Below are 230,686 nucleotides of genomic sequence, written 5' to 3'. Positions count from 1 at the left end.
AAGGCGACAATTCGGAATTGCTCACGTTCCTCTGGAAGTAGAATCTGATTTTGGTCAATTCGATTCAAAAGGAAATTGGAAAAAGGTTTTAGATAAAAAGTACAACTCGAATGTCACGAAGAAGAAAATTGAGTTCATAGATGGCCCTAATGCTTATGCAGAAAGATTGGCGGACTTATTTGGAATGCGTTCCACAAAAGCGTTGACTTTGTTCAATCAAGTTGTTGGTGTGAAAGTATTGGAAGACTTAGATGATTTCATAAGAACCAATATGCTGGAAGAACAAGATGCGGAAGCAGAGTTCATTCAACTAAAAGAAAGTTTCTTGACTTTAATGGATGCTAAAACCAACATTGAAAAAGCCAAAGAACAAATTAAACAACTAAAGCCGATTAATGAGATTGCCATAGAACTGACCAATATCAAAGCAGATTTATTTCAATTAGAAAAGTCTAAGGAAACGGCAGTTTATTGGTTTGCCCAAAAAGGTGTTGAGTTGGGCGAAAAAGAATTGGAGAAATGTAAAGAAGAGTTGCATCGCCTGAATAATGAACTAGCAGAATTAAAAGAAAAAGAAAGCGTATTGAAAAATCAGGAAACTGATTTGACAGTTCAAATAAAGTCTGATGAAGTTGGTAATCAAATTGAAAAATTGAAAACTGAAATCACAAGATTAGAAAAGAGTAAAAATTTAAGAAGCGTTAAACTTGATGAGTACAATAAAATCGCACAAAGCATTGAATTAGAAACCAATCCAAGCGAAGAAACATTTATTACTAACCGAGAAAAAGCAAAGGAATTAAAACATAAAACTCAACAGGATATTGATTCTGAAAATGAAAATCTCCGTTCCTTGAAAAACAAGGAAGATTATTTAACTAAATCAACCGAAGAATTAGTAGCAACAATTCAAACACTTCAAAAAAACAAGAACAATATTCCTATTAATGAAGCTCGTATTCGTGAAGAACTAATTGAGCATATTGGAGCAAGTAGAGAAGAAATTCCTTTCATCGGAGAATTGATTAAAGTGAAAGATGATGAAATGAAGTGGGAATCATCAATTGAGAAAGTACTTCACAATTTTGCTTTGAGATTGATTGTTCCACCAAAGTACTATTCATCAGTGAATCAATATGTGAACAGCAATAATTTGAAAGGTAGAATTCGTTACGACAAATTTGAAGAACAAGACTATCTCAAAAATTTTAAGAACAAAGGTTTTAATGAAAAGTCGTTAATCAACAAAATTGAAATTAAACCAAAAATGCAATATTTCGATTGGATTGAGAACTATTTGGAATCACAATTTGATTTTGTGTGCGTAGATAATCTTTCGGAATTTGAGCAATTCCACGAAATGGCAATTACTCAAAATGGATTGATAAAATTCAAAAGGGGCAAACACGAAAAAGACGACCGACCACATATTGCTCGGAAGGAAAATTTTGTGTTAGGATGGGATAACAAAGAAAAACTCACCTCCTTAAAGAAAGAATTGATAAATCTTCAAAATCAACAAACAGAAAATAAGAAAGCGATTGCAAACAAAAATATTGAAATAAAAAACTTAGGTATATTCAAGGATGAATGCCATAATTTATTTTCAAAATTTGAAAAGTATGATGATATAAATTGGCAATCGTATGCGAACGAGATTCAACAAAAAACAGAACAGAAAGATAAACTAGAAAAAACAAACAATCGAGTAAAGCAGCTTCAAGAAGATTTAAAAAAGGTTCAAGACGCTTTGAAACAGCTTTCAGATGTTCAAATTTTTAATAAAGGACAAGAAATATTTACCAAGAAAAATGAAGTTGCCACGATTGAACAATCAATCAGGAGTAACAAATCTATTTATGAGCCATTGGGAATTGTTGATGTTTCAATGTTTGAAAAACAACATTCCGATTTGTTGAATATTGAATACGCAACCTTTGAAACAAGTCGTGAGAGATTCCAAAAGGAAAATTCAAGACAAACAAGAGAACTTGAAGTACAAAAGCAAACGAAAGAAAGAGAAGTAATTATCAAGATAAACGATTTTAAACAGCCTTCAGAAGCTATATTAAGTAAATTCAAGGATTGGCGTTCTGATGTTAATTCCCTACCCGATTCAACACATTTAGAGTTAATCAGTGAATATCAAAATTTCTTAGCTAGATTGGAGAATGATAATCTTCCAAAGTTTGAAAAGAAATTCAACGACTATTTGCAAGAAACAATTACTAATAAAGTTGGGGATTTTAGAATGTTCTTTGAAAACTGGTCAGATTCAATCAAAGAAAACATCAAACATTTGAACGAATCTTTAAAAGAGATTGACTTCAAAAATAAACCCCAAACCTACATTCAACTTGTTGCACCTAACAAGATTAATGATGAAGTGAAAGAGTTTAGAAAACTTTTAGAAGAAGCCGTTCCCAATGTTTACCAAATGGAAAAAAATATTGAAGGCAGGAAACATCATTTCAATAATCACATTCAACCATTTATAGAACGATTAGATAAAGAAGAATGGCGGAAAAAAGTAATGGACGTTCGCTTTTGGTTTAGTTACAAAGCTGAAGAATTTTACAAGGAAACAAGTCAAAAGTTTAAGACTTATGAAGCAATGGGGCAACTTTCAGGTGGTGAAAAGGCTCAACTTACTTATACTATTTTGGGTTCTGCCATAGCTTATCAATTTGGATTAACAAGATATAATCAAGGGTTAGAATCTAAATCTTTTCGCTTCATTGCCATTGATGAAGCGTTCAAGGCTCAAGATGAAGACAAAGCACGGTACTTAATTACACTTTGTAAACAACTTCATTTGCAATTACTGGTCGTTACACCAAGTGACAATATTCATATTGTAGAAAACGATATTTCATTTGTTCACTTTGTTGAGCGTAAAGAAGAAAGACATTCGTGGTTGTATGATATGCCAATTGAACAATTCAAAGAAGAAAAAGTGAATTATCTAGCTAAATGATTACACCAAAGGAAATAAAGAACAAAACCGAAAGAAAGTATATTTCCTTTCTTCAATCTTTGGTTGAACAGCGACCGTTTGAGAAATTGGTTATTCGTGGCGACAAGTCGTACACCAAATCTTCACTGTCGGAATTTGAAAGAGAAATTCAACAAATTCATAGCCATTCAAAAGTGAAAAAGGGTTTTGGCTATACATTGGACTTTCAAAAAGTAAAGACAAAGTATTTAGGAGTTCAAGATTTGCCAATTTCAATTTACTTTGACAATGAAAAAGATTTTTTGAAATTTTTAGGTAAAGAGAATGAAGTTGATTCCTTCAAGTTAAATGTTGAGATAATCCTTCGGGAATTCCCTGAACTCAAAGAATGGATAATTAAAAATCCCAAAAGAGTCATTGACAATGCAAATGAATGGCAGAACATTTTGCAAGTGTGTCAATACTTCAAACAAAATCCAAAACCAAATTTCTACATTAGGGAATTACCCGTAAAAGTTCACACAAAATTTGTCGAGAGAAATAAAAGCATTATCAGGGAACTGCTAGATATTCTAATCTCGGAACACGTAAAAAGTGAAGAAAAAGAATTTGAAAATAGGTTTAATTTAAAATACGCTGAGCCTCAAATTCGGTTTAAAGTTCTTGACAAAACAATATCGGACAGATTTTTTTCAGGAATTGATGATATTGCAATTCCAGTTAGCCAATTTGAAAAATTGGATTTACCAATCTTTAAAGTATTGGTCGTAGAAAACAAGACAACACTCTACACCACTTTGACACTTCCGAAAATGAATGATACCATTGCAATTTTTGGTAGTGGATTTAGTGTTTTCAATCTTAAAAATGTACGGTGGTTTGACAATCTTAAATTACTTTATTGGGGCGACATAGACGTCCAAGGCTTTGAAATTCTTTCACAATTCAGGACTTACTTTCCGCAGACAAGAAGTGTTTTAATGGACAAGCAATCCTTTGACAAGTTTTTTGAAAACGATAATGGAACACCGACTAACATTTCAACGAAACTTAACTTGACAGACGAAGAACAAGAGCTTTACGAGATTTTGAAAACAAACAACTGGAGACTTGAACAAGAGAAAATCCCATTAGAATATGTAAACAAATACTTTGACAATGAATAACCCTACCCTTCACAGCCACACACATTGCCAAGTCGCTCAAGCCGACACGCAAGCCAAAACTTGGCAAAGAGTGTGTCTGTCCAACCGCACGACTGACCGACAAACGGACGAAGAAAAAGAAGCACTAGGCGGTAACAGGCGTTTGGCTCAATGGCGGGTGACGTGGTTAATTGAACATTCTACCTCGCATCAACTTTTGTGGTGTATTGACAGTTTAGTGCTCCGAAATCCGCCACTGCGCCAAGCGCCAAAACGTTCAGCAAGATTCGCTTCGCTCATCTTGCCGGCAGTAGTCAGGCGGCAGGCGAAAATAAAAAGCGAATCGAACCGTCGCCGAACATGTAGGTAAGCAGAAATCCGGTGGACTTCGCCTACCGCCTGACTATTAGCGGTCAGGCTAAAAACGACACAATGCAAATCAAATGACACCAAAAGATATTTTACAAAAATGGATTGACGCTTTCAACAAGGCGGACTTAGAAGCAATTTCAGATTTATATGCTGATAATGCAGTCAACCATCAAGTTGCTAACGAGCCTGTTGTAGGCAAAGCTGCAATCAAGGAAATGTTTAAAAGTGAATTTGAAACTGCAGAAATGACCTGTATCCCTGAAAATATATTTGAAGACGGAGAATGGGCCATTTTAGAATGGAAAGACCCAAACGGACTGCGTGGTTGTGGATTTTTCCAGATTAAAAGCAATAAGATTGAATTTCAACGAGGTTATTGGGATAAACTCTCATTTTTAAAACTACATAAATTGCCGATTGAATAAGGATATGAAAAGTAAAATTATTTATCTACTGATTGGACAAAAAGGAAGCGGAAAATCTTTCATTGGAACACTTTTGGAAAAGGAGTTAGGGATAAAATTCATTCGAGTGGAAGATTGGGCTAAGAAAATAAAGAAAAATAGAAATGTTGACAATGAAGCGTACTTAAAACAAGTATTTGAAGAAATCGAAAGTGGGATTCGAGACAGCTTAACTGATAAGGACAAAATTGTATTCGAGTCCACAGGATTGACTGAGTACTTTGATTTAATGCTTGAAAGTTTGAGAAGGGATTTTCAGGTAACAACAATTGGTGTTTATGCAGACAGAACAACTTGTTTAGAGAGAGTTAAATCCAGAGACCAAGAGATTCATATAAACATTTCAGATGACCAAGTTTTAATGATTAATGAAAAGGTAAGAGAAAGAAATTTTGAAACTGACTTTTCAATAATCAATGAAGATAAATCTGAGAAAGAGCTTATCAATGAAATTAGCAAAAATATTGAGCAGACGATTGACAAATAAGACTGAAATAAAAGCCCGAACCGCTAACAGCGTGTATGTGGCAATAGCGGGAGAAGTGGTAAATCGAAGGTCTGTAATCCTAAGAAACTTTGTGCTAAACGGACAGGCAAGTGCTTCTAATCCGCTACTGCACATACACGCAAAACGTTCAGCAAGATTCGCTTCGCTCATCTTGCTGAATAGTCAGGCTAAAAGACGACACAATAACAGAAAATGGACGAAATAAATATGAGTAGAAAGGTAATTTTATACATCGCAACAAGTTTGGACGGTTACATTGCTAAACCCAATGACGACCTTAGTTTCTTGAAACTTGTTGAAAAGGAAGGCGAAGACTACGGTTATGCAGAATTTACAGACACGATTGACACATTGATTATTGGTAGAAAAACCTATGATTATGTGCTTAAAGAAATCGGCCCATCTCATTACGACAACGGAAAACGAGATGTATATGTCATTACAAGAACTGAAAGACCTCAAATCGGCAGAACGGTTTTTTACACTGGAGACATAACTGAGTTAGTCAAACGACTAAAATCTAGAAAAGGGAAAAACATTTATTGTGACGGTGGTGCAGAAGTAATAAATGAACTTTTGAAACACGATTTAATAGACGAGCTAATAATTTCGGTAATACCGATTTTGGTTGGTAACGGAACAAGACTTTTTAAGGATGGCAGACCCGAGCAGGCTCTTGAGTTTGTGTCTGTTAAACCGTTTGAAACTGGATTGACACAACTACATTATAAGAGAAAATAAAATTAATGTAACTCCAAATAGCTTAAAATTAATAACAACCTAAAAACAAAAACACATTGAGAAAATTAAAATTACAAGTGCAAACAACCGTTGATGGTTTCATTGCAGGAGAAAATGGAGAAATGGACTGGATGACATTTCCTTGGACAGAAGACATCGAAAGGTATGTAAACGAACTTACAGAACCTGTGGACACCATCATTTTGGGCAGAAACCTTGCCGAAGGTTTTATTCCTCATTGGGCAGGTGTAGCGGCTGACCATAGCAATCCAGAACAAGCATCAGGTAAAAAATACACCGACACAGCCAAAATCGTCTTTACAAAAACATTGGATAATTCAAAATGGGAAAACACGACTTTAGCAAAAGGCGATATTGTTGAAGAAGTCACAAGACTAAAAGCTCTACCTGGTGGCGATATTATCGTTTATGGTGGAGCAACTTTCGTTTCATCATTAGTCAAAAACGGGCTGATTGACGAGTATCATTTATTTGTCAATCAATCTGCCATTGGAAACGGTATGCCAATTTTTAGAAATCTTTCAGAGAAACAAAATTTAAAACTGATAAAAGCAATTCCATTTGAATGTGGTATTGCACTGCTGAATTATCAAGTGAACAAAGACTGACACTGATATTTATGACTGGAAAAGAATAACAACGACCCGCTAACATCACCTATACGCAAGCAGGGGTTTCGTGCTTCGTAGGACAGGAAAGTGCTAAATTTAAAGTTCAGTTCTTCGTAGGAAGTTCAATGGTAAAATGCCCTGCCTGCGTATAGCTGAAAAACGTTATGGGTAATGGTAAAACGACACAACAATAAACATAGAAAGACAATGAAATACACTCTAACGCTATTAGTATTTTTTACTGTTGAGCTGACTTTTGCTCAATCAATTTTGCCTGACTTTTTGTTAGGAACTTGGAAAATGGAAAACAAAGAAGTTTATGAACATTGGGACAAACTGAATGAAAACACACTAAAAGGATTTTCTTATAAACTTAAGGACGGACAAATGCTAATTTCTGAATACTTGGACATAAGAAAAGTAGGTAAGGAAATACTTTATTCCGCAACTGTTCTTAAACAAAATTCAGGCAACCCCGTTGATTTTAAATTAACAAAAACAGATAGCACCTATATTTTTGAAAATCCTAATCACGATTTTCCAAAAAAAATTGTTTACCAAAGATTGACTGACACAGAAATATATGTGCAGGTTTCGGACGGAAAACAAAAAGGGTTTGCATACAAGATGCAAAAGGAGTTTCAAAAAGCTGAAAAAAATGACTCTACAATTACAAACCCAAATTACGACAAGACATTAGCAGAAAAGTTAGGCGGAGATGATTATGGTATGAAAAGCTACTTCTTGGTTATTTTGAAAACAGGAACGAATAATACGACTGACAAAGAGCTAATTGCCGAAAGTTTTAGAGGGCATATGGACAACATAAACCGTTTGGTTAAAGAAGGAAAACTTGTTGTTGCAGGACCATTAGGAAAGAATGAAAATAATTACAGAGGCATTTTTATTTTGAACAACATTAAGACAATAGAAGAAACCAAAGAATTATTGCAAACAGACCTTGCCATTAAAAACGGTCTCTTAGACTACGACATTTTTACTTGGTATGGTTCGGCTGCACTTCCTGAATACTTACCATTTTCAGATAAAATCTTTAAAATAAAACCTTAATAATATGGACAAAGCAACGCAGACAATGATTGAAAACCTGCATAAAAACACAGGTAAAACATTGCAACAATGGATTGAAATTGTAAATCAACAAAACTTTGCAAAACACGGAGAAATAATTAAGTTTCTTAAAGAGCAACACCAATTCACTCACGGATTTGCAAACCTTGTGGCTCACAAAGCAAAAGAAACGGATGCAGGTTCAGCAGAAAATCAGGACAATTTGATAATCAAACAGTATCAAGGAAAAGAACATTTTAAACCCATATACGACAAACTAATTGCTGAAATTCAGACTTTCGGAAACGACATTGAAATTGCACCGAAAAACACCTATGTGAGTTTAAGAAGAAAAAAACAATTTGCGACTTTAAATCCTGCAACAAAGACACGTTACGAGATTGGTATCAACTTAAAAGGACAAGAACCTAAAGGGAAATTAGAACCCGAAAAACCTAACTCAATGTGTTCTCATAAAATAAACCTTACTGACATAGAAGACATTGACAAAGAAGTAATTGAATGGATAAGAACAGCTTATGACAATGCAGGATAGAAGAACCACTACCCATAACAGCACCTACCCAAAAGTGGCGGTTCAGTGGTAAAATCAAGCTTTGTGCTTCTATCAAAGTTTGTGCTTGGTTGACAGTAAAGTGCTTCGAAATCCCCACCTTCGGGTAGCTGCAAACCGTTCAGCAAGATTCGCTTCGCTCATCTTGCCGGCAGTAGTCAGGCGGCAGGCGAAAATAAAAAGCGAATCGAACCGTCGCCGAACATGTCGGTAAGCAGAAATCCGATGGACTTCGTCTACCGCCTGACTATTATAGGGCATTTTAAGACAGACTAACATCAAAAAAAAATGAAAACAGAAACAACTGAACAATACATTGAACAACTCACTGCGGACCGACAAGTTGCAGTTCGAGAGTTACGGAAAACCATACTTCAAAATTTACCAGATGGATTTTCTGAAACAATTAGTTACGGGATGATTGGTTTTGTAGTTCCTCATTCAATTTACCCAAGTGGATACCATTGCGACCCAAAACAACCATTACCTTTTATCAGTATTGCCTCACAAAAAAACTTTATTGCACTGTACCATATGGGACTTTATGCTAATCCAGATTTACTAAAATGGTTTTCTGACGAGTACCCAAAACACTCAAAAACAAAATTGGATATGGGAAAAAGTTGTATTCGCTTCAAAAAACCAGACCAAATTCCATTTGAACTGATTGGCGACCTTTGTTCAAAAATGACAACTAAACAATGGATTGAAATTTACGAAACCAATTTAAAACGATAAATTATGAAGAACTTTAAAATCGAAGCAAAGTGGGCATTTATTTTTATAGGCTCACAGTTGTTATGGATGCTTTTAGAAAAATTAGTTGGGCTTCACGACAAGCATATAGACAAACATCAATATCTGACAATGCTTTATTCCATTGTTGCGATTGCTATATACGTCTTTGCACTTTTGGATAAAAGGAAGAATTATCACAGTGGAGCAATGACTTATAAACAAGGCTTTGTAGCTGGATTAATTATCACGGTGATAGTGACAATATTCAGTCCGTTAACTCAATGGATAATTTCAAGTGTAATTACGCCCGATTATTTTAAGAATGTTATACAATATTCAGTTGAGACAGGGTACCACAAAAGCATTGCTGACGCAGAAGCCCAGTTTAATCTGAAAAGTTATATGATACAGAGTACCATAGGTGCTTTAATAATGGGTATTGTTACAACCGCAATAGTTGCAATTTTTACAAGAAGGAAAAATAGAAACTAATAAAAAGACAAGAAAACGCCCTATAACATCACCTATACGCAAGCAGGGGTTTCGTGTTCCAAAGACAGTTTTGTGGATAATCAAAGATTAGTTTTTCAAATCAAGTTTTGTGGTAAAAGTCCCGCCCTTCGGGTAGCGGCGAAACGTTGGCGGTCATTGTAATGGACGACCCAACACACATTAAAAGGAGCAATATATGACTAAGAAAGAAATAGCAGAAGCATTTTCAAATGGAAATTTTGAATTGACATATCCCTATTTGTCAGAGAATGTACAATGGACTGTAGTTGGTGAAGATTATTTTAATGGAAAGAAAGCCGTAATTGACAACTGTAGACAAGTTGCCCGTTATTTCAATTCGGTGACTACAAACTTCATAACTGTAAATGTTATAGCAGACAACAACCGAGTTGCAGTTAGTGGAACAGCAGAATTTATCCGTGATGGAAAGACAGTGAATTTTATTTCTGCCTGTGATATTTATGAGTTCAACTGCAACAACGAATTGACTACAATAACTTCGTACTGCATTCAGAAGCAAATGGCGAACCAGTAACAGTTGAAATTAATTTTAGACGGTGATGGTCATTGCGAAAGACGACAGAGCAAATTAAAACACCTAACAAATGACAGAGTATAAACAAAAAAAGAAAGGTAAAATATGAGAAAAGTAATTTCATTTATGCACATAACTCTTGACGGTTTTGTTTCAGGACCTTATGGAGAACTCAATTGGGCAAAAGTTGACCAAGAACTATTTGGCTATGTTGGAAATCGAATTAAAAATGGTGACACAGCTCTTTATGGGCGAACAACTTACCAAATGATGGAAGGTTATTGGCCAACCGCAGGTGACAAACCAAATGCAACCAAACACGACATTGAACATTCAAAATGGTATAATAACGTTCACAAAGTAGTTCTGTCAAAAACCCTGCAAGGCACTGACAAGCCAAACACGACAATCATAAGTGAAAACATTGTTGAACATATAAATGAAATCAAAAAACAGAAAGGTGAAGACATTTTACTTTTTGGTAGTCCGACAGCAACTCATTCGCTTATTCAACAAAATTTAATAGACGGCTTTTGGTTGTTTGTAAACCCTATCATTCTTGGACAGGGTGTTTCATTATACAAAGCCATCAATGACCGAATCAACTTAAAGCTTTTGCCAACTACTCGACAATTTAGCAACGGAGTAACTGAATTGAATTATGAAGTTGAAAGACAATAAAAATGCTTTTGACTTAATCTAACAAAAGAGAAACTTATGAGACAAGAAATGGCAATTTGCCTATGGTATGACGAGCAAGCTGAAGAAGCAGCAAACTTTTATACTTCAATTTTTAAAGACTCCGAAATTATCAAGGTAAGTCGGTTTGGAAAAGAAGGATTTGAAATTCACGGAAAGGAAGAAGGAACAGCAATGACTGTTGACTTCAAATTGAACGGAATGAATTTTTTAGCCTTAAATGGCGGACCGAAATTCAAATTTAATGAAGCAGTTTCTGTCGTAATTTACTGCGACACTCAAGATGAAATTGACCATTATTGGACAAAGCTGACTGAAAACGGAGAAGAAGGCCCTTGTGGTTGGTTGAAAGATAAATATGGAGTTTCTTGGCAAATTACACCGAGTGTCCTGCCTAAGTATCTAACCGACCAGAATTTGGAAAAAAGAAATCGAGTTGAACGGTGTGCTTTTGGAATGAAAAAATTTGACATTGAAACGCTTAACAAGGCATACGAAGGAAAATAAACAACGAACCGCCAACATCAGCTATACGCAAGCAGGGATTTCGTGTTCCAAAGACAGTTTTGTGGTTAATCAAACATTAGTTTTTCAAATCAAGTTTTGTGGTAAAAACCCCGCCCTTCGGGTAGCTGCAAAACGTTCAGCAAGATTCGCTTCGCTCATCTTGCCGGCAGTAGTCAGGCGGCAGGCGAAAATAAAAAGCGAATCGAACCGTCGCCGAACATGTCGGTAAGCAGAAATCCGGTGGACTTCGCCTACCGCCTGGCTATTTTCAAATTAATTCTGTATATCTGAAGCAATCAGTTGTGTGGTCGTTTACCATTCCGGCAGCTTGCATGAAAGCATAACAAATTGTAGTACCGACAAATTTAAATCCATGATTCTTTAATTCTTTACTCATCGCATCAGATTTTTTGGTACTTACGGGTATTTGACTATGTGTTTGCCAGCTGTTAATCAGCGGCTTTCCATCTGTAAATTTCCAGATAAATTTATCGAATGTACCAAACTCGGATTGAATTTTTAAGAAGCATTCTGCGTTTGATATAGCTGCATTAATTTTCAATTTGTTTCTTACTATACCTGCATTATGAAGCAGCTCTGTAACTTTATCCTCTCCATAAGTGGCGATAATTTCTGCATTGAAATCATCAAAAGCCAGTCGGAAATTATCTCTTTTATTTAGAATTGTTTTCCAGCTAAGTCCTGCCTGAAAACTATCAAGTAAAATGAATTCAAAAAGCTTACTGTCATTATGAAGTGGCACACCCCATTCTGTATCGTGGTAAGCCGTTTCAATCTCACTGCCTAAGCACCATTTACATCGTTGCATATTGTATTCCCGGGATATTTTCAATTAGATTGCAAATTTTTGAAAATTACAAAAATAATTATTTTAATTTATTTAAGTATTAATATTTAGCAAAAATATGTCGCTGATTGTAAATAAGCTAATATTTATACATTTAAATTAAATAAGTGATAAAAAAAGACACTTTAAATCACAAATGTAACAATATATTTATGAAAAGTCATTAATTTTCCTTAATTTTGAATCTGTACAAGTTACATTTTTTTATGAGTTAGAGAAATGTCTGAAGAAAATAAAAGATTTTTTGAAGAATTTGATTTTCCAAACTATGATGATTGGAAAAATGCCGCTGTTTCGGCACTAAAAGGAGTACCTTTTGAGAAGGTAATGTTTACACCTACTTATGAGGGAATTACTCTGAAACCTATTTATAATAAAGAGGATATTGAAAATATTCCTCATATTTCTCAGGATTTTCCGGGATTTAATCCCTATTCACGAGGTGGCTCTGTTTCAGGATATAAGCTGAATGATTTTGAAATCAGTCAGAATATCCCTTATCCGATTACAAATGATTTTAATGAGGCATTAAAAAATGATTTAAGCCGCGGGCAAAATTCTATCAGAATCAACCTTGATAAAGCCGCTGCTATGCACGAGGATTTTACTGATGATGATTTATCGGGCATTAATCTTTGTATATCAAATCTTGATGATTTAAAATCTGCATTGAAAGATATTGAATTAAGTAAATTTCCAGTTAATATTGATGCAGGAATTGCTGCATTGCCTGCCTTTGTTTCGCTTATTTCAGCAGCAATAAATAGCAAAGAATTAAAAGGGACGCTTAATTTTGACTTCATTACTGAATTTACAAAAGAAGGAAATTTACCTGATAATTTTGATAAATTTATTAGTGAAATGTCCGCAGTTACTAAATATGCTAATGTTAATATGCCGGATTTCAGAACAATAGCAATCAGCGGTTATGAGTGGCACAATGCAGGTGCCAATGCCGTTCAGGAACTTGCTGTTTCAATATCTCTCGGGGTATTTTATATTCGTCAATTACTTGAAAAAGGGCTTACAATTGATGAAATCTCACCAAAAATAAGTTTCTCACTTGCAATCGGAATTAATTTCTTCATGGAAATATCAAAATTCCGTGCTTTCAGAATTATCTGGAGTAAAATCATTAAAGAATTTGGTGGAAATGAGGAATCGCAAAAAGTTCATATTCACGCTGTTACATCAGAACGCGAGCATACTAAACTTGACCCTTATGTAAATATGCTTCGTGCTACAAGTCAGGTATTCTCTGCGATTACGGGTAATTGCGATTCAATTACAGTTAATCATTTTGATAAAGAATTTGGCTTGCCAAACGGCTTTTCACGCAGAACTGCCCGCAACACTCAAAATGTCATAAAATATGAATCACATCTTGACGATACAATTGATCCCGCAGCCGGTTCATACTACATAGAATCACTTACAGAGCAATTGATTAAATCTGCTTGGAATGAATTTATTACTATTGAAAATAACGGCGGAATTATCTCTGAAATCAAATCAAGTTCAATCCAAAACAAAATAGAAGCAAATTTCAACAAGCGACTTGAGAATATTGCTTTCAGAAAAGATATTATTGTCGGAGTGAATAAATATGCAAATATTCACGAAAAACCAGTCGAAACTACTTTAGATTTTGATAGAAATAAATTGACCGAATATGTAAAATCATTTGATAGTTATATACAAAACAGAAATACTGAAAATATTGATAATTTACTTGATGAATTTGAAGAAAAATTTAATAATGATGAAATACAGTCAATTTCAATAGCTGCCGATGCTCTTAAAGCAGGTGCCACGCTTGCTGAACTTTATAATTCAATACCTTTTGATGCACCGGAATTCAATGAAGTTACTCCTATTTACCTACGCCGCAGCTCTGAAGTATTAGAAGAAATGCGTGAGGTGATTTCCGATTATATCGCATTAAACGGCAAAAATCCACAGCTTGATTTTGTATGCTTTGGGGCTTTACGTGATTGGAAAGCAAGAGCAGATTTCTCAAATGATTTCTTCTCAGTTGGTGGCTTTTCAAATAAAATTTATGATGGTTTGAGCAGTGCAGATGAAGCTATTTCCAAAATTGATTTTTCACTAAAGAGAATCATTGTGGTATGTTCAACTGATGACAAATATGCTGAATTTTTGACTGAATTCGCCCAAAAAGTTAAGTCTGCAAATTCAGAAAATTTTGTCATTCTTGCGGGTTATCCAAAAGATATGATTGATACATACAAAGCAGCAGGTGTGGATATGTTCATTCACGTAAAAGCAAATATTATTGAGTGTTTACGTGAAATTTATGAAGTTTCGGGATTGACAAAATAAAGGAAATATGAAAATGAAAAATCCGGATTTTAATAAAGTAAATTTTGATGAAATTATAAAATCAAATAAATCTGAATGGTCAGAAAAATTTCAACAGCAGACTAAAAAAATGCCAGACGAAATCCTTGTCCACTCTATGGAAAATATAAACATTGCACCTCTTTACACAAAAGAAGATACAGCAAATCTTGAGCATACAAATTTCACGGCTGGAATTGCTCCTTTTTTAAGAGGTCCTTATCCGACAATGTATGTATCACGTCCATGGACGATCCGACAGTATGCGGGCTTTTCTACAGCCGAAGAAAGTAACGCTTTCTATCGCAGAAATCTTGCTGCCGGACAGCAGGGTGTTTCTGTCGCTTTCGATTTGGCAACTCACCGCGGTTACGATTCAGACCATGAGCGGGTAGTTGGTGATGTCGGCAAAGCCGGTGTTGCGATTGACTCCATTTTGGATATGAAGGTATTATTTGATAATATCCCTCTTGATAAAATTTCAGTTTCGATGACGATGAATGGTGCTGTACTGCCCGTACTTGCATTCTATATTGTAACTGCATTAGAGCAGGGTGCAACTCTTGAGCAGCTTTCCGGTACAATTCAGAATGATATTTTGAAAGAATATATGGTTCGTAATACCTATATTTATCCACCTGAACCATCAATGAGAATCATTGCTGATATTTTTGAATTTACATCACGCAATATGCCGAAATTTAACAGTATTTCAATTTCAGGTTATCACATGCAGGAAGCAGGTGCTACTGCGGATATTGAAATGGGTTATACGCTTGCTGACGGCTTGGAATATGTTCGAACCGGTATCAAAGCAGGTATTGATATTGATAAATTTGCACCGCGACTATCGTTCTTCTGGGCGATTGGTATGAACTATTTTATGGAAGTTGCCAAAATGCGTGCCGCAAGACTACTTTGGGCAAAAATTATCAAACAGTTCAATCCTAAAGATACTAAATCAATGGCATTAAGGACTCACAGTCAGACTTCCGGCTGGTCGCTTACTGAGCAAGACCCTTTCAATAATGTTGTTCGTACTTGTATGGAAGCAATGGGTGCAGTTCTTGGGCATACACAATCATTACATACAAACGCTCTTGATGAAGCAATTGCACTGCCAACTGATTTTTCTGCTCGTATTGCACGTAATACTCAGATATACCTGCAGGATGAAACAATGATTACTAAAGTCATTGACCCATGGGGTGGTTCATATTATGTTGAAAAACTGACAAAAGAATTAGTGGAAAAAGGTTGGGCGCATATTCAGGAAATTGAAGGGCTTGGAGGTATGGCTAAAGCAATCGAGTCCGGCATTCCAAAAATGAGGATTGAAGAAGCAGCGGCACGTCGTCAGGCAAGAATTGACTCAGGCGCTGAATCTATTATCGGTGTTAATCGTTATCGTCTGGAGCACGAAGACCCGATTGAAATTCTCGAAGTTGATAATACTGCTGTTCGTATCCAGCAAATTAAGAGATTGGAAAAATTGCGTGCAGAGCGAAATGAAGAGGATGTTCAAGCTGCTCTTCAAGCAATTACCAAAGCTACCGAAACCGGCGAAGGCAATCTGCTTGATTTATCAATTAAAGCCGCACAGGTTCGTGCTTCTTTGGGTGAAATTTCTTATGCAATTGAAAAAGTTACAGGAAGGCACAACGCTATGACACGAACAATTTCAGGAGTTTACAGCTCAGAATATGCTGAAAAATCAGCAATCGAAGATGTCAGAAAGCTGACTGATGAATTTGAAAAAGTAGAAGGCCGCCGCCCAAGAATTCTTGTTGCAAAAATGGGGCAGGACGGACACGACCGTGGTGCAAAAGTAATTTCCACTGCCTTTGCTGATATGGGATTCGACGTGGATGTTGGTCCGCTTTTCCAAACTCCAAAGGAAACTGCTAAACAGGCAGTTGAAAACGATGTTCATATAATAGGAGTTAGTTCTCTTGCTGCCGGTCATAAGACACTTCTGCCACAGCTAATCAGCGAACTTGAGCAGTTAGACCGCCCTGACATTTTAGTTTGTATAGGAGGCGTAATTCCACAGCAGGATTATGATTTCCTTTACGAAGCCGGTGCCGCAGAAATTTTTGGTCCCGGAACTATAATACCCGAAGCCGCAAAAAAACTTATGAACGATTTGTTCGAGCGGATAAGTTGATTTTGAATTATAATATGAAAACGGCTATCATTTTGGTAGCCGTTTTTTAAATAAGAAATTTTATAAATTTTCATAATTATTTGAATACCCAATAATGAAAACAAACATTGTAATAGATACTAATGTAATTGTAAGTGCAATTAAGTCAAGAAATGGGGCTTCATTCAAACTTATGGAATTTCTCGGGAATACAGAAGAATTTCAAATTGCTGTTACAGTTCCGTTGTTTTTTGAATATGAATATGCTTTAGTTAAAGTAGGTATTAATAGGTCAAAAATTGATGATTATCTTGGATGGATTTGCTTGTCTTCAAAGAAGCAGAAAGTTAATTTTTTATGGAGACCATTTCTAAAAGATGTGAAAGATGATTGTGTATTGGAAGCTGCATTAAATTGTAGTAGTAAGTTTATTATCAGTTACAATAAGAATGATTTTAATAACGTTAATCAATTAGGAATTGTAGTAATTGATCCTAAAGAGTTTCTTAAACAAATCGGAGTTATAAAATGAAAGTTTTACAAATACAGTTATCAGACGACAAATTAAAACTTATCGAAGACTTAGCGAACATCAACAAGCTTAGTATCGAGAACTTTATATCAGATGCAATTTCAAATAATATTGATTACTTTAAACATTACAATTATTTCGAAAAAAGATTTAAAGATAAAACGAAAGAAGATTTCCTTAGAGTATTATCCCAAGTTCCTGATGTCGAGCCACCGGAGTATGATAGGTTGTAATTGGGGGTGACAACAAATAATATTTCCGTCTGAATAAGCGTCATATTTACAAGTTGAATTTTTTATACAGAATATTGTTAATATCTTTTATATGGGTTCAGTGTATTTTTTATAATTAAATTCAAACTTAAAAGTCTTTTAAACTAAATATTTAGCAAAAAATTTATAAAAATTATTATGAGCAGAAAAAGTAAAGTTGAACTTGAAATAAGTCAAAAAGCCGATATATTAAAAAAATACTGTGTCAAATCACTTGCTTTATTTGGTTCTGTTGCTCGTGGTGATGATGATGAAAATAGCGATATTGACATTCTTGTTAATTTTGAAAAAAGTACGTACCGTAATTTTATTGGTTTAAAAGATTATCTTGAAGAATTGTTTAGAACCAAGGTTGATTTAGTATGTGAAAACTCAATAAAACCAATGATGAAACCTTATATTTTGAAGGATGTTAAATGGCTCGTGAATTGAGAAATAATAATTTGTATTTGTTGGATATTTAGAAAAAAAAAATCTATTCATTCACCCAAAATATGAGTTTTGATAATTTCTCAGATGATGACAAAACCATTGATGCTGTTATAAGGAACTTTGAAATAATTGGTGAAGCATCAAATCATTTGCCAAAAGATTTTAAGTTAAAGTATGCGGATATTGACTGGCGTGCTTTAACCGATTTTAGAAATGTCATCATTCACGAATATTTTGGTATTAGCATTGAAATTATTTGGGATATTATCGAAAATGAGTTGCCGAATCTTGAGCCAAATATTAAGAAGTTACTTGATGATGGCAATATTTATGGAAATCCTTAATATTTCAACACAAATATTTTGAGTTAAGAAACACTACCCAAGTACCTGATGTCGAGCCACCTGTTTATGATAGATTGTAATTTCCGGACATAACTTACTGCTTCGGCAAATACAAACTCGTCTTAATCAAAATTTACTGATGCAGCCGGATTTTTCATTATGTTTAAGCTATTCAAATTCTCATCTTAAAGGTGTAATGATAATGTTTCATTGATATTTGCCATAGTTTCATCAAGTATTAATCCTTGTGTAACAATTCGCAAATTCAGGCATTCTGAAACATATATTTCTCGCCTTGAAATAATTAGAAAATATTTATCTTTTTTTAATTCTTTAGATTATAATATCAATTATTAAATAATAATTTTTTTTACAATATTCAGATTCTTTGATTTAATATGGATGAAATATATGCCTGAAATTGAATTAAATTCTAATCGTAAACCAGATAAATTATGATTAACTGATTTGCTCAGTAAAAGTTTACCACTAATATCAAAAATAGATATCTGTTCCGTAAAGTGATTTTCATCTGAATGAAAGCTCAGAATTCCATCAGCATGATTGATAATAATATTGTCAGATTTTGAATTTAATTCACTTACTGATGTTGTGAAACCTAAGCCCCTAATATGTGAAGTATTCTTTGGTTTGCTGACATCTGCTTCGAAAACTACTGCGACATTCATTTCAGCTTCAGACTGCGGAGCAAATTCAACTTCAAATTCAATTATTTGATTTTTCTTTAAAATTAATGGATTTTCATGAGTAATACCAGAAGGAATATCCACTTCAAACTCCTTACCCGAGCCTTTTACTCCAAGATTTGAACCAACTAATCGAATTTCATGAATTTTTATGTCAAATGATGTTGATTCATAACCGGAATTAGGATTACTGAGTGTAATTCTACCTTGTTTTTTTGTTCCGATTTCTGTTGTTCCAAATGCGAAATCTGTTGCCTGAATATAGCTGTTTCCGACAATACTGCGAAGCTCTGCAAAATAATGTTTATAAATCAATGTGCCGGTTTTTCTGTTTATTACCATAAATCCAATAGAATCTCTGAAAGATCCAACCAACTCATGATGAAATTTAACATCAGTCTCAATTATCACGTTATTCTTGAATAAATCGTAAAGATTTACATCTCTTAAATCACCCAAGGAAAAGCCCTGAAATTCATTTATGTCATTATTTTTATTTTCAACAGAATCTGAATCGAGTATCAGAAATAGCTCAAGCTCCATCAATTTAGAAACATCACCTCCAAAGAAAAGTTTCAGTTTGTTACTACTTTCAGCTATTTGATTTACAATATTGAATCTGCCAAAATCTTCATTTAGTTCAAGCATTTCAGGAACAATTGCCGGACATTTGATAATTGTATCAGTGATATTTCCTGCCATATCAATAAAAATTAATTGCGCCTGAGAATTAAGCATTAAATTTCTCCTATCTAAGCTCCAACTCACTTCATTAGTAATTCCTGGAGAAAAATCACTTCTAGAAAAAGTAAAATTATAGCTATTTTCGGTATTAATATATACCTGCGCAAAGTTACTTCTATTGTCAGGATTATCACGTGGCTCTTCAATTGCTACTCCGGAATATCCATTAACACAATTACCTGTAAATTCTACAGATGGAGCCGCCCAATCATTACTTAATTTGCCGTCAATATCCTTGCCATTTACAGCAAAACCATAAGAAGTACTTTCTCCGAAGCCGTATCTGTAAACAACAAAACCACTGTCGGATTTGATTGAATAAGTACCGGATTTACTGAACTTGATATTTTTTGAACTATATAGTTTATTTGTATCATGAGATTCTATATAAGCCTTGCCATTTCCCGGATAAACATCTTTCAATCTGACCCAATTATATTTACCGTCCTTGATTTCAGATATAAGCAAATCATTCGGAATATTTCCCTCTGGTGTTGATTTGTAAATAATATTGATAAAATCTTCATCCATATTTTCAATTCTGAAAGTTGCATAATTTGAAAATCTTGAAGTAGGAATAATTTGCATCTGAAATGGTGCAATTTTATTCCCTTCATATTCCGAATTTGAAGAAGTCATCATTACATTTATCTTTTTGGCAGAATTTACATCAATCAGGTTATCATTATCTAATTTTGAAATTGCAATTTCTTCCAAATATCCTGTACCGATTATACCACCCGGAGATGAAATATTTCTGATAAAGCTCTTGTTAAAAAATACATCCGTAAATGGCTCCTGACAGAAAATAGAAATATTCGGAAAATGCCTTCCTCCAATAAATTCAGGTATTAAATATGAGTGGTCAAAATTTTGTTCAGGAAGTAATTGAGTAATAGTGTAATTATAGTTTTCCGGAGAATCTGAGTATGCTTTCAGACTGCCCGAAAAAGCAGCTATTATTTTATTGGCTTTTATTGTGGAGCCTGTCAGTACCGAATTTATACCTGATGAAGGAAGATAATAGACATCGCCTTTATTTAATGTGCGTCTGATTGTCTGATTCATGCTTAGAAGAGTGCCGTCTTCTTTCATTATATAGCAGGTTTGACAGCCACCTAATCGAAAAGTAACACGGGTATTATCTTCAATACCGATAATAGCAATAAAATTTGGGGGTACATTGTCTGAATAAATTGACTTCACAGGACTGCTTACCTGATAATTATTTCCGAGCTTATCCTTTGAAAATATTGTCAATGCGTCAGATTTTGTGCCGTACTTAGTCATTGCAGTTGGTAGGGCTTTAACATTTCCGGGAATAATTACTTTAAGAGCTGAATTTGATATTATTCCTTCCCTTGGATGATTATCATCAAGAATCAAGGATTGCGCCTCGTCAGCTTTCAAAGGAATTGATAAATAATCGTTAACAGGCAAATTATTGAAGGTTTTTATAATTTTATCTCCTTTATAAAGAGATAATTCTCCCGGAATAACAGTAAATACATTCAGAAAAGCTACTGTATCAGACTCTGAAGCAAGACCAGGGTGCAGAATAAAATAGTATTCATTGGCTTGTGACTGATAAGTATTTAAAAATAAACAACTTAACAATACTGTAAAAATCATATTTTGTAATTTGTTTTTCATTACATACCTCAATTTGTTTTTTGAACTCGTACTTTTCTGAAACCGCGACAAATCAAATAAGTATTTCTGTTGAGCTTACTGACTAAAAGTCCAACTCTTCAACAAATCAGAATTCAATAAAATATTAAAAAATATTGTTTTGCAACTGTCTCATACTTACTAAGACACACAAACATCTTTTTTGCTACAAAATTATTGAAAAAATCACATTATTTTGACAAAATCTATTAAATATTTTAAAAAAATTAATCATAATCAAGTAGAATCGTCATACCGGAATGTTACATTTCAAATTTTCAGGTATATATAATAATGAAGTTTTTTTTGATAATTTCGTTTTTTTCATTTTCAGTTATGAATATTTTTTCAAGCGAATTTAAACCACCAAAAGCCAAAATGGAGCCGGTACAGGAGAAAATTCACGGTTATGAATTTACTGACTATTATCGCTGGCTCGAAGACAAAACAAATCCCGAGACCTTAGACTGGTCTAAAAAGCAACACGAATACACAGTAAATTTCTTAAAAAGTAATACAAATGAAATTCCTGGGCTGAGGGAAGAAATTTCCGCACATTTGGACAGAGATTTGAGAGGTGCACCTTTTTACAAGGGAAATCGCGAGTTTTTCTATTTCAAGAAGAAAGGCGACGCTCAGTCAAAACTTTTTACTGTAATTAAAAATAAAGAAATTCTAATTTTCGACCCAATTCAGGTTGACCCGTCAGGTAACTCGGCAATTACCGCCGTTGTGATGACAAGAGACGGCAATAAAGCTGCAATTGGTATGCAGTTCAAAGGCAATGAGATTTCCACTTACAGAATAATTGATACCAAGAACGGCAAAGTTCTTGGAGAGCCAATTACAGGGCTTAGTTCATTCGGCTGGACTTACGATGAGAAAGGTGCTTATATTACAGTCCGCACAAAAGAAATAATTGAAAAGCAGGAACCAATCCGTACATATTTGCATACAATCGGAACAGACCGTAAAAATGATAAGTTTATGATTGCTCCGGAGGATGCTAAAAATTTTGCAAGTATGTGGGATACTGATTGCGGAACATTTACATTTATTTCTGAAGGTGATTTCTGGACAAATAGTCTAAAAATACGTAAACCGGGAACTTCCGATGAGCCAAAATTGATATATCCACTTTCCAAATACAAGGTTACTCCACAAGTCAAAGATGGCAAACTTTATGTACTAACAAATCACGAAGCTCCGAATTACAGAATTATGACTGCGGATGCTGCTAATCCGGATTTCAGCAATTGGAAAGATATTATACCGGAGTCTGAAACAGTTATCAGAGCTTATGTAATTACAAGCGATTATTTGATTGTTCAGGACAGAAAAGATGTACTTTCGAGACTTACTGCTTATGACCTGAACGGAAAGTTACTCAAAGAAATCGAACTTCCGGAGCTTGGCAATGTTTCATCAATCAGTTACCACAAGGAATCAAATTCCGTTTATGTAAATCTGGCAACATTCACAAGTCCCGGCAAATTATATAAACTTGATGGTAAAACTTTGAAATGGGAATTTATTTATCAGGACAAATCCCCTATCAACACTGATAATATAACCTCAAAGCAGGTATTTTATACTTCAAAAGACGGACAAAGAGTTCCAATGTTCATTATTCACAGAAAAGATATTAAATTAGACGGCAATAATCCTGCACTTGTTTATGGATATGGCGGATTTAATGTCAGTCAGGATCCGAATTTCATAGGTACAACTGCATCATTTATCAATCGGGGTGGAGTGTATGCAATTACAAATCTTCGGGGTGGCTCGGAATATGGTGAGAAGTGGCACGAAGACGGAATGCTCTTCAAAAAGCAAAATACTTTCGATGATTTCATAGCAGCAGCTGAGTATCTAATCGCAGAAAAATATACAAATTCCGAAAAGTTAGCTGCACGTGGTGGCAGTAATGGCGGGCTTCTTATCGGTGCTGTTATTACTCAAAGACCTGATTTGTATAAGGCTGCTGTATGCGCTGTACCGCTTCTTGATATGGTGAGATACCATAAATTTTTAATTGCAAGATACTGGATTCCCGAATACGGCGACCCTGAAGTTTATGAGGATTTTATGAATATTCTGCAATATTCACCACAGCATAATATCAGAAAAGGTTACAATTATCCGGCAATGCTTATCAAAGCCGGTGAGAATGATGCACGTGTTGACCCGCTACATGCTAAGAAATTTGCAGCAGCTCTTCAAAATAATCCCGGACAGACAAACCCGATTATGCTGTATGTTGATTTTGAATCAGGTCACGGTTCAGGAAAATCAACTGCTCATCAGATTAATGATATTGAGCTTGAGTGGCGATTTGTAATGTCTTCTCTTGGAATGAATTAAGGAATTTTTGAAAGTGAATTACGAAACTATTAATCTTTATATTGACAAATCAGTTGCTACTATTACTTTAAGCAGACCTGAAGTGCGTAATGCTCTGAATAGCAAAGTAATTTCCGAACTTACAGACGCTTTTACTTTATTGAATGAGGATGCACAAGTTCGGTGCATAGTCATGACAGGTGAAGGACAATCATTCTGCTCCGGCGCCGATTTGACATGGCTTGGTGAGATAGCAGACTACAACTATGAACAAAATTTTGCCGAATCAAAAAAATTAGTCGAGCTTCTTTATTTAATTCACGACCATTCCAAACCGGTAATTGCAAAAGTTAACGGTTCTGCTGTTGGTGGTGGTGTTGGGTTAATGCTTGTTAGTGATATAATTTTTGTTGAAGAAAATGCCTTCTTTGGACTAAGTGAAGTTGCGATTGGTATTGTTCCGGCAGCGATTGTGCCATTAGTGCTGGCAAGAATTGGCGAAACAAAGGCACGCGAGCTGTTAATTACAGGTGAAAGAATTAATTCAAAGCAGGCTTTGGAGATGGGATTAATAAATTATGTTGTTAATCGTAATAATCTTAATTCAGAAGTCCAGAACAAAATTGATTTCATTCTGAAAAATGGTCCGCTTGCTGTTAAAACTGTAAAAGAGATGATGACACTACTAAGAAATTCATCCCGAGATGAATCAATTGTATATATTTCAGATGTTATTGCAAAACTCAGAACAGGTGAAGAAGGACGTGAAGGAATGAAAGCATTTTTAGAGAAAAGAGAGCCAAGTTGGAGAAAATTACCGGAGTAAAATTGATTAAGAAAATTTTAATTGCAAATCGAAGTGAAATCGCCTGCAGAGTAATAAGGGCATGCAAGGAAATGGGGATTATATCAGTTGCCGTTTTTTCGGATATTGATGCTGATGCACTTCATGTAAAACTTGCCGATGAATCCGTCGCAATAGGCGGTGCAGCTGCAAAAGAATCCTATCTTGATATGGATAAAATTATAAATGCTGCTCTGAAATCAGGAGCAGATGCCATTCATCCCGGATATGGATTTTTATCGGAAAATCCTGAATTTAACGAAAAAGTCCGAAATGCGGGTTTGATTTTCATAGGTCCAAATCCGGAGTCAATGCGGCTTTTAGGTTCTAAAACCAAAGCCCGTGAATTAATGATTTCAAATAATGTGCCTGTTGTTCCCGGCTTGAAAAGCAATACATCGGCTCTATCTGAATATGCAGAATTTGCTGAGAAAATTGGCTATCCTGTGCTGATTAAAGCCGCTGCCGGTGGTGGCGGTAAAGGTATGAGAGTTGTTAAATCTCCGAATGAACTTGCTGATGCTATTGACTCTGCAAAAAGGGAATCGCTTTCTGCATTCGGAAGTGATGAAATTTTCATGGAAAAATATATCCAAAAGCCACGTCATATAGAATTTCAGGTAGTTGGCGACAGTCATGGGAATTATATTCATTTATTCGAAAGGGAATGTTCGCTTCAAAGACGCCATCAGAAAATAATTGAAGAAGCGCCCTCAACCGCACTTAATGATGAGTTGCGCGAAAACATGGGGAATGCTGCAATTCAGGCAGTTAAATCAGCCGGCTATGATAACGTTGGTACTGTGGAATTTTTGCTTGATGAGGATGGTAGTTTTTACTTTTTGGAAGTAAATGCACGTATTCAGGTTGAGCATCCCGTAACGGAGGAAATTACAGGAATAGATTTAGTTCAACTTCAAATAAATATTGCCGCCGGAGAGCCAATTCCATTTAATCAGGAAGATTTATCAATAAACGGATGGGCATTAGAATGTAGAATCTATGCTGAAGATGCCTTCAATGATTTTCTGCCATCCTCCGGAAAAATATTATTGCATAAAGCTCCTATTGGCGAAGGAGTGAGATTTGATTCAGGTATCGAAACCGGAACAAATGTATCCATATTTTATGACCCTATTTTAGCAAAATTAATTGTACACGGGCAAACCAGAGTTGAAGCCACAGAAAGGATGATTAATGCTCTTAAAAGCACAGTTGTGCTTGGAGTCAAAACATCACTGCCATTTATGATTGTCCTTTTGGAAAGCGATATTTTCAAAAATGGCGATACTTACACAGGATATATTGACAAAAATTATGCTGAGCTGATTAAGTTCGATTTTGAGGGAAATCTCCCTCATGCTTTAGGAGTGGCAGCACATATAAATACATCATTTGAACCTGAAGAAAAAGACCCCTGGCTGAATATCGGGAAATGGGAAATATTATCGGAATTTGGAGTAAGAAAATGATTTTAAGATTTCAGGATAAAAAGTATAAAATTGAAACCAGCCAGAATTATTCCAGAATATTAAAAGCTGAAATAGATGGATGGGATGGTGTTTTGAGGATTGCAAAGTATGATGAAGATAACAACTATCTGCCTCTCGGAAACGAATCCGATTATTATGCTTATGCCGCTAAAGATGACAAACATATTTATGTAATGTATGAAGGTGTGCAATATATTTTTGATATTATGCCTGACGAAGCATTTTTCATAGATGAGTCTGAAGTTAATGATGACAGTCATGAGCATATAAAGGCACCAATGCCCGGCTCAATTGTTAAAATATTAGTAAATGAAGGCGACACAGTCGAAGAGGGAGCCCCGATTATTATTATAGAAGCAATGAAAATGGAAACAAAATTATATGCATCAATTAGTGGGATAATTAAGCAAATTAATTGCAAAGTCGGCGAGCAAGTTGATAGCGATTTAGTTATTGTGGAGATTGTGAAGGAGTAAGTTAATGGCAAAACATTTTGTTTCAAATTCCATTGAATCTGTGAGAATGTTTAAAAGTGATTTTATCGAAATGTTCTCAAAAGTACATTTTTCAATTCCATTGATAATTTATATACCTGTAATTGCTTACTTTTTTTACTACTCAATAGCAGAAAAAGAAGTTAGTGTTGTTTGGAGCATTGTGCTTTTTGTATCAGGTGCAATTGGTTGGAGTCTGACTGAATATTTGCTTCATAGATTTGTGTTCCATTATCATCCAAAATCAGAATTCGGCAAAAGATTGCACTGGACATTTCATGGTGTACATCATGATTACCCTCAGGATAGATACCGTTTAGTTATGCCACCGTCAATTAGTATTCCACTTGCATTTATTTTCTGGTATTTATTCAGCTTTATAATTGGGAACACATTTACGCCTGCTTTTTTCTCAGGATTCGTGGCGGGTTATCTTACTTATGATTCACTTCACTACGCTGTTCATCATTTTGCATTTCGGAATAGATTATTGCTAAGCATCAAAAAGCATCACATGAAGCACCACTACCTTGAGCCTGATTCCGGTTTTGGAGTCAGCACTCCTATATGGGACTATATATTTAGAACGAAATCAGCGAACTAATTTCGTTCTATAATAAATCATCATTAATTACACTATGTTGATTAGAATTTCACAAAATATCTAAGAAGATACTTAAAAACCGCCCATAGGACCACCGGGAATAGGAGGCTTAGGTGGATTATTTTTCATATATTCAGCAATTTCTTGTTCAGTCATAACTTTAATCAATTCAACATCAATAATAGTTAATTTGTTTGGTGGCACTTTTCCGTCAATACCAAATTCGCCAAACCCAAGTGCCGGATGTAAATAAAGTATCCATCTTGCACCTTCCTGCATATTTGTGATGCCTTCAATCCAGCCGGGAATCATCCTTTCGTTAGGAATTGCTCTTGGTTCGCCTGAGCGGGTATCATCAAATACTGTTCCATCGGCAAATGTTGATGTCATGTGAACTAAGACATAATCACTTTGAGTTGGGGATTTGCCATTTCCTTGCTTGAGAATTTTGTATTGCAATTTACTTGGTAGAGTAACAACACCCGATTCAGATGCATTCTTTTCAATAAATTCTTCAGCCTCGGATAAATTTTGGACAGCTATAACCGAGTATTCTATTTCCTTAATCTTCATAATGCTGTCCATTCTTTCTGACAGGAAGTTAGAAAAGCTTGCTACAATATTATCCATAGAATCTTTATGAATTTTTGGGTCTCCCGATTTTAACGCATCAACAAATCCCTGAACCAGATAATCAAGACTTAAGGTTAAAGAATCATTCATCATATTTAAGGCAGTTCTATAACCATTAACATACATGAATTGATCAACAATATCACCAGAAACTTCATTTACTGTGTTGTCATATTTTTTAATGATTTGTTGATATGCCTCTTTATTTGAAGCAGAAGATGATTCTTGAGGTGAATTACTCTCACCACAGGACGCCAGAACTAATATCAATATTAACAAATAATATTTTATCACAATTTTTCCTAATAATTTTTTAACAATTTATATCTAAACAATAACAATTTTCTTAAGATTAAGTTACAATTTTCTATTGAATTCTCTCTAAAGCCAGCTGTTTAAATGTCTTCTCAGGCTTAAGATTGATTTCAAGCGGTTCTGGTTTAAATTTTTTAGTACTTCCTACATAAATGAATCTCTCAATCAACTCTGAATATTCTGCGATTCTGAAAGAATGAAGTGCTTTCAGATTATAGTCCATTAGGTTTATATACTGAGCTTCAAGGAAGGCTTCTTTTAAAGTAAACTCTGCAAATTCATACGGAGTATCAAAGTCTAAATTAATTGATACAATCAAAATTTCTCCACCTAAGTTTTTGGGGTTGACAAGTAATGTATCAAGCAATCTGGCTTTGAAATCTGATTTTTGATACGTACCATATACCAGCTTCGAAATTGGTGAGCCAAAAGCACTTATTGAGCTGTACGAATAATCTTTGATATAATCCTTATTGCTATCAAATTCACTGGTTACGGATTTAATAATATAATCACCTATATTGAATTGCGGATAATGAACAGTATACATTTCCTCAAGATAAGCCAATCCGTCATAATCACCATTGCCGGCTGACATAAATGCTTCATGAACTGCTGCAGGTCCTTTAAGTGCGTCCATATAAACATAAGCAGTATATAAAATCCTGTCTTTATCAAAAATTTGACCATTGTGCTCATTTGGAAGAGCACTCAGCCCATCTATAATTGTTTTACTAAAGGATTTACCATTATTTATAATAGCTGATGGATGCTCGTAAAAATCAAGAACGCTTTCGATTTCTTCAGGGCTGATATCCATACAGCCATAAGTTTTGGGACGCTCAAACAAAATTCTGAATAAATAATTTGGAGCTAACTTTGCATAAATTTGTGCAATTCTTGCTCCAAAACCTGCTGCATACAAATTGATTTTGGGATATTGAAATGCAGCTCTTGCAGATTCAACGTCATAAGCCATATTTAATATATTATAATTATTGACATCAATTTCAAGGCTGTCCTGCAGTTTTTTGAATCCTCTTGAAAGTGCTTTTCCGGCAAGTTCGAGATTTGCTTCCGAAAGGAAATTGGGATTTTGGGTGATTTGGTTCAGCTCAGGAAGATTTAGATTAATCGAGCCATCAACACCACGGTAACCAACTATAACAACATCATGATTATTAGCCAGCCATGTCGGCATTACCTGATTAAAATTACTAAGTCCGGGACCATCGTTTAATAAAAAAACAGGTGCACCCGGATCGTTAGATTTTGTTCTTATTCTGATAACCGGTATATCAATCACTTTCGATTTAACATCAAGCGGGTTTTCGAGTACCTGCATTTTGCAATAATCTGCACTGTATTCAATACCAGATACACTGTAAACACTGTCTATTACAGCAAATTCAAGCTTGACAGGTCCTTTTGAACAGGAAAAGGATATCAATGTTACGATTGCAACTAAAATTATAAAAAAAATTGTCTTTACCATATTTAATTAAGTATCCGTAGCTTGTTTAACATTTTTTTTGTCAGGTTTACTCTTGTACCCTGAAAATTTATATTTAACGTATCTTGGTAACTAATATTTGTTGCAAATATATGTGTATCTTTATCTTTCTCAATCCAGCCTACAAACCAACCGACTTTTTGACGATCGCTCAGTCCTGTTTTTCCATAAATTTTATAGCCGTTACCTTCTTCAAAAAGCATCATTCTTTTTACAGTATCCATCACTTCTTTTGAAAATGGCAGCTCAGACTTATATAATTTTTCAAGAAAATTCACTTGCTGTTCAGCAGAAATCACAAGACTTCCATCAAGCCAGAAATTATCTATCATACCGGCTCTTACCATAGTGCCGTAGTCGGTAATGGTGTCGAGCCACTTTTTCATCAGTGTGTCACCAATTCTTATCGCAATATCCTGATAGTACCATACGACAGAATTTTTGAAAGCTGACTCGAGATCATGGTCTCTATTCCATGATTCAACAGGTTTCTCAATTCCGTTATATCTGATAGTATCATGAATAGAACTTACAGAGCGGGTCTGAAGTGCTATGAGTGAATTAGGGATTTTAAAAGTTGAAGCCGGCGAAAATTGAAATTTTACTCTTGCCTGGTTTACATAAATTGTTTTGCCGGTATTTGCAGACCTTACTATAAAACATCCATCATAGCCGGTTGAGTCAATTATTTCCATCAAATCCTGACGGTACTCGTTTTTGCTTTGGTTGCAGCCCAAAATTAAAACTAAAAATAAAATTACTGTTTTGAAATTCATTGTCATAATTAATTTCTTTTATAAATTCATCAAAAATTATTTACAAATGTATGTATGAATTTATTAATATCGAAATAATTTCGATATTAATATTGATTTCTAAAGATATTTAATAGAGAATTATTAATATTATTACTATAAATATATTGATTTTAACTACTTTTGTATTATTAATTATGTAAAATTTATTTTTTTGGTAAATTAAATGCTTGATCTAAAATTTATTAGAGAAAACATCGAACTTGTAAGAACAAATATTCAAAATAAGAATGAGTCCACTCAGGTAGATAATATTCTTCTGCTTGATGAAAGTCGTCGCAAAATCATTCAGGAAGTCGAATCTCTGAAAAATGTGCGTAATGTTGTGACTAAAGAAATTTCCGAACTCAAGAAGAATAAGGAGAATGCTGACGATAAGATCGCAGCGATGAAGGAAGTTTCAGACAAAATCAAATCTCTTGATGATGCGCTTCGCAATGTCGAAAATGAGATTGAGCTTGTTGTTCTCAAGATTCCAAATATGACAGGTGAAAAAGTACCTGTCGGAAAATCCGCAGAAGACAATAAAATTGTCCGCACTTGTGGTACTACAACTGAACAAAAGCTAAAAAGGAACCACATCGAAATAGCTAAATCACTTGATATTATTGATTTTGAGCGTGGTGGAAAAGTATCTGGTTCAGGCTTTGCTTTTTATAAAGGCAAGGGTGCCAAACTCGAAAGAGCGATGATAAATTTTATGATAGATTTTCATCTTGATAATCACGGCTATACTGAGCTTCTGCCGCCATTTATCGTAAATCGTAATTCTATGCACGGTACAGGTCAGCTTCCCAAGATGGCTGAAGATATGTATCATGCCACAGAGGATGATATGTTCCTCATTCCGACTGCAGAAGTACCGCTAACCAATTTTCATAATGGAGAAATGCTCCCGACTCAGAGTCTTCCGATTAAGTATTGCGGTTATTCCCCTTGCTTCAGACGCGAAGCAGGAAGCTATGGCAAGGATGTTCGGGGTTTTTTGAGAGTGCATCAGTTTAATAAAGTCGAAATGGTTAATTTTGTTAGACCTGAAGATTCCTGGGCTACTCTTGAGAAACTTACAGGCGAAGCTGAAGATATAGTCAAAGCGCTGGGTCTGCATTACAGAGTTCTTCTGCTCTGCTCGGGTGATACAAGTTTCTCTTCAGCGATGACTTATGATATCGAAGTATGGTCACCGGGAGAGGAAAGTTGGCTTGAAGTATCGAGCTGTTCTAACTTCACTGATTTTCAGGCTCGCAGAGCAAACATAAGATTTAAGCCTGACCCATCTTCCAAGCCGGAGTTTATTCATACATTGAATGGTAGCGGTCTTGCAACTTCAAGAATTATGGTTGCATTACTTGAAACTTATTTGAATGAAGACGGAAGTGTATCAATTCCTGAAGCTTTGGTGCCTTATACAGGTTTCAGCGTAATTGAAGCTAAATAATTTCCAAAAATTTATTGAACTTTTGGATTGCTTCCCGGGGTGATATGCTTTTTATGCCGCTATCACCCTTTTTTGCTCTTACCGTTATATATTTTTCGGATAATGGATGAAACTTAACATAAAAATTATCCATACCTGAATATAAAACAAATACGGGCTTATTGAATGCCGCTGCAATATGTACAATTGCAGTATCCGGCGAAAGTAAATATTTGCAGCGAGAAACGATAGATACAATATCATTAATATCTCTAGAGTTGAAAATTATCAGCTTCTCAAATTGCCTGCAAAGCTCTTCTGCTCTCATCTTTTCAGCTGGAGCGAAGCACAACACAATTGGAACAGATATACCTGACAGATTAAGAAATTCAACCCATGATGAATTATCCCACATTTTCCTTTCGTGTGAGCCTGAAATATTTAGTACTGCAAAGTTATCATAGACGTGATTTTCAGCCAAGAACTTCTCAACAAAACCATCTGAAGATTCATTTGTATGTAGCTCAGGTCTGGGAATTGTATCAGGTAATACATATCCGAAGCAGCTGATTGAATTCAGTGTAATCAATGTATGATGTAGATTTTCATTCGATTGTGGCAAATCAATATTGAAAACCCTAATTTTATCAGGATGATTAAATCCGATTTTTTGATTTGCTTTTGCAAACTTTGCGATTATTCTACTTTCCTTAGAAAAGTGATCTTTCGGGTCAATCCAATAATCAAATTTTGTCGAAAGCAGTTTTAATAATAATTGAGCGACTCCAACAGGTGATTTTCTCACAGTAAAAATTTTACTGATATTAGGGTTATTTTGAATAATTGAATTGTTGGAAGGACCTGCAAAAACCGTGATTTCAGACTCCGGAAATAGTTTTTTTATTTCTGAAAATAATGGTGTCATAAGCACCATATCTCCAATACGCCCTAATTGAATTATACCAATTTTCATGATATTGAATTCTCCTCAATCAGCTCTGAAATCACATGAATGGCATCATCCACTTTAATATCTGCTAATTTACCGCTTTCGGTTCTGAGATTTCTCTGTGGAGTATTGTATGCTGTCCATGGGATACCTGTTTGGGGCAGATTTTTCCAAAGATGAAGACTCAGGCAAGGAATATCAAAAGCCGAGGCAAGGTGTACAGCTGCCGTGTCCGGTGTCAGAATCAAGTCGCAAACTGATAAGTATGATGCATACTGAACAAAAGAATTACTTTTTGGGGCATTCTTAGCTTTGGTGTTTTTAAGAATTTCATCAAGTTCTGTTTTATATTCAGGCATCGAAAAAATTACAATATCAAAATCACCAAATAATTCTGAAAATTTCAATATAAAATTAATATAATTTTCCGTTCCCCAATATTTTGACCTGTCCGAACCCGACAGATTAATACCCAAAATTCTATCACCGATAGCCTTCATCATCTCTTTTGCCCGTAGAGTTTCAGCAGGGCTGAGCCTGAATGATAGCTTTAAATCATTATTTGAAGGATTTACTCCGAAAGGCATCAGAAGATTGGCGATTCTTTCGACGATATGAACAAGTCTTTTGTCCGGAAGTGGTACGATGTGAGTATATGTTTGAAAATTCTCTTTTTCAAATCCAAGAGAATAAAGCGGCTTAATCATTTTTATCAGATATGATGATGTAGTCGAAGGATTATCAAACATATCTATGATGATATCATAATTTCGTCTCTTGAGAGAAGCAATTAAAGAGAGTGTCTTGAAAATATTTTTATCATAAGTGTATATATTATTCACATAGCTGTCTATTGCTCTTTTTGCAGAAAAATTCTTATTGGAAAGAAGGATATCAATTTCGATTTTTGGAAAAGCACTTCTCAATGAGCGAACAAATGGAACTGTCACCAGCAAATCGCCGATTCTATCCTGCCTAAGGAGCAAGATTCTGCTTCCTTCGACAAGTTTGAACTTAGCATATGATTGAGAAATCAATTCAGGGTTTGAAGCCCTTTTAATTGATTTGTCAAAAAAATTCTTGATTTTATATTCTATTTTTTTTAGCAATTTTAAATAGTTTATATTATTCTAAAATACTTCGATTTGAATGATATAATATATTTCGGTCTTTCATATACTCAAACACAAAATCAACGGCTTTATCATTTTTGCCAACATATTCCGGTGGATTAATGCCGTGATTCTCGAAAAGTCCGGCTGCTAATAAATTTACGGCAGCAGTTCCGGCATATCCTGTAGTACGTGCCATTGATGAAATTTTGGTCTCAGGATTGTATCTGTCCAGAAGATTGTATTCATAGCGAACCGTATCGCCGTTTTCTATACCTTCAAAAATTATTCTCATCACAGTGAATTCATTTTCCTCAGGTTGTAATTTCCATTTGTCGAAAAGTATTGCTGAAGAGAAGTCACGTGGAGAAATTTTCATTCCATTAAACTCTATTGGTTCTTCGTTAAGGAAACCTGCTTTAATCAATGACCGCATCAAGTCAATATGCCCGGGATATCGAAGTGTTTTTTCAATTTTATTTGGAATATTATTTGTAAAAAGTAGCGAGCGAAGACCATCTGTATTAAATGCTTCAAGAGTCCCGATTTCGTCGAATTCAAGAAATTCTGGGTCTGAAAGTGCGTCTTTGACAATAATTTCGTTATTGATTACAAATCTTGCAGGGCGGGTATATTCCTCAATCACATCAACAGGTGAAAATGGAGCTTTATACTGAAATGGCATTGTCCTTTTGACCGGCAAACCGCCAACATAGCACTTGTAATCCCTGATATTCATTTTTGTATCATGATATCCAAGCAACAAATTTGGTATACCCGGAGCGACACCGAAATCAACTATTGCAGTTACTTTATTTGATTTTGCAATTTCATCAAGAAGGAAACAGTCTTCCGGGAAAAATGAAATATCAACGACATTCTTGCCGGACTCAATCACGGTTTTAACTGTTTCAAATCCCATAAATCCGGGAACAGCATTTAAAATAATGTCATAATCCCTGACGAGTGATTTTAAATTTTCTTTATTCCTAACATCAGAAACGATAGTATTAATATTAAAATTCGATAAACTTTCAAGATTATTTTCATTGATATCGCAGGAGCTAACTTCGTGATTTTCTGATAAGTCTTTTGCCATTGCTGAGCCTACCATTCCGGCACCTAACACTAATATTTTCGCCATTTCTTAACACTACCTTATAATAATCCAAAAAAATATATTCAAAAATAACAAATATATTAATTTAAATGGCAAATTTTGTTTAGAAAATAGTAAAATTATATTGATTGAGTAAAATGATATATATTCATTATAATTTCTCTGATTTCTTTTTTCTTTTGTATATTTGTGAAATTTTTAGTTACTTAATGGATTAATCATTTTGAAAAAGTTTGCATATTTTGTAATTGCACTATGTATTATGATTTGGTTGGGTGGCTCTTTAGTCAGAAATGTAATTGCTTATGATATTTTTGTACCTGCTACCGAGCTTACTATCAAAACAGAATATTCAGAAGAAATCATAAATTATAATATCTATCTTTTTGCAACAAGCTCAATTTATACAAATACCGCATTTACATTATCTTTTTTAATTGTTTTAATAATTGCGATATCTGAAAAATCAACTCTGAAAAAAGAGGGCTGGCTTTTTATGTCAATTATATTGTATTTGCTTGTTTCGCCGATAGTATTTTACAATATTCATGATGACTTAAATCTCAGTTTCGCTGTAATGTGGAATGACTTTTCATATATTAATAATCAGACCCTTAGAAATTATTTTTTTAACAGGTTCAGTAATACAACTATGTCAGTTTTATCTGGTATTTCTTATTTGGCTGTGTTGAATATAATCGCTTATGCTATTTACAGACCTCTCCAATTTAGAGAAAAATCAATAAATGAAATTTAAGCAAGATGATATATTAGATGGATTGAAGGACATTGCACACAGTTTGGGAATTAAAATCCGAAAAGAAAGGGGTGTGTTTACTGAAGGTTTATGTAAATTAAATAATGAGCAAATTATTTTGATTAATACCCTATCGCCGCCCGAGCGTGTGATTAATATAGTTGCCATCGCTCTTGATTCAATAGGATTAGATAATTTATATATTAAGCCTTTCTTAAGAGAAGTAATTGACAATGAAACAGGAAAAAATGATATTTTCAAACAAAATAATAAAGTCAAATAATGTTACTTGAGCACATATTGCTTTTATTTGGTTTGGGACTTTTTTCCGGATTCATTAATGTAGTTGCAGGTGGCGGTTCTGTTCTCACAATTCCCGGCTTGATTTATACCGGACTTGAAGCAACTATTGCAAATGGCACAAACAGAATCGCAATACTTGTTCAGAGTTCTACTGCTGTTGCGGCATTATGGAAAGAAGTTAGGGGAAATATTCGTTTTTATACAAAAATTTCACTTTTAACTCTTCCTGGTGCTATTGCCGGTGCTTTACTTGCGGTAAAGGTTTCAGATAAATTCCTTGAAATTTTGATTGGTATTGTAATGATACTTGTCATATTCACAATGGTTTATCCCGTGAAGAAAGAGAAGAATCCTGTTCCGGTCACTAAGCTGAATTGGAAAATTGTTACAAGTTTATTATTATCAGGAATTTATGGCGGTTTTTTACAGATTGGTATTGGTTTTGTATTAATGGCAATATTTCATCGTCTAATGAAATATGATTTGGTACGTGTTAATGTTATGAAGGTATTTGTCGTGTCTTTTTTTACAGTGCCTGCATTATTGATATTTATTTTAAATGGGAAAGTCGTTTTTCTGCCCGGAATAGTCCTTGCGCTTGGTAATGCAATCGGTGCATGGTCTTCTGCGAAAATTTCCTTAAGGAAAGGCGAAAAATTTATTCGGTTTTTTCTCTTTGTTGCAATTATAGTTATGTCGCTTGAATTATTTGGAATTATCTAATGAAAAGAATCGGTTTTGCGTTAAAGAATGTATCAAAAAAATCTTATCTTGGAGCTGTAATGTTTGCTATGGCTCTGTGGTTTTATACTAGTCTTGGCAGCAATTTCTCCACATTGGTTAATATCCCTGTAATAATTGTGCTTCCCGAAGACAGAGCATTTGAAGAGCCGCCTCCGCAGTCACTTGTTATTGAAGCAAAGGGCACGGGTTGGAATTTATTTAATTTGCTTTATTTCAATAAATCAAAAAAAATATTTCTTGACCTTGCCAATTCAAAAATTACTGACAGCATATACGACATTAACCGTACAACAATTTTGAAAGGTCTGCAATCTGTAGAAAGAGTCGAGCTTTCTGATATTTTGACTGAGAGTATTAAAATCAAAACAGGTAGAGTTACAACTTATTCAGTGCCGGTAGAACCTGATTTAACAATTATTCCTGCTGATGGTTTTTTCTTAGTTGGCAAGCCTAAAATTGAACCTGATATGATAGAAATCAGAGGTAATGAGAAAATAGTCAGCAAGATTAAATCATGGGGTACAAAATCAACGGTATATAACAACAGAAACCGACCATTTTTTGACAATATCGAACTTTCTGACTCACTTCATGGAATTGTGAAGCTCAACCGAAAGGATATTAGATTTACCGCAGATATTCAGCAGACTGCAGAAGTTACTTTTGATGAAATAAGAATTATAGTTCGCGGAGGAACAATGCCAAAGAATTACAAATTGCAACCTGATTTCGTCAGCGTTACTTTCCGTGGAGGGATTAATGAAATTATTGATCTTAACCCTGATAAAATAAGTGTTACTCTCAATTACGCAGATATAATCAATGACCGCAAAGGCATTCTTGTCCCCAAAATTGAATATCCCGGAAGCTCAATTGTTATTAACGTTTCTCCTGCATTTGTTTATAACTATAAGATTGTTCAATCAAATGATTTAAGCAAATATTAGAAATAAATGATTTCTTCAAATTAGTTTAGCGCATCTTGGGGAACGGATTAGAGCTTGGTGAAGATGGCGATTTCTGCTTACTGACTAAGTACCAAATTAGTCCATTCATCACTTATCTACATCCTCTCAATAAATGATTTACAAAAATAGTAAAATTAAAAATATCTCCAAGAATTTTAATATGAAATTATCATTCAGCTTCATATAAAGATTTACTTATTTTGAATGTGGCTCTACGGTTATCAATAAACCTGACTAAGTATATCTCTTTGTCATTTTCTTTAACTTGATAATATAATGATACTTGTTTTACAACAATGCATCGTCTCAAATTTTTCCTGTACTCTGTTATAGGGTAAATTGAAGGAAATTTTAATATTAATTCAATTGATTTAAATACTTTATTTTTAAATTTTTTTGCTGAATAATTACCCCAATTGATAAGCAAATAATCAACAATTTCGATAAAATCATTCTTAGATTTTTCTGACCATTTTATAATATAAGTCACAACTACAAATCTTTAAATCTGTTATTAATTTCGTTTACAACATCATTATGAGATAATACTCTTCCATTTTCAATATCATCCAAACCTTCATCAATCGCAAACTGCTCAGATTTACTTAATGTTGTCCACCAATCTGTTTTAGAATTCAACAACAAACTTTCAATTGCATCAAGTACATCTTTATTGTTTACCTGAGCAATCATAGAAATTAGCTGAGTTTTCCTGTTTTCAATAACCTTATTTGATGTCAATATCATAGATTTTACATTGTTTAAAATTCTTAGTTCGAAAATATTAACGCAACTATCCTGAAATTAGTTTAGCAATTTTTGGAAGACGACTTACATTGAACCTTTGTATGTGATAACGAAGAACTGTCCCAAAATAATAAACTCACTTATCTGCATCCTCTCAATAAATGATTTACAAAATTACGGTATTTCCCACATTCCACCAAACGAAAAAAGTAAATACTACTGATTGATTATACTTTGCAAATCAGACTTTAATTTGGGTAAATGTTTTTGAATTATCTGCCAAACTACTTCTTCATCAACACCGAAATAATCATGAGCGACAATATTCCTGAAAGCGTAAATTTTTCGCCAATCAATATTTCTTTGCTTTTCCTTTATATCATTTGACAATTTTCCTACAGTTTCACCCAAAGCGACAAAATTCATCAAAATTGCGTCAAACGTTTTATAATCAATAGCCAAATCATCAGGACTATTCAAATTTATTGAATATTCTAAAACTCTATCAATTGTTAGCAGAAGTTGCCTGATTAAAATTTGGTCTTGACTAAACATAAATAGTATCTTTTAAAATCAAATCTTTAAATAATGGCTTAATTGAACGCTCTCTGCAAATATCAATTTTTTTATGAAATTGTTCTTTAAGCATGTTTCTTAAAAGTTCCTTTTTTTCAAAAATTTCATCTGTACCCCTTGGCATTTCAATAATTATGTCAATATCACTTTTTTCGGTTTGCTCATTACGGGCATAAGAGCCAAAAATACCAATCTTTTCAATATTGAATTTGTCCCTAAAGAAATCTTTGTGTTTCTTAAGATAATCTAATATGTCATCTCTTTTTAGCATAACTGTTTAGGATTAATTAATTGCGAACAAAACATCGTCAATCATAATTATATAATAAAACGAAGTATTGTATTGTTTAGTTTAGCAAATGATTTGGCGGTTTTAAGTATAACTCACTTATCTGCATCCTCTAAATAAATGATTTACAAAAAAAGGGTAACAATAATTTAATCTGCTAATTATATTTGTAATTGAGATAATTATATCCTGCTCATTACGGAAACAAGACGTTGGTATTAATAAAGGTATTGCTATTACGTGTATATAAAAGTTTTTTACTCAAAAATATTTGATAAATTTTAAAATGAAATATACAGCTTTATTAATATTGATAATGGTATTGGTTTCCTGCACAAGGCAGAAAGATGCTTTCATTTTTATTGACCAAAAAGTTGAGGGCAGAACCGCAGAGGGCTTGTATTTTCTTGATGTTACTGTTAAAAATACAGGTGAGCAGCCTGCGTACTTTGTAATACTAATAGCTCACGCCTACAAGGATGGCAAAGATTTGCAGCGACTCGAAAAAGGTTATGGCGATATTTTCCCGGGCGGCTCGAAAGAGATGCGGATAATTTTTGACCGTGTTGGTATTCTCCAGCCTGATAGCGTTGCATTAAGTCTGACATATTCACCATATCATCTTTAACGAATGAAAAAACTTTTCAAATTTTTAATTAAATATATATTCTATACCGCTGTCATATTTATAGTGTTGTCAGTTGGAACCGTTGTGCTTTATAAATATGTCAATCCACCTGTTACACCTCACATGATAATCCGAGTAATTGAGGGATTAATTGAAGGCGACCCGGTATGGATTAAGAAGTCATGGATTGATTATGACGAAACTTCAACCAATATTTTCAGGGCATTTGTCGGTGCTGAAGATGCGAGGTTTATGACTCATGAAGGCATTGACTGGCGGGCAGTTGAGGATTCCAAAAAATACAACAAGCTTCATAAAGGCAAAAAGAAACGAGGAGCCAGTACAATTACAATGCAGACTGCCAAAAATACATTTTTGCCACATTCCAGGACATATATTCGAAAGGGCTTTGAAGTATATTTCACGTATTTAATTGAATTTTTCTGGGGAAAGAAACGCATTTTGGAGGTTTACGCCAATATTGTTGAAATGGGACCGGGTCTTTATGGCGTAGAAGCCGCTTCACAGAAATTCTTCGGTAAATCAGCGTCTAAACTTTCCGACCGGGAAGCGGCTCTGCTGGCTTCTGTACTGCCAAATCCAAGAAGATGGGCACCGGACAAACCAACAAATTATATCAATAAACGTGTCGGAATGATTACAACGAGAATGAATCAGGTACAAATTCCCAAAAAAGAGAAAAAGGAAAAGAAATAATGAAGAACAAAGAAACACCTTTGATGAGACAATATAATCAAATCAAACAAAAGTATCCCGAATCGCTTTTGCTTTTCAGGATGGGTGATTTCTTTGAAACTTTCGATGATGATGCAGTCATTACAGCAAAAGTCTGCGGTATAATTTTAACAAAACGAAATAACGGCGCCGGAAGTGAAACCCCACTTGCAGGTTTTCCACATCATCAGCTTGATTCTTACCTTCCGAAATTAGTAAAAGCAGGTTATAGAGTTGCTGTCTGTGAGCAACTTGAAGACCCGAAACTTGCTCGCGGAATTGTAAAGCGAGGTGTTGTGGAGGTTGTTACTCCCGGAGTTGCTTTTTATGATAAATTACTTGAGACTAAAAATAATAATTATGTTGCAGGAATATATTTAAAAAACGATAAAGCAGTTCGGAAACTGGCAGGGGTATCTGTAGCGGATATCTCAACTGGTGAATTTCAGGCATGCGAATTGCCACTTCCAGAGCTCAAAGACCTGCTGACAACTCTTGCTCCTGCGGAAATCATTATTTCAAAATCTCAAAAAGATGAATTAGCTGCAGAACTTGATAAAATTCAAAACAAACCACTAATAACCAAAAGAGAGGACTGGATTTTTGAATATGATTTCGGCAGAGATTTACTTCTAAAGCAATTCAAAACTCAAAGTTTGAAAGGATTCGGAATTGAAGATATGACTGTCGGCATCTCAGCTGCCGGTTGTATACTAAATTATATCGCAGAAACGCAGCAAAGCAATATCAATCATTTAAGCAGAATAAGTCGGCTCGAAACAAGTGACTTTATGTCGCTTGATCCATCAACACGGAGAAATCTTGAAATAACTTTCTCAAGTAATTCCGAAGGGTCACTTATTTCAGTGATTGACAGGACGATTACTCCCATGGGCGGAAGACTTCTTAAGAAATGGATTAGTATGCCACTTACAAAGCTCGAGCCGATTATTGACAGACAACAATGCGTTTCTGCATTTTTTGAAAATCCTGCTGAACGAAATGAACTCAGAAAAATACTTTCTGCAATTGGCGATACTGACAGACTAATTGCAAAAATATCTTCCGGCAGAGCTAACCCAAGAGATTGTGTCGCTCTTAAAACAAGTCTTGAATTAGTACCCAAAATACATAAATTAATTTCCGGACTTCCTAACGATACGATAAATAACATAAGTAAAAAGTTTTCCGATACTTCAAATGTCGTTGAGTTTATTAAGAATGCTCTAATTGATGAGCCTACTGTTCAGCTTGGGACCGGACAGGTTTTCAGAAACGGTTATGATGAAAAACTTGACACATATATTACAGCTAAAACAAGCGGCACAGACTGGATTAAAAACTTTCAGGAATCTGAAAGGTTGAAATCAGGAGTTCACTCACTAAAAGTCGGTTTCAATAATGTTTTCGGATATTACATTGAAGTAACAAAAATTCATGCCCACAAAGTTCCCGATTATTTCGTAAGAAAGCAGACTCTGACTAATGCAGAGCGATACACAACCCCAGAACTTAAGGAAATTGAAGATAAAATTCTGGGAGCGGAAGAAAAAATCAGCGAAGTCGAGCAAGTTCTTTTTGCTGAATTGAAAAGTAAAATTGCCGAATTTACTTCCGATATTCAGAATAATTCATACTTGGTGGCTGTAATTGACTGCTTACAGGGAATGGCTCAGATTGCTTCCGATAACAACTATGTAAAGCCGGAAATTGATAATTCAGAAATAATTGAGATTGAGGACGGGCGACATCCGGTAGTTGAAAAAATGCTGCCTGTCGGTGAAAATTTTACTCCTAATAACACATATCTTGACAGCGCTTCGGAGCAAATCCATATCATTACCGGTCCGAATATGTCGGGTAAATCCTGCTATCTTCGTCAGGTGGCTGTAATTACATTACTTACACAAATCGGCTCTTACGTTCCTGCTAAAAGGGCGCGAATTGGGCTTGTTGACAAAATATTTACTCGTGTGGGTGCTCAGGATAATATCACAGCAGGCGAGAGTACATTCCTTGTCGAGATGCAGGAAGCTGCTAATATACTCAATAATGCTACTGACAAAAGTCTTATATTACTCGATGAAGTAGGCAGAGGTACAGCTACTTTTGATGGTATTTCGATTGCATGGTCAATTGCAGAATATTTACATAATCAAATTGGTGCTAGGACACTTTTTGCTACGCATTATCACGAACTCAACGAGCTGACAGAAAGATATGAGCGAATAGTAAATTACAGAGTAGAAGTCATTGAAACCGGCAGTTCGATTATCTTCTCTCACAAGGTGAGCAAGGGTGGGAGCGACTATTCATTTGGTATTCACGTTGCCAAAATGGCGGGGCTGCCTTATGATGTAATTTATCGTGCCAACGAAATAATGGCTACTCTCGAATCTGACACCTCAGAAGAATCAGTTCAGAAAAATAAAAAAGCCGATATTAAATCTATAAAAACAAAAAAAGCTCCGAATGAAACAGATCAATTAGCAATATTTGAATTTCGTGATGATGCTGTCAGAGCAAAACTTCAGGCGATTAATATTGATTCAATTACTCCACTTCAGGCATTTAACCTGCTTGCCGAATTAAAAAAAGAAGCAGAAAAAAGTTAAAGTTCTTATAAGTTAATATTTTAAGAAATAAAACTATTTAATATTTCTTTTTGCAATTATCATTTTTTTATTATATTACAATGGTGAATCTGTCATTTTTGAATTTTGTTCTTTTTATTAAGTGGGTTGAGAGATTAATTGGTGCAATTAATGTGCCACTTTATTTAATATTTAGGGTTTATTTATGAAGATTCTACTTTTAATTTTTGTTTGTCTGGTGTCGGCAAATAGCTTGATGTCAGAGATGTCAAGAGAGCCGAAATGGATTTCTGAATTCGAGTTTATAAAAAATACTTTTAGTCCATTGCATACTTATGGAGTTGGTAACAAATTGCACCAAAATCAGCTTTATGATATTACAAATTCAAATTTGATATTTGAAGTTGATACTACCCAAAATATTATTACAGATTACACCGGAAAAACGTTTTTTGTTATTGACCCTTTTTATCAAACGCTCCATGTTTATAATACAACTAATCAATTACTTATAAAAGAGTTAACATATCGTAATTATATAAGAAACAGAGCAGTAAGCGATTCTTTGATGTTTGAATTTGATATGGATAATCAAATTTTGAGACTATGGAATATTTACGAAGATAAATTAATAAAAGAAAATGATTTAAAGGCATCAAACAATTATAAACTTATAGATTCATTGATTGTATTTGACCATTCTTTTGATGGCAGATTTGTCAGATTTGCAAGAGTTCTGCACCCATTTGCAAGCATAATTTACGACACACAGAATGAAGAGTTCTTACCAAATTTTGTCAATCATTTTGCAACTTTGAATTTTCTGAATAAATCAAATAAATTAATTCATATAAAACGCATACAATTAGATGGCGATTCTATACCGTTTGATTATTTTAGGTTTTATGATTTGGAAGAAAGGACTTATATAAAAAACATAAAAATTATTCCACATAAACATTACGAGAATGAATATCTGATGTTTTTAATAAGCAACTGTGATGATTACCTAATGTTTTATATACCGTATAATTTTTTTACAAGTTCGGAATATCGTGTGCTTGATTTGGTTAATGATAGATATTTGGATAGTTCCCTTTCATTTTTCAGAACACCGATATACTTCAGCACTTCATTAGTTGTTACACAAGTTCATAATCAGAGTGCAGGTTATCGTATAAAAACACCGACTTCGGTAATCGATAAACCTGTAAATCATGAATTATTAGTTTACCCAAATCCCGCAAGTGATTATATTTCAATCATAATTTCAGAAATCAACCATAGGGTTAACCCTATGGTTGATAAAGTGCAGATATTTGATATGCTTGGTTTGGAAGTCATATCCACCCCGTCAGCTGCGCTGACACCCACGGGCGAGGGGAATTTAAGAATTGATGTTTCTCATCTGACCGCAGGGGTGTATTTCATACGTATTGGTAATAAGGTGGAGAAATTTGTGAAGATGTAGAATATCTTTCAATTATAAATATAATATAATCGTTATATTAAATGTAAGAATTTATTAGATTTATATGAAAAAATTAAGATTATATTTAGATACATCTGTAATAGGAGGATTTTTTGATGAAGAATTCTACTATGAGACTCAAATTCTTTTTGAGTCAATATTTTCAGATGAATTTGAAGTTATTATTTCCGGTATAACAGAAAATGAATTATTATCTGCACCTGACAAGGTAAGAGAATTACTAAATAAAATACCGAAATCAAGTATTATAAAAGTATCTTTGAGCGAGGAGTGCCTTCATCTTGCTGATTCATACATTGCCGAAGGAGTTGTAGGAAAAACAAGCAGAAATGATTGTTTGCATATTGCATTGGCGACTATAAACAATGCTGATATTTTAGTAAGCTGGAATTTTAAACACATTGTAAACGTTATGCGTATAAGAGGTTACAATGCCGTAAATTTAATTAATGGTTATAAAGCTATTGATATTCGTTCACCTAAGGAGATAATTGGTTATGAAAAAGAAAAATAAGCAAATAATTGAGAACTTTAATTCTGTTAAATTTATGCGTGATGTTAGGGATAAAATAAGCCGTGAAATACAGGATATGAACTTCGAGGAAATTAAAAATTATTTTGAAAACCGCAAATCTAATTTAGTGGTTAAAGTTTAGAAATTATTTATGATAATATTTATTCCAGAACTTAATACAATTAACTATTTCATTCTTATCCGAAATAGAGTTGAGAAATTTGTGAAGATATAATCTCTGAATTAAAACTTCGGAAGGTTATAAAGTGCAAATATTTGATATGCTTGGTATTGAAATAATGTCTGTAGGGACAGGGCTTGACCTGTCCACCCAAAGAATTGATGTATCTCATTTACCCGCAGGAGTGTATTTCATTAGAATAAATTGTAGCAATGGAGCTTGCTCCATTGTGGAGAAATTTGTGAAGCAATTGTAGCAATGGAGCTTGCTCCATTGTTGAGTTGAAATTAAAATCAAAAGTTGCAACAAAGGGCTTCAGCCCTTTGCGTTCGAGGATGTAGTAGCGTTCAAACATCCGAAGTTTTGAAAACTTCGGATGTTTGGCAATAGAATTGTAGCCTCAGGGATTGACGGAGCAATTAACTCAAAGCAGTATCAATGATTTTATCCTGCTCTTTGAAATGTATTTTGCTAATACCTGTGGCAGTAGCAGCGCTTGCTTTCCTTCCGATATACCGCAACTTTGCAAAATCTTTGCCGAGAATATCGTGGAAAATTCCGAATAAGAATGACCATGCACCTTGATTTTTCGGCTCTTCCTGCACCCAACAAATCTCAGTTGTATTTGAGTAAGATTTCAAAATATCAAAAAATAATTCAGTATGGAATGGATAAATCTGCTCTATTCTGATAATAGCAATATCATCAATATTACGCTTAATTCTTTCCTGAAGAATCTCATAATATAGCTTGCCGGTAGTCAGCAGAACTCTTCTAACTTTTGATTTATCAGTAATATGCTCATCATCAATTAGATGCCTGAAATGCCCGTCTGTAAAATCGGCAACAGCTGATACAGCCATCGGATGTCTGAGCATCCCTTTTGGAGTCATAACAATCATAGGTATTTTTGCAGGCATTATAATTTGGCGTCTTAATGCATGGAAATAATTAGCCGGCGTTGTAAAATTGCAAACGAACATATTGTTTTCGGCACAAAGTTGCAGGTATCTTTCAAGTCTGGCACTTGAGTGCTCAGGACCTTGCCCGTCATATCCATGAGGAAGCAGGAGAACCAAATTGGATGTTTGTCCCCATTTTACTTCAGAGCAGGCGATATATTGGTCAACAACAGTTTGGGCATTGTTAGCAAAATCTCCAAATTGTGCCTCCCAAAGAGTAATTCCGTCTCTGGATACAACACTATAACCATATTCAAACCCAAGTACAGCCATTTCAGAAAGCGGACTATCGAAAATTCTTAAAACAGATTGATTCCTGCTAATATGATTTAACGGAATATAGTCATATTCTCTTACGAAATCTGTATAAACAGCGTGTCTCTGACTGAAAGTACCACGGCGTGTGTCCTGTCCCGAAATACGAACTTCAGTTTTATCAATAAGCATAGAACCAAAAGCCAGTAGTTCGCCCATAGCCCAGTCAATAAGTGGTTTCTCCGAATTTATCATCTCCTCACGTTTCTTGAGTAGATTTTTAATTTTTGGATTAAGAATGAAATCTTCAGGGTGTCTGGATAGCGCAATTCCAATTTCTTTGATTGTATCTTCAGGCACTTTAGTGTCAAAATTCTCAAAAACCATCTTTGATTTATCTTGAATCTTCAGACCAACACCAACAGTTTTTTCTTTACGTCTGGCAAATGCATCGTCTAATTTTTCTCTTAATTGAGTATAGTAATGATCAATTTCATCCTGAGTAACAACGTTTTCTTTCAACAATTGATCTTCATATATCTTTGCGACATTTGTCATTTGCTTGATTTTCTTGTATAGAAGGGGCTGAGTATAAGTCGGCTCATCAGCTTCGTTATGACCATATTTTCTGTAGCAGAGCATATCAATTATGACATCGCTTTTGAATTTTGAGCGAAATTGGAAAGCAAATGCCGCCGCAGAGCGAACTGCTTCAGGGTCGTTGCCGTTAACGTGAATTATCGGTGATTGAATCATCTTTGCAATATCTGTAGCGTAAATTGTGGAGCGTGAGGACTCTGCACTTGTAGTAAAGCCAATCTGATTGTTGATGATAATGTGGATTGTGCCGCCGGTTTTATAACCGTCAAGCTGGGAAAGATTGAGAGTTTCGGCGATTATGCCCTGACCCGCAAAAGCTGCATCACCATGAACAAGTACAGGAAGAGCTTTGTAATATGTTCGGTCACCTATTTCATTTTCAAGGGCGCGCGCCATGCCTTCAACAACAGGATCAACAAGCTCAAGATGAGAAGGATTTGGCGAAAGCAGCACATAGCAACGATTGTCCGATAAGCTTGTATATGTTCCTCTGTCACCCAAATGATATTTCACATCGCCTGAACCCTGATAGGAATCCTCGTCAATATGTCCTTCAAACTCATTGAACATCTTAGCATAAGACTTTCCGATATTATTTGCAAGAACGTTTAATCTTCCCCGGTGAGCCATTCCGATTATCACTGTATTTATTTCATTGTCTGCGGATTCCTGAAGAATTTTATCTAAAAGTATGATAAATGCTTCCCCACCTTCGAGAGAAAACCGCTTATGACCTACAAATTTTGTATGAAGATAATTTTCAAACACTTCAGCATCAACCAGTTTACGCATAATTTGGATTTTCTCTTCCTGAGTATATTCAATTGTATTTCTGGTTGATTCAAGCTTTTTCTTAATCCAGTCCTTGATTTCAGGACTTTGAATGTGCATAAACTCAATGCCGGTTGAACCACAATATGTTTCACGAAGTAATTCAATTATGTCCCGAAGGGGCATATTGTTATTTTCCCATGAATCATCAGCATGGAAAATTCTGTCAAGGTCCCAAATTGTAAAACCATAATAAGCCGGATCAAGTTCAGGGTAATAATAAGTTTCGAAACCAAGCGGGTTAACGTGTGCGAGTAAGTGTCCACGAACTCTGTATGCATTAATCATTTGCATAACATGAGCACCTTTTTCGATGTCATCATTTCCCGGAATGAAACTGAATTTTTCGGAAGAGAAATCTTTCTGCCATTTAATTGGTTCAAAAGGAATTTTTAAGCTGTAGAAAATTTGCTCGTAGAATTGGTCATCTCCAAGCAAAAGTCGGTTCATGAATGCAAGAAATTCAGCGGATTCAGCACCCTGAATTATTCTATGATCATAAGTATTTGTGATAGTAACAACTTTCGATACCGCAAGTTTGGTCAATACATCAGGTCTGACTGCCTGAAATTCAGTCGGATAATCAATTAAACCTGCTGATACAACAAGTCCCTGCCCTTTAAGCAATCTCGGATTAGACATTGTAGTGCCAATCATTCCGGGATTAATCAAAGTAATAGTTGTATCTGATAAATCTCTGTATTCGAGCTTACCGTTTCTTGCCTTAAAAAGCATTTCATCAAACTCAAGCATAAACTCGTAAAAAGATAAATTTTGAGCATTCTTTATGCTTGGTATTACTAATATTTTCTTGCCTGATGGAGTTACAAGGTCAATTGCAAGCCCTACATTAATTTCATTTTTAATAATACGTACAGGCTTCCCGTTTCTAATGTCAAAAGAATCATTCAGTCTCGGAAATTTTATCAAAGACTTAAGCACAGACCAAGCAACAAGATGAGTAAATGATACTCTCGGTTTTCGTAATTTCAGATGATAACGATTGATGATTCTTCTGTTCTCATCTAATGCTTTAACTGCCATAGTACGGGTTGATGACGCAGAAGGAACATCAAGACTTTGGTACATCTCTTTGATATGAGAAGTTTCGTCCGGTGTAAAATCAGACCAATCTGTGATAAAATCAAGCGGACTTCCTGCAGTTGAGATATTCTGCATTCTGACAGTAGCCTCAGACCTGCCATAATTTTCCGTTGCAGGAACAGGTCTATCGTCAACAACAAATACAGATTTTCCATGGACTCTTTGAAAATACTCTCTCCACTCAGGGCTGACTGAGTCAGGGTCTTTCAAATAATTAAAATACAACTCATCTTCAAAAGCAGAATTAAGATTTATCATCCGGATGCTATTTATAAGTTTAACGAAATATCGTATATAAAAAAGCTATAAACGTCTATAAATTATCTAAATTTTGACATATTTAACTTTTCTTAATTAAATCAAAACAAAGTAATATATGAATGCACAAAAAAATATAAAAATAATAATTAACATAGTAACGACTCAAAAGCTCCTGGTTTGAATTACATAAAACTTCAATAGTTATTTGTAGGATATCAGTATTAAAAAATCCTTGACTAAAGAGCATTAATGCTGTTTCTGAGCAGCCAAGCATAACATGAGTATCAGGAAAACAAAATAATTTCAACTTTTTTAATCAGATTGTTATTAATTTTGAATTTAATTCGTTTAGTAAGTATTAGTAATATTAATAATGGAAATATGATGAATAGCTTTAAAATAATTACGATATTTTTTTTAATGGCATCTTTGCAGCTTAAAAGCCAATTTTTGAGCGGTGACAATACCCAAATATTAGTTAAGGGAATTCTTGTAGATGAGAACTCCGGAGAGCCAATCTCAGCCGAAATAGAACTTAGAAGCAAAGATGGAAAGAAAGTCAAAACGCAATCGAATTCCATCACAGGTAAATTTGAACAATTATTGCCATCCGGTGAATCATATACAGTTATTGTTAATTCTAAAGAGATTATCAGAAAAGAATTTGAGTTTACTACTGAAACTGCTGATGCATTCAAAGAGCAGGAAACTAAATGGACTGCTGTAAAGCCAAGAACTGGTGTGAAGATATTCTCAGAGGATATATTTCAATCAGGTTCAAGTGAATTAAGTACAAAGGGAATTGACAAACTAAAGCAGCTTCAAATGCTACTGAGATTTAACAGATCTCTATTTGTTTCAATTGCTATTGGTGGTGATGATAACCTCAAATCTGATAGAATTGACCGTATAAGAAGAGAAATTGACAAATGGACAAGAGAAAAATCACGCATTGAAAACGTCGGTAAATCTGAAAACTCAGTAAAAGAGGTTAATGTAATTGTAAATAAAATTGAGGAATTCTTAGGTAAGTAATTTCAGATGAATTTGCAGTCAAGTTCGAGTGCTTTTCTTAATAAAAACATATACATATTCTTGCTGATTTCGATAGCTCCGAGCTGTCTTGTAAATGGATTGATATATTGTGAATCAAGCAATAAAAATCCTCGGTTTCTCAGATGTTCAGCCAGATAGAAAAATGCAGATTTAGATGCATTCGGTACTGTATTGAACATTGATTCACCGAAAAAAGCACCATTGACTGATACACCATATAGACCACCGACAAGCTTGCCTGAGCTGTAGGTTTCTACAGAATGGGCAAATCCATTGTAGTGAAGTTCAACATAAGTATTTATAATTTCATCGTTAATCCACGTATCTTCCCGTTCGGCGCAGTGGTAGATTACTTCTTCGAATTTTGTATCAATAGAAAATGAAAAATTATATTTTCGGAATGATTGTCTTTCCTTCCTTGATGGAATTAAATTAGCAAGCGGGAAAATTGCCCGTGGGTCCGGGCAATGCCAGAAAATTTCACCATGGCGGTCATCTGCCATAGGGAAAAATCCATCCATGTAGGCTCTGATTACTACTTCAGGAGAAAAAAACAATTCCAAAACCTGATGATTTTTAGTGTTAAAAAAAGAAAGACGTGCTTAAAAAACAGATGTTATTTTATGGCACGTCTTAGTGAAAATTAAATCAAAAATATTATTTCATGATTAAAAGCGATTTGGTTTCCTGATAATCAGGTGTTATCAAAGTAAAGAAGTAAACCCCGTTTGATAGTTTTTTTTCAATGGCATTTATTTCAAAATTATGAAATCCACTGCCGGCAATATTATCATAAATAACTACAATTTCTTTGCCACGTGCATCATTCAAAGTCAAACGAGCATGAGTGGTTTTTGAAAGATTGAATTTTATCCTGAATCTGTCAGAAGCAGGGTTTGGCTCACTCTGGAAGAGGAAATCTCCACCTGCAACGGCAGTTTCAACACCGGGTTGGAAGGGAACTTCAACTTGAACAACCATATCATTTGTACGTGTGATTCCACATACTCCATCCACAACAGCCCAGTAGGTGCCTTCGTGGCTAAGATTTGCATTCCTGAAAATAAGCTTATCACTTGTTTCGCCGGTTATTGCTACTCCGTCTTTAAACCATTGGACTGTAGCAATATCGTTTAGATTATTGCAAACCATTTTGAGTTCATCGCCAATTTGTACAGTTTTATATTTTGCCTCATTGTAGCTTCGGGCAATAGAAATTGTAGCAATTGTCGAAATCATTAAAAAAACAAGTAATATATTTTTCATAATATTTATTTCTAATTATCAATAGTAACTATTCTTTAGAATTCAACGATATAACTTGCAATGTATTTTAAAGAATTTTGACAATCAGACGCTCAGAAAAAAATCCGGGCGTCTGTTTATCTTGCAAACTACAGCTCCTCCATAGAGTTAAAGAGCTTAAGCACATCTTCGGATTGCTTGCAATCAAGAAGCTGTAATCGAAAAGAATCATTATTCATCAATCTCGAAACTTTACTAAGCAGCCTTAAATGAAGGCCTACATTATTTTCGGGTCCGAGCAGCATAAATGCAATATTCACAGACTCGCCGTCAAGAGAGTCAAAGTCAATCGGTTCTTTAAGGATTGCTAATGAGGCTACCGAATCCAGAACAGATTTTGACTTGGCATGAGGAAGAGCAATACCCTTTCCAACGCCTGTTGACATAACTTCTTCACGCTCCAGTACATCTTTCAATGCCTGTGTTTTATCAAGTACTTTCGTAGGGTCATAAGCAAGTTCAACCATACTTTCAAGCAAGTGTTCCTTAGTTTCGGCATCAATTGCAATTTTGATTGAGTTGCTTCTTAAAATATCACTTATTTTCATAATAAAAACCTAAATTCTATTTTATCTTCCAAGAATTAATTAAATCAGCATACTTTGAGGCAATTTCTTTTGATTCTTCCTCAGTATCTGCTTCACCATAAATAAGGAATGATGCTTTCTCCTTCGCTGGAAGAAGAATCGCAGAATTATTACCTTCAAATATTTTTACACCTTCCACAAGTTGTTTCTCCATATTCTGGCTATATTCCATAGCGCATCTCATAACTGTACCTTTGAATTCCCATGCTACCGGAACTTCAAGAATTGTCTGATATCTTATTGGCAGCAACTCATCAAGTTGTGAAGGAGTGTAACCGGTCTGAGCGAGCATTTCAAGCATCTTACCTACTGTAAACATACCATCTGAGGCAAAGAGAAATTCGGGAAATATGAATCCGCCATATACACCGCCCACAAATTTGACAGATTCGTCAAGAGTTGATTCCATCATTGCAGAGTGATTATTCTTTATTCTAACTACTTCGACGTTATAATCTTTAGCAATATCTTCAATTTCACGTGGAGCTACAATTGAAACTGCTATTTTATATGGTTCCTGATTTTTGTGCGTTTCAAGGAATAATTTGGCAAGAATCGAAAGCAGCCTTACAGAAGAATACCATCTTCCGCGTTCATCAATAATTGCAATTTTTTCGGCACCTGACTGCATCCTGAATCCAAGCTCATAACCTAATGATCGCATAATTTTTCCGGTATCGTCAATAGGAGAATTTGATTCACTTGGATCCGGGTGAAACTTTGAACCATCTACGTAATTATTCAGAGAAATTACCTCAGCATGAAGTTTTCCAAGAATACTCGGGAATATTGTTGAAGCAAGACCGAATGAATAATCCATTAAAAGTTTAAATTTCCTTTCAATAATTAAATCTTTATTTAAAGATTTCATATACCGGTTAATATAAAATTCCTGGGTTCTTTCCGGGAAAGTAATTTCGCCGACTTCACTCGGCTTCACTCTTTCAATATCTTCACCAAAGAAGAACCGCTCAATTTTTTTTGTTATTGTTATGGTGATATCCCGACCGTCTTTGCTGAAGATAATTATGTCCGTATGCTCAGGATTACGCGGCGACTTACGCACATGCAGACCACCCGAGTATTTGCCAATTCGCAATTCCTGACGAGTTTGCGGAATAGAAATAGTCTGCAGGTCATTAACTGTAACTCCGACAGAAAGAAGCCCTGCTGTGATTGAACGCTTGATAATTCTGGAAACTGTATCAGGGTCGCGACTCGCTAAAACTATAGAGTTTTTCCCAAAAGACATACCCAAAGCAGCTCCGAACTTTGCACCGAATTCAGGATTTATTTCAATATTGGAAAAACCAGAAATTCTTGCATCTGTGAAAAGTTCACGATTCCATTTTTCTTCCTGTACCAGCGACCTGAAAAGCGAAGCACCTTCTTCGACAGTTTTGCGGGGCCAAAGCTTAATATTTGAGAACAATCTAGCACTCTTACCGATTTTACAATGTTCTGCGATAAATACATTCTCGGATACATTTACAAAATCTTCAATTTCAACATTATTACAAATTACATCATCAGTGAGTTGTACCATATCCCCAATTTTAACATCACGCCAAATTGTTGTATTTTTAATACTGCATCCGTTGCCAATTACAACATTGTCGCTGATAACCGAGTTTTCTATATTGCAATTTTCACCGATAACTGTATTTTTACCGATAATATTCTTGCCAATAAGTTTTGTTGATTTTGCAATTTGAGCGCCAACTTCAATTTGGTTATCATCAGTTCGGTTAATATTGAAACCAAGATCAACTTCGCCTCTGAGAGCATCATACTGACCGATTTGATATTCTATCAAGTTGCCGACATCACGCCAGTAACCTTCTGCAATATAGCCATAAAGTGGCATTTTCTTTTCGAGCATTGTAGGAAATAAATCTTTGCTGAAATCAAAATCCTGCTGGTATGGAATTAAATCCAAAGCTTCCGGTTCAAGGATGTAAATTCCTGTATTAATAGTATCAGAAAAAACTTGTCCCCATGATGGTTTCTCAAGAAAGCGAACTATTTTTCCATCATCATCTGTAATTACTATTCCGTATTCAATTGGTGATGCTACCCGAGTAAGAAGCAGAGTCGCCATTGAGCCCTTTTCTTCATGGAACTTGATTGCTTTACTTAAATCAAAATCTGTCAGTACGTCGCCACTAATGATTATACACCTTTCACTTAAGTGTAAATAGGCATTCTTTACAGCACCTGCAGTTCCATAATCTGCCTGAGCAAGAACATAGCTCATATTGATACCGAATTCTTCACCATTTTCAAAATGGCTGGTTATTGAATCCGGCTGAAAATAAAGTAATGATAAAATATCAGTAATATTGTGCTTTTTTAGTAAATTGACAATATGACCCATCATCGGGACATTCAGTATTGGAACCATTGGCTTTGGTATCTGCATCGTAAGAGGTCTTAGGCGTGTTCCAAATCCACCTGCCATGATTACGGCTTTATTCATCTGAACTCCAAAAAAATTGAATTTATATTTGCAAAAATTATCTTAGCAATATATGGTTTTTAACTTGAGAAAAAAATAAAAAAAAGCAATTTGTCAATAATATCGCCTAATTTTATTATTTTAGTACTTATTAGATTTTCATTTTTTAATTTAAGTATAAACGAATTACATTGAAAGCACTTGTAACAGGAGCAACAGGTTTTATTGGAAGTCATATCGCAGATAAGCTGTCATCAGAGGGTTTTGAAGTCAGGTGTATGGTACGTAATCCCAATAATATCAAATGGTTGAAAAATAAAGGATATGAAATAGTTGAAGGAAATTTCGAAAACAAGGAAAATTTAAAAATTGCTGTTGAAGGTGTAGATTATATTTTTCATGTTGCCGGTTTGAATTTTGCAAAGAATAAGAAAGATTTTCAAATTGTTAATACTCTCGGTACGCAGATGTTACTAAATGCGGCATATGATTATAATCCCGGATTAAAACGATTTGTTTATATGGGAAGCCAGACTGCAACCGGTCCCTCTCCTGATTTTGAACATCCCGTGGATGAAGAATCACCTCGCAATCCAATTACATCTTACGGGCTAAGTAAAAAACTCGCTGAAGATGAAGTTATGGCTTTTAAAGGTAAAATTCCATATACAATCATTAAGCCACCTGCTGTTTTTGGTCCCAGAGATACCGCAATATACGGACTTTTCAAAATGATGTATTTTGGTTTTGCAGCCCATATGGGAATGAGTAAAAAATATATTAGTTTAATATTTGTTGATGATTTAGTAAAGGGAACAGTTCAGGCAGCTTTGTGTCCGGTAGCAGTTGACAACACGTATTTCCTTACAAATGACAAATTTTATGATTGGGATTATATTTCCGATGTATTCAAAGCCCAGATGAATAAATCCTTTTATTTTAAAGTAAAAGTACCGGAGCCGGTGGTAAGAGCAGTTGGCATTTCAAGTGAATTTTTATTCGGGCTTTTTGGTGTACATCCCAAATTTGATAAGGATAAATCAAAAGATTTTATTTGCCAGTACTGGACTTGCAAAGCCGATAAAGCTAAAAGAGATTTCGGTTTCAAACAAAATTATACATTTAATGAAGCTGTAAAATTAACATTTGACTGGTATAAAGAGAATAAATGGCTTTAGAGTTTTTCCATTATCGCCGCGTGACAGCATTGGTTGTATCAATCATTATAATTGCTATAGCTTTTATTGTATTTGTTTATAAACTCATCAATGTTTCTGTAGTAACAGGCACGAAAAGTTACAAAACTGAGCATATTAAATCAAAAGCAGAAATTTATACAAATTTTTACGGCATTCCATATTTTTATTCTGAAAATGAAGAAGATTTATTCTTTGCTGTTGGATATTATCAGGCAAGTATGAGAATATGGCAAATGGATTACTATCGCAGGCTTTCAGAAGGCAGACTTTCAGAAATTTTTGGAGAAACAACTGTTAAAGTTGATAAATTCATGCGTTGTTTTGATATTGCTGAAATTTCAAAACGGAATTACGACTCGATTTCGGGTAAATCAAGGAGTATTCTTGATGCATATTCCAGAGGCGTGAATTATTTCATCGAAAACAATCATTCTCGCCTGCCACTTGAATTCAATGCATTGTCATACAAACCCGAGCCCTGGCAGCCTTATCATTCTCTAATGATTGGCAGACTGCTGACTTTTGAATTGTCCTTAAGCATTTGGTCTGATATTACTTTCGGCGAACTATTCGAAAAACTTGGAAGTGATAAAGCAAAGCTACTTTTACCTGATGATGACAACAATTTTGCTGTATTCAATTTTCCTGAAATAATTGACGAAAAGAAGGGAAGAAATCGAAGCAGCTTTTCTAACGAAGTTTTTGAAATTAAAGAAATACTTGGATTCGGAGGCTCATCAGCCGGCAGTAATTGCTGGAGTTTTAAAAAGATTGACTCTATAACAGGCAACTCTGCAATTCTTGCAAATGATGCTCACCTTCTTCTTGGAATTCCTGCTCGATGGATGCAAATGAAAATTAAATCGGGTGATATTGATGCAATTGGGCTGACTGTTCCCGGACTTCCACTAATCCTCTCAGGAAGGAATAAACATATTGCCTGGGGCGTTACGAATATTATGGTTGACGGATTTGACTATTTTGTTGAAAAACTTGACGAAAAGCAAGAAAACTATTATATTAATGATTCAACATTAAAAAAGATTACTTATATTGTTGATACAGTTTTAATTGCAGGAAAAGAACCGGAGATATATTATAAAAGGAAAACCGGTAATTCATTTATAATAAGTGATTTTCATATTCTGTCCGATCCTTCATTATTCCTGAAATTTTCGACCGATGGCAGCTCTCAGGGTATGTATAACAATATAGTATTGTCATTCAAATGGATAGGTGAATCTATCGGAGATGAACTATTTTCCCTTTATAAATTAAATTCTGCCCGAACATTTGATGATTTTCGTGATGCCCTCAGGCATTGGTCGGCGCCGGGATTGAATTTTCATTATGCAGACAAGACAGGCAACATTGGTGTAATTTCTGCGGGTTATGTTCCTCTACGAGAAACCAAATGCAATCCAAATCTTCCGAATCCTGCATGGATAGACAATTATAGCTGGAAGAGCCTTGTCAGATTGCAAGAAAATAATTTTGAAGAATTAAATCCCAAAGAAAATTTTATTGCTTCTGCAAATAATAAACTGAGCGATAAAAAGGATTTGTTTGTTTCAAATTATTGGGAACCTGATGCACGCTATCGCAGAATTATTGAGCTGCTTGGCGAGTCGGATGTCTATAATTCCAGAACAGCACAGTTTATGCAGAATGACTATTACTCAGTCTATGCAAAAGAATTAATGAACATTTGCATTCCGGTGCTTGATAATTATAGAAACCTTCTCGAACCTGAAGAGATTGAATTTTTGGAAATTATGAAAAATTGGGACTATATCATATCAAGAGCTTCAGTACATGCTTCGATTTATACTTTTTATTTCGAGAAGCTGATTTTTAATACTTTTCACGATGAGATGGGTGATAGACTTTACAAACAGTACGCTTTTGTATCAAGCCTTCCAACCAGAAAGCTTATAAGTCTTATTTCAATGTATGATTCACCACTTTTTGATATTCAGGGAACTACTAATGTCGAAAATAAGGAATTTATTATTTTCAAAAGTTTCAGAGATGCACTCAATGAATTCAATTCATATTTTGGAAATCTTCCGATTGAACACCGTCAATACGGTAAAATGCACACTCTTACACTGGAACATCCATTCTCTTCATCAGATTTTTTGAAATCTGCTGTAACACTTGGTCCTTACGAAACGGGCGGCAATAATACTACAATCAATAATGCCGAGTGGAATATTACAAATCCCTATAAACACCGTGTGGGACCTTCGATGCGATTTATTGCCGATATGAATACAGATTTTATATTTTCTTCTGTACCGGGTGGAAGTTCAGGTGACCATATACATCCTAATTTCAGCGACCAGTTGCAGATATGGCTCAATGGCGGTTATGTGACTCTGCCGCTTGATATATCTCAGACACCTGAAGATTTTAATCTAATATACAAATTTTTCCATTAAAAATATATTCTAATTATCATACTTCATTACGATTCTGAATTTCCTGATTAAGACCTGAATAAAATTGCATAATATAAAACTGCTCACTAAAAAAAATAAAATTCAAAAAAAGCGACTTAATTTAATCAACAAAATCATAAGTTTTTTGATAATTAGGCGAAATTTCCGTAATTTTGTAATCTTAAAAGAGCACATTTTAAAAAAAGACTAATAAAATCATTTATAAATTATTTAGGTAAGAAAAGCAGTATGAATGAAGGCTCCATAATTCAGGTGATTGGACCGGTTGTTGACGTTCAGTTCCCTGAGGGCAAAATCCCTGCAGTTTTGAATGCAGTTCATATTCCCAGAAAATCAGTAGAAGACGGCACAGACAGTCTACTTGTTTGCGAAGTACAGCAACACTTAGGTGAGGACCGTGTGCGTACAGTGGCAATGGACTCGACCGATGGTCTTGTTCGCGGTATGACAGCGATAGATACCGGTTCACCAATTTTAGTATCTGTTGGTCCTGAATCTCTTGGCAGAATGGTTAATGTTATCGGCGGTGCAATAGACGGCAAACCTGAAATCGAAAGCAAGCTCAAGTATCCTATCCACCGACCTTCACCAAAGTTTGAAAATCTTACTACAACTAAAGAAATGTTCGAAACAGGCATCAAGGTAATTGACCTTATTCAGCCATTTACAAAAGGTGGTAAAACAGGTCTTTTTGGTGGTGCAGGTGTAGGTAAAACAGTTATTATTCAGGAGTTGATTCATAATATTGCCAAGCACCACGGCGGTTATTCATGCTTTGCTGGTGTAGGTGAGCGTACGCGTGAAGGTAACGACCTATATCTCGAAATGCAGGAATCAGGTGTAATTGATAAAACGGCACTAATTTTCGGTCAGATGAATGAGCCGCCTGGAGCACGTTCGAGAGTAGCTCTTACCGCACTTACAATTGCTGAATATTTCCGTGATGAAGAAGGTAAAGACGTTCTTTTATTTATTGATAATATATTTCGTTTTATTCAGGCAGGTTCAGAAGTATCAGCGCTTTTAGGTCGTATGCCTTCAGCTGTGGGCTATCAGCCGACTTTGGCAACTGAGCTTGGTGCACTTCAGGAGCGTATTGCTTCAACAAACAAAGGCTCTATCACATCAGTTCAGGCGGTTTATGTACCGGCTGACGACTTGACTGACCCGGCTCCGGCGAATACATTTACTCACCTTGATGCAAAAACCGTACTTTCTCGTCAGATTGCTGAACTTGGTCTTTATCCGGCGGTTGACCCGCTTGATTCTTCTTCAAGAATTATGGATCCGCTCGTACTTGGTGAAGAACATTACAAAACTGCTATCACTTGTATAAAAGTATTGCAAACTTACAAAGATCTGCAAGATATCATCAATATCCTTGGTATGGATGAGCTTTCGGACGAAGATAAACAGACAGTTTACCGAGCTCGAAAGATTCAAAGATTCTTCTCGCAGCCATTCTCTGTGGCAGAGCAATTTACAGGCTTTGAAGGAAAATATGTTAAAGTTCCAGATACAATTGCAGGTTTTAAAGCCATTTTGAGTGGTGAATGTGACGAAATACCTGAAACTATGTTCGAATACAAAGGCACAATTGATGAAGTATTTGATGCCTGGAAGAAACAAAAATAAAGAATCATTATGGCAGATAAATATTTAAAAGTTGATATTATTACACCGCAGAGCGTCGTTTATTCAGGCGACGCTGTGTCGGTAAATGTACCTGGCTCGTATTCGCCTTTTGAGGTTTTAATCAATCACGCACCGATTGTATCATCACTTGATACGGGAGTGATCAAAATCATGTCTAGCGAAAATAAGCTGGTTTATTTTGCTGCAGGAACTGGATTTGTTGAGGTCAATGATAATAAAGTATCAATTTTAGTTGAAAATGCAGTCAATGCTGATGAAATTGACAAAGATAAGGTTATTGAAGCTATCGGCAATTTAAAAAATGAAATATCAGTCAGTTCTGCTATTAGCGATAAACTGTTATTTTCATCTAATCTGGCATACAGGCAAGCTCAATTAAAAGCCGCTACAATGAGAAGGGTTAATTAATACTGTATTTGTATTTATAATTTATAAATATTAGAATTATAGAAATTGATTTTCGCTATTAATGAATATACAAGATTTCTTACTAACTATATAATTATATTTTAAAATTCGGCTTTTTATGAAGCCATAATTAAATCAAGTTATGGATAACGGTAAAATTTTATATGAAGGTATAACTTACGACGATGTTCTACTGATTCCTTCATATTCAGAAGTATTACCTCGTGAAACAAATATCAGCACAAGACTCACTAAAAGCATTTCTTTGAACATTCCGGTTATAAGTGCTGCTATGGACTCTGTTACGGAAGCAAATATGGCTATTGCTATTGCTCGTGAGGGTGGCTTGGGTGTAATTCACAAGAACCTTACTATCGAAAAGCAAGCTGAGCAAGTGGATAGAGTAAAACGCTCCGAAAGTGGTATGATACGCAATCCAATTACTCTGACGAGTGATAAAAAAGTTTCCGATGCTTTGCACCTGATGTCATTATATCATATTTCAGGTATTCCAATTATTGATGATAATAAAAAGCTAATTGGAATTGTGACTAATCGTGATTTGAGATTCAAACCAAATCCTAACCAGCCAATCCTTGAGATTATGACAACGAAAAATCTCATCACTGTACCGGTTGGAGCAACTCTTGAAGATGCCGAGCTTGTTTTAAAGCAACAGAGAATCGAGAAATTGCCTGTAGTTGATGATGATTATATACTTAGAGGATTGATTACTTTTAAAGACATCGAAAAAAAGAAAAAACATCCAAATGCATGCAAAGATGAGGGCGGCAGACTTAGAGTAGCCGCTGCACTTGGCGTAACGCCAGATACTATGGACAGAATAGCAGCTCTTGTCGAAAAAGGTGTTGACGTAGTTTTTGTAGATACAGCACACGGGCATTCCGCCGGTGTTCTCAATATGGTAAGCAGAATAAAAAGCACTTATCCGACACTCCAGGTTATTGGTGGAAATATCGCAACAGGCGATGCAGCTAAAGCATTGATTGATGCGGGTGCTGATGGACTCAAAATAGGTATTGGTCCGGGCTCGATATGCACGACAAGAATTGTAGCAGGCGTGGGTGTCCCTCAACTATCAGCAATAATGAATGTCGCCGAAGTAGCAGCCCAATATGATATACCCGTTATTGCTGACGGCGGTATCAAACAAACAGGGGATGTTGCTAAAGCGATTGCTTCTGGTGCAGATTCAGTAATGATTGGCAATATGCTTGCAGGTCACGAAGAAAGCCCGGGAGAGAAAGTCATTTATGAGCGTCGTGCTTATAAAATTTATCGTGGTATGGGCTCTCTTGGAGCAATGAGCCAAGGCTCTGCAGACAGATATTTTCAGGATGCTGAGGATGAAATCAATAAATTTGTTCCGGAAGGTATCGAAGGAAGAGTACCTTACAAAGGCTCAATGAGTGATACTATTTATCAGATAATTGGCGGATTACGCTCAGCTATGGGATACTGCGGTTGTCGAAATATCGAGGAAATGAAAAAGAATGCAAAATTTAACAGAATCACAAATGCCGGATTAAGAGAATCTCACCCGCATAATGTTTCTATTACTAAAGAATCACCAAATTACTTTGTTTAATTATTAATGGCTAAATCTGTATGGCGAAAAAGATTATAAATCAGCAGACTACAAATAAGTATCCTAAAATTGTGGATAGAAGACTTGACCAGCTAAGATTTTCTCTTGAAGAGCAAAAATCTGAAGCTATTGCTGTCAGCTTTATGCCAAATATAAGATATCTTACTAACTTTTCTGGCTCAAATGCTTTACTTTTCATAATGGAAAATGAAATCCATTTCGTTACTGATGATACTTATGAAGAACAAATCAAGGACGAGCTTTATCAATTACCAAATTTGAAAACGCATATTACTCGCGATCCATGGATATATCTGGTTAAAAATAAAGTTCTGAAAGGTGTTCAGGGTATAAGTTTTGAAGCCGATTCTATGCCATACTCTGAAGCAGTCGAAATTCGCAATAAAATAAGACCCATAAAATTCAAACCTGCTGATGACCTTGTTTCACGCTTTACTCAGCCCAAAGATCCCGAAGAGCTTGATTGTATAAAAAAATCACTTGTGCTTTCTGAGCAAGTTTATAAGTATATGCTTGGATTTATTAAAGTTGGAATGTCCGAAATCGAAGTTGCTAATGAAATTTCCCATCAGTGTCGTCTTCACGGCTCTGAAGGTGAGCCGCAGGATATAATCGTCGTTTCCGGTCCTAGATGTGCTCAAGTTAACGGTAATCCGTCTGAAAAGAAAATCAAAAAACAAGAACTTGTCATTATTGACTTTGGTGTTAAGTATAAAGGTTACGGCACAGCTGTTTCTCGTACTGTTGCAATGGGCAGAGTTACCAAAGAGCATAAATCAGTTTATGAATCACTAAAAAAAGCCCGTCGTTTAGCTCTTAAAGAAGTAAGACCCGGAATGTTTGCTAAGAATCTTGATTCAATTTGCCGCAACTCTATTATGAAAGATGGTTATGGCGAATATTTCAAGCATGGTTTTGGCCATGGCATTGGTCTTCAGCCGATTGAGCAGCCAATAATTTCTTATGAAGTAACCGAACAAATGATTCCGGAAGAATGTGTTATAGGCGTCGAACCGGGAATTTATATGGGTGATAAATATGGTATAAGAGCCGAGGATGTTTTCCTTGTCTCAAAGAATGGTGGCGAATTGCTTCTTGCCGCCCCTGAAGAAATTGATGTTATTTGATAATGAAAAAAATAGAATGTCTGAATTAGTGGATGATATTTTTCCCGAAAGCAATCTAAATGCGCTGGTAATAGCTTACTATTTCCCGCCTATGGGACTTAGTGGTGTACAAAGGACACTCAAATTTGTTAAATATCTTCCGGATTTCGGTTGGAATCCGGTAGTTTTAACTACGGAAAATTCTGATTATTATGCTTACGACGATACACTTCTTGAGGAAATTCCTGATATTGTCAAAATATTCAAAGTCCCTGAATCCAAGCGTAAATCCAAAATCAAAAGTAAACCACGTAAATTTCCTAATTATTTCAAACAAAGAATTGGAGCTGCTATCGTTAGGTTTTTTAAGCAACCTGATTCAAAGATTCATTGGAAAAAGTTTGCTCTTAAAGAAGCTGAAAAAATAATTCAGGAGCATGATATTAAAATAATTTTTGCTACGGCTCCACCATTTACCAGCTTTTTGATTGCCAAAGAACTTTCAGAAAAGTATGATATACCATTTGTAATTGATTATCGCGATAATTGGGTGGATAATCCTTTTCATTTCTATCCGACATTGTGGCATAAGAATTATAATATTGAACTGGAAAAATCTGTATTGACAGTATCAGAACGAGCTTTTGTAATTACAAGGTATGCTAAGGAACTACTTTTAAAAAGGTACCGTTTCCTATCGCACGACGATGTTGTAATACTCCCTCACGGTTATGACCCTGAGGATTTCGTAAATATTCCTGCTACAATTAATACACGCAAACTCGTATTTACACATAGTGGCTTATTTCAGGATGACCGGACTCCAAAGTATTTTCTTAAAGCCATAAACTTATTTCTAAAAGATTATCCTGATGCAACTGATGAAATCGAACTACGTTTTGTAGGCTTAATGAGACCCTCTCACACGAGACTTATTAAAAGATATAAAGTTGCTAATATATGCACTCTGACAGGATACCTGAATCACAAAGAAGCCGTTCAGAATCTGATTGAATCAAATGTTCTATGGCTTACAGTAAATGATACAATACGTACACCCGGCAAACTCTACGAATACATTGGAGCTATGAAGCCAATTTTATATCTCGGTCCACAGGGTCAGATATCATCTATTGTTAAAGATACTAAAGCAGGATTCATTGTTGATAATAAAAAAGTCAAAGAAATTTCTTCGGTTGTGAAAAAAATCTATTTATTATGGAAAGATTCAAATCTTCCGGAGCCTGATAAAGATAACGCCGATAATTATAATCGAAAACATATCACAGCACAGTTGGCAAGACAACTTTCATTACACTCAAAAATGTAATGCTAAGACTTGATTAATATACATCATCCCAGTCATTACTTATAAATCCGGTTCTATTTTAAAAAAATCAAATACAGGTTTTTCGCGTCTCAATCTTTTAAGAATTACTTATCTTTCGAATAAAATAAATAGTCTTACTTTGTAAAAAATAATATCCCGATCGTAAATTACAATCGGGATTTTATTTTACATATTTCAAATAAATTATCGCTTTATGAATTTTTTCACAACTTTGTCGCTTTCAGTTTGGACAGTAATGAAATATACACCTGAAGATAATTTACTCAGATTGATTTCGAAATTATCCGCTAAAGAATTGATATTGCTAATCAAGATTTCTGCACCAGTCATATCACTGATAATTAACTTAGCAGCACTCGAAGTTGAAAGTCCGAAATTTGCAATCATAATATCATTAACCGGGTTGGGATAAGTTTCAAGCACTATTTCACCGTTTACACCAAATGCAATATCCTCTTCGGTAGCATCTTTTCTTGGACTGACATAAACAACAACTCTTTTGGTTGCAGAGAAGCATCCATTGTCATCAATTGCCGTTGCGAAATACTGATTTGTACCGATTTGAGGAATAATCATAATATCTTCAATGATATTTCCATTAGCATCATTCCATAAAACAGAGTAAGGAGCTAAGCCGCTTGAGATATTTCCATCAGTGATTGAAGATAAATCGAGAACTGTATTTTTTGGATGTCGCACAATCAATGGAGTATTCAAAATTGGTGAAGCGGATACTTCCAATTTTACCATACCCTGAGCTGTCTTTCCTGTTACATTATCTTTAGCAGTTAGAGTGTAATAGGTTGTATACTGTGGATTTGCAACAATCGGGTTACCAGAACCTGCATTAATAAGTCCTGCTGAAGGTGACCATGTGTAAGAATAATCCCCTGAACCATTAATTATACTGACAATATTATTACCAATTTTGTTTCCTAATTCAGCAGCTTGATTTTTGCAAGCAACAACCGTATTAAGATTTATTTCAGGTTTAGTAATAATCTGATAAACTGAAACTGTACCACTAATTTCATTAGCTACAAGAACATAGTTGTTACCATCAGGACTTTCATCCCAATTTATGAAGATTATTCCTTCAGGAGCAAGGTCGCCATTATTTGTTTCAATTCTGCTGTTGTGATAATCAACAAAATACGGATTATTTGGATTTGTGATATTGTAAGCCATCACACCACCAACTCTTTCAAGACCAATAAACGCATAATGCTCATTTCCAATTCTTGCAAGAGCAACACCTTCCGGCTCAGGACCTTTTGCACGACTTCTTGCTTTTGGAGTTGAACTTCCACCGTTATCAGCATTGAAAATTGATTTATATTGCGGATGTTTAGCAATAATTTGTTCGAATTCGTTTTTTGAATCCCATACTAATGATTTAGTATCAGAATTCCAAATTGAGAATGAGCGGGTGCCAACACTGTAAATTTCTTCATAAAATCCATCACCATCAGCATCACCATGTAGATTTGAGACTCTGAATCTTCCAAGATTATAGCTTTGTTTCAATACATCTGAATTAGGAAATACATTAGGGTCCAGTCTGTAATTATTATTACCAACTGTAGTTCTTTCATTTAAAGCTGAAAATTCTTTTTCATCACCTTCATTTGCAGTAACAAGGAAAGTTGTACCATTTTGTGAAAATGATGAAACTGCATCAGGAATAAAGAATGATTTCACGGGCCAATTAGCAATCAGAATTTCATTATTATTGTCTGAAGCGTCAAAACCATTTCCGGTAATCATCGCACTTCTTGTACCTAAAGCCCAAATAGAAGAAATTGAATTATTGGTAAGATTAATTTCAGCTATAGCATTATTTTCCTGCAATGTTACCCATGCTTTTTCATTATCTGCAGATATAGTTATATATTCCGGCTCAAGGTCTTGCGATAACGTACTTGATTTCTTTAATTTTCTGACACCTGATTCAATCAACTCAGCTTCATTTGCATTAAACTGTGTGAAATCCAGAGTAGTTACATTATTCTGTGTTAAATTTTGAATACCGCCGCTAATATCAATAATACTTACCGAACCTTCAGGGTCAATAGTATAAGCATTATTTGGCTGACCTTCGTTAGCAGTCAATACTTTTTTTCCGTCATTAGTAAATACCACCATATCTGGAAGCGAACCCACAGTAACGTGATTTAAATAGTTACCATCGGTATCAAAAAAAACTACCTTACCCGGAAGAGTTTCATCTGCATTTGGGCTTGCAACTGCAACAACACCATTATTTACGGCAACACTTGTAATACCGCCGTAAGGAGTCATATTAATAGATTTAATTTTCTGAATAATTGAAGGATTAGAAAAATCAGAAATATCAAAGCGATTTTCAATAGCAGATGTTAGGAATAATCTTTTACTTATCGGGTCATAAGCTACTATTTCTGTTGTGCTTGTTGTAGCAGGGTCAGCATCAAAGCTACCAATATATGTAAGTTGAAGTTCATCTTTTGGAGCAACTATTTTTGTGTCATTATCTCTTATGTAAATAGTAGCATAGTTGAAACCGCTAATTGTTACTCCGTTTGCATTTTCAAGACTTAATACAAAATATTCATCATCTTCCGGAATATTATCATTAATAATCGGAATATTAAAAGTAAGTTCCAAATTGCTTGTAGGAGTAATATTGATAGTTTGAGTATTGAAAGTGAAATCACTGTTAACTGTTGCTGTACTGAATGGTGCAGGTTTTGGAACTAAATTCACGCTTGCATTTGAAGGATTTTCAATTTTCAATACTACTTTTGCAAAAATATCATCTTCTTCAAATACCAAGAAGTTGCTTGCAAATGAAATTTTTGTTTCATAATTGAAATTGAATAAGTAAGGAGTGAACATAACCTGACCTTCGCTATCCATTACATTCTGAATTGTGAGAGTATAATTATTTCCGGATTGAAATGAACCACTGTAATTTAACCATAATGTATCACGCAAGTTACCGTTGTTGCTTCTTGTAATAGCTGCAAGTCCGTTTACACCTGTGAAATTATTAATATTAGTCGCCGATGCTTCATTCATATCTTTATTGAATACTACCCTTATTGTGTTGTAATTGATAACAGTTACTTCAACAACTGTTGGTGGTCCTGGGAATGCCCATGAGGGCCATACCTGTGCAGGAGTTCCTGATGCAGTTCCAACCCAATTTTGAGGGTCTAATATTAATGGTCTTAATTGATTGAAAGGTAAATTCTGAGGTCCGTTATAAAATGCATTAACTGTATTACCATTGACATTATCTGGTGCTGTGCTTAAATTAATTGAATTTATTCCATCAGTCAATCCGGCGGGAATTTTTGAAAGACTACCGCCGCAAGTAGTATTATTAGCAATCCATGCGTTAGAAGAAAGTGCTGTGATATAGTTCGGATTCTGTGCTGTACCAGTATAAACAATTACCTGATCCCCACTTGAACTAAGACCAAAAGATGAACCGGTAACTGTACCAAAATTGGCAATATTATCATCATTCTGAATCTGAATTACTGTACCGGCAGGAATTCCGCTCTGTGGTGCAGTCCATACAATACCGCCGCTGCACTGTGACTGTGCATTATCTGTATATTTAGCATCAGTAATATTGATTTTTGTGCCGGGTAATATATTAACTGTAGTTAAAAGTGCTATTTCATCTGGTGTGCCAGTCGAGTTCATTCTATAAGCAACAGGAATCAAATCGCCTTTGTTGAATTGAGTCTGCAATGAAATTGTAGTGAATTGGATTGACTGAACATCTTCAATTGCATTATCGCTGAAGTCTTCGATTGAATTTGCTATTAGTGCAAGATAATATGTTTGACTATTAGCTAAATTTTGATTTGGTATTACTGTTAATACTTTATCGCTGTATGTTGCTGTAAAAGGAACGTTACTTCCATTGGCATTATTCATTTTGAAAATGATTACTGAAGCAGCATTTGAATTATTTATTTCTGCATTATTTACCAACCTGATGTTTTCATTGAATGTAATAGTCGGTTTAACATTTACCGGAATTTCAATAGCATTATTGACTGGGGCAAAAGTAACAACCGGTGGGAAAATGTCGCCTTCTTCAGAAATTCCTTCGAGAGTAAAATTATCAAAACGGTTATTACCAACCGTACCACCGGGACCTTGTTCGAAAGTAAACCTAATTTTGAAATCAGCATTATCATTTACTGCTTCGATTGCAGAAAAATCTAAAGTAATTAAAGTAGGGTTACCATTATTTGGAAGTATTGTATCTAAAACAATATAATTTTGCCCGTCAGTTGTGTAATGAACTATCTGCCAGCCGGCACCTGAACCTGAACGACGTGTGGCATATTTTACTACTACATCAGAAAATCCTGTTGTAGGTAATGAAAATACTAATGCACCTCCAATTGGGTCATTGAATCTTAAATGATTTCCTGATGCATCACCAAATCTGGCATTAAGGTTATCTACATTGAAATTCTGACCTGTGCCTCCAGCTACATCAATCTGACTAATTCCCCCGGGTATATGAGTAATACCTGCTCCGTTCAGCATTGAGTAAGGGGTGGTTAGTGTGGCAAGATTTGTGGGGTCATTAAAATTCCAGTAGTGAACCAGAACCTGTGAGTGAGAGAGGATTGATGTTGCTAATAACATCATTGAAAGTATAAGAAACCTTCTAATTACCATAAAGAAAAATCCTAAAAATTTTATAAAACTGTTTAAAAATATCTTTACAAAAGTAATGTTGAATTATAAATCTTTTATTTTCCCTAAGTTAATTATGAGTTAATTATAAATATGTTTATTCTTGCATTTGAAGTCAACAAAAACCATTTTATAATAAATAATATATAGTAAGAATAGAATTATTTTCTAATAAATTCTATTATTAAATTTTGGTTTATTATTTTTGTATTTTATTTAAATTACTATTTAGTAAATGAAAAGATTTCATCCAAACAATCCGTCTATTGAAGTTCCAAAAATTGATTTGGACAAAGCCAGACCTAATTGTGCCGTAGTAGGTGTTTACGGTCATCCACAAGCTGCAATAATAACATATTATGCACTTCATGCACTTCAGCATCGTGGGCAGGAAGCCAGTGGTTTAACATCCATATATTACGACGAAGAAAAAAAGAAGAAAAAATTTGCATATAAAAGAGGCTCAGGCTTGGTACTTGATGTATTTTCAGAGCCGGGAATTCTGACTGATGTTTTAAAAGGTGATATGGCAGTTGGTCATAACAGGTATTCGACAACAGGCTCATCTTCATCTGCAAATATACAGCCCTTCAATATGATATACAGCTCCGGAATACTCAGTCTTGCTCACAATGGAAATTTGACAAACACTCGTACTCTTAGAAAGCAATTAATTGATGAGGGCTCAATTTTCCAGACAACTACAGACTCCGAGCTTTTTCTGCATCTAATTGCCAAAAGTAGAGAAAATACGATTATTGAAAAAATTTGCTCTGCCCTTCGTAAAACCCGTGGAGCTTATTCTGTGGTAATTCAGACAGACAATATGCTTGTTGCTGCAAGAGACCCACACGGCGTCAGACCTCTGAGCATAGGCAGAATTAAAACCGACGATGGCTATGCTTATATTGTTGCATCTGAATCAGTCGCTTTTGATATCGTAAGTGCTGAATATGTTCGCTCGGTACATCATAATGAAATTGTTGTGATTGATGAAGAAACCAAGAAAACAGGAAAAATTAAAAGCTACAAAATTGCTGAGGAGACACCCGAAGCAAGACATTGCATCTTCGAATATATTTATTTCAGCAGACCGGACAGCAAGATTTTCGGACATTCAGTTGATAAAGTCAGACGTAAATTAGGAAAAAATTTGGCTGAAGAAAGCCCTGTTTTTGATGCTGATGATAAAATTCGAGCAGTACCTGTCCCTGACAGCGGCAATACTGCAACAATCGGTTTTGCGCGAGTGAACTCGCAGGTATCAAGTCCAACAGTATTTGAATTAGGACTTATTAGAAGTCATTATGTCGGCAGAACATTTATCGCACCAGGACAGAATAACCGAGAATTCAAGGTCAAAGCTAAATTCAATACTGTCAAAGGAATAATTGAAAACAGGACTGTTGTTCTTGTTGATGATTCCATTGTTCGAGGTACTACTTCAAAAGCACTTGTTCAACTCGTACGCGAAGCCAACCCTAAGCAACTTCATATGAGAATTACTTCGCCGCCAATTAAGCACCCTTGCTATTACGGAATGGATTTCCCAAGTGAAGAAGAGTTGATTGCAAATTATTATAAGTCTGAGAAAGAAATTGGCGATGCTCTCGGTGTGGATACACTGCATTATTTATCCACAGAGAAGCTGATGGAATCCGTACCGGACGATAAAGGTGTCGGTTATTGCACAGCTTGTTTTACAGGCGATTATCCAATTGAAATAGAAGACCAGAATATAGAAGTAAATACAAATGAATAATATTAGCTCTAAAGAGATGCAATCTACAAGAAGCAAAGGGACTGAAAGCGAATCCCTTGCTTCTGAATTCATTCTTAACAAGGGTTATGAAATTATTAAACGAAATTTTAAATTCGGAAGAAGCAGCGAAATTGATATAATCGCAAAAGATGGAAATACTATAGTTTTTTTCGAAGTAAAGTCAAGAAAATCATTTGAATACGGAAGCCCTATAGAATCAGTACCGCCTGCGAAAAGAAAAGCTATTTACCATGCGGCTAAAGGATATTTATATATTAATAAAATTGAAAATGCCGACTGCAGATTTGATTTCATCGGAATTGACCTTCGCCGTGACACTCCTGAAATTACACATATCGAAAATGCTTTCTGATTAAATAATTTACCTTTTAATACGTAAATAAAATAATGATTTTTCGATAATTATTTAGAATTTCAGAATTGCAAAAACTTGCCATATATCTCGCAATATTTTTAATTCCATTCCTTTCAACGAATTCATCAGATGACATTCTGAAAGGAATACCAGACAGATTTGATCCTGAGTATATCAGAGATTTTGATTACCCCTATTATACACTGGACAAAGTTTTATCAACATTTTATGATGAGAGAAAATTTGGCGAAAATATTTGTACAATAGGCTATATCAGTCGCGATACAAGTTATCCGGTGGAAAATGGAAATCTTCTGCTTCAGAGAATTTTTGTTACTTGCTGTTTAGCGCACGCAAGTCCCGTAACAATATATATAAAACCAATGACTGATTTATACTTAGCCGACAGCACCTGGATAAAAATTAATGGCACAGTTAATGGAGTTACTAACAATTTAGGTACGACACCTTGCATTATTGCAGACAGAATTGAAATTATTCCAAAACCTTCTAATCAATATTTGAATTGTAATGCCTGTCCCGCTGAACATTAATGATATTGACAAACTACCCAAACTCAATCTTCCTGAATATAGTTTCAAATTCAGGGAGGATTCTTTCGGCTGTGCAGAAATTTACGACCAATTTCGCAAAAGATATATTAAATTAACACCTGAAGAATGGGTAAGGCAGAATTTTGCTGTGTATTTAACTAAATATCTGGAATATCCGCAAAGCAGGCTTAAACTTGAGAAAACTGTAAAGATTGGTAATTCTCAAAAAAGATGCGATATTGTTTATTTTGACAAAAATCTTGGACCCGAAATAATTGTAGAATGTAAGTCTGCTGACATTGTTATTAAAAGAAGCCCTTTTGCACAGATTGCAATGTATAATTCATTACTAAAAGTAAAATATCTTATAGTTACAAACGGTTTAACTCATTATATAATGCAAATTGATTATCTTAATAATAAATTTGAAATTTTGAATTATATTCCTGCTTATAAATAGATGGACTTAAAATGAGAATTAAAAGAGAAGACTGTGTAGCAGTCATGGTTGATGTTCAGTCAAAATTGTTTCCTCATATTGATGCAAATGAAGAATTGGAGAGCAATATTATTAAACTTGTAAAAGGATTGCAGGTATTGGGAGTGCCAATTCTAATTACACAGCAATATACAAAGGGACTTGGTGAGACAATCGAAAGTCTTAAAGAACTGTTTGGAAATGAATTCCGACATATCGAAAAAGCTGAATTCAGTTGTCTGGATAATGTTGATTTTCAAGCTGAATTTATGGGTCTTTCGAGAGACCACCTCATAATTTTCGGTATAGAATCCCATGTGTGTGTTCTTCAAACTGTAATTGATGCAGTAGCAATGGGTTATATTCCTGTACTTGTCGAAGACTGCATTTCATCACGAAATCCAAATGACAAAACTCTCGCAATTGTTCGTGCCGGTTATGAAGGTGCAATTGTTACAAGCAGCGAATCATTGCTTTTTGAACTCACCAGAATTTCAGGTACTGAAGAGTTTAAAGCCATATCAAAAATTGTTAAATAAAAAAAGTCAAAAACTAAACTATAAAAACACGTCAAAAAATGTTACTTTTGTAGTTACGTAATTTTGCAAATTAAGAAAAAAATTATTTTGGTTGAAATCTGGCAGACATTAGAAGATAGATTCGTAAGTGATTTGAAAATTTTCCGGGTCAGGATGAAAAGGAGATTAAATCCTCTAACTAAAACTGACTCTGAATTTGTTGTGCTTGATTCTCCAAATTGGGTAAATATAATCCCGATTACTACTGAAGGAAAAATTGTAATGGTCGAGCAGTATCGTCATGGAACTGACAACATAACTCTCGAACTGCCGGGTGGTATGGCTGAAACAAGTGAAGATTTTTCTGATGCTGCTATGCGGGAATGTATTGAAGAAACAGGTTACTTAGGTATCGGTAAAGCTGAGAAAATTGGCGAAGTTCTTCCAAATCCTGCTTTTTTGAATAACAAATGTACTACTTTTGTTTGGAAAGATTGCAAAAGAGAATTTCAGCAGAATTTAGATCATAACGAGATAATTAACATAAAAGAATTTAGTATTGGTGAAGTAAAAAGTATGATTCAGTCAGGTAAAATTAATCATGCCATAATATTGAATGCTTTTTTCTTCTTTTTTTTAAAATACGATTATTTGACAAAGCAGAGTGAATGGGTAAGGTAATTTCAATAGCAAATCAAAAAGGCGGTGTCGGCAAAACGACTACGTCGGTCAATTTAGCGGCTTCGCTTGCCGCTTCCGAGTATTCAGTTCTCCTTGTGGATATTGACCCGCAAGCTAATGCTTCAGCAGGAGTTGGAGTAGATTCAAAACGCTCGGATAAGACAATATATGAAGTTCTTGTCGGTGACAGAAATATACGCGAGTCCATAATCAAGACTGAAATGCCATATCTTTCGCTTGTACCTTCGCATATCAATCTGGTAGGTGCTGAAATTGAAATGGTTGGTATTAAGCACCGCGAATTAATTCTAAAAAAAATACTGGATGAAGTCAGGGACGAATACGATTTTATTATTATAGACTGCCCCCCTTCGCTTGGTCTTCTTACTTTGAATTCTCTGTCAGCATCGGACTCTGTCCTGATCCCTGTGCAGTGCGAATACTACGCTCTCGAAGGACTCGGGCAGCTTTTGAACACAATATCCATAGTCCAGTATCAGTTAAATCATGATTTGGAAATAGAAGGCGTACTTCTAACTATGTATGATTCACGGCTGAGGCTTTCAAATCAGGTCGTGGAAGAAGTTCGTCGTCACTTCGGCAAGAAGGTTTTCAGTACTTTGATTACACGTAATGTTCGACTTTCCGAAGCTCCAAGTCACGGTAAACCTGTCATTCTATACGATGCCCTTTGCTCGGGCTCTCAAAATTATCTCGAATTATCTAAAGAACTTGTTGAAAAAAATAAGGATTTGTTAAAATCAAAATGACCAAATCCACAAAAATTAAACCCGGTCTCGGAAAAGGTCTTGGCGCATTGATTCCATCAGTTGAATTTCATGCTGAAACAGGATTTTCTGTAACAAAAGATAGTGAAGATGTCGGTAAAAACATACTTTCAAGTATTGAAGTATCTCAAATCAGAGCAAACCCTTATCAGCCGAGACAAGACTTTGATGCTGATTCCTTAGATGAATTAAAACGATCTATTCTTAAGCATGGATTAATAACTCCGATTACAGTGCGAAGGTCACTCAACGGTTACGAGCTTGTTTCCGGAGAAAGAAGACTTCGTGCACATCAATTAGCTGAACTTGAAACAATACCTGCTTATGTGCTTGATGTAAATACATCAATACAGATGCTTGAGCTGGCTATGATTGAGAATATCCAAAGAGAAGACCTCAATCCCATTGAGACAGCTCACGGATACAAAAGATTAATTGAGGAATTTAATTATACTCAGGAGCAGGTTGCTGAGCGTGTTGGAAAAGACCGCTCGACTATTACAAACTTCCTAAGACTATTGAAATTACCTGAAAATCTTCAGGAAGCACTCAGAGCTAAGGATATTTCAATGGGTCACGCAAGAGCTTTGCTTGCTCTTGGCGATACAGCCAAGATGATTTGGGCTGGAAATGAAATTATTTCCAAAAAACTTTCAGTACGTGATACAGAATCTTTGGTTAAACAAATTGAATCAAATCAGTCACAAGGTGGAATTAAATCAAAAAGCATATCCAAGAAGGAAATTATTAGCCCTGAAGTTAAGGCTGTATTGACAGAAAAAGCTGATAATCTAAGGAAATCTTTTGGCACACAAGTTAGAATTACACCTAAAACCAAACAGAGTGGTACTATTGAATTTGAATTTTACTCAGCAGATGATTTGGAACGTCTTATAGAATTATTTGAAATTATCAATAAGCGAATGGACTAATGGAAATTAATCTTGTACATTCGACTTTTGCAAGAGTAAGATATGCTGATACAGACCGTATGGGCTATCTTTACAATGGAAATTATTTGGCATTTTTTGAAGTTGGAAGAAATGAAATAATGCGTCAGTATGGCATAAGATACCGTGATTTGGAAGATGCCGGCTACTTGCTGCCACTTCGTGACGCTTATGCAAGATACATTTCACCAGCTTATTTTGATGATTATCTTGAAATCAGGACATCTTTGAATTTTACCGGAGGACCTATATTAAAATTTGATTACGAAATTTATCGAGATGAAACAAAAATTAGCGAAGGCTTTACTTCTCATATGTTTGTTACAAGAGAAACAAGGCGTGTTGTTAAGCCTCCAAAAATTTTTTTGGACTCTATTTCGTCAATTAATCTTTAATTTACAAAAGAAAGGTAATTTAATATGCCGGGAATAAAAATAATAATATTGAGTATAGTATTAATTATAACTAATACAGCCAGTCTTTTATCTGTAGATACACCTTTCAATTTTCTGAGATATGTACAGAGTGCAAGAGCAGCCGGACTTTCAGGGGCATTTACAACCATGACAGACGATCCTACGGCAGTTTTTTTCAATCCTGCTACTATTTCGACTGTTGAAAATCATCAGGCTTCAGCTACATTTCTTAAGCATGTACTCGATATTAACTCCGGCAATGTAAATTATGTTCACGCACTTGAAGGTACAGGTACTTTGGCTGCGAATATTGGATTTACTTCCTACGGCAGTTTTGATTATGCCGATAATCTTGGCAATAGAAACCGAGGCACTTTTGGAGCCAATGATCTATCCATTGGTGTATCGTATTCAGATGAGCTTGATACAAATTTCTTCTATGGTGTTACTCTGAAATATATTTTTGTAGGTATTGAGCAAGTTTCGACATCTGCTATGGCTGTTGATGCCGGACTTCTTTACAGACTACGTGATGGAAGAACAAATATCGGGCTGTCTGTTCTTCATGCCGGAATGCAACTTACAACTATCTCAAACCAAAATGAATCACTGCCTCTGGATTTGAGAATTGGCGTTAATCACCGTTTGAGAGGACTGCCTCTTCTTTTCAATTTTAATTTTCATCATCTCGCCGATGATACTGATTCATTTTTTGATAAATTTAAAAGTTTTTCGCTTGGCGGGGAATTTTATTTTGGCGAAGTTGTGCAGGTAAGACTTGGATATGACAACCAAATCCGTACATTTACAGCGCCGGAAGCAGACAAAGGGCTGACAGGAATTTCAGCCGGGTTGGGACTTACTTTTGAAGACTTCAATTTCGATTACGGATTTTCAAGATATGGTTCAAATGCCAATTTACATAGATTTTCAGTTAGTTTAAATGTTAATAAATTATTTTAATAAAGTATTATGAGATATAAAATTTTAATTATCGCTATGTTTGCTTCATTAATGATGATGAATGCAAATATTTTACAGGCTCAGAATAACCAAATAAAAATACTGAAGCCCAAAGTTTTTGCAATGGATTTAATTTTTGCAAATCAACTACTCAATACAATTGAATTACGTGGTAGCGAAGTTGATGCATTAATTGAAGTAAAAAATGTTCTCAAACCTTATGTAGAGCAAATTCAAAAAGAAAACATTGCACTTAATAATCCGGTAAGTTTTGATATTCCTGCTGCTATAGCTTCCAATTTACTGCAATTTATGGAGCGTGGGAAAATTACAGGTGCTGATGTAGAGAAATACAAGCGATTTGTAGATGCGGTTATCTTATCTGCAAAAGAGAATGAAGGTAAGTAAAATCAATAATATGGCTCTATTATGAAGGCTAAAGATTCCGACAGACAAGTTGTTCTGAAAGTTGAAGAACTATTAAAACGTACCAAAGGTAAAGTCTCTCCGGCTGATTTATCAGCAGAGACAGGTTTTTCGTTGCAACAAATTAATGATGCAATGGCAAGGCTAATTGAACTTTATACTGCGAGAGTTTCGATGGACTCTAATACCGGAAAGTTAGTCTTTAAATTCAACTATCCCTTACAAAAGCGTGGAAAGAAAACATTTAAAGAACTTTTTCAACAATTCATGAACTGGTTCTGGAAGATTTTCAAAATTGTTTACAAGGCATCAATTGGTGTTGTGCTTGTATTTTATACTGTGATATTTGTACTTATTTTATTAGCTTTAAGGTTTAGTGGCAAGGGGGATAACGACAATGGTGGTGGTATAGATATCGGTCCGATTGTCGGCGGATTATTCAGAGGTATTATGGATGCATTTACAATACACTTGTGGATGCGTACATTCTCATACCAAACAGATTCTTATGGCAACCGCTTTAAACATTATCAGCCCGAAAAGAATAAAGGCAGAAATTTCATTCAGTCTGTTTACAGTTTTGTTTTCGGTCCGGAAAGACCTGAGTACGACCCTCTTGATGATCACAAGGAAGCAGCAGCATTCATTCGCAAAAACAACGGGAAAATCACTGCCGGACACATCGTTACCCTAACTGGTGTTAGCTATGACGTCGCTGAAGAACGTTTGGCTGAATATGCCTCCCGATACAGCGGAGACTTGTATGTCAATAATGACGGCATTTTGATTGGTGAATTTCATGATATGCTGAATTCATCAAGTGATGAGCTCAAAGGTGGCAAAATTGTATTTTATGAAGATGAAGTTGATCCACCTTATGAATTTACGGGAAATTCTACCGGAAAAAATGTCGGTATAATTGCGATGAATTCATTCAATCTTATTATGTCAATCTTTCTTACATCTGTATTTTCAGGTGCTCAGCAGCTTACTTATGTAAATGAAGCCGGTGAGATTATTTCCTCAGAAGCATTAGTAAGTCCATTTTTAACAATAGGCTTAGGATACTTTCCTCTGGTGTTTTCGATAATATTTTTTGCAATTCCGATTGTGAGATATTTTATCGTAAAAAGAAATAACAATAAACGTGAACAAAACATCCTTAGAAAGAAGCTCATTGGAGCTTTCGTGCGAAATCACAGTCGCAGTATCAGGTTTGATGATATTATGAGCGTTACGGGCATCAACCCAAAATTACAATCTGTAGTCAAGAAAATTCTTGAGAGACTTGTTATAGAAATGAAAGGTGAAATCAATATTGACACAAGTGGAAATCCTGTATATTCTTTCCCAAGATTATCTACAGAACTCGGAATCAGATAAGAATATTTATTTTGTTGAAATAATTGTCTGAAATCGCTGGTTTGTAATTCAATAAAAATGCCACACCAAGACTATTGCGGAGTGGCTTATAAAACAAAAAGAAATATTTATAAATATTACTTCCTGATATTTACTTTCAAATAATACAAAATCATTAAATTCGTTTTTATGATTATCCTATTTATTAATTAGTTAGTATGGTTATGCAAAACCTGAATACAATAGACATAAGCTGTATTCTGCCGGAACACCATATGTTAGCTTTTGATTTCATTTATTCTCCAAAATCCAAAAAAAAGAAATCTGACATTTTGAAATCAATTATGATAAAGAAAAAAAATATACACTGAGTCCAGCCGAAGTGAGTTTTATAATCTTCGACTTCGCTCAGACAGACAATAAACAAACATAAAAAACATAGAAATAATGGAAAAATTTGACCGAAAAAAGCATTGGGAGAATGTCTATCAAACAAAAGAGCTGAAAGACGTTAGTTGGTTTCAACCGACCCCGGAAACCTCTTTGTACTTCTTTAAACAATACAACATTCCTACAACTGCAAAAGTGATTGACATTGGCGGTGGTGACAGCTTTTTAGTTGACCATTTGCTGGACTTAGGTTATCATGACATTTCAGTGCTTGACATTTCAGCGGCTGCTATTGACAGAGCAAAACAGCGACTTGTGGACAGAGCAAAAAACGTAAAATGGATAGTTGCAGATGCAGCGACTTTCAAGCTGACAGAGAAATATGACTTTTGGCACGACCGAGCCGCATTCCACTTTCTGACAGACGAACAAGATATTTCAGGCTATTTAGAAACTGCCCGTCAATCTATTAATCCAACAGGTATTTTGGTGATTGGGACTTTTTCTGAACAAGGACCGAAAAAATGTAGCGGAATAGAAATCAAACAATATTCTGAAACAACCATGACCGAACGACTGAAAAATTTCTTTGAAAAAATAAAGTGCATAACTGTTGACCATATAACACCGTTCGATACAATTCAAAACTTTGTTTTTTGCAGTTTCAGAAAATTACAGAAAACTTGACACAACACGAATAAATCGAAGGGTTAAGACATAATACTGAGTATTTCAAAATTAATTATTACAATTATCATCCCATACGCCTTATAAAATATATAGAACTGCAAACAAATTTTTACTGATAATTTCGCTATAAGATGAATTAATCAAATTATTTCTAAAACTTTTTTGGTTAATTCACTTTCTACTTCGCCTGTATTAATAGTGCTGCTCGGCTCAATAAGCAGAATTTTACATTCCTGACCGGCGTAAGGTTTATGCTCAACACCTTTTGGAACAATATACAAATCGCCTTTGTTCAGATTCACTTCCCCATCACGAAAATCAATTCTGAGGCTACCTTCAATTACCATAAACAATTCATCTGTGTCATTGTGGCTATGCCAAACAAAATCGCCTTGAATTTTCGCAATTTTGATGTGATAGTCGTTAATTTGAGCAATTATCTTCGGAGACCAATGCTCAGAAAATAATTTAAATTTTTCATCAATATTTACCGGCTGATATTTCATTTTTCCTCAAAATAATTAATATTTTAAAATTGAATTAGCGTTTCGTTTCAAGCCTGCAATTTTTAATCTTTTAACAGGTGAATTTTTAAATAATCGGCTAAAATCTTGCTGCTCCATATTCTCAATTTCCTTTTTTAATAAAGAGCCGTCCTCTAATCTTGATTTGAACAATGATTCAGAAGTTATGACCGGCTTATGTTTATTCCATGGACAAACTTCCTGACAAATATCACAGCCATAAATCCAGTTTTTTGAATTCGTGGCAATTCCATCCGGAATTTCAATATCAGGTTTTGCTTCTATTGTCCAGTATGATATGCACTTTCGTGAGTCAACAACTTTATCGTTTACTATTGCTTTTGTAGGGCAAGCATCAATACATCTAGTACAAGTACCGCAAAAGTCTTTCGCCATAGGGTCAGACGGTAAATCAAGATTTGTAATTATTATTCCAATAAAAAAATACGAGCCGAAATTCTTGTTGATAATCAAGCTGTTTTTCCCCTGCCATCCAAGCCCTGAAATTGAAGCCCATTGCTTCTCAAGAAGCGGACCTGTGTCAACATAAGATTTTAACCGGGCAGAAGGTTCAAAATTTAATATTTCATTTTCTAATAATCTCATTTTATTGATTAGAATATCATGATAATCGCTTCCCCAAGCATACCTCGAAATTTTTCCTGATTCATTTTGTTGAACTTTCGGATGTATATTACCTGTAAAATAGCTGTGGGCAAGTGCAATTACAGACTTAGCTTCAGGAATGATTTGTCTGATATCTTCTCTTTTCTCAATATTCCTTTCCATCCAATTCATAGTGGCATTCATATTTTCTGAAAGCCATTTGTTATAATTCCTAATTTCATTCTTTAGAACTCTGTAATCAGCTACAGAAAGCTGCTGAAAACCAAGCTCAAGGGCTTTGTCTTTAAGTATAGATTTAAGTTTATATTTACCGTGGTTTATCTCCTCCATTTAGGTACTTCAAATTCCGGTTTTTGGACATAGACATCATTGTCTTTTTCAAATACTTCATAATTTTTCAAACTTTTGATTCCTTGACGGGAGTTAACATTCTGTCCGTTATCAAGTGAATAAGTCCATCCATGAAGAGGGCACATAACAGTCAAATCTTTAATTATACCTTCGAATATTCTGTCTGCGTGTCGGTGAGGACATATATTATCCAATGCATAAAGCCTGCCTTTCACCCTGAAGACTGCAAGTTGAAAATCTTCATCACCATCGAATAAAATCTGCCTGCCTTTACCTTCGTAAACTTCTTCAGAAGAACAAACTCTAAGATATTCCTTTCCTTCAAAATTTACCGTGTTGTTTATATTAATCATAATTTAACTGCTTATAGTTATAATTTCTCCTACACCAAATCCTTTTCCTGTATCTGCGAGTCTGCATGCCTGAATAAAAGCATCATGCTCAAAGCAAACAATTGTATTCTCTTCATAGAATTTAGGAAGCAATTTCTTTTTTTCTTCCATTGTTGTCAGCGGAAAATTATCATAAGCAAGACCGAAAGTATATGTCAGATGTGCCACTGTTGGAGACAGGTCTGATATATAAATCAGACTTTCACCTTGGGACTTTAGCTTAACCATTTGAAGTGCCTGAGTGTGACCATTGACAGGTATAACAGAAATACCATCAAAAATCTCCATTTCTCCATTTGTAAATTCTAAAATGCCTTCTCTGATAAGGGGCTCAAAATCATCGTTGATAAAAGAAGCCCGGTCTTTATCGGTTGGCTTCATTGCCCAGTCGAAATGCTCTTTTTGAACATAATATTTTGCATTAGGAAATGTAGGGATTAATTTCTGATTTTCAATAATTGTCGAGCCACCCGTATGGTCAAAATGCAGATGTGTTAGAATTACATCTGTAATATCTTCCGGCTTAAGATTGAATGTTTTCAGACCAAGTGCAATGCTGCTTTTGGAAGCATCAATACCATAAATATTCATAAATTTTTCTTCTCGTTTGTTTCCATTACCGGTATCAACAAGAATTTTTTTATTATCAAACTCTATCAGCAAAGGTCGTGCGGCAAGAGGAATTCTGTTTTTTTCATCTCCATGATTGTATTTTTTTGACCATAAAGCTTTCGGTACAACTCCAAACATTGCACCGCCATCAAGATGAAAAAGTCCGGTATCCACTGCGTTGACTTCAAATTTACCTAATTTCATAATATATCATAATTATAATTATTAAAAATTGTTTGAAGTATGATTGATGAAAATATTGATTAATAAGGGTCTTTATTTTTAATAATAGCATATAAATACAGTAGAATTTTCCGTAATTTTATCATAATTAGAGATTTGGCAATGTTTTTGATAGGAAACTGTCTATAGCGTTAATATTTTAATATAATTTACAGAAATTTTAAATGAATTTGACTTCTTTTGGCAGAGAACATGTAATGAGAAAAATATTTATCGGTACCGGAGGAAATATTCCCAATGGTTTCGACCCCCTAAGTATTACCGACAGCAATAATACTGTAAATTTGAATCATTTGAAATCGGGTATTATGTCGGATTCTGCAGATGAAATAATAATAGAGAATATTCTTGAGATATGCAGCATTGAGGAAGTTTCTGATTTGATTGATGCAATATCCAATATCCTTGTTAAGAGTGGAAATTTTGAAATTCATTTTATTGACGCTGTGAATTTATTTCGAAAATTTGATAATCGAAAAATCTCATTGGAAGAGTTTAACAGTATAATTTCTAAAAGTAAATCCTTAATTGATAAATCAAGTCTGACTGATATTTTAAATAAAAGTAATTTTGACATAACAGGTTTTCAATTCAAAGATTCAACAAGTTGGGATGACTATAACTGCATAATAAAAGCCAAAAATAATAAATCCGCGAGTGCCCCCGAACCAATCGAAAGTCAGAAAAAGCTCAATATGCCAATCATTGATAATCTTGATTTTACAAATCCGAAAATCAGCAATGACGATTCTGAGTATGATTTCGACCTTTTGAATGAAGTCATCAATACCGATAAGCATCCTGATTCACTTGATTATGATTTGCTTTCAGAGGTTATGAATTTTTCATTTGAACCGAAAAACAATGAAATGTCGGATGATGCTGACGACCTTCTAACTGAAGTAATTGGTTTTTCTCCAGTCGAAATTGCTGATACAAGTCAAAATGAAGGGCAAAGTCTTTTCGAAGAAATTATGAATTTTTCGTTCGATGAGGATAAACCCGAACTAAATATAATTTCGAAATCAAGAAACTCAGATAACCCGAACAACTTATTCGAAACGAAATTAAAATCAAAAATTGAAGATACATTTTCAAGATACGAAAAGGAAACATCAATGAAAAAGCCATCAATAAATATTGTTTGGGAAGGTTCGCAATTTGTTTATAATCCACTTGCTCACGTAAATCGTGAAATGTGTTCAGTACTATTAGATGCTGAAGTTGCAAATCTGACAATTGTTCCATATGAATCAGATGACCCAAATTTCAATAAATATGATGTCAAAAAAGGGCTTCTTGAAAATGATATCAGGCAGAAAAAAGAGGTTTCCCCCGAAATTGCCAAATTGCCATATGCATGGATTAGACATCAGTTTCCCCCAAAATCTGATGCACCTCGCGGCTCAAAATGGTTTATCATGCAGCCATGGGAATTTTCACGTCTTAGAAGTGATATGAAAGTTACACTTAGTTTGGCTGATGAAATCTGGGCTCCGTCATTCTACACAAGAAAGGCGATGATTGATTCAGGACTTGATTTCAACAAAGTTCAGGTAGTTCCTCTTGGAATAAATCCCGATATATTTAAGCCTTATGGCGATAAATATCATCTGAATACAAACAAGAAATTTAAATTTCTATATGTTGGCGGAACAATCTACCGAAAAGGATTTGATATTCTGCTTAAAGCATTTATTGAGACATTCAACGGAAATGATGACGTATGTTTGGTTATTAAAGAACATGGTGCTGATAGTTTCTACAAAGGAATGACTTCTGAATCAGCCATAAATTCTGCAAAAAGAGAATATAATGCACCTGAAATATTATATATTAATGATAATTTGACAGAGCTCGAAATGGCTTCGCTTTACAGAGCCTGCAATGTAATAGCAGCACCGTACCGAGGTGAGTCATTCTGCCTGCCACTTCTCGAAGGTACAGCTTGCGGACTTCCTGCAATTGCTACAAAAGGCGGTGCGAGTGATGACTTCCTGGAAGAAGCATTTACATATTTTATTTCAGCCGAGAAAAATAATATTGGCAATCAAATTGACGGTATGCCTCTAACAGGCAATGCAACTTTACTTGAACCATCATTTGATGAATTAAAAGAAATTTTACTCAGTGTTTATAATAATCCCGGTAATTTACTTAGTATGGGAACTGTGGCATCAGCTTATGCACGAACAAAATGGACCTGGGATAAATCAATTATCAAGGCTTTGAGAAGGCTTGATTATCACTTCAGCACAAAAATGTCGCTTGCAGCCGAAAATCAGTTTTCAGATAAAATTGATGATACAATCGTATTCGGAACAGCTGAACATACATATATTGAAGGCGATTTTAACGAAGCAGTCGAACTTTATATGAAAGCAATAAAAGGAATAGTGCCGGAAAAGTACAAACTGCTGGGTCTTCATAGAATTGCTATGATACTAATTAATAAAGGTGAATACTCTGCTGTTGAAGATGTGTTTCGTTCAATTGACCAAATAAGTTTTAATCATCCGGATACCATTTATTTAAAAGTAATTCTAAATGCTTCTCAAGATAAACATACAGAAGCACTGGAATTTATTTCCGAGCTGATGGATAACTGGACAAGTAATAAATTCGAGAGTTCACTTGGGCATAATTTAGATGATTTATTAGTACTTACGGCTGATTTACTCAGAGCCGGTGATGATATTGAGGCAGCTCACAGCCTTTATACAACAGCTCTTAGTATGAACAATTCTAATGCCTTTGCATGCTACGGGGCGGGAATGTGCTTTAAAGTATCAGGACTTGAAAACGAAGCAAAAGAAATGTTCCGTTGGGCTGTAGATATAAACCCTGAATTTGAAGAGGCAAAATTTGAACTTGAAAATATGTAGAAAATAAGCAACTTGTAACTTTTTTCATGTTCTGAGTGTTATATGTCAATTAGAGTTTGGTTAATTTCGTTAATTTTATTTTATAACATGCTGAAACTATGAAAAATATTTTACTCTTTGCTTTTATACTAATTAATATAAACCAATTATCAGCCCAAGATTACCACTTGGGTTCTGTTACTGTAAAGTTCAAGCCAGAGTCTAACCACTGGAAATTACTGAGAGATAACAATTTGGATAAATTGATTGAATTAGATTCATATCTCGGAAATCATAAAATAAGTAGTTATATTAACCCTGCAATAATTTCAAATCTCAATAAATCCGGCAAAGATGTAAATAATTTATTGTCTTCCAAGAAAATAAATTCATTAGAAAGAATTTTTGTTATTGATTATGAAAAAAATATTGACCCACTTATTCTCTCGCGTAAATTGAAATCGTTTGATTTCATAGAATATGCCGAGCCGCGATATATTCATAAAATTTTTGATGAAGGCATTCCGAATGATTCACTTTTTGACAAGCTTTATCATATGGAAACTTGCAATATAATTGAAGCATGGCAACATATTGATACAGCCGGCAAGATTGTAAAAATTGCTGTCGTTGATACTGGTGTTGATTACCTTCATGAGGATTTAGAAGGAACTATATATATAAATCCCGGTGAAGACGGACTTGACGAGAATGGTAATGATAAACGAACAAATGGTATTGATGACGACGGAAACGGCTTCATTGACGACTATATGGGTTGGGATTTTGGAGCAGATAATATTGAAGCAGGATTCGATAATGACCCTATGCCTGGTCATCCTCACGGTACTCATGTTGCCGGAATAATTGCAGCAGTAAAAAATAACGAGATTGGTATAGCAGGAATAGGATTGAATACAAAGATTATTCCTGTAAAAATTGGGTACGACTCACCGAATTCAAGGAGTTTGACAAATTCTTATGATGGATTATTATATGCCGCTATAGCCGGCTCTGACATAATTAACTGCTCATGGGGAAGCGGTGGATACTCTCAGGCAGAACAAGAAGTAGTTGATGCGGTTAATGAATTAGGTTCTCTAATTGTTGCTGCTGCAGGAAATAATGGAGCTGAAATTGCTTTTTATCCAGCCTCTTATGACGGCGTCATTTCAGTTGCTGCAATAGACGCTTTAGACTTCCGTTCAAGTTTTACAAACTACTTCTCGACTGTTGATATCTCGGCTCCCGGAGTGGATGTGATGTCAACAATACCTGTAAATGAATATGTTGCCTGGAGTGGTACGTCTATGGCTTCACCTGTTGTAGCCGGAATTGCAGGTTTAGTGAAAATGAATTATCCGAAATACAGCAATCTGCAAATCGGGGAACATTTGAAAGCGACAGCACAGAATATTGATGCTATAAATCCCGGCTACTCAGGTTTGCTTGGAACCGGAAAAGTTGATGCTCTGAGAGCTGCAACAGAGGAATATCCTGTATCAATTACATTGGAAAATTACAAGATTATTGAAGAGATCTCTGATGGCATAATCGAAAATGGGGAGCGTATTGATATAAAAATCGAACTTTTCAATGCACTCAATCCGGTGAGCGATGTAAGAGTATTTGCTTTAAGTACAGCATATTATCAACCTCAATTTATAAATGATGAACTATCAGCAGGAAACTTTGCTGAACTCGAAAGTAAAATAGTGGACGGCACTATTTCATTACGTGTTTCAAATGCTGCTGAACTTAATTCTACTTTGCCAATAACAATCAGGATAATTGATGGCGACGGCAGAATGTTTACAAGTACAATAACGATTTTAATAAATCCAAGCTGGCGTACTATGAGGCATAATAATATTGCACTTACCTTTACAAGTCAGGGCAATATCGCTTATGATGATTTCCCCAATAATAACCGAGGTGACGGTTTCTCCTATAATGAGAGCTCAAATTTGTTATTTGAAGGGGCGTTGATGATTGCTTACTCTCATGATATTCTTGCAAATGTGGCAAGAGGTTCCTCGGGTTCAGCAAAAAATCGAGATTTTCTGATTGATAAACCTATAATAAGTGAAATTAAATCAATACCAAATCATGAATATACTTATACTGAGTTTAATTCGCGTGAGGATTCTTTAATCTCTCCCGTAAAAGTAAAGCAGCGAGGTTATCAGTTCTCCGACGAGGGAAAGGATGATATTATTTTTGCTGTATATGATATAATAAACACATCCGATAAATATCAGGATTCGGTATATGTCGGACTTTATCTCGACTGGGATATTGGTCCCGGTGGCAGCAATAATAAAGCTATATGGCATAATATCGGAAATTTTGCTTACCAAAAAAACATTGTTGATGAAAATCTGCCGGTTGCAGCAGTCCAGTTGATGACCAACCAAAGAGTAAATTTCTTTGCTATTGATAATGACGGTGAAACTGAAGAAAATCCGGGTGTTTATGACGGATTTACAAAAGAAGAAAAGTGGCGTATGCTATCAGGAAGAATCGGTCGCGACTCATCAAATTCTACAGATGCATCTATGGTTTTTGGCGCTGGACCTCTCAGACTCAGAGCTGGCGATACTTCGAGAGTTGCTTTTGCTTTCTTCAGTGGAAATAGTTTGGACGATGTTATTGTTACAAAGTTTCTGCATTTACAAAATGCTTATGATTTAATTGAACCAAAAGATGATTTCGCAACAAACCCTCAAAAAAATGATATTAATTTGTTATTTCCAAATCCGGCGAGCAGAGATGTCACAATTGAGTTAGCTATTTCGGACAAAAGTCATGGTACACTTACATTGTGGGATATGAATGGAAAGTTGATAGATGAAATTTTAAGTTTCGACTTAAGTAATTATGAAGATTACAGAGGAATTTACAGAATAAAATATAATCTTGACAAGCTTTCACAAGGACAGTATATTCTAAGATTCTTAAATAGTTGGAATGAATCTGTTGAAATATTGAATGTTATCAAATGATAAATTGAAAATAAAAAATTGCCGAATTGCAGAATAATTTTAAAAATAATATCAGTTACTTGTAAAATTTACTTATTTTTGAACTTTACAATTTATTAACAATTTTATTTGAAGGTATTCTATGAAGCAACTTATACTATCTTTAATTATGCTTGCACTTGTATTGCAATCATGTTCTGAATCAACAAACTCTTCAAATTCCGGTACTCCGGCAGCTGACAATAATATTTTACCGCTGAAAGTCGGAAATGAATGGCACTATCAGGATATCTTAATAGCAGATAATGAGACAATTACCGGAGAAAGTCGCAATGTAGTTACCCGTATTCAGGATGTTGAAATTGAAAATAAACTTTACAAAGCATTTGCAATAGTTGAATACAACACTAACAATGAAGCGGTATATCAAAAATTCATAAGCAGAACATCAGTAGGAATTTATAATTTTGCTAGCGAAAATGACCCGTTTAATTTGAAATATCGCAACCTGACAATAAAATATCCGTCCTGGACGAACGAAAGATGGGATGCTATTAACCATAATTTTACAAATCTCTCTCATAGATTTTCGCATGATACTTGCAGTGTGATATGTCTTGGTACAAAAGAAGATATAAAAGTGCCTGCTGGTGATTTCAGATGCTCAAAATATCAGTATGAATTTAAAAATAATTCAAAGATTATTGAATGGTGGGCTGTTGGTGCCGGACTTGTCCGTTATGAATATTATGACGACAAAGGCGAAATTATTCGAAAAAGAGAATTGAAAAGATTAATTATAGAATAATCCTTTTAAAATTACAACACAATGCAGAACGAAAGAGGATTATGGACATCCAAAACTGGGTTTATTCTCGCAGCCGCCGGCTCGGCAGTTGGACTTGGCAATATTTGGAGATTCCCATACATAGTAGGTGAAAACGGTGGCGGTGCTTTTGTATTAATTTATTTAATATTTGTATTGCTTTTGGGATTGCCCTATCTTATGGCAGAATTTTCACTTGGCAGAGCATTTCAACTTAATCCGGTAGGTGCAATAAATAAGGTAAAACCAAATTCCATTTGGCGGTTCAGCGGTTATATAGGTATAGCAACAAGTATAGGAATTTTGTCATTTTATGGTGTTATTGCCGGCTGGACTTTCGGATATATTTTTAAATCGTTTGGCGATCCGATAACTAATGGCACAGAAAGCTTTACTTCCTTTATCAATAATCCGATATACGAGATTGGACTATTTGCATTTTTCATTTTTCTGACTGCTTTGATTGTATATAAAGGTGTGGAAGCCGGTATTGAGAAATGGTCTAAAATTCTGATGCCTTTTTTGCTTGTAATAATGATTTTTCTTATCATTTATGCAAATATGCTTCCCGGTGCTTCACAGGGTTTGGAATTTTATCTGGTTCCGGATTTTAGCAAAATTTCACTCAAAACAATACTTGCTGCACTCGGACAAGCATTCTTTTCGCTTAGTTTGGGGCTTGGACTTATGGTAACATTTGGCAGTTATTTGCCAAAATCAACTGATATATTTTCAGCATCATTATATATTGTTTTATTTGATGCGTTAATTGCAATTCTGGGCGGTCTGATAGTGTTCCCTGCTCTTTTTGCAATGGGAGAAAATCCTGCATCAGGTCCTGCTCTTGTATTTATAGTATTTCCTCAACTATTTTCGCAAATGGCGGGTGGAATGTATATTGGTGCTTTATTTTTCGTTTTGCTCTCAATAGCCGCTCTTACTTCGACGGTCTCACTGCTTGAAGTGCCGGTATCTTTTATTGTGGATGAAAAGAAAAGCAATCGGAAGAGTATGGTATGGAAAGCATCATTTGTCGTGTTCATAATTGGTCTTCCCTCAGCACTTTCTCAGGGTACAGTTACTTTTTTTTCGGACTTCGGTTTATTTCCGTCAAGTCTTGCCTCGCCTGATTTTCTGAGTCAAATGAGCTTTTTATTCGGTGATTTTATGCTGACATTCGGGGCGCTGACGCTTTGCATTTTCATTGGCTGGGTTTGGGGTGCTAAGAATGCTTCTTCGGAATTGTCTTTAGGAAGCAGGTTTTTCAGTAAGTTTTCAGGTATTTGGGTTATTTTAATAAAATATATTATTCCTATAATAGTTTTAATAATTTTGTTGGGCATTTTCAAAATCAGCGATATGGTTGAATAATTTTTTTTGGTGGAATCGTGAAAAATATTTTAATTAATTCTTTAGTAATATTAATATTGTTTGTAACTTTATCAAATTCACAAACAATAGACAAAGAACTTTTGCCGGAGCTTATCTCACCGAGTAACGCAGGGACTGAATTTCAGTTCAGCTTTATTCCAATATATTTTGATGAAAATGATAATTATAACACAGTGAGAATTTATTTATCTTCATCAGTGAATTGTAGTGTAAGGATAAATGTTCCGCAATCATTTATAGATACCACTTTGGAAGTTAAAGCCAATCGCGTTTCCGAATATTCACTCCATCCTAAGCTTGTAATTCCTTATTCAAGGGAAATGGATGATTTTCTTCAAATACCTGAACGTGTAGTAAATCGAAGAGCAATGAAAATAACATCAGATTCTCCTATAATTGTTTATGCTTTAGTACGACTGAAGAATTACTCTGAGGGATTTATTGTACTGCCCAAGAATTTCTGGGGCAGAGAGTACAATATATCAACATATAATGATTTTAGGAATAATACCAATACATTTGCTCCATCAACGGCTGTTATAGTAGGAGGATATGATAATACAAGAGTAACATTCCGATTAGGTGGCAACGATAAAACACGCATAATGCTGTCGAATATGAAGGACTCACTTGTTACTGGAGAAAGCTATGTAATGAATTTAAATGAAGGTGATATTTGGGTTATACCTGCTGTTGGAAATACAAATGACCTTACAGGCAGTACTATAAGAGCTAACAGACCGGTATCGGTAGTGACAGGTAATTACTGCGCCAATGTACCTATGAATATTTCTCCTTGTGGTCATTTAATCGAACAGGAACTTCCCGTTACTTCTTTTTCATACAGATATTTTGTAACCCCCATTATTGGCAGAAAACGTGGTTCTTATGTGAAAGTAAGTGCTCACGCTCCCAATACTGATGTTATGCTGAATGGCAGTAAACAAGGGACAATTGCCGAAAATTACGGTAAGGAAGGAGAGGGATTCTTATCATTTAGAGTCAATAATGACAATAAACCGGCTGTAATTTCATCCGACAAGCGCATAAATGTAGTGCAGTTTAACTATGGCAAGCAAGATGATGAAGATGACGGAATTCCATTCAAAACTCAAGTATTATCAAGTGAACATTTCTCGAAACTTATTAAGTTTAATCTTCCTGCACTTAAAATATCTAAATTTTTCGTTAAAAATTATGCTAATATCATATTCAAACCTGATTCAGAAGGCAATATCCCGATTGATATGACGCTAACCGAGTTTGATGCAAACGGAAATCGCAAGGTTAAAACAGTTCGCGAACTTGCCAAAAATCCTTCAGTTGAGTTTCCTGACCCTGAAACCGATGGCAGTCGCTATCACTTTCTGACAATCGAGCTTCCTCAGAGCGGTAATTTTTTGCTAAAATCTTCTGAACCTGCAGGAGTAATGATATATGGAAATACACTAAAAGAAGCTTATGGCTATCCTGCCGGAATAAGAATGGTCAACAATGACAGACCTAATGATACTCTTGCGCCTTCAGTTAATTTTACTCCTTATGCAAATGGCGAATATGCGGGAGAAATAATTGATATGCCTACTCAATCAAATGTAAGAAGCAACCTTGCTATGGTTCACCTTATTGGTGATTCATCATATAATTATCGCCTGAATTTCAATAGTTTTACACCGGGAGTTGATAATTCTACTACATTCGATATACGCCCTATTAGCATTACTGAACCTGCTCAGGCATATCTGAGAGTAGTTGATTTTTCAGGTAATGATACAATATTAAGATTCTATTATACCAATGTTCCGGAACTGCCTGTTATAAAATTAGCTGAATTTGCTGAAACAAAATTATGCCCTGATAATGACTATAAAATCAATTTCAATGTAACTCAGGCAGAGATGCAAAATACTAACAGGTTCAGACTAAGATTAGGAAAAGTTGTGCCGGATAAACCGGGTTTTCCACTTGCCATTGCCGAAGTTCAAGGAGCTTCCCCGAGAGAAATCAACTTCAAATTACCAATAAACCTTTCAACCGGTGATGATTACTTTTTGTATATCGAAAGTACAGTACCACCCATCATAAGCGATACGATAGAAAATATTTCAATCTACGAAATGCCTGATTTGTCCATAAGTGGTATAAGAAAAGCTTTCTCGGGTAATGAGTACATTTATGTTACTCAGAAAAGGAATGTCATTTACAAATGGACTGCTGTTAATGGAAATATCACAGGTGCAGATGATTCTGATACTGTAAGAATCAACTGGTCAGATTACCGTAGTGGGAAAGTTGTTCTTACTTATACATCCGAGGACGGATGTTCAATTGTCAGAGAAATTCAGGTTGATATTACCCCGGAAAATAACAACAAAATCGAAGGTTTGGACTTGGTTTGCAAAACTGATGAGGTGTTTTACAATTCCGTAGAAACAACCGGTACTTTTCAGTGGTCTGTTTCAGGTGGTACTATAATCGGAAATAGTGAACTTCCACTTATAAAAATCAAATGGAATGACGTTGGCGAAAGGTTAATTAAATTGCGTCATACCACTATGGATGGCTATATTAAAGATATGTCAATGACTGTCACAGTTGCCGACATACCGGACAAGCCAACAATCACACGTAACCTATCAATATTAACATCAAGCTCTCCAAATGGCAACCAGTGGTATTTTAACGGAGAAATTATTGCAGGAGCGAGAGCAAGGACATTCGATGCAGCAAGCAATGAAGGAATTTATACCGTCAGAGTCACAATATCGGGCTGCACAAGTGAATTATCAGATGAATATGATTACAAAATTGCGTCAGTATTATTGGGTGATAATGATTTGGATTTTGAAATTTATCCAAATCCTGCAGGAGATTATGTTACAGTTCAACTAAATAACAAATTCCTTAAGTATTTTGCTGCAACTGAAAAAGTGAAAATCTTAGATATTCTTGGAATAGAAGTAATATCCGTCTCGTCTGCCTTGCAGTCACAACTAAACGAGAACGGTTTAATAATTGATGTCTCTCAACTTCCGGCAGGCATTTATTTTATACATATTGGAAATAAAATAGTCAAATTTGCGAAGATGTAAAAAAGCATAATCAAACAGCCGTTTGATTATGCTTTATAATTTTTATATTTAAGAATTAGTTATTCCATAAAAAGATTGCCTCTTTTTTTATTTTCGACACTAAAATGTCTGTAAGAAGAATCTGTTGCAATGCGTCCGCGGGCAGTTCTCTGAATAAACCCTTGCTGCAGAAGAAACGGCTCATAGACTTCTTCTATTGTGCCCGGGTCTTCACCGATTGAAGCAGCTATTGTAGTAAGTCCGACAGGTCCACCTGAAAATTTTTCGATTATTGTCAGCAAAATTCTTTTATCCATATCGTCAAGACCGAATTCATCCACTTCGAGCGATTCAAGTGCATACTTTGAAATATCCAAATCAATTATTCCGTTTCCTTTGACCTGAGCAAAATCCCTTGTTCTTCGCAGAAGACGATTAGCAATTCTCGGAGTTCCTCTTGCACGGGATGCTAATTCCCAAGCTGCATCTTCCATGATTTTTACTTTGAGAATTCCGGCAGATCGCAGAACTACCAGCATCAAATCGCGTGCTTCGTAATAATCAAGCCTTGAGACAACACCAAACCTGCTTAGTAGTGGTGCTGTAATAAGTCCTGCACGTGTTGTAGCTCCCACAAGTGTAAATTTGGGTATGCTTATTTGGATTGACCTTGCTGATGGTCCGGAGTCAATCAAAATATCGAGAGTGTAATCTTCCATAGCAGAATAGAGATATTCTTCCACAACATTGTTAAGTCTGTGGATTTCGTCTATGAAAAGTACGTCACCCTCTTGCAAATTGGTTAGAAGTCCGGCAAGGTCGCCCGGTTTTTCGAGTACCGGTCCGGATGTTATTTTGAGATTAGCACCCATTTCTTTTGCTATAATGTGACTGAGTGTAGTTTTACCAAGACCGGGAGGACCTGTAAGAAGAACATGATCTAATGGTTCTTCTCTTTTGACAGCAGCCTCAATGAAAATTTTGAGATTATCAACTATTTTTTTTTGTCCGACAAATTCTTCAAAATCAAGAGGTCTCAGAGAACTCTCAAGTTCGTCCCCTGTAGTTTTTTCGGATTCAGTATTATCACTTCTTTTTGACATTAAAATTCCAATTATGTGCTGAAAATTACACAAATGTATAAATATTAACACAGAAAAATTATAAAAATATTTTTTGGTTTATAAATATGTGTAAAAATACTAAAAATATTTTTTTTATTAGCGTTAGTATTATTATATTTATTTTCGTAGAGATGTATAAACTATTTTTTTTATTCAAAATATTGAGTGATTATAAACGGAGGATTTTTTCAGAATAAAAAATCTAATTATTATCTTGTCGAATTGTATTATAATTGGAAAATTATCAATTATATTGTTATTATCTTGATTTTTTTTCTTAATTTTGTAAGATTAGAAAAGTACTGTTTTCTAATAATGTTTTTGTTTTTGCATAATTGTCTAAAATTGAGTTTTTCCAAAAACGTCAATTGTTAATTAAAGACATTTAAATCAAATAAGTTAAAGTATTTTGAAAATATAGAAAGAATTTTATAAATTGTGTGTCGAGTCTTTAATTTCGGCACGATTTTTAAAGTTAAATAATATTATTATGATGAAATTAAATAATTTAAGTTTTATGTATATTGGAGGTTTGTAGTGAAAACAAACAGATTACTAAAGAATTTACTGATTCTTGGGTTCATACTGATAGCGACTACCGGAGTTTACGGTCAGATGATTCAGAGCTCGATTATCAGAGAAGACGTAGAGATATGGACGCCACTTCAAAATCCTACCGAGTCAGCTACCGGTAACGATTTCAGGATGTATATCCCTATGCAGTTCCCATTTTTGTATGATGGGAATAATGTTTCATACATCTATGCTTATGAGAATGGTTTTATAACCGTAAATAGTGTTAGAGACGCCGGTGGAAACAGTCTTCCGGCTTTTCCTAATACAACCAATGTGATATCATGGTACAATCGTGATTTGTTTACAACCGGGTCTTTGTCCTACAAATTCGAAGGAACAGCTCCTTACAGAGTTTTAACTGTTCAGCATTTAGGAGCGAGACTCTTAAATGATTTCAGCGGTAATACCTTCGATGCTCAAATTAAATTTTACGAAACAACGAATGAAGTTAAAATTATATATAATACCGTAACAGGTTTTGGATTTTCAGAACTTGACGGATATTTATATTTCATTGGTGCAGCCACAAATCGTTATATCAATATTGCACCAAATGCACCTACATTACCTTCAACTTTTTACTATGGTCACATAAACCCAAATCCACAGCCACATTTAAGAGCTGATGTAAGGAAATATTTTTATCGTGGTCGCTCATTTACTTTGACATCAACTCCACGTTTGTCGGGTGTTAATCCACCAAGCAATGCTGTACTTGCATCAGGCAGAGTATATTCAGGCGATGACAGACCTTTTGTAAGAGTAAGCCGTACAGCAAGCAACAAAGATGTTGTTGTTCGTTATTCAATCACTGGTCCAATTGGTCAGCCTGGCAGTCAGGTAATCTATACTGCAATCAATGCTCCTGATTTAACAGCATCAGAAAGAGTAATACCTAACCCCCAACCCGTTGGTTCAGGCATCAGAGTACTTATGCCTCATGCCAAAGGTCCTGCAGGAAGACTTTCCGACGGAGCTTTAGACTTAACTAATCAGGACAATTTCCCAAGTGGTGAATACAGAGTTGATGCTTATCTTGAATATCTTGATGGTACAGCTTATTCACACTACCAATCTTCGACATTTACAATCGCTTTCCCAAGCGATATAGCTATTTTAGATATTCAGGAGCCGATTTTCAATCCGGGTTCTATTTATCAATTCTCAAGTGCCGGAGTTCCGATTAAAATTTTAGTAAAGAATCAGGGTGCAGACCCTCTTACATTTGTAAGAGCTATTGCTACTATTCGCAATGCTAATGGAAGTGTTGCCGGAACAGTAACTGATACTTTCAATCTTGAAAATGACCCATTGTTATTTGGTGAAGAACGCGAACTTACATTCTCACAACTTTGGAAAGCAAGTGCTGTTGGTGTATATGACATTTCTGTTGAAGTTCAGATGCGTACTCCTTCATCAGACAAATTCTTATCAAATAACGTTTTCCCAAGAGAAGGCGGCGACAAGAAATTCTTTGAAGTAGCATATCAGATTGAAGCTGAAGCGCTAACGATGCTCAATCCATCCACTGTTTATCAGAATCGCCCTGTCAGGCTTGCAGCACGATTCCGTAATAACGGTGTATCAGATATTTCCAATACAGTTGCAAGATTTGTTATTACTTATAACGGAATTGAAGTTTACAATCAGTTCGCTGATTTAAAAGACTTACCAAGCGGTCTTGTTCGTACAACTGACCTTGTTTGGGAAATTCCATTTATACCGACAAACTTAGGCTCACATCAGGTTCAAATTACAGTATTTGCTGATAATGATGAAGTACCCTTGAACAATACCCTAAATTTAACAATTAATGTTGTTGAAGGTCTTGCCGGAACATATTCAATTACAAAAGACGGCGGTCAGTTCACAACAATCAACGACGCTGTGAATGCTCTCTACCAGAGAGGCGTAGCCGGTCCTGTTACTTTCTTGCTGAAAGACCCTGTATATGTTGAAGGTAATCCTTCTCTCAACAGACCAACAATTGACTTCAGCTCAACTATAGTAGGTCTTGACAAGCCGGGCAATACAGTAACATTTACTGTTGACCCTCAGTTTGCAACAAGAGGTAGTGTTCAGATTAATCTTTACTCTTCAACCGGTATTGGTGTTTATTTTGGTCAGTCGAGCTTCCCCGCAAATACATTTGCTCCGGTTCTTGATGTCAATACAGCACTAATTTCCAAATATTCAAACGCTCCAAAGAACATCATTTTTGATGGCGGCAGCAAGAAATCTCTTGTATTTACAATCGGCACTAATAATCCATTCCGTGCTGTGTTCTACTTAGGTGATGGTGCTTCAAATATTCAAATCAAAAACTTATTGATTGAAGATGGTATTCTTCAGGCACTTAGCACTGATTGCCACCTTCCACTCAGTTCATTTAATTCATTCCTGAACAGATTTGAATTTGACAATGATGCAACTGCAGCCGGTACTTATTCTGCGGGTGTTGTATTAAGAAGCCGTCCACCGAGAGACCCTGCATTTGGTTCAAATCCTTTCAGACTTGATACTCTTGCCAACAGTCACAACTTAATTTATGGTAATGAAATCCAGAAATTCGGTTACGGTATTGTATCGCTTGGTATTGGTCAGTTACTTGATTTCAACAAATCTGCTTATGTGAAATATTATAATCATCATAATATGTTCAATAACAACATTATTCATAATGTTGCTAAAGCTGCTATTTTCCTTGGATATGAAATGAATACCGAAGTTTTCGGAAATAGAATATATAATGTTCAGGGCGTCTGCGGAACTTATACTGCAGGTATAGCTGCCGGTGGAGAAGCACGCGGTAATAAAGCCGGATACAACAATATCGGATTATATATTTCATCAAATGAAATTAGCAATATTCGCGGTACACAAAATCTATTCGGTATTAGTCTTGTTCAGGCAAGAAATGATTATTTCAATCTTGAAGAAGCTTTCTCATTCCCTGATGAAGACGATAATGCACGCATTATCAATAACATGATTTGGGGATTTGAAACATTCAGCAATGATGCAAATGTAAATGCTATCATGCTTTCTACTGAACGTAAAGATGGTTACAACTGGAATACAATGACATTCGAGCCAAAATTCACAGATTATTATTCAGTCGGTGATGTAATAACCAATAATACAATTATTCTTGGTAATGACGGTGCTGTTAATAATGGTACTGTAATCGGTGTTTCATTGTTTAATACAAACAATACAACATTTGTAAATAATGCTATTGAAATTAATGACCCTCAAATTGCTGTAAATAATCCTGTAACTTCTGCTGTATTCTATTATGGTTTACATTCAAACATAGGCGGATTTGAGTCAAATCGTAACGCTTATTGGGTTGAGTCAGCAAATTCTGCAATTTACAGATTTATCGAAACTGACCAAATGGGTAGAGTCGTTGAATTTGGTCACAAGACTGAGTTTGCTACTTTAAGCCAATGGCAAAACTGGACTCAGCAAGACTGGAATTCAGTTTATGGAAACTTCTCAAGAGATTTTGAACTAATTGGAATTTCACCTTTCAAATTGAGAATTAAGTCAAATCCATATCCTATGGGTTCAGTTCTTAATAACCGAGGTATGAAAGTTGAAGGTAACGATGTTGATATTGACGGCAAACTTCGTGGTGAAGCCGGTGAAAAATATGACATTGGTGCTGTTGAATTCCGTGGCAGAACATTTGGTCGCGATGGTGAAGCAGTTGCATTCCTTACTCCGGGTGCATATAAAGCTACTCCTCCATTACAATTCAGCGATGCTGAATATGTAATGACTACTGCACCTGTTGGTATTAAAACCATTATCAGAAATAACGGACAACTTCCTGTTGCATTCCAGAATGCTACATTGAGAATTTTCCGTCAATCACCGAGCGGTACATTCGTTCAGGAAGGTGCTACAATTACAATGCCTATGAACGATCTTCTGTTCTCAGAAGATGTTGTTGTTGACTTCCTTACTGATGACGGTATAAATAATCCGCCAACTAATTTGGAATTCTTCCCGCAGACTTATGGTGATTTAAGAAATCAGAATTACAACGTTCCTGAGCAGTTCAAGACTATGGAAGCTAACGTAACGCCGCTTTACAGACTTGAAGTATCTCTTCAGGATGACGAGTTTAATGCGAATAATAAGATTGAAAAAATCATAAGATTCTTCATTCGCAAGAGTCCTGTTCAATTATTGGTTTCAGCTGAAAACATTAAAACTACTGCAATTAATTCATCTGACCCAATAGATATTATTGCAGGAAATCTTAATCTTGACAGCTTAAAAGCATCATTCTTCAGACTTGGATGGCAAATTAATCTTGACCTTGAAGAACCAAGAATTGACGTTGATATCTTTGACAGAAGAAAATGGGAACCACGCTCAATCAACTACCCTATCTACCGCACTTTATTCTGGGTTGACGGGCATGATGTTGATGGTGATGGTCTTGCTAAAAGAGTTACAAGATATGACCGTGACCAACTTCAAGGGTTCTTGTCAGCCGGTACGATTGCTCATAAGAAAAATCTACTTGTAGGTAGCCAGGAAATCGTAAGAAATGAAACTCCTCATTTTCCTGATTTCCTTCGTAATGTACTTTCAGCAAGAATCGGAAGTCCTGAAAATCCGATGAATGTCGGTGGAAGTTATGATGGTAAATATGTAACCGGTGTAATAATCGGCAGAGATAACGAATTTATGGTTCGCACAACTGATTTCTTTGGTGATGATGTACCTAAAGTTGCTGCTAACAGAATAGACAACCCCGGAATGGGTAATACTAAGATTGGTATGAGATATAAAAATCATATCAATGACATACCTGGTGGTAATCAGGTTGCTGATATTAACAGAATTGCTGTTCTTACTACATCTTCAGTTAATTATAACGTAATATTTGCCGGAATTGACTGGAGACATTGGGCTAATCTTGATGGCATTATTCGTGGCTTCTTTGATGACCTTGAATATAACCTTGGCAATGTTCTTCCTATTGAACTTCTTAGCTTTGATGCTAAAGCAGTTGGAAAACGTGTTGATCTTAATTGGGTAACTGCAAGCGAAGAAAATGCTTCAAAATTCGTTGTTGAAAGAAGTGATGTCAGCGAATCCGGCAAAAACTTCATTTCTGTTGATGAGGTTGCTGCAGTTGGAAATAGCAATATCACTAACTATTACGGTCCAGTAATTGATACTAAAGTTGAAATGGGTAAATCATACATATACAGACTGAAAATGCTTGACAGAGACGGTAGTTTCGAATACAGTGATGAAAGACTTGTAACACTTACAAGTATAAATGGTACAATTTCACTTGATGAAGTTAAGCCTAATCCTGCTCGTGATATATCTACTGTTTCATTCAGCATCGGTAATGATATGGATGTTACTGTTTCATTATTTGATATCAATGGTAAAGAAATTCAGGTTATTTCACGCGGTATGCTTAATGCCGGTGTTCATAACTTTGATATCAATCTTTCACAGATTCCTTCAGGCTCTTATACTGTAGTTCTGAAGAGTGGTGATGTTCTTTTAAATTCAAAACTTAATGTTGTTAAGTAATTAACTTAAGCTCGTGATATTCGAAAGGCTGTCTTTTCTAAAGGCAGCCTTTTTTTATGAGCTATTCCTAATTATTCAGCAAGATTAAGGAATTACTTTAGGATTTGTTCGTTGAATTATCTGCAGCGATTTTAACACCACCAGTTCGATATTGTCATTCATATCATGTTCTTTGAGCGTAAATAATTGCTTATTTGCTTCAGCGTTACTCATTGTGTGGCATTGGTTTGTAAATGTAATCCTTATGGCGATTCTTACTAAATTTTTTACCGTTTAGATTGATATCTCAATAAATGATTTGAATTCAGAGTTACGATGATGAAATTATAAAGAATAGAATCAGTTACTAACAAAGAAAGCTCTGCTATAGATAACAGAGCTTAAACTAAAGACAATAAAATAATTATCTGATAATTAATCCAGCTTAAACCACTTGATTAAGTCTTTGAAAGTTGGTTTTTTACCATACATCAAGATTCCAACCCTGTAGATTTTTGCAGCTACCCAAAGGCAAAGTAAAAAAGTACCCGCAAGAAGGACAACTGACAATGCAATCTGCCAAAGCGGTACATCAGTTGCTGCAACACGTGCAATCATAAGTATTGGCGTGAAAAATGGTATCAGTGAAAGTACAGTTGCAAGGGTACCATCAGGATTGTTCATAACGTTAGGGATAAACATAATCGGAATAATAATTGGCAGTGCTACAGGCATTGAAAGCTGTGAAGCGTCCTGCTCCTGGTCAACTGCAGAGCCTACAGCCGCAAACAAAGATGAATAAATAAAATATCCGGCAAGGAAATAGAATAAAAAGGCTACTATTACCCATGGTGAAATTGTAAAATTCTCGAAAAATTTGATGATTTCAGCCTGCTCAGGTTGATTTGCAGCGTCGCCTGCCATTTGTGCCATATCGGGTGCACCAATGAACATTTGTGCAATTGTACCGCCTGCTGCAAATAGTATAACAAGCAATATCAGCCAGAATAAAACCTGTGTCAGTCCAACAGCACCTATGCCGACAACTTTTCCGAACATTATTTCAAATGGTCGGGCTGAAGATGCAATCACTTCTACAATTCTATTGGCTTTCTCTTCGATAACGCCTCGCATTACAAATGATCCGTAAGTAAACATCAGTCCATAAATCATAAAACCGAGTATATATCCCAAAAATGCAAGCATTTCGGAGTAATCTTCTTTTGAGCCTTCAAGTGTAACTTTTTTGGTTGATATTGAAACCCCTCGATTGACTAAGTCAATTATATTCTTGTCGGCTCCAATTTCTCTAAGTCTTTTGTTGACTATTATATCTTCAGTGTTTTTTTCAATTGAACTGATGAATCCAAGTCCGCCACCGCCTGATGTGAACACATCCGCTTTGCCGGTTTGAAGGAAATTGTCATTAATTATCAGATAACCGTCAAGTGTATTATCCAAAACCTCCTGTCTGAGGGTTTCTTCTGATTTATCAGTAGTAAAAAATTTCGAAGTATCTCGGGCAACAAGTTCGGCGCCAATTTCACCCGTTTGGTCAAGAACAGCGATTTTCTTAGTGGTTTGCCCGGATGACATAATCGAAACGGCGATTATTGTCCCGTAAATAAGCACAATAGCCAAAGGAGCAAGAATTGTACTTAAAATAAAACCACGCGATTTTACTTTTGAAATATACTCATGCTGGATTATAGTAAATATTTTTGAACCCTTAGTTTTCATTTTGTGCACCTTTCATATTTTCCTGTCCTACAACTTCAATAAATATCTCGTGAAGACTTGGTTCTACTTTCTCAAATTTATAAATAGTAACATTATTGTTCATAGCAGTTTGAAGTATTTGATTTGTAGTTAAATCGGGGTCTTCGAGCTTAAATTCAACTCTGTGAGAAGTAATATCATTAATTTTAATACCATCAATTTCTTTAAGGAAATTCGGGTCACCATCATATTCCATTACTACAGTATTCTTGCCGTAGCTTGCTTTTACTTGCCTTACACCACCTGAGAGCACAACATTACCTTTATTAATAAGTACAAGGTCGTCGCACATCTGTTCAACTTGTGCCATAACGTGAGTTGAGAGAATAATAGTCTTTCCGGCTTGTTTCATCTCAAGAATTACAGATTTGAGAAGCTCGGTATTTATCGGGTCGAATCCTGAAAATGGCTCATCGAGAATCATAACAGGCGGGTCGTGAAGAATAGTTGAAATAAACTGAACTTTCTGCTGCATACCTTTAGAAAGCTCCTCAATCTTTTTGTTTTCCCAGCCTGAAGCACCCATCTTGGCAAGCCATTCTTTAGAACGCTTGATGGCATCGGCTCTGGATATTTGCTTTAATCTTGCAAAATATATTAGCTGGTCAATTACTTTCAGTTTTTTATATAAGCCTCTTTCTTCGGGCAAGTAGCCCAAAATATTCTGCATTTCAGCCCCGGTTGGTTTACCCATAATCTCGATTTTGCCTGAGTCGGGATAGAGGATATTTGTTATCATTCGTATAGTTGTGGTTTTTCCAGCACCATTAGGTCCAAGCAGCCCGAATATTCTGCCTTCCTCCACAGTGAAGCTGACATTATTGACAGCACGATAGGTACCGAAGGTTTTTGATATACCTTCTACTTTAAGTATTTCCATTCAAACTCCGTATTCTTAGTTTCATCTATTCTTACGTTTTCACATATTCTTTGTTTCAAAAATCTTAGATTTGCAATTTTTAAAAAGACGTTCAATTTGGATATATCGTATTATTGAAAAGTAGTAATATGCAATAAAAAATTTATATTTTAGTTTATTTTAAATCAAATATTTGGAGATTTGGATATGAATGATTATGATAATCCGGATGTTATAATTTGCAGTTGTCACTCGGTAGAACATCAATTGGTTGTTCAATATGATGAAGAGATTCATAATAATATGATTTTCTTAAGTGTTCACTTGAGAAATGAAAGGTTTTTCAAAAGGTTGATAATTGCATTTAAGTATATATTTAAAATTGGGTCAACCAACCAAAGTCAATGGGATGAAATAATAGTAGATAAGAGGCATATACCTCTTTTTAGGAAAATACTTAATTTTTTGGAAATGTCAAATTAGAATTTGTAATGAATTGAATCCTTACATCACAATTTCGTCATTCGTGAATAAGCCAACACGCATATTCTCGCAGGTGTAAATTTCTTTATCGTCCACGAGCACTCTGCCATCTGCAATAATCATTGTCAGTTTCAGATTGATAATACGTTTTATATCCACAATATATGTTACTTTTTTATGAGTTGGAAGTACCTGTCCAAAAAATTTGAGTTTATCGCAACCCAAAGCACGACCTTTTCCTTTGTATTCAGCCCATACAAGGTAGAACCCTGTTAGCTGAAGAAGTGCGTCGAGTCCGAGAGAGCCGGGCATCACGGAATCACCTCTGAAATGGCAATCAAAGAACCATAAATCGGGCTTAATGTCAAGCTCTGCAACTACACAACCCTTGCCATACATTCCACCGGTATTTTCTATACTGGTGATTCTATCCATCATTAGCATATTGGGAAGTGGTAACTTACCACATTCAGGTCCGAAAAGCTCGCCGGTACCGGCGAGTATTAAATCATCATAATTGTAAGAGTTCTTGCGTTGCATACAAAATTTTCAAAATAGTAAAAAATTCGATAACGATATTCTTAAACTTTTATTTGAATTTTTATACTTCAACTTTATTCTTTTAATAATCTCTTACAGTAATTTTTAGGTATGTTACAATAAAACTAAATCAAATCAATTAATCTATTAGTTTATCTGCAATTTTAGAAAAAGATAATATTATTATTTACTTTATTGAGTTATATTATGAGATTAATAACTACATTATTCATTTTGACAAGTTTCGGTTTTTCTTCAGCTTTTTCGCAATTTGGTCTTGGTGAAAGACTAAAAAGAAAAGTTGAAGAGAAAATTGAAAGAAAAACTGAAGAAGCGGTGGAAAGAGCACTTGAAAAGCCTTTCGAAGAAAGAGAAGAATCTGATGAAGATTCTAATGGTACAAATTCACCACAAGATTCAGGCTCGAGCAACTCAGGTCGCAATTCTTCATCTTCTGATAATTCCGTTAAACCGGAAGTTGCTTCACTTAAGACATATTCAAAATTCGATTTTATACCGGGTGAGAATGTTGTTTTTTTTGAAGATTTCTCGCAAGATGCTGTTGGGGATTTCCCCGTAAACTGGAATACGAATGGTTCAGGTGAAATTATTACCACAAGTCTAAACGAGGGTAAATGGCTAAAAATGGTAAATGAAGCCTTGTATGTGCCGGATATAAAGCATCCATTTCCTGAGAATTTCACTTTAGAGTTTGATTTGCTCTGTAATTTCAATGAAGAAGTTAGCTCAAATCATCTCGGATACTTGCGTTTAGAAATTATGCAAATTGATAACGTACGAAATAGTATTAAAACTGATTACTTGTCTACTTCAGAAAACCTGTTCAACCATATTTTCGAAATGGACTTACAATTCTTATACGAGTCAAGAATATGGATTAAAAATATGGTTGGATGGGAAGATGGAGGAATTAATAATCAATTGGTTGGAAACTGGATTAAGGGACAACATCGTAAACCGATACATTTTTCTATCAGCGTCAATAAACAGCGTTACAGACTTTGGATAAATGAAGCAAAAGTAGTTGATATTCCGAGATTAGTTGATAAGGATGCAAAAAACAACCTGATAAGAATATTCCCATATTCTTTGAATATGGAATATGATTTTGATTTGATGATATCTAATATCAAATTTGCTGAAGGTACGGTTGATGCAAGAAGCAAACTGATTACCGAAGGAAGACTTGTTACACACGGTATTACTTTTGATACCGGCTCTGATAAGATTAAGCCTGAATCTTTCGCTGTTATTAAATCAATTGCAGATGTACTTGCTGCAAATGCTGATGTGAAAATTATGATTGTGGGACATACCGATAGCGATGGCAATGCAGATAAGAATCAGACTTTATCAGAAAAACGTGCTGCTGCTGTTAAAAACTCTCTCGTTGGAGAATTCGGTATTCAGGAGTCGAGAATTCAAACTTCAGGCAAAGGCGACAAAGTTCCTGTAGCTGAGAATAATTCTACTCAAGGTAAAGCACAAAACCGAAGAGTAGAATTTGTAAAGATATAAATATAAATCGTGACATCTCCCTACTCAGGAGAGATGTCACGAAGTGACAGAGAAAATTGATTTAAGGAAATATTTAAATTGTATAACAATTATTATGATTCAAGTCATTGTTAGACTATTGATTAAGAATAAGATAGTGTAAATTCAATGGATATTTCAACATATAGTAACAAAGTAAAAGATAAAGTTTTTTATAAAGAGACTCAAGAACTTAAAAAAGGGAAGAAATTTTTACATAAATCTAAAGTATATTAAAAATTTTATTTAGTTTATTGCAAATTCATTTATTTGATTTGATTAGCATTTTAAGAAATAAAAATAGTTTTATATTGATTTTTAGATATAGTATATTTTCGAAATAATCGGATTAGCTGACAATTTGGAAATTACTGAATTAGATTGAATAATGTTAATTATATATTTATTTAATAGCTTAATTGATAATAAAATACTTATATTCTTATGTAATTACCTGCGAAACAATTTTGACTTATTCATTTCGTTAAATTTGTTTTAAATGAATAAGAATATAATTAAATGACAGACTTTTATAATTTAAGTGATGTACTAAGTCAGGAAGAAAGACTTTTTTCTGAAACTTTAAGAAATTTTGTTGATGAAGAAATACTGCCAATAATTGAAGAGCATTTTCTGAATGGCACTTTTCCTGAATTACTTCCCGCAAAAATTGCTGATTTAGGAGTATTCGGCATTACTATCCCCGAGGAGTACGGAGGTGCAGGAGCTTCATACAAAATGTACGGATTGGCTATGCAAGAACTTGAAAGAGGGGATTCTGCAGTCAGGTCTTTTGCATCAGTCCAAAGCTCACTTGTTATGTTTCCGCTATTCAAATATGCAAGTGAAGAATTAAAGAAAAAGTGGCTTCCAAAGCTTGCAAGCGCTGAAGCTATTGGCTGCTTTGGTCTGACAGAGCCTGACTACGGGTCTAATCCTGCCGGTATGATTACAACAGCGACAGAAACTGAAAACGGCTATCTGCTTAATGGAGCAAAAATGTGGATAACAAATGGTACGATAGCTGATATAGCTGTGGTTTGGGCAAAGTTAAACGGTCAGATTCATGGTTTTCTGGTCGAAAAAGGAACTCCCGGTTTCTCAGCACCTGAGATGAAAGGCAAACACTCGCTGAGGGCATCAGTAACATCAGAGCTTGTTTTTCAGGATTGTGAAATCCCAAAAGAAAATATATTGAACATTTCCGGGCTGAAAGGTCCTCTTAGTTGTCTTACGCAAGCACGATACGGCATTGCATGGGGAGCAGTAGGAGCTGCAATTGCTGTATATGAATCAGCTGTGGAATATGCAAAATCAAGAATCCAGTTCGGCAAACCTATTGCTTCTTTTCAGCTTGTTCAGGAAAAATTAGCGTGGATGCTGACAGAAATTACAAAAGCGCAGCTTATCAACCTTCGTCTTGCAGACCTAATGGATTCCGGTAAAGCAACTCCTCAGCATGTATCATTTGCCAAAAGAAACAATGTTGATATCGCACTTCAGTGTGCCAGAATTTCGCGTGATATACACGGTGCAAATGGCATTCTGGCTGAATATCCTGTGATGCGGCACGCCGCAAACCTTGAATCAGTGAGGACTTATGAAGGTACGCATGATATTCATACATTAATTCTCGGACAGCATATTACCGGTATTGCAGCTTACGAATAGTATTTTTAATATTTTAATGGAAATTATATGAATTATATAAAAAATTACATTTTGCTATTTTCAGCAATCTTCATAATTGCAGAAAATTCTCTTTTAGCTCAGGGCACTTACACTGTCGGTGGCGGAAAATTCACTTCTGAAGTTGCTTCTGATATTGTAAAAAAGGAAGTAGCTGAAATTGGGCTGAAAAGACTTGCTGAGCTTATTGAATTTGCTAAAGCAGGAGATACTGAAAAATTGTCGGCATCATTTGCTACCAGAGAGGTAGTTTCAAATCCTTTGAAACCCGATGATAAAGCGCAGTATGCTGTCAGTCGCGGCATATCTGAAGATGAGGAGCTAAATCAAACAAGGGTTGATTTTTTTAAAAGCATTGATGAAGAATGCGGCAATAAAAGCAAAGTATATGTTGGTGATATGAGTGATGATGGCGAGCCGTTTGGTCATGCATTCCGATTGACAATTCCAGCAAAAAAATTAGGAGAGAACCCATCCTGCAGTCATTATTATGTATCTTTCAGACGTGATTTGGAGGGCAATCTGCTTATCACTGAATGGTTCGATATGCCGGGATTTACGGACTGTCAGGAATAGATTCTTGCAAAAACTGCTCTATATTGATATTGACTTCCACAGTATGGGGCAGTTTCTTTCTAAATTGAATAAGATTTTCAGAAAGTGATAGGAAATTCTCGGCTTTCACAGCATAAAAAGTTACCTCATCTTTAAAGCAGCCGATATTATTTGATATTTTCCAGCTACCGGCTTCAAGCCAATTCTCAGGGATGTATCCTTCCCACGCCTCTTTATAGATAATTGCTATATCAGCATTTTTTTTCTCCGTAAGCATTTGTATTGATTCTCTGTTGAATTTCTTGTCAATTCTCATTTTAAGCGGCTCAAGACTACCAAGCCCTACCAAATCAATGAGCTTTATATCTGTAAAATAAGTACAAGCTCCTATATCACCCAAAACAACAGTTGATTCATTGTAATATTCTTTTAAATATTGCGACATTTGAAATTGTTGTTCATAGATATTTACAGACATTGTTTGAGCTTCAACAATTGATTTATAAGCTCTGAGTGAGCCGGCAAAAATCATAACAGCAACAAGTGCAATGATAGCATTTCTATTATACCTTTCACCATTTTTCAGTAAATTAAGAGCATTTACAAAAACAGCTATGTAGCCAATTACTATAATATATGCTTCATAGCGATAAACCCAGCCTGTACGGGCAAATGTAAGATGGATAATTATGAGTGAAACAGTTAACAATAGCCACAAACTATATTCATCGAATAATTTCTTCGTTCGTTTGAAATTTACATACAGCAAACCAGATGCCGCAACAAATAGAGTCAGAAGATGATGTTCTTTGAATAATACAAAAACCCATTTTAAGGGATATGTGAGAATCCCGAGTGTAGTATAAGCATCAGGTTTTGTACTTTTCAATAAAATAGAATTGGGAAGTAACATCCAGCCATTGCCTGTAGATACCAATCCGTAAATAATTATTGGCAGTAATCCAGAAATCAATACAAAAAATGAATCTTGATATCTTTTTTTGATTATTAATAAGATAATTGCTAAAAATATCAGGAAAATCCCTTCAAATCTCACGCTTGTTACAGCTACCGAAAGTAATAATAATTTGATAAAATCACTTTTAGAATAATTGTTTACAGACCGAACCAAATAATCAACAAATGCAATTGTCAAAAGTATTTGAAGATTATGTTCCATACCGCTGAGAGTGAGAATGATAACAGGAGCAAAAATTGAAGTAATTAACGTAACCAGAAAAATTTGCAAATTCTCTTTATGACTAAGAATATCACTTTTTTCCCGGGAAGTAATATCATAATAAAATTTAGTAAAAAGATGAAATAAGTATATTGTAATAATATATGTTATTACAATATTGACTATCAAAGGCAGTAATCCATTACTACCAAATATTTTAATCAGAAATGCCAAAATTAAAGTATATAATATCGAAGATGAGCTCGATGAAAATTCGTGACTTGTAACACCCCAGACACTGTGTTCACTTAGATTTTCAGCTATTGCAAGGTGAATGTAGGTATCATCAAGAGGGTATATATATAATCCACTAATATCGCTTATCACAAGGTAAACCTGAATGATTACCGCGATTAGCAATATTATGCCTGCTGAAATTCTATATGCCGAACTTATGTTCAAATTATATAATATAATTTCATATTTTTGTTGTGTTCACCCCAAAAAAGTGAAACTTACGATTGATTTACTTCTTGCCGGATAATTTTTTAATTTCATTATAAAGAGTTTTCTCATCACCCGGAGCATAACCGTTGTGTTCCCACACAATCTCTCCTTTTCCATTTAGAAGGAAAGTATGTGGCGGATTATTTACATTCAATGCACGTCTAAGGTCACTGTTTTCATCCAGGTAAACTTCGTACTTCCATCCCCTTCCTCTCACAAAAGGAGCTACCTTACTACTGTTACGTGTATCATCAATCGAGATAGCAATAATTTTCACTCCGGTTTCGTCCTTCCAATCAGGATATAAATCATGAATGGTATTTAGTTCGAGCAGACAAGGCTTGCACCAGGTAGCCCAGAAATTAATTACAATCGGTTTACCGCCATTTTCAAAATCGCTTGTTGAAATTCTGGAACCTTTCAAGTCCTTGACTTTAACGTTGGGAATTTTCTTCCCTGAAGGTTCATTTGCTGTTAAATAAGCGAACGAAATCAAACTTATTGCAGTCAAAATTATTATTGTTGCTACTTTTTTCATATTTTTGTATCCTTAATGTAACTTTTCAATAGGTTAAATTGTTATATATAAAACGAAACTAATTGCATTTTGTAAAACTTATAATATATAAAAGTATGAAAAAATATTTACTTGGAATAATTTTTTTCCTAATTTGGGTGAATTTTGCGAATTCTTCACCACTTGAGTATTTCGCTCATCAGGATACAGTATATGGTACAATCTATGATGACGAGCTTCTTGCAAAAGCACGAATCCGCAACCTGACTGATCAGCCGGTCGAATTCGAACTTAAGTTTGAGTTTCTCGAACTTACTTATGGGCATACAGCCGCAGTTTGCTGGGAAGTATGCTTTGAATTCACAGATGCGCCTTTTACTGCACCCTGGTCTATCACATTAGGTCCTAATGAGGAGAGTATTGATTTTCAGTTCTCAGGACATTTGCAGTCTTTTAAACTATTATCTGAAAATCCAATCGAATATACAGAGCCCACACCGGGGACAACAATTGTAAGATTTATCTTCGCTCCTGTTGGTGGCAGCAAAGAAGATGAACTTCATTATGATGTTGTGTTTATAGTACAAGATCCAGCAAGTGTAGATGATGATAAGATTTTCAGCAATGTTAATCTTTTTCCTAATCCAGCAGTTGACTATTTGAGAATTGACCACCAGCTTGATGGACCTACAACAATTTCAGTATATGATGAATTAGGCAACAATGTCAAAAATATTGAAACTGAAGGCAGTGCTGAGGGAATTATAATTCCCACTGCTGATTTAACCGCCGGTTCTTATTATGTAAGATTTAGAAACGGCAATAAATATCATACAAAAATGGTAAACATTATCAGGTAATTTTTTTCTGAATGAAGCGAAGATACGTGTTTAATCAATAATAGGTTGTTGCACAATTTTGATACGGTCTTCGCTTTGTTCAGATGATTTTTTGATTAGGTTATGGAAAACAAAAACCACTGGTATGATGGATTTATCTACGATAAATTTGTAGCTCCATTTCAGGATGCTGCATTTAAAACAATATTTGATAACATTGAGCAGGGAAAAACTTTGCTTGATGTCGGTACAGGAACCGGTAGATTTGCTTTTCAAGCAGCAAAAATAATGTCAAAAGTTGATGCAGTAGATTTATCTATCAAAAATATAAACGTTGCTAATGGCAAATTGCTAACTTCAGAAATAACAAATTTAAATTTCTATCATCAAAATGTTCTTGATTTTCTAAAATTCTCAAATGAAAAATATGATTATATCACTATGTCATATGTTATTCATGAAATTGATAATGAGTTAAGAGAGGAAATTATGTTGAAATTAGCCGATTCGTGCAATTATCTCGTAATTGCTGAATTTCTGCATCCAAGACCTAAACACATACGTTCACTGATGAATGAAGTTGTCGAATTTTTTGCCGGTGCTGAACACTATCGAAATTTTAAAAATTTTATTGCCGGTGGCGGCTCAATCGGTCTTGCAAATCGCAATAATCTGCAAATTATCAAGGAAATTAAAAATAATCCAATAACTTCGCAGATTTTGTTTGTAAAAAAGTAATAAATATTTGTTTGTTATTGAAAAATCCTTATTTTTGTTGTAGCAATATTGTAAACTATTCCAATCATTTAATTGTTAAAAATTGAGCTGATATATAATCTCTCTTTTCTTATAGCGCTAAGCGTTATATCCGGCTTTATTAATAACAAATTTTCAGGGAAATCAATTCAAGGCAAGGTCTATCAAGGATTACTTTTTGGTTTAGCGGCAGTACTTGGAATGATGTATCCTTTTGTTTTGGTTGAAGGTTTAATATTTGACGGCAGGTCAGTTCTTTTGAGTGTTTCGGGTATTTTCTTTGGTCCAATTCCGGCTGTCATAGCAGGCGCAATATCTGCAAGCTATAGGCTATTCATAGGTGGCAGTGGTGCAATAATGGGAGTTTTAGTCATTATTGAATCGGTTTTGATTGGCATATTATTTTACTATTTCAGAAAAAAAAGCAATTCAGATATCAGCATTCCAATTCTAACTGCTCTAGGCTTAACAGTTCATATTATTATGCTTGGATTTATGATGTTTTTACCGAGCAATTTAAGAATTATTACCTTTGAGAATCTTGCTCTTTCTGTCTTGACAATATATCCTGTCGCAACGATTCTGATGGGTAAAATTCTTGATAACAACATTAAAAATAAGCAATTGATTCGAGATTTATCACTAAGTGAGAATAAGTTAAAAAAATATTTCGATTCCTCACCTGATTCTATATTTGTGGCTGACAGAAATGGGAATTATGTTGATGCAAATATTGCTGCTGAAAAACTGACAGGCTTTACGAGAGAGGAAATTTTAAAAATGAATATTTTGGATTTCAGCCCCATACATACAAAATCTGAATATAAAAAACATTTCAAGGAAGTAACCGATACTGAAAAGGCGCTTGGGTATAAAGAATATGTAAAAAAAGACGGAACGCTTGGCTGGTGGATTGTTGACGCTGTAAAAATTTCTGATGATAGATATATCGGTTTTTCAAGGGATATAACCGAGAAAATTAAATCTGAGCAGTTATTAAAAGAATCTCTGGATAAGTTTAGTACTCTTTTCGAACTCGCCCCTGATTCGATGCTTATGATATCAATCGAAGAGAATATTTATGTTGATGTCAATAATATGTTTGAGAAGATGTTTCAATACTCAAAGGAAGAAATAATCGGCAAGTCAGCTGATGATTACTTAATTTGGAGCAATCAGGATGCCTACAACAAAGCAATTGCATTACTATATAATAATCGGACAATAAAAAACTTTGAAACTGAAATGCAAAGCAAATACGGGAACTTATTTGAGGTTTTGGTTTCAGGAAATATTTTGAGTCTAAATGGGAAGATGTACATATTTTTTATATTTACAGATATCACAGAAAAAAAAGCATTCCAAAAAATAATTGCGGAAAGTGAAGAAAAATTCCGAAGACTTGTTGAGAGTATGCCTGACGGATTCTACAGAAGTACACCGGACGGAAAATTTTTATATGTAAATCCTGCAATGGTAAGTATTCTTGGATATGACAGTGCCGAAGAACTTATGAATATTGAAATAGTTCGGGATTTATACTTTTCTCCTGAAGAAAGAGAGCCGATGTACAAGCCTGTTGGAATTCCCGACTCAGATTACGAAATTTACCGCTTACGAAAGAAAGACGGAAGCACTGTATGGATCGAAGATCACTCACGATATAATCTTGGCTTTAATAATCAAATCCAATTTCACGAAGGAATTTGCCGCGATATAACTGCGAGAGTAAAAGCCGAATCAGAAAATATTGAACTTGTTGAAAGAATCAAGAAAGTATCAGCCCATTTGCCGGGTTTCATTTACCAGTTCGATTTAAAACCTGACGGCAGTTTTTCATTCCCATTTGCAAGCGATGGAGTAATTGATATTTACGGATTTTCACCTGAAGAAGTAAAGAAGGATGCAACTGTTGTTTTGAAATCTATACATCTTGATGATGTTGACAGAATTATGAAGAGTATATATAAATCAGCTGAAGATCTAAGCATTTGGCATGAAATTTACAGAACAAATCTGCCTGATGGAAGGCGCATTTGGGTAGAAGGCTATTCTTCACCTGAGAAACTTGAAGATGGTACTGTGCTATGGCACGGGTTTATCTCTGATATTACAGATAGAAAAATGAATGAGGATAAAATAATAGAAAGGGAGTTTTCTCTGAATTTTGCCCAGGGAATCGCTAAAATGGGTTCATGGGAGCTGAATTTGGTTGACAGAACGATGCTATGGTCAAAGAATTACTACAAGCTTTTAGGCTATGAAGATGATAATTTTAAACCTGATAATTCGCATTTTTTGAGGCGTATTCACCCTGATGATTATTTATTTGTTAAGTCTGCAATAGAATTATTTTATCAAAACCCTGCAAAAGACACTTTTGAATTTAGAATTGTGCTTCCTGATAATCAAATCCGTTGGATTCAGAATTCATATATTCCGGTTTTTGAAAATGATGAAATAGTATCAATCAAAGGAGTAAATATTGATATTACCGAAAGAAAATTATTTGAATTAAATCTTAAAAAGCTTAATCGTGCAATTGAACAAAGTCCACTGTCAGTCGTTATAACAAATCTGGAAGGTGATATTGAATATGTTAATCCAATGTTTTCTGAGCTGACAGGATATAGTTTTGACGAAGTTATTGGACAAAATCCCAGAATACTTAAATCCGACAAAATGCCTGAGGAAATGTATTTAAATATGTGGAACACCTTGCTAAAAGGCAATGTTTGGCAAGGAGAAATCCTCAACAAAAAGAAAAGTGGAGAGCTGTATTGGGAAGATGTTAAAATTGCTCCTGTAATTAATGAAGAAGGTATTACTTCGCATTATATTGCTATTAAAGCTGATATAAGCGAAAGCAAAAGAATGAATGAAGACTTAATTTCAGCTAAGGAAAAAGCCGAAGAAAGCGACAGGTTAAAATCTGCATTCATTGCAAACTTAAGTCACGAAATAAGAACTCCACTGAATGGTATTATAGGTTTTTCAAGACTTCTTGGATTTGAATCTGTAACAGATGAAGAAAGAGTCGAATATTCGCAGATTCTCAATTCAAGTTGTAACAGACTTCTGAATACAGTAAATGATATACTTGACATTTCCAAAATTGAAGCAAACCAGATGGATATATCTAAGTCATATTTTAGTTTGAAAACCCTTCTAATGGAATTGTATAATTCGTATAAAAGCAAATTTGATGAAAATTCCATTGAATTAATTTTAGACATAGAAGATGAAATTTCTAATTGCGAGTTTTATAGTGATGAACAAAAAGTCTATCAGATATTGAATAACTTAATCAGTAACTCTCTGAAATTCACTAAAGAGGGTCAGGTAACAATTGGTGCCAGAAAAACCGGTGATGACCTTGAAGTTTATGTTTTTGATACAGGAATTGGAATATCAAAGAAAAATCAGGAATTTATCTTCGGAAGGTTTAATCAGGAAAATAATGATTATAACAGTGGCTTCGAAGGCACAGGTCTTGGACTTGCAATATGCAAGGGATTAACAGAGCTACTTGGCGGTTCAATTCGACTCGAAAGTAATTTAAATGAAGGTTCTAAATTCTATCTTTATTTACCGTTTATGTCAAAAAACAGCGAATTACAATAGAAGTAATTCGCCTTTTTCATTGACACTTGAACTTACAAAACTTCTCTGAGTATAATATCTCTCTTTTACTTCATCTTTCAGCTGTGATAAATCGACTAAAATCAATCCGTCAATTGCATTATTGAAATTTACATCAACACAAAATGATATAAATTTCGACCCTCCATACTCAGTGAGGTCAGTATATCTTCTATATAATACAGGTACACTTAATCCCATATTTTTGAGAGCCATTTTCAAATTTCTAAAGTCTTTTAAGTGGTCATCAGCGGTAAGAATATCATCTGATTCTAAGGCAGTTTTCTTGCTGATTTGATATTCCATACAAGGTATTACAAGTGAAGTATCACCCCGATACCATTTGTTGTAGTAAGATATAATCAGTGCTTTTGCAAGTTCAGGATATGTATCACTAATTGAAACAGCTCCCCATAAATATCTGATATTACTATTTTGTGATAAGTAAGCTCCGATACCCTGCCAGATATAATCAAGGGCATTACTTCTCCAGTATTTCTGCTGAATAAAACTTCTGCCTACTTCCAATGAATCCTGTACAATATCAAGAAAACGAGGAGATAATGTAAACTGAGAAGAATTATACAAGCCTTTCGGTCCATAATTATCAAGAATATCTTTGGTTATACCAAGTCTGTAAGAACCTACAATTTCGAGCTCGTCTTCATCCCATAATACGATGTGTTTGTAATATAAGTCATAAATATCCATATCGAATGTTTTTCCGGTACCTTCACCGACTTTTCTGAATGTTAGCTCTCGTAATCTCGCAATTTCTTTTAGTATATTTGGAGCTGATGAGTGCTCTGCAAGAAATATTTTCATACCGTCAAAAGTATTGCCAAGAAGTTGTGATTGATTAAGCTCGCTTTTAAGCAATTTTTTGTCAATAGGATGAATTATCGTTTTTTCAGTATTAAAAATACCTGTTTTATTCTTACCGATTTTGTGAGTATGTTGATATAAAAGCTTTGTTTGTACTTTGATTTTCAGATTATTAGTTTTGAAAGTATTACCGGGAATCACATCTCCGATTTTAATATCTATACTATTATTTCTTTTTCTGAATAACTCCTGAGGTAGCATAAACATACCTATATTGTGATTTATCAGTGAGCTCAGGTAAAATAGCATTGAATTTCGTCCGCCTACATAAACAGGAAGAATAGGTACTTCAAGTTTGCTACTGAATCTGATTGCACCGTTCTGCCATTTTAAGTCCTGAATACCGGAATGAGTTAATCGAGATACCATACCAGCCGGAAATAAGATGATAGCCTGTTCTTCAGCAAGAGCATTTTCGATACTGAGAATTTGTTTTTTTTGCTTGGTCAAAGAGTAAATATCAAGCGGAATAAGAAGCTCAGACAGATTTTCAAGATTCTGCAAAACATCATTTGCTACTACTTTGACATCTTTACGTACTTCACCGATTGCTTTTAGAAGTGCTAAGCCGTCTAAACCACCAAGTGGATGATTGGCTACAATTATTAACCTACCTTCTGAAGGAATTTTTTCTTTATCCTTAGTGGATAAATTATATGAAAAATTCAGCATTTCAAAAGTTGAATCTATAAAATCAAAACCCCGTATGTTGCTTGTAGTTTCAAGAAATTGATTAATTTCATCAACTTTTAAGAATCTTTTGAAGAAATTCACAATCATATTAGCAGCAAAATCGGGATATTTATGAAATAAACCCGGAGTTTTGCTGTTTAGAATACTACGGATGTCAATTTTTTCCATATTTTAGTGTCTCTTAATTCTAAGTAAAACAAAAATTAATAAAGCACGAAGACAACATACAAAAATATGTATAAATTATTTATTTTCAAAGAATTATAATGTTAATTATTAGTGAATAATGTAAAGAAACGGTTAATATTTGTAAACGATATATTTTGAGAAAAAGTCTTTCGATTTTATTAATAAAAATCCAATAATATATAAGTTGAAACGAAAATATTAAAAATACCTATTTTCGTTTTAAAGTTGTAACCAATTTATTTTAAAATTATATGCAGAAAAGAACTTTTAAATTACAATCTGGTAATTTCAACGACGGAGATGTACTCTACTGGATGAGTCGTGATCAGCGTGTTGATGACAACTGGGCATTGATTGAAGCTTTTAATGAATCTATTAAACGTGGTTCGCAGCTTTATGTCACCTTCGTTTTAGCCGAAAAATTCGAGGGAGCAAGCATCAGACACTTCAACTTTATGCTTGAAGGATTGAAGGAAGTTGCCACCAGATTGCAGGAACTCAATATTCATTTTATACTTTTAAAAGGAAATCCACCCGAAGTAATGGCTGATTTTGTCAATGAGATGCTAATATCTACAGTATATACAGATTTCGACCCATTGAAAATTAAAAGAACCTGGAAAAAGGAATTCGCAGAAAAAACTTTTGCTACTATTTACGAGACTGATGCACATAATATCGTTCCTTGCAGGATTGTAAGCGAAAAGCAAGAATATGCAGCTTATACAATCAGAGGCAAAATAAAAAAATTACTTCCTGACTATTTTACTGATTATATTAAGCTCGACGCCCATCCATTTAATCAGGATGTTAATAATGTATTCCCTTATATTGATTTATCCAAGTACACTCTTTTTCCGGCAATAAGCCCCTACTTCAATCCTGGAATGTCGGAAGCCCGAAAGCGGTTGAAATTATTTATTGACAGCAAACTAAATTACTATGCAGAGCTTAGAAATCAGCCTGCCACTAATTATCAGTCAGACCTCTCTCCATATTTGCATTTTGGACAGATTTCTGCACAGAGAGTTGCCTGGGAAGTATCTTTGGCTGATGCAGACCAAAAGTCAAAGTATGATTTTTTAGAAGAGCTGATAATTCGCAAGGAACTTTCCGATAATTTTTGTTTTTACAATAATAATTATGATAGTTTTGATGGTTTTCCAAATTGGGCAATAAAGACATTAACTGAACATGAAAATGATGAAAGACCATATATATATACTTTAGAGCATTTCGAAAATGCTGAAACTCATGACAAATATTGGAACGCTGCACAAATGGAAATGGTCATTACAGGTAAAATGCACGGGTATATGCGAATGTACTGGGCTAAAAAAATTCTCGAATGGACACGATCTCCAAAAGAAGCATTGCAATTTGCAATTTATCTCAACGACAAATACGAGCTTGATGGTAGGGACCCAAACGGATATGCAGGAATTGCATGGTCTATTGGAGGAGTGCATGACAGACTTTGGACAGAAAGACCAATATTTGGAAAAATCAGATATATGAATGATAAAGGCCTCGAAAGAAAATTCGACATTAAGCAATATGTTGAAAAAGTAAAAAACCTGTAATGAACAATCAAAATTAATATCATAAATAATTGCTATTTCTAAAAAGTTTGTTTACTTTTGCTTTTTTAACATAAACTTGAAATACAAATGAATTTTATTGATTTGAAATCTCAGTATAATATTATCAAGGACATTGTAGATTCATCTTTACAAAATGTTTTAGACCATGGTGCCTATATTATGGGTCCTGAGATAAATCAGCTTGAATCCAGACTTGCAGAATATGCCTCTACAAAATATGCTTTGACTTGTTCATCCGGCACTGATGCTTTACTTTTACCGCTGATGGCTTGGGGAATTGGTCCGGGCGATGCTGTTTTCACCAGCCCTATCACATTTATAGCTACTGCAGAAGTAATACATTTGCTTGGTGCTACGGCAGTTTTTGTTGATATAGATTCAGATACATTTAATATAAACCCTGATAAACTTAATGAATCAATAAAGCAAGTAAACAGCGAAGGTAAATTAACTCCAAAAGCAATTATACCTGTAGATTTATTTGGATTGACTGCTGATTATGATGCGATTAATAAAATTGCGGAATCTCATAATTTATATGTCCTTGAAGATGCAGCCCAATCCTTCGGTGCTGAATACAAGGGAAATAAATCCTGCTCACTTGCTCATTGTGCTGCAACATCATTTTACCCGGCAAAACCTCTTGGCTGCTATGGTGATGGTGGTGCTGTATTTACAGACGATGAAGAAATGTATAAATTGCTTGTTAGTTTTAGAGTTCATGGGCAGGGTGAGGATAGATACAATAATGACAGAATTGGTATCAATGGTAGAATGGATACCATGCAGGCAGCTATACTGCTCGCTAAATTGACCATATTCGATGACGAAATAAAGAAAAGAAATGAAGTAGCAGCAAAATATTCTGATTTGCTAAACAGTAAAATAATTACACCCATCGTGCCAAAAGGGTATCTGTCGGTATGGGCTCAATATTCTGTTTTAGCAGAGAATTCAGTACAGAGAGAAAGAATAATGAGTCATTTGAAATTGAATGGTATTCCATCAGTTATTTATTATCCAAAGCCACTTCATTTGCAAAAAGCATTTAAAAATCTTAATTATAAATATGGCGATTTCCCTGTTTCCGAATCAGTTTCAGAAAGGATTTTTTCACTTCCTATGCACCCATATCTCAAAGATGAAGAAATTCAATTGATATGCGATAAGATTATTGAAATATTATAATCTTAAAATGTGTAAATAATTGCTATAATTCAATTAAATTACAATTAACTGCAAATATTTAATTATATTTGCAGTTCGTTTTTTGACACTTTTGTAAAAAGTATAATAATGAGTACCACAGAAAATTCAGCACCTACAGGAAAGTTGTATATAGTTTCCACACCGATTGGAAATAAAGACGACATTACTCTTAGAGCTATAAATACAATCAAACGCTGCGATATTATCGTTTGTGAAGAAATGAAAATGGGGGCACTGACTCTCAAAAATCTCAATCTTGCAAAAGAGCTGATTGCTCTGAATGAGAATAACGAAAGCGATATGACGATGGAAGTGTTGAATATGCTAAAATCGGGTAAGAAAATAGCACTGATTTCAGATGCCGGTACTCCTGTATTTGCAGACCCCGGACTATATCTTGTACGCTCTGCAATTTCAAATGAAATTGAAACTGAAGTTGTACCGGGCGCATCCTGTATAATGACCGCTATAGTAAGAAGTGGTTTTGATTTGTACGAATTTCTATATGCCGGCTTCCTTCCAAGGAAAAATGAAGACCGTGACCGTAAGATACAAAAGCTTGCCCGGGAACGTCGTACAGTTGTTATACTTGATACTCCTTATCGAATGCATACATTACTTGCCGCTTGTGCCGAAATTATGCCAGACCGCAGGATTTATCTCGGAATGAACCTTACTATGCCATTCGAAACACACCACTATGGTACTTTTTCTGAGCTTGTTAAGAAATTTGAAAATGTCAAAATTAAAGCTGAGTTTGTGCTTGTCATGGAAGGTAATAAGGAATGGATAGGCAAGAGAAACGAAATCATAGAAGATGCTTATGATGACGACGAAGATGATGATTCACCGATAGAATATGAATACCCTGTTAAAGCCCATGCACCACAGCTCAGAGGCAAAGAAAACAGTCGTGATTTTAAAAGCAGACGAGGCTCAGAAAGCAGTTTCCCAAAAAAGAATTTCTCAGGTTCAAGAGGTGGAAGCAGCCGAGGCTTTGGTGAAAAGAGAAGTTACGATAAGAAAGATTCATCAGGTTTTGGACCACGTAGAGAAAAAAGCTATTCAGATGACGGCGGAGCTCCTAAAAGAGATTTTTCAAGCCCTAGAAATAGCAGCAGCCGAGGCTTTGGTGAAAAGAGAAGCTACGATAAGAAAGAATCATCAGGTTTTGGACCACGCAGAGAAAAAAGCTATTCAGATGATGGTGGAGCTTCAAAAAGAGATTTTTCAAGCCCTAGAGGTGAAAAGAGTTTCTCCGATAAAGGTAAATTTAAAAATCCGGACAAAACTTTTGCAAGAAATAAAAGTAGCAGAGACGGTGGCTATTCTTCAGTAAAAAAGTCAGGTAAAGGTAGAAATCCTAAGTTTGGTGGAAGAAAATAATTTTAGTCAGTTTTTTTCTGTTGTCCGGTTGATTTTGCATTATTTGTAGAATCAAGAATTCTCTGTCGCTCACGTCCAAACTCCAAAAGCTGTCTTTCAGCACGGTTCTTGACCGAATCAATTACAGTTGTAAATGCTTGCGGGTTATTGGAATATAATTCCATTGAGTATTTACCGAAACTGCTTTCTGTATAACCATAATCTGACAAGAGCTTTCTGACTTTAGGATTTGCTTCTGTAGTGTCCTGAAATTTCTCCCGAATCATCAGTATTTCAAAATAAATATTTGAATATTCTTCAATTTGACTGCTTTCGTTTTGGCAGGAAATAAGGAGAGATATTGAAAATAAGCCGAATAAAATGATTTTTTTCATAATTATATAATTAATGTGATTCCAATTTTGTAAGCATCATAAAATAATGGTGCTTCTGACTTAAAAGGATAAAACATTTCGTGTTTTCTCAACTGATATGAAAGAAACGAAATAAAGTTTTTGTAAACGAATTTCACCCATGGATAATTGTGTTTTAATACATTTATCAAGTCCCGCTCAAAATAATCTATCCACCTTTGAAGAGCATTATCGAGCATCCACATTCCAAACCATGGAAAAAATTTAAAATCTCCGTAATATTGGGATATTTCATACTCTGCATTCAAATGAATAACAGAATGAATTTTGTATCTCAATCCACCGGAGTAAACCATACCAAATCTGAACTCACGATTAAACTGATTTACGAATTTCAGGTCTTCCTCACCTTTTGGTAAATCATAAAAATCAGTTCTGAGAAATGAAATTGCAGTAGCATGATTTAAAAACAATTGTGGTTCATTATTCATTATAAATCCGAATCCGTCATTTAAGCCGAAACCAAATCTCCATGCATCTGTACCAAATCCGGTTCCTGACAGGTCAAATGTTTTAAAATCAGTTGAAATATTTCCCAGAAATGCATATTCAGATTGATGTTTAAATAATCCGGGATCTCCTGTTTCGGTATCTATGCGTATGAATCCGTAATGAACTTCGATATTTTGAGTTGGAGCAAATTTTACAGCTGATGTCAGATTGTATGAATTCAGATTCGAAATTCCATATTCACCTGCTAAATAAACTTGATTTTCCACATAATCAGGCTTGCTGTAGAAATTATTTACGAACCTCTTCCAACGAGGTTCGTCTTCCATTTGAGCTGAAGATTTGTAAAAAAATAGAAATAAAAATATTAATAGAAAATATTTCAAAATAATTCCAAGTTCTGCTTATAATCTTACTTTATAACGTGAATACAAGCAAAAAATTGAATTTTGAAATAAATTAAATAAATGGTTTCCAATTAATTAATTATCTTCCTCTTCTTCACTTTCATCATCAATTTTTTCATATTTGTCAAATATAATATTAGTGTTCGGAAGGCACTTAACAAGTTTCAGTACCTCCTGAAAATCAAGTTTATTATTTTGTAAGTTCAATAATTTCAAATTTTTCAGGGCACATACATTAAAATTAATATCTTTAAGCTTGTTTCCTGATAGATTTAGCTCTCTCAGGTTTAGTAATTCAGAAATACCTGATGGAATTTCAGCAATTCTATTGGATGATAAATCCAGATAATGCAGATTCTTTAAGGCGCCGATATTTGAGGAAATGTTTCTCAGACGGTTATTTGATAAATCAAGATACTCAAGATTTTTAAACTGAATTAGTCCTTCAGGAAAATTTCTGAAACGATTATCTTTTAAAATCAAGTTCTTTGTACCAAGCGGAATATCCGATGGCAGCTCTTTTAATTTTCTGTCTGTCAGAGCTACAGCCGTTCCATTAAGTCCGCTTACTGCCCGTGATTCACTAATTTCCTCGGAATTTATTCGGGCGAGTTTATTCAAAACTGCCAGCATAGCAATCTGTGAACCATTCTCCTGCTTGATTATCTGATTATATATATCAATTGCCTTTTTGAAATTTTCTTTTGATTCATTATACATAGCCATATCACGATACAAATAACCTAAACCTTCGTAGCTTGCCGCAGTCCAGTATTTTCCATCAAATGAATTAGACTTTCGAGCTATTTTTAAACCTTCGTTCAAAAATTTTGCTGAATTGTCAAATTCCTTGCCTTCACGGTATGTGTTGCCGAGCTTGATAAATCTTATGGCAAGCTCAATATCAGGCGACTGAGCTGCCGTTATGGTCACTACAAACAGCAGTATAAAAAATATTACTCTTTTCATTTCTAAATTTCCTTAGTTAAAATGGTGAACGCCAAACATTATATCTCAAACCAACATTTGCTGATATAATAGTTCTTCCAAGGTCTGTGTTTTCAAATCCGGGTATTGATGTTTGAAATAATAAATTTCTTGACAATGAATTGTAAACTGAAATTCCGCCAAATATTTCAAAAGGGAATTTGCAACTTGGAGAAGCTGCAAAATACTCAAGACTAAGCAAAGCTGCATCCCAATTAAGTCGGCTATCTGAACGGTTATAAATTCTGCCGTCAGACCACATATATCCCAAATTAATATTTAATCCGTGAACCAATTTCGGACTTGAGCCAAGGACAGCCTTTCCACCGGCACTTATTGAGTTTGCATTGATATTCCACTGGTCACGAGGTATATTTCTCTGCTCAGGCTGAGTTTGGTATTGAGTAAAGAATTTCGGTGCAAAATATTCATACTTAAGCTCGAAGCCATTCCAAAATCCAATCATTTTTCCTGCATTGAAGGCTACCTGAATACCTATGCCCGGATCATTTCTTACAACATCATTACCACTTATTATAAATGTCTTTGAAATACCGCCAATAGAGAGCCAGGTTATATAATCTTTGCAATTGACAAAATTTTGTTCTATTATCAATGACAAATTCTCGGAATTTTTCTCTTCTATTTCACGAAGTCGTTTAATCATAAGGTCTAACATTTGATTTCTGACTGCTCCCATCTCAATAGTATATATAGCTATTGTATCTCGAAGCCGGCCTTCAAGTTCGTTAATTTTTTCAAGTAAAATTTGTCTGTCAGATTCAGGTGATGCAAGAACTTCGCCCTCAAGTGATTTTGCGATTTTATGATATTTCCTCATAATTTTGAAATCCATATCCTCTAACTCTTCATAAGTAGGCTGTAATACTTTTGTTAACGGCGTGATTTCTGAAAGTTTCAGCTGTGATTCGAGTGCCACAGCCATTTTATAATATTCCATTATTTTCATTGCAAAAAGTCCCTCACTGTCTTCGTACATCTCAAGCTCGGACTTTTGGGGTAAATCAGGCACTTCTATTATCGGTTTTGCTCCCATAATCAGGAATGATACCAATATAAGAAATATAAAAAATATCTTGCTTTTCATATCTAAACCTATTATTTATATAACAATTAGCATTGTATAAGCAAATAGTGTGCCGTAATATTCAGTTCATTGAATATAATTTCTCTTTTAAGATTGAATTATTCTATAAATATTTTTCTGAGAATTAAATATAATAATCAAACAACTCTCGGCACACTATTTGCAGTAAAAGTTGCAATTATTAACTTTAAATTATTGAAAATTATGGAAAAATTACTTTTAGAATCAATTGTGATGTTTATAGCTGCAATAGGTTTGCTACTGTTTTATTCTGATTTCAAATCATCTGAAACTGATAAAGTATACACAAAACGCAGGAAGTATTGATTGTGAAAAATCAATTTTTAAATATTGATTATAATTTTAGAAGTTTCCGAACCATTTTCGGGATTGTATTGCTTATATTTATTACGATAGTTGTCCAATCGTGTCAGCCATCGGTGCGGTTTGCGACAAAATCAGGAGCAAGCAATCAATCAAAAGCCTCAAAAGGCTCAAAATCTACTAAAGAAATTGAGATTGACAAACTTGAAAATACCGATAAATTCAAAACATCTTACTTCCTTACGGGTGATACATTTACTGATAATTTAATCAAGATTGCTGAGTCTTGGCTTGGCGTTCCTTATCGCTATGGTGGTGAGAGCCGCACAGGAGCTGATTGCTCCGGCTATGTAATGCAGGTTTTTTCAGAAGCAGGGGTCAAGCTTCCCCGTACTTCATCACAGCAACACGGCTTTGCTGAAAGTATTGATTTTACTAATAAACAGCCGGGCGATTTGATTTTCTTTAAGAATAAATCGGCTATCAATCATGTTGGTATATATCTTGGTAAAGGATATATGATACATGCCTCAAGCTCGCAGGGAGTTATTCGTCAGTCAATTCATGATGATTATTTTATGACAAGGGTTGCAGGAGTTGGGAGAATTAGTCCTAAGATTACAAAAAAAGACTAATTCTTAAGACTTCGCATAATTCTAATACCAAATTCCACACCAAATCTTCTCAATGATTCATCCTGAATTATGCTGTTTAATGTATATGAAAGTGATATATTTGGAGTTGCGTAATATCCTGTCCCAAGCTGAGCATCATAAGCAAAAGTTACTACAGGTGAGATAACAATTGAATTTAATTCTGATATACTTCCATTTGGAATAATTCTACGCTCAAAAGGCACATTTTGCGATATGGCTTGTTCGGAATATTCACTGTTAGATGACACTAAAGCAGAAAATCTGAGTACCCCACCAATAGAAAAATGTGTATTTAAGATTCTGAATCTTCCGCCTGACTCAATATTAATCATATTCAATGTAGAATTGAAACCGTATTCAGTAATAAAATCATCACCTCGTGTTGGCAAAATTGATCTGACAGCGAATTCGGAATTTATCTTAGAGAAATTAACATCCAACATCAATGCAGTATGTGAATCATACCAGTATTCAGTAGTTAAACCCAAATTAAAACCACTACCGGAACCTTCAGTAAACTTGCAGCATTCAATAAAATTTTCCTTGAAATTAAATTCACCAAAATGACTGTTATAGGAGTATTTCAGCGAAATTCCGGCATAAAGATTTGGAATCTGATATGGCATTCGACCACCTTTTTGCCAGTCAAATCCTTGTGCGAAAATATTCTGAAAATTGATTATTAACAAAATAATGATTATCGGAAAAATATATTTTGCAATTATTATTGACTTCATTAATGCACCACAGGAAATGGCTTAACAAGTTTGATAGCAGGTGTTGAGAGCTCCACAAAATATAATCCGGAGCTTACTGTATGAAAGTTAGCCGTAAAATTGTAAATACCGGATGGTAAATCGCTTTTCATAAGAAATTCTACAGACTGCCCGTATATATCAATAATCCGCAACTCGGCGTTTGTGCTGTAAGGAAGCTCAATTTCAATCACTTTGTTTGAACTATTCATAACATCAAGTCTGAAATTCCCATTGACAGAGGGTAAGGCTTTATAATCAATTCCGCAGACTGAATCTGTATAGTACGTGCCGCCTGTATTTATAATTGTAAATAAATTCTCACATTTATTATCACCAAATTTAGGCTCAATAAATGCAATCTCAGTAGCGGCAGAGTTACCAAGGTACGTTCTGAATTTTAGAAAAACCAGTGTATCTTTCGCAAAGAAAAATGTCTGAGCAGGTGAACGGATATCGAGCATTAGTTCATCAGATTCTGCAATTTCTATATTGTCGCCATAATTAAGAGATCCTTCGCAGGCTGTACCAATTGTTCTCAATCCTGCAAATTCAAGAATTGAACGATTATAAAAAAGTGAAGTTCTGAAGGATTTTGCAAAATTTGCAGGATTATTACCATTTGCAGATAAAATTACAGGTACTTCTATCAAGGTTCCTGGTTTGGATTTCAAATTCTGTGGAATTGATAAATTTGCGGCAACAGGAGGAACACTATTGGCTGTAATGCTTACTTTGACAGTATCAAAAGGATTTGCTTGATTAGTAACAAGTAATATCTTTGATGAGTAAGTATCAAAATCCCCACCTTGAACCCTAAATTGAATTCTAATAGAATCTCCGCTGCCGGGAGGAATTTGGAGGAAATCTTTATCAACAAAAAATCTACTATCAGGATATGGAGGATCTGTCAGTATATTGGAAATAATTAAATCCATATTTCCTGAATTAAAAATATATACTGAAGTATCCCTTTCGGAAGAGCATTCGGGACTGCTTGAAATTACATTGCCCAGATTAATGTCTGAAACATGCATCACAATTTTGGGACTCACAATCTGAGCTCTGAGATATATTGGCACATATCGTCTGTCGGGCTGCACGCCTGTAATAGAGCGATTTAGAATATCACTTTCAAGTCTTAGTTCGGCTAAAAATAATCCTGTTTCTTCAGGTGAGAATAATAGTTTTGCGGTAGCTAATGAATCAGGTTTCAAATGAATGCCATCATGTAAGAATTTTTTATCAAAAATCAATAAGTCATTAATTATACTTCCTGAAGGATTGTAAAACTCTTGAGATATCAATCCGAAAGGGATATTTCCGAAGTTTTTAATTGCTAATTCAATTCCAATTCTGCTTCCGGCTTTAATGGATCCAATGTCAATAGTATCGCCCTTCCAGTTATAATTTGAGTTGGAAATCCTGATATCCTGCTCAACTCCGACTCCTGCAATTCTTGTCCAGGCAAAATCCACTGAGTCCGGAAACTGAAAGAGAAGCGGTTTGTATAGTAATTTGAGAAACATCGAATCGCGTCCACGATTCAGCGGATAATATGTAACAGGAATTGAAATAATGCTGTCCGGATAAATTTCAAGAGGTGTAATTGGTAAATCAGGTACTGATATTTCTGTACGGCTGAAGGGTTGAGTAATAAGTTGACGGTCAAATCCAAAAGCAGGTTGATTCTTCGTCCAAACATTTTTAACCCGCCAAATTTTCTGTGGAGTAATATTTGGATTTACATATACCGAGTCGAATCTGATATCATCCTCAAAACCGGAAACATAATAAGGTGTTTTTTTGACTCTGAGAAAGAAAGTATCAATTTTTGAAATAGTTTTGTTGTCATCTTTATCCGCCGGCAGAAACCCAAGCCCTAAAAGTGCTTCGTGCCAACCTGTTCGGGTTACAAGAGTGTCACCGGAGAGGAAATTGATTCGAATTGTATCTTCATCTCCGGGCTGATAAGTTCTGGGAGGTGAAACTCGCCTGAATCGTTCCCACTGAACTGTTGTTATGTCATTTGGACTTAATCCGAGGAAAAATGTAGGAATACCCTGCTCGATTTTGATTGGTTTTTCGCCTGTATTTTTTGCAGTGAATAATATTTCGAGTGTATCATTAAGAAAAACAGGACCGTAATTAATGATCTGTCCTGAATTAGGCACAGTAGACCTGACTTCTGCTGAATATTCCTCAGAAAATAATCCGGCAAAAGTAAAAGTTATAACATATACTATTGAATAAAAAGCTTTCAAAATCAGACAAACCCAAAAAAAATATCAAACTTTGTAACAAAATTCAAATTAAACAGTCTTAAAAATAAGTAAAATTGTTATAATATGAAAGAAATTCAAATAATATCTTCATATTTTACGTTATTTATAGAGATTAATGTGTGAAATTTATTTTAATTGAGGTTATTGAAATGTTTATTAGAATTTTTATTATTATTTTGTTTGTTGTAATTCCTACGATTTTAACAGCACAACCAAAGGTTGAAGTTGTGGGCGGTGAACAAAAGGATTGGGGAAAAGTAACAATAAAACAAAGTCCGCTTAAACACAAAATGGTTATCAAAAATTCAGGTAATCAGAATTTGAAAATTCTTAGGCTTAAGCCTACTTGCGGTTGTACGACAGCTCCTCTTTCCAAAGATGAACTTAAGCCGGGTGAAAGTACAACTGTTGATGTTTCGTTCAGTATTCAGGGTAATTCAGGTAAAGTTCATAAACAAATTGCGATTGAATCCAATGACCCTAATCGCCCTTATATTAATTATATGCTAATAGCTGATGTCGTGCTTCCAATTACCGTAAGTCCGACCACTTATCTGCCATTTAATAATTTACAAGTTGGTGTAGAAACCGAAGCCAAGCTTAAAATAAAAAATACTTCTGAAGGCAATGTAACTCTTTCAGACTTCAAAACCAATATCCCAGAGTTAAAATTAAACCTTAAGGGTTCGCAAAACCTAAAGCCTGGTCAGGAAGTGGAACTTATTGCAAAAGTTAAGCCATCAAAAAGTGGCAATTTGAGTGCAAGAATCACTATCAAAACAAGCAACAGCGAAATCCCTGAATTAATTATTAATGGATTTGGCAGAGTAGAGCCATCACCTTTTTTTAACAATTGATTCTTAGCAAGCAGGCTGTCTCATTAGTCTTTATTTCTTTTGAGACAGCCCTATTATAATTCTTAATATGATTCCTTCACCCACCTGATACGTTCTTTAGGTGGTCTTTCATAAGTCATATCAATATTTCTTTCTTTAAGTTCTATCGGTGGTGGAATAATATCTTTGTAAGGTATTTGGTTCAATAAATGAGTAATGCAATTCAAATGTCCTTTTTTCTTATTATTACAATCCACATTCCACCAAGGCGCCTCAGGAATATCGGTTTTTCTCATCATCGTATCCTTAGCACGGGAATATTCTTCCCACTTATCCCACGAAGCAATATCAATATCAGATAATTTCCAGCGTTTGGCAGGGTTTGAAGCTCGCTCCCGAAATCGAATCTCTTGTTCATCTTCATCAACAGTTATCCAGTATTTAATCAGAATAATACCAGAGCGAACAAGCATACGCTCGAAGTCCGGGCAGGCACGCATAAATTCGTCGTACTCATCATCGCTGCAAAAACCCATAACACGCTCTACACCGGCTCGGTTATACCAGCTTCTGTCAAATATTACAATTTCACCTGCTGCAGGAAGATGTGTAATGTATCTTTGGAAATACCACTGAGTTTTCTCAGTGTCGCTCGGTTTACTAAGTGCGACAACTCTTGCACCACGTGGATTAAGAGGACTGTGAATACGTTTTATCATACCACCTTTTCCAGCGGCATCTCTGCCTTCGAATACTATACAGACACGAAGCCCATGGAATTTAATCCAATACTGAAATTTAACTAGTTCTAACTGAAGCCTCTCCAGCTCACTATTATAGAACTTCTTGTCAAGTTGTTTCATATCTTACTCCTAAATTGCAAAATATTTTTTTTTAAAATAAGGATATTCTATTGAATTTACAAATATTCATCATAATATTGCTTCATTGAATTTTCTAAAGTGCATTTAATTGTTATATGCAAGGGTTAAATATAACCAAATCAATAAAAAATATGAAATTTAACTGAAAATTATTCAAAATATCATTAATTATTAAGAAATAATTCTTTATTTTTGTTAATTGTAATGTATGTAATTTTAAATTTATATTTTGAATATAATCATGAATAACAATATTGGAGAAAAAATATGAAAAGAGTAATTATTTTAATGATTACGCTAATTGCCGGAGCTATACTGTTTCAAAGTTTTCAGTGCTCATCAAGAAATATTACTACTGCAAAAGTAAAAATGAAAAGCGCTCAGTATGATGAAGCAATTGAATCATTGAACAAAGAATTAGCAGTAAATCCTAATAGTGATGAAGCTTATGCTCTTCTTGCCGATATTTACTATCAGCGTAAAGATAAACGTCTTGCTGCAAAAAATGCAAAAAAAGCACTTGAACTTACAAAAAATCCACAAGTTATCGAGCAGGAAAAAAGATTAATTTACAACCTTTGGATTGACTGCTACAACTCAGGGATGAATTATTACAGTCTTTATCTTCAAAATAATAATCCTGCAGTACTTGATTCAGCGATTGATAATTTCAAAATCGGTATTGAACTGAGACCGGAATTCCTCGAATTTTACAATCTTAAAGGTATTGTTTACGAATTGAAAAAAGATACTGATGCAGCTATAGCTACTTATGAAGAGTATGTTCGTCAATTCGACAGAAATTACCAGTTTGGCAAAAATAATGGACTTTACTCTAAAGTGCTAAGAGATTTTGCAGTCGATAAGCTTGGAAAACCTAAGTTTACTAAACCCGGAAGAAATTCTAAGGGCGACTCCACAATTACAGATTTATTCGAAATTAATGGCAAAGAATTATATCTTTTCTCAGAAAGTGAAGGCGGTAGAATGAAGGTTATGGGTTGGAATTATGACCTTCCTTCATCATGGCTGCCTGATGAAAGACAAATTCGTACAGATGTAAATACATCACCGATTGCGATTCTTGCTCAGCATTACTATACAAAGCAAGACCTTGAAAAGTCTCTAAAGTATATTAAAATGATTACTGATATGGAGCCGGAAAATACTAATGCATACTCTTCTATGGTTGGGATTTATCAGGAGCTTGGAAAAACTGATGAAGCTGTCAAAACTATTCAGGATTTGATTAAGTCTGAACCTACAAATCCGCTTTATATCACTCAGCTTGCTGACTTGTATCACAATTTAAACAGATATGATGAATCTATCGAAACTTACAAAAAAGCACTTTCTATTGATGCTGCTTTCGATAGAGCCAACCGTAATCTTGCATCTGCGTTCAAAAACAGAGCCAGCCAAAAACAAAAAGGAGAACAGGACAAGCGTGATATTGACAAAAATTATAAAATTGATACTGAAGTTTATCTTCCCGACCTCAGAGAATCTGCTAAGTACTTTGCAAAATCTCTTGAATCCAAAACTTTTGCAAACGATATGATGATTCTGTCGGAACTTGCAAATATCTATCAGGTTCTTGACGACAAAGATAACCTAAAGAAAATTGTTAGAAACCTTGAAGCTATCGAAATGCTGATTGATACTGACAAGAAAGAGCAATACTATCTCAATATGTACAGGATTTACTCTGAAATGGGTGAAGCCAAAAAAGCTGAGGAAGCTGGGAAAAAGGCGCAGGAAGCAGGTAAATAGTTTTTAAAAAACAATTAACATCCCCCAATGAATTTTTAGAAGAGCTGTTTCAAATTGAAGCAGCTCTTTATTTTTGAAATAATATAAGCCTTGCCCAATGTAAAATAATAAATTGCTGAAAATTTAAAATAAATCATATAATTTTCATATTTTACAGTCATTTTTTTATTATGAAATTTCAAAGTGTTATATTGCATTTGGCTTTATGCCAAATAATTAAAAATTATTATTATTAATTTGAAAATGGTGTGTAATGAAAAATTACAAAATAGCTTGGCTCCCGGGCGATGGCGTTGGAGTTGAAGTATTAGAAGCGACGAAAATTGTTTTTGACAAACTGAATTTTCAGGCAGAATATATCCATGGTGATATCGGTTGGGAATTCTGGTGCAAAGAAGGAGATGCCCTCCCACAAAGAACGCTCGATTTACTTGGAAGCGTAGATGCAGCAATGTTTGGTGCAATTACTTCCAAGCCTGTTAAGCAAGCAGAATTAGAGCTTGCAAGCGAACTGCGGGGAAAGGGACTTATTTATCGCTCTCCGATTGTCAGAATGAGACAGTTTTTTGACCTTTATATTTGCCTGCGACCTTGTAAAGCATATTCCGGAAATCCTCTGAATTACAAGGATAACCTTGATATGGTAGTATTCCGTGAGAATACTGAAGATATGTATTGCGGTGTGGAATTTAACCCTGTACCGAAGGAACTATCAGATACTTTGGAAAAACTATCCAAGCCTTTCGGTCGCTTTGCAGCTCTTGATGGAAGTGAATATGCGATATCCTGTAAAATTAACACTCGTATGGGTTCCGAAAGAATTATCCGTGCTGCTTTTGAGTTTGCGAAATTGCACAATCGCAAAAAAGTTACTGTCGTTCACAAAGCTAATGTTGTTCGTGCAACGGACGGTCTATTTTTTGAGATTGCAAATGAAGTCAGCAAAGATTTTCCTGATATACAGATGGATGATGCGAATATTGACGCAATGACTATGTGGATGCTCAAAAATCCTGATAATTATGATGTGCTCGTTGCTCCAAATCTTTATGGGGATATTATCTCTGACCTCGCAGCTCAGATGGTGGGTGGTCTCGGATTCGGATGCAGCGGAAACATTGGTAAGAAATTAGCTGTATTTGAGCCATCTCACGGTTCAGCTCCAAAATATACCGGACTTTACAAAGTAAATCCGATTGCTACGATCTTAGCCGGAAAAATGATGCTTGACTGGCTTGGCGAAAAACAACTTGCCGGAAAAATTGAAACTGCTGTAAGCGAAGTAATTGCTGAAGGTAAAGTACGTACATATGATATGGGTGGTAGCGCTACTACTCTCGAAATAGCACGTGCAATTGCTGACAAAATTTAATTTCTTTTCAATGTGAAATATTCAGCCGGTAGATAAAATTTTTCTACCGGCTTTATTTTGAGAAATTTTTCATTTATTAAGCTCGAAAATTTCAAAAAGATATGTTCAGATTGAAATGTAAACCTTTGTTATAGTTTGGTTTATATTCAATATTTACACATCAACAATAAATATTTTGATTAACGTCTTTTCATAAATTATGTGTTATGATTTTTTAACAGAATTCGTTAATTATTAGAGAAAAAAATATGGCTGTATTCAAACCTTTCAAAGCATGGCGACCTGTAGCTGACAAAGCGGCTTTGGTTGCCTCAAAACCTTACGATGTGCTCAATTCCGATGAAGCAAGAATCGAAGCTGATGGCAATCCGATTACATTCTTAAGAGTTGGCAAACCCGAGATTGATTTAAACCCTTCAGTAGATATTCACGACCCACAGGTTTATGACAAAGGGCGCGAAAACCTGATGAAACTTATTGATTCAGGTATCCTAAAAGAAGATGAAAACAACTTTTTCTATGTATATGCCCAAACAATGAACGGCAGAACTCAGTATGGTCTTGTTGGATGTGCATCAGTTCAGGATTATTGGGATGATGTTATTAAAAAGCACGAAAAAACGCGTGCCGATAAAGAGGAAGACCGCTGTAATCACGTACGTGTTACTAATGCACATACAGGTCCGATCTTCCTTACTTATCCCGATAATGACTTCATAAATAATGCTGTCGCAGCAATAACTGTAAATCCGCCTGAAATTGATTTTGTTGCTGCCGATGGCGTTCGTCATCAAAGCTGGGTTATAAAAGATGCGGAATTGAATAATCAAATAGAGCAAAAACTTGCAGAAGTACCTTACTTATACGTAGCTGATGGTCATCACCGTTCTGCTGCTGCTGCAATCGTTGGACGTGAACGTCAAAATGCAAATCCTGAACATAAAGGTAACGAAGAATATAACTTCTTCCTCGCAGTGCTTTTCCCTGCAAGTCACTTATACATAATGGATTACAACCGCCTCGTGAAAGACCTTAACGGAAATACTGAGGCACAATTTTTTGAAAAAATTGTAAAATATTTTGCAGTTGAAAAAGCTTTTGAACAGTTTAAACCTACCAAAAAGGGTGAAGTTGGACTTTATATAAATAATGAATGGTATAAGCTCAATCTACAGCCGGAATATGCCAATAATCCTGACCCGGTGGAATCACTTGATGTAGCTATTCTGCAAAAATATGTTCTCGATGGAATTTTAGGTATTGAAGACCCACGACGCTCAACAAGAGTTGATTTTGTAGGTGGTATCCGTGGTCTTGGTGAACTTGAAAGACGTGTTGATTCAGGTGAGATGGCACTTGCTTTTGCAATGTATCCAACATCAATTCAGGAACTAATTGATATTGCTGATGCCGGTCAGATTATGCCACCAAAATCAACATGGTTCGAGCCAAAATTACGTGACGGTATGTTTGTGCATTTTTTGGATTAATCAATAATTTGTAATATTTTTTATAAAATCCGGTTTTGTAATATCAGAGCCGGATTTTTTTTTAAAGGAATTATGAATTTTGATTGAAGAAAAAATCTTATCTTGTGTGATACGTGGATAATAGCATTGTGACACAATTAAATAAAATCAAATGATTCCCCGTAAAACAAAGATTATTTGCACGATTGGACCAGCATCTGAGGATATAGAAACTCTTACTATGCTTATTAGAAAGGGAATGGATATTGCCCGATTGAATTTTTCTCATGGTTCGCATGAAAGCCATGCAAATCTGATTGCCAATATTAGAAAAGCATCAGTTGAAGCAGGCAGGCAAGTTGCAATTCTACAGGATTTACAAGGACCAAAAATTAGGATTGAGAATGTGGAGAATGGTTCAGTATTCATTCAAGACGGTGATTCTCTTATAATAACAACTGAAGATTTAGAAATTGGAAATTCTGAGATTGTATCGACTTCATACAAAGATTTGCACAAGGATTTAAAAGTTGGCAATACTCTTCTTTTGGATGATGGCTATTTAATATTAACAGTCGAAAAGATTGCCGGTGAACGTATTTATACAAAGATCATAAAAGGTGGCGAACTAAAGAGCAGAAAAGGTATAATTGCTCCGGGTGTTACATTTTCCGCTCCTTCATTAAGCGAAAAAGATATGGAAGATTTGAAGTTTGGTCTTTCAATGGGTATTGATGTTGTAGCACTGTCATTTGTCAGGTCAGTTCGTGACATAATCGAACTTAAAACTACAATGAGAATCTTTGGAAGACCTGTTCCGATTATAGCAAAAATTGAAAGACCTGAAGCCCTGAAATCTATAAATGAAATCATCGCTGAGGTTGATGGGATAATGGTTGCCAGAGGCGACCTCGGGCTTGAACTTCCGCCTGAAGAAGTACCATTAATCCAGAAAGACATCATAAAACGAAGCAATTATTTTGGTAAACCTGTTATTACAGCTACTCAAATGCTCGAATCAATGGTTACAAATCCTAGACCAACAAGGGCTGAAGCCAGCGATGTTGCGAATGCTGTGCTTGACGGAACTGATTGTGTGATGCTCAGTGCTGAGACAGGTACAGGCAGATATCCTCTCGAATCGGTTGATTATATGTACAGAATTATAAAAAATATTGAAGACAAGTTTTCAAGAACTGACCTGCAGCGTGTGGATGTGCCTTCAGAAGAGTCAGATGTATCTGATGCAATTGGAAAAGCTGCTTGTCTTCTTGCCGGGCAGGTAAAAGCAACTGCAATTATTACACTAACTAGCTCAACTCTTACTACAAAAAAAATTGCTAAATACAGACCTGATGTTCCGATAATTGCTATAACAAATGATGACCATGTTCACAGAAGACTTAATTTCGTGTGGGGCGTAACTTCGCTTTATGTAAAAGATGACACAGATTTTGTACAAAATTTTGAATCTCTGAAGCCATATTTACTCGACCTGGATTTCATCAATCCGGGTGACCTGATAGTATTTGTATCAGGCTTGACAGAGACATCATTTGGTAATGACAATTTGTTAAAATTATTTTATGTTTAATTATTTTTGAAATTATGAGTAGTAATATACCTGTTCCTGAGCCAGAAAATCCTGATTCAGCTGTAAGTCAATTTGAAAATTTTGTTGAAATAGTTAAAATTCTCAGACGTGAATGTCCTTGGGACCGAAAGCAGACAAACGAATCTATAGCTCCATTGATGATTGAAGAAGTCTATGAAGCTATTGATGCAATTTATAAAAGAGATGATGCTGAATTTTCCAAAGAGCTTGGAGATTTGCTTCTTCATATTGTAATGCATGCGGTAATGGCTGAAGAAAGAGGCGGTTTTAGTCTTACTGATGTTGTTAGAAAGATTTCCGAGAAAATGATCCACCGCCATCCTCATGTTTTTAGTAATACAGAAGTGAAAGATGAGCATGAGGTTTTGCAAAATTGGGAAGCACTGAAACTAAAAGAGCACAAAGATAGTGAAAAACCTAAATCTACTCTTGATGGGGTACCTAATTGCCTTCCTGCGTTATTAAGAGCTGAAAGAATTCAGTATAAGGTCTCGAGAGTTGGATTTGACTGGACTGATAAAAATGATGTCTGGAATAAAATTTATGAAGAATTTGATGAATTCCGCAGAGAATTAACTTCAGGAAATAAAGAAAATGCCCGCAAAGAGTTAGGAGATTTTATTTTTGCAATAGTTAACGCAGCCCGTCACGAAGGTATCGTGGCTGAAGAAGCACTGCATCTTACAAATAATAAATTCAAATCAAGATTTCAGTTTATTGAAAAACGCGCCTTAGAACTTGGCAGAAACCTGAATGATATGACTTTGGAGGAAATGGATGCTATATGGGATGAAGCAAAATTGACAATAAAATAAAAAAAGCCCTGATTTTTGAAGTCAGGGCTATTGAACAAATTTTAAAGACAATAAAAACAAATTATTGAGTTTTCAAAAATTCAAGAGTATTTTTTGCAATAGCATATACATAACGCGGGTTATGAGCGCCATTACTTCTGTCTCTTGAAATATAGAAATAGTTCAAAGTTGCTTCGACTTGTTGCTTAGTCATATAGTTACCTTCTTTTGACTGAGCAAAATATTCAGATGGAGCTGATGACAAGTCCACCCAACCCTTTTCAACTACAATTTCTCTCATTTCAGCTATCATTGCAGCAATTTCTTTTGCTTTTGTACCTGCAGTAAAATCACCTGTTGGATGGCAAGTTTTACATTCATCAATCTGAGTCATCTGAGCAGGTGTCATCTTAAACGAGTGACCGCCAACAGATGGATTAGTTGATAATGATCCCATGTGACAAGATGCACAACCTTTTTCAAGGTTACCATGAATATTGTTTGTAGGAATATTTTCAGGTCCTTCAAAGTGGTATAAACCTTTCATAGCCATAACATTTGCTGCTGTGGCATAATGAGGTCCATATCTTGTATAAGTAGTACTTCCGGTTGTTATGAATGTAGTGTCAGCACCTGCAACATCATTGTAAGTGCGTGCTTGATGGCATCTTACACAAGTATTGGCAACTTTCTGGTCGAAATCGAATCCTGTTTTACGCAATTTAACAGGTCCTTCATGTCGCATAGCCCAATCTGTTTCGTCATAATTTACGTGAATCTTATGACATGTTTTACAATTAATTGCTTCAGTTGCAACTGAAGACGGATCATCAACGCCCATTTTTACAGCTTCTCTGAAACCGTCGCCTGTGTGGCAACCACCACAAGAAATTCTACCAGCAGTATAGTCAAATACTACACCACGATTGTGTTGAGATAATTCATACTGTGCAAAAATCAAATTTACTGCATCAGCATTGTCTGAGTGACAAACGCCGCAAGTTGCGTTGCCGTCTTTACCATCTGCGCCATCTTTACCGGCAGCGCCATCTTTGCCGGCTGGTCCGGCAGGTCCTTCTTTAGTACAGTTAAGCATTGCTAAACTGAATACTACCATAACAAGGAGCATAGAGAATTTTTTAAAGATTTCCATATAACTCATCCTAAAATTATTAATAAATAATATATAAATATACAAAAAAAATATAATCAATTTCATTTTACAACATATTTTAAATCAAAAATAAGATATATTAAAGCTCAATGCAAGAAAAAAAAATCTTTTGTATACAACCATATTTATAGTAGCTGGTTAAATGCTATATGATATAGGTGCTTCCAAAAGATGTTGATAAATATATATGTGGTTTTTTCGGGTATATTTATGTCATGTTATATACATAATTTTCATTAAAATGTCGTTTTTTTGCGACTTATAAAAATAAAAAAAATCCCTCAATTAAATTGAAGGATTTTTAACTAAGAAAAGAATTTTATTATAAGGTTTTAGTAACACTTATTTGGGATCCATCTTTGAAGATGATTTTTGAAGCAATCCAAATTGGTCTTAGAGAAGAGTGTTCATTTCTGACTCTTTCATCATTTGGATTATTTATGTCGTGATTGAAAGGATGTGAAAATCTCTTTGTTTCACCAGGTTTGAGAACTTCATCCTTAAGGATTTTTGAAGCGACGATTGGATAAATTTTAAGAGTTTCATTATTTGGAGTAATAAACTGCAAAATTCCTTCTAAATCAGTAATTTCTTTTTCTGATTTATTAGTAATTTCATAAATCAGGAAATCAACTTCGCGTTTAGAATTATCATTCAAATCAACATTTCGCGGGTTCATACCAACGTATTTGAATTCGTGATTCAGAACAAGTTCTACTTTAGTTGCTTGGTTAGCAGCAGTAGCGGAGATTTCATCACGTTCATGATTTTTTTGAAGTGTTATTACCTGACCGATTGTTTTTCCAAGCAATGAGTCAGTAGATTTGGTAACAAGTCTTGTCATACCATTTGTAAAATACTCAAAATCCTGTGATTTAAAATCCTTATCTTCACGAAGCTTCTTGAAAAGGTCAGTAATATTGTACTTCGTCACTACTTCGTCAAGTAATTTGGATTCTTTTTCTTGTGGCTGACATCCCGCAAAAACCAAAACAGTTATCAAAAGTAACACGATAGCGCTTTGATAGAATGACTTCATATATAATTCTCCGACTAATATTAAATAAGTAAATAAATATAGACTGCAAAAATATGATTAAAATTTGATTTAGGCAAAAATTATTTATCTTCAGGTAAAAGCTAACAGCATAATTTAATAATTGTTTTTGATTTATTGCAATTATCATAATGATTTATAATAGGAAATATGTTATTTTTGTAGTTTATTTAAATGCAAATAATTGAAAATATGTACGATAAAGTAAAATCTATATTAGAACGATTCGAATCTGTTGAAGAAAAATTGAACGACCCCAACATTATGAGTGATGTTAAGTCGTACAAAGAAATATCCAGAGAACATAAGCAACTCAAAATTCTTGCTGATATTTCCAGGAAATACATCAAATTAACTGATGATTACGAAGCAAACAAGGAAATGATAAAGGAAAAGAACATTGACCCGGAACTTCGTTCTATGGCTTATGAGGATAATAATGATATCGAAATACAGCTCCAAAATATTGAGGAAGAACTCAAAATTATGTTAATTCCAAAAGACCCTAATGATTTGAAAAACTGTATAGTAGAAATTCGTGCCGGAACCGGTGGTGATGAAGCAGGTATTTTTGTCGGTGATTTGTTCAAAATGTATCAGCACTATGCTGACAGACTGAAATTTAACATTGAAATAATTGATTTTAACGAAAGTGAAAGAGGCGGATTCAAAGAAATCGTTTTTTCGATTGCAGGTGATGATGTATTTGGTTCGTTGAAATTTGAAAGTGGTGTACACCGGGTCCAGAGAGTGCCTGAAACTGAAGCCAGCGGACGCGTTCATACATCTGCAGCAACCGTAGCCGTACTGCCGGAAGCAGAAGATATTGATATTGATGTCAGAGACGAAGATATTAGAATTGATATTTATCGTGCAGGTGGAAAAGGTGGTCAAAATGTGAATAAAGTTGAAACTGCTGTACGGATGGTTCACATCCCGACGGGCATTGTGGTCCAATGCCAGGAAGAACGCTCTCAACTTAAGAATCGTGATAAAGCAATGAAAGTTTTGAGGTCAAGAATTTATGAAATGGAGCTTAAAAAACAGCAGGATGAGATGTCTTCAACAAGAAAAACTATGGTCAAATCAGGAGACAGATCAGAAAAAATCCGTACTTATAATTATCCTCAAAACAGACTGACTGACCACAGACTCGAAGGTGAAAACAAGAATTACCCGCTGCAAGATGTTTTAACCGGAAATCTTTCAGAAGTAATTGAAAACCTGAAAATCGCAGAACGCTCTGAACTGCTTAATCAAGGTTTATCGCAATAATTTATCAAAATACACTTCTTATATTTTTAGATTTTTATATATTACAGATTCTCTAAAAATTATTATGGCTGACAGTTCGAATATTTTTGTGGTTTTCGATGGTGACTGCGGTATATGTTCTGCTTCAGCAGGCTATATTGAGAGGAATAAAATGAATGAAAATCTCTTAACTGTTCCATCATTTGATTTTGACCTGCCCAAATATGGCATAAATCCTGAAATCGCTCTTATGACTGTTATTTTTATTGACGAAGCAAGCGGTAACGTCTATTACCGTACTCGTGCTGTAATGGAAATTTGCAAGCATTTGAGTCAACCGTTCAGAATTTTTGGGTATATGTTGGCAAATAATATTTTCGATACAATTTTTAACCCGATTTATAATTTTATTGCAAGAAACAGAGCAAGTATATCAACTAAGCTCGGTTTGAATGCCTGCAAAATTCCTCATTAAATTCATTAATTAAATAATACAAACAGTAATGCCAATTTGCAATTTATTTGGTTATATTTATGTAACTATTTCATTTTAGTCGTTTCTTTTAAAATTTTAGTTTCAAATAAATATAATTTACTCCTTAATCAATTTCGAGCTAATTGCATTTCCATCCTCATCTATGATTATTATCGGATATATGCCTGTTTGCAACTTGCTGAGGTCAATCCAAATATCATACTCACCTGAATCATAAAATTTTTTGTCTGCAATTCTTTGAATTTCATCTCCACGTAAGTTGTATAAATAAATACTTAACTTTTGTGGGATGCCGTTTGAAAATTTAATATGAGTATCTTCCCTTCCGGGACTTGGATATATTGACTTAATTTCTAAATTATCATGATATACAGGACATAAACCCAAAATTGAACGAGTTTCTTCAAGTTGACTGCATGCTTCTTCTTTTTTGATTTCACCTTTTTCAATTTTTTCGATAACCTCGAGTTCATTTCTCATTCTACCGGAGTATCTTTCAGGCAAGGCATTAATAAATTTCTCGGTTGGTGCATACCACAATACAATTTCAGTTTCAATTATTGTGTATTTCTTATTATCGGGCTTATACTCATTTTTATTATAAAGCTTAATTTTTACCGGTACCAATCTTGACAGAACGCCACTTGAATTATAGCTTATCTGAGTGCCTTGCGAAAGAAACGCTCTATAAAGTGTATCAAGTCCGGATTTATACTCTTCCAGTGACGGAGTTGAATACAAGGCAGCTAAGTAACTAGCTCTGTATCTAAATTTCCCCTTACCAAAACTTTGGATAGAGACCGGTGAAAATTCGCTGAATTTATCGTGCTCCCAACCATCATAATGCATCGTATATGAATTAAATGTATAGAATGAAATATTATATTTGCTTTTTATAAGTTGATTTTGGGTAGTATCATATCCTTTTTGGGCATACTTTTTATATGATTCTATTCTAATTTTTAAATCGGGGTTATTCACATTCTCAGGTAAGTTCTTTAATGAATCCAAAATCTTATCTGTATCTTCATTGCTCGAAGCAGGCATTATTTCTTCGGTAATTATTGAAATATTATCACCTTTTTTAATTATTCCTATTGCTGAAAGTTCGTCATCGCTGAGCTCAATATAGTTGATACCTGTTATATTTATATAATCCAAGTCGTTTCTGTCATCTACAAGATTGATTTTGCTAAGAATATTCAAAAATAGATTTTCATAAGTCTCTGCTGCATTTCTTATAAAATAATATGAAAATAGCCCTATCAAAACTAATGCTGCCAATGATAGAACACCTAATTTTATAAATAAAGATTTCAAACTTTTGTCAGCTATACCAATTTTAGGGAAATAATCATTTGCATTTATTTCAGGTTCATTATATTGACTTGAAATATTATCAACATTTTTTTTATAAACTTGAAAATATGAATTAAGATTTTTCATGATAATTGCCTCATATCCGATAAAAGATTTTTTAAGTTCTTTTTTGCTCTGTAGAGCCTTATTTTGACATTGTAAATTGTAGTATTCTGAACTTTTGCAATTTCTTTGTTTGATAATCCTGAAAATGAACTTAGAATGATTGCCTCTTTTTGGTTCGGATTTAACTTGTTAATTGCAGCTCTTAAAAATTTAATATCAAGTATTTCCTCCGCTGAAAGAGCATCAGAAATCATTTCATCAGGGGAAATATCTCTGTTGAATTTCAGATTATCCCTAATAATTTTATTTTTTACTCTTGATGCAATAGTAAATAAATAGCTCATAAATGCATCCTCATTTTTAAGTGATTCAATATTTATATAAGCATAATAAATTGTATCTGAAATTATATCTTCAGCCTGATTTCTTGAGTTCGCTATAGAAAAGGCGAATCTGCGAAGTGGTATCTTGCAAGTCTCATACAACTCTTCAAACTTTGTATTCATAGTAAATGTATTAGTGTATTTGTAATGCTTATAGTAGTAAGAGACTCAAAAAAGTGAAAGGGATACAAAAAACAATAGTTTTTTTCAAATTCATTTTTTTTATAAATCAGAATGAATAATTACAATTCAGAATATTAATTAATATATATTTTCTAAGTCGCAATATATCAAAAAATATACTATTGCTTTAATTTACTTTTGAATTTTGTCCTGACCTTATTGACCTTAGGATTAATAACAACCATACAGTATGGTTGATTCGGGTTGTTTTTAAAATAGTTCTGATGATAGTCTTCAGCTTTGTAGAATTCGTCTAATTGAGTAACTTCGGTAACAATTTTATCTTCAAAAACCTTTTCAGCTGTAAGCAATTTAATATAGTTCCTTGAAATTTCTTCTTGATTTTTGTTAATATAAAATATTGCTGAGCGATATTGAGTACCTGCGTCTGCACCCTGACGATTAAGTGTAGTAGGGTCGTGAGTAGCAAAATGTACCTCTAAAATTTCCTCCAAAGAAATAATCTCAGGATTGAAACCGACCTTAACAACTTCGGCATGACCTGTTAAACCGGTACATATATCCTCATAAGTCGGATTTTTGGTTTTTCCGCCTGTATATCCTGACACAACCGAAGCAACGCCCGTTAAATCCTGAAAAACAGCTTCAACACACCAAAAACAACCACCACCCAAAATTATATATTCTAAATTTTCACTCATTTCATTTTCTCCATTAGATTTTTTTTCCTCAGCTTTAGTACTGCAGGAATTTATAATAACTGATAAAATAATCAATATAATTAGTTTGTATTTCATAAATATTACAACGGATTAGTTTAGGTGAAATTGGGATAATATGGTTGATTTTTGCTTAGAATGCAAATTAGTATTGATAGAAATAACCCCAAATAAATCCTTTTGGGTCATAAATATAGACAATAGATTTCTTTCTGGCTAATTCAGAAAAATAGAGAATATCACCACCATCCTGCCGAATGATGAATGTCTTAATACCGGGTGCTTTTCTATCATAATATCCTATGACATTTTTTGTCATAGTACTGAGTATGCTGACTCTTTTTCCGACTGAATCAGGAGTAAAGTATGCAATCACTTGATTATCTTCGGACTGATAAATATAAACAAGATTTTTATCGGTATTGCAACTGTAAAAAGCTACAATACCGATAATAAAAATCAATATTTTGATTGTATTAATCATATCTCTCGAAATGAATCTGTTTGCGTTTATAGCCCATATCCATAAGTGACAATCGCGCTTCAGTCACCATATCCCGCCATCCGCAAATGTAAAACTCAGTAGGTGGGAGAATTCCAAATATTTTTTTATAAATATTGTGAACATATCCTCTTTCACCTTTCCAATCATCAGAAGTTTCGCGTGACAGCACAGGGATAAATGTAAAATCACTTCTTTTTGAGAGCTGCTCCATCTCTTCAATATATATCAAATCTCTCATAAATCTTGTACCGAAAATCACGTAAATGTGTTTGTGAGGAATTTCACGCTTTAATATATCCAAGTATATCGAGCGTAATGGAGCCAATCCAACTCCGGTACTAATAAAACATAAATCTGTTTCGACAAATTCGGGAACCAGAAAATTTCCCCTTGGCTCGGACACCTTAAGAATAGAGCCGATATTAACTTCATTGAACAAATAATTTGTGGCTACACCATTTGGGTCTAATACTATAAGAAGTTCGAAAATGTTCGAACCATCAGGTGCATTTGCGTAAGAGTATTGTCTGTAGTTTTTTCGTGCATCAATAGGAAATTCAATTTTTACATGTTGCCCGGCTTTAAAATTATAACTTTCCAACTCTTCGACTTGAATAAAAAAACGTCTTATATAAGGTGTCTCCTTAATTATATCAACAACCTTACCTTCATACCAATCTAATTTAGACATATTTTATAATATTTTAAAAACGAAATAAAAAAGTTAATGATAGACGCTCTGATAATTTAGTTATTGATAAATCTATGCATTTTTATATACACTGCAATCACAAAAGACTGTCAAATAAATTCATTAATGAATATTATTCATAATTCTATTATTGCTCATTGGTGATATTGCGATAATATTACTCAGATAAGTTTCTTTTCTTCACGGCTTTTAAGTAATATTCAGTCACTTCAAGCTCTCGGGCAATTTCTTTTAATGATTTTGATTTATTCTCCGACAAATATCTCAGTACGAATTTCTCAAAGCTGGTAATCTTTGGAATATAGAACTGTAGCCCGTTCAGATTCATAAGTATCTTCCTTACTGCTTCTATGCCACAAGCATCAGCCATCAATCTGATATCCGGTGTCAAATCCTCATAATTGATTCCTGAAAAAATATCTTCTACCATTGTTCCTCCTCCAAATCATTGTAATTAATTTCAAAATATTCGCTAAACATACCGGATTTTTCGATATAATCTTCAAGTATAAATATCATATCATCAGCTAATAAATTATCTACTATGCCTAAGCATTCCAATTCCATAAAAAATTTTCGACTAAGAAGATGAAACAAGGCTATACGCATATCTTCAGATATGCTGTAAACTTGATATGCTTGAGAGAATATCTCAATTTTTACATCAGCATTATAATCACCGTTCGTGTAAATATCCGGTGCAGAAAAATTATTTGAAAAATACACCCTATCCATATAGAAACTCCTAAATATTATTTGAAAAAATCATAAAATTTTCGTATTTTTGCGTAGTGATAAATGCTCTAATTTACGCAGTAAATATTACTGCAAAAATATGAAATTATTACATATATACAAAATAATTTTATTTTAAATTTATTTCAGGAAATTTTATGTCTACTTATGCTGAACAGGTTGGCGAAAGACTTAAAAAAATTCGCTTCATTTTTAACGAGGGTGGTAAATTATCAGCAGACCAGTTTGCATTTTTACTCGGTGAAACCCGTGATAAGATAGCAAATTACGAATTAGGAAGAGCAGGTCTGCCAATCAGGGTTCTGCTTGAACTTTATCGTCGTGGCATCAGCCCGATTTATTTAATTTCAGGAGAGGGCTCAATCTTTTCGGACAACAATGAGGGAAAAAATTTTAAACACCGAATATCTGAGAAAGTCAAATCCGGCTGGAAATTCTCTCAGCAAAGTATGGATATTCTTTACACTGCTCTCGGTAGTGAAGTTGATTTCTCCAATGTCAAGCTCGCAGCAGGAAAAGTAGAGAAAAAGTAAGAATTTTCATAATGGATTCTCAACATAATTATTCCGACAGTGAACTATACAGCCGGCTAAGAAAGTATTTACCACGAAGCTTTGCCGGCGATAGTTATGCTTCAAAGCAAATCAAAAAGCTTTCTGAAATTGCTAAAAAGAAGAATCCCAAACTTTATCAAAATGCTTTAGATGATGCATTAGCTGACATTTCAGAGAATAATAATCTCTATCTTGGAAAACCAATTGAGAAATTCTTTCGCATTAAATATACAGGTGAAAGCCAGCTCGATGAATACTTCAGTCTCTTTAAAACTGATATCACAAGCAATTTAAAACATAACGACTTCATCGAATTTTGTCGTAGAAATAACCTCGTTCCTGACAATTTAATGCTTTTTCCTATTGAGGGTAATTCAATGATTAATGCCGGTATAAACAGCGGTGACACAGCAATCGTGGATATCACAAAAATACCTGTCAATGGTGATATTGGAGCAGTATATATCAATAACAAATATTTTATTAAAAGAATCGGCGGAGTTGGAGGAAGACTTAAGCTGATTTCTGAAAATCCTGATTTTCAACCCTATATGGTTGGTCCTGAAGATGATTTTAAATATATTGGGCTTGTTACTAATATTATTAAGAAGGTTAGCTGATATTTAAATCTCACCAATTATTGTCATATCTAAAAATATACATTATTAAATCTATTATGTTAATAATATAACATAATATGATTGTATATTTTATTTTATTTGTCTTATTGTGATTTATATGTATATAATATCGTTATATATCAATATATAGACGATATTTTTGCAGTTAATGATAAAAAAGTGACATTAAAATTAAATATTTTATGAAATATTATTGTTTTTTCATAGATTTTTCATATTTTAAAATTATTATTTTTACTAATTTGAAAAAATAATTTTATAACAAAAATTTCAGGTAGTTTCAATGAATGATTTAAAGTGTATCGAATGTCAGCAAGAACCGACTGAAGAGGAACTTTACAGCCAGCTTGATGATATTCTGTCAGAATATGAGAATAAGCCAGGAGCCTTAATTCCCGTACTACAAATTACTCAGCGCATATTTGGATACTTGCCCAAAGAAGCTCTGAAAAAAATTAGCTTAGCACTTGGTAAGCCATATAGTGAAGTAACCGGAGTTGTGTCCTTTTATTCTTTCTTTTCAACCCAACCCCGTGGAAAATATATGGTACGTGTATGTCTCGGCACTGCTTGCTATGTTCGTGGTGGTAAAGAAGTTTTAAATTCTTTAAAAAAGGAACTTGCGATTGATGTTGGAATGACAACCGATGATAAACTATTCACAATTGATGTTGGCAGATGCTTTGGTGCTTGCGGACTTGCTCCTGTCATTATGGTTAATGACGATGTACATCAAAGAGTTAAGCCTGACAAAATTGGTGAGTTACTCAATATTTACAAATCCGAAAGTAAACATGTATTGGAGGAGGTAGTATGAAAAAAATAACATCTCTCGAAGATATGACTAATTTAAGATTGTCTGTTAATAATAGTCATAATAAAATGAAAGAAAATCTGAAAGAAAAAATCAAAGTTTGCATCGGAGGCGGTTGTATTGCATCAGGCTCACTTAAAATTAAAACAGCACTTGAAGAAGCTGTGATATCTCATGGATTAGATGGTGAAGTTGTTGTTCAGGGTACAGGTTGCTTAGGTCCATGCTCACGTGGTCCTGTCGTTTTAATGGATAAAGACCAAATATTCTATCAGGATGTAAAGCCTGAAGATGCTAATGACATTATTTCAATTCATGTTATGGATGGTCAGATAGTAAATCGTCTTGCATGGCATGAACTCGGTTCTGAACTTTCAACACCAAAAATGGATGATATATCATTTTTCAAACGTCAGAAAAAAGTTGTTCTTAAAAATTGTGGTAATGTTGACCCACTTAGCATAGAAGATTATATTCGTTTAGATGGCTATGCTGCTCAAGCTAAAGCATTTTGTACTATGAAACCGGAAGATGTTATCGCTGAAATGCGTAAATCAGGTCTTCGCGGACGTGGTGGAGCAGGTTTCCCAACGTGGATGAAATGGTCTTTTGCCGCTAAAGCCGGAATAGGAGAAAAATATATTCTATGTAATGCAGATGAAGGCGACCCCGGAGCATTTATGGACCGTTCAGTTCTTGAAGGCGACCCACACTCTATTATTGAAGGTATGGCTCTTGGTGCTTATGCGATTGGTGCAAGTCAGGGGTTTGTTTACGTAAGAGCTGAATATCCTCTTGCAGTCGAAAGATTACAAATAGCAATTGATGCAGCTAAGGAATACGGCTTTCTTGGTGAAAATATTCTTGGCAGTGGCTTCAATTTTGACCTTGAAATTCGAATGGGTTCAGGAGCATTTGTTTGCGGTGAAGAAACTGCATTAATGAATTCTATTGAAGGTAAACGCGGTGAACCACGTCCACGCCCGCCATTCCCTGCTGAAAAGGGTCTTTGGGGTAAACCAAGTGTATTAAACAATGTCGAAACTTTTGCGAATGTACCACAAATCATAAATAATGGTGGTGATTGGTTTGCAGGTATCGGTACTGATGACAGCAAGGGGACAAAAGTATTTGCTCTCGCAGGTAATATAAACAATTCAGGTCTTGTAGAAGTTCCTGTTGGTACATCGCTTGGTGAATTGATTTATGATATTGGAATGGGTATTCCAAACGGAAAGAAATTCAAAGCCGCTCAAATTGGCGGTCCGTCAGGCGGTTGCGTTCCTAAAGAAAATCTGAATGTAGCCCTTGATTACGAGTCCCTGAGTGAACTCGGAGCGATTATGGGTTCAGGTGGATTGATTGTAATGGATGAAGATAGCTGTATGGTTGATGTTGCAAAGTTTTTCCTTGAGTTTGTTCAGGAAGAATCTTGTGGCAAATGTGTTCCGTGCCGTGTCGGTACTAAAAGAATGTTAGAAATTCTCGAGCGTATTACTGAAGGTAAAGGCAAAGAATCTGATATAGATTTACTGATTGAACTTGGCGAACAGATTAAGGAAACTTCGCTCTGCGGACTTGGTCAGACAGCACCGAATCCCGTACTTTCAACAATACGACATTTTCGTCATGAATATGAAGCTCATATCAAAAACAAACATTGCGAAGCAGGTGTTTGTCATGGATTGGTTCGTGCCCCTTGTCAGAGTGCATGCCCTGCTCATGTTGATATTCCCGGATTCGTATCACTTATCGGCGAGAAACGCTATGCTGAGGCATTAAAACTTCACAGAGAGCGTAATCCGTTTGCAGCAGTTTGTGCTCGTGTATGTTTCCATGTTTGCGAAGATAAATGCCGCAGAACTTCGATGGATGATGCAGTTTCAATCAGAGCTTTGAAACGCTTTATGGTTGACCAGGAAATCACAATTCAATTACCGGAAGTCCGTGAAAATCCTGAAAATGCTAAGAAGAAAATTGCTATTATCGGAGCAGGTCCTGCAGGTCTTACTTGTGGATATTTCCTTGCCCGTTTAGGTTATAAGCCAAAAGTATTTGAATCAGAACCTCGCCCGGGTGGCATGCTTGTTCAAACAATTCCGGCGTACAGATTGCCTCGTGAGATATTAGCACGTGAAATTCGTATGATTGAAAACCTTGGCGTTGATATTGAGACAAATAAAAAACTTGGTCGTGATTTCCTTGTTCAGGATTTGAAAGATCAGGGCTATGAAGCATTATTTATTAGTATTGGTTCTCCGAAAGGTGTTGCAATGAATATCCCCGGAAAAAATCATCCGAACGTAGTCAAAGCAATGGACTTCCTGCGAACATATAATCTTCGTGGCTCGGTAAAAATTGAAAATGAAATAGTTATTGTTGGTGGTGGTAATGCCGCATTCGATGCTGCAAGGACTGCCATCAGACTGGGTGCTGAAATAGTTAATATTGTTTATCGCAGAAGTCAGGAAGAAATGCCTGCTTATGCTGAGGAAATAGAAGAAGCATTACAGGAAGGAATCAGGATATATCCTCTTACAAATCCACAGGAAATCATGATTGAAAATGATAAAATCGTGGGAGTAAGATGCAACAAAATGCGTCTTGGAGAATTTGACCATTCCGGTAGAAGACGCCCTATTAATGAATCTGAATCATTTATTATTAAAGCAGACCAGGTAATTATGGCACTCGGACAGGATTTCGATACTTCGCTAATATACAGTGGAACAAAACTCGAAATGAATGCTGAAAGTAGTATCATAACTGACCCACTTACAGGGTCTACATCAGTAGACTGGATTTTTGCAGGTGGTGACTGTGCGACCGAAGGCTCAAAAACAGTAATTGAAGCTGTTGCCGCCGGAGAAAGAGCTGCTGTCGGAATTGATATGTTTTTATCAGGTAAAAATAATGCCTTCTGGCGAGAAGAAAAAGTTGTTCATACTTTCTTCGACCCAAATGCCGAACCTGTACCTTACCAAAGAAGTAAGATGTCACTACTGCCAATTGAGAGAAGGAAGTACAACTTCAACGAGGTTGAACAACCATGGCTTGAAGCTGAAGCAGTACGCCAAGCCCAAAGATGTTTACGATGTGATTATGGTCATTGATAATAGGAGATAAAAATAATTATGATAAATTTAGCAATTAATGGATTAGAAGTTCAGGTTCCTGAAGGAACTACTCTACTGCAAGCCGCTGTTAAGGTTGGTGTGAATATCCCTACTTTATGCCATATTCCAAACTGTGAACCAAAAGGTGCTTGCAGAGTTTGTCTTGTGGAAGTTAAAAATGCACGCTCACTTGTTGCCTCATGCGCTATGCCTGCTCAGGAAGGTATGAGGGTATTTACAGCAACAAGAAAAGTACGCGACGCCCGGAAAATGGTAGTCGAGTTATTACTTTCAGAACATGATGGCGATTGTAAAACCTGTGATAGAAACGATGATTGCGAATTACAGGAAATTGCAAAGAATCTTGGTATTGATAATGTCAGATTTGCAGGACAAAAAGCGAAGTATCAGTATGACGATTCTACACCTGCTTTAATTCGTGATAACGGCAAATGTATTAAGTGTCGCAGATGTGTGACTGTATGTAACGAAATGCAGAATGTTGGTGCCTTATACCCACAGGGCAGGGGCTTTGATTCTGTGATTGGACCTGCTTTTGAACTTAATCTGGATACAGTTGCCTGTGTTCAGTGTGGTCAATGTGCAGCTGTTTGTCCGGTTGGTGCAATTACTGAAAATTCTCATATAGAAAAAGTTTGGAAAGCTATAGACGACCCGACAAAAGTTGTTTTGGTACAAACTGCACCAGCTATCAGAGCTGCTCTTGGTGAGTGCTTTGATTATGCACCGGGTACTCTTGTAACAGGTAAGATGGTATCTGCCTTGAAGCAAATTGGTTTTGATAAGGTATTTGATACTAACTTCGCTGCCGACCTGACTATTATGGAAGAAGGTACAGAACTTCTTATGCGATTAAAAGATAAGCTCGTTGATAATGGTGATTCTGCCTTGCCACAATTTACAAGCTGCTCGCCTGGATGGATTAACTATATGGAATACTTTTTCCCTGAAATGATGGCAAATGTATCAACTTGTAAATCACCCCAGCAGATGTTCGGAGCCGTAGCAAAGAGCTATTATGCTAAGAAGAATAATATCAATCCTGCTGATATCGTTGTTGTTTCGGTTATGCCTTGTACTGCAAAGAAATTTGAAGCTGCACGCCCTGAAATGAACAGTAGCGGTTACCGTGATGTTGATTATGTATTGACAACTCGTGAACTTGGTCGTATGATTCTTCAGGCAGGTATTGAATTCCGTAATTTACCTGAAAGTGAGATGGATAACCCACTCGGTCGTTCATCAGGTGCTGCTGATTTATTTGCAAATACCGGTGGCGTAATGGAAGCCGCTGTACGTACCGTATATGAACTCGTTACAGGCAGAGAGCTGCCAACCGAACAACTTCATTTAAAACCTCTGATGGGCTTGGAAGGTATCAAAACTGCATCTTTAAAAATTGAAGGTACGGTTCCGGCTTGGTCATTCCTTGAAGGTGTTGAACTCAAAGTTGCAGTTTCACACGGACTTGGGAACACTGCAATCCTTCTGAAACGAATCAAAGAAGGCGAAGAATTTCACTTTGTTGAAGTAATGACTTGTGCCGGTGGATGTATCGGAGGTGGAGGTCAGCCAAGATTCACAACAAATGATGTTCGTGAAAAACGTATGGCTGCTATTTATCGTGAAGATGAAGGTAAAACTTTACGTAAATCACACGAAAATCCTGACATCATTGAGATTTATGCCGAGTATTTCGAGAAACCGCTTAGTCATATTTCCCACAAACTTCTCCATACTCATTATACTGAGAAGTCGAGAGTTTAGAGATTTGTGTTAGTTTATATTTAAATTAATGCCCGATACTGTTAATGTGTCGGGCATTGTTTTTTAGATAATTTTCACAAGAAATTGATTTAATATTAAATGCTGCAATGCGTTAAATTATTATAATTATTAATAAAGTATAACAGCAATATATCATAATAATTTGGATAGCAGGATTATTTAAACTCATTTTATAATATTTTGCATTTGATGCAGAACTCCTGAATCAGTACAAAAAGAAATTTCGCCGTTTATAATTTAAGAATAAAACCAATGGCACATTTTATCATATTTAGGTAGAGATATCTGAAAAGTAAACAATAAATCAATGACACTTGGCTGTTGTTATGATATTTTTTGTCAGTCTGAGCAGAGTCGAAGACTATAAAAAACACTTCGACTTCGCTCAGTGTGACCAAGTACCGAACAAATGCTTTTCGTTCAGACACTAACTATGTATTTTCAGTACCTTTCTTTGAAGAAAATAATAAAATCTTTTTAAAAAAGATATATCCTGATAGAAAAGCTACTAAATTGTACCTTGGAGTTAAAAATGGCTGATTATTTGAACACTGAAGAACAAGAATTTTTTGAATCTCTTCACGAGAAGGAATTGGTAATATCGCCAGACAAGAATGAAATTGACAGATATATAAATTATGCCAGAAATAGCATTGAAACAATGAATAAGTTCGAAATTGAGCTTACAGTGAGAGACTTCTCTAAATTTAAAGCAAAGGCATTAGAACAAGGTATAAACTATAAAAGTTTGGTTTCCATGCTCATACACCATTATAACAGTGGTCGAATAGCGTTGAATATTTAGAGTGATGAAATTATCTGACTATAATGTCATAATTTGCTAATTTTTTTTGGGGTGGCTTTTTTAGTAAAAAAAATTAAATAAATTAAAAATTATTTGAATATTTTAAAAATTATTTTCATTATTTTCATTATTTTCATTATTCTCATTATTTTTGTTTTATTCTAATTGACGATTCAAAAAAAGGAATTAGTATATGGCTTTATAATTGACCTATTTGGTTTTATATTTAGGAAATATTATGAAAAAAACAATTTTTGTTCTTCTGCTAGTATTATCATTTTTGATTTCATGTAATGATGATAATCCTTTAAAACAAAGTCAAAAGACTTTTCTGCTTCAATCCGGCACTACACCATCAAGTGTTAGTGATTTGGTTGAGTCATATCTTTACGACCCCGATTTAATTGGAATAATTGAATTTCACTCCAATCTTAGAAATGATGTCTCAATTAATTGGATAAATAACAATAAAGTTGTTACTAATTATGACGGCATTAATAACTATGCCTATGCTGCTTTTAAAGATGCTAATAACAATCCGGTTACAGTAGAGAACTTGCTAATCAATGCAAGTCTTTTGCGTGAATACAACCCGGGTTCTTATGCAAAAGTTGGCAATGATGAGCTTGATTTGAATTTTGGAAATTCAATATCGAATAAGTATTATATTGAATGTTTGAAACATACAATTATACCGGATACTGTATTTGACGAGGTTGTTTTCAATAATCGGGTTGAAATTACAAATATTCAAAGATTTGATTCTCTTTCAGCATCACAAGGATTTACTGTCAACTGGTCAGGTGGTTCCTCTAACGCAAAAGTACAAATTAATTTTGATTTGCGTGACTTTGAGGAAAGTACCATTAATTATTCATCCGGATTTTATGAAATTACTGATAATACCGGTTCATTTACAATAACCCCTCTCAGATTAAGTGATACAGGACCAAGAGGGAAGCTGTTTGATTTGTCCGTAACTGCTTATGAGCCAATTTTACGTACTTTATCAAATGGCAAAAAGATATTGTTATTAGGTACAACAGTACACACAAAGTCAGTCTATCTTGTTGACTAATGATTTCGATTGACAACATTATTTCGCAATTAATCACCCCAAAGCAAGGTATTTTCCTTGTTTTGGGGTATATTTTATCAATTATTTATTTATATTTTGATAGTCGAGGACAGGGATTTAATAATAAATTTCTATTTTATAATTTATTTCTTATATTCTCAGCTTTTTGTGGTAATATTGGTTATAATCTATTGTATTTTGGAGTAGTCAATTTTGAATTATTTAACGGTGGTTCAATTTTGGGAGCAATTTTTATCCTTACAATAATAACTTCCTTAATATCAATTTTCAAAAATAATATAGTTACTAAAATAAATAAATTCATTATTCCATACTTTATAATAATAGTATTTGGAAAGCTTGGTTGTTATTTCGGTGGTTGTTGTTATGGAATGGAAATATTTACTATTCCATTGCAGATTGCCGAATTTTTAATTCTTGTTGTTCTAGTATTTGTACTGATATGGAAATTTAGAAAAAATGGAAATTTAGCTTTATGGGCAGTTTTATTTTATAGCATATATAGATTCATTTTTGAATTTATTAGATTAGATAATAGCTTTTATATTTTTTCGATACCTATAACTCAAATAGTAAGTTTTGTTTTGATTATAGGCATCATTACAATTATATATATAAAACACAAATAAGGCATTATTCTGATGAAATATGAAATAAGCCGCTCTCATATCGCTTGGGAGCGGCTTTTGTTTGATGAAATCGTTAAAAAAGTGATTAATCTTTATTAATCATTGTATTTATTTAAAATACTTTTTAGCAATCAAATTCTGGTATATTTAAGTTTTCTTCTAATCAAAAATCTTGTCATAAACGATAGTCAGTCTTAGCGTTGTACCCGGCTCGTAAACCCGCAAACCGGCTGAAAATGGATTCCTTGCAAAGGATAAATGCCTGAAATAATTATGATTAAGTAAATTATCGGCTTCAATTCTGATAGCAATATCCTTAATTTTGTATCCGAAACGAACTGAAAAAGTATTCCATGAATCAGACTGAAATTCATTGAGGTCAGAGTCAATACGTGGCTGAAAATTTTCGTAACGGTGTATAATTGCTGATTGAATATCACATATTTCCGGAAACTCCAGAATATTTGTTACTGAAAGAGGCATTATTTCAGGAAGTGGGTTGTTATTATCAATATTTTCCCCATAAATATACGAAATATTGCTTTGAAAAAATTTATATTTAAGATTTAGGTTTACTCCCGCAATCATAGCATTTACATTTTGGTAAGTGAGTACATTTTTCTCACCTGCTTTGCTTGAAGCAAGATTAACAAAATCCATAACATAGTTAAAATATGTTTCGAATGAAAAATACTCACTTGTTAGGGACATTCTTGCCGCTGCTTTTTTCGGCTGTTCAAGATTAGGATTCCCAACCCAGTTGGGATTTGTTCCGGGTCTTTTGACATTTATATAAAGCTGTTCTGCTTCAGGAGCTTCAAAAGCTAATTCAGCACCTGTACCAAATGAAAAATAATCGCCTAAATTTTGAGCAAAATTAAAATTTACTGCACCACTAATGTAATATTTCCTGCCTTCAACATCATTATACAATGTACTGTATAATTCGTTTGCGGATTTGTTTTCAATATCGTTTGTAATCAACCCAATTCTACCTGAAAGCCCAAAATCATTGAAATGAATTTTATGGTTTAATGCAGCATAAATCCTACTAATTTCAGGAATCATATTGTTACCCATATCAACATTCATTGCAGGGTTGATTATTCTGTTATCGGCATTCCAATTTTGATAAGTTACTTCGTAATAATCACCAACCAAGCCAATAGTAAGATTTTTTGCATGTGATTCCATAAACATTGGAGAAACGCGCAAAGTATTATCCATAAGATGGTCAGTATAATTAAAGTAAATTTTTTGCTTTTTCCATGATATATCAGCGTTATATACACTTGTTGATACTTCATCCATCGTAAGGTAAGGAAACGAAATATCCTCCAGACGATTAAATGAAACACCATAAGTGAAATCACCGGACTTACCTCTGAAAGATACTTTAGTATTAAAATAGGAAAAATTATCCTTATAATTATAAAGCTCTTTGAAATCTTTTCCTGCGCCGCTTTGATATGGATTTCCGCCTGAAAATCTTGCAATTATTCCTTGCTGTTTACCGCTTATACTTAATCCTAAATCGAACTCCTGCTGAGAAATCATATTACCAGTAAAAAAGCTTCCTAATTTGAATTCGTTGGGGAATTCTTTTCTTTGGTACTCAATTTTTCCATAAATTCCTGTTCCGCGCAAGCTACCGGATTTTGTCATTTCAACAGACTCCATTTCAAGCGGATTTATTCTTCCTGCGGCGGCATCCATTCTGTTGGGGCATGCATTATGATATTGCTCGCCATCAATAATAACTTTTATGTCGTTGCGTTTGAATCCCTCAGAATATACATCCTGCGTGAAATTCATTCCGCGCCGGATTACAAAATTACCATTTTTATCATATATTTGGCTATTGAAATCTGTGCCGTAAAATACTGCTTCTAATGGAGAAAGCAATCTTTTTGCGGTGATATTTATGTTCTCAGACTTGAAATTTTTCAAAGAATCTTTATTTGCAGATTCTGCAATATTTACAAATAAAATAAAAATTATAATATATATAAAGAGTTTCATTTTTTCCTCATAATTGAAATAATAAATAATTTAAAAGTCGGTATTTTACCTACCGAATAGCTGAATAATCCGGTTAGTATTTTTCCGGACACTTCAGTTTTCTGTTGTATAAGAGAATAATCCAAATCAGAACGAAACAGAAAAACTCAGGTTAACTGTGCAGTTGATTTAGATTAAATTTCAGATATTTATTATATCATTTCAGGTGGAGGAGTGTCTTTTGTAAGATAAATATTTAAGGGAAATTTGATATGATTATTAATTGAATTACTTGATGATAAAGCTAATTGGATTGTGGATATTATTGATGGAACTAAACCATTAATAACTATTTCGGGAGCTACATACATAGCTGAACTTGTCGAATTTTCTTCGGTTTCATTTATTGATTCCTGTAATTGGCAACATCCCTGACAAGAGTTTTCAGGTATATCTTTTTCGACACAAAGATTTTCAGCGAAATAGTTCTGATTGATTTTGAATAGTAAATAATATGTAATATTAGGACTTACCGCAAAGATGAGTACTAAAACGGTTAATGGAATTACTACATATTTATAAATAATCTTAAACATAAAATTATGACGATTAAATAGTCAAATGAATCTCAATATAATTTAAAAATATGCTTGATTATAATTGAAAGATTATTAAAATCATAAGAATTAATTTTATTTATGATATAGTTGCCGATTTGTCTGAAAGCATTTTCGTTCAGTTCATCGCCGACATTTATTATTAATCCTGCGAATTCCTTCGCTTTATCAAGGCTTATATCTCCTTCAAATATCAGTCTAAAATCAGAAAATCTCTCTCTTACAATTTCGCAAACTTCTTCAAAAAGTATCTTATCCATTTCAAGGTCTAGTAATTTCAATACAGTATCTTCTTCCATATTGGTCTGGATTTCAAATCTTATAAATTTCGTAAGTTCATAAGCAAGTTGCTCAAACCTTGCATTTGGTGAAATCCATGCCCGGATATTATATTTCGGAATTAAATCCAAAATAGATTCGATATCTTCACTAATTATCATCAAAGGAACATTATTTAAGGTGATACTTTCGAGCATTATTATTAAATCCTCAATATTTCCTTTTTCTATAATTATCAATTGAGGCAATATTTTTAAATCGTTAATCTGGTCTGTATTATCGAAGAAAACTATGAAATCTCCCGAGCCTGAAGCAATTTTTTTCAAATTCAGTTTAATTTTATCGCTTACGTTGGCAATAATTCCTGTATTTTTAAATGACATAGAATATAATTCATCAAAAAATGTTTGAGGATTTTCGGCTGAATCTACAATACTTATATTATCAAATACTGCTGAAAATTTTGACCCTTCATTAATATTGCTTTCCAACTTAATATCTCCATTCATCAAACCAGCCAATTTTCTTGAAATTGTCAATCCTAATCCTGTGCCGCCGAATTTTTTATTGCTTTGACTGTCGCTTTGTATGAATGCTTCAAAAATTATTTTACTTTGGTCTTCGGAAATGCCAATTCCAGTATCAATCACATGGAAACTAATATTTGATTTCTTACCCATAGGTTTCGAATCAACCAGTATCAATACATAACCGGTTTCAGTAAATTTAATAGCATTACTAACAAGGTTGATAAGGATTTGCCTGATTCTGAATTCATCAATGTAAATAAATCTTGGAGTTGAAGAGGTTATGAAATTTAGCAATTTTATATTCTTTTCTTCTGATTTGAGACTAAATAACCGGTAAATTTCATTAGTCATTTTGAAAATATCAACAACATCATTATGAATTGAAAGTGTACCTGACTCAATTTTAGATAAATCAAGAATATCATTTATAACGTTCATCAGGCTTTTACCACCGGTTAAAATGCCGTCAGCATAGTGCATAAGTTTAGTATCAGATTCATTCTCACGAATTAATTTTGCAAATCCCATTATGGCATTCATAGGTGTTCGTATTTCATGGCTGATATTTGCCAGAAATTCAGATTTAGCCTTATTAGCTTTATCTGCAATATCTTTAGCTTCAATCAGCTCTTTCTGAATATTTATATTTTTTTCAATTTCATTTTGCAATTCAATTGACTTTTTTTCCATTTCAGCTGCATAGTTGTTTATTTGTATTTCAGCGATTTTCCTTGGAGTTATATCGTTGATAATGAATGAATACTGTGGGTTATCATCTTCACTCAAAGACAGATACGATAATACAACATAATGATAATAAGTCTGCCCTTCATAATCAAAGTCATATTCAAAATACACAGAACGATTTTCTTCGTATGCTTCTTTATACTTTGCAAGCCAAATCTTTACGCTTGGATTCTCCAAGTCATCATCTGTAAGTTCAATATAAAAAGGATAATCAGATTCGCTTTTATCCATAAAATCTTTAAAAGACTTATTTCCGGAAATATGCTTAACTTTCTTAAAGTCTTTTTCTACTTCCACAACACCCATTAATAGTGGGTTGGCTAAATAAAATCCTGTAATAAGACGATTTTTCTTCTGAAGTTCTAACTCCTGAATTTTTGAATCAGTGACATCATAAATTTGCCCGTCTATTCTGATAGGAATTCCATTTTCATAGATAATTTTACTTTGATTATGTACCCAGCGAATTTCGCCATCAGCCCGTAAAATCCGGTAATCAGTTTCGAAGAAACCTTTTTTATGAGCTAAGTCAATTTCGTTGAGAACAAGCTCTTTGTCGTCTTTATAAATAATTTCAAACCATAAATTTGTATTTTCATAAAATGCAGATGGCGGTAGTTTGTATATTTCTTCGGTATGATTACTGATGAAAATCAACTTACCATCCATTGTAACCGAGAAAATAACCTGATCTATTGAATTCAAAATCGAGTTTATCAATGTTTCGCTTTCTTTAAGACTTCTTTTAACTTCAAGGCTTTCACTTAAGTCTGTTACAAGTGCATAAATATAATTATCATCAGCCGGATGGGCTGAGAACTTAATTGTCTTTCCAAGCTGACTAGAATTGTAATAGTCTGAATAAGGCTCTTTGGATATTGCTACTTTTGCCACTGAAAGAAGTCTTTCGTAGTTCGGATTTACTTTATTTGCTAAAATATTGCTTTTTAAAAAGACTTCACTTTTTACCCCGATTTGCTTTTCTAAAGAGGCATTGGCATAGATAGGAACAAGTGCCTGAATATTGCCTTCTGAATCATAATCTACTCTACAGATGCAAAAGCCTTCGCTTAGATTCTCGTAAACATTTTTTACGAAGTATTTATTTTCAAAAAAAAAGTTGTTATTTTTCATTGCAGTCAATATTTGTTAATTAATATTTATATGATGTTTTTTAGAGTAATTTATTATAACTTAAAATTTCGAATTGTAAGCCTCTACTGCCGCATAAACAGAAATTCCGGCTGCTACACTTACATTTAGTGAGTGTTTGACGCCGTACATTGGAATCTCAAGTGCAAAATCACAGGCTTCAAGTAATTTGTCATCAATTCCTGTCAGTTCATTTCCTGCAATTATACACAATGGAAAATCTTCTGCTCTAAGGGAATTATAAGGTCGGGATTTTGAGCAAATTTCAAGTGCTGCCACTTTAAATCCTTCGGCTCTAATATTTTTGACAGCATCGAACACATCTTTGAAATATCTCCAATCAACCGTTTCGACTGCTCCGAGTGCAGTCTTTTCGATTTCTTTTCTCGGCGGGTAAGGAGTATAACCACAGAGAATGAGTTCATTAAGTTTGGCTGAATCTGCTGTCCGGAAAAGTGAGCCAACATTGTATAAACTGCGAATATTATGGAGCAAAAGCTTAACAGGATGCTTCTCGGCATTCTTGTAACTTTCGATTGAATGCCGAACTTCTAAAATTTCGTTATGTTTTAATTTCTGCATATTTGAATGTAACTTTTTGTATTAATATGTGTATATTTATAATAGATTTATACACCAACAAAATAAATTTTAAACTTAATCTTTATAGATATAGTGAATTGGTAATACAAAAATAATAATAATTATATTAGGTTGGAAAATTGACGGATAGAAATATGAAAATATATTACAAAATTTTAAAATATTTATTGGCAGTATTGCTGATAACTATTGGTTTTTCAAGCGATTTGAAAGCCGATTTGGATATTACCAAAAACAGGGAATTTATTCTTACATTCCTTCCAAATTATCATAACAACTGGAACAGTAACACTCCATCACTAATCAGACGTGATTCAGTATATATATTTATTTATGCGGAAGTTCCTACAAAAGGTACAATTGAATACCGTGACCGTTTTAATAACCAATATGTTGAAGAGTTCGAAATTCCGAATCCGAGTATAGTTTATGTATTCAAAAGAGTATCGCATGATTTTGCTTTACTTGGTTATAATATTTCTGGAAATATGGCTTTTGATGTCAACATTACCGATTCCGAAAAAATTAGAAGTCTCTCATTTAAGGTGAAAACAGACTTCCCTGTTCAGGTTTACGGTCACAGTGAAGCAGATATGACAAGTGAGTCGTTCAATGTACTGCCGGTAGAATCCCTTGGAAATGAATATTTAGTATTAACATATAATGCAAATACAGATTTAGCGGGTGGCTCAAGAACTCCAAGTCAGTTCGCCATAGTAGCTGTGGAAGACAACACTTCTGTAACAATCATACCTTCTGCTTCATCGTATTTGAACGGTATGAGCGAGCAAACAATTAATATGAATGCCGGGGAAGTATATCTGGTTCAGACTGATTTATCTCCAAATAATCCAGATTTAACGGGTTCGAGAGTAAGGTCAGACAAACCAGTTGCAGTTTTCGCCGGTCAGCAAAGAGCGAAAGTGCCAATTGACGCAAATGGAAGTTTCGTTTCAAGAGACTATTTAGCCGAGCAAATGCCACCAATAGATTCGTGGAGCAATGAAGCTATTGTAGTACCTTTTCAAAGACCATCTAATCTTGAAAGTTCCACCACCTTTTATGATAAAATGAGGGTAATTGCTGCCTATGATAATACAGAGTTGTATGTTGATGGAATTCTATTTACTATTTTGAATAGTGGTGAATTTTATGAATCAGACATTCGGGCAGCGATGCATATTAAGGCTAATGCACCGATTATGGCTGCTGGTTATAAGCGCTCATCTGGTATTTCCACACAAATTACCAGCTACAGAGGTGACCCATTGCTTCAGATAATACCAACACCAAATCAATTCGGCGAATCTTACAGGTTTATTACAATTCAGGCATACAAAAATTTTGAAAGGATTTATGATGAACACTATATCACTATAATCTCAAAACCTGATAACACAGCATCTTTAAGACTTAACGGATTGCCGATAGCTCAGAATATTTTTGCCCAAATTCAAGGTTCGGAATATGTTTACGGTTATATAAGAGTGGGAGATGGCACTTATACTCTCACCGGTGACAGAGCATTCGGACTTTTTGTTTGTGGCTATGGCTATGCTGTTTCTTATGGGTATTATTGTGGAGTTGTTGTTAAGCGAGATGATTATGAAGCTCCTGAGTTGCAGTCATCGTCCGATTGCTTTGAAATCGAAGGACTTGTCACAGATCAAAAGCTTAAAAGCATTACATCACCGGATAACTTTCGAAATAATGTTGCTGTTGAAATTGAATCTTTTACCCCTTATGTTCAGTCTGCTGAATTTAAGGCTGAATTAGTCAACAGATATTATGATGGCAGTTTCAGAATTGTAGCTGTAGATTCAGTCGGTCAGCAAACATCTAAAGATTTAGAAATTCCGGGGTTTACAATTGCATTAGTTTCTGAGCTTGATCCAGGAGAATTTCGTAATATTAAAGCGTTGGAAGATTCGCTTACAGTAGGTGAAAAAAGATGCTATGATTACAAAATTATTAATTACGGCAAATTCCCACAAAATGTTAATCTAAATGGGTTTATCAATAACAACCCGACACTTGAGATAAATCTGCCTGCAACATTTACATTAAAGCCGGGAGAAGAAATTGAATTTGAGATTTGTTTCTATTCAGATGAATTTGCAAATATTATTGATACACTTTTTATTGAAGGTGATTGCAATAAAAGAAATATTCTTGCCCTAAACCTTCTTGCCTCTAAGGATGATGTTGCTCCTCAGGTAGCATCTTTTGCTGACCCTTGCAATCAGTTTATTGAAATTGCAATAACGGACTCACTTCGTACAGATAAAGGAATTGATAAAATCGAGATTATTGAATCAGATAATATTGATGCTGAAATTAGAAAAATTTCAGATAATCATTCTGTTTTAGAGGCTAAAGTTAAAAACCCTAATATTGACTCTTATATCAAAATAAAAGTTACTGATAAAGCCGGTAATTCTACAGAGTATGAGAGAGCCATCCCTGGTTACACTATAGAATTTGATTTAATTAAGAGAATTGATGATAATAATATGTTGCTTGATTTTGGTACTTCTCAAATTGGAATCAGATTTTGTGACTCAGTAAGATTAACAAATTTTGGAAATTACGAAATATTACTTGATAATCCACGACTTTCACAAAATATAAGGTTCTCTCTGCCTGCGTCTCAGCTCCCGCTCGTAATTGAACCAGGAGAATTTATTGACCTGAAAATTTGCTTTTTTGCTAATCAAAGTGATGTGGAAGAAGTCATTGATACATTAACCTTAACTTACAACTGCTTGAATAAATTTATTGTATTAAGTGGACAGCCGGATTCTCTGATTTTCGGTGGTGACACCAAGTGTGATATACCGCTGTTATTTGAGGTTGCCGAGCTTCCGGAAACTGCTTTTATAGGTGGTATATATCCTAACCCTGCAGGCGGAATAGTGAATGTTGATATTAATAATCCAAAACCTCAATCGCTTAATCTAAAGATTTACAACACCAACGGGGCTATACAAAAAAATCTTGATTTTAATCTGCTTGCAGCAGGTTATTATAATATTCCTATTGATGTTTCAAGTTTGCCGGAGGGGTATTATATCATCAGTACGATGATTGGCAGTGAAATATTTGTGAAAAGCTTTGTTATAATCAGATAGCAAATAACAAATAAAAGCGAGTTTAATTCTTAAAAATCGAATATAAATTTATTAATTCGTCAATAATTCGTAATTTTGTAAGTTTATAAATTATAATAGTTGATTGCGATGATTGGCTTTGGTTACGACGTGCACAGATTAGAAAGCGGCAGGAAACTAATTCTTGGCGGAATATTAATAGATGAAAATTTCGGCACAATAGCCCACAGCGATGGTGATGCACTTGTTCATGCTGTAATGGATGCACTTTTGGGTGCTGCCGGATTAGGTGATATTGGCGAGCATTTCCCTGATACAGATCAAAGATTTAAAGGTGCAGACAGTATGCTTATGCTTGATGAAGTCCTGCAAATGATAACAAGCAATGGACTCGAAGTTGTAAATATTGATACCTTAATACAACTAGAGAAGCCGAAACTTAAGCATTTCAAGGATAAAATCAAAATTAATCTTGCCTCAAGAATTGGAATTGATGCCGCAAGAATAAATATCAAAGCAGGAACTAACGAAAAGATGGGCTTCATTGGCAGGTCTGAAGGTATTGGAGTTTTTGCTGTTTGCCAGCTCAGGAAAATATAAATGAGAATTATTCTTGTTTATATTTTTCTTATAATATTATCAGCTGAATTCGTATCGGCTGAAAGCATATATCCATTCAAAATCAATAATTTTAGTGATATTACAGGTGGAGAAGCCGTGCCTGCTTATGAATTATCATCTAATATCAGATACTTTTATATGCTCACATATGATTTCACAAAAGGCAGTGAAAAGATATCAATCATAAATACAGACAACCCGAAAGATAACAAAGGTATAATAATATCAAATTCCAAAGTTGTGGCACATACTTTACACAATAATAATCTACTGATAATATCTCAGGAAAGTGGCGGGATTTATATCTCATTTGTAAATCCTTACGGTACAAGATTCGGAAAACAAATAATTGCAGAGCTGAATATTCCCGAAGATATGGAGAATTGCCAAATAATTGAATTAATTTCTGGTTCGCAGTATTTGCTTAATTTGAACAGCAAACTTTATAAAATTGAAATTAATAATCAACAAACCGAGATTGATTTCATCGTTGATGTAACGGGTAAACTTCTAAAACTAGATAATTCTTCAGGATTTAATAATGTGGAATTTGCGATTGTTGAATCAATCAACGGTGGACAGATTATCAGCTTTTTTGATATTAATTTGCAGTTTCAATTTATGACCAAACTTGTTTCTTATCAAAAAGGAATATGGAAAGACCTTGGTACTATGCTTGCGTATTATACTGTCGCAAGTGACAATCAAACATTTATTCAATTAATTGATAAACAAAACGGACTTATTATTTCTGGATTTTGGATTAATGCTCAGCAGGACAAAATTATTTTGAAATTAACAGATAACAATCTTAAAGCATTCTATATCGAAACATCTTTAGATGGTTATAGTATTTGCCGGGCTGATATTGATATTAATAACCCGAAGGTTGTTCCGGTTTCTATGAATTTGAGCGGGAATATGATAAATCCCTTAAAGATTGACAGATTAAATGACAATTTAGTTGTTCTTTTTGCAAATACAATCATTTTGTTAGATACCGATTTGAATATACTTGCAAAGCAGTTTTATCCTGTGGATAATAAATTAAATAATATTGATAATATTCTTTCTGACCAAAATCGGGTATATTTACTATCTTCCCCAAGTTCAATTCAATTTGATTTAATTGATAATAAATACTGGCATTTAAAAAAAGTATATTCAGATATAAGATATTATCTGTTCCCGATTTTTTTAGGTATTTTACTCATTATATTTATTCAGCTGTATCGCCATCAGCGCCGACTTGTAAGCGAACTGCTTGATTTATCGAACATTGGTCTTCTTTTCGTAGTTGATTCAAGTGGCAGACTCATCAATATTAATAATGTAGCAAAAGATTTTCTCGAAATGAGAAACATTCCACTTCGCAAGTTCTTTTCGTATTATGTGAAGAACTCCAAAGCAGAACCATTTGCTCGGCTGATTAATAAGACATTAGAAACAAAAGACAGTCTGAAACAAAAAATTACAATCAAAATTAATAATTCTGAAACCGAATGGATCTGCAAGACAATTCCCTTAAGAAATATTACAGGAATGTTCCGCGGTGTAGTACTTTCGGCAGTTGATATCACTGAGCAACTCGAACGAAAAAGACTTTCGAACTGGGCTCAGCTTGCTCACGATATGCAGACAAATTTGTCAACAATCAAGCTCAATGCCGAGCATCTTGATATTGAATTAAGCGAGAATAATAAACAAAGGCAGCGCAGAATCATTTTTCAGGTGAATCTGTTGATGCAGAGAGTTCGGGATATTATTACAGTCGGCAGAAGCGACTCATTAAATCTTGAGCAGCACAATATTTGCGAAGTTTGTAACGATGTAAGAAATGAATTTGATGAATTGATGTTTCCAAATGTCAAGTTTGAAATGGACTGCAAACACTTTTTGGTTAACTGTGACAGACCCAAGCTAATACGTGCTGTGCGTAATGCTGCCGAAAATGGCATCAAATCTATGAAAGGTAATCCCGGTACTATTACCATATCTGCATATCATGATAAAAATTTTGCTGTAATCAAGGTTGTTGATACAGGCTCCGGTATGGATGAGGAAACCAAAAGAAAAATGCTTACTCCTTACTTTACAACTGCCGGAAATTCAGGCGGAAGCGGTATAGGGACAATGATTATGCAACACGTCACTGAGCAACACGGAGGTTTTTTAACTGTGAACTCTGAAAAAGGTGTTGGCACAGAAGTAATATTCAATATACCTAATACGTTATCACATAGGAAAGAAAAATCAATAATTGACAATGACTAACTTGAAAGAACATTTATCAGGCAAAAGATTAGCCGGAATTGATTACGGCACTAAGAGAATAGGGCTGGCTGTATGCGATGAACTGCATATTTCAGTAAAGCCGGTTACTACTATAAGTACAGCCAAGAAAAATTATATTGATGAAATTTGCAATATTTTGGCATCTGAGCGTGTTGAAGCTGTAGTTATTGGCAAACCTGATACTTACGACGGAAAAAAAATTGATTTTCATGAGAAAATAGATTCATTTGGCAATGAAATTCAGAAAAAATTTCATGCAGATGTTTATTATACTGACGAATCTTTTTCGTCTATTTCAGCAGCGAGCTTTATGGTGAGCTACGGAATAAAAAAGAAAGACAGAGCCGCTAAAGGTACAATTGACAAGTATGCAGCAGCTATAATTTTGCAGCAATTTTTAAATGAGTTGGAGTAATTCGGAATGAATTTTCAAAAAAAATTATTTTTAATAATATTTATAGCAAATTTTTTCTATCTCGGCAGTGATGCTTTAGGGCAGAAGCAGCAGTTTGACCGAGCTTCATTCTATTCATTCGGAATACGCCTTTTTTCTGAAGCTCATACATTACCTGATATTTCGAATGACTCTGTAAATGTGCTTATTTTCTATAAAATTGCCTATGAAGCGCTGGCATTTATTCAGGTTAACCCTCTTGAGAATCCCGGTCAGTTTCAAGCAGTTGCATCAGTAGAAGTTTTTTTCAGAGATAATTCCGGAATAATCCGAAACAGAAGTCTGCTTTCGGATTCGCTTTGGGTTAGTTCTTATGAAGAAACGCAATCTAAAGATTTGTACAAATCCGGTTATCATATTACAAAATTGGCTACTTCAGAATATACATGTACAGTTCAGCTATTAGACAGATACAAAAAGCCGGCTGACAAAAATGAACTGAAAATTAGTGCAAATCAAAGATTTTTATCACAGAAAGTAATTTCAGACCCAATCTTTGCATTTTCATCCGATAAATTGCCGGCATACAGAGCTGTTCCATTTATACTTGGTAACAAAATCAACTTTACATCAAGTGATGCAAGGATATTAATACCGGTATCTTATAAACCAAACTTCAACGTATTCAATTACAATATCGAAAAGAAAATATTAGAAAGTGATAAATTCTGGAACGAACCAATTAATGTTTCCGGTAGAGCTATACCCTCTGAAAACAGCTATCTTGATGTTCAGTCCGATGACAATTTTCCATTTGTGTTGAGTCTTAAAACAGGTTTCAAATATGATGAAAATTTTGGAAAGGATTTACTTGTCGGAGTGCTCAATATTGAGCTTCCATCAGCCCAGCTTTCTCCCGGTACTTATACTTTGAAAATTAATAACGATACAGAGAATGATTCTGCTCAGTTTGACTTTGATGTGATTTGGGTGGATATGCCGCTTGCATTAAGAAATCCTAAGTATGCAATTGAGACTATGTATTATATCCTTGACGATGCTGAATATAAAGAGATGAATTCCGGCTCGGATGCTGATAAATCACGTAAAATTATGGATTACTGGAAATCAAAAGACCCGACTAAATCAACGCCTTACAATGAAGCTATGACAGAGTATTTCAGACGTGTTGATTATGCTTTTTTTAATTTTCAGACTCTCCGCGAAAAGGACGGCGCCAAATCCGAAAGAGGTAAGATTTATATTCTTCACGGGAAAGCAGATAATATTGAAAAAAAACTTGTTGATGGTAAGCAGTTTGAAATCTGGAACTACAATATGCTTGGAAAAAGCTTCCATTTTGAACTTGTAACTAACGGACTTTATATTTTAAGAGAAATCACAAATATAGTTAGAAATTAAGAAATTAGAAGCATCTAAAAATCATGATGTTGCGGTATTGATTTTGAATTAGATCAAGATTTAAAAAATCAAATCCCCCTGCCTTGTTAAAATTCAGGTTAGGGGGATTAATTTCTAAATAAAAAATGATTACTAAGTAAGCATCAAATTTTATTAAACTGAACATTTACTCTACCGGAGTCTCCACGAGTACTTTTACAGTACGACAATAAGATCTTCCCTCCGGCGAACTGTTGTCATAGAGAAGTTGACTGCTTCCGACATTCTGTAGCGAGAGGTTTGCCGAAGGAACTTTCAAAACCTTTTGAACTTCTGAATTACGTCTTTGAGCAAGCTCTTTATTATAAAGTTCTTCGCCTGTACGGTCTGCAAAACCAGAAATTTCAACATTTGAATTAGGTTTAATTTTGGATTTAACATCCTGTAAAATTCGTTTCTGGGCATCTGTCAAATCTGCCTTGTCATAATCAAACAGAATCAGCGAGAATCGCTCAATACGTTTATCATCCTTGAGTTCCACTCGCTTTTTCTTGATTGTAAGCTGGCTGATTGACAGATTACTTTTAATTTCACCCGTTTTACCGGAATTATCCTCATAAGTGAGAAGTATTTCGACCGGCTCTTCAAGCGAAGGAATTGGCTCATCCTCAACATCCCATTTAGCAGTTTCAATATTACTTTTACCTGAATATTCCCTTAAAATGTGCTTGTTTTGAGATACTTTAATGTTCCAGTTTTTCATTCCGACTTCAGACCAAAGCTCAGGTGCAATCTCGACAATTGGAGGATTTGCAGTTCTGACAATATCCTTCAGATTGAGAGGTGCTATTATATCCAAATCCTGCGATGAAATTTCAACTCTTTGATTTTCTTCGCGTCCTTCGGGCTTTTCATTATTAGCCGGCTTTGCAGGAAGGTTCCTCGATTGTATGCTGATTCTATCAGAAGCAATACCCCAAGTATTAACAAGATAGTCGCGCACAGATTCAGCTCGGCTTTTAGAAAGAATGGAGTTGCCTTTTTCAGTATCTGTATTATTATTTGTACCGGTTAATGTTATCTTGGAGCGTGAATTCTTCATTCTGAAACCAACAATATTTAATAAATCAGAATAAATTTCGAGAGTTTCCCACTTGAGTTTATTTGGGTCAAAATTTGCTACATCAGTAGAATTGATCAAATTCATCGAAGTATTATTCAATTTTGAATCATTTTCCTTGAAAAATACATAAGGTAGCAGAGGAAAGCCTTCTTCGGTTTCTATTTCCTCGATTACTATAGAAGGATTTAGCTGTCGGGTACCATCACGGTTAAGTCCGGTTACTTTTAATGCAGCACGAAGCTCGGCGTCACGGGGATTATTAGTTTCGTAAAATTCGTATCTTGTAGTAATTTCTAATTCAGTATTTTTGTCGGGCTTTTCAAGTGTTATGACATCATTTGAGCGAGTAAGCTTTGTTTCAGGTTTTGAAATACCAACAATTTGATTTACTGTTGTATCTCTAATTATTCTGAACTCCTGTAATTTCCTCTTCTCATCGGGTTTGTATAGCGGAAATTTTACAGCTCCCCCGATATGAAGCTGGTTTACACTCCAACTGACATCCGATACATTATTCAAAGCAAGATAATACCGTAATTCCGGCGAAAATGATGCTCTTCCGAAAATGGGCAAATCATAGCCCGCTCCGAGATATGTGTGAAACTGTACACTGTTGATATTCGGTATTTCCTGATTAGCAGCTTCATTGCGAGCTCTTGTACCTGTTTCTGCAAACACGATATTGCCCGGTCGCAGCAAAATTTCGGATTGATCAAATGTTGAGCTGTTCAAAAATCCAAGCCTGAAACCAAAGTTAAGATTTAATCTGTCTATTGGATAAAATGCAAAACCGGGCTCCAAGGTAATTGCCAATAAGTTGCTCCCGATAGTATATTCAGAAACTGCATCAGTGATATCACCTGTTTCAAAGCCGTCAGAGCGTCTGATTTCAGTATTTCCGATTTTTTCCTCTTGCTTAAGCTCCCCGCTCATACCTGTTACTCCGAATCTTCCGGTAATTCTGATGCGATTGTTGAGCGGATATTCAAAAAGAAGTCCAATCCCGGGACCTGTACCATTGCCGTCTCTAAATTGCGGGCAGCAGTTCGGGTATCCTTCAAGTGCATTAAAATCAGCATTATGCAAATTCAGCATATAAGCCAAATAGCCTCCAACATAAAATATTGGATTTTTAGTAGAATCCTGATTTTGTGAATAAACATTATAAGAAATAAATATCAATATTATTATAAATATGCTTTTTTTCATTTTGTGTCCGCTTATTAATTCAGTATAACAAATTGTAATGCAATAACTTCAGTCGGTGTTTGGAGTTTTAATATATATGTTCCGGAAGGTAAACCGGTTGCCGGAACAGATATTGAATAATCCATTTCACCTGCTTCACTATTTGTAAATTCAGTTACTTTAGTAATTCGTCCAACTGCATCAACAATATCAATAGAATGTACGCCTTTTTCAATTACGACAGCATTTATATTGATTTTCTCTGTAGCAGGATTAGGATTTACAGCAACTGAAGTCCCCATTCCTGAAATTCGGAGAAGCCTGTCGCCACCTTCGTTACATATCTCGGTACGCATTGAGCCGTTGCTTGAAGTAATCTCACCGACAAGTGTTTTCATTGAATATTGTATATCTGAAAATACGATATTTGTAAAGTCAACATCTCCAAGCAGTGTCGAGCCTTCAATTTCAGCAATAAGACTGTCATTTCTGGAAATTGTGATATTGTCAATTTTAAATTCAATTATTCTGTTTTCTCCGTTAAGTGATGAATTAATCAGAGTGCCGCCAATTATAGCCTGTGGATAGAAGACAGAGCGATGCATAGTAATTTTCAGTGATTCTATTTCAAATCCCGCTAAATTATCATCTTTATCTTCGAGTTTAGCATAAACAGGAATTCTGAAATTATTCAGAGTCGGCTCAACTATCATTTGTGGTACTGATAAGTGTACTTTCTTAGATGGAATACCTTCACCCTCCAGATAGAAGACAAATTCCCTGATGCAACCACCAATTAAAATTTTCACAATAATTGAATCGTTATAAAAATCTACGGCATCAGGCGAAAAAGAGACAGTAAACCGCTCCTCACTACCTGCAGGAATTATAATTCCCAATAAATTGCTACTTAAGGTGAATACCGGATTAGCAGGAATATCAAATCCTGTGATTTCAATTTCATAAGGTCCGTTATTGCGTATGATTAATTCGCGTTCTTCAGTCAATCCAACCACAGAAAGCATTTGACTTATTTCCGGTGTATTGTCATATTTACCTTCAACAACTTCTGCTTTTAGAACTACTTTGCGGGTTACATACTGCCCGTTTATATATATCTCAACAAGATATTCAGCAAAATATGTACCTTCGGGAAGATTCTCAGGGTCAAAGAAGAGCTGCGCCCCGCTCTTTGAATTTGGAGATGCCTGAATTGTATCAGGATGATTAAGACCGGAGCCTACATAGAAAAATGCTTCTATTCCGGAATTACTCAAAGCTTCACTTAAAACAACGTATCTTCCCTGAGAAGTGTTGGTATATTTAATTAACTTAAGCTCTCCGGCTTCACAAGGTGAAAATTGTCCGAAGTCAAGAGTATCAATTTTAGTTGTGTCCGCCCAGAAAACAGGATTACCTTCCATACCTTCAAATGCAGATTCTTTTGCAAAAGCGTAATTTGCAGTTATCGGAATCCTTATAGTATCCTCGCAAGGGTCATCAAAAGCGATAGTTATGACACTATTTTGTGGTTGATTTGTAGTATTAATTGTAAAATTAAACGGATAATTTCCGCCATTCTGAGTAATTACATCACCCTGAACAGCAGGCAGTGATATGCTTGCGGTATTATTGGAAGTAGCATTAAATAATTGCTGTGGCAGTCTGGAATTATTGGTTATAACAACAGAAGCGTCAATATCAAAACCAATATCAACAAGACCTAAATTAATATTTGCAGGATTAGCAAATACTTCAAATCCGACAACTTCGGCTCTGAGCCTGACTTCAATTACAGGCGTTTCAGGAACATCTGTTGTTATTCTGAAGACTGCGGTTTTAACACCATCCCCGGCATCTTTTCCATTAATTCTTATATTAAATTGTGTGCCGTCGCCGGGTGTAATTGTAATTGGAGGCGTTTTGGGATTTGTGATAATAAATGCTTCAGGATTATCACCTTCAATTACAGCCGCTGAATTCAGTGTAAATGACGCCGATGAAGAATTCTGTATTGAAATTATCTGGCTTCTCTCATCGCACCAAGGAACTAAACCAAAATCAATTTCGGTTACATTTACATCAATAGATGAAAATACTCCGGTTCCTTCAAGCATTTGAAATGCAAAAAATGAGCAGGTTGTATCTGTTACAATACTTAATGCACTAATTGCAGCTTTGTAGGAGGTATCTGAAGTTGGACGGAATTCGACTCTGACAAGTAATTCCTCACCGGGCTTTAGAACCGCCGGAAGCGGTTTATCGGTTCCAACAACATAGAAAGGCGGATTAATAGGATTAATTTCTTCTATTCTAAGAAGTGACTCGCCGATATTTCTTAAGGAAATATTTCTCGTACTTACTCCACCAATTCTTGTATCCGGAAAAATAAAGTCACTCTCAAGACCTATGAATTCCATCCTTGGTTGATAAGCATCACCTACTCTAAATTCAATAATCCATGGATTTTGTTTTGCAGGGTCATTATGATTAAAAAACAATCTGTTTATAATATTCTCTTTCTGTCCACCGCTCCAGAAAAATTTAACCTTCAAAGTAATTGATTCACCCGGTTCAAGTATGACATCGCCAAGCGGCTCAACAATTTCAAAACCATTATTGCCGAAAATCCAATTATTATTACTTAAATTAAATTCAAGTGTGCCACCGGCTAAATCGTCATTTTTAATTTCAGTTTCGATAAACCTTTCATAGCCAATGCATGTTATAGCAAGATTTTCGGCAACTGTATCAGCGACTAAAATTGGTGATAAGTCCAGAATGAATAAATTTGCTGCTGCCTGAGACATAACTCTTATTGGGTCTTGTAAGTATTCTCCGGTTGCATTGTTTGGCACTTCCTGCATTGCAACCAGGCAAACATATGGAGCATCACTTATTAGCTGGATATCAGCATCCCAGTTACCCTCGGCATCAATATCCAAATTATTAGGGAGTTCAGCCCAATTGCCATCAAAACTTGCAAAGTATAATTTTGAATTTACATTTGGATTCTGTGTTCCGGTAAGAATGAACTGTCTCTTGACATATTGGGTTGTGTCTGTAGAAATACCTTTATATCTGAATCCATCAAATCCGGCGTCGCTTGTTTCAACAATTCCACCTTCATTTGAATCAAAGCCATCAATTCTCAGTCTTCCGATTCCACCACGACGACTGTTTTTCAGACCACCATCAATATTGATAATATTATTATTTAATGTAAGTTTTGAAAGCAGATTAACAGCACCACCTGAGCCACTACCACCAAACGGTTCAGGAGTTCTTTCAAGATTGACATGAAGCCCTGAGAAATCAAAGCCATCAGCACCTTTTGCAGATATTTTAAGATTTGATATTTCAGTAGCAAATAGTGTGACTGCACCACCTCCACCACCGCCATTTCCGGCAAAAACTCCAATGCCCTGAGGATTTCCGCTTGCTCCGCCCGAGCCACCGGCAAGCGGGATATTCATAGCATTTCCATGTTCCTTACCTCCGGCGCCACCGAATCCGTCACCTTCGCTGCCATAACCACCGGCACCACCTTGCCTGACTTGATTAATTCCACTACCACCGCCATATTCACCCGGAGGATTACAATTATTTGCATTATTACATGAAATACCTGATGAACCAAACGGATGGCCTGTACCACCACCTACTGACTCATAAGCAGCATTTGGTGGAAATGGGACTCCATTAATAGAATTGCCACCCGCTCCGGTACCTGAACCCGGATTTCTGAAAGCGTTGGAAACGAGTGGTAACCCTGCATTATTTCTACCACCGGCACCACCGCCAACAAACCCGTCACCACCATTATCACCATTACCGGCAGCACCATCATAAAATCTGCCACCGCCGCCACCGCCGCCGGGACCTGCATTTATTCCCGGAGCATCTACTGATAAAATCGAACTTGATGTGCCACCGCCAATTACTTTGCCTTTAACAAGTAATACAAATGGAAGAAATCCTTGGTTCCCGGTAGTATTTGGGTCACAGTCGGCTGTTGATACAGTATAAGTAAAGTTTCCAAGCTTTAATGAGTCGAAAATCATGGCTCCACGTGGCGACCTTGTGCCTAAAGCACCTACGCCGAATACGGTTTGGCCTGCATTTCCGGTGCCATCAAAATACGGTCTTGAAAGAACTACATAAAAAAGCTGCTCATTTGACTTCTGTCCATTAACCTCAACTACAAGCGGGATTCTGAATTCAGGTCTAACTGTTAGAGCATCAGTCGAGTTTGGTTCAAGTTCAGGATTAATAAATACCTGAGTAGATATAAGTCGCCCTTCCCAACTGACAACAACAGGACCAATCTTGACTTTATCGGCATCAGCGATGTTTGCAGGCAATACTCTTACCTGGTCGCCAGGATTATTGAGATACAAGCCATCAGTACCAAAATTGCCTTTAAGATTATAAGGAGAAACAAATTCAACATATACGTTCATCGCAGGAGCACCAATATCCGGTAGGATATAAGAAACTTGGGGCTGTGTTTGCAAAAGTCCGACTGAAAAAATTGCAAAAAATGCCAAAAATACAGTAAACCATTTATTCATAAATCACCTAAATATTATTTTCTTATTTACATTATTTTCTATGAGCTGTTTTATAATTATTAACATTGTCATTATCAGAAGTTCAAAATGCTAAATTCGAAAAGAAATCATAATTATAAATATTCTGCTCATTTATTATCAATACTAATCTATACAAAGATTTAATATTTTATATATCAATCTAGCGCTCGTAAGGTCGCAATGAGTATGGTACTCACTTGGAGCAAGCTCTACAACATCAAAACCAATGATTTTCTTGCCTGCAGCTTTGATTTTCCTGAAAATATCAATTGTTTCGCTATAAAGAAATCCTTCCGGCTCGGGAGTGCCTGTTGCAGCCATAATTGCCGGGTCGAAAAAATCTAAATCGAAAGTACAATAAATAACATCTCCCAATGAATCAACAACTGCCTTTTGCCAGTCCTGTCCGTGCAATCCTCTGCGAATTGCAGATGCATAGAAAGTCTTGACACCTTTTTCCTTGATATAAATTGACTCTTCCTTGCATTGAGCTCTGATACCAACCTGAGTAATCTTTTCAGGGGGATAAAACTCCACCACACGAGCCATAAATGACGCGTGTGAATATTTTGAATCTAAATATGTATCGCGCAAATCAGAATGAGCATCAAAATGTAAAATTGTCATATTGGGGTAGTGCTTATAGTGCGCTGCTATTGGAGCTGTGGAAATTGAGTGCTCGCCACCCAAAGTAACAACAAACTTACCATCCAGAATTGACTTACTAACAGCATTTTCTATCAGGTCAAGAGCATCCTTATCCACAATGTCGGTGAAATCAAGTGGCTGAAGTGTAGCAATACCTTTGTCGAAGCATAATTCGCGGTCGGTTTCATCATCGTAAAACTCAACATAAGCCGATGCTTCAAGTATTGCACGAGGTCCTTCTCCAGCACCTTTTCCGTAGCTTACGGTATGCTCGTACGGAGCTGATATAATTACTATTTTAGAATTTTCGTAATTTGAATATTTTTCCTCTATCGCAAGGAAGTTATTCTCCTCATTTAATGTAATCATGATAATAAGATTTGAAATTAATTAACAATATAAACCTAAATCGTTTTTTTATTAAAATTATTTGATATTTTGACTATTAATATTTGCAAAAATATAGATTGTTCAATCAGTTTTCATATTTTTGTATGAATAAAATTATTTATTTTGGATTTACATTATGAAAAAACTATTTTTCTTTACTTTTTTAATAGTACTGTTTTTGATAAATTCATGTACAGAAAATGTTGTCAATAACATATCCGGCTTCAATCGAACTTTGGTAATAATTAGCGACGACACTCCTGAAACAGAGCTTATAATGGGAATATTAGGCTCTGTCAGAAACACATATCCAGATGTTGAAATTAAATTTTTTAAGAATAAAAATTTTGATTTGTTTGAAGCAGGGTATCTTCTTGAGGTTGCCGCAAATTCATTTCCTGAAAATACTTGCTTTGCAGTAATTGTTGACCCGGGAGTTTCAGCTAAAAAAACAGTTTATTCATTTGGCAAAAGAAAAGTACTCTCACCTGATAACGGCATATCAACAAAAATGAGAATAGCTATGCCTCCTCAGGAGATGCATTATGTTGATAATATGTCAATATTCGGTTCGCAGTTCAATAATTATGAAGAAGTTCCATATCAAAAATTTTATAGAGATGCAATTCTGCATATGCTTTCAGATGCTAATATCAGTACTTTCGGCTCTGTTTGCAGTGAGCCTGTAAACCTCAATATTGTTCAGCCATCACTTCAAAACGGGGTTATTCAGGGGCAGATTTTATTTACTGATAATTTTGGCAATTGCGAAACAAATATCAAATCGGATTTTATCAATCAATTAAATCGTGGTGATATCCTTGAAGTTTCAAGCGATGATATTAAATTCTATGCTAAATACGGTTTAAACTATTCATCTGTAGATGTAAATGAAAATGTGGTATTTTTTAATAGTAAATCACGCCTTGAAATTTCGGTGAATTTTGGTAATATGTCCGAAAGATATAGTTTGAATGCAGGCAATGTTGTAAATATCAAAAAAGCAGATTTAAAAGTTGGGATACTTCGGTTTAATTCATCTGAACTTGTGAATAATATCATCACTGGTGCAAAATCTGAGCTGGCTGCGAAGGGTTTTATTGAGAATAAGAATATTGAATATTTTGAAAAAAATGCAGAAGGTGATATTTCAAAATTTCCTTCACTCATCGGTGAACTTTTGTCAGCCGGAATTGATATAATAATTCCTGTTTCAACACCGGCTTCGCAAGCAGCTTTGCAGTTTGTACCGGAAAACATTCCGGTTGTTTACACATATGTAACATCGCCGGAATTTGCAGGATTAATTAATAAGCGCAGTAATGTTACGGGACTATCGGATGCGACTAATTTTGATGATTATCTTAAGTTTGCAAAAGAGCTGTTACCGAATATGAAAACAGCCGGTAGAATTTTCAATCCTGGTGAACCAAACTCGGCATTTTCACAAAATCAGTTTTTAGCACTTGGAAATTTTTATGGCATAAATTATATAAATGAATCTATTAATTCGGTTGAGCAAATCTCTGAAGCTTATCAAAGAATCGAATCTCAGAATCCTGATGCTATACTTATAGCTGCTGATAATACCTTAAATCTCGGATTCAAAAGTCTTGCGGAAATGGCAGCAGCAAGCAAAATACCATTAATTGGAGATTCTGAAGAAAATTCCGACGATGGAGCACTTGCAAGTATTTCAGTTGACTACGGTTTGCTTTCTAAAACTACAGGGAAAATAGTAGGAAGTGTTATTCTTGGTATGCCGGCAGATTCAAAACCAATTCAAAGATTTCCGACTTCTTCCATTACTTTGAATCAAATCACAGCAGGAAAAATCGGTTTTACTTTTAGCTCATCAATAATAAACAGCGCATCTAAAATTATACAATAGAATTATTTATGAAATTTGTAAGTTCGCAGTTAAATTATTTTTTTCAAAGTCCTCATACGCAGAAAAATGTCTTCAAATTGCTGAAGTTTTTAGGGATTTTGGCATTGATGATTATAGCATACAGTATATTATTCCATTACATAATGGCTTCAGAAGGTCACGAACATTCATGGCTGACAGGATTTTACTGGACTCTGACTGTAATGACCACTCTTGGTTTCGGTGATATTACATTTCATACGGATTTAGGTCGGGGTTTTTCACTTTTAGTTTTGATGTCGGGAGTAATTTTTCTATTAGTACTGCTTCCATTTACTTTTATTCAATTTTTCTATGCACCCTGGCTTGAAGCTCAGAATAAAACAAGAGCCCCCCGTAAAATTGATGAAAATATCAATGACCATGTAATCATTACTACATTTGATTCAATTGTAATGGGTTTAATCAAAAAATTGGATTTATATGGAAGAGAATACGTAATAATTGTCGAAGAGCTTCAGCGTGCATTAGAAATTGTTGATATGGGATATAAAGTCATAGTAGGTAATGCTGACGACCCGGAGACATACAAAAATGCAGCAGTTGAAAGAGCGGCTCTTGTAGTTGCTATTGGAAGCGATGAATTCAACACCAATATAGCTTTTACTGTCAGAGAACTTTCAGCTGAAGTGCCGATTGTAACCAATGCAACATCTGTTGATTCGATAGATATTCTCGAATTAGCCGGCAGTTCAGTAGTTGTAAATCTAAAAGAAATGCTTGGCAATTCACTTTCAAGAAGAACAATCGGAGGTGATCCGAGAGCAAATGTTATAGGTAAATTTGATGAACTCCTAATTGCCGAAGCTCCGACTGCAGGAACTCCACTTATAGGGAAATCGTTAACGCAATTAAAACTTAGAGAAAAAATAGGTGTAAACGTTGTAGGAATTTGGGACAGAGGTAAGTTCGAACTTCCCTCGCCAAATTCTATCATTACACCAAGTGCAACACTTGTATTCTCTGGAACTGAAGCTCAGCTTGCAAGATATGACGAAATTATTTGCATTTACCACACTACTGAAAATCCTGTAATCATAATCGGTGCCGGAGATGTTGGTATCGCTGCGGCGAAATCCCTTGAAGACAGGGGTTTTAATTATGTCCTGGTCGAAAAAGATAATTTACCTTCACTCGATGGGATGAAATGCATTATTGGCAATGCTGCTGACATCGGTACGCTTAAAAAAGCGGGGATAAAAGAGGCACCTTCTGTACTTATTACTACAAATGACGATGCAATGAATATTTATCTGACAATCTATTGCCGCAGACTTAGAGAGGATATTCACATAATAAGTCGTTCAAACGAAGAACGCAATATCAGTACACTGCATAGAGCAGGTGCCGATATTGTAATGTCTTACGCATCGCTTGGTGCAAGTGTGCTGTTCAACCTTCTTAAGAAAAGACGTATTCTTATGGTTGCCGAAGGGCTCGATATTTTTCAGATACAAGTTCCGGAATCAATATCCGGTAAAACGATTATTGAAGCAAATATTCGTAATAAAACCGGATGCAGTGTACTGGCGGTGTTTAGAAATGGTGAATTAATACTCAATCCTGAACCGAATACAGTTTTAGGAAAAGATGATGATATTGTATTAATTGGAACTATTGAAGCAGAAAAGGATTTCAAGCTGGCTTACTCAAGAGCTAGTAAAGGAAAAATACTATAATCAACACTTAATCCAATAATAATTAAGTTCTAACGTTTATTTAATTTAAAGTTTTTTTAGCAGCATAAAGATTTGATTTTTTTGATTAATATAGGGGGCTTTGATAGTAGAAATATACGTAATTATTATGTTTAACAATTGGGAGCAATCCTCCTGATGATAGTATTTTTTGACAGTAGAAAGCTTGTAATGCTACTAATATCTTCCGTTGCGGGTTTATTGCTTGCATTGTTTTCTATTAATCTTCTGTTAGCTGAAGAAACTACAGAGAGTTTGAGTGTAAAAGTTATAACTAATACCTCAAATTCAAATGATATTCAGAATGTTCTTTATGAAAATTCGGTCTTTGACGAGAATATATATGAGATTGATGGAGTTGCATCTCATTATGGAAAAAGATTTCACAAAAGAAAAACTGCAAGCGGGGAGAGGTACAATATGCACCAATTTACCGCTGCACATAAAACTTTGCCATTTGGAACAATTCTGAAAGTAACAAATACAAATAACGGTAAGTCAACTTTTGTGAGAATAAATGACCGCGGACCGTTTATTAAGAAAAGAATTATTGATTTATCCCATAAATCAGCTGATTTAATTGGAGATATGGGACTTCCAAAAATCAAAATCGAAGGTTTTATAAGAAACCAGTTTGAAATACCGGTTTCTTTGGAAGAAGACTATTTTTACGCTTATTCATTAAGCCATAAGCCAATAATTTTACCTGCGGATTACTTTGGTATTCAATATACTTTCAGAGATTTTAATTCTGCAGTCGAGCATTATTTGCACCTTATCGAATCCGGCTCTGTTGATGAAGAGCGTATATTTATTGTTTTTGACAACAATACTTACAGTAGCTATAATCCTGAAAACGAAGTTTATTACATCGCTTCATGGAGACCACCACTTCCAAGAAAAGTACCTGAAATGGTTGCTGAAAAAGTCAAATTGTTTGAAAAATAGAGTTTCTGTTATTAATTCAATTATTACAAAAAAAATCCCTCTCATTCAGAAAGGGATTTTTTTATTTTCTAATGAAATGATTTAAATCAAAATATTTTCAATAATACAAATTTCTCTACTCGAGCACCGATCCTTTTGAAATAAATATTTCAGACTCTTATTTTTTTGAATGTATTGATATTTATGAAAAAAGAGTTAAATTTGTAATGAAATTAAATGTAATAAATTGAAAAAGTTGAATAAAATGAATAACGTAAGATTATTTGGAAATTTTGATATTAAATCTATTAAAACTAATCCTGACTTTAAAGAAGACAGTGTCAGAGAAGTTATTATACTTCCAATTTTAAAAGAATTAGGTTATTCACAGGACAATATAATTAGAAGCAAGACTTTACAACATCCATATTTAAAAATTGGGAGTAAAAAAAGGCCTATTAATCTTATCCCTGATTATTCATTAAAAGTTGAAAATAATTTTGCATTTGTTTTAGATGCTAAAGCGCCAGATCAAAAAATAATAAATGATGACAATGTAGAACAGGTTTACAGTTATGCATCGCATCCAGAAATAAGAAGCATATATTTTTCTCTTTGTAATGGTTTGGAATTTTCTGTATTCAGAACAACAGATACCGGAAATCCATTGTTACATTTCCAAGTTGAAGATATTGAAGATAATTGGGATAATCTTAAATTACTTTTATCACCTGATAGTTTTCAAATTGGTAAGAGTTTTTCTTATGATTTTGCATTTCCACAAAATAAAGCAAAAAGCGATTTTGATTATAACAAGTGTACTTTACCTAGAGGGATAACTGTAGAAAAACAGAAAGCTAAAAGACATTACGGAGTTCACGGATATTTTACAAAGCAAAGCTGGAATGTCGTAAGAGATTACATAAAAAACTTTAGTAAAACTGGAGATTTGATTTTAGACCCATTCGGAGGTAGTGGAGTTACTGCTGTTGAAGCATTAATGAATAGTAGAAAAGCGATAAATATTGATTTAAACCCAATGGCAGTATTTATTGTAAACTCTTTGATAGCTCCGGTTAACCTAACAAAATTTAATCAAGCATTCGATTTTGTAAAAAGTAATTATATTAAATTAGAACCCAAAACTGAAATAGAAATTCAAAAAGCATTAAAGAAATATCCTCAGCCCCGTCCTATTCCATTGCCTAAAGGCTCGAATGTTTCAACTGCTGATGAACTTTTTACATCAAAACAAAAAGCACAATTAGGGTTATTAAAGCATTTGATTTTGAAGCAAGAAAATTTAAATATTCGTAATTCCCTATTATTAGCATTTTCCAGTACAGTTACAAAAATTAATAGAACTTACCATAATTCAAGTTCACGTGATGAGAACTCCGGAAATGCCGCTGCCTTTGCTTATTACAGATACAGAATAGCTTTAGAGGAAATTGACTTAGATGTAATGAATACATTTGAAATTAAAATTAAAAAATTATTATCAGCTAAAAAGGAAATGCAGTTTAATATTGATGAAAATACCATTTCCAATGCACAAATAATCAAGGGTACAGCCACAAATTTAGATTTTATTGATAGTGAAAGTGTTGATTATATTTATACAGACCCACCTTATGGAAAAAAAATCCCATACTTAGATTTGTCAGCAATGTGGAATGCTTGGCTTGATTTGGAAGTCACCGAACAAGATTATCAGTTAGAAGCTATTGAAGGCGGAGAACACAACAAAAGTAAAGAAGAATATAACAACTTAATCTCTCAAAGTATAAAGGAAATGTACAGAGTTTTGAAATTTGATAGATGGCTTTCATTTGTGTTTGCACATAAAGACCCTGAATTTTGGCATTTAATTATAGAAACTGCAGAAAAATGTGGTTTTGAATATATTGGAGCAGTTCCCCAAAAGAACGGTCAAACAAGTTTTAAAAAGAGACAAAATCCATTTACAGTTTTATCTGGTCAACTAATAATTAATTTTCGAAAAGTAAGGAAACCAAGGACAATATTAAGAGCAAATCTTGGGATGGATATCGAGCAGATTGTAATGCAAACAATTGAAGGTATAATAGCAAAAAATCATGGTGCGACTTTAGAACAAATAAATGATGAGTTGATTATTAAAGGTTTGGAATTAGGATTTCTTGATTTACTTAAAAAAGAATATACTGATTTGACCCCATTACTTTTAGAAAATTTTGATTACAATGAAAATACAGAGAAGTTTTCAATAAAAAAGAATACAAAATTCAGAACATATATTGACATAAGACTCCGTATCCGGTATTATTTATTAAGTTATCTTCGCAGAATGGAAAGAGAAAAAGTCAATCCGCATTTTGACGATATTATCTTAGATATACTACCACTTTTGAAAAATGGTATAACCCCTGAAAATCAAACAATTCTGAGTGTATTAGAAGATATAGCAGTAAGAGTTGATAAAGATTCGTGGCAACTGAAGAATGACCCGCAAACTGAATTGTTTCAATAAAAATAAAATATAGAATATGACAGAAGACCAAACAAACAAAGGATATGTATATTATAATAAAATAATACCAATGGGTTGTTACCCTTTTTGGACAGTTTCTGAAGATGATTACCGCCAAATAATGCTCGGTGAGTATCGTAATTACAATCCGTATAGCTTCTTATATTTCCAACCTATTTTGAATAGCGACCCTGATTTTATGAAGGGTAATATTGGAAAGCTGGAAAATGTTGATTGGAAAGGTTTTTCAAATGAAAATGGAATTGTCCCTACAACACCATTTTTATTAGAAACTTATCCTAACAACTGGACTTTTTTTAAAGATCACATAGCACAAAAGGATGTTTATTTTACATTTGACCATATTTCTCTTTGGAAACTTGTTGATGTCCAGCAGTCAAAGCCTTTAGAGATTCATTTGCGTAAAGTTGATAGAAAAAGAATAGTAAAAAAGAATTCTGTATTTATGATTATGCCATTTCATTACCCTGCACTTGATTCGCTTTATTCAAGCATAAAAGATTTATTGAAAACTGAAATGCAAATTAACTTAAAAAGAGCAGATGAATTCCTTGAAAATGATATTGTAATTGAAACGGTATATAGAGAAATTGAACTATCAGAATTTTTGATTGCTGATACTACATTTGATAACAAGAATGTATTCTATGAAATCGGATATGCTTCGGCATTAAATAAAGAAATTATTTCGATACAAGACTTTTGCATAGCTAAAAGTGTTTATTTTGACCGTGCACACATTCGCCATTTGAATTATCATTTAAATGAACTTGAAAAATTTTACTCTGACTTAAAAAATACAATAATAGCAATTAGGAGCAAAATATAAAAATAAGTATTCTATTGTTAAATTCTAAAATGGAAATAAATGAAACGCTTTGTTGATGTTAACGGTACTTTTGATATTCAAATTCCAGAAAATTGGAAATATACAGTTAACGATGGGAAAGTACATACTTTTCAATATTATATATCAGAAAGAAATTTTGATACATTCCAATTATCGATAAATGAATTGTCTACCCCGCAAAGTATCAAAAGATTTAAATTATTGATCAAGGGTAGGAAATATAAAATTTTAAACGATGTGAAATTCTTTGATGTTTCAAATCCATCGGTTGATAAAAATCAAATACTTATATTCGTATCTTCAATAGAAAATGAAATAATACTTTTTACATTTCTCTTTGATATAGATCAAAATGTTTCTGAAGTACGGAAATTTATTGAAGAAAAGAGGAATTTCGCTTTTGAAATCATATCTTCCTTTCGTTTAATTAGACCTGAGTATAGTGTTTTAGTCTATGAATCATATCTATTTGGAAATTTTATGATTGGTGTTGGTGCTTCTAATTATTTATTAAACATAGCCATTGAAAAGAAATCATTTATTGAAGCTACATGTTTATTAGCTAATATTATTGATGCTTTGTTAAGAATAGGAATTGTATTGAAATATCAGTTAATAAATAAAAATTCGAGAATAGAAAGAATGTGGATTTATCAGGGCGATAAAGACAAAATTATTACTGAAAAGAAAGTATATGAAAAAGCTAAAGAAATACAAATTATCAGCGAGTCCTTGTTTAATGAATTGTTTGCACTTTACGATAAACGCAACCGAGTTGTTCACAGATTCATTATTTCTGAAATAAATTTAGCTGATGTTGAAGAAATAGCCACAGAATATTATCTATTATTTCAGAAATTGAATGATATAATAAAAAAAATTGAAGAGGAACAAATATTAACCAAAACTGGTATGACCGTTCAATCTGATGATATTGATATAGATTATATGGATTTGATTAAATCTAAAATTATAAATATGGATTTTATTAAATGGGATATGTTTCAACCATTAACAAATAAATTAAAGACTTAACCGAGTTGAATTGTGGTTTCCGGCGGTCAGTGCTTTTTCTACTATCAGGGCACTCCTACGGAGTTGAGATTTGTGTTTTCCGACAGGCTGTGTAATTTCTTTTAGAAATATTTCGTGCTCCTGCAAATACTCTATTCATAACAAAAATCCCCGCCATTTTTGTAATGGCGGGGATTAAATTTGGAAATAATTGGAATCAAAGAAATCAGAATTTCATTAATTCCATCAGATTGTCATATACTTTGTGCTCGTTTGGCAGTACGTCTTCTTCATACACAGGAGCATACGGAATATGGCTGTCCTTAGCGGCAAGACGCATAACAGGTGCATCAAGCCAAGAGAATGCATGCTGTGAAATAGTAGCTGAAACCTCAGCACCGAAACCGTTAGTCAGCGTATCTTCGTGAACAATCAAAACTCTGCCCGTCTTCTTTACCGATTCAAGAACTAAATCCTTATCCCATGGGTTGATAGTACGTAAGTCAACTATTCGGATAGATTTACCGGTTTCTTTTTCGTATTTTTTCACTGCATTGATTGAATCTTTGACACCCATACCATAAGTGATGATTACACCATCAGCGCCGTCTTTTACGATTTTTGCCTTACCGAATGGAATCAGATAATTTTCATCGGGCTCAATAGTACGTGCGAAAGGCAGGCGATACATTCCCTTATGCTCACAGAAAATCACAGGGTCTTCAATGCGGCAGGCAGTTTTGAGCAAACCTTTGGCATCGGCGGCATTACTTGGATATGCAATTAAAATACCCGGTATATGCGAGAAAATACCCTCGATATTCTGAGAGTGGCAAAGTCCACCGTGAATATATCCACCAACTGCAACACGCGTAACAACCGGAGCTTTAAATCCGTCGTTAGAGCGATAACGCATAGTAGCAATTTCATTTTTGTACTGCATAAAAGCGGGCCAGATATAGTCACCGAACTGAATTTCGATTACCGGTTTATATCCACGAACAGCAAGTCCGAGAGCTACACCAACGATAGAAGCCTCAGCAAGCGGTGAATTGAAAACACGATTTGAACCAAATTCATTAGATAAACCGCGGGTAGCGGTGAAAACTCCCCCTTTAGGGTCAGCAATATCTTCACCAAAAATCAACATTTTGTCATTACGTTTTAATTCTTCGGCAAGAGCGTGATTTACTGCATCCACAAGAACGATTGGATTACCTTCTGTCGGCTCTGTCTGAGCATACGGCAGGTCGCGTGTACTGTCTTCTGCGTATAAAGTTTTTAGAGAATTTTCTGCTTTCGGGTCAGGACGAGTTTCAGCCCATTCGACAGCATCGTTAATTTCTTGTTTAACTTGAATTGATAAATTGTCAATTTCTTCTTGGGTTGCAATTTCATGTTCAATCAAATAATTTGCGAGTATCTTAATGCAGTCCTTCTTTGCCGCTGCATTAGCAAGCTCTTCTTCTGAGCGGTATTTTCTATGGTCATCAGATGATGAGTGAGGCAGAAGTCTTTCCACGACAGCGTGAAGAAGTGCCGGACCGCGTCCGTCGCGAATATATTTCACGGCATCGCGTGCGGCTTTGACAGATTCAAAATAATCAGTACCGTCGTATTCTTTCATATATAAATTTGGGTAGCAGCAGAAAGAGTGGACTACAGATGAGCCCATAGACTGGTCTGCACGTGGCACAGAGATAGCATAGCCATTATCCTGAATATGGAATAGAGTTGGCAGGCGGTCTTTCGTAGCCCAGTTTACAGCTTCATAAAATTCGCCCTGACTTGTAGTACCTTCACCTGAAGATACATAAGTAACTTCATCTGCTCCATTCTTGCTTGATGCCATTGAGCAACCGACAGCATTCAGGAATTGTGTACCCGTAGGTGATGACTGAGTAGGCAGATTATACTTCGGATGTCCGTAGTGACCTGGCATCTGTCTGCCGCCCGTAGCAGGGTCTTCTTCTTTGCCTAAAGCAAGCAGGAAATAATCCTGCAAACTGAAACCCATTCCAAAAGCAAAAGCCATATCGCGATAGTAAGTCCAACCCCAGTCTTTGCCTGATTCCATTGCGAAAGCAACTGCAGTTTGAGTTGCTTCATGACCTGAACAACCAATATGAAAAAATGATTTGCCTTGCTTGACAAGAGTAAGATGCTTCTCATCGGTATGCCTTGCCTGCATCATATTTTTGAGGGCTTTCATCAGGTGATTTTTATCAAGATTAAGAGTTACGTGGGGTGCATTCGAGCGGTCTAATTTTGTTCTGTCAACTGAACAGTCTTCGCCTCTGCCATGATGGCAACGTGAACCGATAATTTCAGGTTGAATTACGTCAAATTCGACAAGTCTTTCATAAGGTGCCCGCTTGCTCGAATTTACTTCAGATTCCGGCGTTGGTTTTGCCTTTGAAGTAGCTTTTGGTTTAGCAACAGTTGAAGTTTTTTTTGCCATAATTTAAATACTCATTAATTTTATTTGAATTGAACATAAATATTTGCTATTTTCACATTATTGTAATTTACAAAAATATAAAACTTGGTATATGTCTTGGAATAAAATAGCTGGACACGAAAGAACTAAAAGAATATTGCAAAATTCTATTATAGAAAATAGAGTTAGCCACGCTTATTGCTTCACAGGAATAATAGGTACAGGCAAAGATGCATTGGCAATTCAGTATGCTAAAACGGCTAATTGTCATGAGCCGGTTATTTATGAAAATTCAATAGATTCTTGTGACAATTGTCATAGCTGCAAAGCGTTTGATAATCTCAGTCATCCGAATATTGAACTGATATTTTCTCTCCCTGCAGGCAAATCCAATGAAACAAAAGGTGAATCAGTCTATGATAAAATGTCGCAGGAGCAGATTGACCTGATTCGGGAGGAAATTGAAAATAAAGCTAAAAACCCATATCTTCCGATTCAAATACCTAATGCTACACAAATAAAAATTTCCAGCATAAGAGAGGTAAAAAGTAAACTTTCGCTAAGCTCGTACAATGGGAAAAGGCGGTTTGTGATTATTCTGAAAGCTGACGAAATGAATAACGAAGCGGCTAATGCTTTTCTCAAAACTCTTGAAGAGCCTCAGGATAATATTACTATAATTATGATTACTTCAAAGCCGGAGGCAATGATGCAAACTATTATGTCTCGTTGTCAGCAAATTATTGTTCAGCCACTTGATGATAATCAAATTGTCCGTAAGCTCATTTTCGATAACGGTGTAAGTGAAGTTGATGCCCGAATTGCTGCAAGATTTGCACAAGGTTCATATCTTAAAGCTCTCGATTATGTTTCTGAAGAAAACCGTGAGCTACGCAATCAAGTAGTTGATATTCTTCGTACATCTCTCAGAAAACAGAAGTTTCGGGAAGAAATGGTAAAAAAAATTGAAGATTTTGCAAAACCGAAAGATAAAAATCAAATCAGCAAAAGTCTTCAAATGCTTATGTTTTGGCTTAATGATGTAAATGCTATAAAAAATGGCGCTTCTTCAGATGCAATTATAAATACTGATGATACAGATACAATTATAAAATTTCAAAGTGCGTTTGGCAAAAGTTCGATTGCTTCAGCCATTAACGAAATCGAGTTTGGAATCAGCCTTATTTATAGAAATGTTAGTCAAAATCTCGCATTAATTTCAATTTTTCTTAAATTACGCAAAATTTTTATGGTATAATTAAAAATATTCATTATTTTGCATATTGTTGGGAGCACAATTCCCAATAATTGTTCTTTGTTTATAATTTTTATAAATTATTACAAGTTAAATGCTTGTGGAATATTGATATGAATTCAGTTAAAACAGAAAGTTCTGTAAACATAAAAAGCAATATTTCACCTGCGCCGTTTAAAAGTAAATACGAGTATTTTGATACAGATATAGAAAACAGCTTTGAAGACCTTGAATACATATATACTTTACCAAAGTCCGGTTACAGCGGTCTTGATTTTTTACTGAAAAACGGCGAAAAGCTCTCTCAGAGAGTCGTGGCGGAATATGTTGAAGTCCTGATGAAAGGCAATGTACGCGGTATATTTGAGAATGTAAACAATTTATCACTGCGTGTAGATGATTTTGTTGTATTAGAAAGTGAAAATGGATTAGATATCGGAAGAGTTTGTGGTTTTGGCGACAAATCAGACTCTAAATTCGAATATTGCAAACGTCAGAACATCAGTACTGACAAACTTATCAGGATACCTGATATAGAAGAGCTTAAATTCTTCAATAAGAAAATTAAAGATGAATACGATGTCCTGAAAAAGTCAAAAGAATTAGTAGCCAAATATGGATTTGATATGAAAATCACTGAAGCTAATTGGCAGCATGACAGGCAGCGTTTGACAATTTTGTTTACAGCTCCTCAGCGAATTGATTTCAGAGAAATGGTAAAAGACCTGGCAAGACTTTTCAAAGCCAGAATCGAACTCCGTCAAATTAGCTCACGCGAAGAAACAAAGCGTTTGGGTGAATTTGTTGGACCTTGTGGAAGAGAATTGTGCTGCACGTCTTTTATGTGCTCATTCGACCATGTTACACTTGACCATGCCCGTGTTCAGCAGTTATCAAACAATATATCCAAACTAAGCGGAAATTGCGGTCGTCTCAAATGTTGCATAAAATTTGAATACGAAACTTATGCTGCCGCAGTGGAGAAATATCCTCCTCTCGGCTCTGTTGTAGAATTTGAAGGTGAATCTCTCAAAATTATAAAAGTAGATATTTTTAATGGTAAAGTTACGACATATAATGAGACTTTGAGTCAATACAAACACATTACATCTCACGAACTGACAGAGATGATTAAGTCGGGCAGATTATTTGTTGCTGACAAGCGTGACAACTCTGAGAGATTCAACAATTTCGATGCTGAACTCAGAGCCCTGCTGGAGTAGCTATTTACTCTTCAAATCATTAATTTCTTTAACTATCTGATTATTACGGCTTGTTGCTTTCCCATTTGGAAACTGGGTGCTGTATGCTCTGATAATGCTTACAGCTTGGTCGTACCGTTTCATAAAATAAAGTGCTTCGATTTTGCCAATATATGAATCTTCGTAATATTTGGAATCGCTGAAGTTATTGATGACTGCATCGTAGTAAATTACTGATGCTCTCGGGCTTTCCATTTTACGATACAATTCAGCAGTGAAGAACTCACGGTAGGCAAGTTTGTCTCGTAATTCAGCTATTCTTTTACCTGACTCAATATTCAGTGAATCATCAGGATAAAGATACTGAAATTCCATAAATGATTCAATTGCCTTTGTAGTATATTCCTGATCGCGGTCATAGGAAGGAGATAACTGAAAATAACAAAGAGCGTTTTTGTACAAACTTTCTTTACTGTAAGGGCTACCTGGATACACTCTGCGAAGCATGCTGTAATTAAATGCCGCTAAAATATACTCGCTTCTTTTGTAGTTTATTTCAGCTAAATAATATTGGGCATTGTCGGCATACTGGCTTGCAGGATACTGCAACTTAATTATATCAAAATACTGTTTTGCTTCGAGATAGTCACCATTCTCAAATAATTTCACACCATCATTAAATACTTGTTCTGCATTTAGATTTTCCGGTGTTTTCATTCCACCGCAGGAAATTATTGCAAAAACAAACGTTGCAGTTATGACAATTTTTATCGTAATTACAATACTTCGCATTTTAATTTTTTAATTAGTAAAAAAACATATTTCTATAACGTATAAAAATAAATATTGTTAAATCATATAATAAAATGGCTGCTCTATTTGCAATTTTTTACAAACGGGCAGCCCTTATGAATTTTTAAATTTTTATATTATTCTTTAACTCGATCCATATAGGCGCCTGATGAAGTATCAATTCTGATTAAATCGCCTTCATTAACAAATAACGGCACATTTACTTGAGCCCCTGTTTCAACAGTTGCAGGTTTAACAACATTTGTTGCTGTATCGCCTTTGACTCCCGGTTCGGTATGAGTAACTCTAAGATTTACGGTTGGAGGCATTTCTAATCCAAGTACTAATTCACCTTCGAAATTTATTGCAACCTCTTGATTTTCTTTCAAAAATTTGATTGCATCACCAACAACATCATCATTTACAGGTATTTGGTCATAAGTTTCCTGGTCCATGAAGTGGAGTGCATTTCCATCTCGGTAAAGAAACTGAAAAGATTTCTTGTCAACACGAACAAATTCGATTGATTCACCTGAACGGAATCTATTTTCAAGTAATTTGCCACTTCTTGTATTGCGCATCTTTACTTGATAAAATGCTCTTAAGTTGCCGGGTGTGCGATGCTGTGATTCAAGTACTTGGCAGAGCTCGCCGTTGAATCTGATGAATGCACCCGGTCTAAGATCGGCTGTAGTTCCCATTTTGTCTTTTAAAATTCTAAATAATAATTAAAAAATAAATTGTAAAGAAGGATTATTGATTGAATTATTTTAAATTTTTGTGTATTTTATTAAAGAAATTTTATTCATTAGTTTTTATTAAAATTTAGTGTAGATATCAAAAATAATAATACTCAAATATCGTTAATACAATAGGTTATAATTATTTTGCGAAAATTGTTTTTATTCAAAATATAATGTTTTTAAATCTTATAAAAAATAATGTTTCAAAGTCTTTACTTTATATTCTTTTCTTTGCCGGAATATTGAAGCTGAGTGGAATGCTGCTTACCTGGTTTTGGAACGACTATTTAGTTTACGCTTTCGATTTGTATAGCATCACATTCCTTGAATCTGTTGGTATGCTTGCATTTTTTTATTTAGTATATTCAGGCATTAAATTTGGTTTCAATTCTATATCTATTCAGCTATCCGAAAATAATATTGGCACCAAGCCCGGAAAATTGCCACAATGCTCAAGCTGCGAAGCTCTCCAACATCACAAAGATATTGCTTACATCAATAAACTTACTGAAGATGAAAAAGAACGACTAAAGCAAGCAATCGCAAAATGTTGTGGCTTTCAACACGAACCGACTAAGATTGAGAATTCTCAAAAAATAAAAATTCATACTATTAATAATATTAATCAATCCTGATTTTCTCTTTTCTATGAGACAATTCTGGAATATTCCCAGTCTTCCCGTTTTCAGTCTGGCGACTTACTCAAAGCCAATATCTCATCCTACATCAGTTAACATGAACATTTGCACTTTTGTCAACAAAGTAAGTATTGTGCCTAAAAGATATTCAGTTGCTGTTTATCATAATACTAAAACGTTAAATAATTTAGATGAAAATCCAAATTCAGTTCTACAGCTACTTTGCGAGAATCAAATTAATCTTGTTAGAACATTAGGTAAGAAAAGTGGATGGGATTATGATAAAAGTAAATTTCTTATAGACAGAAAACTTCTGATTGACTGGAAAGGTCTGCCAGTATTGAGTGGAGCAATAGCTTATGCATACTTAAAAGCAATTGATAAAATGAATGCAGGAGACCACACTATTTATTTATTTGATGTATTGCACTTTACAAAATCTGACCGTAAGGATTATTTGACAATACACCATATATATTAAAATATTTTGTAATGTTCAGAAACCTTTAGCGTCAATAATATTACGGGCATCAAGTAACAAAATCAATAATTAGGTGTTATTAATTTATTATTCAATTCGCAGTAAGGTTTTTTATGATAAAATTTTCTTTTGTGTTTTATATATTATTTTCACTTTTCTTAATAAATTCATGTGCAGATGGAATTGTATCTGAATGCCCTGATGACAGTAAGTCAAATATGCCGGCTACATTCAGTGCAATTCAAACTGAAGTTTTCAACAAAAGCTGCGCCTATTCTGGATGTCATGCCGGAAATCTTCCTTCAGCCGGACTTGATTTATCAGCGGGGAAAAGTTATGATAATATCGTAAATAAGGAAATATTTGGACTTATGTATGTTAAGCCCGGCTCTGCTGATGAAAGCTACCTGTTTGACAGAATTAATTCCAATAGCAGCTCATCGGTAATGCCTCCAACCGGCAGACTTCCACAATCTGTAATTGATTCTGTCAGAGCTTGGATTGATGCCGGAGCATTGAATAATTAATTTAATTACTTATGCCCATAATATGTTTAATTAATTATTAGGAAAAATGAAAATGAAAAAGGCATTATTTATTATTACAGTGCTAATTTTAGCATACTCGTCCAGCTCTTCAGCCGAATATCATATTGATAAAAGTCAGAAAAATTTAGTCAGATTTATTTCAGAAACTCCGGTCGAAAATTTCGATGGAAAAACTGACAAAATTGACGGCTATTTCATTTCTGAGAGCATTGATAAGCTAAAAGGTTCTGAACTTTATTTTGAAACTCAGGTTGGCACATTTGAAACAGGTATCGGATTGAGAAATCGCCACATGAGAGAGGATTATCTCCATACTGAAAAATATCCTTTATCACATTTTAAAGGTAATATCACAAATTCTAAGATGATTTCTGAAACTGAATATGATGTTACCGCGAAAGGAAAACTTTTCCTGCACGGAGTAACAAAAGATATTACTATAAATGGCAAAATTTACAAACTAAAAGATGGTTTCAAAATCAAATCCGACTTTGTTGTAAAGCTAACGGATTACAAAATCAAAGTACCAAAATTTATGTTTGTTCGTATAAGTGAGGACATTCAACTTCAACTCGATTTTTCAGTTAAATTAGCAGAGTAAGCGATATGAAAAAATTCTATTTAATTCTAATCTTTATCATTACATCAAATTCTTCGGTATTTTCACAATCAAAGTGGCAAAGAACCGAACCGCTCGAAGAAAATATCAGCATATTCCGCTCAGTCGAAGCATTAAGTTTGCCCACTACGGAAACAATGCAAGCCGGAAATATTTATTTCCATATTTCGCATAAATTCTTAGTTCCAGTATCGGAAGGATTCAGCGAGCTTTTCGGATTTGATGGTGGCATTTTTATGCGGCTTGCACTTGGTTATGGCATAACCGATGATTTATTTGCATCAATAGGCAGAAGTAATCACAATGGCAATATTGACCTGCAATTAAAATACAATCTTCTTGAAACAAAACAGTTCGGACTACCAATCGCAGTCGCAATAAATGGTGGTGCAGCATATAATTCAAAAGTCAGAAATGAACCAGAAGATAAGTCAAGATTGCTGCAATATTATGGAAATTTAATCCTAAATTCTAAAACCGGAAAGTTCGGCTTCGGTATAGTTCCTTCATTTTTATATAATTCAAATATTGAATGTTCTGAATGTCAGTTTAGCTGGACTTTAGGAGCTTACGGGCAGTATTTTTTCAATGAAAGATGGAGTGTAATTGCAGAGGCAAACCCCACACTCAATGGCTGGAGGCAATATTATGACACTTATTCAATAGGTGCAGAAGTCGAAACAGCCGGACATTTTTTCAAAGTTTTCATTTCTAATAACGTCTATACCAATATGAGTCAATTCCTTAGCGGTGCCACAAGTGCATTTGACAAAGGAGATGTTCATATCGGTTTTGTCATTACGAGAGTGTTATAAAATGAGTATATTCAGACTTTACAAAAAGCAGTTTATTCCTATCAGCGTCCAAGAAGCGTGGGAATTCTTATCTAATCCAAAAAATCTTAAAGATATTACACCACCCGATATGGGTTTTGAAGTAACATCTGAACTACCACCCAAGATGTATGCAGGTATGATTATTACTTACAAAGTCAGACCTATGCTCGGAATACCAGTATCGTGGGTAACTGAAATCACACACGTGAACGAGCCGTATAATTTTGTGGATGAGCAGCGTTTTGGACCTTACTCATTCTGGCATCACAGTCATTTTATCAAGCCGGTTGATGGTGGCGTCGAAATGGAGGACATAGTATATTACAAATTACCATTTGGATTTTTAGGAAAATTAGTCGAGCCGTTTCTTGTGAAACCAAGATTAAAACAAATTTTCAACTACAGATGGAAAGTGCTTGAGCAGCGTTTTCCAACAAAGTAAAATTAAATAAATAAAATGAGCAATAAATCTGTCAGCCCTGAAAGGCAAATTGAATTACTGAAAATTCTCAAAGAGCGTTTTGAAAAGAACATCTTACGCAACAATGATATTGAATGGAGTGAAATTCAGTCAATACTTGAAAGCAATCCATACAAATTATGGTCAGTCGAACAAATGGAATTATCCGGAGGCGAACCTGACATATTCCGAATTAGTTCAGAAATAGTATTTTGCGACAGTTCAAAAGAAAGTCCGGCAGGTCGCAGAAGTCTTTGCTATGATTTGCAGGCACTTGAAGCAAGAAAACAGAACAAACCATCAGGAAGTGTAGTTGCAATGGCTGAAGATTTGGGTATTGAGATACTTACAGAAGCTGAGTATTTCGAATTGCAGCAATTTTCCCAATTTGATACAAAGACATCAAGTTGGGTTAAAACTCCCGCTGAAACACGCAAACTTGGTGGTGCTTTGTTTGGAGATTATCGCTTTGGCAGAGTCTTTATTTATCATAACGGGGCTGACTCCTACTACTCAGCTCGTGGTTTCCGTGGAAAGCTAAAATTAATTGATAAATAATATTTCATGCATCACAACTGAATCAAAATACATTAAAATTCTTTGAGAATCTTACCTTGATAAAAATACTTAGTAGAAAATGAGGCAGATTAAAAAATGATAAAGTTTGCGATGAAGTCTGATGAATGTGCCCAATATTAATAGTTTATATACTCAGAATAGTGCTTCTGAGTATATAAACAAATCAAATAATTACAAATTATGTTCCAGAGTTGTATGCTTCAAAGGTAATTTTCTGACTCTGATTCCACAAGCATCGTAAATTGCATTGCAAAGTGCCGGAGCAACTGAAGGGAAACCCAACTCACCAATTCCGCCCGGTGATTCATTGCTCGGCATAATATAAACTTCAATTTTCGTTGATTCACGCATACTAATCCACTCATAATCATGAAATCCCGATTGTTCTATTTGTCCGTTTTTAATAGTAATCTCTGATTTTAAAGCAACGGCAAGAGCATCAATAGCTGAACCCATAAATTGTGCTTCGATATTGCCCGGATTAATTGCAATTCCACAATCCAAAGCTGCAACAACTCTTTCTACTTTCAATACCCCACTATTTGTTACAGAAACTTCAACCACGTGAGCAGAAAATCCTCCGTATCCCACAAAACTTGATACACCGCGCCCCCAATTCTTTGGTAGTGGCTTCTTCCAATCTGATTTATCAGCGACATACTCAATTACTTTCTTAAGTCTTGGCTCTTTCGTCATTTTCAATCTGAATTCCAAGGGGTCAGCACCTGCAAGGAGTGACAATTCATCAATCATAGATTCATTTGCAAAATTTGCCTGCGTATTATTCACAGAGCGCCAAGGACCTGTCGGAATTGAAAAATCATGAGAATCATGAAGATTTTGGATATTAATAATATCATATTGAGGGTCAGTAGCTTTTACAGTTCCCTGAGAAGCAACTTTATGAATCCAGCCTGTAATATTACCATTTGCATCAACACCGGACTTGATTTTATGAATGCTGAAAGGACGGTAATAGTCATTTTTAATGTCATCTTCTTTTGTGTAGAAGAATTTTATCGGGAAACCTGCTTTTTGTGAAATTTGAGCAGCCATTCCTACAAAATCATTTCTATGACCTCTGCCAAAACCGCCACCCGAAAGCAAAACATTTACAGTTACATCATCTTCAGAAATGTCCAATGCTTTTGCCACTGTGGAGCGAGCTGTTTGTGGATTTTGAGTCATAGTCCAGATTTCACATTTGCCGTCTTTAAAATTAGCAAATGAATTCATTGGTTCCATTGTAGCGTGTGCAAGCAAAGGCACTTCATATATTGACTCAATTTCTTTGTCGGTTGAATTGGGTAGTTCCGGCAAACTTCCCATCAGTTCCATCATTTTTTTACTAATATCCTTACTGCTGATATTACTTATTGGTCCGGGCTTCCACTCAACTTCAATTTTATCTGCGGCTTGTATAGCAGCATAGCTGTTCTCTGCAACGACTGCAAGTCCTTCATTAATTGGAAAAGACTGCAAATATCCTGATACGATTTTAGCCTTATCATCATTGAATTTAATGAGAGTTCCCCCTATATCCGGAGAGCGTTTTACTACGGCATATTTCATTCCATCTGTTCTAAAATCAGAACTATAAATAGCCTTACCGGTAACGATTTCAGGATTGTCAATATGCCATTTTGTTTTTCCTATAATTTTAAATTCATCAGGTTGTTTGAGCTTGATTCCGGCAGCATCAGGAATTGGCATTTCGCCGGCTTTATCAATTAATTCACCATAGCTTGATTTTCTGCTACCCCCGATTTCATAAACATAGCTGTTCTCTGTACGGCAGGACGAAGAGGGTATTCCCCAAATTGATGCAGCTGCTGAAACCAGCATTATACGTGCTTGAGCTCCTGCCATTCTAAGAGTATCCCAAAAGACCCTGATACTCGTTGACCCACCTGTTCCTTGACTGCCGTATTTTTTATCACCCTGAGCATTTATTGCTTTTATCAGGTTCCAGTCGGCATCTAATTCCTCAGCAGTAATCATTGATAGTGATGTCCTGACACCCTGACCTAATTCTGAACGTGGAATTGTAATAATTATCGTATTATCTCTTCGTATTTCCAGCCAAATATTCGGTTCGAGTGAAAAAGCACCTTTATTCTTATCATAAGAGCCAATCTGAGAAATCAATTCAATCGGTGAGGAAATACCCACAGCAACGGCACCTATACCGGCAACGGCACCGATTGTAAATCTACGTCTTCCAATATTTGTATTGTTCATTTTGTTATTTCTCCGCGGCTAAATGAATTGCACTTCTGATTTTATTGTATGTGCCGCAACGACAGATATTACCTGACATTGCATCATCAATATCATCATCACTTGGTTTAGGATTTTTGCTAAGTAAATCTACTGCTGATAAAATTTGCCCGGGTTGACAATATCCGCACTGTGTAACCCCAATCTCCATCCAAGCCTTTTGCACATTATGTGTGCCTTCATCGGATAATCCTTCAATAGTAGTTACCTGTTTATTTGCAAGTTCTGAAACCGGTGAGATGCAGGATCGCTCAGCTTTACCCTCTATCAGCACTGTACAAGTGCCACAGACACCAATTCCACATCCATACTTTGCACCTGTCAATCCCAACTCATCTCTAAGTACCCATAGAAGTGGTGTTTCGGTATTCGATTTGATTTCAGTATTTTTACCATTAATTAATAATTTCATTAAATATCCTTGTAATTTGATATTAACATGATTTCGCACAAATCATAGTAACGTAAATGAAATACTTAAAATTTTATTTTGCAATGATAAAAGATTGTTTATTTTAGCATAGTTATTTTTAATATCCAGTTAATTTTAAAATACATTATTATATTGACAAAAAAATGATTATTTTTGTAATCTATATTTGAATAAAACTAATATTTGTTATATATTTTAAGGATTTAATAAAAATGAGCAAAGACAAAAAAGTTGCTAAAAAATCAGTGGACAAGACAAAATATGTATATTATTTTGGTGGAAAGAAAGCTGATGGCACTGCAGAAATGAAATCACTTCTTGGCGGTAAAGGTGCTAACCTCGCAGAAATGATTAATATGAAACTTCCCGTACCTCCGGGCTTTACAATCACCACAGAAGTCTGCACTCACTACTACAAAAATGGTAAAAACTATCCAAAATCTCTCGAAGAGCAAGTTAAAAAAGCAATCAAGAAAGTTGAAAAAGAAATGGGCGCTGAATTTGGCAGCAGTACAAACCCACTCTTACTTTCAGTTCGCTCCGGCGCCCGCGCTTCTATGCCCGGAATGATGGACACAATTCTTAATCTCGGCTTGAATGAAGCTGCAGTTCAGGGATTAATTGCAAAATCCGGCAACGAAAGATTTGCTTACGACTCATACCGCAGATTTGTTGCTATGTATGGCGATGTTGTAATGGGCTTAAAACCAGAAACAAAAGACGATATTGACCCATTTGAAGAAATTTTGGAAGCAAAGAAACACGCACGCGGAATTACGCTTGATGTTGATTTCACTGCTGAAGATTTGAAAGAATTAGTTGCTGAATATAAAGCTGCTATTAAAAAAATCACCGGACAGGATTTCCCTGAAGACCCATGGGAACAGCTCTGGGGTTCAGTTGGTGCAGTATTTAACTCATGGATGAATGAACGTGCTATTGTTTATCGCAAACTTAATAATATCCCGGAAGAATGGGGTACAGCAGTAAACATTCAGGCGATGGTATTCGGAAATATGGGTGAAACTTCAGGTACGGGTGTTGCCTTTACCCGTGATGCTGCAAGTGGCGAAAATTATTTCTACGGCGAATTTTTGATGAATGCTCAGGGTGAGGACGTTGTAGCCGGTACACGCACTCCTTATCCGATTATTGAACTTAAAGATATTGATGAAAAATCATATAACGGCTTGATGGAAATTCGTGAAATCTTAGAGCAGCACTATCGTGATATGCTTGATGTCGAATTTACAATTCAGGACAAAAAACTCTACATGCTTCAATGCCGCGTAGGTAAGCGTACTGCATTTGCTGCAATGAAAATCGCTGTTGATATGGTTAATGAAGGTTTGATTAAACCACAGGAAGCATTAATGAGAATCGAACCTGACCAATTAAATCAACTATTGAGACCAATTTTTGACCTCAATGCAAAAGGCGAAGCTCTCAAAAATGGTGCTTTACTCACAAAAGGGCTTAATGCAGGTCCCGGTGCTGCAAGCGGTAAAGTTGTATTCAATGCTGAAGATGCTGTGGCATGGAAAGCAAAAGGTGATGACGTAATTTTGGTTCGTATCGAAACTTCACCTGAAGATATAGCTGGTATGAATGCATCTGAAGGTATCCTCACAGCTCGTGGCGGTATGACTTCACACGCTGCACTTGTAGCACGCCAGATGGGTAAAGTTTGTGTAGCCGGTTGCGGTGCTTTACAGATTGACTACAAAACGCGCCAGTTCAAAGTTGAAGGCAAAGATGTAGTTGTTAAAGAAGGCGATTATATCTCTATTGACGGCTCAACAGGTGAAGTAATCAATGGTAACATTCCGACTAAACCAAGTGAAGTAATTGAAGTGTTAATTTCCGGTACTCTTGACCCGAAAGATGCTCCTACTTATCAGATTTATAAACAAATTATGGATTGGGCTGACCAGTTCCGTACTTTGAAAGTCCGTACTAATGCTGACCAACCGGACCAAAGTTCAAATGCAATTTCATTTGGTGCAGAAGGTATTGGTCTTTGCCGTACTGAACACATGTTCTTCGGTGATGGTAAAATCCAGCCGATGCGTGAAATGATTCTTGCTGAAAATGTTGAAGCACGCAGACTTGCTCTTTCGAAACTTCTTCCACTTCAGAGAGAAGATTTTGAAGGTATTTTCCTTGCAATGGACGGCAAACCTGTTACAATTCGTACAATTGACCCTCCACTTCACGAATTTTTGCCACACGATGATGCCGGTCAGAAAGAAGTTGCAAAAGAGCTTGGTGTTACTGCTAAAGCTGTTAAAGAAAGAGTTGAAGCATTGCACGAATTTAATCCTATGCTTGGTTTCCGCGGATGTCGTCTTGGTTTGATTTTCCCTGAAATTACAGAAATGCAGGCACGTGCAATTTTCGAAGCAACTGTAAATGTATTAAAAGAAGGTAAATCTGTTCTTCCTGAAGTGATGATTCCTCTTGTAGGACATGTGAAAGAATTACGCCACCAGGAACAAATCGTTCGTAAGACTGCTGAAGCTGTAATGCAGGAAAACAATTGCAAATTTGATTATTTGGTAGGTACAATGATTGAAATTCCGCGCGGTGCTATCACTGCCGGTGAAATTGCTGAAGTAGCTGAATTCTTCTCATTCGGTACAAACGACTTAACCCAGACTACTCTTGGCTTGAGCCGCGATGATGCAGGTAAATTCCTGCCTGAGTATGTATCAAGAGAAATCTACAATGTTGACCCCTTTGTTTCAATAGACAGAACAGGTGTAGGATTTCTTATGCATCACGCTGTAAGAGAGGGTCAGGATACTCGTCCGGGTATCAAACTCGGTATCTGTGGTGAGCATGGTGGCGACCCTGCTTCTGTGGAATTCTGCCATTCACTCGGACTTAATTATGTATCTTGCTCACCTTTCAGAGTGCCTATTGCCCGCCTTGCAGCAGCACGTGCAGCTATAAGGGATATGCAAGTAAGCGGAAAACCTTCGAAGAAGGACGCTAAAAAGGCAGAGAAAAAAGCTAAAGCAGAAAAGAAATCTGGTAAGAAAAAATCGGATAAAAAGACTGACAAAAAGAAGAAAAAGTAACGTGAATGATTTAGCAATCGGAATTTAATTATTCTGATGAAAAATGAAATAAGCCGCTCTGAAGATGATTTTGGAGTGGCTTTTTTATAATAAATAATAATTTTAGTTACAATATTAATCAGAGGAACATACATTAATCGGAAATATTATTAGAAAATTTAAAATAATTTTTGATTTTGAGTGCTACTTAAATTTGATAAAAAAAAATTCCGGCTGCACCAAAATAGCGACAGGCGGAATTTTAATATAAACAAAGACCAAAATCAAATACAGGTACTTCAATTTTTTTGTGAATTTGCTTTTTGTATTTATATTTACTTTTTAATTAAAACATTTTGAAATTAATCAAAAATTACATATTTTTGAATATTGTAAATAAATGTGGTGGTATATCATGAAAAGATTATATCAATTTTTTATATTGTTTTTGCTAATCACAGCAATAGGTTGTGACGATTCACCAGTGAAGGTAGTTAAGAACCCCGATTTAGAACCAACATCAGATAATATCCGTTTCAATCCCGATACCCTCATACTAAGTGATCTAAATTCAAATCACTTAATAACATTCTACGGAATTAATTTTCAAAAGCACACGCCTGATTCCATATTAATTGACAATACAAAGTTTGAATTTCAAACAAGTGATACTTTACTTTTCTTGTCGATAATGGCTATCAGAGCTGGCTTTCACGATATAGATTTTTATTTCCCAAGTGGATTAATTACTTTAGAAAAGAAGATTTATGTACTATACGGCGATGATGTGCCACCTAACGAAAAGAGTATTTATTTCAAACCTGATACTTTGTACTTGGACATTGATAAACCATTAAATACAATATACTTACACGGAGTAAATTTTGAGAAGCATATCATTGATTCTGTACTTATCGGGAGTTCAAAATGCGAAATTGTTACTTTGAACAATGGACAACTTGAAGTTCTGACATCTGTATTTATTACGGGTAATTATCCGGTATTTGTCATTTATAAAGGTCAGAAAATCGAACTCCTGAAAAAATTGAGGATTGTACATCCTATTATTGATTTTGATATACTTACATTTATCAACTTTTACAGAACTATTCATAAAGTTCCGGTTTTATTAAATCGGGACAAAGACACGGAACGACCTTATGAGTTTAGCCATTACATTCATTTTAGTAACTTCCCAAACGGAATAATTGATAATTCCTATTCAATTTATATTGGTAGTGGCCAAGTTAAGCTTAATTTAGCATTTGATAGTAAATACAGGTTTATAAAGAAACTATATTCGTACAAATATGAAGGAAGCTATGGAGTCGGACCTCCATATTTTAGTCGTTCGATTGAGCTTGAATTACATGATATACCATATAGCGTTTATTATTATGAAAATAACAAAATAGAATTAGCTATTGAATTATATGGTACAAAAATAAATGATTATTATCCTTTGATTAATTACCGATATGAATGGTGGAGCAGTCAAAAAGGGAATGACAGGATAACAGAATATACTATTCCCAAAAAAGACCCGGTTATTGGGAGAAATATCAATTATTTTCCAGCATCAGATTCGTCAGCAATAAGACTATACCTCAGAAATTATTGATAATTTAAAAAAATACCGGCTGCCACACAAACAGCGACAGCCGGAATTTTTATAAAATCACAAATTACTTCTTGCCAAAAATAGAGGCACTCATATACTCACGATTGAGCATAGCTATGAAGTTAACAGATATACTCTTGGGGCATGCCGCTTCGCACTCATAGTGATTTGTGCAGGCGCCAAAACCTTCTTTATCCATTTGCTCTACCATAGCTAAAGCACGTTTCTTACGTTCTGCCTGTCCCTGCGGAAGAAGGGCATACTGGCTTACTTTTGCACCAGTAAAGAGCATTGCAGCACCATTAGGACAAGCGGCAACACAGGCACCACAACCGATACACTGGGCGGCATCCATAGATAAATCAGCTTTTTCCTTTGGTACAGGTAGAGCATTGGCATCGGGTGCGTGTCCGGTACCAACTCCTACATATCCACCTGCGGCTTGAATGCGGTCAAGTGCGGAACGGTCAACTACAAGGTCTTTCACAACCGGAAAAGCTTTTGCTCTGAACGGCTCTATGTAAATAGTCTGTCCGTCATTGAACTTTCTCATGTGGAGCTGGCAGGTAGTTGTTGCCTGCTCCTCGCCGTGTGGTCTTCCGTTGATAGTAAGCGAGCAGCAACCACAGATACCTTCGCGGCAGTCGTGGTCAAAAGCTACGGGGTCCTGACCTTTTGTAATAAGGTCTTCATTCAGTACGTCGAGCATCTCGAGAAAGGACATGTGTTCGTTAACGTCGTTTACATCATACTTAACAAAGTCGCCTTTCGCATCTTTATTTTTTTGTCTCCAAACATTTAATGTCAATTTCATTATTTATAACTCCTGACTGTTAACTTAACATTTTCAAATACAAGCGGTTCGATATGTCTGACAGGTTTGGTATCAACCCCTTTGAATTCCCAAGCAGCAACGTGAGCAAAGTCCTCGTCATTACGTTTTGCTTCGCCGTCCTCAGTCTGATGTTCTTCGCGGAAGTGAGCACCTGATGATTCGTCACGCTCTAAAGCATCCCAAACAAGCAATTCTGAAAATTCAAGGAAGTCCGCAACTCTGAGAGCTTTTTCAAGTGCGATATTGTAATCTTCATTCTCACCAACAACATTAACATTCTGCCAGAATTCTTCTCTTATACCCGGCAATTTTTCAAGTGCTTCTTTCAGACCCTGTTCATTACGAGCCATACCTGCTTTATCCCAAACAAGTTTACCCATTTCACGATGGAAAGATGTAGGTGTACGTTTTCCTTTGATTGAAAGAAGTTTGTTAATTCTTGAATGTGCATCCTCTTCTGCTTTCTTAAATTCGGGATGTGAAATATCAACAGATTTGTCAATATTGTTAGATGCAAAATAATGCCCGATTGTATAAGGAATTACGAAATATCCATCAGCCAATCCCTGCATCAATGCACTTGCGCCGAGGCGGTTTGCACCATGGTCAGAGAAGTTCGCCTCACCAATTACGTGCAATCCCGGAATTGTACTCATCAAATTGTAATCCACCCATAAGCCACCCATTGTATAGTGAGAAGCGGGATAAATACGCATAGGTGTCTGATATGGATTATCACCGGTAATGCGTTCATACATTTCAAATAAATTACCATAACGCTCTTCAATTGCGCTCTTACCAAGACGCTGGATTGCATCAGCAAAATCAAGATAAACGCCATAACCGGAAGCTCCAACACCGCGACCTTCATCACAAACCTGCTTAGCAGCACGTGAAGAAATATCGCGCGGAGATAAATTCCCGAAGCTTGGGTATTTTCTTTCTAAGTAATAATCTCTTTCATTTTCGGGAATGTCTTCAGGGCGTCGCTTATCACCAACAGCTTTTGGAACCCAAATTCTGCCGTCATTACGAAGAGATTCACTCATAAGTGTCAATTTTGACTGATAATCACCGCTTACAGGAATACAAGTCGGGTGAATCTGTGTATAACAAGGATTAGCAAAAGCTGCACCTTTTTTATAAGCACGGTAAGTAGATGTAACATTACAAGCCTGAGCATTTGTAGATAGGAAAAACACGTTACCGTAACCGCCTGTAGCAAGAACGACTGCATCGCCAACGTGAGATTCAACTTTTCCGGTTGTCAAATCACGTGTGATGATACCACGCGCCTGACCATTTACTAAAACAACATCAAGCATTTCTTTGCGAACGTGCATTTTGACTTTATTCTGTCCGACCATTCTCATAAGTGCTGAATAAGCTCCCAGCAATAACTGCTGACCTGTCTGCCCTCTTGCATAAAAAGTTCTTGATACCTGCGCCCCGCCAAATGAACGGTTAGCAAGTGTTCCACCGTATTCACGTGCAAAAGGTACGCCCTGAGCAACACATTGGTCAATAATATTTGTACTGACTTGTGCCAAACGATAAACATTTGCCTCTCTTGCTCTGAAGTCGCCACCTTTTACAGTATCATAGAATAAACGCCAGATACTGTCGCCATCATTCTGATAATTTTTAGCAGCATTTATACCGCCCTGAGCAGCAATACTGTGAGCTCTGCGGGCGCTGTCATGATAAGTGAATGCTTCCACATTATAGCCGAGTTCAGCCATAGTAGCAGCGGCAGATGCTCCGGCAAGTCCTGTACCCACAACCAATACCTTAAATTTACGTTTGTTTGCAGGATTAATAAGTTTCATGTCAAATCTGTGCTTGTCCCATGACTTTTCAATTGGTCCCGTTGGGGCTTTTGATTCTAATTTCATACGCCTAATACTCCTTTACCTAATCCAAAAATCCATACAGCTACAGGAACGGAGCTGAATCCTAAAAATAATCCCCAGCCGATTACTTTGCTCAAAGTTGTGAGAATCGGTGAGAGTCGGGGACCATTCCAGCCAAGAGTCTGGAACATACTCTGAACTGCATGAGCCAGATGCAATCCAACAAAGAATACAAATAAAATATAAACTACTGAAATATACCACTTGTTGAAACCGGCGATTACCATTTTGTAAGCATCATGGCGCTGGAAAATACCATCGCCTGCACTTACAGGAACAATTTCGCCATTCATTTCAATGAGGGCTTCAGTTTTAAGTTTAGGACCATAAGATTGTTCAAACTCCGCATACTCAGGATTAGTTACCTGAGCAGTGAAATGAAGCAAATGATAAACAGCAAGAAGGAAAATTACGATTCCGCTGTAAATCATAGAGCGGGAATAAAGAGTTGATTTTACATAGCTCTTTACGCGGTAGCCCTCGGGTTTTGCCGAGTTGTTGAGAGACTTCAATTTTAATGAAGTTACTACATGCAGCAATATGCTTGCAAGTAATACAAGCCGAACAATCCACAAAAGTTCGCCGGTTGATTGCAGAAAATGGGCGTAAGTATTGAATACATCCTGCCCAAGGAATATCTGCAAATTGCCGACACAGTGACCAATCAGAAACAGCACGAGAATCGCGCCGGTTGCTGCCATCACTATTTTATTGAAGATTGTTGAGTTAAACGGGTTAAATTTACTCATAACACTTTAATGAATAGTTTATAAATCAGTCAATTCTATTTTTTTAATAAAAATAATTTTTCCAATAACAAAAATAGGAAAAAAAATTAATAAAAAAAATTAAGATATTATAATGTTTTAAAACGAGGGTTTCGTAACATTAAAATTATAATTTAAGAACTTTTATTATATTCCAATTCACTTAATAGTGTAAACGAAGATAAAACTTATTTATTAAATGAAAAAAAAAGAAATTTTATTCATTTCCGGCAGTAGCTCTATCATGTCTTTCTAAGTAAGGCAATGAACCTTGATTTTCCGACTGCGGGGGTTTATCGGTAATGAAATCAGCAAGTTTGAGGACAGCATCAACATATGCGGATGAATTATTATAATGAAAGACTGCTGCACGCATTTCCTCTTCAGAAATTCCCCAACCATTAGATTTTAAATAATTTGCGACAGAAAAAATTGCATCAGGAAGGTGGTATAAATTTATCTCACCATCACCGTCGCCATCAACAGCCCACGAAACGTAGCTGGTAGGAATAAATTGAGATATTCCAAAAGCTCCTGCCCACGAACCCTTCAAATCCAAAGGATGGACAGGAGAAATTTTTTCGATTTTTTCAAGTGCCACAAGCTGGTCAATTGCCCAGTTGGATTTTTTTTCAGAGCGCTCATAAATTCTTGTTTCGAGCTGTGCAAGCTCATCTTTGCTACCTTTGAATTTATCGTGCAGATTTTTAATGTTCATCTCGATATATTGTGGCTCCGAACACATTGCAGTACTTAAGTAAACACTTGCTACGTGGCTGTTACCAAGGTAGCTTCCGTGACGAGTTTCAACCCACAGAACCGAAGCAATAACTTCCTTCGGTACATTGTACTTGATTTCTGCTAATTCTAATAAGTTTATATTGCTTTTTAGGAATTGCTTAGTTTTATTTACTGAAGTTTTATTATAATGACTTGAATAATCTGCCTTGTTCAGGTAACCAGTAACATTAATTTTTACAAATCTGTCGCTAAATTCAGTATTTTCATATTCAATGATTTTATCAATAAACTCGGTTGCAACTCCACGCTCTGTAAGCTTTTCAACTACCGGTTTGAAGAATTCTTTTTTGGATGATTCATTAAGTTTGATGTCTGACGAAAATGAAATATCTGACGATGACATAACCATCAACATCATTATAATTATTCCTGTGAGACCATATTTATTATTTTCAAACACTTCCGGACTTTATGCAAATTTATACTTAATATATAGACTAATAAAAATCAAAAAAGTTACAATACAATAAGTATATACTTTTTTAATAATATATTATTTTATTAGTTTTTTCATTGTGGAAAAATTAATTCTTGATTGATTCCACAAATTTTGAATTTTTCAGCTTGTTTTTAAAATTATTTAATTGTTCAATTTCTTTAATTTCAATTTCCAGATTCAGCCCTTCGACATTTCCTTTAGAAAGTTTTTTAGTGTCGAGGATTTTAACTTTGAGACTATCTGCAGTATCTACAACAAGCGATAGAATTTTACTGTAGCTGTCTCCGAAAATTTTGAGATTTACAATTTGAATAAACTCACCGACGAGCCATTCGGCATTTTTGAAGTTTTCGGGTTCAAATTCATGCGATTGTATGTAGAAGCAATTTTTCGAATGAATTTTCAATTCCGATTTTTTGGTAATATATGCAATTATCGCTTCACCTTTTATAGGTGAGCAACATTTAGCAAGCTTAACCTCGATATTTTCAAGTCCTTCCACACGGATTTGCGGTTTCTGTTCTTTAAATCCGGTGCCGGACGATCCTCTTCTGATATATTCCTGCTTTCTGAAAGCATCAGGATAGAGTTTTTTAAGTTGGAAAAGTGTACATTTCACTCCACCGGTTGCAATGCTATAGTAGTAGTCATCAAGAGACTTGTAGCCGATTTTTGCAAGATTACTCTTAAATTTCTGCTCGTCTTCAAATCCGATTAATTTACGCCGGTGCTTTGATTTAAGCTTTTCCCAGGTATTTTTACCATCAGCGATTAATAAATCCTGTTCGTTTTTCTTAAACCAGCGTAGAACTTTAGACCTTGCTCTGTTGGTTTTGACAATATTCAGCCAATCGCGCGACGGAGTAGCATTATTTGAACTTATAATTTCAATTACATCGCCGCTTTTAAGCTCAGTTTTTACACTGACAAACTTGCCGTTTACACGGGCACCTGTTGTTTTGTAGCCTAAATCAGTATGAACTGCAAAAGCATAATCAAGCGGAGTAGAGCCTTCCGGCAGAGAGCGGATTTCGCCTTTTGGTGTAAGAACATTGATATAATCACGTTTCATCTCATTTTTGAGCTTATCAAAAACAGCAAAAGGATTATCGAAATATTCATCATTTTCGAGAAATTCCCTCAGACGGGATATCCAATCATTTTTTTTGATTTCAGCTCCTTGCTTATAAGCCCAGTGGGCTGATGAGCCATATTCAGCTTCATGGTGCATTTCTTCTGTGCGAATTTGTATTTCATACTTATCGCCGCTACGGGTTGAAACTGTAGTCTGAATTGAACGGTATCCATTTGCTTTTGGGAATGTAATCCAGTCTCGGAATCTGCCTTCAATCGGTATCCAGTTATTATGTACTGCACCTAATATCATATAGCATTCTTCGCGGCTTTCTGCAATTACCCGCAGAGCAAGTAAGTCATAAATTTTCTCTAAAGGAATTCTCTGTTTCTTTATTTTTCTGTAAATACTGTAAGGTCTTTTTACACGTGCCTGAAATCTGAAATTGATTTTATATTTATTCAATACCTTCTGAAGTTCGAGCTTCATAGTGTTGATTTTAGTATTAAATAAATTGCGGTGTGATTCAATCATTTTCTCAAGGTAATTAAAATCATCCTCATAAAGATTTTTGAAAGCAATGTCTTCGAGTTCAGTATAAAACTTTCTGATACCAAGCTGCTGAGCTATCGGTGAATAAAAATAAAGCGCTTCTTCCGACAGCTGCAATATGTCGTCGTGCTTTACTTTATCGGCGTGTTTTAGATTGACAAGTCGCTCAGCCAGCTTAATAAAAATTATTCTGACATCATCTGTGAGCTCAATAAATAATTTTCTTAAACCGGAAATATTCTTCTGTGTTTCGGGAAATGAAATACTGCCTAACCTTTGGAGAAGCTCAATTTTAGGAATTAATCCTTCACCGAAAGACTTTGTTAGTATTGTTCGTATCGCAGCATCTTTAGTATTTGCTTTAATAAAATATGCAGCAGCAATTGATTCCTCATCAAACTTAAGGTTGTGTATTTCAATAGCTATTTCATTACAAAAAGAAGCTGTACTAGTATCGTAGATGTTTTTTGCAGTTTTTTCAAGTTTATCTAAAATATTTTCTGTCATTTCGATATTTAATCCGGAATAGCAATTTCATAAAATGAACCTTTAGCAGGTGCAGGTAAACTGCGTTTCAATATCCATGGATTCAGGCGTTTGACATGTTTGTACGAAGTGCCCTCGGCTCTTGCCCATGCTGAGAGGTCTGCTAATGCAGAAGTGACTTTAATCAGCTTAACTTTATCAGCTGAATATTTACGTTCTTCTGACACTTTAAAGCCGTACCTTTCGGCATTTTGCATGATGTTTTTGATTATTGCAATTCGAAAAATATAGCGTGATGTTTCTTCGTTAAGATGTAAATCGAAATAGTTTTCCACACTTTGGAAATTTAAATTTTCTGCAAGTCCGGTATGCCCCATATTGTAGCCTGCCGCAGTCAGAATCCATGATTTGTGTTTATTATAGCCCTGCTTAAGATATTTCATTGCGGCATGAGTTGCTTTCTCGGGATGTCGCCTTTCATCAACAAAATCATCTACTCTTAAACCCATCATCTTGGCTGTTTCAGGCATAAACTGCCATAATCCAATTGCTCCGGCACTTGAGCGAGACATATATAAAGCACTTTCAGCAACTGATAAATATACCAAATCTTCAGGCATATTATGCTCTTTTATCACTTCTCTGAACATTGGAAAATATCTTCCTGAACGCTTGAGATAAAGCATTATCTGCCCGGGTTGCTGAAACATGAGGTAAAATTCACGCTCAGCACGTTCACGGATCTCAGGGTCATCGAGTGGTAACTCTTCACCACAAAAGTCAAGCTTTTCAGGCAGGTCAAGAGATGAAATAAATTCAAAATGATTCTGGGCATTTAATGCTGATTCACTGATTAAGGGTTTCGAGTCTGAGCAGGAAAATAGTAAAATAGATAAAAGTAAATATATAATTTTCATATTAATAATCATTTGATTTATTTAGATTAAATTTAAAAAGCAATTAAACGGAAATGAAGAGAAAAAAGTATAATTTAGGGACTTTATAGGTATAATTCGTTGGCTGAAGTTCCTCTAAATTGGTATATTACTATGGAATACATAATTATAAATAACCCGATTTATTCTCAATTTCTAAAATCATTCAGCAAATAAGGTTCCTTGCCCTAATGGTATGGGATGTATATTCAAACTCATGATAATTTAATCATCTTGACGGACTTTTTCTATCAAATCTTTTACACGGTCATAGACTCTCTGTACTTTACCTGTGCCGTCGAGAGTTTGAGTTACAGGCATTTTTGAATAATATTCTAAAAGTTCCCGTGTTTTTGATTCATAAATTTTCAACCTGTTAATGATAGTCTCGGGTTTATCGTCATCGCGCTGGTATAATTTACCGCCACATGGCTCGTTACATTTATTGGGATTATCGGGTGGATGAAATTTGAGATTATAAACCCGCTCACATATTTTGCAAATTCGTCTGGCGCCGAGTCTGTTCAGAAGTTCTTCTGCCGGTACATCTAATATAATAACAAGATCAATTTTTGAGTTGATATTTTCAGTCAAAGATTCAAGTTCAATTGCCTGAGCAAGAGTTCTCGGGTATCCGTCAAGCAAAAATCCTGATTTATATTTTTCCTTAATCAGCTCAGTCTTCAGAATTTCAGTCAGTATATAGTCCGGAACAAGCTCACCTGCATCCATATATTTTCGTGCTTCCTTGCCAATTTTTGTTCTTTGCTCTTTATGTTTGCGTAATAAATCACCTGTTGAAATCCTGTGAATTCCAAAATCATTATAAATCAGACTGCTCTGAGTTCCTTTTCCACCACCGGGGGGTGCAAGTAGTATTAAGTTCATATTTTTATATTTTATTTTTTTTCTTATAATTCCATGGACAGTTCAGACAACCACTTTTGCAGCAATAGCCACGTTTCAAGTGATACTTAGCAGTAAAAACCATGAGACCTTCTTCATTGAAGTAATAATCATCAGGAGTTATTTCCGGATTCTTATTTATGTTCTTATCAGAGGCATTGTCGAGCATCGGAAAAGCCCACCAAGTTTTGATACTTCTCGATAATTTACTTCTATTGTGTTGATATTTTTGTCTTTCAACAATGGGTTAAGTCTGTCAAATGTTTCATCAGTTATGACTAATTCAGGTGATAATGAGAATATATTCGGGTTCATGTGATACATCTCGTATTGGGTAACTTTTATCAGGTTGTTGTTACCGAATACATCAACAATTGCATCAGGATAATGTACGAAGCCATCTTCGTAAATAATTGCGTACTTATCTCCAACCGGCTGAAAAGCGCAGTCAAGATGAAGTATGTTTGTTGCAGGATTATCTGTTACATACATGTGAAATGGCACAACTTCCCGCTCAGGAAAAGATGACTTCAGAAACTCGTAGCCCTTATAGTTTGTTCTGCCCGTAAGCCCGACAAATACATATTTACCATGAATTATTACATCACCGCCTTCAACTGATGCATCATCAGGAGGAGTGAGAATCTTGCTAATCTCGATATTTTTCAGTAATCCCTCAAGCCCGTCCTGCTCAGCCTTGCGATTGGACTTTTTCATATTCGCCAGAACGAACTTTTCGCCAATAACAAATCCGATATCACGTGTGAAAATCTGATCCTGATTTGTAATATTTTCTGGTCTGAGTACTTCAATTCCTGCACTTTCAATTGTATTTGCAAATTTGTCAACCTGACCGATTAAAACTTCTTCTGTAGGAAAAGTTCCTTGCTTCAAATATTTCGAAATTTTGGGATTATTTTCGTGAACTTTATTACCTCTATCGCTTGCAATTCCAATCATAACTGACTTCAGAGGTGCAGTTTCAGAATTAATATTCAATTGATACATAAGGAAAAAACTATTTTAAATTTTGTAATTGTATTTATGCTATGGACGAAATCAGTAATATATATTATAAGGATGTGTAATATTGTAAATTATTCAATATTGAAATTGCAGTATAAGAATATCGTTTATAATCGTCTAATTAATATTGAATAAGTCAGAACGACCAAATTTCAGTTTTTTTTATTAAGACTAAAGATAAAAATACTGAATATTTTTATGATTAATTTGGATATAATATTGGCTCTAATTGATTTAATATTAATTTTTATAGGTTTTTTAACAGTATATAACTTCCTGATATATCCTGTTTTGCTTAAGTTTCTATCATTTATTATTCCTGCACAAATTCAACCAGACTTAAAAGATAAACCTGATATTACTTTTATTTTAGCAGCATTCAATGAAGAATTATTGATTGAGGAAGCAATAAAATCAATATTGAATTCAGATTATCCTACTGCAAAAATAAATATAATAATAGGCTCAGATGGCTCAACAGATAAAACAAATGAAATCCTCAGCAAGATTGCTAAATCTAATTCAAATATTAAATTTGTAGAACTTTCAAGAGGAGGCAAGAATATTGTACTTAATACAATTGTACCTGATGCTCAAACCGACATAATTTTATTTATGGATGCTGATGTCAGATTAAATGTAGACACAGTTTCGAATTTGATAAAATATTTTTCAAATGATAATGTTGGTGGTGTAATAGCATCGCAGAAAGTCGTTGGAGATGGCACTACTGTTAATGCAGGAAGTGAAGGCGATTCTTTGTATCACAGATATGAGGAAAATATCAGAATCAATGAGGCGATAATTGATTCAAACGTCAATTCATTGGGTTATCTCTATGCAATCAGGAAAGAATATTTTATTCCAATACCCAATAATTTTGTATGTGATGATTTGCATAATGTTTACTCTGTTTTAAGAAGTAAAAAGAGAATGCTTTTTGCCTGTGAAGCAAAAGCTTACGAAATCAGACCTAAAAGCCTGAGTAATGAATATCACAGAAGAGTCAGAGCTGTAGCAGGCGGATGGGCAACAGTTGTTTATCATAAAGAATTGCTTAATATTTTCCAATTTGGTATTACATCATTTTTTATTTGGTCACATAAAATATTCAGGTGGCTTTCCCCTGTTTTTATGTTCGCATTAGTAATCACAACAATTGTTGGATTTTTTTATAATTCAAGCTTAATTTATATATTTGCGATTCCTCAATTATTGCTTTATTCAATGGCATTATTAGGCTTTATATTTGAAAAAATGAGATTCAACATCAGTATTTTGAGATTGTTTGTATTTTTTGTTTCTATGAATTACAGCTCTTTACTGGGATTAATAAGATTTATTAAGAAACAGCAGAATGCTATCTGGAACAGAGAAGGATTTTCCGATTAAGGCTTTAATATTTATATTCGTATAAGCATTAATTTTTAATATGAAAGGATAAACATTTATATAATGCTAAAAATAAAAAAAAATAAGTTATTTTTGAAAATATTAATTTGTAAAAAATTAAGTGATTAGTTCCAAATGAGTTTTGCAAATGCAAACAAAATCATAACAGACAAGTTTCCTGATATCCAAATTCAGCGAAAACCATATTTTAAATCAAGGCATTCCCAAGCTTTGATTCAGTCGATATTTGATGTTGCAGCAATCATAATCAGCTATTTATTTTACTATTATATCCGATTTGAAAGTGGAATTTACTACACTCTTGTCAAACCCGGAATAATAGAAATTTTGATGGGTACATCAATATTCCTGATTTTCTGGTTGATCGTATTTTTCTTTTCAGGTATGTACAAAAATTGGTACGAGAGATCACCATTTGATGAAATTTGGGCAGTAATGAAGGTAACTCTGATTGGATGTGCGATAATTATATTTGCAGTTAAGTATGATAGTGATGCTTCCCCCAGACAATTATATTTGATTTATTTTTTACTCATGTCAGTAACAATTATTGCAGGTAGGACAGTTGCAAGAAATATCGAAAAATCACTTCGACGCCGAAGGATATTACATATTCCTGTATTGATTGTTGGTACTCCGAAAAGAGCATACGATTTTTTTCTGAAAACTGAAGAAAGTACATCATGGGGTTTTAAGTCAATGGGAATTGTTCTCATTGATGATTTTGAAAAATTTGATGATAATTTCGAATATGATAAACTTGCTCCTTATGTAATTGGTAATATGAATGAACTTGAATACTTTGTTGATACACTTAAACCTGAAGAAGTTCTGATATGTTCAGATAAAACGAATCATGAAATTCTTCTTTCGGTCGTATCAATTTGTTCGGACAGAAATCTAAGAGTCAGAATTGAACCTGACTTATATGATATTTTTACAGGTCAGACAAAAACACAAAATTTATATGGAATTCCATTGATTGAAATCAGCACACAACTAATGAAACCATGGCAGGAAGCTATCAAAAGAATTTTTGATATTACTTTCAGCTTAATTGTTTTGATTGGCGGATTGCCACTGTGGATTTTAGTAGCAATAGGAGTAAAAATTGACTCCAAAGGTCCTTTTATGTATGTACAGCCGAGGGTAGGGAAGGACGGTAAAATTTTTAATATTTATAAATTCAGGTCAATGACATTTGAGCCGGAGCGAAACGAGCAAAAATGGACAGTTGTAAATGACCCCCGCGTTACAAAGTTTGGAAAATTTATTCGTAAAACTCATTTAGATGAGATTCCACAGTTTTTTAACGTACTGATAGGTGATATGAGTGTTGTAGGTCCAAGACCCGAGCAACCAAAATTTGTAGAGGAGTTTGCTAAAGAAATACCTCATTACAAAAGAAGACTTAAAGTCAGACCCGGCATTACGGGTTGGTGGCAGGTTCAGTCTGCAGGCTATACTCTAAGTCTTGACGAAATAAAATATAGAATTAAAGGCGATTTTTATTATATTGAAAATATGAGTTTGAAACTTGATGTTGAAATTGTAATTCGTACTGTGTGGTGTGTAGTAACCGGTCACGGGCAGGCATAAGAGGGAAAAATGAAATCTATTATTGTAATACCGACATATAATGAAATTGAAAATATTGAGCTTCTTATCAATGAAGTTCTGACAAAAGTTGATGGGATAAATGTCCTTGTTGTGGATGATAATTCTCCCGACGGAACTGCTGCTCAGGTAAAAAAAATGATGCTTGAGGATAACAGGATTCATCTCATTAAGCGTCCCGGCAAAATGGGATTAGGCACTGCATATTGCGATGGTTTCAGATATGCTCTCGACTTGGGTTTTGAGGCAATATTTGAGATGGATGCCGACTTCTCTCATGACCCGAATGAGCTTCCTCGATTCCTTGAAGCTTTGGAAGAGAATGATTTGGTGATTGGATCAAGATATATCAAGGGCGTAAATGTCATTAACTGGCCCCTTAGCAGGCTTATATTAAGCTATGGAGCCAACATGTACACCCGAATTATTACCGGTATGCCAATTATGGATGCAACCGGTGGATTCAAGTGTTTCCGTGCATCAAAGCTTAAAGAAATAGATATTGCTTCAGTAAAGACAAACGGCTATGGCTTTCAGATTGAAATGAACTATAGAATGTGGGTAAACGGTGCAAGAATTAAGGAAATTCCTATTATTTTTGTTGACAGACGAAGCGGTGTTTCCAAAATGAATAAAAGTATTATATATGAAGCGATATTTTTGGTTTGGAAATTGAAATTGTTTAAAGGCTCCTTTAAAAATAAGAATAAATAATCACCCTAATATGTTTCAAAACGATGTTTCGATAGTAATAGTAAATTACAATGTACGCGATTATCTTTACAAGTGCCTTAAATCAGTTGAAGATGCCGCAGGAAAGCTTCGTATTCAGACTATTGTTGTAGATAACAATTCTCAGGATGGGTCAATTGAATTTTTAGAGCCTCTTTTTCCACAAGTAAAATTCATATCATCATATGAAAATTTGGGATTCAGTAAAGCAAATAACCTCGGATTTACTTTCGCAAGTGGTAAATACATACTAATACTTAATCCGGATACTATACTTCAGGAAAATACTCTTGATGTAATGTATGATTATATGGAAAATCATACTGAAGTCGGAATATCTGTTTGCAAAATATTGAATGCTGACGGCTCCTTTCAAGCGGCTTGCAGGAGAGGATTTCCAACTCCATGGGCATCATTTTGTAAACTGTTTGGGCTTCAGACTTTATTTCCAAAATCGAAGTTATTTGGCAGATATAACCAAACATTTCTATCTGTTGACGAAACTTATTATACTGAAGCTGTCAGCGGTGCATTTATGTTCGCAAGAGCTGATGTTATAAGAGAAGTTGGGGGCTTTGATACTGACTTTTTTATGTACGGCGAAGATATTGATTTATGCTATCGGTCGTTTCTTGCCGGATACAAAAATGCGTATGTTCACACAACTTCTATCATTCACTATAAGGGTGAGAGCTCAAAACGCAGTAGTTTAGATGACATCAAGATTTTTTATAATGCAATGGAAATATTTGCCCGTAAGCATTATGCCGGCTCGACAGTTTTTCTAAAATTTATGAGATTGGGTATTAAAATCCGTTCTGCATTTGCTTATGCTTTGAAATACAAACGAGATATGATTCTTATAGCAGCTGATTCAATATTTTTAATTCTCAGTCTTTTTGTAGGTACTTATATTGTTTTTGGAGATATTCTGGGATTTCCGGATTATGCATACCCTACAGTATTTATTTTGCCTGTGATTGTACTTATAATAAGTATGATTTTAGCAGGTGAATATTTTGAAGAATCGGGCTCTATAGCAAGTTCGGTATTCGGATATGCAATGAGTTTTTTAGCACTTTCGACTTTAACCTACTTTTTCACTGAATATCGTTTCAGTCGCGGAACTCTTCTCAGCACTATTGGACTTTCGATAATTTTCTCGACAATATTCAGAATATTCCTTAATACTTTCAAAGGTAAACATAACGTTGAAAATGTCAGGGCAGTATTTGTAGGAAGTCCTGAAAATTTTTCACAACTTCTTGATGATTTCAGAGTTGTTAATCCTTTAGATATAACTATTGCCGGATATGTAAGCGATAATGCAGGAATTGAAAGCAATTCAGAGATAAGCTGGCTTGGCAGTATAAGACATCTTGATGCTGTAATTAAAGAGCATAAGATTAATAATATTATAATTAGCGACCCTGAAATGACTGGTGAAAGAATTATGGGCATTTTAACAGCTTCATCAATTCGTAGTGCAAGATATCATTTAGCTCACAGATATGAGGATTTTGTAGCATCGCAATTAATTAATAATATAACTTATTCAGGTAACAGTCTCCCAAAGTATAATATTAATTTGATCAGGTACAAAATAATTAAAAGAATATTTGATATATCAATTCCAATATTATGTCTGATGACTATTTTCCCACTTTTCATACTAAAATCAAAAGGGATTAGTTTGAATGAAGTATTGAAAGTTCTTTTTGGAAGAAAAACATTTATTGGAATTAAAAGTGGCTCGGATTATTACTCAAGCTTAAAGGTGGGTTTGATATCGCTTGCGGATATGTCGTCGGTAGGAAATCTTCCTGAAAAAGCAATCAGAGAGCTTAATGAATATTATCTGAAAAATTATTCTGTTACTCTTGATCTTGAAATACTAATTAAATATTTATTTGTTGGTAGGTAAATATTCATTTTTATTTTCAAATTATTTTGAATTAAGCAGTAGGAAGCAATGTACCAAAATGGTAAACTTCCTACCGATATTAATTTTAAATCAATTCACCTTGTTTCTGACTTTTGAAAACAAATACAAAATTTCGGTAGCTATTTGTTTTGTTCTTTCATCATACTTTGATTCTTCAAGCTCAGTATTATCGAAATTTTTAGGGTCGTCGTAGGGAAGAGAAAACCTTTCAGCAGCTCCACTAACAAATGGACAGGCTTCATCGGCATCGGAGCATACCATCACAGCAATAAAATCTGATTGAGGATTTGACTTCTCATCATAAACTTTTGAAAATGCTTTTAACGGCTCTTTACCATCTGCAAACTTGCATAAGTAAACAGGATTTTTGCCATCTTCCAAAACATCAATACTGAAACCGGCTTTTTTCATAGCTCTTACAGAGCGGTGATTGAAAGCAGTTGCCTCAGTCCCGCCTGAATATGTTCTGACATTCGGAATACCGTAATATTCAGTCGCTACTGCCGCCCACAATTGCGAAATATGACTTCTGCGTGAGTTGTGCGTGCAGATAAATGTCATATCAATATTTTTTCCTTGCTGAACTCTGTTCGTTAAATAAGCAGCAATTTCATCAAGCTGAACTTGGCGCTCAGAAGGAATTAAGTTAATATCACCTGCTGAATCATCAGCATATTTTTTTAGTTCAGGTAATATTTCTGAACCCATTGCTACATTTCCAAGCATTATGCCAAGAAACAAAATTACAAAAAACTCGTTCATAATTTAATCCTATAAATTTTAATAAAAAATTGACATCTTAAGGACATACATCCGGCGCCTTAATACTACCTTTTTCAGGACTTTTAAAATACTTTCTTTGGAAAAATAAAGATACATTTACAAGTGCAATCAGTACAGGAACTTCTACCAATGGACCAATAACTGCAGCAAATGCTTCACCTGAATTTATTCCAAAAACAGCAATAGCAACTGCTATGGCAAGCTCAAAGTTGTTGCTTGCAGCAGTGAATGAAAGAGTAGCCGTTTTGGAGTAATCCGCTCCGATTTTCCATCCCATATAAAATGAAATCAGAAACATGATTACGAAATATATCAAAAGAGGTATTGCAATTCTTACAACATCAAAAGGAATCTCGATAATCAATTCACCTTTAAGAGAGAACATCACAACAATTGTAAAGAGAAGTGCAATCAAAGTAAGCGGACTGATTTTTGGGATAAATTTTGTATGATACCACTCTTTACTTTTGAGTCTTATTAATGTGAATCGTGTCAAAATTCCTGAAATGAATGGAATTCCCAGATAAATGAATACACTTTCTGCAATCTGACCAATTGTAATGTCAACTTCTGTACCTTTCAGCCCAAACCAACCCGGCAAAATTGTTAGAAATACATACGCATAGACCGAAAAGAATAAAACCTGAAAAATTGAATTGAATGCAACCAATCCGGCAGCATACTCTGTATCACCTTTGGCAAGTTCGTTCCAGACAATTACCATTGCTATACAGCGGGCAAGCCCTATCATGATTAATCCGTTCATATATGCAGGATAATCACTTAAAAACAATATTGCCAGAAAGTACATCAGAATTGGTCCAATGAACCAGTTTTGTACGAGAGATAATCCCAAAACTTTCCAATTTCTGAACACATCGCCCAAATCTTCATAGCGAACTTTTGCAAGCGGTGGATACATCATTATAATTAAACCTATTGCAATTGGAATATTCGTAGTGCCGGCATTAAACTGATTCCAGAAATCTGAAATTCCGGGAAATAAATATCCCCAAAATACTCCAATAAACATTGCCAGAAATATCCACAATGTGAGGTATCTATCTAAGAAACTTAGTTTTTTAGTTAAACTACTCATATTTTATCATCACCTGTTGTACAAATATTATCAATATTTGTCGCAAAGATTTCATCAAAAAGCGTTTTTGCAATTTTCCAATTTTCTTTGTTAATACAATAATAAATTTTTGGCGGCTGGTATCTGCCGACAATCAATCCGGCTTCTTTCAATTCTTTCAGATGCTGCGAAACGGTTGATTGCGAAAGCGGGACATAATCAACAATATTCCCGCAGAAACAATCTTTCTGACTTGCTAGAAATTTAACTATCTGCACTCTTGCAGGATGTGCTAATGCTTTTGCAAATTTTGCAATCAGCACATCTTTTTCATTATATTTTTCATCATTTGTAATCATAATATATCGTATATCGTAAATATACGATATATATTTTGCATTATTTCATAATTTGTTATTTTCAACATGTAAATCACATAAAACAGTATGACGGGGTGTATTAAGTTGCAATTAACGCATTTTTACGATATTATTGTAACTATATATAAATATTCATATTTAATATATATTCAAGTTAAAAAATTATTTTTTTTATTGTTTAAAATATATTATTTTACATTTTTAAAATTACATTTTTTCATATTGTGGAGATTGAAAGTCTCATGATGAAATATATAAGAATAAATCATGCGATTATTTTCGTATTGGCAGTTTTTGTTATTTACTCAACTTTCTCAATGATAAGTTCAGTGAGTAGTAAGCAGGTAGAAATGCCTGAAGAAAATGAAGACTGTATGATGTGTCATGATGATAAGGATTTGAAAGGTCAAATTAAAGGCAAAAGCGTATCAGTTTACGTAAATTCTGTTCACCTTTTGAATTCTGTTCATGCTGAGGCAAAGTGTATTGACTGTCATACCGACCTTGATGGTGTAGAAACACCTCATGAAGACGACTTGAAGCCGGCTACTTGCGGAAAATGCCATCAGAAAGAACAAAAAGATTTTGACATAAGTATGCACGGGGTATCAGGAAAAAGAGGCGACCCCCTTACACCTACATGTAAAATATGTCACGGTAGCCACCAAATTGTACCTGTTAAATCCGAGAAGTCCCCGGTTGCTCCTCTTAAAATACCATTCTTGTGTGGTAAATGTCATCAGGAGGGCTCTCCTGTACAGCTTATGCGCAATATTCCACAATCACACATTTTGGAAAATTACACAGAAAGTATTCATGGTGAAGGGCTTTTCAAAAAGGGGCTGACAGTAACAGCTACTTGTGTGTCTTGTCATAGTGCGCATTTAATCTTGCCTCATACAGATAAAAGGTCTTCAATTGCAAGAAGTAATATAGCAAAAACTTGTACACAATGTCATGCAAGAATCGAAGAGGTGCATGATAAAATTATTGACGGACAGCTTTGGGAGAAAGAAGAGCATGTACTGCCAGCTTGTGTAGATTGCCACCAACCTCATAAGGCAAGAAAGGCATTTTATGACGTAGGTCTTGCAAAAAAAGAATGTCTTAACTGTCATCAAAAGAAAGATATTAAAGCATCATCAGACGGCAGGTCACTTTATGTTGATATTTCTAAACTCGACCATTCGGTTCATAATGAACTGGCTTGCAGTAAGTGCCATATAGAAGTTCGTCCATCTAAAATACGCTCTTGTGAGACAATCACTACAAAAGTAAATTGTGGAAGTTGTCACGATAAAGTTCAAAATAATTTTATGACAAGTAGCCACGGTAAATTCAATCTAACCGGTGATGGGGATGCCCCATCGTGCATAACTTGTCACGGTGAGCATGAAATTCTTCCAAAGCATAACCCTAATTCAAAGATTTTCACAACCAATATTCCGAAATTATGCTCACAGTGCCATCAGGATGGTCATAAAGCTGCTTTAAGACTAAAAGAAAATGGGATTGATAATATTATAAATAATTATACAGAATCAGTTCACGGGCAGGGGCTAACCATAAGTGGTCTGCTTGTAACAGCTAATTGTTCTGATTGCCACTCGGCACATTTGGAATCGAACCATCAAAACCCGGTTTCATCAACCCATAAAGATAATATTTCTCAAACTTGTGGAAAATGTCACTGGGGAATTAGTGAGAAATTTGGCAAAAGTATTCACTCTCCTAACATTTCAAAATCTAATGATCCCTTACCGGCTTGCAATGACTGTCACGTAGCACATTCGGTAACAGACCCGACAAAAGATGAATTTCGATTTTCAATTATGGAAACCTGTGGCAAATGTCATGAAAAAATCAGCTCGGCATATTTTGATACATACCATGGGAAAGCATCAATGCTTGGTTCTGCTCGCTCGGCAAAATGCCATGATTGCCATAGTTCACATTCAATTTTGCCGATAAATCATTCTGAATCATCGCTTTCACGGGTGAATATTGTTCAGACTTGCTCAAGTTGTCATCCGAACGCAAATATCGGGTTTACAAAATATCTGACCCACGCAACACATCACGATCCTGATAAGTATCCAATGCTTTATATTACATTTTGGGGAATGACTTTACTTTTACTTGGTACATTTGTTGTCTCATGGTTCCATACTTTACTATGGTTACCAAAATCTCTAAAGATGAGAAAAGAAATCAGAGCATTAAAAGCTGCAGGTGGAATGGCTCATTCCGGAAAAAGAGTGATGAGATTTAATACTTTGAGCAGAATCCTTCATGTTATAATGATACTTAGCTTCTTGACTTTAGCTTCTACAGGGATGATGCTGAAATTCTCTTATTCCGGCTGGGCACAGTTTAGTGTGAAGTTAATCGGTGGTGTCGAGATTGCAGGATTTTTACATAGATTTGCAGCTATTTTACTATTTGGTGTATTCTTTACTCATATTTATGATTTAATTGTAAACAAACGTAAAGAATATGGTTCCTTGAAAAAAATGCTCCTTGGACCGGATACTATGCTGCCAACGAAGAAAGATTATCATGATTTTATCGGCTCTATGAAATGGTTCATTGGTAAAGGACCAAGACCGGAATACGGAAGATGGACTTACTGGGAAAAATTTGATTATTTTGCGGTATTCTGGGGTATTTTTGTGATTGGTTCTACAGGTATGATGCTATGGTTCCCGAATATTTTTACAAAATTCTTTTCGGGAGAATTTATAAATGTCGCAACTATAATACATAGCGATGAGGCTTTGCTTGCAGCAGGGTTCATATTTACAATACACTTTTTCAATACTCATTTCAGACCCGAAAAATTCCCGATGGATACAGTCATATTTTCAGGCAGTTATGAGCTTGAAGAGTTTAAATTCGACAGACCTGATGAATATCGCAGACTCGAAGAAGAAGGTCAACTCGATAAATTGTTTGTAAATCCACCTGACAGAACTTTGAATAAAGTCATAAAGTTTTTTGGTTGGTCAGCCCTGATTACTGGACTTGTAATTGTATTCCTTATTATTGTATCTATTCTTGGTGCATATTTTTAATCAAGATTTGAGATATTATTGTTTAATATCAGTCGTACCGCACTTTCGAAGTGCGGTACGACAATTATAAATAATTAGACATTCCTAATAAAATGCAACCGGGGTAAATTTAATTTTTCAGAATATTTAGTTTAAATTACTTTGACATAATTTTCTGCAAATTTTTCTTGACTTAAAAAATATTTTGACATAATGTTTGGTTATTTATTTTATAATCACTATTTTTGATTAAATTAGTATATTAACTAAACAATTTACTTTTTTGCTCTTGAATGCATTTTGTCAATAAGCAATTTCAGATTTTTTTAGTATAACAGTACTAAATCTTTGACTAAGAAAATATATATATTTTTGTATAACTATCATAAAACGAGGGTGTTATGAGTTCTGTCATTCGATTTATTTCTATTTTGCTGGGTGCTTTTATTATTGCAACATCTGTTAATGCGCAATTTCCAAATCTTAAAAAAGCTAAAGAATTGATAAAGGAAAAGAAAACAGAGGTTGAAACAAAAGCTGAGCCCAAAGTTTCTGAGGATAATATTGCCGAAACTCCTAAAATTTTAAAGCAAGATCCTGTCACTGTAGTGTTTTCAACATTTCCAATAGACCCGAAAAACCCACAATCACTTTCAAATGAGTTTAAAGCAGGCGATTATATTTATGCACTTGCAAAATTACCTGCAACAATTAAGGAATTAACTAAAGATGGGAGACCGGAGGTCATTATATTCATCTATCATGTCAAGCCACCTCAGTACAGCTATCTTGAAGAGTCAGAAGAACAGCTGGTTTTCGGCACATTAAGAGTATCGGGTGATGCGTTATTGAATGATTACATTAATTTTGAAATTGCACCAAATCCTGAAAATACAATATCTTACGGAAATCCAAACTATACTTTTAAACCTTGGGGTAAGAAGTACACCGGACCGGTTGAATACACCGAAACTTTATCAAAGTTGGAGTCGGGGTCGCATAAGCTGAAAATTGTTATCCGATGCCCTTATGATGAAGCAGCTGCAGGAGTGCTCAAGATAAGTGGAGATAATTTTAATCAATATGCAAAATTATCGAATGATTTAAATGATTTTGCTCATAATGCCGGAGCAAAAAGTGCTGAATTTCCAAAAGCGTCCAAGTCTGATGCGAAACTCGAGAAGCAAATGATTGAAGCACTAAAAAAATCTAATGATTGGGCTAAAGGCAGATTTGAAAATGGTGAAGTAATTAAAATTGTTATAGTTGACCCTGATTGGCACATCAGACGTCACCAAATTTCCGGTGCAATTCTGCATAGATATATTCGCGCTGCTATCGGGCTAAAATTCAAAGATGGTTCGTGTGCATATTATCAGGTTACATATCAGGAGGATTATATCGGTAATAAATTTCAAGCTCTGAAGTATGATGGAGCAGGTGACAAACACGCAATCAGCTGTGATAATATCAAATAAAGAAACCTATTTATACTTATGTTATGACTATAGCCAAGTGTCACATTGAGCGTAGTCGAAGTGTTTTTTATAGTCTTCGACTCCGCTCAATGTGACAATTGATTAAAATTCTTGATTACTTGATACCTTTCGTTCAGACACTAGTTATTTATATTAACAAAAAAGATTTTCTGTCCTTTATATTTTATCTGATTAGGATGGGCAATTACGTCTAACAAGTTACCATTGTTCATCGCAATAATAATTTCCTCAAACGATATATTACGTTTGATTTTCAATTCAAGATTATTATCTTCATTCCAATCAATAATTTTCATATACATCTCAAAAAAATGAAACGCTTAAAAACCAAATTTATTATTTTAAAAAAAGCCACCCTGAATATACTTCGGAGCGGCTTATTACATTTTTCATCAGAAAATTAAATCCCGATTGCTAAATCATTCAGTTAGAATTATTTCTTCTTTCCATTGCTCTGGGCGCGTTGAATCGAAATCCTCTTACCCGGCAGATTATGCGGATGATACATATCGTCGTGGCAATCATTGCATTTCGGAACAGCACCAAAATTGTTTCCTTTATGACAATCACCACATTCCATATCTGCATGAATATCATCCAACTCCAGACCTATTCGTCTGTGGTCAAACTTACCCTGTGCATATTGCGGGTGGCAGGAAGTACAACTCTTAGATAGTCCTTTGTATTTGCCGGGTTCTTTGTGGCAAGCAGTACATTTCAGCATATCGTGTCGTGGCTTCAGGTCAAATCCTGTTGACCTGAAATGGTCAAATGCTTTCATCTCATCACTTCTATGGCACTTGCTGCAATCATCCTGCTGATGACAATCAATACAAGCTTTGTGATGGTCTTCGAAAGTATAGTGCACTTTTTTACGTTGATTATCAAGCTCATCTGAACGAAGTTTCTTGAGATTAACGTCGTGGCAACGCATACAGTTTTCATCATGGTGGCAGGTATTACACGATATATTAAAAGTGTGAATATGCTGGTCATGGAAAAATGTTACTATTTTTCCTTTCTCATAATCGGTTTCATAAACTACCTTTTGTGGTTCGTGTACCGGCGGATGTTTAGTATCCTTAATTCTCTTAATAGTTGCAGCAACATCAGGTGAATTTTGGTTTATATGGCATGCCTGGCAGTTTGTTTCACGGCTCCACTGGCGATGACATGTCAAACATTGTCTGTGATAAGCGGCTTCAAGGTCCGGTTTGCTCAAGTCTTCACGAATTCTGTTTGGTTCGTGACATGTGATACATTTAAGAACGGGACCGGTTGTATTGTAATGATGACAGCTTTCGCAACCACCTGACATTTCAGCCATCTCTGCGTGTAACTTATGAGAGAAGATTACAACACCATAATCGCCCTTAATCATATCCATTTCTACAATTTCAGGTCCTTCATCAGCTGAATGATGAATAGAAACCATCTCGCTACGTGGACAATTATAAAGGCAAGGGTCGTTGATAGTTGGATATTCGCAAAAGTGGCATGACTTACAATCAATTGCAAGTTTGGCGTGGTCTTTCGACATTTCCCTATCGGATGGCATAGCGGTAGTAAACCGTTTGGCAACCGATGGAGTTACACTCTCTTCCTGCTGTGAACTGTTCTTAATCTCATTAAGATTAGAACCAAACAAAAATATAGTTCCGAGAGTCAAAAGAGCAACAATTAATAACCATTTATAGTTTTTCATTTTAATTTCCTCCCTTATATGCTTTTTGGAGCAGTTTCTTCTTCCGGCGTAATTACCGGGAATATCATAACCGCAGCACGGTACAATAAAATTAATAATGCAGCAGCACCCAAAGTTACAGAAATCTCGCCGTAAGATGGGAAGTATGCATAGTCAGCGTAAGGTGGATGGTAAGCAACAACAAAGTTATTTATTCTGTTAAGAAGAACTCCGAATACTACTAATCCACTTGCAAGAAGTAGATATGCAGGCGAAGCCAGTACTTTTTTATTCAAAAACATTACAAGTGGTACAACAAGTCCAATAATCATTTCAATTAAAAACATGACGGTCTGGACATTGAATTCTACAAGGTACACAAATGCTTCCCTAATAACTAAATCACCCAGCTTGAATGATAAATATACGCCCAATATTGGACCGACGTAAGTTGCCAGACGCGATAATACAGGCATTTCTGGTTTAAGTTTGAATGATTTCGAGGCTATTAATGATTCAAATATTATCATAGGAATACCTACCCCGACAGCCGAAATTAAAAATAGCAGTGGTAGGATAGGTGTCTGCCACAATGGGTGCATTTTATCACCGGCAATAACCATCAGTGTTCCAAGCGATGATTGGTGAAGTGAAGAAAGTACAACACCTGCAATAATAAACACAAACATAGTTTTTGATAAGCCTTTATCTAAGGCAATCAATATTTTATTTAAAATATTATTAAATATTCTCAGGATACCGGGTAGATTTACTTTATTCATAAATCTTTCGGTTACAATCGGCAGGAATTCTATGTAAAGAACCGTAAGATAAATCATTACACAGATACCAACTTCAAAGAGTGCGGAATTAGGATTCCACATTACAAGTGGATGCCAAATATAATACCAACGTCCTATATCAATAAACACACCAAATGCAACAAAAGTATAGCCAAGCATTGCGGTAAGTAGTGCAGGACGAACTATTACATGATAATGCTCACGGTGCATAATATGTCCGATTGCAGCAGATATAAAACCTCCGGCAGCAAGAGCAACGCCTGCGGCAACATCTATTCCAATCCAAATACCCCAGGGATACATATTATCAAGATTTGTTACAGCACCGATTCCAAATAAAAACCTACCGGCTATGAAAACTATGCCGTTGAGTGCAATCAGTATCAGTATAAAAACTCCCGGAGTCAGGAATTTTACCGTGTTAATTGGTTTTGCTTCATGATGTTCCATTACTTAGTCTCCTCCTGCTTTTCTTGTTCAGTTTCATTTACAAGTTCTTTTCTGCGTTTAGAAATCCACATAATACCTCCAAGCCAAGCATATAATGCAAGCGGTGGAACGAAGTATGCAAATATACCATGCTGAATTGATTCGGACACACCCGGAGCAGTGCTTTCCTTATGTTTTGGAAATCTCAGATAATCAAAATCTGCTGAAGTCAGATACATCCATGAAGTTCCGCCGACTTCTCTTTCGCCATATATGTGATTTTTATACTTACCGGGATTTCTTCTGATCCTTTCTCGAGCTACTCTGATAAGCTCAGTACGAGGTCCGTACATTAAAGCTTCAACAGGGCATATCTCCACACATGCAGGGATTCCGCCTTCAATTGTGCGGCTATGACAAAAATCACATTTATGAATGTCAGGCTTAAGTGCTTCTTCGTATTCGAAAGTAGGCACTTGAAACGGACAAGCAACCATACAATAACGGCAGCCGATACATTTATCTGTATCCCAAATAACAGAGCCATTTTCCTGCTTTGTAAAAGCACCAACAATACAGGCCGACACACACGCCGGTTTATCACAATGCATACACTGGTATTTTACATTTATAGGTAATAGCTCATTTTTTTTGTTTTCAAAT

General features: G+C 35.0%; 193 protein-coding genes (2 of these 193 cut by a window edge). 120 read left to right on the top strand and 73 right to left on the bottom strand.

Annotated elements, in window-relative coordinates; genetic code table 11:
• The 14 genes from KF896_11145 to KF896_11080 form a co-directional block, all read left to right on the top strand.
• A protein-coding gene (locus KF896_11145; protein MBX3044263.1) for an AAA family ATPase crosses the window boundary here: on the top strand, positions 1–2,977 show its 3' portion. 428 nt of this gene lie to the left of the window's left edge; 2,977 of the gene's 3,405 nt are visible here — the last part of the coding sequence; its start codon lies off the left edge, out of view; the stop codon is at positions 2,975–2,977.
• Positions 2,974–4,122: a hypothetical protein gene (locus KF896_11140; GenBank protein MBX3044262.1), complete on the top strand. Its 1,149-nt coding sequence runs from the start codon at positions 2,974–2,976 to the stop codon at positions 4,120–4,122. Before KF896_11145 ends, KF896_11140 begins: the two co-directional genes overlap by 4 nt.
• Positions 4,123–4,544: 422 nt before the next feature.
• A complete protein-coding gene (locus KF896_11135) occupies positions 4,545–4,898 on the top strand; it encodes a nuclear transport factor 2 family protein (GenBank protein MBX3044261.1) in 354 nt (117 codons plus the stop codon).
• Positions 4,899–4,902: 4 nt separating this feature from the next.
• The gene (locus KF896_11130; GenBank protein MBX3044260.1) at positions 4,903–5,424 is read left to right on the top strand and encodes an AAA family ATPase; all 522 of its coding nucleotides are present in this window, start codon (positions 4,903–4,905) and stop codon (positions 5,422–5,424) included.
• Positions 5,414–5,650 carry a hypothetical protein gene (locus KF896_11125; protein MBX3044259.1) on the top strand — a complete coding sequence of 79 codons (237 nt, stop codon included), beginning with the start codon at positions 5,414–5,416 and terminating at the stop codon, positions 5,648–5,650. The genes KF896_11130 and KF896_11125 overlap by 11 nt, the downstream gene beginning before the upstream one ends.
• Before the next feature lie 2 nt (positions 5,651–5,652).
• Positions 5,653–6,186, top strand: coding sequence for a dihydrofolate reductase (locus KF896_11120; protein ID MBX3044258.1), 534 nt, complete (start codon positions 5,653–5,655; stop codon positions 6,184–6,186).
• A gap of 56 nt (positions 6,187–6,242) precedes the next feature.
• The gene (locus KF896_11115) at positions 6,243–6,815 is read left to right on the top strand and encodes a dihydrofolate reductase family protein (protein MBX3044257.1); all 573 of its coding nucleotides are present in this window, start codon (positions 6,243–6,245) and stop codon (positions 6,813–6,815) included.
• A gap of 210 nt (positions 6,816–7,025) precedes the next feature.
• Positions 7,026–7,889 (top strand): hypothetical protein, encoded by an 864-nt coding sequence (locus tag KF896_11110; GenBank protein ID MBX3044256.1) that lies wholly within the window; start codon positions 7,026–7,028, stop codon positions 7,887–7,889.
• A gap of 4 nt (positions 7,890–7,893) precedes the next feature.
• The gene (locus tag KF896_11105; protein MBX3044255.1) at positions 7,894–8,445 is read left to right on the top strand and encodes a DUF4287 domain-containing protein; all 552 of its coding nucleotides are present in this window, start codon (positions 7,894–7,896) and stop codon (positions 8,443–8,445) included.
• Between the two features lie 306 nt (positions 8,446–8,751).
• Positions 8,752–9,201, top strand: a complete 450-nt coding sequence (locus KF896_11100) for a DUF1801 domain-containing protein (GenBank protein MBX3044254.1) — start codon at positions 8,752–8,754, stop codon at positions 9,199–9,201.
• Between the two features lie 3 nt (positions 9,202–9,204).
• Positions 9,205–9,693, top strand: a complete 489-nt coding sequence (locus tag KF896_11095; protein ID MBX3044253.1) for a DUF4199 domain-containing protein — start codon at positions 9,205–9,207, stop codon at positions 9,691–9,693.
• Between the two features lie 196 nt (positions 9,694–9,889).
• On the top strand, positions 9,890–10,249 hold the full coding sequence (locus tag KF896_11090; GenBank protein MBX3044252.1) for a nuclear transport factor 2 family protein: 360 nt from the start codon (positions 9,890–9,892) through the stop codon (positions 10,247–10,249).
• A 105-nt stretch (positions 10,250–10,354) separates the two neighbouring features.
• Positions 10,355–10,930, top strand: a complete 576-nt coding sequence (locus tag KF896_11085) for a dihydrofolate reductase family protein (GenBank protein MBX3044251.1) — start codon at positions 10,355–10,357, stop codon at positions 10,928–10,930.
• A 36-nt stretch (positions 10,931–10,966) separates the two neighbouring features.
• Positions 10,967–11,455: a VOC family protein gene (locus tag KF896_11080; protein MBX3044250.1), complete on the top strand. Its 489-nt coding sequence runs from the start codon at positions 10,967–10,969 to the stop codon at positions 11,453–11,455.
• Positions 11,456–11,723: 268 nt separating this feature from the next.
• Here the strand turns inward: KF896_11080 and KF896_11075 are convergent, their stop codons facing one another.
• On the bottom strand, positions 11,724–12,284 hold the full coding sequence (locus KF896_11075) for a DNA-3-methyladenine glycosylase I (GenBank protein ID MBX3044249.1): 561 nt from the start codon (positions 12,282–12,284) through the stop codon (positions 11,724–11,726).
• Between the two features lie 258 nt (positions 12,285–12,542).
• Between KF896_11075 and KF896_11070 the strand changes: the two genes are divergently transcribed.
• From KF896_11070 to KF896_11045, 6 genes are all read left to right on the top strand, one after another.
• Positions 12,543–14,666: an acyl-CoA mutase large subunit family protein gene (locus KF896_11070; GenBank protein MBX3044248.1), complete on the top strand. Its 2,124-nt coding sequence runs from the start codon at positions 12,543–12,545 to the stop codon at positions 14,664–14,666.
• A gap of 13 nt (positions 14,667–14,679) precedes the next feature.
• Complete coding sequence (gene scpA, locus KF896_11065) at positions 14,680–16,851, top strand: methylmalonyl-CoA mutase (GenBank protein MBX3044247.1); 2,172 nt, start codon at positions 14,680–14,682, stop codon at positions 16,849–16,851.
• A gap of 94 nt (positions 16,852–16,945) precedes the next feature.
• Positions 16,946–17,362 carry a PIN domain-containing protein gene (locus KF896_11060; GenBank protein MBX3044246.1) on the top strand — a complete coding sequence of 139 codons (417 nt, stop codon included), beginning with the start codon at positions 16,946–16,948 and terminating at the stop codon, positions 17,360–17,362.
• Entirely contained in the window at positions 17,359–17,595 is a 237-nt protein-coding gene (locus KF896_11055; GenBank protein ID MBX3044245.1) for a hypothetical protein, read from the top strand. Before KF896_11060 ends, KF896_11055 begins: the two co-directional genes overlap by 4 nt.
• Positions 17,596–17,772: 177 nt before the next feature.
• A complete protein-coding gene (locus KF896_11050) occupies positions 17,773–18,066 on the top strand; it encodes a nucleotidyltransferase family protein (GenBank protein ID MBX3044244.1) in 294 nt (97 codons plus the stop codon).
• Positions 18,067–18,128: 62 nt separating this feature from the next.
• Positions 18,129–18,410, top strand: coding sequence for a DUF86 domain-containing protein (locus tag KF896_11045; protein ID MBX3044243.1), 282 nt, complete (start codon positions 18,129–18,131; stop codon positions 18,408–18,410).
• Positions 18,411–18,763: 353 nt separating this feature from the next.
• Here KF896_11045 and KF896_11040 read toward each other — a convergent pair whose 3' ends face one another.
• Complete coding sequence (locus KF896_11040; GenBank protein MBX3044242.1) at positions 18,764–21,514, bottom strand: T9SS type A sorting domain-containing protein; 2,751 nt, start codon at positions 21,512–21,514, stop codon at positions 18,764–18,766.
• Positions 21,515–21,826: 312 nt separating this feature from the next.
• Between KF896_11040 and KF896_11035 the strand changes: the two genes are divergently transcribed.
• Genes KF896_11035 through KF896_11015 form a run of 5 tightly spaced genes read left to right on the top strand, consistent with a single transcriptional unit; the run spans position 21,827 to position 27,310 of the window.
• Complete coding sequence (locus KF896_11035) at positions 21,827–23,896, top strand: S9 family peptidase (protein ID MBX3044241.1); 2,070 nt, start codon at positions 21,827–21,829, stop codon at positions 23,894–23,896.
• 13 nt (positions 23,897–23,909) lie between these two features.
• Positions 23,910–24,701, top strand: a complete 792-nt coding sequence (locus tag KF896_11030) for an enoyl-CoA hydratase/isomerase family protein (GenBank protein ID MBX3044240.1) — start codon at positions 23,910–23,912, stop codon at positions 24,699–24,701.
• A gap of 2 nt (positions 24,702–24,703) precedes the next feature.
• Entirely contained in the window at positions 24,704–26,191 is a 1,488-nt protein-coding gene (locus tag KF896_11025; protein ID MBX3044239.1) for an acetyl-CoA carboxylase biotin carboxylase subunit, read from the top strand.
• Positions 26,188–26,688 carry an acetyl-CoA carboxylase biotin carboxyl carrier protein subunit gene (locus tag KF896_11020; GenBank protein ID MBX3044238.1) on the top strand — a complete coding sequence of 167 codons (501 nt, stop codon included), beginning with the start codon at positions 26,188–26,190 and terminating at the stop codon, positions 26,686–26,688. The genes KF896_11025 and KF896_11020 overlap by 4 nt, the downstream gene beginning before the upstream one ends.
• Positions 26,689–26,692: 4 nt before the next feature.
• Positions 26,693–27,310, top strand: a complete 618-nt coding sequence (locus KF896_11015) for a sterol desaturase family protein (GenBank protein MBX3044237.1) — start codon at positions 26,693–26,695, stop codon at positions 27,308–27,310.
• 72 nt (positions 27,311–27,382) lie between these two features.
• On the opposite strand, the gene KF896_11010 is transcribed toward KF896_11015, so the two are convergent.
• From KF896_11010 to blaOXA, 3 genes are all read right to left on the bottom strand, one after another.
• Complete coding sequence (locus tag KF896_11010) at positions 27,383–28,237, bottom strand: FKBP-type peptidyl-prolyl cis-trans isomerase (protein ID MBX3044236.1); 855 nt, start codon at positions 28,235–28,237, stop codon at positions 27,383–27,385.
• Between the two features lie 73 nt (positions 28,238–28,310).
• Complete coding sequence (locus tag KF896_11005; protein ID MBX3044235.1) at positions 28,311–29,753, bottom strand: hypothetical protein; 1,443 nt, start codon at positions 29,751–29,753, stop codon at positions 28,311–28,313.
• Positions 29,754–29,755: 2 nt separating this feature from the next.
• Complete coding sequence (gene blaOXA / locus KF896_11000) at positions 29,756–30,547, bottom strand: class D beta-lactamase (GenBank protein MBX3044234.1); 792 nt, start codon at positions 30,545–30,547, stop codon at positions 29,756–29,758.
• Between the two features lie 205 nt (positions 30,548–30,752).
• Here blaOXA and serS point away from each other — a divergent pair, with 205 nt between their 5' ends.
• Positions 30,753–32,024, top strand: a complete 1,272-nt coding sequence (gene serS, locus KF896_10995) for a serine--tRNA ligase (GenBank protein MBX3044233.1) — start codon at positions 30,753–30,755, stop codon at positions 32,022–32,024.
• Here the strand turns inward: serS and KF896_10990 are convergent.
• Genes KF896_10990 through KF896_10980 form a run of 3 tightly spaced genes read right to left on the bottom strand, consistent with a single transcriptional unit; the run spans position 32,017 to position 35,208 of the window.
• Entirely contained in the window at positions 32,017–32,976 is a 960-nt protein-coding gene (locus KF896_10990) for a hypothetical protein (GenBank protein MBX3044232.1), read from the bottom strand. The two genes, serS and KF896_10990, sit on opposite strands and share 8 nt — an antisense overlap.
• Positions 32,973–34,061, bottom strand: a complete 1,089-nt coding sequence (locus KF896_10985) for a glycosyltransferase family 9 protein (protein MBX3044231.1) — start codon at positions 34,059–34,061, stop codon at positions 32,973–32,975. The genes KF896_10990 and KF896_10985 overlap by 4 nt, the downstream gene beginning before the upstream one ends.
• A gap of 16 nt (positions 34,062–34,077) precedes the next feature.
• On the bottom strand, positions 34,078–35,208 hold the full coding sequence (locus tag KF896_10980; GenBank protein ID MBX3044230.1) for a saccharopine dehydrogenase NADP-binding domain-containing protein: 1,131 nt from the start codon (positions 35,206–35,208) through the stop codon (positions 34,078–34,080).
• A gap of 199 nt (positions 35,209–35,407) precedes the next feature.
• Here KF896_10980 and KF896_10975 point away from each other — a divergent pair, with 199 nt between their 5' ends.
• Genes KF896_10975 through KF896_10960 form a run of 4 tightly spaced genes read left to right on the top strand, consistent with a single transcriptional unit; the run spans position 35,408 to position 37,935 of the window.
• Positions 35,408–35,941: a hypothetical protein gene (locus KF896_10975; protein MBX3044229.1), complete on the top strand. Its 534-nt coding sequence runs from the start codon at positions 35,408–35,410 to the stop codon at positions 35,939–35,941.
• Complete coding sequence (locus tag KF896_10970) at positions 35,931–36,224, top strand: hypothetical protein (protein ID MBX3044228.1); 294 nt, start codon at positions 35,931–35,933, stop codon at positions 36,222–36,224. The genes KF896_10975 and KF896_10970 overlap by 11 nt, the downstream gene beginning before the upstream one ends.
• A complete protein-coding gene (locus KF896_10965; GenBank protein ID MBX3044227.1) occupies positions 36,224–36,967 on the top strand; it encodes a sulfite exporter TauE/SafE family protein in 744 nt (247 codons plus the stop codon). The genes KF896_10970 and KF896_10965 overlap by 1 nt, the downstream gene beginning before the upstream one ends.
• Positions 36,967–37,935 carry a hypothetical protein gene (locus KF896_10960; protein ID MBX3044226.1) on the top strand — a complete coding sequence of 323 codons (969 nt, stop codon included), beginning with the start codon at positions 36,967–36,969 and terminating at the stop codon, positions 37,933–37,935. The genes KF896_10965 and KF896_10960 overlap by 1 nt, the downstream gene beginning before the upstream one ends.
• Before the next feature lie 190 nt (positions 37,936–38,125).
• Here the strand turns inward: KF896_10960 and KF896_10955 are convergent, their stop codons facing one another.
• The 4 genes from KF896_10955 to KF896_10940 all read right to left on the bottom strand — a co-directional run bounded on the left by KF896_10955 (position 38,126) and on the right by KF896_10940 (position 39,550).
• Positions 38,126–38,446, bottom strand: a complete 321-nt coding sequence (locus KF896_10955) for a type II toxin-antitoxin system RelE/ParE family toxin (GenBank protein MBX3044225.1) — start codon at positions 38,444–38,446, stop codon at positions 38,126–38,128.
• 2 nt (positions 38,447–38,448) lie between these two features.
• Positions 38,449–38,703 carry a hypothetical protein gene (locus KF896_10950; protein MBX3044224.1) on the bottom strand — a complete coding sequence of 85 codons (255 nt, stop codon included), beginning with the start codon at positions 38,701–38,703 and terminating at the stop codon, positions 38,449–38,451.
• A 216-nt stretch (positions 38,704–38,919) separates the two neighbouring features.
• Positions 38,920–39,258 carry a DUF86 domain-containing protein gene (locus KF896_10945; GenBank protein MBX3044223.1) on the bottom strand — a complete coding sequence of 113 codons (339 nt, stop codon included), beginning with the start codon at positions 39,256–39,258 and terminating at the stop codon, positions 38,920–38,922.
• On the bottom strand, positions 39,251–39,550 hold the full coding sequence (locus tag KF896_10940; protein MBX3044222.1) for a nucleotidyltransferase domain-containing protein: 300 nt from the start codon (positions 39,548–39,550) through the stop codon (positions 39,251–39,253). Before KF896_10940 ends, KF896_10945 begins: the two co-directional genes overlap by 8 nt.
• Before the next feature lie 304 nt (positions 39,551–39,854).
• On the opposite strand from KF896_10940, the gene KF896_10935 reads away from it, so the two are divergent.
• The 7 genes from KF896_10935 to KF896_10905 all read left to right on the top strand — a co-directional run bounded on the left by KF896_10935 (position 39,855) and on the right by KF896_10905 (position 45,968).
• The gene (locus KF896_10935) at positions 39,855–40,196 is read left to right on the top strand and encodes a hypothetical protein (GenBank protein MBX3044221.1); all 342 of its coding nucleotides are present in this window, start codon (positions 39,855–39,857) and stop codon (positions 40,194–40,196) included.
• Between the two features lie 3 nt (positions 40,197–40,199).
• Positions 40,200–40,913, top strand: a complete 714-nt coding sequence (gene mtgA, locus KF896_10930; GenBank protein ID MBX3044220.1) for a monofunctional biosynthetic peptidoglycan transglycosylase — start codon at positions 40,200–40,202, stop codon at positions 40,911–40,913.
• 23 nt (positions 40,914–40,936) lie between these two features.
• A complete protein-coding gene (mutS, locus tag KF896_10925; protein MBX3044219.1) occupies positions 40,937–43,546 on the top strand; it encodes a DNA mismatch repair protein MutS in 2,610 nt (869 codons plus the stop codon).
• Between the two features lie 184 nt (positions 43,547–43,730).
• Positions 43,731–44,996 carry a T9SS type A sorting domain-containing protein gene (locus KF896_10920; GenBank protein ID MBX3044218.1) on the top strand — a complete coding sequence of 422 codons (1,266 nt, stop codon included), beginning with the start codon at positions 43,731–43,733 and terminating at the stop codon, positions 44,994–44,996.
• Positions 44,997–45,060: 64 nt separating this feature from the next.
• Positions 45,061–45,531 (top strand): PIN domain-containing protein, encoded by a 471-nt coding sequence (locus KF896_10915; protein MBX3044217.1) that lies wholly within the window; start codon positions 45,061–45,063, stop codon positions 45,529–45,531.
• Positions 45,515–45,673, top strand: a complete 159-nt coding sequence (locus KF896_10910) for a hypothetical protein (protein MBX3044216.1) — start codon at positions 45,515–45,517, stop codon at positions 45,671–45,673. The genes KF896_10915 and KF896_10910 overlap by 17 nt, the downstream gene beginning before the upstream one ends.
• A gap of 124 nt (positions 45,674–45,797) precedes the next feature.
• The gene (locus KF896_10905; GenBank protein ID MBX3044215.1) at positions 45,798–45,968 is read left to right on the top strand and encodes a T9SS type A sorting domain-containing protein; all 171 of its coding nucleotides are present in this window, start codon (positions 45,798–45,800) and stop codon (positions 45,966–45,968) included.
• Positions 45,969–46,131: 163 nt separating this feature from the next.
• On the opposite strand, the gene KF896_10900 is transcribed toward KF896_10905, so the two are convergent.
• A complete protein-coding gene (locus KF896_10900; protein MBX3044214.1) occupies positions 46,132–49,722 on the bottom strand; it encodes a multifunctional oxoglutarate decarboxylase/oxoglutarate dehydrogenase thiamine pyrophosphate-binding subunit/dihydrolipoyllysine-residue succinyltransferase subunit in 3,591 nt (1,196 codons plus the stop codon).
• A gap of 387 nt (positions 49,723–50,109) precedes the next feature.
• Between KF896_10900 and KF896_10895 the strand changes: the two genes are divergently transcribed.
• Entirely contained in the window at positions 50,110–50,760 is a 651-nt protein-coding gene (locus tag KF896_10895) for a hypothetical protein (protein ID MBX3044213.1), read from the top strand.
• Positions 50,761–50,762: 2 nt separating this feature from the next.
• On the opposite strand, the gene aat is transcribed toward KF896_10895, so the two are convergent.
• The 4 genes from aat to KF896_10875 all read right to left on the bottom strand — a co-directional run bounded on the left by aat (position 50,763) and on the right by KF896_10875 (position 55,152).
• A complete protein-coding gene (gene aat / locus KF896_10890) occupies positions 50,763–51,302 on the bottom strand; it encodes a leucyl/phenylalanyl-tRNA--protein transferase (protein ID MBX3044212.1) in 540 nt (179 codons plus the stop codon).
• 136 nt (positions 51,303–51,438) lie between these two features.
• The gene (locus tag KF896_10885) at positions 51,439–52,047 is read right to left on the bottom strand and encodes a T9SS type A sorting domain-containing protein (GenBank protein MBX3044211.1); all 609 of its coding nucleotides are present in this window, start codon (positions 52,045–52,047) and stop codon (positions 51,439–51,441) included.
• Between the two features lie 128 nt (positions 52,048–52,175).
• Entirely contained in the window at positions 52,176–52,634 is a 459-nt protein-coding gene (locus KF896_10880; GenBank protein ID MBX3044210.1) for a PTS sugar transporter subunit IIA, read from the bottom strand.
• A 16-nt stretch (positions 52,635–52,650) separates the two neighbouring features.
• Entirely contained in the window at positions 52,651–55,152 is a 2,502-nt protein-coding gene (locus KF896_10875; GenBank protein ID MBX3044209.1) for a nucleotidyltransferase, read from the bottom strand.
• 170 nt (positions 55,153–55,322) lie between these two features.
• On the opposite strand from KF896_10875, the gene KF896_10870 reads away from it, so the two are divergent.
• From KF896_10870 to KF896_10840, 7 genes are all read left to right on the top strand, one after another.
• Complete coding sequence (locus KF896_10870; protein MBX3044208.1) at positions 55,323–56,309, top strand: NAD(P)-dependent oxidoreductase; 987 nt, start codon at positions 55,323–55,325, stop codon at positions 56,307–56,309.
• Complete coding sequence (locus tag KF896_10865) at positions 56,300–58,774, top strand: penicillin acylase family protein (GenBank protein ID MBX3044207.1); 2,475 nt, start codon at positions 56,300–56,302, stop codon at positions 58,772–58,774. Before KF896_10870 ends, KF896_10865 begins: the two co-directional genes overlap by 10 nt.
• Before the next feature lie 249 nt (positions 58,775–59,023).
• Entirely contained in the window at positions 59,024–60,430 is a 1,407-nt protein-coding gene (gene atpD / locus KF896_10860) for a F0F1 ATP synthase subunit beta (GenBank protein ID MBX3044206.1), read from the top strand.
• Between the two features lie 9 nt (positions 60,431–60,439).
• Entirely contained in the window at positions 60,440–60,859 is a 420-nt protein-coding gene (gene atpC, locus KF896_10855; protein ID MBX3044205.1) for an ATP synthase F1 subunit epsilon, read from the top strand.
• A gap of 142 nt (positions 60,860–61,001) precedes the next feature.
• On the top strand, positions 61,002–62,468 hold the full coding sequence (guaB, locus tag KF896_10850; protein MBX3044204.1) for an IMP dehydrogenase: 1,467 nt from the start codon (positions 61,002–61,004) through the stop codon (positions 62,466–62,468).
• Between the two features lie 20 nt (positions 62,469–62,488).
• Positions 62,489–63,616 carry an aminopeptidase P family protein gene (locus KF896_10845; protein ID MBX3044203.1) on the top strand — a complete coding sequence of 376 codons (1,128 nt, stop codon included), beginning with the start codon at positions 62,489–62,491 and terminating at the stop codon, positions 63,614–63,616.
• 16 nt (positions 63,617–63,632) lie between these two features.
• Entirely contained in the window at positions 63,633–64,925 is a 1,293-nt protein-coding gene (locus KF896_10840; protein ID MBX3044202.1) for a glycosyltransferase, read from the top strand.
• A 204-nt stretch (positions 64,926–65,129) separates the two neighbouring features.
• Here KF896_10840 and KF896_10835 read toward each other — a convergent pair whose 3' ends face one another.
• Positions 65,130–69,638, bottom strand: coding sequence for a choice-of-anchor I family protein (locus tag KF896_10835; GenBank protein MBX3044201.1), 4,509 nt, complete (start codon positions 69,636–69,638; stop codon positions 65,130–65,132).
• 253 nt (positions 69,639–69,891) lie between these two features.
• Here KF896_10835 and KF896_10830 point away from each other — a divergent pair, with 253 nt between their 5' ends.
• From KF896_10830 to KF896_10770, 13 genes are all read left to right on the top strand, one after another.
• On the top strand, positions 69,892–71,418 hold the full coding sequence (locus tag KF896_10830; GenBank protein MBX3044200.1) for an amidophosphoribosyltransferase: 1,527 nt from the start codon (positions 69,892–69,894) through the stop codon (positions 71,416–71,418).
• Positions 71,411–71,791: a YraN family protein gene (locus tag KF896_10825; protein ID MBX3044199.1), complete on the top strand. Its 381-nt coding sequence runs from the start codon at positions 71,411–71,413 to the stop codon at positions 71,789–71,791. The genes KF896_10830 and KF896_10825 overlap by 8 nt, the downstream gene beginning before the upstream one ends.
• A 68-nt stretch (positions 71,792–71,859) precedes the next feature.
• Positions 71,860–72,348, top strand: a complete 489-nt coding sequence (locus KF896_10820) for a hypothetical protein (protein ID MBX3044198.1) — start codon at positions 71,860–71,862, stop codon at positions 72,346–72,348.
• Positions 72,326–72,808, top strand: a complete 483-nt coding sequence (locus tag KF896_10815) for a type I restriction enzyme HsdR N-terminal domain-containing protein (protein MBX3044197.1) — start codon at positions 72,326–72,328, stop codon at positions 72,806–72,808. Before KF896_10820 ends, KF896_10815 begins: the two co-directional genes overlap by 23 nt.
• An 11-nt stretch (positions 72,809–72,819) precedes the next feature.
• Positions 72,820–73,365, top strand: a complete 546-nt coding sequence (locus tag KF896_10810; protein ID MBX3044196.1) for an isochorismatase family protein — start codon at positions 72,820–72,822, stop codon at positions 73,363–73,365.
• A gap of 63 nt (positions 73,366–73,428) precedes the next feature.
• Complete coding sequence (locus KF896_10805; GenBank protein ID MBX3044195.1) at positions 73,429–74,025, top strand: NUDIX hydrolase; 597 nt, start codon at positions 73,429–73,431, stop codon at positions 74,023–74,025.
• Positions 74,013–74,795 carry a ParA family protein gene (locus tag KF896_10800; GenBank protein ID MBX3044194.1) on the top strand — a complete coding sequence of 261 codons (783 nt, stop codon included), beginning with the start codon at positions 74,013–74,015 and terminating at the stop codon, positions 74,793–74,795. Before KF896_10805 ends, KF896_10800 begins: the two co-directional genes overlap by 13 nt.
• Positions 74,792–75,745, top strand: a complete 954-nt coding sequence (locus KF896_10795; GenBank protein MBX3044193.1) for a ParB/RepB/Spo0J family partition protein — start codon at positions 74,792–74,794, stop codon at positions 75,743–75,745. The genes KF896_10800 and KF896_10795 overlap by 4 nt, the downstream gene beginning before the upstream one ends.
• Complete coding sequence (locus KF896_10790) at positions 75,745–76,158, top strand: acyl-CoA thioesterase (GenBank protein MBX3044192.1); 414 nt, start codon at positions 75,745–75,747, stop codon at positions 76,156–76,158. The genes KF896_10795 and KF896_10790 overlap by 1 nt, the downstream gene beginning before the upstream one ends.
• A 24-nt stretch (positions 76,159–76,182) precedes the next feature.
• Positions 76,183–77,142 (top strand): PorV/PorQ family protein, encoded by a 960-nt coding sequence (locus tag KF896_10785; protein MBX3044191.1) that lies wholly within the window; start codon positions 76,183–76,185, stop codon positions 77,140–77,142.
• A 9-nt stretch (positions 77,143–77,151) separates the two neighbouring features.
• Entirely contained in the window at positions 77,152–77,550 is a 399-nt protein-coding gene (locus KF896_10780; protein MBX3044190.1) for a hypothetical protein, read from the top strand.
• Between the two features lie 21 nt (positions 77,551–77,571).
• Complete coding sequence (locus tag KF896_10775; protein ID MBX3044189.1) at positions 77,572–78,951, top strand: hypothetical protein; 1,380 nt, start codon at positions 77,572–77,574, stop codon at positions 78,949–78,951.
• Positions 78,952–79,377: 426 nt separating this feature from the next.
• Positions 79,378–80,007, top strand: a complete 630-nt coding sequence (locus KF896_10770; GenBank protein ID MBX3044188.1) for a class I SAM-dependent methyltransferase — start codon at positions 79,378–79,380, stop codon at positions 80,005–80,007.
• Between the two features lie 143 nt (positions 80,008–80,150).
• Here the strand turns inward: KF896_10770 and KF896_10765 are convergent, their stop codons facing one another.
• The 4 genes from KF896_10765 to KF896_10750 are packed head-to-tail and all read right to left on the bottom strand — an operon-like array spanning position 80,151 to position 82,720.
• The gene (locus KF896_10765; protein MBX3044187.1) at positions 80,151–80,516 is read right to left on the bottom strand and encodes a cupin domain-containing protein; all 366 of its coding nucleotides are present in this window, start codon (positions 80,514–80,516) and stop codon (positions 80,151–80,153) included.
• A 15-nt stretch (positions 80,517–80,531) separates the two neighbouring features.
• Positions 80,532–81,491: a tRNA epoxyqueuosine(34) reductase QueG gene (gene queG, locus KF896_10760; GenBank protein MBX3044186.1), complete on the bottom strand. Its 960-nt coding sequence runs from the start codon at positions 81,489–81,491 to the stop codon at positions 80,532–80,534.
• Complete coding sequence (locus KF896_10755; protein MBX3044185.1) at positions 81,479–81,865, bottom strand: nitrite reductase (NAD(P)H) small subunit; 387 nt, start codon at positions 81,863–81,865, stop codon at positions 81,479–81,481. Before KF896_10755 ends, queG begins: the two co-directional genes overlap by 13 nt.
• A 3-nt stretch (positions 81,866–81,868) precedes the next feature.
• Positions 81,869–82,720, bottom strand: coding sequence for an MBL fold metallo-hydrolase (locus KF896_10750; protein ID MBX3044184.1), 852 nt, complete (start codon positions 82,718–82,720; stop codon positions 81,869–81,871).
• A gap of 236 nt (positions 82,721–82,956) precedes the next feature.
• Between KF896_10750 and KF896_10745 the strand changes: the two genes are divergently transcribed.
• The 5 genes from KF896_10745 to KF896_10725 all read left to right on the top strand — a co-directional run bounded on the left by KF896_10745 (position 82,957) and on the right by KF896_10725 (position 93,917).
• Positions 82,957–85,644, top strand: a complete 2,688-nt coding sequence (locus tag KF896_10745) for a glycosyltransferase (protein ID MBX3044183.1) — start codon at positions 82,957–82,959, stop codon at positions 85,642–85,644.
• A 98-nt stretch (positions 85,645–85,742) separates the two neighbouring features.
• Entirely contained in the window at positions 85,743–88,628 is a 2,886-nt protein-coding gene (locus KF896_10740) for a S8 family serine peptidase (protein ID MBX3044182.1), read from the top strand.
• A gap of 121 nt (positions 88,629–88,749) precedes the next feature.
• The gene (locus KF896_10735) at positions 88,750–89,415 is read left to right on the top strand and encodes a hypothetical protein (protein MBX3044181.1); all 666 of its coding nucleotides are present in this window, start codon (positions 88,750–88,752) and stop codon (positions 89,413–89,415) included.
• A gap of 21 nt (positions 89,416–89,436) precedes the next feature.
• Positions 89,437–90,804 (top strand): sodium-dependent transporter, encoded by a 1,368-nt coding sequence (locus tag KF896_10730; protein ID MBX3044180.1) that lies wholly within the window; start codon positions 89,437–89,439, stop codon positions 90,802–90,804.
• Positions 90,805–90,821: 17 nt separating this feature from the next.
• Positions 90,822–93,917, top strand: coding sequence for a T9SS type A sorting domain-containing protein (locus KF896_10725; protein ID MBX3044179.1), 3,096 nt, complete (start codon positions 90,822–90,824; stop codon positions 93,915–93,917).
• A gap of 59 nt (positions 93,918–93,976) precedes the next feature.
• On the opposite strand, the gene ruvB is transcribed toward KF896_10725, so the two are convergent.
• Positions 93,977–94,999: a Holliday junction branch migration DNA helicase RuvB gene (ruvB, locus tag KF896_10720; GenBank protein ID MBX3044178.1), complete on the bottom strand. Its 1,023-nt coding sequence runs from the start codon at positions 94,997–94,999 to the stop codon at positions 93,977–93,979.
• Between the two features lie 558 nt (positions 95,000–95,557).
• Between ruvB and KF896_10715 the strand changes: the two genes are divergently transcribed.
• A complete protein-coding gene (locus tag KF896_10715) occupies positions 95,558–101,170 on the top strand; it encodes a T9SS type A sorting domain-containing protein (GenBank protein ID MBX3044177.1) in 5,613 nt (1,870 codons plus the stop codon).
• Between the two features lie 414 nt (positions 101,171–101,584).
• Here KF896_10715 and KF896_10710 read toward each other — a convergent pair whose 3' ends face one another.
• Together KF896_10710 and KF896_10705 are read right to left on the bottom strand one after the other, a co-directional pair.
• A complete protein-coding gene (locus tag KF896_10710; GenBank protein MBX3044176.1) occupies positions 101,585–102,889 on the bottom strand; it encodes an ABC transporter permease in 1,305 nt (434 codons plus the stop codon).
• Complete coding sequence (locus tag KF896_10705) at positions 102,879–103,808, bottom strand: ATP-binding cassette domain-containing protein (GenBank protein MBX3044175.1); 930 nt, start codon at positions 103,806–103,808, stop codon at positions 102,879–102,881. Before KF896_10705 ends, KF896_10710 begins: the two co-directional genes overlap by 11 nt.
• Positions 103,809–103,994: 186 nt before the next feature.
• Here KF896_10705 and KF896_10700 point away from each other — a divergent pair, with 186 nt between their 5' ends.
• Complete coding sequence (locus KF896_10700; GenBank protein ID MBX3044174.1) at positions 103,995–104,270, top strand: hypothetical protein; 276 nt, start codon at positions 103,995–103,997, stop codon at positions 104,268–104,270.
• A 21-nt stretch (positions 104,271–104,291) separates the two neighbouring features.
• Here KF896_10700 and fabA read toward each other — a convergent pair whose 3' ends face one another.
• Positions 104,292–104,810, bottom strand: coding sequence for a bifunctional 3-hydroxydecanoyl-ACP dehydratase/trans-2-decenoyl-ACP isomerase (gene fabA, locus KF896_10695; GenBank protein ID MBX3044173.1), 519 nt, complete (start codon positions 104,808–104,810; stop codon positions 104,292–104,294).
• Positions 104,811–105,017: 207 nt separating this feature from the next.
• Between fabA and KF896_10690 the strand changes: the two genes are divergently transcribed.
• The 3 genes from KF896_10690 to KF896_10680 all read left to right on the top strand — a co-directional run bounded on the left by KF896_10690 (position 105,018) and on the right by KF896_10680 (position 108,632).
• On the top strand, positions 105,018–106,349 hold the full coding sequence (locus tag KF896_10690; protein MBX3044172.1) for an OmpA family protein: 1,332 nt from the start codon (positions 105,018–105,020) through the stop codon (positions 106,347–106,349).
• Between the two features lie 537 nt (positions 106,350–106,886).
• On the top strand, positions 106,887–108,038 hold the full coding sequence (locus KF896_10685; GenBank protein MBX3044171.1) for an acyl-CoA dehydrogenase family protein: 1,152 nt from the start codon (positions 106,887–106,889) through the stop codon (positions 108,036–108,038).
• Between the two features lie 27 nt (positions 108,039–108,065).
• On the top strand, positions 108,066–108,632 hold the full coding sequence (locus tag KF896_10680) for a hypothetical protein (GenBank protein MBX3044170.1): 567 nt from the start codon (positions 108,066–108,068) through the stop codon (positions 108,630–108,632).
• On the opposite strand, the gene KF896_10675 is transcribed toward KF896_10680, so the two are convergent.
• Positions 108,613–110,178 (bottom strand): hypothetical protein, encoded by a 1,566-nt coding sequence (locus KF896_10675; GenBank protein MBX3044169.1) that lies wholly within the window; start codon positions 110,176–110,178, stop codon positions 108,613–108,615. The two genes, KF896_10680 and KF896_10675, sit on opposite strands and share 20 nt — an antisense overlap.
• A gap of 13 nt (positions 110,179–110,191) precedes the next feature.
• On the opposite strand from KF896_10675, the gene KF896_10670 reads away from it, so the two are divergent.
• Positions 110,192–110,335, top strand: coding sequence for a hypothetical protein (locus tag KF896_10670; GenBank protein ID MBX3044168.1), 144 nt, complete (start codon positions 110,192–110,194; stop codon positions 110,333–110,335).
• Here KF896_10670 and KF896_10665 read toward each other — a convergent pair.
• A complete protein-coding gene (locus KF896_10665; protein ID MBX3044167.1) occupies positions 110,318–110,836 on the bottom strand; it encodes a TlpA family protein disulfide reductase in 519 nt (172 codons plus the stop codon). The two genes, KF896_10670 and KF896_10665, sit on opposite strands and share 18 nt — an antisense overlap.
• A gap of 95 nt (positions 110,837–110,931) precedes the next feature.
• Here KF896_10665 and KF896_10660 point away from each other — a divergent pair, with 95 nt between their 5' ends.
• The 3 genes from KF896_10660 to KF896_10650 all read left to right on the top strand — a co-directional run bounded on the left by KF896_10660 (position 110,932) and on the right by KF896_10650 (position 116,034).
• Positions 110,932–111,675, top strand: a complete 744-nt coding sequence (locus tag KF896_10660; GenBank protein ID MBX3044166.1) for a T9SS type A sorting domain-containing protein — start codon at positions 110,932–110,934, stop codon at positions 111,673–111,675.
• Positions 111,676–111,777: 102 nt separating this feature from the next.
• On the top strand, positions 111,778–112,392 hold the full coding sequence (locus KF896_10655; protein MBX3044165.1) for a class I SAM-dependent methyltransferase: 615 nt from the start codon (positions 111,778–111,780) through the stop codon (positions 112,390–112,392).
• A gap of 72 nt (positions 112,393–112,464) precedes the next feature.
• Positions 112,465–116,034: a PAS domain S-box protein gene (locus tag KF896_10650; GenBank protein ID MBX3044164.1), complete on the top strand. Its 3,570-nt coding sequence runs from the start codon at positions 112,465–112,467 to the stop codon at positions 116,032–116,034.
• On the opposite strand, the gene KF896_10645 is transcribed toward KF896_10650, so the two are convergent.
• Positions 116,026–117,798, bottom strand: a complete 1,773-nt coding sequence (locus KF896_10645; protein MBX3044163.1) for a lysophospholipid acyltransferase family protein — start codon at positions 117,796–117,798, stop codon at positions 116,026–116,028. The two genes, KF896_10650 and KF896_10645, sit on opposite strands and share 9 nt — an antisense overlap.
• A 272-nt stretch (positions 117,799–118,070) precedes the next feature.
• Here KF896_10645 and phrB point away from each other — a divergent pair, with 272 nt between their 5' ends.
• From phrB to rsmI, 3 genes are all read left to right on the top strand, one after another.
• On the top strand, positions 118,071–119,402 hold the full coding sequence (phrB, locus tag KF896_10640) for a deoxyribodipyrimidine photo-lyase (GenBank protein MBX3044162.1): 1,332 nt from the start codon (positions 118,071–118,073) through the stop codon (positions 119,400–119,402).
• A gap of 87 nt (positions 119,403–119,489) precedes the next feature.
• Positions 119,490–120,611 carry a DegT/DnrJ/EryC1/StrS family aminotransferase gene (locus KF896_10635; GenBank protein ID MBX3044161.1) on the top strand — a complete coding sequence of 374 codons (1,122 nt, stop codon included), beginning with the start codon at positions 119,490–119,492 and terminating at the stop codon, positions 120,609–120,611.
• Between the two features lie 108 nt (positions 120,612–120,719).
• Positions 120,720–122,018: a 16S rRNA (cytidine(1402)-2'-O)-methyltransferase gene (rsmI, locus tag KF896_10630; protein ID MBX3044160.1), complete on the top strand. Its 1,299-nt coding sequence runs from the start codon at positions 120,720–120,722 to the stop codon at positions 122,016–122,018.
• 2 nt (positions 122,019–122,020) lie between these two features.
• Here rsmI and KF896_10625 read toward each other — a convergent pair whose 3' ends face one another.
• From KF896_10625 to KF896_10610, 4 genes are all read right to left on the bottom strand, one after another.
• On the bottom strand, positions 122,021–122,392 hold the full coding sequence (locus KF896_10625; GenBank protein MBX3044159.1) for a hypothetical protein: 372 nt from the start codon (positions 122,390–122,392) through the stop codon (positions 122,021–122,023).
• 2 nt (positions 122,393–122,394) lie between these two features.
• Entirely contained in the window at positions 122,395–123,210 is an 816-nt protein-coding gene (locus KF896_10620; protein MBX3044158.1) for a hypothetical protein, read from the bottom strand.
• Between the two features lie 153 nt (positions 123,211–123,363).
• The gene (locus tag KF896_10615; protein ID MBX3044157.1) at positions 123,364–124,257 is read right to left on the bottom strand and encodes a leucine-rich repeat domain-containing protein; all 894 of its coding nucleotides are present in this window, start codon (positions 124,255–124,257) and stop codon (positions 123,364–123,366) included.
• A 16-nt stretch (positions 124,258–124,273) separates the two neighbouring features.
• Positions 124,274–125,383 (bottom strand): hypothetical protein, encoded by a 1,110-nt coding sequence (locus KF896_10610; protein MBX3044156.1) that lies wholly within the window; start codon positions 125,381–125,383, stop codon positions 124,274–124,276.
• A 302-nt stretch (positions 125,384–125,685) separates the two neighbouring features.
• Between KF896_10610 and KF896_10605 the strand changes: the two genes are divergently transcribed.
• Positions 125,686–126,342: a C40 family peptidase gene (locus tag KF896_10605; protein ID MBX3044155.1), complete on the top strand. Its 657-nt coding sequence runs from the start codon at positions 125,686–125,688 to the stop codon at positions 126,340–126,342.
• Here KF896_10605 and KF896_10600 read toward each other — a convergent pair.
• Together KF896_10600 and KF896_10595 are read right to left on the bottom strand one after the other, a co-directional pair.
• Positions 126,339–127,100 (bottom strand): hypothetical protein, encoded by a 762-nt coding sequence (locus tag KF896_10600; protein ID MBX3044154.1) that lies wholly within the window; start codon positions 127,098–127,100, stop codon positions 126,339–126,341. The genes KF896_10605 and KF896_10600 overlap by 4 nt on opposite strands.
• Positions 127,100–129,382 carry a hypothetical protein gene (locus KF896_10595; protein ID MBX3044153.1) on the bottom strand — a complete coding sequence of 761 codons (2,283 nt, stop codon included), beginning with the start codon at positions 129,380–129,382 and terminating at the stop codon, positions 127,100–127,102. The genes KF896_10600 and KF896_10595 overlap by 1 nt, the downstream gene beginning before the upstream one ends.
• A gap of 170 nt (positions 129,383–129,552) precedes the next feature.
• Here KF896_10595 and KF896_10590 point away from each other — a divergent pair, with 170 nt between their 5' ends.
• Complete coding sequence (locus tag KF896_10590) at positions 129,553–130,260, top strand: DUF1573 domain-containing protein (protein ID MBX3044152.1); 708 nt, start codon at positions 129,553–129,555, stop codon at positions 130,258–130,260.
• A 62-nt stretch (positions 130,261–130,322) separates the two neighbouring features.
• Here the strand turns inward: KF896_10590 and ppk2 are convergent, their stop codons facing one another.
• Positions 130,323–131,102: a polyphosphate kinase 2 gene (gene ppk2, locus KF896_10585; protein ID MBX3044151.1), complete on the bottom strand. Its 780-nt coding sequence runs from the start codon at positions 131,100–131,102 to the stop codon at positions 130,323–130,325.
• Between the two features lie 288 nt (positions 131,103–131,390).
• Here ppk2 and KF896_10580 point away from each other — a divergent pair, with 288 nt between their 5' ends.
• The 5 genes from KF896_10580 (at position 131,391) to mazG (ending at position 138,167) form a co-directional block, all read left to right on the top strand.
• Positions 131,391–132,896: a tetratricopeptide repeat protein gene (locus KF896_10580; protein MBX3044150.1), complete on the top strand. Its 1,506-nt coding sequence runs from the start codon at positions 131,391–131,393 to the stop codon at positions 132,894–132,896.
• Positions 132,897–133,149: 253 nt separating this feature from the next.
• Complete coding sequence (locus tag KF896_10575) at positions 133,150–134,268, top strand: isocitrate/isopropylmalate dehydrogenase family protein (protein ID MBX3044149.1); 1,119 nt, start codon at positions 133,150–133,152, stop codon at positions 134,266–134,268.
• Between the two features lie 248 nt (positions 134,269–134,516).
• Positions 134,517–135,758 carry a DUF1015 domain-containing protein gene (locus tag KF896_10570; GenBank protein ID MBX3044148.1) on the top strand — a complete coding sequence of 414 codons (1,242 nt, stop codon included), beginning with the start codon at positions 134,517–134,519 and terminating at the stop codon, positions 135,756–135,758.
• 151 nt (positions 135,759–135,909) lie between these two features.
• Positions 135,910–137,331, top strand: a complete 1,422-nt coding sequence (pyk, locus tag KF896_10565) for a pyruvate kinase (protein ID MBX3044147.1) — start codon at positions 135,910–135,912, stop codon at positions 137,329–137,331.
• A 14-nt stretch (positions 137,332–137,345) separates the two neighbouring features.
• Complete coding sequence (mazG, locus tag KF896_10560; GenBank protein ID MBX3044146.1) at positions 137,346–138,167, top strand: nucleoside triphosphate pyrophosphohydrolase; 822 nt, start codon at positions 137,346–137,348, stop codon at positions 138,165–138,167.
• A 61-nt stretch (positions 138,168–138,228) separates the two neighbouring features.
• Here mazG and KF896_10555 read toward each other — a convergent pair whose 3' ends face one another.
• Together KF896_10555 and KF896_10550 are read right to left on the bottom strand one after the other, a co-directional pair.
• Positions 138,229–139,299 (bottom strand): collagen-like protein, encoded by a 1,071-nt coding sequence (locus tag KF896_10555; protein ID MBX3044145.1) that lies wholly within the window; start codon positions 139,297–139,299, stop codon positions 138,229–138,231.
• A gap of 343 nt (positions 139,300–139,642) precedes the next feature.
• Positions 139,643–140,359: a hypothetical protein gene (locus KF896_10550; protein MBX3044144.1), complete on the bottom strand. Its 717-nt coding sequence runs from the start codon at positions 140,357–140,359 to the stop codon at positions 139,643–139,645.
• A 210-nt stretch (positions 140,360–140,569) separates the two neighbouring features.
• On the opposite strand from KF896_10550, the gene prfA reads away from it, so the two are divergent.
• Positions 140,570–141,652 carry a peptide chain release factor 1 gene (prfA, locus tag KF896_10545; protein MBX3044143.1) on the top strand — a complete coding sequence of 361 codons (1,083 nt, stop codon included), beginning with the start codon at positions 140,570–140,572 and terminating at the stop codon, positions 141,650–141,652.
• 64 nt (positions 141,653–141,716) lie between these two features.
• A complete protein-coding gene (locus tag KF896_10540) occupies positions 141,717–142,106 on the top strand; it encodes a DUF393 domain-containing protein (protein MBX3044142.1) in 390 nt (129 codons plus the stop codon).
• A gap of 117 nt (positions 142,107–142,223) precedes the next feature.
• Here the strand turns inward: KF896_10540 and KF896_10535 are convergent, their stop codons facing one another.
• The 7 genes from KF896_10535 to KF896_10505 all read right to left on the bottom strand — a co-directional run bounded on the left by KF896_10535 (position 142,224) and on the right by KF896_10505 (position 146,750).
• Positions 142,224–143,573, bottom strand: a complete 1,350-nt coding sequence (locus KF896_10535) for a T9SS type A sorting domain-containing protein (GenBank protein ID MBX3044141.1) — start codon at positions 143,571–143,573, stop codon at positions 142,224–142,226.
• The gene (locus tag KF896_10530) at positions 143,570–144,058 is read right to left on the bottom strand and encodes a sigma-70 family RNA polymerase sigma factor (protein ID MBX3044140.1); all 489 of its coding nucleotides are present in this window, start codon (positions 144,056–144,058) and stop codon (positions 143,570–143,572) included. The genes KF896_10535 and KF896_10530 overlap by 4 nt, the downstream gene beginning before the upstream one ends.
• Positions 144,059–144,237: 179 nt before the next feature.
• The gene (gene msrA / locus KF896_10525; GenBank protein ID MBX3044139.1) at positions 144,238–144,876 is read right to left on the bottom strand and encodes a peptide-methionine (S)-S-oxide reductase MsrA; all 639 of its coding nucleotides are present in this window, start codon (positions 144,874–144,876) and stop codon (positions 144,238–144,240) included.
• Between the two features lie 67 nt (positions 144,877–144,943).
• Positions 144,944–145,282, bottom strand: coding sequence for a hypothetical protein (locus KF896_10520; GenBank protein MBX3044138.1), 339 nt, complete (start codon positions 145,280–145,282; stop codon positions 144,944–144,946).
• Positions 145,275–145,994 carry an oxidoreductase gene (locus KF896_10515; protein ID MBX3044137.1) on the bottom strand — a complete coding sequence of 240 codons (720 nt, stop codon included), beginning with the start codon at positions 145,992–145,994 and terminating at the stop codon, positions 145,275–145,277. The genes KF896_10520 and KF896_10515 overlap by 8 nt, the downstream gene beginning before the upstream one ends.
• Before the next feature lie 178 nt (positions 145,995–146,172).
• Positions 146,173–146,445, bottom strand: a complete 273-nt coding sequence (locus KF896_10510; protein ID MBX3044136.1) for a hypothetical protein — start codon at positions 146,443–146,445, stop codon at positions 146,173–146,175.
• Positions 146,439–146,750 (bottom strand): hypothetical protein, encoded by a 312-nt coding sequence (locus tag KF896_10505; GenBank protein ID MBX3044135.1) that lies wholly within the window; start codon positions 146,748–146,750, stop codon positions 146,439–146,441. Before KF896_10505 ends, KF896_10510 begins: the two co-directional genes overlap by 7 nt.
• A gap of 158 nt (positions 146,751–146,908) precedes the next feature.
• On the opposite strand from KF896_10505, the gene KF896_10500 reads away from it, so the two are divergent.
• The 8 genes from KF896_10500 (at position 146,909) to KF896_10465 (ending at position 156,238) form a co-directional block, all read left to right on the top strand.
• Positions 146,909–147,304 (top strand): helix-turn-helix transcriptional regulator, encoded by a 396-nt coding sequence (locus KF896_10500; GenBank protein MBX3044134.1) that lies wholly within the window; start codon positions 146,909–146,911, stop codon positions 147,302–147,304.
• 11 nt (positions 147,305–147,315) lie between these two features.
• A complete protein-coding gene (locus tag KF896_10495) occupies positions 147,316–147,945 on the top strand; it encodes a hypothetical protein (protein ID MBX3044133.1) in 630 nt (209 codons plus the stop codon).
• A 304-nt stretch (positions 147,946–148,249) separates the two neighbouring features.
• Positions 148,250–148,783, top strand: coding sequence for an NAD(P)H-dependent oxidoreductase subunit E (locus KF896_10490; GenBank protein ID MBX3044132.1), 534 nt, complete (start codon positions 148,250–148,252; stop codon positions 148,781–148,783).
• On the top strand, positions 148,780–151,893 hold the full coding sequence (gene nuoF, locus KF896_10485; protein ID MBX3044131.1) for an NADH-quinone oxidoreductase subunit NuoF: 3,114 nt from the start codon (positions 148,780–148,782) through the stop codon (positions 151,891–151,893). Before KF896_10490 ends, nuoF begins: the two co-directional genes overlap by 4 nt.
• A 21-nt stretch (positions 151,894–151,914) precedes the next feature.
• Complete coding sequence (locus tag KF896_10480) at positions 151,915–153,684, top strand: [FeFe] hydrogenase, group A (protein ID MBX3044130.1); 1,770 nt, start codon at positions 151,915–151,917, stop codon at positions 153,682–153,684.
• Between the two features lie 553 nt (positions 153,685–154,237).
• Positions 154,238–154,510, top strand: coding sequence for a hypothetical protein (locus KF896_10475; protein ID MBX3044129.1), 273 nt, complete (start codon positions 154,238–154,240; stop codon positions 154,508–154,510).
• A 238-nt stretch (positions 154,511–154,748) separates the two neighbouring features.
• On the top strand, positions 154,749–155,588 hold the full coding sequence (locus tag KF896_10470) for a hypothetical protein (protein ID MBX3044128.1): 840 nt from the start codon (positions 154,749–154,751) through the stop codon (positions 155,586–155,588).
• The gene (locus tag KF896_10465) at positions 155,588–156,238 is read left to right on the top strand and encodes a prolipoprotein diacylglyceryl transferase (protein MBX3044127.1); all 651 of its coding nucleotides are present in this window, start codon (positions 155,588–155,590) and stop codon (positions 156,236–156,238) included. The genes KF896_10470 and KF896_10465 overlap by 1 nt, the downstream gene beginning before the upstream one ends.
• 159 nt (positions 156,239–156,397) lie before the next feature.
• On the opposite strand, the gene KF896_10460 is transcribed toward KF896_10465, so the two are convergent.
• The 4 genes from KF896_10460 to KF896_10445 all read right to left on the bottom strand — a co-directional run bounded on the left by KF896_10460 (position 156,398) and on the right by KF896_10445 (position 162,146).
• A complete protein-coding gene (locus tag KF896_10460) occupies positions 156,398–158,260 on the bottom strand; it encodes a hypothetical protein (protein MBX3044126.1) in 1,863 nt (620 codons plus the stop codon).
• Positions 158,261–158,451: 191 nt separating this feature from the next.
• A complete protein-coding gene (locus KF896_10455; protein ID MBX3044125.1) occupies positions 158,452–158,835 on the bottom strand; it encodes a hypothetical protein in 384 nt (127 codons plus the stop codon).
• Positions 158,836–158,867: 32 nt separating this feature from the next.
• Positions 158,868–161,546, bottom strand: a complete 2,679-nt coding sequence (locus KF896_10450; GenBank protein ID MBX3044124.1) for a PAS domain-containing protein — start codon at positions 161,544–161,546, stop codon at positions 158,868–158,870.
• A 60-nt stretch (positions 161,547–161,606) separates the two neighbouring features.
• Positions 161,607–162,146 (bottom strand): RNA methyltransferase, encoded by a 540-nt coding sequence (locus tag KF896_10445; protein MBX3044123.1) that lies wholly within the window; start codon positions 162,144–162,146, stop codon positions 161,607–161,609.
• Positions 162,147–162,301: 155 nt separating this feature from the next.
• Here KF896_10445 and KF896_10440 point away from each other — a divergent pair, with 155 nt between their 5' ends.
• The 5 genes from KF896_10440 (at position 162,302) to KF896_10420 (ending at position 170,009) form a co-directional block, all read left to right on the top strand.
• Positions 162,302–165,298: a T9SS type A sorting domain-containing protein gene (locus tag KF896_10440; GenBank protein ID MBX3044122.1), complete on the top strand. Its 2,997-nt coding sequence runs from the start codon at positions 162,302–162,304 to the stop codon at positions 165,296–165,298.
• A 108-nt stretch (positions 165,299–165,406) separates the two neighbouring features.
• On the top strand, positions 165,407–165,877 hold the full coding sequence (gene ispF, locus KF896_10435) for a 2-C-methyl-D-erythritol 2,4-cyclodiphosphate synthase (protein MBX3044121.1): 471 nt from the start codon (positions 165,407–165,409) through the stop codon (positions 165,875–165,877).
• The gene (locus KF896_10430) at positions 165,878–168,172 is read left to right on the top strand and encodes a PAS domain-containing protein (GenBank protein ID MBX3044120.1); all 2,295 of its coding nucleotides are present in this window, start codon (positions 165,878–165,880) and stop codon (positions 168,170–168,172) included.
• Positions 168,165–168,608 carry a Holliday junction resolvase RuvX gene (gene ruvX / locus KF896_10425; protein MBX3044119.1) on the top strand — a complete coding sequence of 148 codons (444 nt, stop codon included), beginning with the start codon at positions 168,165–168,167 and terminating at the stop codon, positions 168,606–168,608. Before KF896_10430 ends, ruvX begins: the two co-directional genes overlap by 8 nt.
• A gap of 6 nt (positions 168,609–168,614) precedes the next feature.
• The gene (locus KF896_10420; protein MBX3044118.1) at positions 168,615–170,009 is read left to right on the top strand and encodes a GWxTD domain-containing protein; all 1,395 of its coding nucleotides are present in this window, start codon (positions 168,615–168,617) and stop codon (positions 170,007–170,009) included.
• A 166-nt stretch (positions 170,010–170,175) separates the two neighbouring features.
• Here the strand turns inward: KF896_10420 and KF896_10415 are convergent, their stop codons facing one another.
• From KF896_10415 to speB, 3 genes are all read right to left on the bottom strand, one after another.
• Positions 170,176–172,320, bottom strand: coding sequence for an OmpA family protein (locus KF896_10415; GenBank protein MBX3044117.1), 2,145 nt, complete (start codon positions 172,318–172,320; stop codon positions 170,176–170,178).
• Positions 172,321–172,334: 14 nt separating this feature from the next.
• On the bottom strand, positions 172,335–176,873 hold the full coding sequence (locus KF896_10410) for a choice-of-anchor D domain-containing protein (protein ID MBX3044116.1): 4,539 nt from the start codon (positions 176,871–176,873) through the stop codon (positions 172,335–172,337).
• Between the two features lie 144 nt (positions 176,874–177,017).
• Positions 177,018–177,911: an agmatinase gene (gene speB / locus KF896_10405; protein ID MBX3044115.1), complete on the bottom strand. Its 894-nt coding sequence runs from the start codon at positions 177,909–177,911 to the stop codon at positions 177,018–177,020.
• A gap of 157 nt (positions 177,912–178,068) precedes the next feature.
• Between speB and KF896_10400 the strand changes: the two genes are divergently transcribed.
• From KF896_10400 to KF896_10375, 6 genes are all read left to right on the top strand, one after another.
• Positions 178,069–179,823, top strand: coding sequence for an SAM-dependent chlorinase/fluorinase (locus KF896_10400; GenBank protein MBX3044114.1), 1,755 nt, complete (start codon positions 178,069–178,071; stop codon positions 179,821–179,823).
• Between the two features lie 8 nt (positions 179,824–179,831).
• Positions 179,832–181,541 carry a potassium channel protein gene (locus KF896_10395; protein MBX3044113.1) on the top strand — a complete coding sequence of 570 codons (1,710 nt, stop codon included), beginning with the start codon at positions 179,832–179,834 and terminating at the stop codon, positions 181,539–181,541.
• A gap of 156 nt (positions 181,542–181,697) precedes the next feature.
• Positions 181,698–182,507: a septal ring lytic transglycosylase RlpA family protein gene (locus KF896_10390; protein ID MBX3044112.1), complete on the top strand. Its 810-nt coding sequence runs from the start codon at positions 181,698–181,700 to the stop codon at positions 182,505–182,507.
• A gap of 244 nt (positions 182,508–182,751) precedes the next feature.
• Entirely contained in the window at positions 182,752–184,998 is a 2,247-nt protein-coding gene (locus KF896_10385) for a type I restriction enzyme HsdR N-terminal domain-containing protein (protein ID MBX3044111.1), read from the top strand.
• A 16-nt stretch (positions 184,999–185,014) separates the two neighbouring features.
• Entirely contained in the window at positions 185,015–185,848 is an 834-nt protein-coding gene (locus KF896_10380) for a hypothetical protein (protein ID MBX3044110.1), read from the top strand.
• Between the two features lie 39 nt (positions 185,849–185,887).
• Positions 185,888–186,904, top strand: a complete 1,017-nt coding sequence (locus KF896_10375) for a hypothetical protein (GenBank protein MBX3044109.1) — start codon at positions 185,888–185,890, stop codon at positions 186,902–186,904.
• 205 nt (positions 186,905–187,109) lie between these two features.
• On the opposite strand, the gene KF896_10370 is transcribed toward KF896_10375, so the two are convergent.
• Entirely contained in the window at positions 187,110–189,095 is a 1,986-nt protein-coding gene (locus KF896_10370) for a dehydrogenase E1 component subunit alpha/beta (protein MBX3044108.1), read from the bottom strand.
• Between the two features lie 340 nt (positions 189,096–189,435).
• On the opposite strand from KF896_10370, the gene KF896_10365 reads away from it, so the two are divergent.
• Positions 189,436–190,581, top strand: a complete 1,146-nt coding sequence (locus KF896_10365) for a DNA polymerase III subunit delta' (protein ID MBX3044107.1) — start codon at positions 189,436–189,438, stop codon at positions 190,579–190,581.
• Positions 190,582–190,691: 110 nt separating this feature from the next.
• Positions 190,692–191,801 carry a hypothetical protein gene (locus tag KF896_10360; GenBank protein ID MBX3044106.1) on the top strand — a complete coding sequence of 370 codons (1,110 nt, stop codon included), beginning with the start codon at positions 190,692–190,694 and terminating at the stop codon, positions 191,799–191,801.
• Here KF896_10360 and bamD read toward each other — a convergent pair whose 3' ends face one another.
• On the bottom strand, positions 191,802–192,572 hold the full coding sequence (gene bamD / locus KF896_10355; GenBank protein ID MBX3044105.1) for an outer membrane protein assembly factor BamD: 771 nt from the start codon (positions 192,570–192,572) through the stop codon (positions 191,802–191,804).
• Between the two features lie 137 nt (positions 192,573–192,709).
• A complete protein-coding gene (efp, locus tag KF896_10350; protein MBX3044104.1) occupies positions 192,710–193,273 on the bottom strand; it encodes an elongation factor P in 564 nt (187 codons plus the stop codon).
• Between the two features lie 215 nt (positions 193,274–193,488).
• On the opposite strand from efp, the gene KF896_10345 reads away from it, so the two are divergent.
• The 7 genes from KF896_10345 (at position 193,489) to KF896_10315 (ending at position 197,455) form a co-directional block, all read left to right on the top strand.
• Entirely contained in the window at positions 193,489–193,950 is a 462-nt protein-coding gene (locus tag KF896_10345) for a hypothetical protein (GenBank protein ID MBX3044103.1), read from the top strand.
• 13 nt (positions 193,951–193,963) lie between these two features.
• Positions 193,964–194,434, top strand: a complete 471-nt coding sequence (locus KF896_10340; protein ID MBX3044102.1) for a flavin reductase family protein — start codon at positions 193,964–193,966, stop codon at positions 194,432–194,434.
• Between the two features lie 113 nt (positions 194,435–194,547).
• Positions 194,548–194,961 (top strand): hypothetical protein, encoded by a 414-nt coding sequence (locus KF896_10335; GenBank protein ID MBX3044101.1) that lies wholly within the window; start codon positions 194,548–194,550, stop codon positions 194,959–194,961.
• Positions 194,962–195,013: 52 nt separating this feature from the next.
• A complete protein-coding gene (locus KF896_10330) occupies positions 195,014–195,583 on the top strand; it encodes a YceI family protein (GenBank protein MBX3044100.1) in 570 nt (189 codons plus the stop codon).
• A 5-nt stretch (positions 195,584–195,588) separates the two neighbouring features.
• Positions 195,589–196,416 (top strand): hypothetical protein, encoded by an 828-nt coding sequence (locus KF896_10325; protein ID MBX3044099.1) that lies wholly within the window; start codon positions 195,589–195,591, stop codon positions 196,414–196,416.
• 1 nt (position 196,417) lies between these two features.
• Positions 196,418–196,879 carry an SRPBCC family protein gene (locus tag KF896_10320; protein MBX3044098.1) on the top strand — a complete coding sequence of 154 codons (462 nt, stop codon included), beginning with the start codon at positions 196,418–196,420 and terminating at the stop codon, positions 196,877–196,879.
• A gap of 15 nt (positions 196,880–196,894) precedes the next feature.
• Positions 196,895–197,455, top strand: a complete 561-nt coding sequence (locus KF896_10315; GenBank protein ID MBX3044097.1) for a DUF4256 domain-containing protein — start codon at positions 196,895–196,897, stop codon at positions 197,453–197,455.
• Between the two features lie 192 nt (positions 197,456–197,647).
• Here the strand turns inward: KF896_10315 and KF896_10310 are convergent, their stop codons facing one another.
• Positions 197,648–199,717 carry a xanthine dehydrogenase family protein molybdopterin-binding subunit gene (locus KF896_10310; protein MBX3044096.1) on the bottom strand — a complete coding sequence of 690 codons (2,070 nt, stop codon included), beginning with the start codon at positions 199,715–199,717 and terminating at the stop codon, positions 197,648–197,650.
• A gap of 4 nt (positions 199,718–199,721) precedes the next feature.
• The gene (locus tag KF896_10305) at positions 199,722–200,168 is read right to left on the bottom strand and encodes a (2Fe-2S)-binding protein (protein MBX3044095.1); all 447 of its coding nucleotides are present in this window, start codon (positions 200,166–200,168) and stop codon (positions 199,722–199,724) included.
• 233 nt (positions 200,169–200,401) lie between these two features.
• Here KF896_10305 and ppdK point away from each other — a divergent pair, with 233 nt between their 5' ends.
• Entirely contained in the window at positions 200,402–203,272 is a 2,871-nt protein-coding gene (gene ppdK / locus KF896_10300; GenBank protein ID MBX3044094.1) for a pyruvate, phosphate dikinase, read from the top strand.
• 394 nt (positions 203,273–203,666) lie between these two features.
• Positions 203,667–204,872, top strand: coding sequence for an IPT/TIG domain-containing protein (locus KF896_10295; protein MBX3044093.1), 1,206 nt, complete (start codon positions 203,667–203,669; stop codon positions 204,870–204,872).
• Between the two features lie 64 nt (positions 204,873–204,936).
• Here KF896_10295 and KF896_10290 read toward each other — a convergent pair whose 3' ends face one another.
• The 9 genes from KF896_10290 to KF896_10250 form a co-directional block, all read right to left on the bottom strand.
• Complete coding sequence (locus KF896_10290; protein ID MBX3044092.1) at positions 204,937–205,686, bottom strand: succinate dehydrogenase/fumarate reductase iron-sulfur subunit; 750 nt, start codon at positions 205,684–205,686, stop codon at positions 204,937–204,939.
• Positions 205,686–207,602, bottom strand: coding sequence for a fumarate reductase/succinate dehydrogenase flavoprotein subunit (locus KF896_10285; GenBank protein MBX3044091.1), 1,917 nt, complete (start codon positions 207,600–207,602; stop codon positions 205,686–205,688). The genes KF896_10290 and KF896_10285 overlap by 1 nt, the downstream gene beginning before the upstream one ends.
• A complete protein-coding gene (locus KF896_10280) occupies positions 207,599–208,369 on the bottom strand; it encodes a succinate dehydrogenase cytochrome b subunit (GenBank protein MBX3044090.1) in 771 nt (256 codons plus the stop codon). The genes KF896_10285 and KF896_10280 overlap by 4 nt, the downstream gene beginning before the upstream one ends.
• A 235-nt stretch (positions 208,370–208,604) precedes the next feature.
• The gene (locus KF896_10275) at positions 208,605–209,546 is read right to left on the bottom strand and encodes a lytic murein transglycosylase (protein MBX3044089.1); all 942 of its coding nucleotides are present in this window, start codon (positions 209,544–209,546) and stop codon (positions 208,605–208,607) included.
• Between the two features lie 166 nt (positions 209,547–209,712).
• A complete protein-coding gene (locus KF896_10270) occupies positions 209,713–211,761 on the bottom strand; it encodes a bifunctional (p)ppGpp synthetase/guanosine-3',5'-bis(diphosphate) 3'-pyrophosphohydrolase (protein MBX3044088.1) in 2,049 nt (682 codons plus the stop codon).
• A gap of 8 nt (positions 211,762–211,769) precedes the next feature.
• A complete protein-coding gene (locus KF896_10265; GenBank protein MBX3044087.1) occupies positions 211,770–212,657 on the bottom strand; it encodes a lytic transglycosylase domain-containing protein in 888 nt (295 codons plus the stop codon).
• A gap of 243 nt (positions 212,658–212,900) precedes the next feature.
• On the bottom strand, positions 212,901–213,563 hold the full coding sequence (locus tag KF896_10260; GenBank protein MBX3044086.1) for an adenylate kinase: 663 nt from the start codon (positions 213,561–213,563) through the stop codon (positions 212,901–212,903).
• 4 nt (positions 213,564–213,567) lie between these two features.
• Positions 213,568–213,750: a hypothetical protein gene (locus KF896_10255; protein MBX3044085.1), complete on the bottom strand. Its 183-nt coding sequence runs from the start codon at positions 213,748–213,750 to the stop codon at positions 213,568–213,570.
• A complete protein-coding gene (locus KF896_10250; GenBank protein MBX3044084.1) occupies positions 213,720–214,589 on the bottom strand; it encodes an amidinotransferase in 870 nt (289 codons plus the stop codon). Before KF896_10250 ends, KF896_10255 begins: the two co-directional genes overlap by 31 nt.
• Positions 214,590–214,826: 237 nt before the next feature.
• On the opposite strand from KF896_10250, the gene KF896_10245 reads away from it, so the two are divergent.
• The 4 genes from KF896_10245 (at position 214,827) to KF896_10230 (ending at position 220,293) form a co-directional block, all read left to right on the top strand.
• Positions 214,827–215,999 (top strand): glycosyltransferase, encoded by a 1,173-nt coding sequence (locus tag KF896_10245; GenBank protein MBX3044083.1) that lies wholly within the window; start codon positions 214,827–214,829, stop codon positions 215,997–215,999.
• 135 nt (positions 216,000–216,134) lie between these two features.
• Entirely contained in the window at positions 216,135–217,619 is a 1,485-nt protein-coding gene (locus KF896_10240; GenBank protein MBX3044082.1) for a sugar transferase, read from the top strand.
• A gap of 9 nt (positions 217,620–217,628) precedes the next feature.
• Positions 217,629–218,351: a polyprenol monophosphomannose synthase gene (locus KF896_10235; protein MBX3044081.1), complete on the top strand. Its 723-nt coding sequence runs from the start codon at positions 217,629–217,631 to the stop codon at positions 218,349–218,351.
• 10 nt (positions 218,352–218,361) lie between these two features.
• Positions 218,362–220,293, top strand: a complete 1,932-nt coding sequence (locus KF896_10230) for a glycosyltransferase (protein ID MBX3044080.1) — start codon at positions 218,362–218,364, stop codon at positions 220,291–220,293.
• A 90-nt stretch (positions 220,294–220,383) separates the two neighbouring features.
• On the opposite strand, the gene KF896_10225 is transcribed toward KF896_10230, so the two are convergent.
• The 3 genes from KF896_10225 to KF896_10215 are packed head-to-tail and all read right to left on the bottom strand — an operon-like array spanning position 220,384 to position 222,534.
• Entirely contained in the window at positions 220,384–221,076 is a 693-nt protein-coding gene (locus KF896_10225; protein ID MBX3044079.1) for a protein-tyrosine-phosphatase, read from the bottom strand.
• Positions 221,077–221,113: 37 nt separating this feature from the next.
• A complete protein-coding gene (gene arsB, locus KF896_10220) occupies positions 221,114–222,196 on the bottom strand; it encodes an ACR3 family arsenite efflux transporter (GenBank protein ID MBX3044078.1) in 1,083 nt (360 codons plus the stop codon).
• Complete coding sequence (locus KF896_10215; protein MBX3044077.1) at positions 222,193–222,534, bottom strand: winged helix-turn-helix transcriptional regulator; 342 nt, start codon at positions 222,532–222,534, stop codon at positions 222,193–222,195. Before KF896_10215 ends, arsB begins: the two co-directional genes overlap by 4 nt.
• A gap of 266 nt (positions 222,535–222,800) precedes the next feature.
• Between KF896_10215 and KF896_10210 the strand changes: the two genes are divergently transcribed.
• Together KF896_10210 and KF896_10205 are read left to right on the top strand one after the other, a co-directional pair.
• A complete protein-coding gene (locus KF896_10210; protein MBX3044076.1) occupies positions 222,801–225,629 on the top strand; it encodes a cytochrome b/b6 domain-containing protein in 2,829 nt (942 codons plus the stop codon).
• Positions 225,630–226,009: 380 nt separating this feature from the next.
• Positions 226,010–227,086 carry a hypothetical protein gene (locus KF896_10205; protein ID MBX3044075.1) on the top strand — a complete coding sequence of 359 codons (1,077 nt, stop codon included), beginning with the start codon at positions 226,010–226,012 and terminating at the stop codon, positions 227,084–227,086.
• A 140-nt stretch (positions 227,087–227,226) separates the two neighbouring features.
• On the opposite strand, the gene KF896_10200 is transcribed toward KF896_10205, so the two are convergent.
• From KF896_10200 to KF896_10185, 4 genes are all read right to left on the bottom strand, one after another.
• On the bottom strand, positions 227,227–227,403 hold the full coding sequence (locus KF896_10200; protein ID MBX3044074.1) for a hypothetical protein: 177 nt from the start codon (positions 227,401–227,403) through the stop codon (positions 227,227–227,229).
• A 137-nt stretch (positions 227,404–227,540) separates the two neighbouring features.
• Positions 227,541–228,812 carry a cytochrome c3 family protein gene (locus KF896_10195; GenBank protein MBX3044073.1) on the bottom strand — a complete coding sequence of 424 codons (1,272 nt, stop codon included), beginning with the start codon at positions 228,810–228,812 and terminating at the stop codon, positions 227,541–227,543.
• Between the two features lie 14 nt (positions 228,813–228,826).
• The gene (gene hybB / locus KF896_10190) at positions 228,827–230,044 is read right to left on the bottom strand and encodes a Ni/Fe-hydrogenase cytochrome b subunit (GenBank protein ID MBX3044072.1); all 1,218 of its coding nucleotides are present in this window, start codon (positions 230,042–230,044) and stop codon (positions 228,827–228,829) included.
• Positions 230,044–230,686, bottom strand: partial view of a 4Fe-4S dicluster domain-containing protein gene (locus tag KF896_10185; GenBank protein ID MBX3044071.1) — the 3' portion only. Its footprint extends 284 nt past the window's final position; the window shows 643 of its 927 coding nt (coding positions 285–927); its start codon lies off the right edge, out of view — the gene reads right to left on this strand; the stop codon is at positions 230,044–230,046. The genes hybB and KF896_10185 overlap by 1 nt, the downstream gene beginning before the upstream one ends.

The sequence above is a fragment of the Ignavibacteriota bacterium genome (genome assembly GCA_019637995.1).
Taxonomy (GTDB): Bacteria; Bacteroidota; Ignavibacteria; order Kapaibacteriales; family UBA2268; genus JANJTB01.
Note: the sequence above shows the minus strand (reverse complement) of the source record. Positions and strands in the feature narration are given on the sequence as shown.

Coding starts and splice junctions, on each gene's coding strand:
- KF896_11140 (MBX3044262.1), top strand. CDS start 2,974: ATGATTACACCAAAGGAAATAAAGAACAAAACCGAAAGAAAGTATATT.
- KF896_11135 (MBX3044261.1), top strand. CDS start 4,545: ATGACACCAAAAGATATTTTACAAAAATGGATTGACGCTTTCAACAAG.
- KF896_11130 (MBX3044260.1), top strand. CDS start 4,903: ATGAAAAGTAAAATTATTTATCTACTGATTGGACAAAAAGGAAGCGGA.
- KF896_11120 (MBX3044258.1), top strand. CDS start 5,653: ATGAGTAGAAAGGTAATTTTATACATCGCAACAAGTTTGGACGGTTAC.
- KF896_11110 (MBX3044256.1), top strand. CDS start 7,026: ATGAAATACACTCTAACGCTATTAGTATTTTTTACTGTTGAGCTGACT.
- KF896_11105 (MBX3044255.1), top strand. CDS start 7,894: ATGGACAAAGCAACGCAGACAATGATTGAAAACCTGCATAAAAACACA.
- KF896_11100 (MBX3044254.1), top strand. CDS start 8,752: ATGAAAACAGAAACAACTGAACAATACATTGAACAACTCACTGCGGAC.
- KF896_11095 (MBX3044253.1), top strand. CDS start 9,205: ATGAAGAACTTTAAAATCGAAGCAAAGTGGGCATTTATTTTTATAGGC.
- KF896_11090 (MBX3044252.1), top strand. CDS start 9,890: ATGACTAAGAAAGAAATAGCAGAAGCATTTTCAAATGGAAATTTTGAA.
- KF896_11085 (MBX3044251.1), top strand. CDS start 10,355: ATGAGAAAAGTAATTTCATTTATGCACATAACTCTTGACGGTTTTGTT.
- KF896_11080 (MBX3044250.1), top strand. CDS start 10,967: ATGAGACAAGAAATGGCAATTTGCCTATGGTATGACGAGCAAGCTGAA.
- KF896_11075 (MBX3044249.1), bottom strand. CDS start 12,284: ATGCAACGATGTAAATGGTGCTTAGGCAGTGAGATTGAAACGGCTTAC.
- KF896_11070 (MBX3044248.1), top strand. CDS start 12,543: ATGTCTGAAGAAAATAAAAGATTTTTTGAAGAATTTGATTTTCCAAAC.
- scpA (MBX3044247.1), top strand. CDS start 14,680: ATGAAAAATCCGGATTTTAATAAAGTAAATTTTGATGAAATTATAAAA.
- KF896_11060 (MBX3044246.1), top strand. CDS start 16,946: ATGAAAACAAACATTGTAATAGATACTAATGTAATTGTAAGTGCAATT.
- KF896_11055 (MBX3044245.1), top strand. CDS start 17,359: ATGAAAGTTTTACAAATACAGTTATCAGACGACAAATTAAAACTTATC.
- KF896_11050 (MBX3044244.1), top strand. CDS start 17,773: ATGAGCAGAAAAAGTAAAGTTGAACTTGAAATAAGTCAAAAAGCCGAT.
- KF896_11045 (MBX3044243.1), top strand. CDS start 18,129: ATGAGTTTTGATAATTTCTCAGATGATGACAAAACCATTGATGCTGTT.
- KF896_11040 (MBX3044242.1), bottom strand. CDS start 21,514: ATGAAAAACAAATTACAAAATATGATTTTTACAGTATTGTTAAGTTGT.
- KF896_11035 (MBX3044241.1), top strand. CDS start 21,827: ATGAAGTTTTTTTTGATAATTTCGTTTTTTTCATTTTCAGTTATGAAT.
- KF896_11020 (MBX3044238.1), top strand. CDS start 26,188: ATGATTTTAAGATTTCAGGATAAAAAGTATAAAATTGAAACCAGCCAG.
- KF896_11015 (MBX3044237.1), top strand. CDS start 26,693: ATGGCAAAACATTTTGTTTCAAATTCCATTGAATCTGTGAGAATGTTT.
- KF896_11005 (MBX3044235.1), bottom strand. CDS start 29,753: ATGGTAAAGACAATTTTTTTTATAATTTTAGTTGCAATCGTAACATTG.
- blaOXA (MBX3044234.1), bottom strand. CDS start 30,547: ATGAATTTCAAAACAGTAATTTTATTTTTAGTTTTAATTTTGGGCTGC.
- serS (MBX3044233.1), top strand. CDS start 30,753: ATGCTTGATCTAAAATTTATTAGAGAAAACATCGAACTTGTAAGAACA.
- KF896_10990 (MBX3044232.1), bottom strand. CDS start 32,976: ATGAAAATTGGTATAATTCAATTAGGGCGTATTGGAGATATGGTGCTT.
- KF896_10980 (MBX3044230.1), bottom strand. CDS start 35,208: ATGGCGAAAATATTAGTGTTAGGTGCCGGAATGGTAGGCTCAGCAATG.
- KF896_10970 (MBX3044228.1), top strand. CDS start 35,931: ATGAAATTTAAGCAAGATGATATATTAGATGGATTGAAGGACATTGCA.
- KF896_10965 (MBX3044227.1), top strand. CDS start 36,224: ATGTTACTTGAGCACATATTGCTTTTATTTGGTTTGGGACTTTTTTCC.
- KF896_10960 (MBX3044226.1), top strand. CDS start 36,967: ATGAAAAGAATCGGTTTTGCGTTAAAGAATGTATCAAAAAAATCTTAT.
- KF896_10950 (MBX3044224.1), bottom strand. CDS start 38,703: ATGATATTGACATCAAATAAGGTTATTGAAAACAGGAAAACTCAGCTA.
- KF896_10945 (MBX3044223.1), bottom strand. CDS start 39,258: ATGTTTAGTCAAGACCAAATTTTAATCAGGCAACTTCTGCTAACAATT.
- KF896_10940 (MBX3044222.1), bottom strand. CDS start 39,550: ATGCTAAAAAGAGATGACATATTAGATTATCTTAAGAAACACAAAGAT.
- KF896_10935 (MBX3044221.1), top strand. CDS start 39,855: ATGAAATATACAGCTTTATTAATATTGATAATGGTATTGGTTTCCTGC.
- mtgA (MBX3044220.1), top strand. CDS start 40,200: ATGAAAAAACTTTTCAAATTTTTAATTAAATATATATTCTATACCGCT.
- mutS (MBX3044219.1), top strand. CDS start 40,937: ATGAGACAATATAATCAAATCAAACAAAAGTATCCCGAATCGCTTTTG.
- KF896_10920 (MBX3044218.1), top strand. CDS start 43,731: ATGAAGATTCTACTTTTAATTTTTGTTTGTCTGGTGTCGGCAAATAGC.
- KF896_10915 (MBX3044217.1), top strand. CDS start 45,061: ATGAAAAAATTAAGATTATATTTAGATACATCTGTAATAGGAGGATTT.
- KF896_10910 (MBX3044216.1), top strand. CDS start 45,515: ATGAAAAAGAAAAATAAGCAAATAATTGAGAACTTTAATTCTGTTAAA.
- KF896_10900 (MBX3044214.1), bottom strand. CDS start 49,722: ATGATAAATCTTAATTCTGCTTTTGAAGATGAGTTGTATTTTAATTAT.
- KF896_10895 (MBX3044213.1), top strand. CDS start 50,110: ATGAATAGCTTTAAAATAATTACGATATTTTTTTTAATGGCATCTTTG.
- aat (MBX3044212.1), bottom strand. CDS start 51,302: ATGGATGGATTTTTCCCTATGGCAGATGACCGCCATGGTGAAATTTTC.
- KF896_10885 (MBX3044211.1), bottom strand. CDS start 52,047: ATGAAAAATATATTACTTGTTTTTTTAATGATTTCGACAATTGCTACA.
- KF896_10880 (MBX3044210.1), bottom strand. CDS start 52,634: ATGAAAATAAGTGATATTTTAAGAAGCAACTCAATCAAAATTGCAATT.
- KF896_10875 (MBX3044209.1), bottom strand. CDS start 55,152: ATGAATAAAGCCGTAATCATGGCAGGTGGATTTGGAACACGCCTAAGA.
- KF896_10865 (MBX3044207.1), top strand. CDS start 56,300: ATGGCTTTAGAGTTTTTCCATTATCGCCGCGTGACAGCATTGGTTGTA.
- atpD (MBX3044206.1), top strand. CDS start 59,024: ATGAATGAAGGCTCCATAATTCAGGTGATTGGACCGGTTGTTGACGTT.
- atpC (MBX3044205.1), top strand. CDS start 60,440: ATGGCAGATAAATATTTAAAAGTTGATATTATTACACCGCAGAGCGTC.
- guaB (MBX3044204.1), top strand. CDS start 61,002: ATGGATAACGGTAAAATTTTATATGAAGGTATAACTTACGACGATGTT.
- KF896_10845 (MBX3044203.1), top strand. CDS start 62,489: ATGGCGAAAAAGATTATAAATCAGCAGACTACAAATAAGTATCCTAAA.
- KF896_10840 (MBX3044202.1), top strand. CDS start 63,633: ATGTCTGAATTAGTGGATGATATTTTTCCCGAAAGCAATCTAAATGCG.
- KF896_10835 (MBX3044201.1), bottom strand. CDS start 69,638: ATGGTAATTAGAAGGTTTCTTATACTTTCAATGATGTTATTAGCAACA.
- KF896_10830 (MBX3044200.1), top strand. CDS start 69,892: ATGAAAAGATTTCATCCAAACAATCCGTCTATTGAAGTTCCAAAAATT.
- KF896_10825 (MBX3044199.1), top strand. CDS start 71,411: ATGAATAATATTAGCTCTAAAGAGATGCAATCTACAAGAAGCAAAGGG.
- KF896_10815 (MBX3044197.1), top strand. CDS start 72,326: ATGCCTGTCCCGCTGAACATTAATGATATTGACAAACTACCCAAACTC.
- KF896_10810 (MBX3044196.1), top strand. CDS start 72,820: ATGAGAATTAAAAGAGAAGACTGTGTAGCAGTCATGGTTGATGTTCAG.
- KF896_10800 (MBX3044194.1), top strand. CDS start 74,013: ATGGGTAAGGTAATTTCAATAGCAAATCAAAAAGGCGGTGTCGGCAAA.
- KF896_10795 (MBX3044193.1), top strand. CDS start 74,792: ATGACCAAATCCACAAAAATTAAACCCGGTCTCGGAAAAGGTCTTGGC.
- KF896_10790 (MBX3044192.1), top strand. CDS start 75,745: ATGGAAATTAATCTTGTACATTCGACTTTTGCAAGAGTAAGATATGCT.
- KF896_10785 (MBX3044191.1), top strand. CDS start 76,183: ATGCCGGGAATAAAAATAATAATATTGAGTATAGTATTAATTATAACT.
- KF896_10780 (MBX3044190.1), top strand. CDS start 77,152: ATGAGATATAAAATTTTAATTATCGCTATGTTTGCTTCATTAATGATG.
- KF896_10775 (MBX3044189.1), top strand. CDS start 77,572: ATGAAGGCTAAAGATTCCGACAGACAAGTTGTTCTGAAAGTTGAAGAA.
- KF896_10770 (MBX3044188.1), top strand. CDS start 79,378: ATGGAAAAATTTGACCGAAAAAAGCATTGGGAGAATGTCTATCAAACA.
- KF896_10765 (MBX3044187.1), bottom strand. CDS start 80,516: ATGAAATATCAGCCGGTAAATATTGATGAAAAATTTAAATTATTTTCT.
- queG (MBX3044186.1), bottom strand. CDS start 81,491: ATGGAGGAGATAAACCACGGTAAATATAAACTTAAATCTATACTTAAA.
- KF896_10755 (MBX3044185.1), bottom strand. CDS start 81,865: ATGATTAATATAAACAACACGGTAAATTTTGAAGGAAAGGAATATCTT.
- KF896_10750 (MBX3044184.1), bottom strand. CDS start 82,720: ATGAAATTAGGTAAATTTGAAGTCAACGCAGTGGATACCGGACTTTTT.
- KF896_10745 (MBX3044183.1), top strand. CDS start 82,957: ATGAGAAAAATATTTATCGGTACCGGAGGAAATATTCCCAATGGTTTC.
- KF896_10740 (MBX3044182.1), top strand. CDS start 85,743: ATGAAAAATATTTTACTCTTTGCTTTTATACTAATTAATATAAACCAA.
- KF896_10735 (MBX3044181.1), top strand. CDS start 88,750: ATGAAGCAACTTATACTATCTTTAATTATGCTTGCACTTGTATTGCAA.
- KF896_10730 (MBX3044180.1), top strand. CDS start 89,437: ATGCAGAACGAAAGAGGATTATGGACATCCAAAACTGGGTTTATTCTC.
- ruvB (MBX3044178.1), bottom strand. CDS start 94,999: ATGTCAAAAAGAAGTGATAATACTGAATCCGAAAAAACTACAGGGGAC.
- KF896_10710 (MBX3044176.1), bottom strand. CDS start 102,889: ATGAAAACTAAGGGTTCAAAAATATTTACTATAATCCAGCATGAGTAT.
- KF896_10705 (MBX3044175.1), bottom strand. CDS start 103,808: ATGGAAATACTTAAAGTAGAAGGTATATCAAAAACCTTCGGTACCTAT.
- KF896_10700 (MBX3044174.1), top strand. CDS start 103,995: ATGAATGATTATGATAATCCGGATGTTATAATTTGCAGTTGTCACTCG.
- fabA (MBX3044173.1), bottom strand. CDS start 104,810: ATGCAACGCAAGAACTCTTACAATTATGATGATTTAATACTCGCCGGT.
- KF896_10690 (MBX3044172.1), top strand. CDS start 105,018: ATGAGATTAATAACTACATTATTCATTTTGACAAGTTTCGGTTTTTCT.
- KF896_10685 (MBX3044171.1), top strand. CDS start 106,887: ATGACAGACTTTTATAATTTAAGTGATGTACTAAGTCAGGAAGAAAGA.
- KF896_10680 (MBX3044170.1), top strand. CDS start 108,066: ATGAATTATATAAAAAATTACATTTTGCTATTTTCAGCAATCTTCATA.
- KF896_10670 (MBX3044168.1), top strand. CDS start 110,192: ATGATTACCGCGATTAGCAATATTATGCCTGCTGAAATTCTATATGCC.
- KF896_10665 (MBX3044167.1), bottom strand. CDS start 110,836: ATGAAAAAAGTAGCAACAATAATAATTTTGACTGCAATAAGTTTGATT.
- KF896_10660 (MBX3044166.1), top strand. CDS start 110,932: ATGAAAAAATATTTACTTGGAATAATTTTTTTCCTAATTTGGGTGAAT.
- KF896_10655 (MBX3044165.1), top strand. CDS start 111,778: ATGGAAAACAAAAACCACTGGTATGATGGATTTATCTACGATAAATTT.
- KF896_10645 (MBX3044163.1), bottom strand. CDS start 117,798: ATGGAAAAAATTGACATCCGTAGTATTCTAAACAGCAAAACTCCGGGT.
- phrB (MBX3044162.1), top strand. CDS start 118,071: ATGCAGAAAAGAACTTTTAAATTACAATCTGGTAATTTCAACGACGGA.
- KF896_10635 (MBX3044161.1), top strand. CDS start 119,490: ATGAATTTTATTGATTTGAAATCTCAGTATAATATTATCAAGGACATT.
- rsmI (MBX3044160.1), top strand. CDS start 120,720: ATGAGTACCACAGAAAATTCAGCACCTACAGGAAAGTTGTATATAGTT.
- KF896_10625 (MBX3044159.1), bottom strand. CDS start 122,392: ATGAAAAAAATCATTTTATTCGGCTTATTTTCAATATCTCTCCTTATT.
- KF896_10620 (MBX3044158.1), bottom strand. CDS start 123,210: ATGGAAGACGAACCTCGTTGGAAGAGGTTCGTAAATAATTTCTACAGC.
- KF896_10615 (MBX3044157.1), bottom strand. CDS start 124,257: ATGAAAAGAGTAATATTTTTTATACTGCTGTTTGTAGTGACCATAACG.
- KF896_10610 (MBX3044156.1), bottom strand. CDS start 125,383: ATGAAAAGCAAGATATTTTTTATATTTCTTATATTGGTATCATTCCTG.
- KF896_10600 (MBX3044154.1), bottom strand. CDS start 127,100: ATGAAGTCAATAATAATTGCAAAATATATTTTTCCGATAATCATTATT.
- KF896_10590 (MBX3044152.1), top strand. CDS start 129,553: ATGTTTATTAGAATTTTTATTATTATTTTGTTTGTTGTAATTCCTACG.
- ppk2 (MBX3044151.1), bottom strand. CDS start 131,102: ATGAAACAACTTGACAAGAAGTTCTATAATAGTGAGCTGGAGAGGCTT.
- KF896_10580 (MBX3044150.1), top strand. CDS start 131,391: ATGAAAAGAGTAATTATTTTAATGATTACGCTAATTGCCGGAGCTATA.
- KF896_10575 (MBX3044149.1), top strand. CDS start 133,150: ATGAAAAATTACAAAATAGCTTGGCTCCCGGGCGATGGCGTTGGAGTT.
- KF896_10570 (MBX3044148.1), top strand. CDS start 134,517: ATGGCTGTATTCAAACCTTTCAAAGCATGGCGACCTGTAGCTGACAAA.
- pyk (MBX3044147.1), top strand. CDS start 135,910: ATGATTCCCCGTAAAACAAAGATTATTTGCACGATTGGACCAGCATCT.
- mazG (MBX3044146.1), top strand. CDS start 137,346: ATGAGTAGTAATATACCTGTTCCTGAGCCAGAAAATCCTGATTCAGCT.
- KF896_10555 (MBX3044145.1), bottom strand. CDS start 139,299: ATGGAAATCTTTAAAAAATTCTCTATGCTCCTTGTTATGGTAGTATTC.
- KF896_10550 (MBX3044144.1), bottom strand. CDS start 140,359: ATGAAGTCATTCTATCAAAGCGCTATCGTGTTACTTTTGATAACTGTT.
- prfA (MBX3044143.1), top strand. CDS start 140,570: ATGTACGATAAAGTAAAATCTATATTAGAACGATTCGAATCTGTTGAA.
- KF896_10540 (MBX3044142.1), top strand. CDS start 141,717: ATGGCTGACAGTTCGAATATTTTTGTGGTTTTCGATGGTGACTGCGGT.
- KF896_10535 (MBX3044141.1), bottom strand. CDS start 143,573: ATGAAAAATCTTAATTCATATTTTCAAGTTTATAAAAAAAATGTTGAT.
- KF896_10530 (MBX3044140.1), bottom strand. CDS start 144,058: ATGAATACAAAGTTTGAAGAGTTGTATGAGACTTGCAAGATACCACTT.
- msrA (MBX3044139.1), bottom strand. CDS start 144,876: ATGAAATACAAACTAATTATATTGATTATTTTATCAGTTATTATAAAT.
- KF896_10520 (MBX3044138.1), bottom strand. CDS start 145,282: ATGATTAATACAATCAAAATATTGATTTTTATTATCGGTATTGTAGCT.
- KF896_10515 (MBX3044137.1), bottom strand. CDS start 145,994: ATGTCTAAATTAGATTGGTATGAAGGTAAGGTTGTTGATATAATTAAG.
- KF896_10510 (MBX3044136.1), bottom strand. CDS start 146,445: ATGGTAGAAGATATTTTTTCAGGAATCAATTATGAGGATTTGACACCG.
- KF896_10505 (MBX3044135.1), bottom strand. CDS start 146,750: ATGGATAGGGTGTATTTTTCAAATAATTTTTCTGCACCGGATATTTAC.
- KF896_10500 (MBX3044134.1), top strand. CDS start 146,909: ATGTCTACTTATGCTGAACAGGTTGGCGAAAGACTTAAAAAAATTCGC.
- KF896_10495 (MBX3044133.1), top strand. CDS start 147,316: ATGGATTCTCAACATAATTATTCCGACAGTGAACTATACAGCCGGCTA.
- KF896_10490 (MBX3044132.1), top strand. CDS start 148,250: ATGAATGATTTAAAGTGTATCGAATGTCAGCAAGAACCGACTGAAGAG.
- nuoF (MBX3044131.1), top strand. CDS start 148,780: ATGAAAAAAATAACATCTCTCGAAGATATGACTAATTTAAGATTGTCT.
- KF896_10480 (MBX3044130.1), top strand. CDS start 151,915: ATGATAAATTTAGCAATTAATGGATTAGAAGTTCAGGTTCCTGAAGGA.
- KF896_10475 (MBX3044129.1), top strand. CDS start 154,238: ATGGCTGATTATTTGAACACTGAAGAACAAGAATTTTTTGAATCTCTT.
- KF896_10470 (MBX3044128.1), top strand. CDS start 154,749: ATGAAAAAAACAATTTTTGTTCTTCTGCTAGTATTATCATTTTTGATT.
- KF896_10465 (MBX3044127.1), top strand. CDS start 155,588: ATGATTTCGATTGACAACATTATTTCGCAATTAATCACCCCAAAGCAA.
- KF896_10460 (MBX3044126.1), bottom strand. CDS start 158,260: ATGAAACTCTTTATATATATTATAATTTTTATTTTATTTGTAAATATT.
- KF896_10455 (MBX3044125.1), bottom strand. CDS start 158,835: ATGTTTAAGATTATTTATAAATATGTAGTAATTCCATTAACCGTTTTA.
- KF896_10450 (MBX3044124.1), bottom strand. CDS start 161,546: ATGAAAAATAACAACTTTTTTTTTGAAAATAAATACTTCGTAAAAAAT.
- KF896_10445 (MBX3044123.1), bottom strand. CDS start 162,146: ATGCAGAAATTAAAACATAACGAAATTTTAGAAGTTCGGCATTCAATC.
- KF896_10440 (MBX3044122.1), top strand. CDS start 162,302: ATGAAAATATATTACAAAATTTTAAAATATTTATTGGCAGTATTGCTG.
- ispF (MBX3044121.1), top strand. CDS start 165,407: ATGATTGGCTTTGGTTACGACGTGCACAGATTAGAAAGCGGCAGGAAA.
- KF896_10430 (MBX3044120.1), top strand. CDS start 165,878: ATGAGAATTATTCTTGTTTATATTTTTCTTATAATATTATCAGCTGAA.
- ruvX (MBX3044119.1), top strand. CDS start 168,165: ATGACTAACTTGAAAGAACATTTATCAGGCAAAAGATTAGCCGGAATT.
- KF896_10420 (MBX3044118.1), top strand. CDS start 168,615: ATGAATTTTCAAAAAAAATTATTTTTAATAATATTTATAGCAAATTTT.
- KF896_10415 (MBX3044117.1), bottom strand. CDS start 172,320: ATGAAAAAAAGCATATTTATAATAATATTGATATTTATTTCTTATAAT.
- KF896_10410 (MBX3044116.1), bottom strand. CDS start 176,873: ATGAATAAATGGTTTACTGTATTTTTGGCATTTTTTGCAATTTTTTCA.
- speB (MBX3044115.1), bottom strand. CDS start 177,911: ATGATTACATTAAATGAGGAGAATAACTTCCTTGCGATAGAGGAAAAA.
- KF896_10400 (MBX3044114.1), top strand. CDS start 178,069: ATGAAAAAACTATTTTTCTTTACTTTTTTAATAGTACTGTTTTTGATA.
- KF896_10395 (MBX3044113.1), top strand. CDS start 179,832: ATGAAATTTGTAAGTTCGCAGTTAAATTATTTTTTTCAAAGTCCTCAT.
- KF896_10390 (MBX3044112.1), top strand. CDS start 181,698: ATGATAGTATTTTTTGACAGTAGAAAGCTTGTAATGCTACTAATATCT.
- KF896_10385 (MBX3044111.1), top strand. CDS start 182,752: ATGAATAACGTAAGATTATTTGGAAATTTTGATATTAAATCTATTAAA.
- KF896_10380 (MBX3044110.1), top strand. CDS start 185,015: ATGACAGAAGACCAAACAAACAAAGGATATGTATATTATAATAAAATA.
- KF896_10375 (MBX3044109.1), top strand. CDS start 185,888: ATGAAACGCTTTGTTGATGTTAACGGTACTTTTGATATTCAAATTCCA.
- KF896_10370 (MBX3044108.1), bottom strand. CDS start 189,095: ATGAAAGCCCTCAAAAATATGATGCAGGCAAGGCATACCGATGAGAAG.
- KF896_10365 (MBX3044107.1), top strand. CDS start 189,436: ATGTCTTGGAATAAAATAGCTGGACACGAAAGAACTAAAAGAATATTG.
- KF896_10360 (MBX3044106.1), top strand. CDS start 190,692: ATGAATTCAGTTAAAACAGAAAGTTCTGTAAACATAAAAAGCAATATT.
- bamD (MBX3044105.1), bottom strand. CDS start 192,572: ATGCGAAGTATTGTAATTACGATAAAAATTGTCATAACTGCAACGTTT.
- efp (MBX3044104.1), bottom strand. CDS start 193,273: ATGGGAACTACAGCCGATCTTAGACCGGGTGCATTCATCAGATTCAAC.
- KF896_10345 (MBX3044103.1), top strand. CDS start 193,489: ATGTTTTTAAATCTTATAAAAAATAATGTTTCAAAGTCTTTACTTTAT.
- KF896_10340 (MBX3044102.1), top strand. CDS start 193,964: ATGAGACAATTCTGGAATATTCCCAGTCTTCCCGTTTTCAGTCTGGCG.
- KF896_10335 (MBX3044101.1), top strand. CDS start 194,548: ATGATAAAATTTTCTTTTGTGTTTTATATATTATTTTCACTTTTCTTA.
- KF896_10330 (MBX3044100.1), top strand. CDS start 195,014: ATGAAAAAGGCATTATTTATTATTACAGTGCTAATTTTAGCATACTCG.
- KF896_10325 (MBX3044099.1), top strand. CDS start 195,589: ATGAAAAAATTCTATTTAATTCTAATCTTTATCATTACATCAAATTCT.
- KF896_10320 (MBX3044098.1), top strand. CDS start 196,418: ATGAGTATATTCAGACTTTACAAAAAGCAGTTTATTCCTATCAGCGTC.
- KF896_10315 (MBX3044097.1), top strand. CDS start 196,895: ATGAGCAATAAATCTGTCAGCCCTGAAAGGCAAATTGAATTACTGAAA.
- KF896_10310 (MBX3044096.1), bottom strand. CDS start 199,717: ATGAACAATACAAATATTGGAAGACGTAGATTTACAATCGGTGCCGTT.
- KF896_10305 (MBX3044095.1), bottom strand. CDS start 200,168: ATGAAATTATTAATTAATGGTAAAAATACTGAAATCAAATCGAATACC.
- ppdK (MBX3044094.1), top strand. CDS start 200,402: ATGAGCAAAGACAAAAAAGTTGCTAAAAAATCAGTGGACAAGACAAAA.
- KF896_10295 (MBX3044093.1), top strand. CDS start 203,667: ATGAAAAGATTATATCAATTTTTTATATTGTTTTTGCTAATCACAGCA.
- KF896_10290 (MBX3044092.1), bottom strand. CDS start 205,686: ATGAAATTGACATTAAATGTTTGGAGACAAAAAAATAAAGATGCGAAA.
- KF896_10285 (MBX3044091.1), bottom strand. CDS start 207,602: ATGAAATTAGAATCAAAAGCCCCAACGGGACCAATTGAAAAGTCATGG.
- KF896_10280 (MBX3044090.1), bottom strand. CDS start 208,369: ATGAGTAAATTTAACCCGTTTAACTCAACAATCTTCAATAAAATAGTG.
- KF896_10275 (MBX3044089.1), bottom strand. CDS start 209,546: ATGATGTTGATGGTTATGTCATCGTCAGATATTTCATTTTCGTCAGAC.
- KF896_10270 (MBX3044088.1), bottom strand. CDS start 211,761: ATGACAGAAAATATTTTAGATAAACTTGAAAAAACTGCAAAAAACATC.
- KF896_10265 (MBX3044087.1), bottom strand. CDS start 212,657: ATGAAAATTATATATTTACTTTTATCTATTTTACTATTTTCCTGCTCA.
- KF896_10260 (MBX3044086.1), bottom strand. CDS start 213,563: ATGAACTTAATACTACTTGCACCCCCCGGTGGTGGAAAAGGAACTCAG.
- KF896_10255 (MBX3044085.1), bottom strand. CDS start 213,750: ATGCTCGACAATGCCTCTGATAAGAACATAAATAAGAATCCGGAAATA.
- KF896_10250 (MBX3044084.1), bottom strand. CDS start 214,589: ATGTATCAATTGAATATTAATTCTGAAACTGCACCTCTGAAGTCAGTT.
- KF896_10240 (MBX3044082.1), top strand. CDS start 216,135: ATGAGTTTTGCAAATGCAAACAAAATCATAACAGACAAGTTTCCTGAT.
- KF896_10235 (MBX3044081.1), top strand. CDS start 217,629: ATGAAATCTATTATTGTAATACCGACATATAATGAAATTGAAAATATT.
- KF896_10230 (MBX3044080.1), top strand. CDS start 218,362: ATGTTTCAAAACGATGTTTCGATAGTAATAGTAAATTACAATGTACGC.
- KF896_10225 (MBX3044079.1), bottom strand. CDS start 221,076: ATGAACGAGTTTTTTGTAATTTTGTTTCTTGGCATAATGCTTGGAAAT.
- arsB (MBX3044078.1), bottom strand. CDS start 222,196: ATGAGTAGTTTAACTAAAAAACTAAGTTTCTTAGATAGATACCTCACA.
- KF896_10215 (MBX3044077.1), bottom strand. CDS start 222,534: ATGATTACAAATGATGAAAAATATAATGAAAAAGATGTGCTGATTGCA.
- KF896_10210 (MBX3044076.1), top strand. CDS start 222,801: ATGAAATATATAAGAATAAATCATGCGATTATTTTCGTATTGGCAGTT.
- KF896_10205 (MBX3044075.1), top strand. CDS start 226,010: ATGAGTTCTGTCATTCGATTTATTTCTATTTTGCTGGGTGCTTTTATT.
- KF896_10200 (MBX3044074.1), bottom strand. CDS start 227,403: ATGAAAATTATTGATTGGAATGAAGATAATAATCTTGAATTGAAAATC.
- KF896_10195 (MBX3044073.1), bottom strand. CDS start 228,812: ATGAAAAACTATAAATGGTTATTAATTGTTGCTCTTTTGACTCTCGGA.
- hybB (MBX3044072.1), bottom strand. CDS start 230,044: ATGGAACATCATGAAGCAAAACCAATTAACACGGTAAAATTCCTGACT.